The organism is Amycolatopsis vastitatis (assembly GCF_002234595.1).
Classification (GTDB): Bacteria; Actinomycetota; Actinomycetes; order Mycobacteriales; family Pseudonocardiaceae; genus Amycolatopsis; species Amycolatopsis vastitatis.
Map to the genome: position 1 here is coordinate 1 of NZ_NMUL01000022.1, position 168,912 is coordinate 168,912.

General features: G+C 71.8%; 130 protein-coding genes. 62 read left to right on the forward strand and 68 right to left on the reverse strand.

Annotation, left to right across the window (positions count from 1 at the left end):
• The 4 genes from CF165_RS22165 to CF165_RS22180 all read right to left on the reverse strand — a co-directional run.
• Window positions 1-1,724, reverse strand: a 1,724-nt coding sequence (locus tag CF165_RS22165) for a WXG100 family type VII secretion target (protein ID WP_143268631.1), incomplete at its 3' end; no start/stop codon positions are given.
• A complete protein-coding gene (locus CF165_RS22170) occupies window positions 1,724-2,041 on the reverse strand; it encodes a hypothetical protein (protein ID WP_093949464.1) in 318 nt (105 codons plus the stop codon). The genes CF165_RS22170 and CF165_RS22165, both read right to left, overlap by 1 nt.
• A gap of 1 nt (window position 2,042) precedes the next feature.
• Window positions 2,043-2,300 (reverse strand): acyl carrier protein, encoded by a 258-nt coding sequence (locus CF165_RS22175; protein ID WP_240521725.1) that lies wholly within the window; start codon window positions 2,298-2,300, stop codon window positions 2,043-2,045.
• Window positions 2,293-3,930 carry a fatty acyl-AMP ligase gene (locus CF165_RS22180; protein ID WP_093949466.1) on the reverse strand — a complete coding sequence of 546 codons (1,638 nt, stop codon included), beginning with the start codon at window positions 3,928-3,930 and terminating at the stop codon, window positions 2,293-2,295. The genes CF165_RS22175 and CF165_RS22180 overlap by 8 nt, the downstream gene beginning before the upstream one ends.
• 91 nt (window positions 3,931-4,021) lie before the next feature.
• Between CF165_RS22180 and CF165_RS22185 the strand changes: the two genes are divergently transcribed.
• Window positions 4,022-4,501 carry a DUF2087 domain-containing protein gene (locus CF165_RS22185; protein ID WP_205660937.1) on the forward strand — a complete coding sequence of 160 codons (480 nt, stop codon included), beginning with the start codon at window positions 4,022-4,024 and terminating at the stop codon, window positions 4,499-4,501.
• On the opposite strand, the gene CF165_RS22190 is transcribed toward CF165_RS22185, so the two are convergent.
• The gene (locus CF165_RS22190; protein ID WP_093949467.1) at window positions 4,465-5,433 is read right to left on the reverse strand and encodes a sigma-70 family RNA polymerase sigma factor; all 969 of its coding nucleotides are present in this window, start codon (window positions 5,431-5,433) and stop codon (window positions 4,465-4,467) included. The genes CF165_RS22185 and CF165_RS22190 overlap by 37 nt on opposite strands.
• A gap of 74 nt (window positions 5,434-5,507) precedes the next feature.
• Window positions 5,508-6,026 (reverse strand): bifunctional nuclease family protein, encoded by a 519-nt coding sequence (locus CF165_RS22195; protein ID WP_093949468.1) that lies wholly within the window; start codon window positions 6,024-6,026, stop codon window positions 5,508-5,510.
• Between the two features lie 146 nt (window positions 6,027-6,172).
• On the opposite strand from CF165_RS22195, the gene CF165_RS22200 reads away from it, so the two are divergent.
• The gene (locus tag CF165_RS22200; RefSeq protein ID WP_093949469.1) at window positions 6,173-6,697 is read left to right on the forward strand and encodes an SRPBCC family protein; all 525 of its coding nucleotides are present in this window, start codon (window positions 6,173-6,175) and stop codon (window positions 6,695-6,697) included.
• Here the strand turns inward: CF165_RS22200 and pdxR are convergent.
• A complete protein-coding gene (pdxR, locus tag CF165_RS22205) occupies window positions 6,625-8,040 on the reverse strand; it encodes a MocR-like pyridoxine biosynthesis transcription factor PdxR (protein WP_093949470.1) in 1,416 nt (471 codons plus the stop codon). The two genes, CF165_RS22200 and pdxR, sit on opposite strands and share 73 nt — an antisense overlap.
• Before the next feature lie 81 nt (window positions 8,041-8,121).
• Here pdxR and CF165_RS22210 point away from each other — a divergent pair, with 81 nt between their 5' ends.
• Window positions 8,122-9,330 (forward strand): MFS transporter, encoded by a 1,209-nt coding sequence (locus CF165_RS22210; protein ID WP_093949471.1) that lies wholly within the window; start codon window positions 8,122-8,124, stop codon window positions 9,328-9,330.
• Window positions 9,331-9,557: 227 nt separating this feature from the next.
• Here the strand turns inward: CF165_RS22210 and CF165_RS22215 are convergent, their stop codons facing one another.
• Both CF165_RS22215 and CF165_RS22220 read right to left on the reverse strand, forming a co-directional pair.
• Complete coding sequence (locus CF165_RS22215; protein WP_240521726.1) at window positions 9,558-10,352, reverse strand: hypothetical protein; 795 nt, start codon at window positions 10,350-10,352, stop codon at window positions 9,558-9,560.
• Between the two features lie 87 nt (window positions 10,353-10,439).
• A complete protein-coding gene (locus tag CF165_RS22220) occupies window positions 10,440-11,945 on the reverse strand; it encodes a CehA/McbA family metallohydrolase (RefSeq protein WP_093949472.1) in 1,506 nt (501 codons plus the stop codon).
• A gap of 262 nt (window positions 11,946-12,207) precedes the next feature.
• Here CF165_RS22220 and CF165_RS22225 point away from each other — a divergent pair, with 262 nt between their 5' ends.
• The 4 genes from CF165_RS22225 to CF165_RS22240 all read left to right on the forward strand — a co-directional run bounded on the left by CF165_RS22225 (window position 12,208) and on the right by CF165_RS22240 (window position 22,009).
• Window positions 12,208-14,430 (forward strand): right-handed parallel beta-helix repeat-containing protein, encoded by a 2,223-nt coding sequence (locus tag CF165_RS22225; RefSeq protein WP_158226815.1) that lies wholly within the window; start codon window positions 12,208-12,210, stop codon window positions 14,428-14,430.
• A gap of 97 nt (window positions 14,431-14,527) precedes the next feature.
• Entirely contained in the window at window positions 14,528-14,767 is a 240-nt protein-coding gene (locus CF165_RS22230) for a hypothetical protein (RefSeq protein ID WP_093949474.1), read from the forward strand.
• Window positions 14,768-15,023: 256 nt separating this feature from the next.
• Entirely contained in the window at window positions 15,024-20,492 is a 5,469-nt protein-coding gene (locus tag CF165_RS22235) for an ATP-binding protein (RefSeq protein ID WP_093949475.1), read from the forward strand.
• A 197-nt stretch (window positions 20,493-20,689) separates the two neighbouring features.
• The gene (locus CF165_RS22240; RefSeq protein ID WP_093949476.1) at window positions 20,690-22,009 is read left to right on the forward strand and encodes a M14 family zinc carboxypeptidase; all 1,320 of its coding nucleotides are present in this window, start codon (window positions 20,690-20,692) and stop codon (window positions 22,007-22,009) included.
• A gap of 1 nt (window position 22,010) precedes the next feature.
• Here the strand turns inward: CF165_RS22240 and CF165_RS22245 are convergent, their stop codons facing one another.
• On the reverse strand, window positions 22,011-23,042 hold the full coding sequence (locus tag CF165_RS22245) for a class I SAM-dependent methyltransferase (RefSeq protein WP_093949477.1): 1,032 nt from the start codon (window positions 23,040-23,042) through the stop codon (window positions 22,011-22,013).
• A gap of 68 nt (window positions 23,043-23,110) precedes the next feature.
• Window positions 23,111-23,920, reverse strand: a complete 810-nt coding sequence (locus tag CF165_RS22250) for a PadR family transcriptional regulator (protein WP_093949478.1) — start codon at window positions 23,918-23,920, stop codon at window positions 23,111-23,113.
• Window positions 23,921-24,079: 159 nt separating this feature from the next.
• Here CF165_RS22250 and CF165_RS22255 point away from each other — a divergent pair, with 159 nt between their 5' ends.
• Window positions 24,080-26,905, forward strand: coding sequence for a PQQ-dependent sugar dehydrogenase (locus CF165_RS22255; RefSeq protein WP_093949479.1), 2,826 nt, complete (start codon window positions 24,080-24,082; stop codon window positions 26,903-26,905).
• Window positions 26,906-26,951: 46 nt separating this feature from the next.
• Here the strand turns inward: CF165_RS22255 and CF165_RS22260 are convergent, their stop codons facing one another.
• Complete coding sequence (locus CF165_RS22260) at window positions 26,952-27,854, reverse strand: LysR family transcriptional regulator (protein ID WP_093949480.1); 903 nt, start codon at window positions 27,852-27,854, stop codon at window positions 26,952-26,954.
• A gap of 70 nt (window positions 27,855-27,924) precedes the next feature.
• Here CF165_RS22260 and CF165_RS22265 point away from each other — a divergent pair, with 70 nt between their 5' ends.
• The 4 genes from CF165_RS22265 (at window position 27,925) to CF165_RS22280 (ending at window position 33,269) form a co-directional block, all read left to right on the forward strand.
• A complete protein-coding gene (locus tag CF165_RS22265) occupies window positions 27,925-28,935 on the forward strand; it encodes a YeiH family protein (RefSeq protein WP_093949481.1) in 1,011 nt (336 codons plus the stop codon).
• Window positions 28,936-29,047: 112 nt separating this feature from the next.
• Window positions 29,048-30,553, forward strand: a complete 1,506-nt coding sequence (locus CF165_RS22270) for a sialidase family protein (RefSeq protein ID WP_093949482.1) — start codon at window positions 29,048-29,050, stop codon at window positions 30,551-30,553.
• A 109-nt stretch (window positions 30,554-30,662) separates the two neighbouring features.
• Window positions 30,663-31,604, forward strand: a complete 942-nt coding sequence (locus tag CF165_RS22275; protein WP_093949483.1) for a hypothetical protein — start codon at window positions 30,663-30,665, stop codon at window positions 31,602-31,604.
• A 3-nt stretch (window positions 31,605-31,607) separates the two neighbouring features.
• Window positions 31,608-33,269, forward strand: coding sequence for a M16 family metallopeptidase (locus CF165_RS22280; RefSeq protein ID WP_093949484.1), 1,662 nt, complete (start codon window positions 31,608-31,610; stop codon window positions 33,267-33,269).
• A gap of 5 nt (window positions 33,270-33,274) precedes the next feature.
• Here the strand turns inward: CF165_RS22280 and CF165_RS22285 are convergent, their stop codons facing one another.
• From CF165_RS22285 to CF165_RS22320, 8 genes are all read right to left on the reverse strand, one after another.
• Entirely contained in the window at window positions 33,275-33,727 is a 453-nt protein-coding gene (locus CF165_RS22285) for a hypothetical protein (protein ID WP_093949485.1), read from the reverse strand.
• A 306-nt stretch (window positions 33,728-34,033) separates the two neighbouring features.
• Window positions 34,034-34,543, reverse strand: coding sequence for a DUF4265 domain-containing protein (locus tag CF165_RS22290; protein WP_276209737.1), 510 nt, complete (start codon window positions 34,541-34,543; stop codon window positions 34,034-34,036).
• A gap of 52 nt (window positions 34,544-34,595) precedes the next feature.
• Window positions 34,596-35,117: a hypothetical protein gene (locus tag CF165_RS22295; RefSeq protein WP_158226816.1), complete on the reverse strand. Its 522-nt coding sequence runs from the start codon at window positions 35,115-35,117 to the stop codon at window positions 34,596-34,598.
• A gap of 55 nt (window positions 35,118-35,172) precedes the next feature.
• Window positions 35,173-45,918 carry a LamG-like jellyroll fold domain-containing protein gene (locus CF165_RS22300; RefSeq protein ID WP_093949488.1) on the reverse strand — a complete coding sequence of 3,582 codons (10,746 nt, stop codon included), beginning with the start codon at window positions 45,916-45,918 and terminating at the stop codon, window positions 35,173-35,175.
• A 208-nt stretch (window positions 45,919-46,126) separates the two neighbouring features.
• On the reverse strand, window positions 46,127-46,633 hold the full coding sequence (locus tag CF165_RS22305; RefSeq protein WP_143268634.1) for a type 1 periplasmic-binding domain-containing protein: 507 nt from the start codon (window positions 46,631-46,633) through the stop codon (window positions 46,127-46,129).
• Between the two features lie 82 nt (window positions 46,634-46,715).
• On the reverse strand, window positions 46,716-48,011 hold the full coding sequence (locus tag CF165_RS22310) for an MFS transporter (protein ID WP_093949490.1): 1,296 nt from the start codon (window positions 48,009-48,011) through the stop codon (window positions 46,716-46,718).
• A 78-nt stretch (window positions 48,012-48,089) separates the two neighbouring features.
• Window positions 48,090-48,596, reverse strand: coding sequence for a flavodoxin domain-containing protein (locus tag CF165_RS22315; protein ID WP_093949491.1), 507 nt, complete (start codon window positions 48,594-48,596; stop codon window positions 48,090-48,092).
• A gap of 101 nt (window positions 48,597-48,697) precedes the next feature.
• Window positions 48,698-49,843: a nitric oxide synthase oxygenase gene (locus tag CF165_RS22320; protein WP_240521735.1), complete on the reverse strand. Its 1,146-nt coding sequence runs from the start codon at window positions 49,841-49,843 to the stop codon at window positions 48,698-48,700.
• Between the two features lie 403 nt (window positions 49,844-50,246).
• On the opposite strand from CF165_RS22320, the gene CF165_RS22325 reads away from it, so the two are divergent.
• Both CF165_RS22325 and CF165_RS22330 read left to right on the forward strand, forming a co-directional pair.
• On the forward strand, window positions 50,247-51,260 hold the full coding sequence (locus tag CF165_RS22325) for a CobW family GTP-binding protein (RefSeq protein ID WP_093949492.1): 1,014 nt from the start codon (window positions 50,247-50,249) through the stop codon (window positions 51,258-51,260).
• Between the two features lie 69 nt (window positions 51,261-51,329).
• On the forward strand, window positions 51,330-51,584 hold the full coding sequence (locus CF165_RS22330; protein ID WP_093949493.1) for a hypothetical protein: 255 nt from the start codon (window positions 51,330-51,332) through the stop codon (window positions 51,582-51,584).
• Here the strand turns inward: CF165_RS22330 and CF165_RS22335 are convergent.
• Window positions 51,581-52,150, reverse strand: coding sequence for a TetR/AcrR family transcriptional regulator (locus CF165_RS22335; protein ID WP_093949494.1), 570 nt, complete (start codon window positions 52,148-52,150; stop codon window positions 51,581-51,583). The genes CF165_RS22330 and CF165_RS22335 overlap by 4 nt on opposite strands.
• A 90-nt stretch (window positions 52,151-52,240) precedes the next feature.
• Between CF165_RS22335 and CF165_RS22340 the strand changes: the two genes are divergently transcribed.
• The gene (locus CF165_RS22340) at window positions 52,241-53,389 is read left to right on the forward strand and encodes an MFS transporter (RefSeq protein WP_093949495.1); all 1,149 of its coding nucleotides are present in this window, start codon (window positions 52,241-52,243) and stop codon (window positions 53,387-53,389) included.
• 5 nt (window positions 53,390-53,394) lie between these two features.
• Here the strand turns inward: CF165_RS22340 and ligD are convergent, their stop codons facing one another.
• A complete protein-coding gene (gene ligD / locus CF165_RS22345) occupies window positions 53,395-54,399 on the reverse strand; it encodes a non-homologous end-joining DNA ligase (protein ID WP_093949496.1) in 1,005 nt (334 codons plus the stop codon).
• Window positions 54,396-55,475, reverse strand: a complete 1,080-nt coding sequence (locus CF165_RS22350; protein WP_205660938.1) for an ATP-dependent DNA ligase — start codon at window positions 55,473-55,475, stop codon at window positions 54,396-54,398. Before CF165_RS22350 ends, ligD begins: the two co-directional genes overlap by 4 nt.
• Before the next feature lie 54 nt (window positions 55,476-55,529).
• On the opposite strand from CF165_RS22350, the gene CF165_RS22355 reads away from it, so the two are divergent.
• Together CF165_RS22355 and CF165_RS22360 are read left to right on the forward strand one after the other, a co-directional pair.
• Complete coding sequence (locus CF165_RS22355) at window positions 55,530-56,036, forward strand: DinB family protein (protein WP_093949497.1); 507 nt, start codon at window positions 55,530-55,532, stop codon at window positions 56,034-56,036.
• Window positions 56,036-56,959 (forward strand): prenyltransferase/squalene oxidase repeat-containing protein, encoded by a 924-nt coding sequence (locus CF165_RS22360; protein WP_093949498.1) that lies wholly within the window; start codon window positions 56,036-56,038, stop codon window positions 56,957-56,959. Before CF165_RS22355 ends, CF165_RS22360 begins: the two co-directional genes overlap by 1 nt.
• Here CF165_RS22360 and CF165_RS22365 read toward each other — a convergent pair.
• Entirely contained in the window at window positions 56,956-58,116 is a 1,161-nt protein-coding gene (locus tag CF165_RS22365) for a DUF1015 family protein (RefSeq protein WP_093949582.1), read from the reverse strand. The genes CF165_RS22360 and CF165_RS22365 overlap by 4 nt on opposite strands.
• A gap of 112 nt (window positions 58,117-58,228) precedes the next feature.
• Here CF165_RS22365 and CF165_RS22370 point away from each other — a divergent pair, with 112 nt between their 5' ends.
• On the forward strand, window positions 58,229-59,740 hold the full coding sequence (locus CF165_RS22370; RefSeq protein WP_093949583.1) for an MDR family MFS transporter: 1,512 nt from the start codon (window positions 58,229-58,231) through the stop codon (window positions 59,738-59,740).
• On the opposite strand, the gene CF165_RS22375 is transcribed toward CF165_RS22370, so the two are convergent.
• Both CF165_RS22375 and CF165_RS22380 read right to left on the reverse strand, forming a co-directional pair.
• Window positions 59,737-60,618, reverse strand: coding sequence for a TIGR03854 family LLM class F420-dependent oxidoreductase (locus CF165_RS22375; RefSeq protein WP_093949499.1), 882 nt, complete (start codon window positions 60,616-60,618; stop codon window positions 59,737-59,739). The two genes, CF165_RS22370 and CF165_RS22375, sit on opposite strands and share 4 nt — an antisense overlap.
• Before the next feature lie 53 nt (window positions 60,619-60,671).
• A complete protein-coding gene (locus CF165_RS22380; RefSeq protein ID WP_093949500.1) occupies window positions 60,672-61,109 on the reverse strand; it encodes a MarR family winged helix-turn-helix transcriptional regulator in 438 nt (145 codons plus the stop codon).
• A gap of 86 nt (window positions 61,110-61,195) precedes the next feature.
• On the opposite strand from CF165_RS22380, the gene CF165_RS22385 reads away from it, so the two are divergent.
• The 3 genes from CF165_RS22385 to CF165_RS22395 all read left to right on the forward strand — a co-directional run bounded on the left by CF165_RS22385 (window position 61,196) and on the right by CF165_RS22395 (window position 63,120).
• The gene (locus CF165_RS22385) at window positions 61,196-61,573 is read left to right on the forward strand and encodes a DUF5313 domain-containing protein (protein ID WP_093949501.1); all 378 of its coding nucleotides are present in this window, start codon (window positions 61,196-61,198) and stop codon (window positions 61,571-61,573) included.
• 16 nt (window positions 61,574-61,589) lie between these two features.
• The gene (locus tag CF165_RS22390; RefSeq protein ID WP_093949502.1) at window positions 61,590-62,528 is read left to right on the forward strand and encodes an RluA family pseudouridine synthase; all 939 of its coding nucleotides are present in this window, start codon (window positions 61,590-61,592) and stop codon (window positions 62,526-62,528) included.
• 70 nt (window positions 62,529-62,598) lie between these two features.
• A complete protein-coding gene (locus CF165_RS22395; protein WP_338023427.1) occupies window positions 62,599-63,120 on the forward strand; it encodes a DinB family protein in 522 nt (173 codons plus the stop codon).
• A 15-nt stretch (window positions 63,121-63,135) separates the two neighbouring features.
• Here CF165_RS22395 and CF165_RS22400 read toward each other — a convergent pair whose 3' ends face one another.
• Window positions 63,136-63,603, reverse strand: coding sequence for an ArsI/CadI family heavy metal resistance metalloenzyme (locus CF165_RS22400; RefSeq protein WP_093949503.1), 468 nt, complete (start codon window positions 63,601-63,603; stop codon window positions 63,136-63,138).
• A gap of 82 nt (window positions 63,604-63,685) precedes the next feature.
• Here CF165_RS22400 and CF165_RS22405 point away from each other — a divergent pair, with 82 nt between their 5' ends.
• Genes CF165_RS22405 through CF165_RS52750 form a run of 5 tightly spaced genes read left to right on the forward strand, consistent with a single transcriptional unit; the run spans window position 63,686 to window position 67,127 of the window.
• Complete coding sequence (locus CF165_RS22405; RefSeq protein WP_093949504.1) at window positions 63,686-64,048, forward strand: ArsR/SmtB family transcription factor; 363 nt, start codon at window positions 63,686-63,688, stop codon at window positions 64,046-64,048.
• Window positions 64,045-65,118 (forward strand): ACR3 family arsenite efflux transporter, encoded by a 1,074-nt coding sequence (arsB, locus tag CF165_RS22410; protein WP_093949505.1) that lies wholly within the window; start codon window positions 64,045-64,047, stop codon window positions 65,116-65,118. The genes CF165_RS22405 and arsB overlap by 4 nt, the downstream gene beginning before the upstream one ends.
• Window positions 65,115-65,522, forward strand: coding sequence for an arsenate reductase ArsC (locus CF165_RS22415; RefSeq protein WP_093949506.1), 408 nt, complete (start codon window positions 65,115-65,117; stop codon window positions 65,520-65,522). Before arsB ends, CF165_RS22415 begins: the two co-directional genes overlap by 4 nt.
• Before the next feature lie 49 nt (window positions 65,523-65,571).
• Window positions 65,572-65,904: an ArsR/SmtB family transcription factor gene (locus tag CF165_RS22420; protein ID WP_093949507.1), complete on the forward strand. Its 333-nt coding sequence runs from the start codon at window positions 65,572-65,574 to the stop codon at window positions 65,902-65,904.
• Window positions 65,901-67,127 (forward strand): GNAT family N-acetyltransferase, encoded by a 1,227-nt coding sequence (locus CF165_RS52750; protein WP_093949508.1) that lies wholly within the window; start codon window positions 65,901-65,903, stop codon window positions 67,125-67,127. Before CF165_RS22420 ends, CF165_RS52750 begins: the two co-directional genes overlap by 4 nt.
• A 21-nt stretch (window positions 67,128-67,148) precedes the next feature.
• Here the strand turns inward: CF165_RS52750 and CF165_RS22430 are convergent, their stop codons facing one another.
• The gene (locus CF165_RS22430; protein ID WP_167441543.1) at window positions 67,149-67,727 is read right to left on the reverse strand and encodes a polysaccharide lyase family 7 protein; all 579 of its coding nucleotides are present in this window, start codon (window positions 67,725-67,727) and stop codon (window positions 67,149-67,151) included.
• 241 nt (window positions 67,728-67,968) lie between these two features.
• On the opposite strand from CF165_RS22430, the gene CF165_RS22435 reads away from it, so the two are divergent.
• From CF165_RS22435 to CF165_RS22445, 3 genes are all read left to right on the forward strand, one after another.
• Entirely contained in the window at window positions 67,969-68,544 is a 576-nt protein-coding gene (locus CF165_RS22435; protein ID WP_093949510.1) for a dihydrofolate reductase family protein, read from the forward strand.
• 71 nt (window positions 68,545-68,615) lie between these two features.
• Window positions 68,616-69,242 carry an alpha-ketoglutarate-dependent dioxygenase AlkB gene (locus CF165_RS22440; RefSeq protein WP_093949511.1) on the forward strand — a complete coding sequence of 209 codons (627 nt, stop codon included), beginning with the start codon at window positions 68,616-68,618 and terminating at the stop codon, window positions 69,240-69,242.
• Between the two features lie 45 nt (window positions 69,243-69,287).
• Window positions 69,288-70,244, forward strand: coding sequence for a DUF1152 domain-containing protein (locus tag CF165_RS22445; RefSeq protein ID WP_167441540.1), 957 nt, complete (start codon window positions 69,288-69,290; stop codon window positions 70,242-70,244).
• Window positions 70,245-70,249: 5 nt separating this feature from the next.
• On the opposite strand, the gene CF165_RS22450 is transcribed toward CF165_RS22445, so the two are convergent.
• From CF165_RS22450 to CF165_RS22460, 3 genes are read right to left on the reverse strand one after another with little or no spacing between them, the layout of a single operon-like run.
• Window positions 70,250-71,527 (reverse strand): cytochrome P450, encoded by a 1,278-nt coding sequence (locus tag CF165_RS22450; protein WP_167441541.1) that lies wholly within the window; start codon window positions 71,525-71,527, stop codon window positions 70,250-70,252.
• A 53-nt stretch (window positions 71,528-71,580) separates the two neighbouring features.
• Complete coding sequence (locus CF165_RS22455; RefSeq protein ID WP_167441542.1) at window positions 71,581-72,228, reverse strand: class I SAM-dependent DNA methyltransferase; 648 nt, start codon at window positions 72,226-72,228, stop codon at window positions 71,581-71,583.
• Between the two features lie 10 nt (window positions 72,229-72,238).
• Window positions 72,239-73,900 (reverse strand): peptide-N4-asparagine amidase, encoded by a 1,662-nt coding sequence (locus tag CF165_RS22460; RefSeq protein ID WP_093949514.1) that lies wholly within the window; start codon window positions 73,898-73,900, stop codon window positions 72,239-72,241.
• A 142-nt stretch (window positions 73,901-74,042) separates the two neighbouring features.
• Between CF165_RS22460 and CF165_RS22465 the strand changes: the two genes are divergently transcribed.
• Window positions 74,043-75,038 (forward strand): LacI family DNA-binding transcriptional regulator, encoded by a 996-nt coding sequence (locus CF165_RS22465; RefSeq protein ID WP_093949515.1) that lies wholly within the window; start codon window positions 74,043-74,045, stop codon window positions 75,036-75,038.
• 76 nt (window positions 75,039-75,114) lie between these two features.
• Entirely contained in the window at window positions 75,115-76,323 is a 1,209-nt protein-coding gene (locus CF165_RS22470; protein ID WP_093949586.1) for an MFS transporter, read from the forward strand.
• 47 nt (window positions 76,324-76,370) lie between these two features.
• Here the strand turns inward: CF165_RS22470 and CF165_RS22475 are convergent, their stop codons facing one another.
• From CF165_RS22475 to CF165_RS22490, 4 genes are all read right to left on the reverse strand, one after another.
• Window positions 76,371-77,261 (reverse strand): ROK family protein, encoded by an 891-nt coding sequence (locus CF165_RS22475; RefSeq protein ID WP_093949516.1) that lies wholly within the window; start codon window positions 77,259-77,261, stop codon window positions 76,371-76,373.
• Window positions 77,258-80,089 (reverse strand): glycosyl hydrolase 2 galactose-binding domain-containing protein, encoded by a 2,832-nt coding sequence (locus tag CF165_RS22480; RefSeq protein ID WP_093949517.1) that lies wholly within the window; start codon window positions 80,087-80,089, stop codon window positions 77,258-77,260. The genes CF165_RS22475 and CF165_RS22480 overlap by 4 nt, the downstream gene beginning before the upstream one ends.
• Window positions 80,086-81,513 (reverse strand): APC family permease, encoded by a 1,428-nt coding sequence (locus CF165_RS22485; protein WP_093949518.1) that lies wholly within the window; start codon window positions 81,511-81,513, stop codon window positions 80,086-80,088. The genes CF165_RS22480 and CF165_RS22485 overlap by 4 nt, the downstream gene beginning before the upstream one ends.
• Window positions 81,514-81,890: 377 nt before the next feature.
• The gene (locus CF165_RS22490) at window positions 81,891-82,121 is read right to left on the reverse strand and encodes a hypothetical protein (protein WP_093949519.1); all 231 of its coding nucleotides are present in this window, start codon (window positions 82,119-82,121) and stop codon (window positions 81,891-81,893) included.
• 243 nt (window positions 82,122-82,364) lie between these two features.
• Between CF165_RS22490 and CF165_RS22495 the strand changes: the two genes are divergently transcribed.
• The 3 genes from CF165_RS22495 to CF165_RS22505 all read left to right on the forward strand — a co-directional run bounded on the left by CF165_RS22495 (window position 82,365) and on the right by CF165_RS22505 (window position 85,739).
• Window positions 82,365-82,916 (forward strand): snapalysin family zinc-dependent metalloprotease, encoded by a 552-nt coding sequence (locus tag CF165_RS22495; RefSeq protein ID WP_093949520.1) that lies wholly within the window; start codon window positions 82,365-82,367, stop codon window positions 82,914-82,916.
• A 113-nt stretch (window positions 82,917-83,029) separates the two neighbouring features.
• Window positions 83,030-84,142, forward strand: coding sequence for an alpha/beta hydrolase family protein (locus CF165_RS22500; protein ID WP_240521727.1), 1,113 nt, complete (start codon window positions 83,030-83,032; stop codon window positions 84,140-84,142).
• A 145-nt stretch (window positions 84,143-84,287) separates the two neighbouring features.
• Entirely contained in the window at window positions 84,288-85,739 is a 1,452-nt protein-coding gene (locus CF165_RS22505) for a family 43 glycosylhydrolase (protein ID WP_093949521.1), read from the forward strand.
• A gap of 53 nt (window positions 85,740-85,792) precedes the next feature.
• On the opposite strand, the gene CF165_RS22510 is transcribed toward CF165_RS22505, so the two are convergent.
• The 7 genes from CF165_RS22510 to CF165_RS22540 form a co-directional block, all read right to left on the reverse strand.
• Window positions 85,793-88,012, reverse strand: coding sequence for a beta-L-arabinofuranosidase domain-containing protein (locus CF165_RS22510; protein WP_240521728.1), 2,220 nt, complete (start codon window positions 88,010-88,012; stop codon window positions 85,793-85,795).
• Between the two features lie 85 nt (window positions 88,013-88,097).
• Window positions 88,098-90,779 (reverse strand): RICIN domain-containing protein, encoded by a 2,682-nt coding sequence (locus CF165_RS22515; RefSeq protein ID WP_240521729.1) that lies wholly within the window; start codon window positions 90,777-90,779, stop codon window positions 88,098-88,100.
• 31 nt (window positions 90,780-90,810) lie between these two features.
• Window positions 90,811-91,902 (reverse strand): RICIN domain-containing protein, encoded by a 1,092-nt coding sequence (locus CF165_RS22520; RefSeq protein WP_093949524.1) that lies wholly within the window; start codon window positions 91,900-91,902, stop codon window positions 90,811-90,813.
• A gap of 85 nt (window positions 91,903-91,987) precedes the next feature.
• Window positions 91,988-93,868, reverse strand: a complete 1,881-nt coding sequence (locus CF165_RS22525) for a glycoside hydrolase family 127 protein (protein ID WP_093949525.1) — start codon at window positions 93,866-93,868, stop codon at window positions 91,988-91,990.
• 13 nt (window positions 93,869-93,881) lie between these two features.
• Window positions 93,882-94,685: a carbohydrate ABC transporter permease gene (locus CF165_RS22530; RefSeq protein ID WP_093949526.1), complete on the reverse strand. Its 804-nt coding sequence runs from the start codon at window positions 94,683-94,685 to the stop codon at window positions 93,882-93,884.
• The gene (locus CF165_RS22535; RefSeq protein ID WP_240521730.1) at window positions 94,682-95,596 is read right to left on the reverse strand and encodes a carbohydrate ABC transporter permease; all 915 of its coding nucleotides are present in this window, start codon (window positions 95,594-95,596) and stop codon (window positions 94,682-94,684) included. Before CF165_RS22535 ends, CF165_RS22530 begins: the two co-directional genes overlap by 4 nt.
• A 14-nt stretch (window positions 95,597-95,610) precedes the next feature.
• Window positions 95,611-96,918, reverse strand: a complete 1,308-nt coding sequence (locus CF165_RS22540; RefSeq protein WP_093949528.1) for an ABC transporter substrate-binding protein — start codon at window positions 96,916-96,918, stop codon at window positions 95,611-95,613.
• A gap of 177 nt (window positions 96,919-97,095) precedes the next feature.
• Between CF165_RS22540 and CF165_RS22545 the strand changes: the two genes are divergently transcribed.
• Entirely contained in the window at window positions 97,096-98,127 is a 1,032-nt protein-coding gene (locus CF165_RS22545) for a LacI family DNA-binding transcriptional regulator (RefSeq protein WP_093949529.1), read from the forward strand.
• 1 nt (window position 98,128) lies between these two features.
• Here CF165_RS22545 and CF165_RS22550 read toward each other — a convergent pair whose 3' ends face one another.
• Window positions 98,129-100,036 (reverse strand): alpha-galactosidase, encoded by a 1,908-nt coding sequence (locus CF165_RS22550; RefSeq protein WP_093949530.1) that lies wholly within the window; start codon window positions 100,034-100,036, stop codon window positions 98,129-98,131.
• Window positions 100,037-100,179: 143 nt separating this feature from the next.
• On the opposite strand from CF165_RS22550, the gene CF165_RS22555 reads away from it, so the two are divergent.
• From CF165_RS22555 to CF165_RS22565, 3 genes are read left to right on the forward strand one after another with little or no spacing between them, the layout of a single operon-like run.
• Window positions 100,180-100,341, forward strand: coding sequence for a ribbon-helix-helix protein, CopG family (locus CF165_RS22555; RefSeq protein WP_093949531.1), 162 nt, complete (start codon window positions 100,180-100,182; stop codon window positions 100,339-100,341).
• A gap of 1 nt (window position 100,342) precedes the next feature.
• Window positions 100,343-100,687 (forward strand): VOC family protein, encoded by a 345-nt coding sequence (locus CF165_RS22560; RefSeq protein WP_093949532.1) that lies wholly within the window; start codon window positions 100,343-100,345, stop codon window positions 100,685-100,687.
• Window position 100,688: 1 nt separating this feature from the next.
• Window positions 100,689-101,564 (forward strand): class I SAM-dependent methyltransferase, encoded by an 876-nt coding sequence (locus CF165_RS22565; protein ID WP_093949533.1) that lies wholly within the window; start codon window positions 100,689-100,691, stop codon window positions 101,562-101,564.
• On the opposite strand, the gene CF165_RS22570 is transcribed toward CF165_RS22565, so the two are convergent.
• Window positions 101,518-102,126 carry a TetR/AcrR family transcriptional regulator gene (locus CF165_RS22570; RefSeq protein WP_093949534.1) on the reverse strand — a complete coding sequence of 203 codons (609 nt, stop codon included), beginning with the start codon at window positions 102,124-102,126 and terminating at the stop codon, window positions 101,518-101,520. The genes CF165_RS22565 and CF165_RS22570 overlap by 47 nt on opposite strands.
• A gap of 54 nt (window positions 102,127-102,180) precedes the next feature.
• Between CF165_RS22570 and CF165_RS22575 the strand changes: the two genes are divergently transcribed.
• Together CF165_RS22575 and CF165_RS22580 are read left to right on the forward strand one after the other, a co-directional pair.
• The gene (locus CF165_RS22575; protein WP_093949535.1) at window positions 102,181-102,843 is read left to right on the forward strand and encodes a class II aldolase/adducin family protein; all 663 of its coding nucleotides are present in this window, start codon (window positions 102,181-102,183) and stop codon (window positions 102,841-102,843) included.
• Window positions 102,840-103,781: a carbohydrate kinase family protein gene (locus CF165_RS22580; RefSeq protein ID WP_093949536.1), complete on the forward strand. Its 942-nt coding sequence runs from the start codon at window positions 102,840-102,842 to the stop codon at window positions 103,779-103,781. The genes CF165_RS22575 and CF165_RS22580 overlap by 4 nt, the downstream gene beginning before the upstream one ends.
• Before the next feature lie 83 nt (window positions 103,782-103,864).
• On the opposite strand, the gene CF165_RS22585 is transcribed toward CF165_RS22580, so the two are convergent.
• On the reverse strand, window positions 103,865-105,319 hold the full coding sequence (locus CF165_RS22585; RefSeq protein ID WP_093949537.1) for an FAD-dependent oxidoreductase: 1,455 nt from the start codon (window positions 105,317-105,319) through the stop codon (window positions 103,865-103,867).
• A 16-nt stretch (window positions 105,320-105,335) separates the two neighbouring features.
• Window positions 105,336-106,223: an AurF N-oxygenase family protein gene (locus tag CF165_RS22590; protein WP_093949538.1), complete on the reverse strand. Its 888-nt coding sequence runs from the start codon at window positions 106,221-106,223 to the stop codon at window positions 105,336-105,338.
• A gap of 106 nt (window positions 106,224-106,329) precedes the next feature.
• On the opposite strand from CF165_RS22590, the gene CF165_RS22595 reads away from it, so the two are divergent.
• Both CF165_RS22595 and CF165_RS22600 read left to right on the forward strand, forming a co-directional pair.
• Window positions 106,330-107,838, forward strand: coding sequence for an adenylate/guanylate cyclase domain-containing protein (locus tag CF165_RS22595; RefSeq protein ID WP_093949539.1), 1,509 nt, complete (start codon window positions 106,330-106,332; stop codon window positions 107,836-107,838).
• 111 nt (window positions 107,839-107,949) lie between these two features.
• The gene (locus CF165_RS22600) at window positions 107,950-108,870 is read left to right on the forward strand and encodes an alpha/beta fold hydrolase (protein ID WP_093949540.1); all 921 of its coding nucleotides are present in this window, start codon (window positions 107,950-107,952) and stop codon (window positions 108,868-108,870) included.
• Window positions 108,871-108,873: 3 nt separating this feature from the next.
• Here the strand turns inward: CF165_RS22600 and CF165_RS22605 are convergent, their stop codons facing one another.
• Window positions 108,874-109,893: a zinc-dependent alcohol dehydrogenase gene (locus CF165_RS22605; RefSeq protein ID WP_093949541.1), complete on the reverse strand. Its 1,020-nt coding sequence runs from the start codon at window positions 109,891-109,893 to the stop codon at window positions 108,874-108,876.
• A gap of 80 nt (window positions 109,894-109,973) precedes the next feature.
• Here CF165_RS22605 and CF165_RS22610 point away from each other — a divergent pair, with 80 nt between their 5' ends.
• The 3 genes from CF165_RS22610 to CF165_RS22620 are packed head-to-tail and all read left to right on the forward strand — an operon-like array spanning window position 109,974 to window position 112,699.
• The gene (locus CF165_RS22610; RefSeq protein WP_093949542.1) at window positions 109,974-110,588 is read left to right on the forward strand and encodes a TetR/AcrR family transcriptional regulator; all 615 of its coding nucleotides are present in this window, start codon (window positions 109,974-109,976) and stop codon (window positions 110,586-110,588) included.
• Window positions 110,585-112,210 carry a CocE/NonD family hydrolase gene (locus CF165_RS22615; RefSeq protein ID WP_093949543.1) on the forward strand — a complete coding sequence of 542 codons (1,626 nt, stop codon included), beginning with the start codon at window positions 110,585-110,587 and terminating at the stop codon, window positions 112,208-112,210. The genes CF165_RS22610 and CF165_RS22615 overlap by 4 nt, the downstream gene beginning before the upstream one ends.
• Before the next feature lie 57 nt (window positions 112,211-112,267).
• On the forward strand, window positions 112,268-112,699 hold the full coding sequence (locus tag CF165_RS22620) for a VOC family protein (protein ID WP_093949544.1): 432 nt from the start codon (window positions 112,268-112,270) through the stop codon (window positions 112,697-112,699).
• Window positions 112,700-112,714: 15 nt separating this feature from the next.
• Here the strand turns inward: CF165_RS22620 and CF165_RS22625 are convergent, their stop codons facing one another.
• Genes CF165_RS22625 through CF165_RS22645 form a run of 5 tightly spaced genes read right to left on the reverse strand, consistent with a single transcriptional unit; the run spans window position 112,715 to window position 118,158 of the window.
• A complete protein-coding gene (locus tag CF165_RS22625; protein ID WP_240521731.1) occupies window positions 112,715-113,737 on the reverse strand; it encodes an acyl-CoA dehydrogenase family protein in 1,023 nt (340 codons plus the stop codon).
• Entirely contained in the window at window positions 113,734-114,660 is a 927-nt protein-coding gene (locus CF165_RS22630; RefSeq protein WP_093949545.1) for an acyl-CoA dehydrogenase family protein, read from the reverse strand. Before CF165_RS22630 ends, CF165_RS22625 begins: the two co-directional genes overlap by 4 nt.
• Window positions 114,657-115,784, reverse strand: coding sequence for an acyl-CoA dehydrogenase family protein (locus CF165_RS22635; RefSeq protein WP_093949546.1), 1,128 nt, complete (start codon window positions 115,782-115,784; stop codon window positions 114,657-114,659). Before CF165_RS22635 ends, CF165_RS22630 begins: the two co-directional genes overlap by 4 nt.
• The gene (locus tag CF165_RS22640) at window positions 115,784-116,629 is read right to left on the reverse strand and encodes an enoyl-CoA hydratase (RefSeq protein WP_093949547.1); all 846 of its coding nucleotides are present in this window, start codon (window positions 116,627-116,629) and stop codon (window positions 115,784-115,786) included. Before CF165_RS22640 ends, CF165_RS22635 begins: the two co-directional genes overlap by 1 nt.
• Window positions 116,626-118,158: a FadD3 family acyl-CoA ligase gene (locus CF165_RS22645; protein ID WP_093949548.1), complete on the reverse strand. Its 1,533-nt coding sequence runs from the start codon at window positions 118,156-118,158 to the stop codon at window positions 116,626-116,628. Before CF165_RS22645 ends, CF165_RS22640 begins: the two co-directional genes overlap by 4 nt.
• Window positions 118,159-118,240: 82 nt before the next feature.
• Here CF165_RS22645 and CF165_RS22650 point away from each other — a divergent pair, with 82 nt between their 5' ends.
• The 3 genes from CF165_RS22650 to CF165_RS22660 are packed head-to-tail and all read left to right on the forward strand — an operon-like array spanning window position 118,241 to window position 121,313.
• Window positions 118,241-119,386, forward strand: coding sequence for an acyl-CoA dehydrogenase family protein (locus CF165_RS22650; protein ID WP_093949549.1), 1,146 nt, complete (start codon window positions 118,241-118,243; stop codon window positions 119,384-119,386).
• A complete protein-coding gene (locus tag CF165_RS22655; protein WP_093949550.1) occupies window positions 119,383-120,153 on the forward strand; it encodes an SDR family oxidoreductase in 771 nt (256 codons plus the stop codon). The genes CF165_RS22650 and CF165_RS22655 overlap by 4 nt, the downstream gene beginning before the upstream one ends.
• An 8-nt stretch (window positions 120,154-120,161) precedes the next feature.
• The gene (locus CF165_RS22660) at window positions 120,162-121,313 is read left to right on the forward strand and encodes an acetyl-CoA C-acetyltransferase (RefSeq protein ID WP_093949551.1); all 1,152 of its coding nucleotides are present in this window, start codon (window positions 120,162-120,164) and stop codon (window positions 121,311-121,313) included.
• Between the two features lie 17 nt (window positions 121,314-121,330).
• Here CF165_RS22660 and fgd read toward each other — a convergent pair whose 3' ends face one another.
• The 8 genes from fgd to CF165_RS22700 all read right to left on the reverse strand — a co-directional run bounded on the left by fgd (window position 121,331) and on the right by CF165_RS22700 (window position 128,637).
• On the reverse strand, window positions 121,331-122,335 hold the full coding sequence (fgd, locus tag CF165_RS22665) for a glucose-6-phosphate dehydrogenase (coenzyme-F420) (RefSeq protein WP_093949552.1): 1,005 nt from the start codon (window positions 122,333-122,335) through the stop codon (window positions 121,331-121,333).
• A gap of 4 nt (window positions 122,336-122,339) precedes the next feature.
• A complete protein-coding gene (locus tag CF165_RS22670; protein WP_093949553.1) occupies window positions 122,340-123,395 on the reverse strand; it encodes an NAD(P)H-dependent flavin oxidoreductase in 1,056 nt (351 codons plus the stop codon).
• A complete protein-coding gene (locus CF165_RS22675; protein WP_093949554.1) occupies window positions 123,392-124,123 on the reverse strand; it encodes a CoA-transferase subunit beta in 732 nt (243 codons plus the stop codon). The genes CF165_RS22670 and CF165_RS22675 overlap by 4 nt, the downstream gene beginning before the upstream one ends.
• The gene (locus CF165_RS22680; RefSeq protein ID WP_093949555.1) at window positions 124,120-124,983 is read right to left on the reverse strand and encodes a CoA transferase subunit A; all 864 of its coding nucleotides are present in this window, start codon (window positions 124,981-124,983) and stop codon (window positions 124,120-124,122) included. Before CF165_RS22680 ends, CF165_RS22675 begins: the two co-directional genes overlap by 4 nt.
• Window positions 124,973-125,713, reverse strand: a complete 741-nt coding sequence (locus CF165_RS22685) for an enoyl-CoA hydratase family protein (protein ID WP_093949556.1) — start codon at window positions 125,711-125,713, stop codon at window positions 124,973-124,975. The genes CF165_RS22680 and CF165_RS22685 overlap by 11 nt, the downstream gene beginning before the upstream one ends.
• Window positions 125,713-126,594 carry an SDR family oxidoreductase gene (locus CF165_RS22690; RefSeq protein WP_093949557.1) on the reverse strand — a complete coding sequence of 294 codons (882 nt, stop codon included), beginning with the start codon at window positions 126,592-126,594 and terminating at the stop codon, window positions 125,713-125,715. The genes CF165_RS22685 and CF165_RS22690 overlap by 1 nt, the downstream gene beginning before the upstream one ends.
• Complete coding sequence (locus CF165_RS22695; RefSeq protein WP_093949558.1) at window positions 126,591-127,358, reverse strand: SDR family oxidoreductase; 768 nt, start codon at window positions 127,356-127,358, stop codon at window positions 126,591-126,593. The genes CF165_RS22690 and CF165_RS22695 overlap by 4 nt, the downstream gene beginning before the upstream one ends.
• 70 nt (window positions 127,359-127,428) lie before the next feature.
• Entirely contained in the window at window positions 127,429-128,637 is a 1,209-nt protein-coding gene (locus tag CF165_RS22700; RefSeq protein ID WP_240521732.1) for a PucR family transcriptional regulator, read from the reverse strand.
• 79 nt (window positions 128,638-128,716) lie between these two features.
• On the opposite strand from CF165_RS22700, the gene CF165_RS22705 reads away from it, so the two are divergent.
• Together CF165_RS22705 and CF165_RS22710 are read left to right on the forward strand one after the other, a co-directional pair.
• Entirely contained in the window at window positions 128,717-129,394 is a 678-nt protein-coding gene (locus CF165_RS22705; RefSeq protein WP_093949560.1) for a TetR/AcrR family transcriptional regulator, read from the forward strand.
• A 171-nt stretch (window positions 129,395-129,565) separates the two neighbouring features.
• Window positions 129,566-130,225, forward strand: coding sequence for a cutinase family protein (locus CF165_RS22710; RefSeq protein ID WP_093949561.1), 660 nt, complete (start codon window positions 129,566-129,568; stop codon window positions 130,223-130,225).
• A 56-nt stretch (window positions 130,226-130,281) separates the two neighbouring features.
• Here the strand turns inward: CF165_RS22710 and CF165_RS22715 are convergent, their stop codons facing one another.
• From CF165_RS22715 to CF165_RS22745, 7 genes are all read right to left on the reverse strand, one after another.
• The gene (locus tag CF165_RS22715) at window positions 130,282-131,496 is read right to left on the reverse strand and encodes a lipase family protein (RefSeq protein WP_240521733.1); all 1,215 of its coding nucleotides are present in this window, start codon (window positions 131,494-131,496) and stop codon (window positions 130,282-130,284) included.
• 29 nt (window positions 131,497-131,525) lie between these two features.
• Complete coding sequence (locus CF165_RS22720) at window positions 131,526-132,482, reverse strand: alpha/beta hydrolase (RefSeq protein WP_439098516.1); 957 nt, start codon at window positions 132,480-132,482, stop codon at window positions 131,526-131,528.
• Between the two features lie 41 nt (window positions 132,483-132,523).
• On the reverse strand, window positions 132,524-134,101 hold the full coding sequence (locus CF165_RS22725; protein ID WP_093949562.1) for an acyl-CoA carboxylase subunit beta: 1,578 nt from the start codon (window positions 134,099-134,101) through the stop codon (window positions 132,524-132,526).
• A complete protein-coding gene (locus CF165_RS22730) occupies window positions 134,101-140,418 on the reverse strand; it encodes a type I polyketide synthase (protein ID WP_093949563.1) in 6,318 nt (2,105 codons plus the stop codon). Before CF165_RS22730 ends, CF165_RS22725 begins: the two co-directional genes overlap by 1 nt.
• A complete protein-coding gene (locus CF165_RS22735; RefSeq protein ID WP_093949564.1) occupies window positions 140,415-142,166 on the reverse strand; it encodes a fatty acyl-AMP ligase in 1,752 nt (583 codons plus the stop codon). The genes CF165_RS22730 and CF165_RS22735 overlap by 4 nt, the downstream gene beginning before the upstream one ends.
• A gap of 92 nt (window positions 142,167-142,258) precedes the next feature.
• Window positions 142,259-143,644: an MFS transporter gene (locus CF165_RS22740; RefSeq protein ID WP_093949565.1), complete on the reverse strand. Its 1,386-nt coding sequence runs from the start codon at window positions 143,642-143,644 to the stop codon at window positions 142,259-142,261.
• Window positions 143,641-145,647: an MMPL family transporter gene (locus CF165_RS22745; protein ID WP_093949566.1), complete on the reverse strand. Its 2,007-nt coding sequence runs from the start codon at window positions 145,645-145,647 to the stop codon at window positions 143,641-143,643. The genes CF165_RS22740 and CF165_RS22745 overlap by 4 nt, the downstream gene beginning before the upstream one ends.
• A gap of 281 nt (window positions 145,648-145,928) precedes the next feature.
• On the opposite strand from CF165_RS22745, the gene CF165_RS22750 reads away from it, so the two are divergent.
• The 11 genes from CF165_RS22750 (at window position 145,929) to CF165_RS22800 (ending at window position 165,554) form a co-directional block, all read left to right on the forward strand.
• Window positions 145,929-147,179: a PucR family transcriptional regulator gene (locus CF165_RS22750; RefSeq protein WP_093949591.1), complete on the forward strand. Its 1,251-nt coding sequence runs from the start codon at window positions 145,929-145,931 to the stop codon at window positions 147,177-147,179.
• 155 nt (window positions 147,180-147,334) lie between these two features.
• On the forward strand, window positions 147,335-148,435 hold the full coding sequence (locus tag CF165_RS22755; RefSeq protein WP_093949567.1) for an aldose epimerase family protein: 1,101 nt from the start codon (window positions 147,335-147,337) through the stop codon (window positions 148,433-148,435).
• 111 nt (window positions 148,436-148,546) lie between these two features.
• A complete protein-coding gene (locus CF165_RS22760; RefSeq protein ID WP_093949568.1) occupies window positions 148,547-149,275 on the forward strand; it encodes a transporter substrate-binding domain-containing protein in 729 nt (242 codons plus the stop codon).
• 159 nt (window positions 149,276-149,434) lie between these two features.
• A complete protein-coding gene (locus CF165_RS22765) occupies window positions 149,435-151,030 on the forward strand; it encodes an AMP-binding protein (protein WP_093949569.1) in 1,596 nt (531 codons plus the stop codon).
• 432 nt (window positions 151,031-151,462) lie between these two features.
• The gene (locus tag CF165_RS22770) at window positions 151,463-152,554 is read left to right on the forward strand and encodes a J domain-containing protein (protein WP_093949592.1); all 1,092 of its coding nucleotides are present in this window, start codon (window positions 151,463-151,465) and stop codon (window positions 152,552-152,554) included.
• Window positions 152,555-152,590: 36 nt separating this feature from the next.
• Window positions 152,591-153,253 (forward strand): HAD family hydrolase, encoded by a 663-nt coding sequence (locus CF165_RS22775; RefSeq protein ID WP_093949570.1) that lies wholly within the window; start codon window positions 152,591-152,593, stop codon window positions 153,251-153,253.
• 94 nt (window positions 153,254-153,347) lie between these two features.
• Window positions 153,348-155,150, forward strand: coding sequence for a glycosyltransferase (locus tag CF165_RS22780; protein WP_093949571.1), 1,803 nt, complete (start codon window positions 153,348-153,350; stop codon window positions 155,148-155,150).
• On the forward strand, window positions 155,143-158,040 hold the full coding sequence (locus CF165_RS22785; RefSeq protein ID WP_093949572.1) for an AMP-binding protein: 2,898 nt from the start codon (window positions 155,143-155,145) through the stop codon (window positions 158,038-158,040). Before CF165_RS22780 ends, CF165_RS22785 begins: the two co-directional genes overlap by 8 nt.
• Entirely contained in the window at window positions 158,037-163,274 is a 5,238-nt protein-coding gene (locus CF165_RS22790; protein ID WP_093949573.1) for a non-ribosomal peptide synthetase/MFS transporter, read from the forward strand. Before CF165_RS22785 ends, CF165_RS22790 begins: the two co-directional genes overlap by 4 nt.
• Window positions 163,271-164,857, forward strand: a complete 1,587-nt coding sequence (locus tag CF165_RS22795; protein WP_093949574.1) for a non-ribosomal peptide synthetase — start codon at window positions 163,271-163,273, stop codon at window positions 164,855-164,857. The genes CF165_RS22790 and CF165_RS22795 overlap by 4 nt, the downstream gene beginning before the upstream one ends.
• A 91-nt stretch (window positions 164,858-164,948) precedes the next feature.
• Window positions 164,949-165,554, forward strand: a complete 606-nt coding sequence (locus tag CF165_RS22800) for a LysE family transporter (RefSeq protein ID WP_093949575.1) — start codon at window positions 164,949-164,951, stop codon at window positions 165,552-165,554.
• A 47-nt stretch (window positions 165,555-165,601) separates the two neighbouring features.
• On the opposite strand, the gene CF165_RS22805 is transcribed toward CF165_RS22800, so the two are convergent.
• Window positions 165,602-168,070, reverse strand: coding sequence for a M14 family zinc carboxypeptidase (locus CF165_RS22805; RefSeq protein ID WP_205660941.1), 2,469 nt, complete (start codon window positions 168,068-168,070; stop codon window positions 165,602-165,604).
• Window positions 168,071-168,258: 188 nt separating this feature from the next.
• Here CF165_RS22805 and CF165_RS22810 point away from each other — a divergent pair.
• A partial coding sequence (locus CF165_RS22810; protein ID WP_093949577.1) for a DUF998 domain-containing protein occupies window positions 168,259-168,912 on the forward strand: 654 nt, incomplete at its 3' end.

The following is a 168,912-nucleotide window of genomic DNA, read 5'->3' on the forward strand; positions in this document are numbered from 1 at the left end:
TCGGCAGCCTTCTGCTTCGCCGCCTCCGCCGCCGCGTCCTGGTCGCCCGAACCGCCGGCTCCGCCCGAAGAACCGGCGCCGGAGGGCGTGTCCACGTCCGGGATCGGCGGTGGTGTGGCGCCGCTCCCGGACCCCGAGGAGCCGGACGAACCCGCGCCCGACTCGGTCTGGATCGGGGGACCGTCGAGCGACTTCAACGCGTCCGAGGCCTTCTGCTTCGCCGCTTCCGCCTCCGCTGCGGCCTTCTGCTTCTCGGCTTCCGCGTCCGCCGTGTCCTGACCACCCGGCGAGCCGCCCGGAGAACCCGAACCGCCCGCGGATCCCGTCCCGGATGGCGTGTCCACATCCGGGATCGGCGGCGGCGTGGCACCAGATCCCGAGCCACCACCGGAACCCGAACCGCCCGCACCCGAGCCGGTGCCCGAACCCGAGCCGCTACCGCTACCCGAGCCGCCGGAACCCGAGCCGCTGCCCGAGCCGCCAGTCCCGGAACCACCGCCCGAGCCGCCGCCGGTTCCACCACCGGTACCCGCGCCACCCGTCCCCGTGCCACCCGGCAGCGTCACGCCCTCGAACTCGTTGCGCACCGAGCCCATGACCTTGTCGAGCGCGTCGTACGCCTGGTCGACGAGGTCCTTTGTGTCCTTGCAGGTCTTCGCGAACCCCTGGTACAGCCGGTCCCACATGTCGGGGTTGAACTGGTTCTGCACCCACTGCTTGGCCAGGTCCTGGCCGTGCTTCTTGATCTCGTCGCCGTCGCAGCAGCCCTGGTCGTTGAGCGTCTTGATCAGGTTGGTGCCGAAGTTGAGGTCCATCCAGCCCGCGATCTGGGCCAGGTCGTCCTTGCTGCCGTGCTCGCCGTTGGCGACGGCGACGACCTTCTGCGCCATCGTGTAGTCGGCCTTGCCGACCAAGTCGGTGTACAGGGCGATGACCGCGTCGGCCTTGCCCTTGCACAGCTGGAACACCGTGGTCGCGGTGTGCAGCGTCGCTTCGCTCGCGCCGCCGAGCGTTTGCGACAGCTTCACCGCCTTCGGCTGGATCTTCTCGTCGTAGGTGTCGGACGCCGCGTCGGCGCCGGCGCCGGTCCAGGTCCGGAAGAGGGTGCCCAGCTGGGACCCGGTGTCCTGCGCCGTCCGGTCCACGGTCTCCGAACCGCGCTTGAAGTGCGCGGCGTCGTCGACGAAGTCCTTGAAGCTGATGCCCCGCTGCTCGTCGAACGGCTGGCGGATGTCCTTGTCGAGGTCCAGCGCGCGGGTGTTGCCGCGGCAGTCGGCCGGGATCTTCGCCAGCAGCGACCCGAACGTCTCGAACAGCTTCAACGCGGGCGCGGCGGCGTCGAAGATCTCGTCGGACGTCTTGGTCCCGGTGGTCCCCTCCGCCGACGGCGGCTGGGTGCTGTCGAGCTTGGTCTTGCCCTCGTCGACGGCCTTCTTTTCCTGGTCTTCGTTGTAGCTGTTCTGGTCGCCGCTCTTCTTGGCCTTGTCGTAGGCCTCGTCGACCGACTGGCCGGCGAACAGCGGGTTCGCGTTGAAGGCCCGCGCGTACTTGTCGGCTTCCTGCCGCTTCTGCTTGATGTCGTCCGGCTCGGAGTCGGCCAGGAACGGCGGCGGTGGCGGGTTCTCCCGCAGCCAGCTGCTGATCAGCGCGCTCTTCTGGCCGGGCGGCACGCTCGGGTCGTCCAAGATCGCCTTGACGTCGGACCACTTCTTCTTGTCCGCCATCAGAGCGAGCCCCCGGCGTTCGTGATCGCGCCGGCCTGGTCGCCCTCGTTGGCGCCGTAGCTCTTGCCGGCCGTGCCGATGTTCGTGCCGAACGAGCCCAGCGTGCTGCTGTACGCGGAGACCGCGGCCCACAGCGCTTTCGCGCCGGTGGCGTACTTTTCCCCGTGGGCGGTGTGCGCCCGGCCGAACTTCTCCGCCGTCACCTGCGAGTTCTGCAGGTCCGGGTTGTCGTCGAGCAGATGCTCCGCCAGATCGCCGATGGTCTTGGCCGCCGTCGACAACGCTTCCGTCGTCGCGGTGTACCCCCCGCTGCTCATCTCAGCGCCTCTCCTCGGATCCGCCAGTTCCCAGGGCTTCCGCGAGCACGTCGGCCACGGATCCCACGTCGGTGAACCGATCGAGCTGCTCCAGGTCGATCGTCACCCCGTAGTAGACCTCCAGTGCCGCCAGCAGGCGGATCCGGCCCTTCGAGTCGATGCCCAGCTCTTCCAGGGTGGCGTCGGGCTCGACGAGAGCCGGGTCGAGCCGGAAGGTGTCGCTGACGACCTTCGTGACCTCGGCGCGGTGATCACCCACGGGCGCCACCATAACGTGCCTTGGCGGCCGACCGGGCGACCTTGCCGCTCGATGTGCGCGGAAGTCCGCCGGAAGGGACCAGATGTACCGCACGCAGCGTGAGGTCGTGTTCCCGCGAAACCGCGCGCAGCACCGCCCGGGTGACCTCCTGGGAGTCCGCGTCGGCACCGCGCGCCCATTCCGCCACCACCACCGCGCCCTCGCCGCTTTCGTCGGCGACCCCGAACGCGGCCACGCGGTCGCGGCGGACCGCGGGGTGGGCCTCCCCGGCCGCGGCTTCGATGTCCTGCGGGTGGAAGTTGCGGCCGTCGATGACGATCAGGTCCTTGAGCCGTCCGGTGACGTAGAGGTCGCCGCGGTGCACGACACCCAGGTCGCCGGTGCGCAGCCAGCCGCCGAGGCCGTCGAGCTTGGCGCCGAACGTGGCGGTGTCGCCGCGGCCCCAGTAGCCGGTCGCGACGTTCGGGCCGTGCACCCAGATCTCGCCGGCCACGCCCTCGGGCTGTTCCCGCCCGTCGCGGACGATCCGCACGAGCTGCCCGACAGGACGGCCCACCGAAACGAGTTCCTGCCCGTCCGCCGCTTCCACCGCGCGGCCCTGCGCGAGGGCTTCGCGGTCGAACACCGCGCCGCGCGGGCCTTCCGGCCCCGCGCTCGCGACGTACACGGTGGCTTCGGCGAGCCCGTAGGACGGCCGGTGGGCTTCGCGCCGGAACCCGTGCGGGCCGAAGACCTCCTGGAAGCGCTCGACCGTCCGCGGCCGGACGGGCTCGCTGCCGTTGAGCGCGACCCGCACGTCCGAGAGGTCGAGGTCGTCGTCACCGTGACCCGCGTCGGCCGCCAGGTCGTAGGCGAAGTTCGGGGCGGCGGTGAACACCGCGGGGTGGTCCGCCAGCTGCCGCAGCCACCGCCGCGGCCGGTGCACGAACTCGGCCGGGGCCATGAACACCGACCGCGCGCCGGCGAAGACGGGCAGGCACAGCAGCTGGATCAGGCCCATGTCGTGGAAGAACGGGATCCAGCCCGCGCAGGTCGTGCCCTCGTCGACGGCGTAGGCCCGGCTCCCCTGCCAGCAGGCCGCGACGATCGCCCGGTGCGGGATCACCGCGCCGGCCGGTTCGCGCGTCGAGCCCGACGTGTATTGCAGGTACGCCGGGCTTTCCGGCATGGCCGGTACCGGATCAGTGCCCGGGCCGGTCAGCTCCTCGACCACCAGGGGGTCGCCGAACTCGCGGACCTTCGCCGCGGCGGCCGACGACGTCAGCCACACGCGCGCCCCGGAGTCGGCCAGGACGCCGGTGAGCCGCTCGGCCTGCGCGGCGTTCGCGGGTGCCATCAGCGGGACCGCGACGAGACCGGCGGCCAGCGCGCCGAAGAACGCCAGCGGATAAGCCAGTTCCTGGCCCGCGAGTATGGCGATCCGCTCCCCCGGCTCGGCGACCCGGCGAAGGCCGCCCGCGACGACCCGGACGCGGGCGGCGAACTCCGCCCACGTCAGCGTGTGCTCGACGCCGCGGCTGTGGTCCTGGTGGGTGAACAGCGGACGCACGTCGTCCTCGCGCGCGAACAGCCGGTCCACGATCGAGGCGCGCAGCACCTCCTCGGGCACGGTCACGGACGGACGAGGCACGGTGGCAACCTACCGGCCCGCCCGCGAACCGTCCGCCCGGTGCGCGAAACCGGGTTCACCCCGGGCAGGACCACCGGTACGGTCGGGCACCATGGCCGTACCGGAAGCGCTGGTGTCCGCCCTCGCGGACGCCGATCGCCTGCACCTGTTCGCCCGCATCTGCGCCGCGCCGGAAGGACTTCCCGTCGCCGGTGTCCCGGCCAAGCTCGCGAAGCGGCTGGTCGGCGCGGGGCTCGTCACCGAGGACGAAGACCACTACCGGGCCGTGCCCGAAGTGTTCCGCGACGCGCTCGGCAAGGCGCCGGCGGACCCGCTCGACAGTTTGTTCAGCCGCGGCCGGCTCGTCACGATCCCGCACTCGGGCAAGCGACGGCAGCTGCTGCTCGCCTACCTCGCCGAGCGGTTCGAGCCCGGGCGGCTCTACACCGAGCAGGAAGTGCGCGAGAAGCTGTCGATGGTCCACGACGACCACGCGACGCTGCGCCGCTACCTGGTCGACGAGGGCCTGCTGCAGCGCAGCAACGACGGCGGCGCCTACGGCCGTCCGTCGGAAGCCCGCGCCGCCGGCTGAGCCGCCGGGAGGTCGAACGCCGCCAGCACGGCCGGATCGGCGAACACGACGTTGTGCGCGACCCGCGACCCCGTCACGGTGAACACCTGGAGGGTGTGCAGCCGGTGCACGCCGGCGTCGTCGCGGCAGTACGCCGCCAGCGCGGGCTGGCCGTTGGCCGCCGTGCGCGTCATGCGCCAGCCCGGGCCGCGCAGGGCGAACAGGCGGTCCAGGAACCGGCCGTAGGCGTCCCGGCCGCGGAACCAGAGCGGCACGGGCGGCATCTCCATCACGACGTCGTCGGTCAGCAGCTCGACCAGGCCCGCGACGTCGGCCCGTTCGAACGCCCGCACGTACCGGTCCAGGACCGCTTCCACCGCCGTGTCGTCCGGTTCGGCCACTTCGTCCGCCGACAGGCCGCCGAGCCCGGCGCGGGCACGCTGCAAGGCGCTGTTCACGGCCGCGGGTGTCGTGTCCAGGAAACCGGCCACCTCCGCCGCGCTGAACTCCAGGACGTCCCGAAGGATCAGCACCGCGCGCTGCTTCGGCGGCAGCGTCTGCATCGCCGCCAGCAACGCCAGCCGCAGGGTGCCGCGGCGGGCCAGGCGCAGGCCGGGGTCGTCCAGCCGCGCGTCCGGGAACGGCTGCAGCCAGGGGACTTCGAACGACGGCGTCAACGGCGCGTGCGGGTCGCCCGCCGGGCCGCCGAGGCCGGACGGTAGCGGCCGCCGCGCCCGCCCTTCGAGCGCCGTCAGGCACGCGTTGGTCGCGATCCGGTACAGCCAGGTGCGCACCGAGGCGCGGGCCGGGTCGTAGCCCGCCCACGCCTTCCAGGCGCGCACCAGGGTCTCCTGCACCAGGTCCTCGGCCTCGTGCACCGAGCCGAGCATCCGGTAGCAGTGCGCCAGCAGCTCACGCCGGTGCGGCTCGGTGCGCGCGGCGAAGTCCTGCATCGTTCTCCCTCCGGCCGGCCTCGGTGGGTGTACCGGCACCGCGGCCGGGATTCATCGGCGGCGGGAGAACATTCTCACTCGGGGTCGCCGAAGTCCTCCGGCCGCAGGTCGTCGAGTTCGGCGCGGAACCGGGCGACTTCGGCGTCGGCGTCCAGCGCGTCGACGGCCGGGCCTTCGGTCTCCTGCTCGACTTCGAGCTGCACGGACGCGACGTCGAGCACCTCTTCGGCGACGCTGATCGGCGCGCCCTGGCGCAGGCCGAGCGCGACCGCGTCGCTCGGGCGGGCCGACACGCGGGTGCCGGAGGCGAGGACGAGGTCCGCGTAGAAGATCCCGTCCCGCACCTCGGTCAGCTCGACCGCGGCCAGGCCCTGGCCGAACGCCGCGAGCACGTCGCCGAGCAGCTCGATCGTGCCCGGGCGCGGCAGCGCGATCTGCTCCCGGGCCCGGACGAGGGCTTCGGCCTCGCCGTACCCGATCATGATCGCGAGCCAGCGGCGAGCGCCCTCCGGCTCGCGAAGGAGCATCAACGGTGCCTCACCCGGCACCGGAACGGCCATGCCCACGACCTCGATCGGGATCACGCTGACCACCGCACCCTCCGTGTCGAGACTCCTCCGCGCGCGTAGTACCCAGAACGGTCCGGTCGCAACCGCGGGTCCCCGGACCGGCTCTTCCCGGCTGCGGACAACGCCGGGATTCCTTGCCCCGGGCGGCGCGGCGCTGTCACCGTCGTGACGTGGAACCGACGATTTCCCGCAGCATCGACGTCCCGGCCACCCCCGCCGCGGTGTGGTCGTGGGTCACCGACCTGCCGCGGATGGGCGAGCTGAGCCCGGAGAACGTCGGCGGCCGGTGGCTGGACGGCACCGGCCCGGCGCTCGGGGCGCGGTTCCGCGGCCGCAACCGCAACGGCGAGCTGCGCTGGTGGACGCGGGTGCGGGTGGTCGCGTTCGAGCCGGACCGCCGGTTCGCCTTCGACGTGCGGACGCCGCTCGGCTCGCGGGTTTCGCGGTGGGAATACGTGCTGGCGCCGAGCGCGACCGGCTGCCTGGTCACCGAGAACTGGTACCGGATCGGCAGCTGGGTGGTGCGGAAGTTCATGGGCCCGCGCGTGACCGGCCGCGCCGACCGGCCCGGCTACAACGTCCGGTCGATCGAACACACCCTGGCGGCGCTCGAGGCCCGCGCTCAGCGGGGTGCCCAGGCGCGGTCGAGCGCCGCGAGGCCGTCGTCGATGCGGTCCAGGGGGATCGAGCCGTAGCCGAGGACCAGGCCCGGCCGCGGGAAGCCGCCGCAGAGATCGGACAGCGTCTGGACCGCCGCGCCGGCCGCCGCCGCGCGGGCGGCGACCGGCTCCAGGTCGGTGCCCTCCTCCGCGAAGGCACACAGGTGCAGGCCCGCGGCCGAAGGCACCAGCCGCAAGCGGCTCGCGAAGGCGCTTTCCAGCGTTGCCGTGATCCGCTCGTGGCGCTCGGCGTACACCTTCGTCGCGCGGCGGAGGTGGCGGGCGAACAGGCCTTCGTCGACGAACCGGGCCAACGCGGCCTGAGCGGGCAGATCGCCGTGCCAGTCCGACAGCTGCCGCGCGTGCCGCAGGGCGTCCCGCAGCGACGGCGGGGCGACCAGGAAACCCAGGCGCAGCATGGGAAGCAGCGTCTTGGAGAACGAACCGACGTAGGCCACCCGCCCCGCGCGGTCCAGGCTCTGCAACGGTTCCAGGGGACGGTCGGAGAACCGGAACTCGCTGTCGTAGTCGTCCTCGACGACGACCGCGCCGGCGCGTCCGGCCCACTCCAGCAGCGCCGTGCGCCGCGCGAGGGACATCGGCGTGCCGAGCGGGAACTGGTGCGACGGCGTGACGTACACCAGCTTCGTCCGCGGGGGCAGCGAGGCGACGTCGAGGCCTTCGCCGTCCACCGGAACTCCGACGACGTCGGCGCCGTGCGAAGCGAAGAGCAGTTTCGCCAGCCGGTACCCCGGCTCCTCGACGGCCACCCGGTCGCCGGGCTCCAGGAGCACGCGGCACAGCAGGTCCAGGGCCTGCTGTGCGCCCTGGGTGACGAGCACGTCGTCCGCGTCGGCACGCACCGAGCGGGAGACGCCGGCGTGCCGCGCGATCGCCGCACGCAGGCCCGGGTGCCCGCCCGGATCGGCGTAGCGGGCGAACCCGGCGGCGTCCCGCAGCTCCCGCGCGAGCAGCCGCCGCCAGGTTTCCAGCGGGAACAGCGCGGCGTCGGGGATGCCGACGCGGAAGTCGTACACCGGCGCCCGCGCCGCGGCGGCGGCCGGCGGCGGCAGCGACCGCCACACCGCCTTCGGCCGCGGCCCCGGCACCGAAGCGGCCTTGCGGGGCTTCGGCGCGGGAAGCTCGGCGCAGACGTACGTCCCGGCGCCGACGCGGCCGGTCAGGAAGCCGTCGGCGGTCAGGCGGTCGTAGGCGACCGCGACGGTGTTGCGCGAAACGGCCAGGCGCCGCGCCAGCTCCCGCGTCGGCGGCAGCCGCTCCCCCGCCCGCAGCCTGCCGTCCAGCACGGCGTCGCGCAGCTGCCGGTAGATCCGGACGCTGAGGTCGCCACGCCCGGCCAAGCTGACGTGGAAGTCCATCCCGCGACCTTACATTGGCCCACTGCAAGTGGTCGGAATTGGATCTGGGACAGGGCCAAGTTTCGCCCTAACGTGACCGGTATGACGGTGACTCTCGAACGCCCGGCGACCCGGCGCCCCGGCCGGCTGCTCGCCGCCGCCCAGCTGGCGGGCTCGCTCGGCGACGGCGCGTTCCTGACCTGCTCGGTGCTGTTCTTCACGCGGATCGCCGGGCTGACGCCGGCGCAGGTCGGGCTCGGGCTCACGCTCGGCTGGGCGGTCGGCTCGGTCGCCGGCGTGCCCCTCGGCCACCTCGCCGACCGCCACGGCGCCCGCGGCTCGGCGGTGCTGCTGGCCTTGGCGACGGGCACGTCGATCCTGGCCTTCCTCGTGGTCCGCTCGCCCCTGCCGTTCGTCATGGCCGCGTGCCTCTACGGCAGTTGCCAGACCGGGCTGGCGGCCGCCCGCCAGGCCCTGCTGGCCGCGCTCGCCGACCCGGAGCGGCGGACGCGCGTCCGGGCGCACCTGCAGTCCGCGGGCAACGCCGGTCTCGCCGTCGGCGCCGGCCTGGGCGGGCTGGCCCTGGCGGCCGACACGGCCTCGGCGTACCTGACGGTCTTCGTGCTCGACGCGGCGAGCTTCGTCGTGACCGCGGCGCTGCTGTACGCGCTGCCGGCGGTCCCGGCTTCCTCGGCCTCGCGCACCGGCGAACCGAAACTGGCCGTGCTGCGCGACCGGCCGTACGCGCTCGTGACGGTGCTCAACGCGATCCTGTTGCTGCGCATGCCCTTGCTGAGCGTGGCGATTCCCTTGTGGATCGTCGAGCGGACGGCCGCGCCGGGCTGGACGGTGTCCGCGCTGTTCGTGCTCAACACGGTCGTGGTGGTGCTGCTGCAGGTCCGCGTCGCGGGCCGGGTGGCGAGCATCGGCTCGGCGGCGCGGATGGTCCGCCGTTCGGGGGTGCTGCTGCTCGCCTCCTGCGTGGCCTTCGCGCTTTCGGCATCCGGCACCTCGCCGTGGACCGCTTTCGGGGTGCTGGCGGTGGGCGCGCTGGTACAGGTGCTGGGCGAAATGCTGCAGTCGGCGGGGTCCTGGGAGATCGGCTTCGCCCTTGCGCCCGCGGACAAGCAGGGTCAGTACCAGGGCTTCTTCGGCACGGGAACGTCGGTGGCGCGCGCGATCGGACCGGTACTGCTGAGCACGGTCGTCATCGGCTGGGGCCTGCCGGGCTGGCTGCTCATGGGCGCGGTCTTCGCGGTCGCCGGCTGGGCGATGGGGCCCGCGGTCCGCTGGGCCGCCGCCACCCGCTGACCCGGCCTGGTCCTCATGCGCCCCAAAGTGGCGTTCGGTGCGTCCAACGCACCCAATGTGGCGTTCGGTGCGTCCAACGCACCCAATGTGGCGTTCGGTGCATCCAACGCACCCAATGTGGCGTTCGGTGCATCCAACGCACCCAACGCCACATTGGGGCGCTTGGGGCCCGGCCGTCGGGAGACCTCGCCTGCCGTGGCCGGCAGCGGCGGGCGCAACCCCGGCCGCTACTCGCTGACCTGGGCGGCGGACGTCTGGTGCACCGAGAGGTCCGGGCCGGCCGCCGAGTCGGGCGCCCAGGCTCCGGACTCCGCCGTCCACGTCTGCCCGGCGAAGCTGACCTTGTCGACTCCCAGGGCCTCCGCCCGGCCCACCAGCCATGTCGCGTACGTCCAGCCCTGGCCGGCCGGGTGGGCTCCGCTCAGGCGAGCCGCGCCCAGTTCCCCCGTCGCCGCCGCGGCGAGGTCCGCGGGGGCGGCCAGGGTCAGGTTGCGGCAGGTCAGCGCGGCCGGGAACTGGCCGTTGAAGGCGGCGGCCATCGCGCGGGACTGCGGCTCCCACTGCGCGTAGGCCTCCGGGGCGCCGGAGCGCTGGACGGCCTGCGCCGCTTCGGTGATCGGCAGGGTCTCCCAGTTCGGAAGCTTCTCGAGCTTTTGGTAGAACTCCGTCGCCGCGTAGACCGGGTCGCGCAGCTGCGCGACCGTGCCCCAGCCCTGGCTCGGCCGCTGCTGGAACAGCCCGACCGAGTCGCGGTCACCGCCCTCGAGGTTGCGCAGCTTCGACTCCTGCAACGCCGTGGCCAGCGCGATCGTCGCCGCGTGCGGGGGCAGGCCCAGCTTGGCCCCGACGGCCGAGATCGTCGCGGCGTTGTTCATCTGCTCCGGGGTGAACGTGTACGCGGACGCGTTCTCACCGGGCAGCGCCACCGTGCACCCCGGCGTGCGGACGGAGCCGCGCGACAGCACCACCGCCACGACGATCCCCGCGGTCAGCACGACGACCGCCCCCAGAAAGATGGCCACCTTCAGGCCACAACCGCGCACCCTGCCTCCTGTCACCCGTTCGTCCCAGTCTGCCCAACCGGGGGGCGCGGTGCACGGGGCGGGGGTTCAGCGGCCGGTGCCGAGGAAAATCGGGTTCGTCATGGCCACCATCGCATGGGGCACTGTCGTGTTCGGACCGCCGGACGGGCGACGGACTTCGGCGCGCACCCACCGGCTGTAGCGGGCGTAGGTCGTCCACGTGACCGTGGCCGCCCCCGAGTCGCCGACGGTCTCGGTGTGCTCCGGGCCGAGCTGGTCCAGGAAGGTGACGGTGGTGCCCGGCACCCCGCCGACGACCGCCCGGACGGTCACCGGGGTCCCGGTGCCCACGGCCAGCCGTTCGCCGATGCCCGCGCCGGCGCCGCCACCGGAGACCGTGAAGTCCAGCTGCACCGCCGCGGACTCGGCCAGCCACGAGCGGCCCGCCTTCAGCCCGGCCAGCAGCTCGCGGCGGCGCAGCCGGTCGGCGAGGACGACGGTGTGCGGCAGCGCGACCCGCTGGTCGGGGTTGTGCGCGTCGGAGTCGCCGATCGCCGGGACGAACCGGCCGCCGCGCAGCAGCCCGTCCCAGTGGACGACGCTCGCCTCGTCGTCCTGGGTCCACGGGCCGTTCCACACCTCGACCAGGTCGGCGAGCTCGTAGGCGAATTCGTAGGTGCAGCCGAAGCAGTTGGCGAACGGGTGCGCCGCGGTGACCAGGCCGCCCGCGCGGTGCACCTGGTCGGTGAAGCGCCGGAAGTCCCGCGGGTCGCCCGCCCGGTAGCGCCAGTCGACCCACGTGCCGGCGGGCAGCCCGATGGCGGGCCAGTGCCCGGAGCGGGTCGTCACCTCTTCGCCGTTGAGGATCAACAGGTCGTCGGCGGCGTAGTCGCCCCAGACCAGCTGCGAGCTGGAGGTGTTGTGGTCGGTGGAGACGATGAAGTCGAGCCCGGCGGCACGGGCGTCGGCGACGAGCTGCTCGGGCGTGCGGCGGCCGTCGGAGTGGACGGTGTGCAGGTGGCTGTCGCCGCGGTACCAGGCACGCCCGCGTTCGCGGGCCGGCGCCGTCTCGGGCGCCGGGTTCGGCTTGAACGGCGGGCCGCCGGGCCCGAAGGTGAGCGTGATGTCGACCCGGTAGCGCAGGCCCTGGGGCGCGACGGTGTATGGGCCGAGGATGACGTGCCACCGGCCGGGCTCGATCGGCCCGGCGAGGTAGCCGGGCGTCGCTTCGGACGCGCTGATCGAGAACCGGTCGCGGAAGCCGCCGGACCAGCCGCGGAAGCCGCGGGCGGTGCCCAGCTCGTGGCCCTCGGGGCCGAACATGCCGATGTCGCAGGCGTTCCCCCGGGTGCCGGCGGGCACCGGGGGCTTGTCGTAGGAGTAGCCGACGTCGATCTGCCGCACTCCGCGCGGGACGCCGACGGGCAGGTAGTACCAGTCCGGCACGTCCGGTTCCAGCGTGCCGGTGACGGTCCGGGTCTGGCTGCCGGCGCCACCGGGCTGATCGGCGAACGCGACACCGGGCAGCATGCCCGCGGCCGCCATGCCGCCCGCGCGCAGCAGCGTCCGCCGGCTGAAGTCCCCAGAGCTCATGCGTACCTCCGCATCGGACGACGTCCCGACGCTAGGCCGCCGACGCGAACACCGGCAAGAACCGCCGGTGAACTTTCGACGGTTCCCGACCAGAACGGGGTACGCCTTCGCGAGGGCGGCTTCCGCCGCGGTGTCCCCTGTCGCCGCCGTCCCAGCCAGCGGCACATTCATCCGATGTCTAAGCCGCCTTTTCCCACGTAACCCCACTGACTACGACAGAAGGTGCGTTGACATCTGATGTATGAGGTGCCAGCGTCGGGTCATGGACTTCGGACGGCTGAGCACGGCTGTGGGTGCGGCACTGGGCGCGGTTCTGCTTACGGGTGTCACCCTGACGGCTCCGGCGGGCGCGGCGTCCGGCCGCACCCTGGTCGCGGCACCGGACGGCCACGGCGCGGCCTGCTCGGTTCCGCACCCGTGCTCGCTGGAAAGCGCTTCCCGGCGGCTCGCGGGGGAACACGGCGACGTCACGGTGCTCCTGCGCGGCGGAACCTACCGCCTGAACCGGACTCTCGAACTGCCGCGGACGGCCGCGAAGGTCGCGTTCCGGGCCGCCCCGGGCGAGACGCCGGTGCTCACCGGCGCCCGGCGGGTCACCGGCTTCACCCCCACCGACCCCGCTCGCGGCATCTACACGGCGAGCGTTCCCCGTGGCACCGACACGCGGCAGCTGTTCGTGGACGGCGTCCGCGCCGAACGCGCCCGCACCGCGCTCGACCCCGCGGCCTTCACCGTCACCGCGACCGGCTTCAGCACGCCGGACCCGTCCTTCGCCGCGCTGACGAACCAGAAGGACGTCGAGGTGGCGCAGGAGAACAAGTGGAAGCACATGCGCTGCCCGCTCGCTTCGATCACCCGTGAGGGCACCGGCTCGGCTTTGAACGTCCAGCCGGACTGCTGGCGCAACAACAGCACCGCCGTCATCAACCGGCAGTTCCCCTTCAACGGCAACGGACTCCCCAAGCTCGACGGCGTCAGCTGGGTCGAGAACGCCTACGAACTGCTCACCAAGCCCGGCCAGTGGTACCTCGACCGCGCGGCCGGGCGCCTGTCCTACATCCCGTTGCCGGGCCAGGACATGGCGAAGGCCGACGTCGAACTCCCGGTGCTGGAGACGCTCGTCTCGGCGGAAGGCACGCCGGGTCACCTGGCGCCGGCCGACGACGACACCGCGACCTACCGGGGCGCGTGGACGACGTCGGCGGACCGGGCGCTGGGCGACTTCCAGGACGGCGTGCACGTCACCACCACCCCGGGCGCTTCGGTGAGCTACACCTTCACCGGCACCGGACTCGACGTGCTGGCGGAGACGAACACCGACCAGGGCGCGTTCACCGCGGCCGTGGACGGCCGCCCCGATCCCCGAACGCACACCGAAGCCGGCGACGTCCGGCTCGCGCAGCAGGTCGTCTACGAGGTGAAGGACCTGCCGAAGGGCAGGCACACGGTGACGCTGACCAGCCGCACCGACCGGACCTTCCTCGTCGACGCCTTCGTCGTCACCCCGGATGTCGTGCGGCCGGCGCACGACCTCACCTTCAGCGGCCTCACCTTCACCGGGACGACGTGGACCCTGCCCTCCCGCGACGGCTACGTCGACAACCAGGCCGGTGTCCAGTGGGCCGCGGCCGCCCCGCACGCGCCGATCCGGCCGCCCGCCGCGCTCGAAATCCGCCGCGGCCGGGGCATCACGGTCGACGGCAGCACCTTCCGGCAGCTCGGCGGCGCCGGGATCGCCCTCGAAGACGGCACCCAGGACGCCCGCATCACGCACACCACGATCACCGACACCTCCGCGGGCGGTGTCGCGATCGGCGAGGTGGACGACTACTACCTCACCGACCCCGCCCGCATGACACTCGGCATCACGGTCGCGGACAGCACGATCACGCGCGTCGGGCAGGACTACCACGACGCCGTCGGCATCTGGACCGGGCACGGGCGCCGGCTCACCCTGGAGCACAACGAAATCGCCGAAACGCCGTATTCGGGCATCTCGCTCGGCTGGGGCTGGGGCTGGGCGTCACCGTGCGAGCTGCAGGCGAAGCAGGGCCTGAAGGCCTGCCGGCGCGGCACGATCTACTCCGGCGCCAACCGCATCCTCGGCAACGACATCCACGACGTGATGCGCACCCTGCTCGACGGCGGCCCGATCTACACCCTCGGCGGCCAGGACGCCGCGGCCGGATCGGTCACCGCGGGAAACTGGGTGCACACCGCGCCCCACAACAACAACATGCTCTACCACGACGAAGGCAGCTCCTGGTGGGACACCCACGACAACGTGGTGAGCAACGAGACCGGCCGCTGGGTGGGCATGTGGACGCCGACCATCCACGACATCACGATCCACCACAACTTCACCGACAACACCGTCGTGAAGAACCTCGGCACGAACGTCGTCATCAGCGACACGACCGTCGTGACCGGCGGAAACTGGCCCGACGCCGCGAAATCGGTGATGGCCGCGGCCGGGCCCCGGTGACCTTTCCGCCATGATCAGGTGTGAACCCGAGGTATCCGGGGCATTACCGGAGGACACCTGTGTTCCAGGGGAGTGAACGTTCCGAGGGGAGACCGTGATGACCTTCGACTTCGTCGGCCGCTGGCTGGGCAGGCACCGCGACCGCCCCGGGGTCACGGTGGACCTCTCGTGCGGCGGCCGCGTCACGCTGCGGGAAATCGACGGCAAGCCGGTCCTGGCGATCACGACCGCGCCCGGCCCCGACGGCCGTTGCAGCGTCGCCGCCGTCCCGTTGTCGGAGGCCGAACGTCGCGAGCTGGGCCAGGTGCTGGACTCGGACGTCCTGCTGGCTTCTTGAGTCGTGCCTCGTCGCCGGATGTTTCCCCGGCCGTAGGCTGCGCGACGTGCTTTGTGGCAGACCTCGCGTGAAACCCGGCCCCGGCAGTGTGGCGCGGGTCGCTTTTTGTGGGGTTCCCACAACTCAGCCGCCCCGGCATGCGCCATGGCGGACATTGGTCTCCCCCGGGGTAATCCAGCAGGGTGTAGACAGGTGCGGGCGACGTTCCAGGTAGGTACGTCGCCTTCTGCGCGTGCGTACTTGGGAGGCTCAGCCGGTGTTCAGTCGTGTCGCCATCGTCAACCGCGGAGAGGCCGCGATCCGGCTGATCCACGCCGTCCGGGACCTGTCGGCGGAAACCGGGACGCGGATCGAGACGGTCGCCCTCTACACCGACGCCGACCGCACCGCCACGTTCGTCCGTGAGGCCGACCTGGCCTACGACCTCGGCCCCGCCTCGGCGCGCCCCTACCTCGACCTCGCCAAGCTGGAGCGGGCCCTCGTCGAGACGAAGGCCGACGCCGCGTGGGTGGGCTGGGGATTCGTCGCCGAGGACCCGGCCTTCGCCGAGCTGTGCGAGAAGGTCGGCGTCACTTTCGTCGGGCCGAGCGCCGACGCGATGCGCAAGCTCGGCGACAAGATCGGCGCGAAGCTGATCGCCGAAGAGGTCGGCGTGCCGGTCGCGCCGTGGAGCCGCGGCGAGGTCGCCACCCTCGAAGACGCGCTGCGGGCCGGGGAGCAGATCGGCTACCCGCTGATGCTCAAGGCGACCGCGGGCGGCGGCGGGCGCGGCATCCGCATGGTCGCCTCCGGCGAGGACCTCGCCGACGCCTACGAGCGCACCAGCCAGGAAGCCCTGCGCGCGTTCGGCTCCGGCGTCGTGTTCCTGGAGCGGCTGGTCACCGGCGCCCGGCACGTCGAGGTCCAGGTGATCTCCGACGGCGCGACGGCGTGGGCGCTCGGCGTCCGCGACTGCTCGGTGCAGCGGCGCAACCAGAAGATCATCGAGGAGTCGGCGTCGCCGGTCCTCGCGCCGGCGCAGACCGCCGAGCTCAAGGCGTCGGCCGAACGGCTCGCCGTCGCCGTCGGCTACCGCGGCGCGTGCACCGTCGAGTTCCTGTACCACCCGGGCGAGAAGCTGTTCGCCTTCCTCGAGGTCAACACCCGCCTGCAGGTCGAGCACCCGATCACCGAGATCACCACCGGCACCGACCTGGTCAAGCTGCAGCTGCACGTCGCCGGCGGTGGGAAGCTCGCAGGCGACCAGCCCGCCGAGAGCGGTCACGCCATCGAGGCGCGTCTCAACGCCGAAGACCCCGACCGTGACTTCGCCCCCTCCCCCGGCCGCATCGCCCGGCTGGCGCTGCCCGCCGGCCCCGGCATCCGCGTCGACACCGGCGTCAGCGAAGGCGACACCATCCCGGCCGACTTCGACTCGATGATCGCCAAGATCATCGCCTACGGCCGCGACCGCGACGAGGCCCTCGGCCGGCTACGCCGCGCGATGGCCGAGACCATCGTGATCATTGAAGGCGGCGCGACCAACAAGAGTTTCGTGCTCGACCTGCTCGACCAGCCCGAGGTGATCGACGCGAGCGCCGACACCGGCTGGATCGACCGCGTCCGCGCCGAAGGCCGCCTGGTCACCCACCGGCACTCCGCGATCGCGCTCGCCGCGGCCGCCATCGAGGCCTACCAGGACGAGGAAGAGGTCTCCGTCCGGCGGCTGCTGTCCACCGCCCACGGCGGCCGCCCGCAGGTCCAGCACGAGACTGGCCGCCCGCTCGACCTCAAGCTCCGCGGCACCGGCTACCGCGTCAGCGTGGCCCGCGCCGGCCTGGCGCGGTTCCGCGTCGGCGTTTCGGCGGGCGGCTCGGACGTCCACCACGCCGACGTCCGCATCGACCGGTTCGACGCCCACAGCGGCCAGATCCTGGTCAACGGGGAGCGCTTCCGCCTGGTGTCGGCCACGCACGGCCCGATCCACCTCGTCGAGGTCGACGGCGTCACCCACCGCGTCAGCCGCGACGAAGGCGGCGTCGTCCGCTCCCCCGCGCCCGCGCTGGTCGTCGCGACCCCCCTGGCCGTCGGCGACGAGGTGGAGGCGAACGCGCCGATCCTCGTGCTGGAGAGCATGAAGATGGAGACGGTGCTGCGCGCGCCGTTCCGCGCCCGGGTCCGCGAATGCCCGGTGTCGGTCGGCAGCCAGGTCGAGACCGGTGCGCCGCTGATGCGCCTGGAGCCCCTGGCCGACGGCGCCGAAGAAGCGGCCGCCGAGGAGACCGAGACCGTCGAGATCGACCTGCCCGGTGTTCCGGACGGCGTGTCCGCGGCCGAGCGCGTCGAACGCGGCCTCCAGGACCTGCGCAGCCTGCTGCTCGGCTTCGACGTCGATCCCGCCGAGCGCAAGCGGCTCGTCGCGGCCTACCTCGAGGCGCGCGCCGAGCTGGGCAACCGGCCGGTCGAAGGCGAGCTGGAGCTGCTCACCGTCTTCGCCGACCTGTCCGAGCTGAGCCGCAACACCCCGGGCGGCGAGCTCTCCGAGCCGGGCAGCCCGGTGCACAGCCCGCGCGAGTTCTTCCACAGCTACCTGCAGAGCCTCGACGTCGAACGCGCCGGCGTCACCGAAGGCTTCCAGGCGAAGCTGAAGCGGGTCCTCGCGCACTACGGCGTCACCGACCTGGAGCGGACGCCCGAGCTGGAGGCCGCGGTCTTCCGGATCTTCCTGGCACAGCAGCGGATGGCGGCCGACGTCGCGGTCGTCTCGGAGCTGCTGCGGCAGTGGCTGGCCGGGGCGCCGCCGGCCGAGGCGCTCAGCGAACGCGCCGGGCTCACCCTGGAACACCTGGTCGAGGCCACGCAGGTGCGCTTCCCCGCGGTGTCCGACCTCGCCCGCGGCGTGGTCTTCCGCTGGTTCGCCCAGCCGCTGCTGCGCCGCAACCGCGCTCGCGTCTACGCCGCGGTCCGCACCGAGCTGCGGTACCTCGACCAGCACCCGGACGCGCCGGACCGCGCCGAGCGGATCCAGGCCATGATCACCGGCTCGCAGCCCCTGGTGCGGCTGGTGGGGCAGCGGATCGGGCGGCCGGGCCGCGACCACGCGCCGCTGCTGGAAGTGCTGACCCGCCGCTACTACGGCAACCGGCGGCTGTCCGGGGTCGCCGTGCGCGACGCCGGCGGCTCCCGGTGGCTGACCGCCGAGCTGAACACCGGCGACGGCGCGCTGCCGCTGGTCACCACCGCCGTCGACATCACGGCCCTGCCCGGCGCGCTGGGCGCGCTCGGCGAGGTGGCCACCGAGGGCGTCGTCGCCGACCTGTACCTGCGCTGGGAGGACCAGCCGGACGTCGACGCGACCGCGGAACGGCTCGGCGCGCTGCTCGCCGAGCACCCGGTGCCGCCGAGCGTGCGCCGCGTCGTGTTCACCGTGGCCGGCACCGGCGGCGCCGTGATGCACCACCACTTCACCTTCGAGCGCGACGGCGACGGCTTCACGGAAGACCGGCTGATCCGCGGCCTGCACCCGCAGATCGCGCAGCGGCTTCAGCTGCAGCGGCTGCGCGAGTTCGACCTCACCCGGCTGCCCTCGGCCGACGAGGAGATCTACCTGTTCAAGGCGGTCGCGAAGACCAATCCCGCCGACGAGCGGCTGATCGCGATGGGCCAGGTCCGCGACCTGACGCCGCTGCGCGAGGCCGACGGCAGGCTGGTCGCCCTGCCCGCCCTCGAGGACGCGGTCACCGCCTGCCTCGACGCGATCCGGAACATCCAGGCGCAGCGGCCGCAGAACAAGCGGTTCGACACCAACCGGATCATGATGTACGTCTGGCCGCCGACCGAGCTGACCACGGACGAGCTGAACGCGCTGGTCCAGCGCATCCTGCCGACCTCGGTGGGCGCCGGGCTGGAGGAGGTCCAGTTCCTGGCCCGCCGCCGCACCGACGCGGGGAAGCTGACCGAGCTCGCCGTCCGGATCGCCATCGACCCCGGGCACGGCGCGAAGCTGCACGTCGAGCCGCCGTCGACCGAGCCGGTCAAACCGCTGGACGAGTACCGCCTGAAAGTGCTGCGCGCGGCGCGGCGCGGCAACGTCTACCCGTACGAGCTGACCAGCCTGCTCGCCGGACCCGACGGCACGTTCGCCGAGCATGACCTGGACTCCTCGGGCACGTTGGTCCCGGTGGACCGGCCGAAGGGCAAGAACACCGCGGCGATCGTGGCGGGCGTCGTCACGACGCCGACCGAGCTGCACCCCGAAGGCGTCACCCGGGTCGTCCTGCTCGGCGACCCGACGAAGTCGCTGGGTGCGCTGTCGGAGCCGGAGTGCTCGCGGGTCATCGCGGCGCTCGACCTCGCCGAGCGGATGCGGGTGCCGCTGGAGTGGTTCGCGCTGTCGTCGGGGGCGCGGATCTCGATGTCCTCGGGCACCGAGAACATGGACTGGGTCGCCGCGGCGCTCAAGCGGATCGTCACGTTCACCCAGGACGGCGGCGAGATCAACATCGTCGTCAACGGGATCAATGTCGGTGCCCAGCCGTACTGGAACGCCGAAGCCACGATGCTCATGCACACCAAGGGCATCCTGGTGATGACGCCGGACTCGGCGATGGTGCTCACCGGCAAGCAGGCGCTGGACTTCTCGGGTGGCGTGTCGGCCGAGGACAACTACGGCATCGGCGGCTACGACCGCGTCATGGGGCCGAACGGCCAGGCGCAGTACTGGGCGCCGAACCTGCCGGCCGCGCGGGCGGTGCTGATGTCGTACTACGACCACACCTACGTCGTGCCGGGCGAGTCCGGGCCGCGCAAGGTGGGCACGAACGACCCGGCCGGCCGCGACGTCTCGCCGTACCCGCACGCGATCGTCGGCAGCGACTTCACGACCGTGGGCGAGATCTTCTCGGCCGAGCACAACCCGGACCGCAAGAAGCCGTTCGACATCCGCACGGTGATGCGCGCGCTGTCGGACCAGGACCACCCGGTGCTGGAGCGCTGGGCGGGCATGGCCGACGCGGACACGGCCGCGGTGCAGGACGTGCACATCGGCGGCCGCCCGGTCTGCCTGGTCGGCATCGAGTCGCGTTCGGTGCCCCGCCGCGGCTTCCCGCCCACCGACGGGCCGGACACCTACACCGCGGGCACGCTCTTCCCGCGGTCGTCGAAGAAGACGGCGCGGGCGATCAACGCGGCGTCGGGCAACCGGCCGCTGGTGGTGCTGGCGAACCTGTCCGGCTTCGACGGCTCGCCGGAGTCGCTGCGCAAGCTGCAGCTGGAGTACGGCGCGGAGATCGGCCGGGCGATCGTCAACTTCGAGGGCCCGATCGTGTTCTGCGTGATCTCGCGGTACCACGGCGGCGCGTTCGTGGTGTTCTCCAAGGCGCTCAACCCGAACATGACGGTGCTGGCCCTGGAGGGCTCGTTCGCTTCGGTGCTGGGCGGCGCCCCGGCGGCGGCGGTGGTGTTCTCCGGCGAGGTGAACAACCGCACGGCGAACGACCCCCGCGTGACGGAACTGCAGGCGCGGATCGCGGCGGCGGGCGGCGCGTCCCGCGCGACGCTGAACGCCCAGCTGGCGGAGGTCCAGTCGGCGGTCCGGGCGGAGAAGGTGAGCGAGGTGGCGGCGGAGTTCGACCGGGTGCACAGCATCCAGCGCGCGGTCGAGGTCGGTTCGGTCGACGCGATCATCAGCGCCGCCGAGCTGCGGCCGCGGATCATCGAAGCCATCGAGCACGGCCTGAAGCGCTGACGTTCCGCGGCCGCCGGTCGTGAGTGAGAAACAGTGTTAGAACACTGTTTCTCACTCACGACCCGCCCAGCGCTTCACGACTTTCGGGGGTATGGCGGGTTTGTGCCGGGCCGACACACTGTGCGTGCCGGTACGGTGACCGTGGGCTCGCGGTCCCCCTCCGGGCGTCCATCCGTGCGGCGTGAGGAGATCCCCCGATGGCGTCAAGGTCCTTGTCCCGGCTCGCCCTCGCGGCGACCGGTGTCCTGCTCACCACCCTGCTCGGCGGCACCGCCTCCGCGCAGCCGACGGACACGCCGGTGTTCTGGCGCGTCCCGGCCACCGCCGCCCAGGCGCAGGCGCTGACCGCGGCCGGCTTCGACGTCGAAGAGGGTGACGCCGGCACCGTCAACGTCGTCGGCGGGCAGGCCGTCGCCGCGAAGCTGCGGGCGCTGGGCTTCCGGCCGTCGTACTTCGACACCGTCTACAAAGAACTCCCCGCCCGCACGAACAGCCTGGCGGCCGACACCTTCTACGGCGGGTACCGGACCGTCACCGCGCACGAGAACCACCTCGCGCAGGTCGCCTCGGCGCACCCGGACCTGGCCACGAAGTACACGATCGGCCAGTCGTGGAAGAAGACGAAGGGCCAGGGCGGGCACGACATCCAGGCCATCTGCCTGACGAAGAAGCAGGCGGGCGACTGCACGCTGTCGACGACGTCGCCGAAGCCGAAGTTCTTCCTGATGGCCCAGATCCACGCGCGCGAGCTGTCGACCGGCGAGCTGGCCTGGCGGTGGATCGACTACCTCGCCGACGGTTACGCCACCGACACGACCGCCAAGTCCATTTTGGACACCACCGAGGTGTGGGTGGTGCCGATCGCCAACCCCGACGGCGTCGACATCGTCGCCTCCGGCGGGAACTCGCCGAAGCTGCAGCGCAAGAACGCGAACAACTCCCGCGGCGGCTGCACCGGCACGAACATCGGCGTCGACCTCAACCGCAACTCCACGTTCAAGTGGGGCGGCGACTCCAACGCCGCCTGCTCCGAGACCTACCAGGGCGTGAGCGCCGGCTCCGAGCCCGAGGTGCAGGCGCTGGAGAAGCTGGCCCGCGCGATCTTCCCGGACCAGCGCGGCACCGGGAACAACGACCCGGCGCCGTCGACCGCCAAGGGCACGATGATCACGCTGCACAGCTACGGCAACGACATCATCATCCCGTGGGGCTTCACGCAGGCGACCTCGCCGAACGACGCGCAGTACCGCAGGCTCGGCGCGAAGTACTCCGCGTCGAACGGCTACCTCGTCGGCACCAACGAGGAAACCGTCGGCTACGACACGAGCGGCACCACCGACGACTTCACCTACGGCGAACTCGGCGTCGCGAGCGTGACGTTCGAGGTCGGCGGCTCGAGCGGCACCTGCGGCGGCTTCCTGCCGCGCTACACCTGTGTGGACAGCACCTTCTGGCCGAAGAACAAGGGCGCGCTGGTCACCGCCGCGAAGGCCGCGGCGGCGCCGTACCAGCAGTGATTCACGGGCGGCAGGCGTAGATGCAGTTCTGCGGACGCGGGGACCCGAGCACGTCGACGTGCCGGAACCCCGCGTCCGCGAGCATTTCCAAGGCCTTTTCGGTGCCCCACACGGCGCCCAGTGCGGCGCCGCCCTCGGCCAGCGACGTCGTCGTGCAGTACATCAGGCTGATCGAGTAGGTGAGCGCGGACAGGGGGTTCCCGATGTTCTTCTCCAGGTGACTGGAGAAGTTGGTGTCGACCATGAAGAACAGGCCGTCGGGGGCCAGCGTGCCGTGGATCCGGCGCAGCACGACGTCCGGTCGGTCCTGGTCGTGGATGGCGTCGAACGCGGTGATGACGTCGTACGGCGGATCGGCGCTCAGCTCCGCGGCGTCGCCGACGGCGAATTCGGCGTTCGGCAGCCCGGCTTGGTTCGCTTGTTCGACCACAGCCGGGTTGATGTCGAGGCCGGTGAACCGGGACGCGGGAAACACGCGGGCGGCGACCGCGATCGCGTTCCCGGTGCCGCAGCCGAGGTCGAGCACCCGGGCCCCGGCCGTCAACCGCTCCTTCAGGCCGGGGACCGCGCCGAAGAAGCCGTCCACCAGGTGCTCACGGTAGACGTGCTTCCAGCTGTCGCCGGTCTTCGCACCGAGTTTCTCCAGGTAGGGCCCGTACGCCGACCTCGGGACGCCGCCGCCCTCGGCGAACGCGCGTTCCAGGTCGGGCAGGATGCCGGTGAACGCGGACAGCGTCAGCAGCGACGGCATCAGGTTCGACGCCGTCTCGCCGAGCAGGAACTTCGCGTGCCCGGGCGGGAAGGTGTACTCGCGGCCGTCGTAGGTGAAGATCCCGCCGGTGACCATGGCGCCGAGCCATTCGCGGACGTAACGCTCCTGGAGCCCGGCGCGCTCGGCGAGCCCGGCGCTGGTGGCGGGGCCCTCTGCGGCGGCCGCGAAGAGCCCGGTGCGGTGACCGACCCCGATCAGCATGGTGAGCGCGCTGCCGGTCATGGTCGCGGTCAGGTGCGCGGCGAAGTCCTTCTCCTCCATGCCGTCCGACCTTACCGGCCGGGGTGGGCGATCCGTCCGATGTGGACGGATCGCCCGCCCCGGGCCCGTCAGGCGTCCTCGTCCTCCAGGCCGGCGTCGGCCAGGACTGCGTAGACGCGGCGGCGCGCGTCGGCGAGGATCTTCTTCACCTCGGCCACCTGGGCCTCGGTGCCGGTGTAGCCGACCTGCGCGGCCGCGCCGGACAGCTCCCCGAGCGCGTGCCACAGCGCGGCGAACCGGTCGGCGCCCGGCTCCTCCTCGGGCTCCTCCCACAGCGCGGCGAACTCGGCCTCGCGCCCGGCGACGTGCTCCCGGCCGGCCTCGGTCAGCTCGGCGACCCGGCGGCCGGCCGCCTCGACCGTGTGGACTAGGCCCTCGTCCTCCAGCTGCTGCAGGATCGGGTAGACCGAGCCGGGGCTGGGCCGCCACCGGTCGTGGGTACGCCGCCGGATCTCCTGCATGAGCTGGTAGCCGTGCATCGGCTCCTCGGCCAGCAGCGCCAGCACGGCCGGGCGCACCGGCCGGGCCGGCGGGCGGCCACCGCCGCGGAACTCCCGCACCCGCTGCCACGGGCCGCCGCCACCCCAGCCGCCCGGGCCGCCGAACGAGCCCGGCCCGCCCGGGAACCCGGGGAAGCCCGGTGGCTGCGGTGGCTGGGGCGGATGTGGCGGGAAGCCGCCCGGCGGCCCCCCGCGCGCCAGTTCGGGGCCGCCGTCCCACTCGCCGTGGCCCGGGATCCCGTGCTCGTGGTGTCCGTGGCCACCCGGTCCGTGGGGGTCGCCGGGACCGTGGTCCGGGCGGCCGAAACCGCCGTGGCCGCCGAACAGGCCGCCTCCGAAACCGCCGAACGCCCGTCCCGCTCCGGCACTCGTCACCATGTTCCGCTCCTTCGTTCGTATCGCCGACATTCGCACGATATATCGCCGGTCGATCGGCTGCAAGGCACTCCGCCGGTCACGGAACGGACAATTTCCCCGATCGGGTGCAACTGACGCCCCCGTTCGGGCGACAGCTAACTCACCTGGAAGGGGACCGACATGGCCTTGGGAAAGGTTCGAACCCTCCGCCACGCCCTGGTGGCGGCCGTGCTGGCGGGGGCCCTGCTGCCCGTCGTGTCCACCGAGGCAGGCGCGGCCACGACGCTGCCGCCGGGGTTCGTGCTGCGGGAGACCGACACGGGTCTCGGCCAGTACCAGCTGACCGACTTCGCCACCTTGCCCGGCGGTTCCCTCCTCGCCACGGCCAAGGACGGCCGGGTCCGCTGGCTCACCGAGACCGGGACGGGCGGCAAGACGATCGCGACGCTGCCGACCCGCCCCGACGGCGACCTCGGCCTGGTCGGGATCGCCGTCGCCCCGGACTACGCGACGTCACACTCGATCTACCTGACGCGCTCGATCAACGTCACCGGCGGGTTCGTCATGCGGTTGTCGCGGTTCACCGTCACCGTGGACCCGGCGGGCACGCCGTCCGGCCTGACCGGCGAACAGTCGCTGTTCGAGGTGCCGGGCTTCTACGACGTCCACGGCATCGACACCGTCATCGCCGCCGCGGACGGGACGCTGTGGCTGTCGATCGGCGACAGCGCCGACTTCACCAAGGTGGACCCGGGTGCCCTGCGCGCCCAGGACGTCAACCAGCCGTACGGCAAGATCCTGCACCTCACGGCCGACGGCAAGGGCGTGCCGTCCAACCCGTACTACGACGCGGCCGCCCCGGCGTCGGCCGCGAGCAAGGTGTTCGCGCGCGGGTTCCGCAACCCGTTCCGGTTCAGCATCGACCCGAACCTCGGCCTGCCGGTCGCCGGTGACGTCGGCTGGACCGCCTGGGAAGAGGTCGACGTCGTCCAGCGGGGCAGCAACCAGGGCTGGCCGTGCTGGGAAGGCACCCACCCGATATCGGGTTACAGCGGGCTCGCCGGCTGCGCCGGGGTGGCGAACCAGCCGCCGATCTTCGAGTACCAGCACGGCAGCGGCACCCTGCAGGGCAACAGCGTCACCGGTGGCATCGTCTACAACGGATCCAGCTACCCGGCCGCCTACCGCGGGGTCTACTTCTTCGGCGACTACGTGGGACACAAGATTTGGACGATGAAATACGACGACCAGGGCAAGCTCACCCAGGCCCCGTCGGACCCGGCGCCTTTCACCGACATCGGCGGCCCGGTGAAGTTCGCGGCCGCGGCCAACGGCGACATCGTCTACGCGGACATCCTGTCCGGGAAGCTGCGCCGGCTGAGCTATTCGGCCGGCAACACGGTTCCGGTGGCGAACGCGTCGTCCACCACCGACCCGGTCACCCGGACCGTCTCCTTCGACGGCTCCGCGTCGGTCGACTACGACAACGACCCGCTCACCTACGACTGGAACTTCGGCGACGGCACCACCGCCACCGGCCCCCAGGTGAACCACGCCTACGCGGCGGGCACCGAGACGTTCACCGCGACGTTGACCGTCCGGGACCCGCTGGGTGCCACCGGCACGACCACCATCGCGGTCGCACCCGGCAACCACACCCCGCAGCTCACCCTGACCACCCCCGGCGACACCGCGACGTTCGCGGTGAACCAGCAGGTCACCCTGGGCGCGGCCGCGACTGACGCCGAGGACGGCACCCTGCCGGTGACGTGGACGTCCGCGGTCCGGCACTGCCCGAGCGAAGCGACGTGCCACGCCCACCCCGGCATCGGCGGCACCGGGACGAGCTTCTCGCTGCCGTTCACCGAGCACCCGGACTCCCGCATGGACTTCACCGCGACGGTGACCGACAGCGCGGGTGTCACCACGTCCAAGACGTACACGGCCAGGCCGCGCCAGCACCGGATCACCCTCCTCGGCACGCAGCCCGCGGCGCTGAGCATCCCGGTCGAGGGCGGCGTCAGCACGGCACTGGTCACCGAGGGCGCCAGCTTCGACGTCGACGCCGCGCCGCTGGGCACCGACGGCGTCTCGAAGTTCACCGGCTGGCAGGGCGGACCGGCGACGGCGACGTGGATCGTCACCGTCGGCACGAGCGACCTGACGCTGACGGCGAACTACGCGACCCCGATCGACCAGCGGTACGACGCCGACGCGGCGTTGCGGGCGAAGCTCGGAGCGCCGACGGCGGCCGAGGTCACCGACGGCACGGTCCGCTACCGCACCTACGCCAACGGACGGCTGTACTGGAGCGCCGTCGGCGGCACCAAGTACGTCACCGGTCCGGTGCTGACGAAGTACGTCGCCTTCGGCGGGCACGCCAAGCTCGGCCCGCCGACGACCGACACCGCGGCCACCCCGGACGGTGTGGCGCAGTACAACCACTTCGTCAACAACGGCAACGTCGGCTCGATCTACTACACGGCCGCGACGGGCGCCCACGCGATCTACGGCGAGATCCGCAAGAAGTGGGCCGCACTCGACTACGAACGCGGCCTCGGCTACCCGACCACCGACGAAGCAGGCACGCCCGACGGCATCGGCCGCTTCAACCACTTCGTCAAGGGCACCAACGTGGGTTCGATCTACTACACGGCCACGACCGGTGCACACGCGATCTACGGCGAGATCCGCAAGAAGTGGGCCGCACTCGACTACGAACGCGGCCTCGGCTACCCGACCACCGACGAAACGGGCACGCCCGACGGCGTCGGCCGCTACAACCACTTCAGCCTCGGCCACTCGATCTACTTCACGGCGGCCACGGGCGCGCACGCGGTGAAGGGCGAGATCCGCAAGCGGTGGGCGGCCCTCGGGTGGGAACGGTCCTACCTGCACTACCCGAGGACGGACGAGTACGTGACGAACGGGGTGTACCGCAGCGACTTCCAGGGCGGCTACATCACGTTCACCCTCGCGAGCGGAGCGGTCGACCGTCCCTGGTGAGCGGTGCGGCGGCCCGTCACCGGAGATCCGGTGGCGGGCCGGCGCGTCACCCCGGTCCGGACTTCACCGCCAAGGTCAGCAGCTCGGCCGCCGGGCCGGCGAGCCGCCGCCCGGCGGGCCACACCGCCCGCAGCACCCGTCCGAGGTCGACGCCGTCCACCGCCACCGGCACCAGGCGGCGGCCCGCCACCTCGCGCACCACGTCGAGGTCGCTGATCACCGCGGGCCCGGCACCGGCGATCACCGCGTTGCGCACCGCCGAGGCGGAACCCAGCTCCAGCAACGGTTTCACCGGCCCCGCCCCGGCCCGGCGCAGGGCCGCTTCGACCGTCTCGCGGGTCCCCGAGCCCGGCTCACGCACCACCAGCGGCGTCGCGGCCAGCTCCGCCGCGGTGAGGGGACGACGGCGCCGCGCCCAGGCGTGCCCGGCCGGGACCACGACGACGAGCCGGTCCACCGCGACGCGGCGGGTGGCCAGGCCCGGCCACGGCCCCGGCGACTCGACGAAACCGAGGTCGACGCGGCCGCCCGCGACCAGGGCGGCGACCTGCTCGGAGTTCCCCACTTCCAGGCCGACGTCGGTGTCCGGCTCGGTCCGCTTGACCTCGCCGATCCAGGCCGGCACGAAGTGCTCGGCGAGCGTCATGCTCGCCGCGACCCGCAGCCGCGCGCCGCGCTGGGTGCGCAGGGCCTCCGCGCCGGTGCGCAGTCCGTCCACTTCGGCCAGCACCCGGTGCGCCCAGCCGGCGATCACCCGGCCGTCCGGGGTCAGCGCCGAGCCGCGCCGGGTCCGGTCCACCAGGGACAGTCCGAGCTGCCGCTCCAAAGTGGACAGCCGCTTGCTCGCCGAGGGCTGGGCGATGCCGAGCGCGGCGGCGGCCTGGCCGATGCTGCCGAGGTCGTCGACGAGCACGAGCAGCCGCAGCGAGTCCAGATCGGGTCCGGTCATAGCCTCAGTCTATGACCTCCGTCGCGATCGGCGGCTACCGGAAGCACCCGCCTGCCGCGACGCTGGAGGCATGGCACTGACGACGGCGAAACCGCTCCTGCCCGGCCTCGCGATCACCGGGCTCGGCGTCGCCGCGGCGTACGGGCTGAGCTCGGCGTGGCCCGTGGTGGGCGCGCTCACCGTCGCGGTCGTGCTGGGCGTCGTCGCCGGCAGCACGCCGATGCTCGGCGACGAACACCGGCGAGCGGTCGCCCGCGTCACGAAACGCCTGCTGCGCGGGGGTGTCGTGCTGCTCGGGCTCCAGCTCGCGCTCCCGACGGTGCTCGCGCTGGGTCCCGGCACGCTCGCCGCCGTCGTGCTGACGGTCGCGGTCACCTTCCTCGGCACGCTCGGCCTCGCCCGGCTGGTCCGGGTGCCCCGCGGGCTCGCCCTGCTGGTCGCCACCGGGTTCTCGATCTGCGGCGCCTCGGCCATCGCCGCGGTGGAGGGCGTGATCGACCGCGACGACGAAGACGTCGCGGCCGCCGTCGCCCTCGTCACCCTCTACGGCAGCTTCGCACTGGCCGCCCTCCCCCTGCTCGCCCACGCCCTCGGCCTGGACGCCACCAGGACCGGCAGCTGGGCCGGGATTTCGGTGCACGAGGTCGCCCAGGTCGTCGCGGCGGCCGGACCGGCGGGCGCCGCCGCGGCCGGGATCGCGATCGTGGTGAAGCTGAGCCGAGTCGTCCTGCTCGCGCCGGTGGTCGCGCTGGTCGGCGCCGCCGAACGCACCCGCCGCGACCGCCGCGACTGCCGCGACTGCCGCGACTGCCGCAACGAACAGACGCCGCTGGTGCCGCTGTTCGTCCTCGGTTTCCTCGCGATGGTCGCCGTCCGCGCCACCGGGCTCGTCCCCGCGTTCGCACTCGACGTCGCGAAGACCGCGTCGACGCTCTTGCTCGCCGGCGCGCTGTTCGGCCTCGGCTGCGCGGTCCGGCTCGGCACACTGGTGCGCGGCGGTGGGCGCGCGTTGCTCCTGGGGTTCCTCTCCACGCTTCTGGTGCTGGCGACCGGGTACGGCACCCTGGCCGCGTTCACCTGAATTCTTCCTCCTGGCCATGTGTAGTTCGTTATACGCGAGGTTGTACGGGTCTTGTACGGGTTGTGTCGACGCTTCTGCCGAGACGTAGACGAATCCGTAGGGAGCTCGAACCGTGAAGATCACCCGACTCGCTCAAGGCCTGCTGGCCGGGCTGCTGGGGTGCGCCGCTGTCGCCGTCCCGGCGGTCGTCGGCGCCGCGGCGGCGCATGCCGACGTGGCCAGCACGCTGGTGTTCAACAAGAACACCGAAGGACATGACTGTTACCGCATTCCCACCGTCGTCAAGGCGAACAACGGCGATCTGCTCGCCTTCGCCGAAGGCCGCAACGGCGGCGCCAGCTTCTGCAACGACCTCGGCAAGATCGACCTGGTGATGAAGCGCTCCACCGACGGCGGCAAGTCGTGGGGTGCCCTCGACACCGTCATCGAGGCCTTCGGCGATGTGAAGGGCAACCCGGCGCCGATCGTCATCCCGGGCAGCAACCGGATCGTGCTGCTGTCCACCATGCAGTGCTTCACCAACCCGTCCTGCGGCCGGATCCCGCGGGTGTCCATCAGCGACGACAACGGGAAGACGTGGGCCGCGCCGAAGGTGCTGACCACGGAGCTCGGTTTCGCGAGCGCTCCGGGCTGGCTCGCGACCGGGCCGTCGCACGGCATCGTGCTGACCCGCGGCGCGCACGCCGGCCGGCTCGTCGCCGGGATGAGCTACACGATCAGCGGCAAGAACACCGGTGCGCTGATCTACAGCGACGACAAGGGCGCCACCTGGCACCGCGGGGCGACCGACACGTCCACGACGGACCTGATGAACCCGCAGGAGATCAGCGTCACCGAGCTGAAGGACGGCCGGGTCTACGCCGCCGCGCGCAACGACGCGAACGACGACAACAAGTGCCTGGCGGACGGCACCCACAACCGGGCCTTCGCGATCAGCTCCGACGGCGGCGCGACGTTCAGCTCGAAGTTCGCCTTCGCCACCGACCTCGTCACCCCCGTCGTCGAGGGATCGACGGCGCGGATGAGCGCCACCGACACCGGCGCGAAGTACAACCGGATCGTGTTCGCCGCCCCTTCGGTGTGCGACCGCCGCAAGGAGCTGCGGATCCACTCGTCGTTCGACGAGGGCGCCAACTGGACCGGCACCGCGGGCAGCCTGCTCGTGTGGGGCGAAGACGCGTCCTATTCGGACATGGTGCAGCTGTCCCCGTCGTCGGTCGGTGTGCTGTTCGAGGCGGGGCCGGAGTTCCACGCGAACGACACGATCCGGTTCGCGGCGGTCAGCGACACCCAGCTGGGCGCCCCGGCCTGCGGTAGCGGCTACAGCGTGATCGACTCGGCTCCGCTCGGCACGGGTGGCGCCGCGGGCACGGTGTACCTGTCGTACAACGCGTCGAACGGCCAGAACTGCGTCAGCACGATGAAGAACGCGTCGGCCGGGACGGCGACGGCGACGGCGGCCTACCTGGAGGTCAAGGGTTCGGCGCGGCAGACCGACTCGGGTTCGTTCTCCTACTTCGCCGGCCCGGTCAAGGCCGCGGCGGCGGACAAGTGCGTCAAGTGGGGCGGCGCCGCCGGCGGCGCCGCTTACGACAGCGAGTTCGAACACTGCAGCTGAGTTTCTCTTCCGCGGTGGCCGGGTCCTGGGGGTCCCGGCCACCGCGGACCTTGATCGACAGCGCGAAGTAGAGTCCGGGGTCTGTCTTCCCTCCGGACCAAGGAATTCCATGGCTTCCGCGCCTCCGGCGCCGGTTTTCGACCCGGCTGTCGTATTTCCCGAAGCCCGCGTGCTGCGTGACGCCACCCAAGCGGGCGACTGGCCGACCGTTTCGGCCTTTTTCGCCCGGTTCACCGCTGCGGACGAGCGCAGCTTCGGGGTGAAGATCACGATGGACGTGCCATCGGCCGAGCCGATGCTCCGGGACGCGATCCGGCGGGACCGCCGGTCGAGCCTGGCCCGGGTACTGCTCGCCGCCCACCTCGTCCAGCGGGCGTGGACGATCCGGTCGTCGTCGCGGGCGACCCACGTCAGCCGTGAACAGTTCGCCGGGATGCACGAACAGCTGCGGCACGCCGAGCAGCTCCTGATCGACATCACCGCACGCGAGCCCTCGAACGAGCTGGCTTGGTCGCTGCGAATCACCACTTCGCGGGGGCTGGAGCTCGGGCAGAGCGAGACCCGGCGCCGCTACGACCGGCTGGCCGTCCACCATCCCGGTTTCGTTTCCGCGCAGAGCAACCTGCTCCAGCAGCTGTGCCCGAAATGGGGCGGTTCCTGGGAAACGGCGGAAGCCTTCGTCCGCGAGTGCACGGCCGCGGCGCGGCCGGGTGACCCCCAGGGCGTCCTCGTGGCCGACCTGCACCTCGAGCGCTGGCTGGATCTGGGCACCCAAGAAGGTTTGAAGCACCTGCGGCAGCCGTCGGTCCACGAGGAACTCGCCGCCGCGGCGGCGTCTTCGGTGCTGCACCCGGGGTACCGGTCGCGCTTCGGCTGGGTCAGCGCGCACAGCGTGTTCGCCATGGCGTTCAGCCTGATCGGCGACGAGCCGCGCGCGGCCGCGCACTTCCGCGCGCTCGACGGACGTGCCAGCGAACTCCCATGGGCCTACCTGCCCCATCCGGTCGCCGAGCTCGAGCGGCGCCGAGCCCGTGCCCTCGCGAAAGGCTGAACCGTGCTGTCTGCTTTCGACATCGACGGAATCCCCGCGGTGGCGGCCAAGAGAGCGGGCCCGCTGACGGCGGGCATGGTCTTCCGGGTCGGCCGCGCGGACGAGACACTGGCCACCGCGGGCATCACGCACCTGGTCGAGCACCTGGCCCTGCACCGCTTCGGCCTCGGCGACTACCACTTCAACGGCGCGACGGCGCCCGACCACACGTACTTCGAGATGCAGGGCTCGGAGTCCGAAGTGGTCTCGTTCCTCGAGGGCGTGTGCGCGTCGCTCGGCAACCTGCCGATGGACCGCCTGGAGACCGAGAAGTCGATCCTGCGCACCGAGGAAGCCGGCCGCGGCGGGGGCGGCTCGCTGTTCCGCCACCGGTACGGCGCCCAGGGTTACGGCCTGGTCGACTACCTGGAGCTGGGGGTGCCGCGCCTGCGGCCGGCGGAGGTCGCGCACTGGGCGCGCACGTGGTTCACGCGCGAGAACGCCGCGCTGTGGGTGGCGGGTGAGAGCGTGCCGTCCGGCTTGCGGCTGTCCCTCCCGCCGGGCGTGCGCCGCCCGATCCCGGCCCGGCCGGCAGTACTTTCCCGGACCCCGGCGTATTTCGCGCAGGGCAGCGGCGAGGTCGCGTTCAGCGCGGTGGTGCGCCAAGGATCCGCCGCGCAGATCTTCGCGAAGGTGCTCGAACGGGAGCTGTTCCGGGCCCTGCGGCAAGAAGGCGGCTATTCCTACCAGGCCTCGACGTCGTACCAGCTCCGCGGTGACGGCTTCGCCGAGATCCTGGGCGTCGCCGACGCGCTGCCGGACAAGCAGGCCGCCGTGGTCGGCGGAATCATCGACGTCCTGGCCCAGGTCAAGGCGGGCCGGATCGACCCCCGCGACATCGAGACGGTGCGCGGCCAAGCGGAATCCGCGTTGTACGGCGTCGACGCGGACGTGGCCCGGCTCCCCCAGCACGCGGCCCGGCTGCTGTCCGGACGGCCCCTTCGCACGCCGGAGGAGCGGATCGCCGAGCTGCGGTCGGTCAGCGTCGCCGACGTCCACGCGGTCGCCGTCGAGGTGTGCGGTTCGGTGCTGCTGCGGGTGCCGTCCGGGCGTTCGGCGGACTGGGCGGGCTACGCGGAGGTGCCGCTGTGTTCGGCGGCCGCGGTCGAGGGAACCCGTTTTCCGGCTTACAACAAGGTGAACACCCACCTGATCGCCGGGCCTGAAGGCTGCAGCATCCAAACACCGGACGGCCCGTCGACGGTCCGCTTCGCCGACTGCGCGGCCATGCTGGCGTGGCCCGACGGCGGCCGCCGCCTGATCGGCACCGACGGCCGGACGGTCACCATCGAGCCGACGCTGTTCGCCGGCCTCGCCCCGGAGGCGGTGGCGGCGATCGACGTGGCCGTGGGTCCACATCGGACGTTGCCGCAGCCCGCCCGCCGCCCGGAGGAGGTCCCACGCCCGGCCGCCGCCGCGAGCACCCGGCCGCCGGCCCCTTCGAGTCCGAAGCGCGGATCGATCGCGTTCACTGTCACGGCGTCGATCGTCGGCGGGTTCGCCCTGCTGACCACGGCGGGCCTGGCGATGGACCCCGCCACCGACTCGGCGGGCTGGATCGGGGCGGGGGTCATCTGGCTGATCGCCGGGCTGTTCGCGTTCCTGGCGGTGCGCCGGCGACGCTGACCGCGTTACGCGGGCGCGAGGACGATCCGGGGCATGACCTGGGTGAAGGCGACGCCACGCTTGCGCAGGGCCGGCGGAAGCGGCGGGATCGTCAGAGCCAGTGCCTGGTCCCAGCCTTGGACGTGGAGCTGGAACTTCAGCAGGAACCCCGACTTCGGCTCGGTGATGGCCGCGTAGGCACGGGGGATGCTCACGATGTGCTTGCCCGGAGTGCCGGCGTGGGACCGGAAGAAGAGGATCTGCTGGTTAGTGAGGACGATGTAGGCCTCGGCCTGCGTGGAGATGGCCATCATGGTGCCACCGCTGAGCACCCCGACGGCCACGCCGTAGGCGAGGGATCTCCCGACGGATTTCTTGACCGACCCGATCTTCGCCATGGCGACGAGTTCGACGCGCTCGTCGTGCCGCATCAACGGGGCGGCGTTCTCGAGCAGGCGTCTTTCCTGGCGGGCACCCATGTTCGTCACTCCTCACAGCGCGGGGCGCGTGCGGGTGCACGCGAGTGCCTCAAAGTAGACGAGGCTCGCTGCGGTGTTCTCCTTGCCCTACCGCGATAATCCACCTGATCCGACACAATCCGGACAAGCTGCGGGACTGGTCGGCGGCAACAGTTGCCCAACCGAAACCGAGGCGCCGCCTCGCTGCTGGCGCCCCCGCCGACGGCCGAAGGTTTCATGAAGCAGAAGTGCCCGGCCGCAAGCCAGGAGCGCCGGCCACCGGACCTCGGCCGAAGCGAAGAACCGGCGACACTCGGGCCGCTTTCATCAGCTCGCCAACTGGCGCCGGTGAACCTGAGAAAGGGCACTCTCCTGAATCTCGACCGAGCCGGCATCGACCTTGCCGACAAGCCAGCTGCGCAACTCGCCGTAATCAACCGTCGGAGGAATGTCAACAGCCACCAGGCTGCCGAATTGACCCGCCGACTCCCAGCTGCAACCTGCCTCGCACAGCCTGGCTTCCACCGCGGGCCGCTCCGCGTCCCCGATGAACACGATCCTGATCGCGGAATGCCCTGACTCTGCGGTGAACTCCTCGAAAACAAGCTCCCTGCGTTCGTGGTCGGGGCGCACCCGAACGAGGTCCCCAAAAGCGATTCCCCGCGCGAAGAACGGCGTATTGACGAGCCGGATTTCCATTCTCACGTCGGTTTTCTCGCCCCACAACCTCTCTACTGATACGGGAGGCCATCCGGAACGCTCCGGTTCGAGATCAAAGGCAACTTTGAGCAACCCGGAGTCGTCCGCAGACCGAGGCGCGTCACTACTTTCGCTCACCTCTGCCCCTCACCACCCTCGGGCGCACCAATACCTACCCCGGCGGTCGACACTAAGGCCTCACGAAGGTTTCCACCTTTGTTCGAAACACGCCCCCCGACGACACTTCCGGCCGGACGAGGACAACGAAGTCCGGCAACGCAGACGGGAGCGGTCGACCGTCCGAGCCGACCGAATTCGGATCAGCCTTCCAATCCAGCAGGTTCACCACAACCGAGTACCGCCCTTCGGCCAGCGGGAACCGGTTTTCCGCGGCGCGGTCCACGTCACAGATGTCCTCGATCCCACCCACCGCAAAGGAACCCAATGAAGTGAACAGATAGGGTTCCGATTCGACAAGGCGATACCTACGCTCGGACTCAGTGAGGCCGAGTTCAGGTGAGCCGAATCTGATCGTCACCTGAAAGACTCCGTCACCACCGACATTGAGTGGCACGAAAATGCCCTGGCTGATCGACTTCTCTATTTCATGGTTTTCGGTCGCCCAGTCCTCCCAGAGTTCGAAATCGTCTTCCATGGACTTGAAGGCTTCCGGCTGCCACACCGCACACAAGCCCGCACTCGTGCGCACCACCCGGGAAACCTCTTGGGACGCACTCTCCACCTGACCGCCACCTCCGCTATGGCCGCTAACAGCGATCACGGATTATAACACTGCACACGGTATCTCCAAGTTTCAACCCCAGCTTCTTGATCTGACGGTCAATCTGCGGGCCAAGACTTCGGTTTACCGATAGATCCAGTGGACTCATATTCGAAATATCGTCTGGCCCGCCGAGCTGCAAGTCGACGACATGGTCGATGTCGGATCCTGCGGGAATCTCATTTCCCGCCGCTCTCCAAACGTCGGCGGCGCTGGTCGTACCCCGAGCTTCAGCCGCATTCGTGACCACCAGCCTGTCCGCAGCATTCAGTGCATCGACTTTTCGGTCAGCCGCCGCCCGCTGCTCCGCATTCCAGCTCGACTTGTACTTGAGCTCGATGACCGGACCACCACAGTTGTGGACCAGCACCGGTGTGTCGCCGGCGAACACATAGTACGTGTGGAGCCCGTCGATCGTCAGGTCGTAGGTGACCTCGGTCGAGTGATACGGCGTCACCGCCACCACGTCCGCTTCGCCACCGCCCGCCGTCTGCAGGTGATCACCTGCCTGCAGGTTCACCGCCTCGACGAACGCACCACGTGTCACGTCGTAGAACGGGTGGTGATATGTCGTCGTCAGGGTCACCGGCGCAGCCGAAGCCGTGGCCGCGCCGCCCATCACGACCGCCGAGGCAACAGCCAGCCCCGCCGCCACACGGCCCACCGCGCGCCGGACCCGGCTCGGCTTCACCTTCAGGTCCACGAAGTCGTGATCCGTCTGGGTCACGATGACCCGATCGACCGGATGCGCTTCCGCGGCGGCCTTGCCCGGCTGCGAGTTCGCGACCCGGTCGCCCACCTTCACCGAGGAAATCGGCTTCGACGTGCCATCCGCCAGCAGCACCTTCGTGCCTGCGAGGAAACTGTGTGCCACGGCAGTCTCACACTTCGAAGAAGGAGCTTCCTCCTCCGCCGAACTCCGGCCCCGGGCCCGAAGACCCCCCAGAGCCCCGAACGCCGCCCCGCCGACACCGCCGGCGATCGCGCCCGTCTGTGCCGCCGACAACGCGCCGCTCACCGAACAGCTCCGGCCGCAGTTCAGCCCGTACCCCGCCACCGCCGTCACGCCACCGCTGATCGCGCCCGAACCCGCACCCACCAAGCCCTGGGTCGCCACCTCCGGCAGCACGCCGCTCAAGGCGTCCGATACCAGCTTGCCGCCCAGCGGACCCGCCAAGGCACCGCCCACCGCGCCACCCAGCGCACCCAAACCGACCGCCTCGACCGCGCCGGCCGCCGAGCAGTTGTGCGCCTTCGAGCAGTCCATGCCGTACGACACCGCACTGCCGACCGCGCCACCCAGTGCGGCGCAACCGACCGCACCGATACCGAAGCTGCCGATCGTGCACGCACCGCCCACGATGATGCCCGCCGCGATGCCCGCGATCGTCGACGCGTGCTCCTTCGCGAACGTCGCCACATGAGACGCCGCCGACGCCGCCGCGTGACCGACCGCCACCGCCGCGGTCGCCACCGCGTGGCCCACTGTCTTCGCCGCGGACACCGCCGCGTGCGCCACGGTCGCCGCCGCGTGGGCCACCGCGTGCGCGGCCGTCTTCACCACCTTCGCCACCGCGTGATACGCGGTTTTCACCACGTGCACCGCCGCGTGGTAGACCTTCTTCGCGACCCGCACCACCGCGTGATAGGTGTTGCGGACCACCCGCACCGCCGCGTGATAGCCGTCCCGGACCACGTGGTACGTCGCCACCGCCGCGTGCACCAACGGCTGCACCACGTACGTGTTGACCACGCGCGCCGCGGGCTGGATCACCTGGTGGTAGACGAACGACGCCGCCGGCGCCACCACGTGACTGGTGAAGGCCGACCACGCGTCGCCGAACCAGCCATGACCCGACGGGTCCGTTCCCGTCATCGGGTTGTCGTCGACGTAGGCGAACTTGTTCGCCTCCATCGGGTTCGGCACCGGGCTGTTCGACACCGTGTCCCGGTTCATGAACTGCCCGACCGCCGGGTTGTACCAGCGCGCCGCCATGTTCACGTTGCCCGTCGACTGGTCCGTCCAGCCCGACTGGTAACCCAGCTGCCCCTTCCCGTTCGCCGACGCCAGCACGTTCCCGAACGGGTCGTAGCTCGTCGAACCCGCCAGCGCCGTCCCGGTCGCCGTGAACGTCCCCACCACGTCGGTGTGCTGGTCCACGAAGGCGAACGCGCCGGTGCCGCCGGACGCGATCCCGACCAGCCCGCCGCCCGGGTCACGGCTGTAGGTCGACGTGCCGTCCGACGCGATCGTGTTGCCCATCCCCGAGAACGAGAACGTCGTCGTCGCGCCCGACGCGATCGTCGTGTCGGTCAGGTTGCGGCCCAGGGCGTCGTAGCCGAAGTTCTGCGTGCCCTGGACGGCCATCTGGCCGAACGCGTCGGACGCCGACACCAGCGTGCCGGTCGACGACGCGCGCTGCCGCAACGTCCCCCGTGCGCTGTAGCTGTAGGTGTTCGACCCGTCCGACGTCAGTTCGTTGCGCTCGTCGTAGGTGTACGTCGACGAGCCCACCTGGGTCCGGTTGCCGGCCGCGTCGTAGCCGTAGGCCACCGTGCTCACGCCGTTGTTCCACGACGCCAGCCGGTCGGCCAGGTCGTAGGTGTAGGTGTTCGCCGCCGAACCCGCGAACCCGGCCGTCGTCTTCGACGTCAGGTTGCTGTTCGCGTCGTAGCCGTAGGTCACCGACGCGATCGCCGCTCCCCCGGCCGTCTTGAGCGCGTCGCCGGTCAGGCGGTGCAGGCCGTCGTAGGAGAACGTCCGCGCGTTGCCCGTGCCGTACTTCACCCCGCTGACCTGGTTGAGCGTGTTGTAGCTCAGGGTCTGCGTGCCGCCGGTGGCCGCGTCGGTGATGGTCGAGAGCCGGTCGGCGTTGTCGTAGCCGTACGACGTGGTGCCCGCCGCGTCGGTGCGCGAGGTCATCAGGCCTTCGGTGTTGTAGGCGAACGACGACGATCCCGCCGATCCGCTCGCCGTCAGCAGCCCGCCGCGGTCGTTGTAGGTGAACGTCTCGCTCGACGCCGCCTGGTGGTCCGAATGGCCGGTGACGCCGGCTTCCGCGGTGGCGGCCGAGGTCATCCGGCCGCCGGGGTCGTAGCCGAACGTCCGGGTCGCGGTCGCCGCGTCGGCGCCGCTGCCGGACTGGCTGACCAGGTTCCCGTCGTCGTCGTAGCCCGCCGACACGGTGACCCCGCCCGGCTGGGTCTGGGTGACCGGGCGCCCCGCCGCGTCGTAGACCGACGTGAACGTCCGGTCGGCGTCGGCGGTGTAGGCGGCCGTGGCCGGTTCGACCAGGGCCTCCGGCAGGTTCCAGGCGTTGAACCGGGTGATCGTCGGGTTGCCGCGGCCATCGGTGAACCGGGTCCGGTTGCCCGCCGCGTCGTAACCGAACGACGTCGTGATCGACGCCGTCGCCGAGACCGGCTGGATCTCGCTCGCGAGCCGGTTCCCCGCGTCGTAGGTGAACGTCCGCGCGGTGCCGCGTCCGTCCACACTGGACGTCAGCCGCCCGCCAGCGTCGTAGGCCGCGGACGTCTGCTGGAGCACCGCGCCGGTCGCGTCCTTGCGGGTCACCTGCACCGGACGGCTCGACTGGTCGTAGGCCGTCACCGCCGAGGTGCTGTCGGCGGCGGTGACCGACGTCCGCTCCCCGAGGTAGCTGTACCCGTACCGGGTGGTGTTGCCTGCGGGGTCCGTGACCGAGGTGGTCTCGCCGAGGGCGTTGTAGCCGTACGAAGTCACCGCGCCGGCCGGCGTTGTGGTCGACGCCAGGTGCGCGCCACCCGGGTTGCTCGCGGAGGCGGCGTAGGAGTTCGTCGTCGTCGCGGTCAGCGTCGAGGGATAGCGCTCGAACGCCGTCGACGTCAGCGGCCGGGACAGGAAGTCGTAGGTCGCCTCGGTCCGGGCGCCGTTCGCGTCGACGACCGAGAGCCGGTCGCCGTTGGTGTCGAACGTCGACACGGCCTTCGCGCCGGACGGCTTGGTCACCTGGGCCAGGTCGCCGAGCTGGTCGTAGGCCAGGGTCGTGACGTGGCCGAGCGGGTCCTTCTCGGCGACGACCTGCCCGAGCTTGTCGTACGTGCGCACGGTCGTCGCCGTGATCGGCGAGCCGCCGCCCGGCGGGGTGTAGTTCGGGTTGGTGACCGAAACGGCCTGCCCCTCCGCGTCGTAGACGGTCGTCAGCTGGTGGCCGTCCGGGTCGACGGCCTCGACCGGCTCGCCGAAGGTGTTGTATCCGGTGGTGGTGACCGGGTGCACCGCGGTGGCGGGCCCGCCGTTCGTCTCGGTGTTCACGGTCGGCGCGGTGGTCACCGCGGGCTTCCCGGCTTCGTCGTAGGCGTACGACGTCGTGTTGCCGTTCGCGTCGGTCATCGACGTCGGCAGCCCGCGCTGGTCGACGGTCCAGGTCGTCGTCTCCGCCGTCGACGAGGCGACGGTGCCGCCGTTGCGGCCTCCGTTGTAGACAGTCGCGACGTCGGCGGCCGTCAGCGCCCGCGAGTAGGCCTGCACGCTGCCGACCTGGCCGGTGGCGTAGTTGCCGTTGGCCCCGGAGGCCCAGCCGTGCCCGATCACCAGCGGGCCGCCCGACGCCATCGGCGTCGGGTCGGTCGCGCTCCCGGCGGCCGCGCCGTTGACGTAGAGCGTCATCGCGCCGGTGCCCGGGTCGTACACCCCGGCGAGGTGGGTCCACCCCGCTTGCGCGGTCGCCGAGGATTCCGCGCGGTAGACCGAGGCGTTCGACGCGTCGGTGCCGTGCCGCGAGAACGACCACTTGTGGGCGGTGCCGTCGTACTCGAGGTAGAGACCGCTCATCACGGTCCCCTTCTGGACGACGAAGGTCTGCCAGGCCGTGCCGAGCGTCGCCGGGTTGACCCAGGCCGACACCGTGTACGCGGCCGCGGTGTTGAGGACGGGGCCGTTGGTGGCGATCTGCGAGCTGGTGCCGTCGAGGGTCGCGGCACCGCCGGACCACGTGACGGCCGAAGCCGCGGCGGTGTTGCCGGTCCCCGAGGAGTCGGTGACCGTGGTGCCGGAGGTCTGGTTCAGCTTCCACCAGCCGACCGGGTGCCCGGTGCCGTCCGCGGCCACCGACCGGGAGGTGAGCACGCCCATCGGGTCGTAGGACGTGCTGACCGTGCGGCTGCGGCCGGACGGGTCGGTCTGCGTGCTCGTGGCGACCTTGTCGTCCGGGGTGTAGGACACCGACGTCGTGCGCGCCGCGCCGGCCGGGTCGTCGACGGCCTGGGACACCCGGCCCGCGGCGTCCACAGTGGACGTCGAGGTGTTCGAGCCGTTCCCGGTGACCTTGCCGACGAGGTCGCCGGCCGCGTCGTAGGTGTTGGACTCGGCGACGAACGACTGCGTGCCGGTCGGGTCCTTCTTGGTGACCGTCGCGGTCAACCCGTTGTCGGTGTAGGTGTAGGCGGTGACGTTGCCCATCGAGTCCGTTTCGGACGCCAGCCGCCCGGCCGGGTCGTAGGCGTTGGACTTCTGGGTCACGAACGTCGCGGGCTTCGGGTCGGCGGGGTTGCCGGTCGACCAGAAGCCCTGCGTGAGCAGCCGGCCTTCGCCGTCGTAGGTGAAGTCGGTTTCGGTGCCGTTGGCGTCGGTCTCGCTCTTCTTGTTGCCGTAGACGTCGTAGGTGTAAGTGGTGACGTTGCCGTTCGCGTCCGTGGTGGAGGCGACCTGGTCCTTGTCGTTGTAGGTCGAGCTCGTGGTCCGGGCGGCGTCGCCGCCGGTGCTGTCGGCGACGGTCTGGGAGGTGATGCTCCCGTCCGCGTTGTAGACGCTGGTGGCGACGGCGGTGTGCACCGCCCCGGTCACCCGGTCGGTCACCGCGGGGTCGGTCTGCGAGACGACCTGGTCGTTGCTGTCGTAGGTGTAGGACGTCACCAGGCCCGCCGGGAAGCTGTCCGAGACGGCCGTCTTCGTCAGCACCCGGCCGAGCGGGTCGTAGGTGAGGCGGGTGACCAGGCCGTCGGCGTTGGTCGTGTTCGCCACGTCACCGTTGTGCAGGTACGCGATCCGGTTGACCGCGCCGCCGGGCGAGGTCGTCTTCACCGGCAGCCCGGCGGGGACGTTCCCGGAGTCGGCCGCGGGGAACGCGGACGTGCCGTCGCTGTAGGTGATCGTCGTGGTGCGCCCGTTCGGGAAGCCCGGCACCGGCGGCGTGGTGACCGTGGTGCGGTTGCCCGCGGTGTCGTAGCCGAAGCTCGTCAGGTAGGCCGGGTCGGTCGCGCTCGACGACCGCGGATCCCGCGAGGTCAGCATCAGGTCGTTGCGCGCGTCGGCCGTCGTCAGCTGCGCGGTGGTGTCGTCCGGGAAGTACGTCGAATACGACGTCGAGCACTTCTCGGCGGCCTGGTCCTGGCAGGTCGTCTGCGAGACGACGTTGCCGCGGACGTCGTGGCCGACGGTGACCACGTTGCCGTTCGGGTCGGTCGTGGTGTGCAGGAAGCCCGAGGTGTCGTAGCCGTAGGTGGTGCGCTTCCCGTTGGTGTCCGTTTCGGCCACCTTGTGGTTGCCCGCACCCGGTTCGTACTGCTGCACCGACGTCTTGCCCGCCGGGTCGGTGATGGTCGACGTCGTGAGCGGCGCGAGGCCCTGGGAGTTGCCCGCGGCCAGGAAGTGCTGGGCGACCTGGGCGGCGGTCAGCGTCGACCGGTAGTAGGCCACCTCGCCGAGCGAGCCGTTGAAGTAGTTCCAGGTGTTCCCGGACGGCGCGGCCGGCCACCCGTTGCTGTTGTAGACACCGGCGCCGGCGAAGTTCAGCGGGTCGCTGTTGAAGATCTGCGCGGACAGCGTGCCGATCTGCAGGCCGTCGAGGTAGAGCACCTGGCTGGTGTTCGCGCCGCTGAGCACGACGTGGTGCCACTTGCCGTCGTTCACCTTGCCCGCCGAGGCCATGCCCGCGACGGAGTTGTCCCAGAAGTGCCCGTGCAGTTTGCCGTCCGTGCCGACGTACAGCACCGGCATCGCGCCGCCGGACGGGTTCGCGGCGCCCAGCGCCGAGTTCCCGGTCGAGAACAGCGTGCCCGCCGCGGTCGACGTCGTCGAGAACCACAGCTCGACCGACGCGGTCGTCGACGCGCTCACCAGGTGGTCGGGCAGCGTGACCCCGGCGACCGTGCCGGGGAACTTAGCCGCGGTCGAGTCGGTGAACGGGCCGGTCACGCCGAGCGTCGCGTTCGTGTAGGCCGACGGCCGGTAGTTGACCTCACCCGCGGGCGAGGCGGTGCCGGGCGCGTCGCCGAGGCGCTGGTAGAGCTCGGGTTGCGAGCCGAGGACGGCACCGCGGTAGACTTGGCTCGACCCGCTGACGCTGAGCGGCGCGTACTTCCACGTGCCGCCGTTCTCGTCGCCGATCTGCGTGACAGCCTGGGAAACCGGGTCGTACGACACGGTCGTGTGCACCGCGCCGGACGGGCGGGTGATCGAGGTCAGCAGGCTCGCCTGCTGCTTGCCGGCCTGGTACAGCGGCATCTCCTGGACGCCGGGCACGGACCGGTCCCAGATGCCGACGTCGGCGATCTGGCCGTTGAAGAACGTCGCGGTGCCGGGCTGGCCGCCGTGGGACTGGTCGGGCCAGGCGTTGCCGAGGAAACCCGCGCCGATGAAGCGGTTCTGCGGGCCCATCGGCACGATCGCGCCGATCGATTGCCCGACGAACTGGCCGTCCAGGTACATGCCCTGGCTGGTCGAGGAGTGCGTGAACACGACGTGGTGCCAGGCGTTGTCGTTGACCGGGTTGGCGGTGGTGATCGTCTTGTCCGTGCCGCCGGTCCAGTACTCGCCGACCAGCTTGCCGTCGTTGCCGACGTACAGCGCCGGCGTGTACTGCGACGCCGGGCTGGTCGCCTCCGTCAGCGGCATGGTGCTGTAGGAGAACAGCACGCCGTTGGTGGCCGCGGTCTTGAACCACATCGACACCGACATCGTGTTCGGCGCCGAAGCGTCCGCCCGCGGCAGCTGCAGGTACGACGACGTGCCGTTGAACCCGGCCGCGGTCGCCGCGGACCCGGCCAGCGGGCCGGCCTGGCCGAGCGTGACGTTGTGGTACGTGGCCGCGTCGGTGCCTTCGTTGGCGAGCACGGCGCTCGCCGCGGTGGTGCCGGTCGTCTCGGCCAGCGGCCAGAAGGAGTGCGGGCCGAGGTCGAGGATGCTGGTCCGGTACGGCGAGCCGGACGAGTAGCCGTACTTGGTGCAGGCGGTCGTCGTGCCCGGCGGGCAGACGGCGGTGAGCTGGTCCCCGGTGTAGCTGTAGGTCCAGGTCAGCGGCGCGCCGGCGGTGAGGTCGTCGGTCGAGACCGACGCGACGTGCGGGCTCGTGGCGCCCGCCGGCGTGGTCCAGGCCAGGTGCAGGGCGCGGCCGGACACCGCGGACGTCAGCGCGGCGGGGTGCCCGCCGGACACGGTCAGGTTCACCGCCCGGCCGCTGGCGTCCGCGATGGACGACAGCTGGTAGACGCCGGAGCCGAGTGCCTGGGTGAACGTGTAGACGGTGTCGTTCTTGTCGGTGAGGCTGTACCCGCCGGTGATCGCCTTGAAGGTGGCGAACCGCCCGGCCGGCGGGGAGAAGGTGCCGTCGGCGTTCTTGCCGTAGCCGACCTCGGACCCGTCCGGATAGGTCACCAGCACGCTCACGACCGTGCCGGAGCCGTCGAAGTCGTACTGCTCGGCCGCGCGCGCGTCGAACACGCTCGACCAGCCCGCGCCGAACGCGCCGGTGGACCGCGGGTCACGCGAGTTGTAGTTGCGCACCACCGAAAGCGCCGGGCCGACGGTGCGGACTTCGGCGTCGGTCGCCGACGTCGTGTAGTTGCCGATGCTCGGCTCGACGCCGTGCACGCCGGTGTTCTGGGACAGCGACGAAGTCACCAGCGGCTGGTCGACCGCGACGGTGAGCGGGTTCCACGGCGGATCGGCCGAATAGGACGCGCCGTCATAAGCCTGGACCGCCCAGTAGTAGGTCTGGTTGTACTTCAGCTTCCCGGCCGGCACCCGCCAGGTGCCCTCGTTGACCAGTCCCGAGTCGGCGATGGTCGTGCCCGCCGAGTCGGCGACCTGGTAGCGGTACTTCAGGGCACCCGGGCCGGCGTCGATGTCGTGGGCGGTCGCGAACAGGAACGGCACCAGGCTCGTCGTCGTCCCGCCGGCGCCGGGGAAGGCCGAGTCGACGACCGGCGGCACGTTCCCGCTCGTGGTCAGGGACAGCACCGGCTGGTAGCCGGCGTTCATCAGCCAGGAGTCGAACTGCTTCCAGTGCAGGGAATCGTTGGTCGCCGCGTACACGGCGAGGCCGTAGTCCGCGGCGGACCCGTTGGCCCAGTTGGTGAACGTCGCCGTCGACAGCGGGACGTTCACCCAGTCGCCCACCGTCCGGTCGGCCGCACGGTTGGCGCACGCGTTGGGCACCGACGGGGTGACGTTGCCGATGCTGGCGCCGAAGGACGGCCCCGGGTACGCGCTCACCCCGGACGGCGTCCACGCCTGCGTCACCGGGGCGACGTCGAGGCGGGCCGCGGTGCAGGTCGACGCCCAGGTGTCGAACAGCTTCAGCGTCGCGGAGCTGACCGTGACCTGGGAACCGTCGAGGTCCTTCGGGAACTGGAGGAACGTGTTCGCCGAGTCGGGGCCCGAGTTGAACGACCCGATCTTGACCGTCTTCTCCATCGAGTGGTCGCCCGGCGCGCCGATCTCCGCGTACGTCGAAGACGGCGTGTCGGTGAAGGTCGGGTCGACGATCACCGGGAACACCCGGGCCGGGTCGGCCAGCCACTTCGGGTCCAGCGTGATCTTCAGCGCCGGCTTGCCCGCCGCGGTGGTCAGCTCGTACCCGACCGCGTAGGTGGTGGCGGGGACGCCGGAGACCGGATCGACCTTCGCGTCGAAGGCGTAGCCGCGCGGGATCCGCTGCCGGATCGCGCCGGCCCCGTCGAGCAGGCTCACCGAGCCGTCGGTCTCGAGCCGCGGGGTGAGCCCGTCGAGCGCCAGCGGGAAGACCCACGAGTTCGCCGCGGCCGCCGAATGCAGGACGAGGGATTCCTTCAGCCCGGTGGTCGTGGGCTCGAGCGTGACGTCGGTGCCCGGGAGCGCGCCGGGGTAGGTCGCGGTGTGGCCGTCGACCCGGGGCTTGACGGCGTGGGCGTTCTGGAGCCCGTACGAGATCGTGTGGCCGTTGCCGACGGCCAGCTTGGCGAGGGCCGGATCGGCCGCGTCGGCCGCGAAGTCCACGCTCAGGGAGTTGGCCGTCTCGTGCCAACGGCCGTCCTGGCCGCCGCGCACAGACGTGTCGATCGGCCGCCAGCCCCACGGCCCGTCGGCGAAGTTGACCGGGCCGCGCGTGTAGTCGCGGGTGACCGAGCCGTCGGCGTTGGCGAAGTAGTTCATCGTCGCGGTCGACTTCGCCGCGTCGCGACGGCTCGTCGCGGGATCGAAGCCCCGGGACGCCACGCCGCTCGGGCCCGGGTTCACCTTCTTGCGGTGGCCGTTGTCGGCGGGCAGCTCACCGCGTCCGGTGCCGGGCGTCTTCCCCGCGCCGCCGGTGGCCCGGGTCGACGCGGTGGTCGCGTCGTGCCCCTTGCCGTCGGCCGTGCCGGCCGTCTGCCGCGGCGTCGCGCCCCACTGCGGCGAACCGGAGAACAGCGAACCGAGCCACGAGCCCAGCTCCGCCAGCGGCAGGTGGCCGGGCGCCAGCTGAGCCGCGTCGGCCTGCCCGCTGCCCAGCGACAACCCCAGTCCTAAAAGGATGGAGGCAGCACAGATTCTCGCGGCGCGACGACGCACGGGTCCCCCTCGATGTCCATCCCCGACGAACGGCGGATGAGTTCACCACACGGGCGGCAGTCCGGAAAAGACTGCGAACCAGGGAATTCTGGGACGCGCGACACAACGCATATCTGTCGAAAGGTCACCAAAAAGGACGAACGAGGACCAAATTTCAGTGCCCGGAGGCGTGCGCGGCTTCCCGGACCGCTCTGGCGACGTCCTCGCGGACGTGCCCGCTCACCCCCACGGGGGAGACGTTGGCCGCCGGGTTGCCCGAGCCGCCGACGGCCACGAAACGGATTCCGGGGTGCGCGGCCGCCTGCTCGAGCGCCACGGCGGTGCCCGGCTGCCCGACCGTCACGATCACGTCACAGCGGCGCTGCACCAAGGAGTTCAGGTACGGGAGGTAGTTCGCGTCGGTCGCCGGACCCGCCGCGGCGAGGTAGGAGACCTTCGTCGCGGTGTCGGCGGACGCGTCCTGCAGCCCAGCCCACACCGGTGCGGCGCCGGGGCTCGCCAGGCCCTGTTCCCCGGTGAGCAGGCACGCCGAGAAATCGGCGTACACCCGCGCCCGCGCGGGCGGCAGTTCGTCGCCCGCGCCGGACGGCCACCACACCACCAGGGCCACCACGCCCACGACGACGGCACCGGCCGCCGCGACCACCCACCCACGCCGCACGAGACCCCTCGCTCCCGCGCCCGGCCCCGGGCGCACCCCGGTAGTGTGCCGGGCGACGGACGGCCGGGACCAGAGCGGGTGGCTACTTCGCGCTCGCCGGGGCGGTCGTCACCGCGGCCTCGCCGAACCGGATTCCCTTGGCTTCCTTGCCGATCGCCGTCAGCACCGCCACCGCGATCAGGCCCGGCACCACCGTCCACACGAGAGCGGCGGTGTACCCGTGCGACTGGGCGACCGCCTGCTGGATCGGCAGGTTCAGCGCCGCCAGCAGGTTCCCCAGCTGGTAGGTCACGCCCGGGTAGAACCCGCGGATCGCGTCCGGGGACATCTCGGTCAGGTGCGCCGGGATCACGCCCCACGCGCCCTGGACCATGATCTGCATCAGGAACGAGCCCAGCGCGAGCATCCCCGCGCCGTGGTCGACGGCGAAGATCGGGACCACCGGCAGGCCGAGCACCGCCGCCACCACGATCGTGCGGCGGCGGCCCAGCCGTTCGGACAGCGTGCCGAAGGTCAGCCCGCCGATGATGGCGCCGACGTTGTACAGCACCGCGATCCACGTGCTCGCCGACGCGCTGAGGCCGGCGCCGCCGTTCTCGTGGGCCTTGAGGAAGCTCGGGTAGACGTCCTGGGTGCCGTGGCTCATCCAGTTGAACGCCGTCATCAGCAGGATCAGGTAGCCGAAGCGGCGGATCACCTTCGGGTTCAGCAGGATGTCCTTGACCGACGTCCGGGTCACCCGCAGCTTCTCCCGCGCGGTCTCCCAGACCTCCGACTCGCGCACCCGCGCCCGGATCAGCAGGCTGATCAGCGCCGGGAAGATGCTCAGCACGAAGATCCAGCGCCACTCCAAGCCGAGTGCCGAGTGGAACAGCAGGTACGCGAGCGCGGCCAGCAGGTACCCGATCGAGTAGCCGACCTGCAGCAGGCCCGAGAAGAACCCGCGGCGCGCCACCGGGATCTTCTCCATCGCCAGCGCGGCACCGAGGCCCCACTCGCCGCCCATCCCGATGCCGTAGACGAACCGCAGCACTAGCAGCACCGTGAAGTTCGGGGCGAACGCGCACAGCAGACCGGCCACCGAGTACAGCAGGACGTCGGCCATCAGCGGGATCCGCCTGCCCACGCGGTCGGCCCACAGGCCGAACAGGAGCGCGCCGACCGGGCGCATCACCAGCGTCGCCGTCGTGATGAACGCCAGCTGCGTCGCCGTCGCCCCGAACGACTTGTCCTTGGCGATGTCCGCGAGGACGAAGACGACGAGGAAGTAGTCGAAGGCGTCCATGCTCCAGCCGAGCAGCGCCGCGAGGAAGGCGTTGCGCTGATCCGACGTAAGCGCTTTCTTCGCCGGTGCGGGTTCCGCCTGCCGATCCGTCACGTTCGCCCCGTCCGTCGGTTTCTCACCGGAAGACCTCAGGCACGGTCTAGCACCCACCACCCCGGGCGGGCAAGACCGTCAGAGCGTGACGCGGGTGCGCACCCGGCGCCCGACGTCCCGCGCCCAGGCCCGGATCCGGTCCCAGTCGCGGAAGTCGCCGGCGCGCTGCCCGGACGCCATCAGCCGCGGGATCAGGCCGCGCACGGTCGCCGGGTCCAGCCGGCCGCCGAACGTGGCGGTGCGCTCCGCGTCGATGCGCGCCGCCAGCAGCGCCACGTTCGCCGGCAGGCTGACCTGGTGGGTCGCCGCGGCCGGGCCGCACGGCCCGCTGTGGAACAGCCAGACCGGGCGCTCGGCGAGGGCCCGGGCGTTGCGCTCCAGCAGCCGGACGGCGTCCGGGCGCCACCGGTGGTAGTAGAGGGCACTGCCGACGACGACCGCGGCGTAGTGGTCGACCCCCGCCACGTCGGCGGCGTCGCGCACGTCCACGGTCAGGCCGGTTTCGCCGAGTTCGGCGGCGATGGCCTCGGCGATCTGCCGGGTTCCGCCGTGTCGCCCGGCGTAGGCGACGAGGACTGCGGTCATGGGTCCATTGTCGGCCCTTCCGCGCCGGACTGCGCCATGGGGCGGCCACGATCCGCCGAACGGGCGCTTTCACGTTGCTCTTCGGCCACGGCCCGGGGTGCTCACTCCGGCGGCAGGAACGCGGGCCGCTGAGCGGGGTCGGGCTCGTCGTAGTAGCGGTGGAACACCGCGGTCTGGCCGCCGGACAGCGGCGGCACGATCCAGCTCCAGTCGGCCGGGCACCGGCGCCCGGCCCGCTCCTCGCGCTCCACGTGGGACAGGAACCGGTGCGACTCGGTGTGGTGGTCGGCGAGGGCGACCCCGGCCGCGTCGAACGAGTGCTGGACCGCCAGTGTCAGCTCGACGAGCGCCCGGTCGCGCCACAGCGTGCGGTCGGACGCGGTGTCCAGGCCCATCAGCTCGGCGACGACCGGCAGCAGGTCGTAGCGCTGCTCGTCGGCGAGGTTGCGGGCCCCGATCTCGGTGCCGAGGTACCAGCCGTTGAACGGCGCCGCGGGGTAGGTGACGCCGCCGATCTCCAGTGGCATGTTGCTGATCGCCGGCACCGCGTGCCAGCGCAGGCCCAGCCCGGCGAACCAGCGGTGGTCGGGGTGGGTCAGCGGGACCTCCAGGACGGCGTCCGGAGGCAGCGTGAACAGCCGCGGCTCCCCGGCGGCCGTCTCGACCAGGAGCGGGAGGACGTCGAACGACCCTCTTCGCTCGGGCGGCCGCCAGCCGAGTCTTCGCACCCGCTCGGTGAACTCGGCGTACCGCGGGTCGCCCAGGACCGAACCGTCGTCGAGCCGGTACCCGGCGTAGCGGATGAGCTGCTCGTTGTGGATGCGCGGCCCCGGCGCGTCCGGGGTGCCGGGGGCGAAGGCGGTGACGGTCGGGCGGATCCGCCCGCCGCGGGTCGCCTGGCGGAGGTGGGCGACGCACTCGCCGGCGATCGCGGCGGGGTCGGTGACCCGGCGCCGGTCCCGGATCCGGAGGCTGCGCCAGTACAGCCTGCCGATGCAGCGCGCGGAGTTGCGCCACGCGACGCGCGCGCCGTAGGCCAGCTCGGCCGCGGTGTGCCGGTAGGTGCCCGTTTCCGCGATTTCCGCGCGGACTTCCGCGAGCCGGGTTTCGAACCGGTCGCCTTCCGGGGCGGCGCCTTCGGCGAACATCCGGTCCAGGAATTCCTCCGCCTCCGCGGAATTGACGCTCTGCTCCCCCGAGACGCGCCGAGGGTAAAGCGGGATCGACCCCGTCACCCGCTCGGGCATAACCGTCATCGCGTTACCCCACTCTCCGAAATCGCGATCTGCATCCCGACGAAAAGGTTCACCGTTCCTCCGATGGTCGCCCACGACACCGTGCCCGGAAGTTCCCACTGCCCTGGGACTTCCGGTCAGGCGGGCGAGGATACCTCACGTCCCGCAATTCCCCGTCATCCCTGCCGAGTCCGAAACAATGACCACTACCAAGTGTCATTCGGACATGGCGCACCGCATTTTCCGTCAATCGATCACTGGGGACGGTTAAATCCGCGTGATCCTTTTCCCGCGGTGATACCTGCGTCTTTTCGTGGGCATTCGCCGAACGGCCTTCTCCGGTGGCAGTCACCCGTGTATGGGCACGGCAGGCGCCGGCGTTAGAGTCGGGTGATCGGCACAGGAAGGACGGTTCGTGAGCGCCAGGCGCATCCCCGTGGTCCTCGTCGCCGGGTTCCTCGGCGCGGGCAAGACGACTCTGCTCAACCACCTGCTCGCCAACCGCGAGGGCGCCCGGGTCGGCGTCGTGGTGAACGACTTCGGCCAGGTCAACGTCGACGCGCTCGCCGTCGCCGGCCAGGTCGACACGATGGTCTCGCTCGGCAATGGATGCCTTTGCTGTGCCGTGGACGCCAGCGGACTGGACGCGATGCTCGGACGGCTGTCGAGCGCCGAGGCGGGCATCGACGTCATCGTCGTCGAGGCCAGCGGCATCGCCGAGCCCCGCGACCTGATCCGGCTGATGATCGCGAGCGAAAACCCGGACATCCGCTACGGCGGGCTGGCCGAGGTCGTGGACGCGGCCGAGTTCGAGGTCTCCCGCGAGCGCCACCCCGAACTGGCCGGCCACCTCCGGCTGGCCGACCTCGTGGTGCTGAACAAGGCCGACCGGGTACCGGCCGAGGCGCTGGCCAAGCTGACCGCGACCGTCGAAGAGCTGGCCCTGGGCTGCCCGCTGCTGGTCACCTCGCACGGGCGCGTCGATCCCCGGCTGTTCTTCGACCCCGAACCCCGCGGCGAGCGGGCCGGTCAGCTGTCCTTCGACGACCTGCGCGAGGACGACGACCACTCGGACCACCTGCACGCGGAGTACCAGACGGTCACCTTCACCGCCGATACCCCGCTCGCCCCGCGCGCCTTCGTCGAGTTCCTCGAGCGCCGGCCGCCCGGGCTCTACCGCATGAAGGGCCAGGCCGACTTCGGCGCCGGATCGCGCTTCCACCTGCACACCGTCGGCGGGTTCGTGCAGCTCGAACGGTCGGCTTGGCCGTCGCGGGCGCCCCGGCGGACGGAACTGGTCCTGATCGGCACCGGGATCGACACCGGCGCCGTCCTCACCGAGCTGGAAGGGTGCGTCGCGCCCGACCCGTCGGTGGTCGACGAGCGCGGCCTGCTGCACATCCTCCGCTACCTGCCCGACGAGGCCTGAGGCGCGCCGCCACGCCGAAGATCGGCAAATGCTCCCGGGTTCCGTCGGCCGCGACGGACACTGACCGCCATGACGACCACCGCGGTGAGCGCACCACGCTGGTACCTGGTCGGCGTGCTGCCCGAAGACGTCCCGCTGGCCCACCTGATGACCCGCTCCGGCGACCTCCGCTACCGGCGTTCGGCGTGTGGCGCACGGGAGTCCCGCAGCTGGAAGCCTCTCGATTTGGCGACATCCGAGGTGACGCCGTGCCCGGCGTGCGTCGCGACGCTGTCCGGCGTCGGCGAGGACCGCGGCCAGCTCGCCCTCGATCTGCCGGTCTAGCCGGTCCAGCCGGTCAAGGTCGCCGCGAGCCGCTTCGCGGTGACGAACGGCCTTGTGCTCCGGTCGACCACCGACCTGACCGCGGCCCCCTCGAGCAGCAGCATCAGCTCGTCCGCCAGTGCGTCGGCGCGGCCGGGCATCACGCGTTCGAGCTGCGCCTGCAGGTAGCCGCGCAGCGCGGTCTTGTGGTGGCGGACGACCTCGCGGACCGGATCGGCGGGGTCGGGGAACTCCGACGTCGCGTTCAGGAACGCGCAGCCGCGGTAGCCGTCGCGGGACAGCCAGGTTTCATACGCGTCGAACACCGCCAGCACCCGTTCCCGCGGTTCGGTGTGCGCGGCGGTGATCCGGTCGATCTCCGCCTGCCACCGCCGGTCCCGCTCCCGCAGGTACGCGACGACCAGGCCGCTCTTGGAGCCGAAGTTGCCGTAGAGGGCGGCTTTGGTGACGCCCGCTTCGGCCGCCACCGTGTCGACGCCGACGGCGTGGATGCCGTCGCGGTAGAACAGCGTCGACGCGGCCTTCAGCACCTTCGCTCCGGCATCACCGGGACGCGTGCGGCCCACGGGCCCTCCAGACAAGTCGGTATCAGCGTTCACCTGCGATGACTCTATCATCGCTTGACACCATACAGACCTGTCTGTTCAGTGGATGGCATGGTGAGCGGAACGGAGGAGAAGACGACGGGGTGGTGGTCCGTCGCCGCGGCGGGCGCGGGCGTGATCGCCCTTTGCTACGGCTTCGCGCGCTACGCGTACGGGCTGTTCGTGCCCCGGTTCAGCGAGACGTTCGGGCTCACGACCACCGGCGTCGGCGTCCTCGGCGGCCTGTCCACGGCGGGCTACGGCCTCGGGTTGCTGGTGTCCCCGGCCACGTCCCGCCGGTCCGCCCGCCGCACGGTCATCCTGGCCGGAGCGTCGGCCACGCTCGGGCTCGCGCTCATGGCGGCGGCCGCGGGCGTCGTGGTGTTCGGGGCCGGGATCGTCCTCGCGGGCACCGGCGCGGGCCTCGTCTCGCCCGGGGTCGCCCAGCTGATCGGCGAGACGGTCGGCCCGCGCGCCCGGGCCGGGGCGCAGACCTGGGCCAACACCGGCACCGGGCTCGGGCTGGCCGCGTCGGCGTTCACTCCCCTGCTGGCGTTCGGCTGGCCCGCGATCTGGTGGACGTTCGCCGTCCTCGGCGTCGGGGTGACTCTGCTCGCCTGGCGGACGCTGCCCCGGCCACCCGCTTCCGCCGAGGTCCCGGCGGCTTCCGGTCGCGGCCACACGCCGGTTCCGCTCGTGGTCAACTCCGTCCTCATCGGAGTGACGAGCGCGCCGTACTGGACGTTTTCCAGCTCGCGGCTCGCCGAAGCCGGTCTCGGCCCGGTGGCCGCGACCTGGTGCTGGGCCACGATCGGCGTGGCCGGCCTGTTCGGCGGCCTGGCCGGGCGCGCGGCCGGGCGGGCGGGGCTGCGGACGGTCAACCTCGCCACCTGGACGCTGGCCGCGGCCGGTATCGCGCTGCTGGCCCTGCCCTGCCCGGGGGTGGCCGGGGCCTTGCTCTCCAGCGCGCTGTTCGGCAGCACCTACATGGCGTTGACCGGGCTCTGCATCCTCTGGGCCGCCCGGGTGTTCCCGGACCGGCCCGCGCGGGGCGTCACCTGGTCGTTCGCCGGGCTCGGCGCCGGCCAGACCGTGGCCTCACCGCTGGCCGGCGCGGCGGCCGCGGGGATCGGGTCCGCGGCGGTGTTCGGGCTGGCCGCGCTGGTGGCACTCACGGCGTGGAGCCAGCTCCACCACCGCTTCGGGCCGCCGTCGGAGTGATCCCGTCACTCCTTCTTCGCGCGGCTCGGCGCGACGCGCGGCGGCTCGTTCGGCATCTTCGGGTAGACCGGTGGCCACGGCGCGTCCATGAGCCCGTTCGCCATGTCCGCTTCGGACATCTCGAGCAGCGGCTCGATCGACTGCGGCCGCTCCCCCGCCCCGGCCCACGGATCGCCCCGCTCGGCGACCCGGGCGGGCACCGTGCTCAGCGTGAGCGTGTCGGGCTCGACGGCGTCCAGCTCGTCCCAGCCGATCGGCGTGGAGACCTGGCCGCCGACGCGCGGGCGCACGCACCAGGTGCCGAACACGGTCTTGTGCGGCGCGTTCTGGTTGAAGTCGACGAACACGCGCGAGCCGCGTTCCTCCTTCCACCACTGCGCGGTGATCTTCTCCGGATGCCGGCGTTCCAGCGCGCGGGCCAGCGCGACCGCGGCGGCGCGCACCTGGAAGCTGTCCCAGCGCGGCTCGAGCATCACGTACAGGTGCAGCCCCCGCGAACCCGACGTCTTCAGGTGGCCCTCGATGCCGTGCTCGGCCAGGAACTCCCGGGTCAGCAGCGCGGCCTCGCGCAGCTCGTCGAAGCCGATCCCGGGCGACGGGTCGAGGTCGACGCGCAGCTCGTCGGCGACCTCGGGCGTGTCGGCGAGGTAGGGCCAGACGTGGAAGCCGAGGCAGCCCAGGTTGACCGCCCAGAGGATGTGGGCCAGGTCCTTCGCGACCAGCGCGTCGCTCGTCGTGCCGTTCGGGGTCGTGACGACGGTGGTGGTCAGCCACGGCGGCGTGCCCTTCGGGACGCGTTTCTGGAACCAGTTCTTGCCACCGGCGCCGTCCGGGTAGCGCTCCAGCAGCAGCGGGCGCCCGCCGAGCCGCGCCAGCAGCGGCCCGCTGATCGCCCGGTAGTACTCGACGAGGTCGAGCTTCGTCTCGCCGCGTTCCGGGAAGTAGACCTTGTCCGGGCTGCTGATCTTGACCTCGACGCCGTCGACGTCGAGCAGCACCGCCCCGCTCATCGCGCCTCCCCGAACAGCTTCGCGAGCTCGGCGGGCGGCGCCTCGTCGAGCTGGGCGTACGTGCAGGACTCCGGCGTGCGGTCGGGCCGGAACCGGACCAGCCGCCCGCCGTGGCGGAACCGGCCGCCCTGCAGGTGCTCGTAGCGGACCTCGGCCACCCACTCCGGGCGCAGCGGCTCCCACGACAGGTCCTTCTGCGGCGCCCACCGGCTCATCGCCCCGGGTTTGCGGCCCGGGTCCGGTTCGTACTCGGCCCACGTCCGCCAGGGATGGCCGTCCAGCGCGTTTTCCCGCAGCGGCGCCAGTTCTTCGACCAGCTCGCCGCGCCGCGCCTTCGTGAAGCTGCTCGCGACACCGACGTGGTGGAGCACGCCTTCGTCGTCGAACAGGCCCAGCAGCAGCGAACCGACGCCCACGCCGTCCTTGTGCCACCGGAAGCCGGCGACGACGCAGTCCGCGGTGCGCTCGTGCTTGACCTTCCACATCACGCGTTTGTCCTGCTCGTACGGCTCGTCGGCGGGCTTGGCCATGACGCCGTCGAAGCCCGCGCCCTCGAACCGGGTGAACCAGTCCTCGGCCTGCGCGGGGTCGTCGCTCAGCGGGGTCAGGTGGACGCGCTGCAGCCCTTCGGCCGCGGTGCTCAGGATGCTTTCGAGCTGCTTGCGCCGCTCGCGGAAGGGCACCTCGGTGAGGTCGGTGTCGCCGAGGGCGAGCAGGTCGAAGGCGATGAAGCTGGCCGGGGTCTCCTCGGCCAGCTTGCGCACGCGCGACGCCGCCGGGTGCAGCCGCAGCTGCAACGTCTCGAAGTCGAGCCCGGCCGGCGTGACCAGCACGATCTCGCCGTCCACGACGCACCGCGGCGGCAGCGCGGCGGCCAGCAGCTCCACCAGCTCCGGGAAGTAGCGGGTCAGCGGGCGGTCGTTGCGGGAGCCGAGCTCGATCTCGTCGCCGTCGCGGAACACGACGCAGCGGAAGCCGTCCCACTTCGGCTCGTACAGCAGCCCGGGCGCACGCGGCACGGCGTGCACGGCTTTCGCGAGCATCGGCCGCACCGGCGGCATCACAGGCAGGTCCACCGCGCGAGCTTAAAACACAGGTACGACATTTCTGGACGTGATACACACTCCCTTGTGACCACCGAACGCCCCGCACCGCCGCTGACCGGCGGCGAGCGCGAAATGCTGCGTACCTTCCTCGACTTCCACCGCGCCACCCTCGCGATGAAGTGCGACGGACTGTCCGACGAGGACCTCCGCCGTGCGGCCAGCCCGCCGTCCACGCTTTCGCTGCTCGGCCTGGTCCGGCACATGGCCGAGGTCGAGCGCACCTGGTTCCGGCGGGTGATCGGCGCCGAAGACGTCCCGCTCGTGTGGTCGGACGAGGGCGACTACCAGGCCGCCTACGACGCGAGCGCGTCGACGCGTTCGGAAGCCTTCGCGGCGTGGCAGGCCGAGGTCGAGCAGTCCCGCAAGATCGAAGAAGCGGCCGAGTCCCTCGACGTCACCGGGTACCAGCCGCGCTGGGGCGAGGACGTCTCGCTGCGGCTGGTGATGCTGCACATGATCCACGAATACGCCCGCCACAACGGCCACGCCGACTTCCTGCGGGAGGCCATCGACGGCGTCACGGGGGCCTGATGGACCCGCTCGCCTGGTTGCGCGACTCCGACCCGGCCCTGCGCTGGCAGGTGGAGCGCGACCTGGCGGGCGAACCGCCGGAGGTCTGGCGAGCGACGCGAGCGCGGATCGCGACCGAGGGGTTCGGCGCGCGGCTGCTGGCACGGCAGGACCCCGACGGCCGGTGGGCGGGCGGCGCGTTCTTCCCGGCGGGCTTCCACGGCGACGAGCCCCAGCCCTGGACGGCGACCACGTGGTCCCTGAACGCCCTGCGCGAATGGGGTCTCGACGCCTCCGTGCTGCGCGGCACCGCCGAACTGCTCGCCCGCAACTGCCGCTGGGAGTACGACGACCTGCCCTACTGGGACGGCGAGGTCGACTGCTGCATCAACGCCTGGACCCTGGCCAACGGGGTGTGGCTCGGCACGGACGTCACGGGCATCGCCGAGTGGTTCGCCGCGCACCAGCTGCCCGACGGCGGCTGGAACTGCGAGTGGGTCGAGGGCGCCACGCGCTCGTCGGTCCACTCGACGCTCAACTCGCTCAAGGGCCTGCTCGCGTACGAGCAGGCGACGGGCGGGACTCCGGCTTCACGTGCGGCTCGCCGAGCAGGCGAGGAGTACCTGCTGGAGCGCCGGCTGTTCCGCCGCCTTTCCACCGGCGAGCCGATCGCGCCGTGGGTGCGCGAGTTCGGCTACCCGTTCCGCTGGCGCTACGACGTGCTCAACGCGGCTTCGTACTTCCGCGACGCCGGCCGTCCGGACGAGCGGATGGCCGAGGCGATCGCCCTGATCCGCGAAGCACGGCAGCCGGACGGGACGTGGCTGCAGCAGCGGACGGACTCCGGCCGGGTGTGGTTCGAAGTGGACGTCCCGGCCGGGCAGCCGTCGAAGTGGCTGACGCTGTTCGCCACCCGGGTCCTGACCTGGTGGGACGCCCGCTAAAGTTCGGCCAGCAGGAGGCCGCTGCGCGGCTTCGGCGTGAAGTAGGTGGCCTTCCGCGGCATCCGGCGCCCCGCCGCGTGCACCGCGAGGACGTCGGAATACCGCACCGGCGCCAGCATCACCACGGCGTCCGCGTCCGGCGGCAGCGGCCGCCCCGCCGGGAGCGGCTGGACGCAGGGCCCGTCGGGGTCGACGCCGAGCGCGTCGGCGAACAGGACCCGTTCGACGACCTCGTGGTCGATCACCGGCCACGGCCGGTCCTGCTCCGGCAGCGGCACCCGCAGCACGGCCGGGCCTGCTCGCACGACGACCTCGCCGGTGACCGGCACGGCCTGCTCGTCGTACCGGACGTCCAGCCCGGCCGCGCACCACCGCGAGACCAGGTCTTCCGGACCGAGGCCGGTGCCGGTGAGGACCCGGTGGATGGCGCCGATCCGCAGCCGCGGCCCCGCGGTGACCAGGGCCAGCAGCGCGCCGTGCCCGGCCGCCGCGGCCGCGGCCACCCGGTGGTTGCCATCGGCGACCAGCAGGTCCGCGCCGGCGACCGCGGCCAGCAGCCGGCTCTGCAGCGGCCCGGCGGGCACCACCCACAGGTCGTGACGGCGGCCCGCCGCGTCCGAAGTGGACAGATCGGGCAGGCCGAGGGCGGCGCAGGCCTGCTCCACCTGCTCGGTCAGCGGCTCGCCGCCGGACGCCGGGACCAGCATCGCCGCGCTGGTCGCGCAGCCGAGCCCGGCGAGCACCGCGGCCCGTTCGGCCACGACGTCGGGGTACACGTCCTCGGTGTGGCGGACCCGCGCGGCGCCGTCGTCGGTCACCGCCGCCGGGTCGACCAGGCAGAGCAGGCCCAGCGCCACGCCGTCCGGCCCTTCGATCCGGTAGGGCGCGACGACTTCGCGCACCGGCCGGTAGAACCGCTTGCGGAGCCGTTCGAGCACGGCGCGGGCGACCGGGACGGCGGCGGTCAGGTCGAGCCCGCGGGCCAGGGCCGCGGGTGTGCGGGCGGGGTGCTGCACCGCCAGGAGGCTGTCCGCGGCACCGGGCGCGGCCAGCGCGGCGATCACCCGGTCGGGCTCGGCGAACTCGTCGACGTCGGGGCCTGGGACCGCTTCGCGGACCACCCAGCCCCGCCCGATCGGCCGGATCCAGTCGTTCATCCTGACCATCTTGCGCGATGGCGACCGGGACGGGAATTCGCCGGGACCCGGAATGCTTAGGGCGGCAAAGCAGTTGACTCCGGTCATGACCGTCCCGAGCAGCACGCCACCGATGCCGGCCCCCACCGCGACCAGGGGAGTCGGTTTCCGGTCCGACCGCGGCCCGGTCCTGATCGCGGTCATGCTCAGCACCGGGCTGGTGGCGCTGGACAGCACGATCATCGCGACCGCCGTCCCGTCGGTGGTGCGCGACCTCGGGGGGTTCTCGCAGTTCCCGTGGCTGTTCTCGATCTACCTGCTCACCCAGGCGGTCACCGTGCCGCTCTACGGCAAGTTCGCCGACGTGCTGGGCCGCCGCCCGGTGATGTTCTTCGGGATCGCGGCGTTCCTGGTCGGCTCGGTGCTGTGCGGCGCCGCGTGGAGCATGCCGGTGCTGATCGCCGCCCGCGCGGTCCAGGGCATCGGGGCGGGGGCGATCCAGCCGATGGCGATGACGGTGATCGGCGACCTGTACACGGTGGAGGAACGGGCCAGGGTGCAGGGTTACGTGGCCGGCGTCTGGGCCGCGGCCTCCGTGGTCGGCCCGACGCTCGGCGGGCTGTTCGCGGAGTACCTGGACTGGCGGTGGATCTTCTTCATCAACCTGCCGCTCGGCGCGATCGCCGCGCTGATGCTGTACCGCAACTTCGCCGAGCGGGTGGAACGCAAGCCGCACAAGGTCGACTACCTGGGCGCGGCGCTGCTCACCCTCGGCTGCTCGCTGGTGATCCTGGGCCTGCTCGAAGGTGGCGTCGCGTGGGGCTGGGGTTCGCTGCCGAGCGTGGCGATCTTCGTCGCGGGCGCGGCCCTGCTGGTGACGTTCGTACTGGTGGAGAAGCGCGCGGCCGAGCCGGTGCTGCCGCTGTGGGTGTTCACCCGCCGGGTGCTGGTGGGCGGCAACCTGGTGGCGGTGGTGGTCGGCGCGATCCTGATGGGCCTGACTTCGTACCTGCCGACGTACGCCCAGGGCGTGCTGGGCGCGGGCGCGCTGGTGGCCGGGTTCGCGGTGGCGGCGCTGACGGTCGGCTGGCCGGTCTCGGCCTCTCTGGCGGGGAAGATCTACCTGCGCATCGGCTTCCGCGACACGGCACTGATCGGCAGCGTGTTCATCATCGCGGGCGGCGTCCTCGTGGCGCTGCTCGGCCCCGGATCGTCGATCTGGTCGGCGGCGCTCGCGGCGTTCGTCCTCGGGCTGGGCCTCGGCCTGGCGGCGAGCCCGACCCTGGTGGCGATCCAGTCGGTGGTGGGCTGGGACCGCCGCGGCGTGGTGACGGCGACGAACCTCTTCAGCCGCTCCCTGGGAAGCGCGGTCGGCGCGGCGGTGTTCGGCGCGATCGCCAACGCGACGCTGGCGTCGCGGTTCGCTTCGCCGCCGGCGGAGGTGGCGGGCCACCTGCCGCCGTCGGTGGACGCGACGAGCCTGGTGCTGGGCGGCCACGCGGACGACTCGCCGGTCACGACGTTCGTCCGGGGAGCCCTGGCGGACGCGACGCACTACGTCTTCGTGGGGCTGCTGGCGGTGGCGGTGCTGTCGGTGGGGGCGCTGCTGCTGATGCCGAGGAAGACCGCGCAGCTGGAGTTCTAGTTCTGCAGCGGCAGCAGCTCTGCCTGGAAGTTCTCCAGGAAACCCTCGAAATCCCCGTGCCCCGGCCGGATCACGAACTTCGACAGCCCGGCTTCGATGTGCTGCTCCACCAGCCGCCGCGCCTCCGGCCAGCTCGTCGCCACGAGGTCTTCGACCGGCACTCCGGGCCGTCGGCGAGCAGCCACGGCGGCCAGTTCGTCCGGGATCCCCTTGTCCGCCACCGCCAGGCTGAGCCCGAAGTGGTCCTCCTCGATCTCACGGCCCGCCTCCGCCGCGGCTTCCTGGATGGCGACGCGGGCGGCACGCGCTTCGGACGGCGTGTGGAAGCTGCCCAGCCAGCCGTCCGCCAGGCGGCCCGCGCGGCGCAGGGCCGCCGGGGCCGTTCCGCCCAGCCAGACGTCGAGGCGCTTCGCGGGACGCGGTCCCAGCGAAACTCCGGAAACCTGGAAGAACTCGCCGTCGAAGGACACCTCATCCTCCTCCAGCAGCCGTCGCAGCAGGGTCAGGGATTCGTCGAAGACCGCCGCGCGGCGGCCCGGCGGTACCGGGAACAGGTCGTTTTCCGCCGGGCGGGCCGGGCGGAGGCCGAACACCGGCAGTACCCGCTTCGGCGCGAGGCCGGCCAGCGTGCGCAGCTGCTTGGCCACCAGCACCGGGTGCCGTCCGGGGAGGATCGCGACGCCGGTGCCGACCTTCAGCCGCGACGTCCGCGCCAGCGCGTGCGCCATGCCGATCATCGGGTCGACTTCGGGTGAGTAGACCAGCTCGGACAACCACAGCGAGTCGACGCCCGCCTGCTCCAGCCGCTCCGCTAGCCCGGCGAACCCGGCCGGCCCGGTCCCCGGCGCCGGTGCGACGCCCAGCCTGATCTTCAGCACGGTTCCTCCCGGGACGCTCTTCGAAGGGAACGCGCCGGGCGGCCAGGAATTCCTCACGCTGTCGCGTCGATGACCCGGGTCAGCACGGCGTGGAGCGCTTCCAGCTCGGCGACCTCCATGCCGAGTGCCTCGACCACCTTGTACGGGATCTTCTCCGCCTCCGCCCGCAGCGCCCGGCCGGCTCCGGTCAGCTCGACCGTCAGCTGCCGTTCGTCCGACCGGCTCCGGGCTCGGGTGACGTACCCGAGCGCTTCCAGCCGCTTCAGCAGCGGTGACAGCGTTGCGGGCTCGTGGCGCAGCGTGACACCGAGATCCTTCACCGACCGCGGCGAACGCTCCCACAGCGCGAGCATCACCAGGTACTGCGGATGCGTCAGCCCGTACGGCTCGAGCAGCGGCCGGTAGATCGCGATCACGCTGCGCGAAGCCACCGACAGGGCGAAACACACCTGCCGGTCCAGCTTCAGGGGGTCTTCACCCAGGTCGATCATGCCGCCAATCCTACTGTGTCGTCGATCGCGCTAATGCTTAGTGCACTAAGCATTAGGGTACTCTCGAAGTCATGGAACGACCTGGAGTGCTCCGCTGGATCGGCTACGCCGTGGGTGTGCGGCTTCCCGAGCGCTACAACGACTGGGTCCGGCACGACGCGACGTCGAAGCACTGGCGCGCCCGGTACGTGCTCCAGCGGTCGGTCGGCATCGTGCCGCTGTGCGCGGTCTGGCTGCTCCTGCCCGGCTCGATCTGGCTGCGGCTCTCGCTGGTCCTCATGGCCGCCCTCGTCGCGTACTTCTACTCCTGCGCGTACATGGAGGAGAGCGTGGAGCACCGGCTCGGCCGGCAGGGCTTCCCGCACAACACCGGACGCCGTCTGCGCGCCGAGGCCGCCGAAGTCAAGAACGCCGAGGCGACCGCGCGCTACGTCGCGCGCTACCGGACGCCGTCGGAGGGTTAGCTAGAGTCGGGCCACGATGAGACGCAAGCTCCGGCCGCCGATCCCACCCCGCCACGGGCTGGAGCCCGCCCGCCTCAAGCTGCCCGCCGAGGGCGAGTGGCCGACTCTGCTCGCACACCTCGTCGACCGGCTGCCCCGGGTGGCGCCGGACCGCATCGAACAGATGCTGCGCGAGGAGCGCATCCACGGCGTCGACGGCCCGCTCGGCGTCGACACGCCGTATGCGCCCGGCTCGTTCATCTGGTTCCACCGCGACCTGCCGGACGAGGTGCCGGTGCCGTTCGGCATCGACGTCGTGCACCGCGACGAGCACCTGCTGGTCGCCGACAAGCCGCACTTCCTGGCCACCATCCCGCGCGGGCAGCACATCCTCGAGACGGCGCTCGTGCGGCTGCGGCGCGACCTCGGCCTGCCGCACCTGTCTCCCGCGCACCGGCTCGACCGCGTCACCGCGGGACTGGTGATGTTCGTGATCACGCCCGAGCTGCGCGGGAAGTACCAGACGCTGTTCCGCGACCGCAAGGTGCACAAGGAGTACGAGGCGATCGCCCCGTACGACCCGGCGCTCGCGCTCCCGCGGACCGTCCGGAGCCGGATCGTCAAGGACCGCGGGGTGCTGGCCGCGCAGGAGGTGCCGGGCGAGCCGAACGCCGAGACCTACGTCGACCTGCTGGAGCACCGCGACGGGCTGGGGCGTTACCGGCTGGTGCCGTCGACCGGCCGGACGCACCAGCTGCGGGTGCACCTGAGCCGCCTCGGCATCCCGATCCTCGGCGACGACTTCTACCCGGTGCTGCGCGAGAAGCCCCTCGGCGACTTCACGAAACCGTTGCAGCTGCTGGCGAAGGTCCTCGATTTCGACGACCCGCTGACCGGGGCGCACCGCCGGTTCGCGAGCGGGCTGAAGCTGTCCGCCTGGGACGATCCGGAAGCCTGGGCGGCGCCCCCGGGGTGAACCGGGGACACCGCCGCGTCCGGCAGGACCCGCCCTGCTGGCCTTCTCAGCAGGAGGGGCGGACACTGCGATGGTGGACAAAGCGGCGGTTCACGACGAGATGGAACAGGCGCGCCAGAGCTTCCACGAGCTGCTCGGCGGGGCCAGCGGAAGCGACCTGCGGCGGCCGACCGCGGGCACGCGGTGGAACAACCGCCAGCTGCTGTTCCACATGCTTCTCGGCTACCTGATCATCCGCGCGTTGTCCTGGCTGGTGCGGATGTTCGACCGCTTGCCCGACGGGGTGAGCCGCGGGTACGCACGGTTGCTGAACGCGGGAACGGCGCCGTTCGACGCGGTCAACTTCGCCGGCTCCTGGCTCGGCGGCACGCTGCTGCCGAGGCGCTGGATGGCGGCGTTGTTCGACCGGACGATCGCGGCCCTGCACCGTCGCCTGGACCGGGAGACCGACGGCGAACTCGCCCGCGGCATGCACTACCCGACCCGGTGGGACCCGTTCTTCCGCGACTACATGACCCTGGCCGACGTGTACCGGTTCCCGACCCGGCACTTCGCCTTCCACCGCGACCAGCTGACCCTGCCCCGAGGCTGAACGCGGGACCGCGGGTCAGGAACAACAACCTTCGGGCTGGGTGGCTTTGTCGACCTCGCCGGTTTCGGCGTCCGGCGTGCAGCAGGCGGCTGGAGTGGCACTGCCGCCGAACGTCCCGGAGTCCGCCTTGACGGTGTAGACCTCCCAGGGCTCCTGGCCGGGGCCGTGCACCCATACCTTGTCCTGCACGGCGTAGCAGCAGGTCGTGTCGTCCTCGGTCGCTGTCTCCAGCCCCGCGCCCGCGAGGCGCTTGCCTGCTTCGCCGACCTGGTCGGTGGACTCGACCTCGACGCCGAGATGGTCCATGACCGTCGCCTGCCCCGGCTCGCCCTCGAGCAGCACGAGCTTGAGCGCGGGGTCGGCGATGGCGAAGTTGGCGTAGCCGGGCCGGAGCTTGGCCGGCTCCGCGCCGAACAGCTTCGAATAGAAGTCGATCGAGCCTTCGAGGTCCCCGACCCGCAAGGCGAGCTGTACGCGTGACATGCCGTCCTCCTTGAATAGACGTTTGTCGAAACAGTGACCGGCTTAGATTGCCCTCTACTTAGAAGTCTGTCAAGATAGACGCATGCCGAAACAGCTGCCGATCGTCGCGATGGACGCCTGCTGCTCCCCGCTCGCCCGTGAACCGTTGCGCGAGGACCAGGCCGCCGAACTGGCCAAGCTGTTCAAGGCGATGGCCGACCCGGTACGCCTGCGGCTGCTGTCGCTGATCGCCTCGCACGCCGGCGGCGAGGCGTGCGTCTGCGACCTCACCGACGCGTTCGACCTGACCGGCCCGACCATCTCCCACCACCTGAAGGTCCTGCGCGAGTCCGGGCTGATCACCGGCGAGCGGCGCGGCACCTGGGTGTACTACCGCGTCCACCCCGAGGTGCTGGCCCGGCTGTCGGCTGTTCTCGTCCCCGGCGGCACCCCGGTTCCGGCGTGACCGGCAGGCGCGCCGGGGTGGTCGGCAAGCTGTCCACCCTGGATCGGTTCCTGCCCGCGTGGATCGCGGCCGCGATGGTCGCCGGCCTGCTCGCCGGCCGGTGGGTCCCCGGCCTGAACACCGCGTTGTCCGCGGTGCGGGCCGGCGGGATCTCGCTGCCGATCGCACTCGGGCTGCTGGTCATGATGTACCCGGTCCTGGCGAAGGTCCGCTACGACCGGCTCGGCGGCGTCACCTCCGATCGGCGGCTGCTGTGGCCGTCGCTGGTGCTGAACTGGCTGGCCGGCCCGGCGCTGATGTTCGGCCTGGCCTGGCTGCTGCTGCCCGACCTGCCGGAGTACCGGACCGGGCTGATCATCGTCGGGCTGGCCCGCTGCATCGCGATGGTGATCATCTGGAACGACCTCGCCTGCGGCGACCGGGAAGCCGCCGCCGTGCTGGTGGCGCTGAACTCGGTGTTCCAGGTGCTCGCGTTCGGCCTGCTGGGCTGGTTCTACTTGTCGGTCCTGCCCGGGTGGCTCGGCCTCCCGCAAGCCGGCCTCACGGTGTCCGGCTGGCGGATCGCCGGGAACGTGCTGATCTTCCTCGGCATCCCGCTGATCGCCGGCTACCTGACCCGCCGGCTCGGCGAACGCGCCAAGGGCCGCGCCTGGTACGAGTCGGAGTTCCTGCCGAAGATCGGCCCGGCCGCGCTGTACGGGCTGCTGTTCACCATCGTGGTGCTCTTCGCCCTGCAGGGCGATCGGATCACCGCCCGGCCGCTGGACGTGCTCCGGATCGCGGTGCCGCTGCTGGTCTACTTCGGACTGATGTGGGCCGGGTCGTTCGCCTTCGGCAAAGCGGTCGGCCTGTCGTACGAGCGCACCACGACACTGGCGTTCACCGCGGCGGGCAACAACTTCGAGCTCGCCATCGCCGTGGCCGTCGCCACGTTCGGCGCGACCAGCGGGCAGGCGCTGGCCGGGGTCGTCGGGCCGTTGATCGAAGTCCCCGTGCTCGTCGCGCTCGTGTACGTATCGCTGGCGCTGCGCCGCCGTTTCACCCCGGCTCCCGTGGAGGTCACCCCGTGAACACCCCCGAAGTCCTGTTCGTCTGTGTCCACAACGCCGGACGGTCCCAGATGGCCGCGGCGCTGCTGGACCACCACGCCGCCGGCCGCGTCACCGTCCGCTCCGCCGGCTCCGCCCCGGCGAGCGAGGTCAACCCGGCCGTCGTCGCGGTGATGGCCGAGCTCGGGATCGACGTCTCCCGGAACTTCCCCCGGCGCCTGACCACCGACGCGGTCGAAGCCGCCGACGTCGTGATCACCATGGGCTGCGGCGACGCCTGCCCGGTCTTCCCCGGCAAGCGCTACCTCGACTGGCAGCTCGACGACCCCGCCGGCCGCCCCGTCGAGCTGGTCCGCCCGATCCGCGACGAGATCGACCGCCGCGTCCGCGACCTGCTCGCCGACCTGGCCCCCGTCACCTCTTGAGGCTTCCCTCTTCATCGTTTATCGTCGATGGACGATGAAGGGAGCCGTAGTGCTCGATCGCCACACTGCCGAAACCTACGCGGGCTGGTTCCGCGCGCTGGCCGACCCCACGCGGGTCCAGATCCTCAACCTGCTGGCCTCCACCGGAGCCCCGATGACGGTCGGCCAGATCGTCGAACGGGTCGACGTCGGGCAGTCCACCGTGTCCGCCCACCTGAAGATCCTCACCGAAGCGCGGTTCGTGCTCGCCGAGCCACGCGGCACGTCCCGCCTCTACCAGGTCAACCAGCGCTGCGTGTCCTGCTTCCCGACCGCCGCCGACGTCGTCATGGGCCGCGGAGTCCTGCCCTTCGCCGCCGTCACCTGCGAGACCGCCCGATGAACGCCGACCGCGACGCCGTCCGGGACCGCTACGCCACCGCCGCCCGCCGGGCTCTCGCCGGCGAGGGAACCGGCCTGCTCACCGGAGCCGGGGACGCCGAGCGCCTCGGGGCCGTCCACTACGCCGGTGAAGAGGTCCCTGCCGAGGTGACCGCGACCAGCCTCGGGTGCGGCAACCCGCTTGCCGTCGCGGAGCTGCGCCCCGGCGAGACCGTGCTGGACCTCGGCTCCGGCGGCGGGCTCGACGTCCTGCTCTCGGCCCGCCGGGTCGGGCCCCGAGGCCGCGCCATCGGCCTGGACATGACCGACGACATGCTCAGCCTCGCCCGCCGCCACGCCGAGCAGGCCGGCATCACGAACGCCGAGTTCGTCCACGGCACCATCGAACGGATTCCGCTGCCGGACGCCTCGGTCGACGTCGTCATCTCCAACTGCGTCATCGCGATGTCCCCGGACAAACCGGCCGTGTTCGCCGAGATCGCCCGCGTCCTGCGCCCCGGCGGCCGCCTGGGCATCACCGACATCCTGGCCGGCGACACGCTCACCGACGCCGAACGCGCGGCTCGCACCGTCGAATGCCTCAGCGGTGCGCTCACCGCCGAGGTTTACCGGACGCTGCTGCGCGAGGCCGGGTTCGCCGCCGTCGACGTGAGGCTGACCCACGAGGTCGGCGACAAGCTGCACTCGGCGATCATCCGGGCCACCAGACCGCCCGGCGTCGTCCCGATGACGGCCGCGCACGCCGGGCAGGTCCTGGCCGTCTACCAAGCCGGGCTCGACACCGGGCAGGCCAGTTTCGAAACCACCGCTCCCGACTGGGCCACCTGGGACGCTGCCCACCTGCCGGAACACCGGCTCGTGGCCGTCGGCGCCGCCGGAGACGTGCTCGGCTGGACCGCAGTCACCGCCGTGTCCTCGCGCTGCGTCTACGCCGGAGTCGTCGAGCACAGCGTGTACGTCCATCCCGACGCCCGCGGCCAGGGTGTCGGTAACGCCCTGCTGTCCGGGCTCGTCACCTCGACCGAACACGCGGGCATCTGGACGATCCAGAGCGGCATCTTCCCCGAAAACACCGCGAGCAGAGCACTCCACCGCCGGGCCGGCTTCCGCGAGGTCGGCATCCGTGAGCGGGTCGGACGGCATCACGGCCGGTGGCGTGACGTGGTCATGATCGAACGCCGCAGCTCGGTCGTCGGCGCCGACCCAGCGGCGCCCCCGGCGTGACCCGGGGACGCCGCCGCGGCGTCACTTGTGCCAGAACTTGACCCCGCTCCACTCCACCGTGATCGGCCCCTTGCCGCTCGCGGTGCGGTAGCTGCCGAACTTGTCGTAGTAGCTGCCGCCCGGACTGGACACCGAGTCCTTCTGCGAACCGTTGATGTACACCTTGTGCGTGCTGCCCACCTGGTTGATCGTGTTGACCCGGACGCTCGTGCCCACGGTCGCGCCGGTGGCGATCGTCTCCCCGCCGTGGACGGCGTAGAGGCGGCCGCCCTTCTCCACCGCCAGCAGGAAGAACGGCCCGGCGCTCGAGCCGTCCCGGAACGTCTGCTTCAGGCTGATCCGGGAGCCGCCCATGCTGGTGATCTTGAAGGAGCCTTCGAACTGGTGGGTGCCACCGCTGTAGGTGGTGTAGCGGCGTTCCGCGCGCTGGTCACCACTGCCGGTGGAGCAGGTGAGCTGGAAGGTCAGCCCGGAGATGTGACCACATCCCCGCTGCTGCTCCGAGTAGCCCGGCGAGTCCGAGATCCACGGACCGGTCCCGACCTGGGCGTCCGCTGTCGGGGTGAAGACCGCCAGCCCCGTCACGACCGCCGCGAGCACGCCCGCACCGCGAAGTCTGCGCACCGTCAACCTCCTGTGTCACTCGAGGCGGCGGTAGCGGGACAAGAGGTCCAGACCTTTGTCCGACGTGAGAGTGACTGTACGAGCCCGGACGGCCACGGACAAGACCCACTTTCCGCACGCGCAGTGCGTCGGAAGTTTTCCGCGGGAGGGTGTCGAATCCGGCGACGCCCGTTCGACAGACTCTCGAAGGCAGATCACGATCACCGAGGAGCACCGCATGCGCACCCTGATCTCCACCTCGTTCGTCTCGCTCGACGGCGTCGTCGAAGCCCCCGGCGGCGAGCCGGGCTACCGCAACGCGGGCTGGACCTTCCAGGACATCGAGTTCGACCCGGCCGCCTACGAGATCAAGGGCACCGAGCAGGAGGAAGCCACGGCGCTGATGCTGGGCCGCGTCAGCTACGAGGCGTTCGCGCCGGTCTGGCCGGGCATGACCGTGGAGTTCGCCGGCTACAACGCGATGCCGAAGTACGTCGTGTCGAGGACCCTCGAAGAGAAGGACCTGGTGGACAACTGGGGCGAGACCACCATCCTCCGCTCCCTGGACGACGTCGCCGCGCTCAAGGAGACCGAGGGCGGGCCGATCATCGTCAACGGCAGCGCCACCCTGAACCGCGCCCTGGCCGACGCGGGCCTGATCGACCGCTACCACCTGCTGGTCTTCCCCGTCCTGCTCGGCGCCGGCAAGCGGCTGTTCAGCGACACCGACAAGGACAAGCAGAGCCTGAAGCTCATCGAGAGCGCCTCCTACGGCAACGGGATCCAGAAGCTCATCTACGACGTCGTGCGCTGACCGGCGCCGGTCCGGCCGTTCGCCATGTTTCACGTAGAACATCTGTTCGAACATCGTGTACGGTCGGACCCATGACGACCCCGGCACTGCAGGCATCGCTGTTCGGCGAGTCCGGCCCCGTCACGCTGCACGCGCTGAGGCCGCGCCGGACCGAGCTCGGCTCCGGCGCGTGGATCGACGTGCAGCCCGGCTGGCTCGACGGCGCCGACGAGGTGTTCACCGACCTCGTCACCGGCGTCCCGTGGCAGGCGGAGCGGCGCCGGATGTACGACCGGCTGGTCGACGTCCCCCGGCTGCTGTGCTTCTACCGCGAGGCGGAACCGCTTCCCCACCCCGTGCTGGCCGAGGCGCGCGCCGCACTGAGCGCGCACTACGCCGAGGAGCTCGGTGAGCCGTTCCGCACCGCGGGCCTCTGCTACTACCGCGACGGCCGCGACAGCGTCGCCTGGCACGGCGACACGATCGGCCGCGGCAGCACCGAGGACACGATGGTCGCGATCGTCTCGGTCGGCGCCGCCCGCCAGCTCGCCCTGCGTCCCCGTGGTGGCGGCGAGGCGCACCGCTACGCGCTCGGCCACGGCGACCTCATCGTGATGGGCGGCTCGTGCCAGCGCACGTGGGAACACGCCGTCCCCAAGACGAACCGGGCGGCGGGCCCGCGGATCAGCATCCAGTTCCGGCCCCGCGGCGTCCGCTGAGCACTGTCCACAGTGGAGTATCGAAGATCCCCGTACGATGACCGGGTGCACACTCTCGCCGAACCGCCGTTGTTCACCCGCCTGCGGCCCGCGCGCCGCGTGCTCGTCGCCGGCGCGGGCGGCGGGTTCGACGTCTACGCCGGGATCCCGCTGGCGGCGGCCCTGCGCGCGCAGGGCAAGGAAGTGCACCTGGCGAACCTGGCGTTCAGCGACCTGAACCGGCTCGACCTCGACGACTGGGCCGCCCCGGGCGTCGCCCGGGTGCGGCCCGGCAGCGCGGGCGACGACGCGTACTTCCCGGAGCGCACCCTCGCGCGGTGGCTGGAAAGCCGGGGGTGGCCGCCTGCCGTGCACGCCTTCCCCCGCACCGGCGTGCGGCCGCTGCGCGAAGCGTACGAGAACCTCGTCGCGGACCTGGCCGTCGACACCGTCGTGCTCGTCGACGGCGGCACGGACATCCTGCTGCGCGGGGACGAGTCCGGGCTCGGCACCCCCGAAGAGGACATGGCGAGCCTCGCCGCGGTGGCCGCGCTCGAGGGGGTGGACCGCCTGGTCGTCAGCCTCGGCTTCGGCATCGACGCCTTCCACGGCGTCTGCCACGCCCACGTGCTGGAGAACCTGGCCGCCCTCGACCGGGCGGGCGGGTACCTGGGCGCGCTGTCGATCCCGTCGGCCTCACCGGAGGCGGCGGCCTATCTCGACGCCGTCGCGGACGCGCAGCGGGCGACCCCGGACCGCCCGAGCATCGTCCAGGGGCAGATCGCCGCCGCGCTGCGGGGCGAGTTCGGGGACGTGCACGGCACCACGCGCACCGCGGGCAGCGAACTGTTCGTGAACCCGCTGATGGGCGTCTACTTCGCCGCCGACCTGGCGATCCTCGCCGCCGGAGTCGGCTACCTCGGCGAGCTCGCCGGGACGAGCACCGCGATGGACGTCGCCCTGGTCATCGAAGCGCACCGGGACCGCGTCGAGCGGCGGCCGTGGCGGCACATCCCGCACTGATCTCCTCAGTCGACCAGGACCGGCAGCGCGTCGAGGCCGTACACGATGGACACCTTGCGGAACGAGAGGTCCTCTTCCGGTACCGCGAGCCGCAGGTTCGGGAAGCGGCGGACGAGCGCCGGGTACGCCGTGCGCAGCTCCATCCGGGCCAGCTCGGCGCCGATGCAGCGGTGGATGCCGTAGCTGAACGCCAGGTGCGACGTCGGCTCGCGGGCGGCGTCGAACTTCTCCATGTCCGGGCCCAGTTTCGGGTCGCGGTCGGCGGCCGACAGGGAAACCAGCACGATGTCGCCCTCGGCGATGTGCACCCCGCCGATCTCCATGTCCTGCTTGGCGAACCGCGGGAACGCCATCTGCACGACGGTCAGGTAGCGCAGCAGCTCCTCGACGAAGCGGTGCACGGACTCGTCGTCGCCGCGGACGGCTTCGACCGCCTTCTCGTCGCGCAGCAGCACCAGCGCACCGAGCGCGAGCATGCTCGCCGTGGTCTCCAGGCCGCCGGTGAGCACGCCGTCGGCCAGGCCGGCCAGCTCGCGGTCGTCGATCTCGTCGCCGTGTTCCTTGATCAGCATGCCGAGCAGGCCGTCGCCGGGGGCTTCGCGCTGCTTCTTGACGATGTCGAGCAGGTAGGTCAGCGACTCCGACATCGCGCCCAGCGAGGCGCCGGCGCCGCCGAAGAGGTCGAAGCGCGCGGTGCTGAGGCGCTGGAAGTCCTCGCGGTCCTCATAGGACACGCCGAGCAGCTCGCAGATGGTCAGCGACGGGATCGGCAGCGCGAACGCCTGCCAGAGGTCGACCGGGCCGTCGGCCGCGGCCATCGCGTCGAGCTGCGCCGCCACGATCTCGTCGATGCGCGGCGCCAGCCGGTTGAGCCGGCGCATGGTGAACTCCGGGGTGAGCAGCTTCCGCAACCGCGTGTGCACCGGCGGGTCCGCGAAGCCGAGGCCGCCGGGGTTCTGGTCGGCGGTCACGCCGGCGTTGCCCACGAGGTTGGTGAAGTCGCTCGAGAACTCCGTCACCTTGCCGAGCACGGCCTTCGCCTCGTCGTACCCGGTGACCAGCCAGGCGTTCATCCCGAACGGCAGGTCGAGCTTGCCGATCGGGGCGGTGGCCCGGCGCTCGCCGATCTCCGCGACCGGGTCGAGGCCGTCCCGCTTCAGCGGCAGCAGCGCCGAATCGGGCAGGAAGGACGACATCTTTTCGAGGTCGAAGCCCTGTTTCGTCTGCCGGGCGAGGTATCGTCGGCCGACCCAGCCCAGGACCCGTGAGCGGAGACTCCCCATGGATCCGACAGTACCGCACTAGCCCGATCGGGTGATGGGCGGCGAGACCGGGTTCACGCCGGCTTGCGGGCCAGCAGATAGGCCTGCGGCGTCTTCTCCGACAGTGACGGCATGGGTTCGCGGACCAACCGGGCTTCGATCACCAGGCCGGCGGCGACGCACAGCTCGGCGACGAAGTCCGGCTGCAGCCGGTAAGCGTCGAAGGCGACGTCGTGGCCGTAGCCGTTGGTGACGCGGCGGCGCTCGTCGCCGACCTGGAACGCCGTCAGCAGCCGCCCGCCCGGCGCCAGCACCCGCGCCAGTTCCGCCACCACCGGCGCCAGCCGCTCCGGCGGCGTGTGGATCAGCGAGTACCAGGCCAGCGCACCCGCCAGGCTGCCGTCTTCGAGATCGAGGGCGGCCAGCGAACCGACCTCGAACCGCAGACCCGGATGGGCCCGCCGGGCGACGTCGACCATGCCGGGCGAAAGGTCGACACCGAAGACGTCCAGCCCGAGCGAGGCCAGGTGCCCGGTCAGCCGTCCCGGACCGCAGCCGAGATCACCGACCGGGCCGCTCCCGCCGACCAGCTCGGCGAAGGTGCCCAGCACCGCCCGGTCCCACGGGATGGCGTCCAGCACATCCTGATGCTGCTCGGCGTAGGCGTCGGCGACGGTGTCGTAGGCGGTCCGGGTCTCGGTCACGAAGGCGGGTTCGGTCACGAGCCGGACCTTATCCGCGACCACCGACAATGTGGTTCTCGGTGATCAGCCCGTGCTCGCTGGCGACGTAGTGGAAGTAGGGCCGGCCGAGGTCGTCCGGGCCGGTGTACAGCGTCTTCGACCGGCCGTCGGCTTCGGTGTTGACGCCGTTGGTGCGGGCCAGGACACCGGAGGAGCTCAGCCACTCCCGCGACGCGCGCGCCGGCCGCCAGTTCCGGCCGTCGCCGGTGAAGTCGCCGAGGCTCTTGGTCATCTCGGCCGAGCCGGAGATCCGCAGGTTCTGGTCGTCGGTGATGTTCGCGGTGGCGTCGGTGGTCAGCGGGTAGGACCAGGTGTGCCGGGCCGCCGACCGCACGTGGCCATCCACAGTGGACACCGACGTCTGCTGCCCGGCGTCCCCCTGCACGACGTGCTGGGTGAAGCCGCCGCCGGTGACGTCGTCGCTGTTGCGGTAGTCGCGGGTGCGCTCGACACGCGTGAAGACGCGGCCGGCGGAGGTGTCGACGTAGCCCGCGGTGACGTCGCGGCGTTTCGCGGTGACCGTCACGTTCACGCCGCCGTCGATGTCCTTCGTGGCCGTCCGGCGCTCGGGCGCGGCGGCGACGTCGTCCTGGGTCAGCGCACCGGACGTCCGCGCGGCGTTTTTGTCGGTGTAGAGCAGTAGGGTCGGGACGACGGTGAATTCGCCGCCGATGTCCGGGAAGGAGAAGGAAATGTCGTGAGTCCCGCCGTCGACGAGACGGCCCGCGAACGGCGTGACGTCGTAGGTTTCGGCGTGCAGGCTGAAGGTGTCGATCGCCACGATCGGCCGCCACAGCTGCGGCACGATCCCGCCGGAGTAGATGTGCGGGAAGGTGAACGCGCTGCCGGCCGGAGCCCCGTCGATCGCGAAGTTCGCCTCGCGGTAGGGCCCCTTCCCGCAGAGCCCGGCGGCCGGGTACTTCGCGGCCACTTCGTCGGGGACGTCGTCGAACCACTGTTCGTCGCAGGCGTGCCCTTCGAGCGTGACCTCGAGGTAGGCGCGGGTGATGTTGCGCGGCAGGTCCTTCGCGGTGAAGTGCACGGTGGGCGCCGCGGGGGTGGCGTCGGCGTGCCCGAACCCGGCGACGTGGTCCGGGCTGACGGCCGCCGGGTGCTTCCGGTCGGCCTGGTAGTAGGTGAGCGTCACGGTCTGGGCGTACACGCCGGTGTAGACGGCGGAGTTGTAGTTCTCGATGCCGCCGTGGAAGGGCTGCGGCGCGCGCAGCAGCGCGGCGTACGGCGTGAGGTCCTTGTCGAAGTGGTAGGTGATCGGGCGCCGGCCCTCGCCGCTGGGCTCCTCGGTGGTGCCCCACCACACTTCGGTGCCGCCGATCCGCAGGTCGCCGATCCGGTCGTACTGGCGCCCGCTGACGGTCACGGTCTGGTCCATGACGACCTTCGCCCACGGGCCGGGGCAGGCCTTCGGCGGCGTGAGCGTGCCCTCGTAGAACCGCGGGCTGCCGTCGGCGGCGTTGGAGCGGAAGGCGTCGGCGAGCGTGACGGTGCAGTGCGGGGTGTCCGGCCGCGTCACCGCCGGCGCGGCGGTCACGGGATCGTCGGTGTCCCCTTCGACGACCGGCGAAGCCGACGCGACCGCCCCGGAGAGCACCCACGTCAGCACCAGCGACAGGACGATCGTGAAGATCCGCACCCGGACTCCTCCCAGTGGCAGGCACACCCGCTCGGAGCCTAGCGGCGTGATCGTCCGACCAACGTCGGTAATCCGTGTCCCGTCGCGTCTGAAACGTTTCAGATCGTGATAAGCTCGCGCCTTCTCAGGTAGAGGGGTTGCATTGGTCGGCATCAAGGACGTCGCGAAGCGGGCCGGCGTCTCGATCGGCACGGTGTCCAATGTGGTCAACCGGCCGCACGTGGTCGCGGCGGCCACCCGCACCCGGGTGCTGTCGGTGATCGAGGAGCTGGGCTACGTCCGCGACGAGTCGGCCCGGCAGCTGCGCGCGGGCCGCAGCCGTGTCCTGGGGCTGCTGGTGCTCGACCTCGGCAACCCGTTCTTCGTCGACGTCGCCCGCGGAGTCGAGCAGGCCGCGCACGCCGAGGGGCTCAACGTCATCACCGGCAACAGCGGCCAGCGGTCCGACCTGGAGGCGTCGTACCTGGCCATGTTCGCCGAGCAGCGGGTCCGCGGGGTGCTGCTGAGCCCCGTCGCGACGTCCGGTGAGGCCCTGCGCGCGTTCCGGCGCAGCGGCACGCCGTACGTCTTCGTCGACCGCAAGGCACCGGCGTCGGAGGCGAGCTCGGTGGCGGTGGACGACGTCGCGGGCGGCGCCCTCGCGGCCCGGCACCTGCGGGAAACCGGCCACGGCCGGATCGCGTTCGTCAACGGCCCCACCGTCCTCGCGCAGTGCCGCGACCGCGAGCAGGGCGTCCGCACCGCGCTCGCGGGCTCGGCGGTGGAGCTGGCGGTCCTGGAGGCGACGAACCTGGACGTCGCGTCCGGCCGCGACGCGGGCGCCCGCCTGCTGGGCACGAGCCCCCGCCCGACGGCGGTGTTCTGCGCGAACGACCTGCTGGCACTGGGCGTGCTGCAGGCGATGGTCGGCGCTGGCGTCCGGGTGCCGGAGGAGATGGCGATCGTCGGCTACGACGACATCGAGTTCGCGGCCGCCGCGGCGGTCCCGCTGACGTCGGTCCGCCAGCCGGCCCGCCGCCTCGGCCGCACGGCCGCGGAACTCCTCCTGGCGGAGACGGCCGACACGACGGTGGAGCACCAGGCCGTGGTGTTCACGCCGGAACTCGTCGTCCGCGAATCGACCCGGCTGCGCCGCTGAACCACCGCCGGCGAGACCCGGCCGAGCCACGCTAAACCGTTTGGGGTTCACCGGTTTCCCCGGCATGCTGGCGATCATGACCAGCAGATGGGTGCGGCTGCAGGCCGTGGCGGTGTCCGGTTCGTCCGCCGAAGGCCTGATGCTCGCGGCCCTCCCGCTGCTCGCGGTGTCCGTCACCACCGATCCGCGCGAGATCTCGCTGCTCAACATCGCCGGGCAGGCGCCTTGGCTGCTGCTGTCCCTGTTCGCCGGTGTGCTCATCGACCGCGTGCGGCGGACCGCCGTGCTGGCCTGGGCCTATGCCGTGCAGATCGGGGCGGCCGTGGTGCTCGCCGCCGCCGCGTCCGCTCACGTGCTCAGCCTGCCCGTGCTGGTCGTCGTCGCCTTCGTCGTCACCTCGGCGCAGGTGCTCGGGGACGGCGCCAGCGGCGCGCTCGTGCCTGAGCTGGTCGAACCGGAGCGCCTGGCGCACGCCAACGCGCGGCTCACCGTGATCGACCGGGGCGTCGTCCAGTTCGTCGTGCCGCCGCTGACCGGGTTCCTCCTCGCCGTCGGGGCCGGGGTGCCCGCCTGGCTGGCCGCCGCGTGCGCGCTGGCCGCGCTGCTCCTCGCGCGGCGCATCCCGTCCGAGTCGAGGACCGTCGCCACGACGACCCATCCGCTGCGCGACCTCTCCGCCGGGCTGCGGCACCTCGTGAAGACGCCGCTGCTGCGGTCCATCACGATCAACGTCGCCCTCGGCTCGTTCGCCGCGAGTGCCGGCAACTCGATGTTCGTGCTCTACGCGACGCAGGTCCTGCACGTCGGCCCGGTCGGGTACGGCCTGCTGCTCGCCTGCCTCGCGATCGGGTGGGTCGCGTCGTCGTTCGTGGTGCAGAAGGTGGTGGACCGGCTCGGCTATTCGTGGTCGATGCGGTTCGCGCAGAGCTTCGGAGTGGTGGCGCAGCTGCTGATCGCCGTCGTCCCGCCGTGGCCGCCGCTGGTCGCCGTCGTGCTGATGTCCTTGACGGCGACGGTGCTGATCTGGAACGTCTGCTCGCAGTCCAGCCGCCAGCGCTTCACCCCGGCACCGCTGCTGGGCCGGGTGCTCACCGGCCACCGGGCGCTGGCCTGGGGACTGACCCCGCTGGGCGCGCTGACCGGCGGCCTGGTCGCGGCGCACTGGAGCCTGCGCGGCGTCTGGGTGGTCGCCGCGGCGATCCAGGCGGTGAGCGCCGTGCTCGTCTGGTTCACCCTCTCCCCCGCCGCCTTCCGCCGCACCGAGCTGGCGGCGGCGCAAGCCTGAAGCCGGGCGGTGTGCCGGGTCGGGGCACCGGCACACCACCCGGACGTCTAACCGCCCAAGGCCAGGGCCACCGCACCCAGCAGGGCCGCGTCCTGGTCGAAGCGGGCGGGCACCAGCTCCGGCGGGAACGGCACCGCGTGCGCGAGCCGGTCCGCCAGCGCCGGCAGCAGCACGTCCGCCGAGCGGACGAGCCCGCCGCCGACCGCGATGCGCTGCGGGTCCAGCGCGATCGCCAGGTTGGCCACGTGCATGGACAGCTCGTCGAGCGCCGCCGTCACCAGTTCCTTCGCCTCGACGTTCTCCTTGGCCAGCGCGAACAGTTCGGCGGCGGTGACCGGGCGGCCGAGCAGTTCGCTCGCCCGGCCGCCCAGCCCACGCCCACCGACGGCTTCTTCCAGCGGCGCCGCTCCGCTTGAGAAACCCTCGGTGTCCTGCGGCGAGAGCAGGTTGTACCCGATCTCGCCCGCAGCTCCGTTGGCGCCGGTCAGCACCCGGCCGCCGATCAGCACCGCCGCCGCGATGCCGGTGCCCAGCGACAGGAACACCGCCGGGTCGGCCCCGGCCAGTGCTCCCCACCGCCATTCCGCCAGCGCCGCGGCCTTCGCGTCCGTGCCCACCGTGATCGGCACGGCCGGGAACTCCGCAGCCACCAGCTCCGCCAGCCGCAGCTGCTCCCAGCCCGGCACGTTCGGGGCGAGCAGGATCTTGTCCGGCAGCACGATTCCCGGGCTGACGACGCCGATGCAGGCCGGCACCGCGCCCGCGTCGGCCAGGAGGCTTCTGGCCCCGGCGAGCGCCCGCACCACCACCTGGTCGGCTCCCGCCTGCGCGTCGGTGTCCAGCCGGCGCGTGGCCAGCAGGGTGCCGTCGCGGTCGGCGAGCCCCAGCGCCACCTTCGTGCCGCCGAAGTCGATCCCGAGAATCCGTTCCCCTGTCACTCCGAGAACCCTCCAGTCCCCTCGTTCCCCGGCACCACGAGCCGGCCCGTGTTGAACCCGTCGACGCTGATCACCGGCACCGCGCCGCACAGGTCGGCGGCTTGGTAGGTGACCGTCAGCGTCTGCGACTGGCCCGGCCACAGCGTGATGTCGTTGTCGTCCCAGGTCGCGTTCGCGAGCTGGTTGTCGCCCGGCGCCTCACGCCCGTCCGGCGTCCCGCGGCGCACGTCGGCCCGCAGGAAGAACGCCGCGCCCGGGTTCTTCGCCGTGTTGGTGACCGTCACCGTGGTGACGAGGTCGCCGCCGCGGCCCGGCTTCGTCGAGGCGACCGCGCTGACCTGCGACTTCGGCAGGTTCCGCAGGGCCTGCAGGTTGCTGTACTGCGAGAGCGTCGCCTGCGGGTTGCCCAGCGTCTTCGCCCAGTCGACGACGTCCTTCTGCGTGGACAGCCAGTAGACGTTGCGGTCGACGACCTTTCCGCCCTGCTTCAGCTGCAGCTCGACGAAGTAGACCTGCGCCGGCGCGGGCGCCTTCGTCTCGGCGGGCACCTTGGGCTTGAGGACGCCGGTCTTGACGCCCTGGCTGCCGAGGGAGATACCGCCGGCCGTCTGGTCGTCCAGGACCTTGCCCGCGGTGTCGAGCACGCGGGCCTGCACCGAAAGCCCGGACTGGGTCGTCGCGCCGAGGTTGTCGAGCGTCACCTTCCCGTCGTCGTAGCCGTAGAGCGCGTGCAGCGGCTTGTTCGCCTTCTTGGCACCGAAGTACGCGCCCGGCTGGTCGCCGTCGTCGTTGTAGAGCGACCACAGCAGCGTCGGCCAGCCCTTGTTGAGCTGCCAGTAGACGACGCCGGTCGACGGGTTGTCCTTGTCCGTCGAGTGGTGCAGGAAGGCTTCGAACTGCGAGCGGGTGTTCTCGTAGTTGGCGATCTGCGCGAGGTCCACATAGGACTCCAGCGAGGTCCACTGCCCGTACCGCTGCAGGATCGACTGGTCCAGCGTGTAGAGCGTGCCGAACGCGTAACCGCCGTGGTCCGGCTCGAAGTTCGCGTGGTACTGGTTGTACGCCGGGTCCTGCCACAGCTTCGCCTGCTCGGCGGGCGAGAGGAACCGCTTGATCGAGTCGAGCGTCGGCACGGTGTGCCCGGCGCTCTGCTCGCTCGCGAAGCCCCAGGCGCCGCCCGCGTTCGTGCGGCTGTCGTCGGTGGCGTCGAAGTGCGAGCTGTCGTACCAGTACGACGGCGGGACCCAGTCGTACGGGCCCTCCTTCTCCCCCGAGTTGCCCAGGGTCGGCGTGCTCTTGTACTCCGCCGACGCGATGACCGGGACCTGGAAGTCCTCCTGCTTGAACGCGGTGAGGACGGCCTTCTCCTGGTTGGGGAACGGCTCGTTGTCGCTCCAGCCGTAGTTGAACACGCTGGGGTGGTTGCGTTCGCGCTGTGCGATGCTGACCGACGAGTCGTGGATGATCCGCAGGTCCCGCGCTCCGAGCTGCTCGGCGGTGTCGGGCTGCCAGGCGTCACAGCACAGGAACCCGCCGATCACCAGCAGGCCGGCGCGGTCGGCCTGGTCGTAGAAGTCCTGCGGCATGTCGTGGCCTTCGAGCCGGACGCCGGACAGGCCCAGGTTCTTGATCAGTGCGATCTGGTGGGCGGTGTCGGCCCGGTCGTAGCGCAGGAACAGGTCCGGCGCGAAGCCGCCACCGCGGAACACGAAGTCCCGGCCGTTGATCGTGAACTGCCGGGCGCCCTCCGGCAGCGGCGCGGACTTCCCGACCAGGCGCGAGGTGACCGTGCGGATGCCGAAGGTGCTCTTCGACGACGTCGACAGCACGCCGTTCTGCGACACCGCGGTGGTCAGGGTGTAGAGCGGCTGGCCGCCCATCGAGTACGGCCACCAGACCTGCGGTTTCGCGATCTTCACCGGCGCGAACGTCACGGTCTGCCGGGTGTTCGCCGGGATCGTCACGCGCCGGGTGACGACGATCGGCGCCCCCGAAGGCGGCGTGACCGTCGCGGCGACGTCGCCGGTCTGCGCGGTGGCCGCGTCGTTGGCGACGTCCACCTTGACCGTCAGCTTCGAGCTGGACAGGTCGGGGGCGTTGTCCTGCACGACGTGCGCGTTGTCGCCGGTGAGCGCGTCGGACACCTGCAGGGTCGGCGGGAACTGGATGCCGGTGTCGTTGTCCGGCGGGATCTGGCTCCAGTCGACCTGGTCGAGCGTGTACATCTTCAGCGGGTTGTTCGGGTAGACCTTGATCGCCAGGGTGTTCTTGCCCGGCTTCACCAGCTTCGAGACGTCGAAGGTGTGCCCGGCGAAGGCGCCGCTCACGATGTCCTTCGTCGCGACGAGCGTGCCGTTCACCCAGACGTCGCCCTCCCCGACGATGCCCGGGATGGTCAGCTTCGCGTGCTGCCCCAGCCGGATGTCCGGGGTGAAGTCGGTGCGGTACCACCACGGGTCGGAGAACGGCTTCGTGACGACCGGGCCGACCTTGTCGACGTACCCGAAGCACTTGCGCATGTTGTCCGAGTAGAAGACGTTCGGGCACTTGCCGTTCTGCACCAGGGCGTTGATCTCGGTGCCCGGCGCACCCGCGTCGTCCGGCTTGACCGGCAGCCAGCCCTGGGTCGCGTAGCCGGGAGTGGAGACCTTTTCGCCGCCGTCCTTGACGCTCGCCGTGGTCAGGACCTGCCAGCCGGGCAGGCCGATCGTGCTGAACCCGTGCGGCCGGGCGGCCGCCTGCGCGTCCTGTGCGGCGGCGGGTCCGGCCACACTGAGCACGCCGGGCACGAGGAGCAGCGCGGCGAGGACCGCGAGCTTCTTGGTCATGCCTGAACCCCTTCGGTTTCGGTGGAGGCGAAGGCCTCCTTGATCTCCTTGGGCCCGAACGGCCAGGTGCGCTCGGCCTTGGCGTAGACCAGGTACGCGATCGCGCCGACGGCGATCCAGCCGAGCGACAGCCCGGTGGAGAGCCAGTCGGCCTCGAGGTAGATGTAGACCCAGCCGACGAGCGCGACCAGCGTCGGCACCGGGTAGAGCCACTGCCGGTACGGCCGCCGCAAGTTCGGCTGACGGCGACGCAGCACGACGATGGCGGCGACCTGGGCCAGCGACTGGACGATGACCAGCGTCGCGACCGCCGCGTTGATCACCGTGGTCAAGGTGAACAGCGAGCCGAGGATCGTGATGGCGCCCATCGTGAGCACGCCCGCGGTCGGCAGGTGCAGCTTCGGGTGCAGCTTGCCGAACATCGGCAGGAACACCTTGTCGCGCGCGGCTTCGAACGGCACGCGCGAGCCGCCGAGGAGACCGGCGAACACCGACCCGATGGCGGCGATCACGATCAGCACGGTGATCGCCTTGGCGGCGCCGGTGCCCCAGACCTGCTCCAGCACCGACGAAGCGACCGACTTCGCGTCCTTCAGCTGCTCCAGCGGGATCGAGCCGAGGACGCCGACCTGCAGCAGGAAGTACAGGCCCATGATGCCGAGGATCGAGAAGACGATCGACCGCGGCAGCGTCCGGCCCGGCTCCCGCACCTCGCCGCCGAGGTAGGCGGTGGTGTTGTAGCCGAGGTAGTCGTAGATGGCGATGATCAGGCCGGCGCCGAGGCCGCCCCAGAACGTGCCCTCGCCGGCCGAGCTGAACGCGCCGGGCGTGAAGTCGAACGCCTGCGCGGCGCTGAAGTGCGAGAACGCGGCGACGATCGTCGCGAGCACCGCGGCCAGCATGATCACGAACAGCACCGTGGTGAGCTTGGAGATCTGCCCGATCCTGCGGAACAGCGCCAGGATGATCACGAGCGTGATGCCGACGCCGATGATCTTGCCCAGCGGCGTCGTGCCCGCGTCGTTGGTCACGCCGGGGATCAGGTAGCCGAGGTACTGGACGAGGCCGATGATGCCGGTCGACATGATCAGCGGGATGAACAGCACCGCGCTCCACACGAACAGGAACGGCATCAGCCGCCCGGTCCGGTACTGGAACGCTTCGCGCAGGTAGAGGTAGGTGCCGCCGGCACCCGGCATGGCGGCGCCGAGCTCGGCCCAGATGAGCCCGTCGGCCAGCGCGATGATCGCCCCGATGATCCAGCCGAACATCGCCTGCGGGCCGCCCATGGTGGCGACCATGGCGGGGATCGTGACGAACGGGCCGATGCCGCACATCTGGGTCATGTTGATCGCGGTGGCCTGCAGCGGGCCGATCTTGCGCTCCAGTGCGGGCGGTTCCCCGGAACGAGTGGGTGAACTCACGGCGTGCCTCCGACTAGTAGTTAGTAAAGTTTCTTAACATAGAACGGCCGAGGTCGAAAGGGTTCCGTGGGTAAAGTTGCGGCAACGCAGGAGGACTCGGCGGGACCAAACGGGCCGCGGGTCGAAACTCCGGCGAGCGTGCGGGCACCGGACCGGCGCCGCTGGGCGAGCGACGTGGTGCACACGGTGAGCGAATCCGTCGAACGCACGGGGCTGCGCCCGCATGACGCCGAGCAGCGATTCCGAAGATCGCGACAGACGACTCGCGACCCGGCCGCCACGCGGCAGGCGAAGCCCGACGGTCAGCGGCGCGCGCACCGACGATTGCGGGCCCAGCCCGCTGCCTACCGCCGCTCAGGCGGGATGTCCACTTCGGACTAGTCGGAGGGCCCGCGCAGGGTCAGGACCACCCGCAGCACGTACTCGACCGCGGCCGGGAAGGAGGCGCTGCGCAGCTCTCCACGGTCGGCGAGGTTGCGGGAGGCGAACTCCAGCTCCCGCTCCGGCCCGCCCCGCCGAACCAGGAGTGCGGCGATCTCCTCGAAGTCGAGGTCCGGGTGGTCCAGCCGGGTCAGGGCGAACTCGACGATCAGCTCTTCGGCCGTCATGCCCGCTCCTCCCGACCCCTCCAGCCTACCGGCGGCCAGTGCCGCCCGGCCCTGTCTCGCCCGGCACAACCACCGCTTCGCCACCAGCATTCCCCCCTTGCCGTTGTCAACCCGTCGATGGTGTTGGTAAATCACCACTTTCCGGCCCCTACGTTAGTCGGCTCCGGCAAACGAGTCGTCCAGGTAAATTCTCGACAGCGCGCGCAATTCCGGCAAATCCCCGTCCCCACGAGGAGTCTCCCGATGTCGAGGAAGTTCGCCCTGGCCGGCGCCGTCGCGCTCGCCCTGACCATGACCCCGCTCGCCGCGGGGACCGCGTCGGCCGCCACCGAGCAGGAAGCCGCCGTCACCACGGTCTACTACAGCACCGCCGGCGCGCCGACGTTCCGCTCGGTCATCAACGCCGGTGCCGCCAACTGGAACCGCAGCGTGACCAACGTCAAGCTCGTCGAGCGCAGCTCCGGTGCGAGCCTGCGCTACACCGAGGGCAACGACCCCCGCGGTTCCTACGCCTCGACCAACGGCCACGGCAGCGGCACCATCTTCATCGACTACACCCAGGCCCGCCAGTACAACCCGACCCGCATCGCGGCGCACGAGACCGGGCACGCCCTCGGCCTGCCCGACCACTACTCGGGCCCGTGCTCGGAACTGATGTCGGGCGGCGGCCCCGGCCCGTCCTGCACCAACGCGGTCCCCAACGCGACCGAGCGCTCCCGGGTCAACCAGCTGTGGGCCAACGGGCTCGTGGCGACCAACGAGCAGCGGGTCTACGAAACCGTTTACGGCTTCTGAGCCTGCCGAGCGTGGCCCGGGCCCGGCGCCCGGGCCACGCTCGCGTCCCTGACGGGGTCGATCTCCGTGATCATCCCGATGACGCCGGACCCGGCCGTCAATACGGTCAAACCATGCGAAAAGCTCTGACCGCCGGTCTCACCGGCGTCCTCCTGACCGCCTCCGCCGCGGTCGCCGCGGCCGCTCCCGTCCGGCTCGCGCTTCCCGCGCCCACCGGGCCCTACGCCGTGGGCAGCACCGAACTGCACCTCGTCGACTCCGGTCGCGCCGACCCGTGGGTGGCCGGCACGACCCGGGAGCTGATGGTGACCGTCCGGTACCCCGCACGGCCGGGCGGTGGCCCGAAGGCGCCTTACCTCACGCCGGGGGCCGCCGGACCCGTCGCCGGACAGGACGCGAACCTGCTGGGCATCCCCGCCGACCGGCTCGACTACACCTTTCCCACGCACGCCCGCACCGGGGCGCCCGCCGTCGGCGGCCCGCGGCCCGTCGTGCTCTACTCCCCCAGCGCCCAATTTCCCCGGTCGGTCGGCACCGCGCAGCTGGAGCAGCTCGCGAGCGAAGGCTATGTGACCGTGGCCGTCGACCACACACACGAACCGGCGGCGGTCGAGTTTCCCGGCGGCCGCGTCGAACCGCAGGTCCGGCCGCCCGCCGGCGCCGGCAAGCAGCTGATCGCCACGCGGGTGGCGGACATCCGGTTCGTCCTCGGCGAGCTGGAAGTCCTGGCCAGGGGCGGGAACCCGGACGCCGAACGCCGCGAGCTGCCCGCCGGGCTGTCCCTGGACCTCACCCGGGTCGGCATGTTCGGCCACTCCGCCGGCGGGTTCACCACCGGCGAGACGATGGTCGCCGACCGCCGCATCGACGCCGGTGCCGACCTCGACGGCAGCATGGCGTACTCCCAGCGGGACCGCGACTTCGGCCGGGTCGTCACCGAAGGGCTCGACCGGCCCTTCCTGCTGATGAGCGCGGGCAACCACAGCGCCGCCTCCGACGCCTCGTGGCAGGAGTTCCTCCGCAACCAGCGCGGCTGGATCCGCGAACTGCGCGTCCCGGACGGCGAGCACTTCAGCTACACCGACTACCAGGTGCTCCTTCCCCAGCTCGGCCTGGACCCCGCGGCGGTCGCGCCGTACATCGGAACCGTCGACGCGGAGCGGAGCTTCGCCACCCAGAGAACGGCCCTCGGCGCATTCTTCTGCCGATACCTCGCGCGCGGATAATCCATTCACGGCAACACCGGATAGCCGATTCCCGGAAAGGGGAATCGGCTGTTCTTTTCGCTTTGTCCCTGTCCGTCACGCCGTATCCGGAGTACCGTCGCAAGCTCCGGGTCTCTCTCCTTCTCGTCGATGATGTGAGGGCACAATGCGGCGATCACCCTGGCTAGCGGCGGCAATTCTGCTGACCGGTCTCTTCGTGGCGGCTCCCGCGCGAGCGGCGACCACGTTCAGCAGCACGATGGTGAACCAGGGCAGCGGAAACTGCGCCGAGGTGCCCGACGGTTCGAGCGCGGTGCAGCTCATTCAGCGCGGGTGCTCTTCGGCGCCGAACCAGAGTTTCACCTTCACCCCGTACCAGAACAGCGCCGACGTCTACACCATCGCGACGATGACCGCGGGCAGCTGCGTCGACGTTTACGGCGCGTCCACCGCCGACAACGCCGCCGTCATCCAATACGCCTGCCATTCCGGCACGAACCAGCAATTCCGGCTGCAGCCGGCAGGCACGAACACGTTCACGGTCGTCTCGGTCGGTTCCGGGAAGTGCGTCGCCCCGGCGGCGAGCGGGACCGGGCTCGTCCAGCAGCCGTGCACGACGGCGGCGAGCGGCGTCTGGCGGATCACCGCCGGGACGGCCGCGGCCACGTTCACCAACCCGCTGAGCCAGCACGGCCCGGACCCGTGGCTGCAGTACTACAACGGCTACTACTACCTCGCCACCACGACGTGGAACTCGACGATCACCATGCGCAAGTCCCGCACGCTCGGCGGGCTGGCTTCCGCGCCGGACACCGTCATCTTCACCCTCAGCCGGCCCAACGGCGCCGGGACGATGTGGGCGCCCGAGTTCCACCTGCTCACCGGGCCGAACGGGCCGCGCTGGTACCTGTACTACGTCGCCGGCCGGGAACCCTACGACCTCGGCACGCAACGCATCCACGTGCTCGAAAGCGCCGGCACCGACCCGATGGGGCCCTACGGCTTCAAGGCCGACCTGCTCGACCCCACCCAGGACAACACCTGGGAGCTGGACCCGAGCATCCTGCAGCTGAACGGCCAGTTGTACCTGCTGGGCACGTTCTACAACGGCTCGCAACCGAACTTCATCCGCCCGCTGTCCAACCCGTGGACGGCCGGCGGGACGAGGCACATCCTGTCGTCTCCGACGTACAGCTGGGAGACCGTCGGCGGCGCGGTCAACGAAGGCGCCGAAGTGCTGCAACACAACGGGAAGACGTTCATCGTGTTCTCCGCCAGCCACTGCTCCACTCCCGACTACAAGCTCGGCATCCTGACCTACAACGGCGGTGACCCGCTGCAGCAGTCGTCGTGGGTCAAGTCCGCCCAGCCGGTCTTCCAGCGCAGCACCGCGAACTCGGTGTTCGGGCCGGGCCACAACGGGTTCTTCAAGTCGCCCGACGGCACCGAGGACTGGATCGTCTACCACGCCAACAACTCCGTGAACGGCGGCTGCGACATGAACCGCACCACCCGCGCTCAGAAGTTCACCTGGAACGCGGACGGGACACCGAACTTCGGCACCCCGGTCGCCCTGGGCACCCGGCTCCCGGTCCCGTCGGGCGAACCCGCGCAGTAAAGCGGTCGTGAGTGAGAAACAGGGTTAGAACACTGTTTCTCACTCACGACAACTCAACCCACTACTATCCGGTCGACATCGGGTGCCCAGCCGGACGGGTTGCCGATCCGGATCGTGTTGGCGCCCGCGGCCAGGTTCAACGTCACCTGCACCGACCCGACGGTGTCCCAGCCACCAGTGCCGGGCGTGGCGACCGAGACCGCGGCACCGCCGTTGACGCTCACCGTCAGCGAACGAGCCTCACCCGAGGCGTAGAAGAGCGTCACCGGATGCGCGCCCGCGGTGGCGTTGACGCCATTGAACTGCAGGTAGTTCGCCGAACCACCGCCGACATAGCCGACCAGGGCGCCACCCGAGGCACCTGACGAACTCCGCACGGCGGCCTGGCCGCCCAGCGTGCCCGCCTCGGCTTCGTACGACGTCCCGGCGGGTGGCGTGCTCCCCATCCGCCAGTACACGGTGTACCGCTGGTGGTGCGTGGCGTAGAACGGCAGCAGGGTGACCGCGCCCGTGCTCGCCGTCCCGGTGAAGCGCAACGGGTTCGCGGGATCCTGCGCCAAGGTCCCCGGCTGCAACGTCGGCAGCGCGCTCAGGTTGGTCGAGCCGTACTGGCCCGCCAGCACGATCGCGCCGTACTTCACCGCGCCGACGCCCGCGTCGTCGTTCGCCCGCGGGAAGGTCAGCGACGCCGGGAGCGACACGTCGACGACGTCGCCGGAGGCCCACGTCCGGTCGATCGTGAAGTAGGTCCCGGGCGTGGCCGTGCCCTGGGCGGCGCCGTTGACCTTCACCACCGCGCCCGACGTCCACTTCGGAATACGGATCTTCAGCGCGATGTGCCCCGAGCCGCTGATCGTCAGCTTCGTGCTCGACGACGTGGGGAACGTCGTGTCCTGCCGGACCGTGATCCCCCGGCCCGGCCACGTCAGCACCGACGCGATGAACAGGTTCACGTACAGCGTCTCGCCGTTGGAGAAGTAGACGCTGTCGGCGAACTTCGTCTGCGACTCCATGCCGGTGCCGTGGTCGCAGGTGAAGTCGTCGTAGTCGTTGGCATACGTCTTGATCCCGCCGGCGCGCAAGGGCGTGTAGTACGTGACGAAACCGTGGCTCGAGTTGGGGTCCTGCTCGCCGAGGATCTGGTTGAACAGCGCCCGCTCGTAGTAGTCCATGTACTCGGCCACCGGATTGGTGAAGAACAGCTGCCGGGTCAGCTTCAGCATGTTGTAGGTGTTGCAGACTTCGCACGTGTTGTCCGACAGTTGGCTCGCGATCGCGTCGGGCGTCTGGAAGTACTCGCCGTTGGAGTTGCCGCCGATCACGTACGAGTGGTGGTCGAGCACGATCCGCCAGAAGTTCACGGCGATGTCGCGGTAGCGGGTCGTCCCGGTGGCGTGGTACTCGCGGATCGCGCCGAGGATCTTCGGGATCTGCGTGTTGGCGTGGAACCCCGACAGCCGGTCCTGGTTCGCCGCCAGGGGGTCGAGGATCTGGGCGTGGTCGAACCGCTGGGCCGTCGTGAGGTGGTTCGCGTCGCCCGTCACCTGGTACAGGTTGGTCAGCACCTCGGGCATGCCGCCGAACTCGGTCCGCAGCGCCTGCTGCATCTGGGAAACCGACAGCGGATCGGTGCGGGCCTTCGTCCACGCCGCTTTGCGCAGCAGCACGTCGAGGGCCTGCTGGTTGCCCGCGAGGAGGTACTGGTCGAGCAGCCCGGCCATGATCTTGTGCAGAGTGTAATAGGGCGCCCACACCGACTGGCCGCTCTCGAGCCGGTCGAAGAAGTTCTCGGGGAACGCCGAGAGGTAACCGGTGTGGAAGCCGCGTCCGGGCGAAGCCGCCTGGCACGCGGCGAGGGCGTTGACCAGGTAGTCGCCCTTGGTCTTGTACGCGGTGTCGCCAGTATTGGCGTACGCCTGCGCCAGCCCGGACAGCAGGTGCCCGGTCGAGTGGCCGCGCAGTTCCGTCGTGGGGCTTTCCCAGCCGCCGCACGGCTGGGCCGAGCTGGCCAGCCCGGCGTTGAGCCGGAACGTGTGCAACAGGCGGTCGGCGTCGACGAACCGGAAGTAGGCCAGCTGCCGGTTCATGTTGTCGAGGAACGGCCCGGCCTGCAGCCGCACCGCGCTCAGCGGGAACGGGAAGACCGAGACGCCGATATCGGGCCGGGTCGCCGCGGCGGCGGGGCCGGCCAGAGCCGGGGCCAGTGCCGCGCTCGCGGAGAGCGCGCCGACGGCTTTGAAGAGCAGACGGCGATCGAAGGTGGGTTCACGCATCATCGAGCCTTTCTGGGGGGAGAGCCGTCGTGAGTGAGAAACAGGGTTAGAACGCTGTTTCTCACTCACGACAGCCACGGGAGACTCAGCTCGCGAGGGTGATGGTCACCGTGTTCGCGCTCGCGGTGACCGTGTGCGTGGCGGCGTCGTAGCTGCCGCCGCTGACCGAGTTCACGCCGGTGGAGAGGAACACCGGCAACTGGATGGCGACCGTGCCACCCGGCAGGCTGCCCGACGTCGTCACCGTGACGACGCGCGCGCCGCTCGAGCCGCTCACCGCGAGGGAGACCCCGTAGGTGGACCGGCTGCCCGAGGCCACGTCGTAGGTGTTGGTCAGGTTGCCGACCGAGATCGTCTGGCCGGGCGTGAGCCAGGCGTTCGGCACGCCGCGTCCGATGTAGAGCGGCCGGCTGAACGTGTACGGCCCCGAGCCGCTCGACGCCAGGCCCTCGGCCACCAGCGACTCCAGCAGGCCCTGCTGCTGCCCGGCGATCGGCCACGCGTACGGGCACGCGCCGAACTGCGGGCCGGCGTGGCTGCCGATCCACGGGTTGGCCGAGCTCGGCCCGCTGCCGTTGGCCTCCCACCAGGCGTTCGGGCCGCCGGTGGTGGTCTTGAGCTGCCAGGCGTAGCTGGTGATCGGCAGGTCACGGTAGTTGTTGGAGTACAGCCCGTCGGAGGAGTACGACGTGTTGTACGCCGTCGAATACCCGTTGAACGCCCCGAACGTCGGGAAGGGGTAGCCGTTGGCGGACAACCGGTTGAAGCCCCACTGGTACATCCGGTCGACCTGGCCGGGGTCGCCCATGATGCCGGTCAGCGCGCCGCCGGACAGCATCGTCGACCACTGGTTCTGCCCGACCCACCCGGGCGAGGCCCAGTTGGCGTCGTTGAAGGTGTTGCAGCGGTTGGCGCTGTTCGGCTTGTCCACTTCGCACGGCAGGTAGTTGAAGCCGTTGGCGGACTGGTTGCGGCCCACGACCGTGTTCAACGCGGTGAGCAGCGAGTTGTAGGCGGTGTTCGCCCACGTCGCTTCGGCGGTCTGGCCGATCTTCGTCGCGATGTACTTGTACGACGCCAGCATCTGCAACGCCGAGAAGTTGCTGAACAGCCAGCGCCCGGTGGAGTCGTTGTCGAAGTTGGTCTGCAGTGTCCCGTCCGACGCGAGCTGGGCGGGGTACTTGACCCGGGCGATGGTGCGGAGGCTGGGCCCCCACGAGCCGGTGTCGTTGAAGTACTGGCTGACGAACGCGGTGTCGTTCGTCTTCGCCAGGTACGTCGCCCAGGCGCCCATCGTCTTCCAGACGCCGTCCCAGTACCAGTTGGCGCCGACCTCGTCCCAGTTGTCCTGCTGGGAGATGCGCGCGGTGAGCAGCAGGTTGCGCGCGTCGTGGAAGTCGCCGGTCTCGAACTTGGCGGTCAGCTCGCCGGGCACGTCGTGGTTGAGGATCCAGTTGTAGTTGTTGGCGCCGGAGAACTGCGCCTTGCCCACCTGCATGATCAGGTTGTAGATCGTGCCGGCCTTGTAGGCGTTCGCCATCGCGGTACCCGGGTTGGCGAGGTTGCCGGTGTTGGGCAGAGTGGTGTTCGGCAGGCTGAAGGTGTTCGTCTCGGCCAGCCGCGAGTTCCAGTACGCCGTCATCTGGCTGTAGGCGGTGTCGTAGTTCGGCGCGTTCGAGGACAGCGTCGAGCCGGTCGGCAGCGCGACACCGCTGCCGAAGTTGTCCACGGCCACCACGAAGTCGTGGTTGCTGGTCTGCCCGGCCGCAACTGTGTCCAATGTGGACGAGGTCAGCCGGACGAGGCCCGGACCGGAACCGCCCGGCGGCACCGTGACCGAGGACGAGCCGTTGTTCTTGATCGACACCCGCGTGTAGACGAGCATGACCGGGGAGCCGTTGATCGTCACCTTGTCGGCGAAGTTCTTGATGGTGACCCCGACGGTCCCGGAGGTGCGGGACGTCGTCATCGCCGGAAGGTAGCCGTTGTCCTCGGTCCACTGCACCGACTGCGCGCCCGGGTTCCCGCCGTAGGTGTAGGCGCTGAACGAGTACATCCCGCCGCACAGGCCGTTGTACGTCTTGTTCACGCCGCGGGCGAAGAACGAGCCGGACAGGTAGCTGAAGACCGGCCAGTAGTTGCCGTCCCAGCCGATCGCGGTGGTGTTCTGGAACCCCTGGCCGTAGGGGTCGTTCGGCGTCTGGAAGTTCGTGCCGTACGACCGTGGCAGCCCGGAGTTCTTGCACGCGTTCGGCGCCAGGTTCGGGATGCCCTGGTACGTGTCGGACGTGCCGGGGGTGTAGCCGGGCACGCGCCAGGCGCTCGCGCTCGAACACGGCAGCTGGACGAGCGCGTTGTTCGCCGGGGTGATGCACTTGCCCGAGCTGACGGCCACGACGTTGAACGTGTTCGTCCCGACGGACTGCAGCCGGAACTGCTGGTTGGTCTCCCCGTGGCAGGCGTACTGGATCACCGCGGCATTGTCCGAAGTGGACGCGCCGTAGATGTCCACACAGCTGCCCGAGGTGAAGGTGCCGAGGGTGTAGGCGTCCCCGGACACCGGGGTGAACGTGTACGACTGGCCGGCACCGGAGGTGCAGGCCGTCTGGGTGAGCTGGACGGCGCTGTCGCCGTTGGGGACGGTGGCGCACTGGCCGCTCGAAGAGCTGACCATCGTGCTGGTGAACGTGGCCGCGGCGTTCGCCGGAGCCACCACTGCGAAGCCGGCCGTCAAGAGGGCGACGGCGAGCAAGGCCGGACGTCTCATCGGGTTCTCCGATTCGGAAGGTTCAGAGGGTTCAGAAGAGGAAGGAGCCGTACGGGCCGTTGAAGATCGCGGTCTTCTGGCTCTGGCTGAAGTGCGTGTTCGGGTAGTCGTAGAACGACGCCGACATCGGCGTCCCGTCGGTCGAGGTCGAGTCCGGCAGGCCGAACGCGTGGCCCAGCTCGTGCACCATGCCGCCGTACCAGCGGTTCATCGGGCCGTTGATCCCGGCCGCGCCGTCGGCGTCGTGCTGGCAGAGGATCACCCAGCCGTTGCCTCCGCCGCCGCCCGCGCCCTGGCCCTCGGCGATGACCTCGCCGACGTTGATCCACCGGCTGTCCCCGTCCCGGACGTCGAACCGGCGCACCAGCTCCTGCTGCATGTTGAACACGGCCCACCAGTAGCGGTCGCCGCCGTTGGGCGTGTTCTCGTACCAGCTCTTCACGTGGTCGCCGGTGACGACCTGGACGATCGCGTCGTTGAGCCGGAACGTCTTGCCCAGCTCCTGCCCGTAGTACCGCTGCGCTTCCCGCATCACGTTCGCGATGCCGTCCGGGTAGCGCTGGTCGTAGGGCACGTCGGACGGCCGCAGCAGCCACACCCGCACGGTCTTCTCCGGCGGGGTCTGCGGATCGCCGCCGGACTGGTAGCCAGGCAGCCGCCAGGCGCTCGCCGTGCCGCAGGCCAGCTGGACGAGCACGGCGTTCACCGCCGTGACGCACTTGCCCGAGCCGACCGCGACCAGATTGAAAGCGCTTCCACTGACCTGCAGCCGGAACTGCTGGTTCGTCCCGGAGTGGCAGGCGTACTGGATCACCGCGGCGTTGTCCGCAGTGGACGCACCGTAGATGTCCACACAGCTGCCGGACGTGAACGTGCCGACGATGTAGATGTCACCGGACACCGGGGTGAACCGGAACGACTGCCCGGCGCCGGAAGTGCAGCCCGTCTGGGTCAGTTGCACCGCGCTGTTGCCGTTGGGGACGGTGGCGCACTGGCCGCTCGAGGAGTTGACCACCGTGCTGGTGAAGGCCGTCGCCGCTTGCGCGGTGGCCACCGAGAGCAGACCGGCCACCAGGCACAGCACCACGGCAGCCGCCAGCCGGAATACCAAAGGACGCGTCATCGGGTCCTCGCAATCTTCGGTTTTGTTAGCGTTAACAGGTGGCGGCTGGGTGCGCTCCCGAGTGCCGACCAGGGGTGAGCAGGGACTATTCGACGACCACCGGGATCCAGACCCGCATCGGGCCGGGTTCCCGGTTGCCCCACAGGAAGTACGGGACTGCGGTCAGCTCGACCGGCTCGCCGGGCACCCCGGCCCCGGCGCCGTACAGCTCGTCCGACGCGGGGACCTCGACCCGGCCACGCGCGGTCAGGGCCACCGGCACGTCCGGCACCGGGCCGTCGGAGAACGGCGCCGCCGGATCGATCCGCACGTCTTCGAGGGTGACGCCGTCAGGCAGGTCCGCCTGCTCGAGGCAGTAGACGAGCGGCCCGCGCGTCACCGCGACGCAGCCGCGCACGGCGTCGATCCGCGGGTGCGGGCGGACGACCCGGGCGGGCATCGGCAGTTCGAGCGTCACCGTGGCCCCGCCCGTCCAGTCCCGGCGCACCTCGGCGTAGCCGTCGCGGGCTTCGGCGGGGGCGCCGTCGATCAGGGCGCCCTCGGCCCAGCCGGGGACGCGCAGGGAAAGCATCAGCGGCGCCGAAGCCGTCACGGTCAGCTCGACGCGGCCGTCCCACGGGTATCCGGTGCGCGTCTCGACCCGGACGTCCGCACCGTCCACAGTGGTCTGGATCGACCCGGCGGTGTACAGGTGCACCTGGAGCCCGCCGGGGTCGGCGGTCGCCACGTACCCGGACAGCGAGGCGACGAGCCGGGCGAGGTTGGGCGGGCAGCACGCGCACGAGTACCACGGCAGGCGCTGCGACGGCGCGTCCTCGTGCGAGCCGTCGTGGCCGGTCCGCAGGTGCAGCGGGTTGGCGTAGAAGAAGTGCGTGCCGTCCAGCGCGGTCGAGCCGGCGATCGCGTTGTACAGCGCGCGTTCCATCTCGTCGGCGTACCGGCCCTCGCCGGTCGCCAGCAGCAGCCGCCAGTTCCACTGGAAGCTCGCGATCGCGGCGCAGGTCTCGCCGTACGCGCGATCGGGCGGCAGCTCGTACGGGTCGCCGAAGGCTTCGTCGCGGTGGCGCGAGCCCTGGGCACCGGTCAGGTACGTCTTCGCGCCGAACGCGTCGGCCCAGAGCCGGCGGGCGGAATCGAGGAGTGCGTCGTCGCGGGTCTCGACGGCGACGTCCACGACGCCGGCCAGCAGGTAGAGCTGCCGCACGACGTGCCCGGCGACCTCGCCGGCCTCCCGCACCGGCACGTGGTCCTGCAGGTACCGCGAGCCGAACCGCTCGCCGTTGAGCAGGCCGCGGCCCCGCAGGTCGAGGAAGCGCAGCGCCAGGTCGAGGTACGGCCGGTGCCCGGTCACCCGGTACAGCTCCACGAGTGCCGTCTCGATCTCCGGGTGCCCGTCGACGTCGTCCACGCTGCTGAAGCGCTCCACGATGAGGTCCGCGAAACGGCGGGCGACCGTGACGAGCTGGGCCCCCACGCCCGCCCGCGCGGCGGCGACGGCGGCCTGGATCAGGTGGCCCGCGCAGTACAGCTCGTGGCTCCAGTGCAGCTCCCGCCACTTCAGCTCGGGCTTGTCGACGGTGAAGTACGAGTTCAGGTAGCCGTCGTCCTCCTGGGCCTTGGCCACCAGCGCGGCGGTGGTGTCGAGGAACGCGCGCAGCTCGGCGTCGCCGGGGTTCCGGCCGAGCTGCCAGGCGGCGGCTTCCAGGGTCTTGTAGACGTCGGAGTCGGCGAACCACATGTTGCGGTGGTCGCCGTCGACCTCGCCGGTGACGCGGCGGAGGTTGTCGAGCGCACCCGCCGCGTCGAGCTGCTCGACGCAGTGCGGCAGGGTCCGGCTCGCGTTGCGCTCCTGCCAGCCGCCCAGGAGACTGTCCGGCGCGAAGGCGACCGCGCCGAGGAAGAGCGGACGCAGCGCCGACGTCGCGGCGGAGGTGGGGTGGACGGGCCCGAGGATGCGTTCGGTCATCGAGTGCTCCTTCTCAGCCCTTGAGGGCTCCCGAGGTGAAGCCGCGGACGTAGTACCGCTGCAGGACGAGGAAGACCGCCACGCACGGCAGGGCGGAGACCACCACTCCCGCTTGCAGGGCGCCGAAGTCGACCGAGCCGAGGCTGCCCGACTGGAGGTTGAACAGCGCGACCGGCAGCGTGAACTTCTCCCCGTCGGTGAGGAAGATCAGCGGCGCGACGAACTCGTTCCAGGCCGCGAGGAACGAGAACAGCGCGATGGTCACGACGCCGGGGAGCACGCCGCGCAGCAGCACCCGGCGCAGCGCGCCGCCGACCGAGCACCCGTCGATCAGCGCGGCCTCCTCGAGTTCCACCGGCAGCGCTTCGAAGGAGTTGCGCATCATGAACAGCCCGAACGGCAGCTGGAGCACGGCCATCACCAGGCCCAGGCCGATCAGGGAGTTTTGCAGGCCCAGCCAGCCGAGCAGGATGTACAGCGGCACCAGGATCGTCGTGTACGGCACCATCAGGATGGCCAGGGTGACCAGGAACAGCAGGTTGCGGCCGGGGAAGGCGAGCCGGGCCATCGCGTAGCCGCCGAGCGTGGTCGTCACGACGGTGACGCTCACCGCGACCAGCGCGACCACGGTCGTGTTGAACAGGTAGGTGCCGAGGCCGCTGCCGTAGTCGGCGAGCCGCCGGTAGTTGTCCGTCCCGGAGTCCCCGGCCTCCCGCCCGGTCAGCGAGGAATACAGCGTCCACAGCAACGGAAGCAGGAACAACACGGCCAGCGCGGCGCTCGTCACGTGCAGGCCCGCGACCCGGAGCCGGTTCACTTCCCCTCCCGGCGGATCAGCCGCAGCTGGGCGACGTTCAGGACGATCAGCACGGCGAGGGTGGCCACCGAGACCGCGGCCGCGCGCCCGAGGTCCTGCGAGAGGAACGCCTCGCGGTAGATGTCGATGACGACCGTGGCGGTGTCGTGCCGTCCGCCGGTCAGGATGAAGAACTGGTCGAACGCCAGCAGCGAGCCGGTGAGCGAAAGCACCATCGCGAGCGCGAGCGTGGGCCGCAGCAGCGGCAGCGTGACCCGCCAGAGGATCTGCCACCGGCCCGCGCCGTCGATCCGCGCGGCCTCGTACAGCGCGGGGTCGATGCCCTGCAGGCCGGTCATCAGGATGAGCATGTAGAACCCGGCGAACCGCCAGGTGATCATCCCGACGGTCGAGCCGAGCGCGTTGCCGCCCGAACCGAGCCAGTCCACCCGGCCCAGCCCGAGGAAGTCCACGAGGTGGTTCAGCGCCGAGGAGTCGGTGTTGAACAGGCCGTAGAAGAGCAGGCTGGTCGACGCGAGCCCGACCGCGCTGGGCAGGAAGAAGACCGTGCGGGCGATGCCCGTACCGGGCCGGTCGTGCTGGACCAGCAACGCCAGCCCGAAGGCGACCAGGCTGAGCACGACGGTCGTGACCAGCGTGTACTTGACCGTGAACCACACCGCGCGCAGGAACAGCGGGTCGCTCAGCGCGTCGTAGTTCTTCACGCCGTTGGGGTAGGACGCGCCGACCAGCGGCCAGTGGCTGACCGACATCCACAGCATCAGCCCCAGCGGGATGACGAAGAAGACGGCGACCAGCACGGCCATCGGCGTGGCGTAGGCGATTCCGAGCCGCCGCCGGCCCCGGGCGATCGAGCCGCGGCGGCGGGGTGCCGGCGCCGGGGTCTCCGGCGCCGACACCCGCGGGGACACCAGCGACACCATGATCAGCTGCCGCCGGCGAGGGACTCGGTGACCGCCGCGTTGTGCTGCTTCAGGATCGAACCGACGTCACCGCCGCCGAACACCGCGTCGATCACCGTCGCCGTCCAGGGACCGTTGGCGTCGTTGAACGTCTTGCCGAAGTTGACCGAGATCGGCGTCCGGCCCTCGCTCGCGAGCCGGTTGAACACGCCGAGCCGCGGATCCTGCTTGGCGTAGGCGTTGTCGGCCAGGTCGGACCGGACGGTGATGTTCTTGCTCTTCGCCACGACCTCGACCTGGGCCTGGTCGGACAGCGTCCAGGAGATGAAGTCCCACGCGGCCGCGGCGTGCGTGCTGTTGCTGCCGATGCCGAGGACGTCCCCGCCGACGAAGGACGAGCTGCCGCCGGTCAGCCCCGGGATCGGGGCGACGCCGACCTGCAGGTCCGGACCTTCCTTAATGCCCTGCAACGCGGTCGCGCCCATCGGCTGGATGCCGATCTTGCCGTCGAGGAACGACTGCGTCCACGTGGGCCCGGACTCGTTCTTCGCCGACGCCGGCACGGCGCCGTCGGCGTACAGCTGCCGGAGCAGCGAATAGACCTGGGCGGCCTGGGGATCGTCGAGCGTGGCGGCGGTGCCCTGCTCGTTCAACACCGTGCCACCGGAGGCCCAGATCATCGGCCAGCTGGTGAACAGCTGGCAGCCCGGGCAGGCGCCGCCGAAGAAGTAGCCCTTGACGTCGCCGCCGAGCGCGGCGATCTTGCGGGCGGCGTCGGCCATCTCGGCCAGGGTCGCCGGTGGCTTGGCCGGGTCGAGGCCGGCGCGGGTGAACAGGACCTTGTTGTAGAACATCGCCGACAGGTCGATGTCGTGCGGGACCGCGTAGTGCTTGCCGTCGTGGACGGCGGCCTTCATGTGCGCCGGGGCGAGGGCGCCGTTGAACGGCAGCTTCGTCACGCGCGCGGTCAAGTCGAGGAACAGGCCCTTGGCCGCGTAGTTGGGCGCGTAGACGACGTCGGCCGCCAGGAGGTCCGGCAGCTGCTTCGCGCCCGCGGCGGTGCCGACCTTCTGCTGGTAGGAGTCGGCCGGGAAGACCGTCAGCTTCACCTTGTTCTTGTGGCTCGCGTTGTAGGCGTCGATCAGCGTCTGGCTGAAGGTGGCCGTCGGCGAGCGGGTCCACATGGTGATCGTGGTGCCGTCGTCCACGCTCGCGGTGTCCCCCGCCGCCGACGTGGCCGGGCCGCTCTGGCAGGCCGCGAGGAGCAGCGCCCCGGCGACGGCGGCCGCGGCACGCCCCCGCCGTGCCGTGGATCGGATGTGCGAAGTCATCGACTGTCCTCTCGGGAGGCCGCCGCCTGCGGGGTGTCGAGGAAGCAACCGAGGAAATTAGGAAACCGGTTGCCGACTCAAGCTAGGCGTTCGCTCACCAGCGAGTCAAGAGCTGTTTGCCGTAGTCTTGGCGGGTTACGGTGGGTCGCCGACGACCACGGAGGTACTGTGCCAACCATGCCCCCGCGGAAACTTTCGGAAACTCCCGGAAACCTCGCCAAGCCGGCCACGATCAGCGAGGTCGCGCTGCTGGCCGGCGTCTCGGTCGGCACCGCGTCGAAGGCGCTCAACGGCCGCGGATCGCTCCGCGCCCAGACGCGGCAGCGGGTGCTGTCCGCGGCCGAGCAGCTGGGCTTCCAGCCCAACCGCGCCGCCGTGACGCTGAACTCGGGCCGCACCTACACCGTCGGCATGATCACCACCGACACGATCGGCCGGTTCAGCATCCCGCTCATGATGGGCGCGGAGGACGCGCTGGGCGCCGGCGAGATGTCGGTCTTCCTCTGCGACGCCCGCGACGACCCGATCCGCGAGCAGTACTACCTGCGCACGCTGCTGTCCCGCCGGGTCGACGGGATCATCGTGACCGGCCGCCGGACCCAGGCGCGGCCGCCGATCGGCACGGCGCTGCCGATCCCGGTGGTGTACGCGTTCATCAGCTCCGCCGATCCGCAGGACTGTTCCGTCGTGCCGGACGAGGCGGGCGGCGCCCGCAAGGCGGTCGAGCACCTCCTCGCGACCGGCCGCCGCCGCGTCGCCCACATCACCGGCCCCGAGCACCACCACTCGGCGACGGTGCGCGCGTCCGCGGCCACCGAACGGCTCGCCGAAGAGGGGCTCGGCCTGGCCGGCGCGCCGATGTTCGGCGAGTGGAGCGAAGCGTGGGGCCGGCAGGCGGTACGGATCCTGCTGGGCGCCGGCGACCCCTTCGACGCGGTGTTCTGCGGCAGCGACCAGATCGCCCGCGGCGCGGCCGACGCGCTGCAGGCGGCCGGCCGCCGCGTCCCCGGCGACGTCGCCCTGGTGGGTTTCGACAACTGGGACGTGATGGCCTCGGCCTGTCAGCCGCCGCTGACGAGCGTCGACATGGAGCTCGAGGCGCTCGGGCGGACGGCCGCCGACCTGCTGCTCGCCGCGATCAACGGCGAGCCGTCCCCCGGCAGGCACACCCGGCCGTGCCGGCTGGTGATCCGGGACTCGACCGCCTGAGTCAGCGGCGGGTCCACTGCTGGTTGGCGCCGCCGCCGCAGGCCCAGAGGATGATCTTCGTGCCGTTCGCGGTGGCCGCGCCGCTCGCGTCCAGGCACAGCCCGGACACCGCGTTCGTGATGGTCCCGTTCGCGTTGAGCGTCCACTGCTGGTTGCGCTGGCCGTTGCAGTCCCAGACGACCACGGACGTGCCGTTCGTGGTCCCGCTGTCGTAGGCGTCGAGGCACTTGGTGCCGTTGACGACGAGCTGGCCGCGCACCGGCGCCCACGTCTGGTTCGGGCCCGCCGCGCAGTCCCACAGCTGCGCCTGGATCCCGTTGGTGATGCCGTTGTCGTTCACGTCGACGCACCGTCCGGATTGGACACCGGCGAGCTGCACGCCGTTGCCGCCGGGCAGCGGCAGGATGGTGACGTCGGTCAGCTGCGGCGGGGTACCGGAGAAGGTCAGGGCGTTGGTGTTCCCCTTGCCCAGCGAGACGACGGCGGAGACGGTTTTCGGCGTCCCGCCGGTCGCCGGGAAGGTGAGGACGGTCGGCTGCTGGCCGTTGACGGCGAGGGTGGCCGTCTGCGCGGCGGTGGCGGCGTAGGAGAAGGTCGCGACCGCCGGACCCGTTGCGGCGGCGGTGACCCCGGTGAACCGGGAGCCGTTGGCCGGGTAGCTCGCCGACGCCGTGTCGGTGCCCTGGACGGTCAGCAGCACCGAGTCGCCGGCCGGGACGTTCACGGTGTAGCCGCCTGCGAAGTCACCGGCGTCGGCGGCGCCCCAGACGTTCCGGACGTGCGCGGTGGCCGTGGTCAGGCCGAGGTCGGCCCACCGGACGCTCATGGCCGCCGCCGACGACGTCCGGTTGAGCAACACCACCGCCCGCTTCCCGGTCCCGCTGAGGACCTTCGAGTAGACCTGCAGCCCGGCGGCGTCCTCGGCGACCTTGACGCCCTGCAGACCGCGCGGGTCCCGGTCGACGGCGATGACTTCCCGGTTCGCCAGGATCGCCTTCGTGGCCGCGCTCATCGTCGCGAGGTTGTTGCCCGCCAGCAGCGGCGCGCCCGAGACCGACCACAGGCTCATCTCCGTCCTGGCCTGCGCGTCGGTGAGACCCGGCATGCCGACGGTGAGCATGTCCGGGTCGTTGACGTAGCCGGTGTGCTGCGACACCGGGTGCTGCGCCTGGTCGAAGTTGGTCAGTACCTGGCTTAGGTTCGCCGTCTGGCCGTAGAAGATGATGTCGTTGCTGGTCCGCCACATCGAACCGGTGCCGGCGCCCCAGTTCCACGGGTTCTTCCTGCCCCAGTCGCAAATGGACAGGGTGAGCGTGCGTCCGGTCTGCGCGGTCGCGGCCTTGTCGGCGTCGCTGATGGCCCGGTAGGTGCTCTGCGGATCGAGGCCCTCGGCGTCGCCGCCGCACCAGTCGACCTTGACGAAGTCGAAGCCCCAGCGCTGGAACTGCAGCATGTCCTGCAGGTAGTGGCCTTCGCTGCCGCTCCCGGGGGCCGCGGGCCGCCCGGTCGGGAAGTAGTACCCGCAGCCGTCGCGCCCGGCGTCGGTGTAGATGCCGGCCTTCAGGCCCTTGCTGTGCAGGTAGTCCGCGATCGCCGCCATGCCGCCGGGCCATTCGGCGGTGTCGACGGTGATGTTGCCGGAGCCGTCCCGGGTGCCCTGCCACCAGCCTTCGTCGATGTTGACGTAGCTGTACCCAGCGTCCTTCAGCCCGGATGACACGAGCGCGTCGGCTTGCGCCTTGATCGTGGGGTAGTCGATCTTGGCGGCGAACGTGTTCCACGACGCCCAGCCCATCGCCGGCGCCGGAACCGCCACCTCCGCCGCGGCCGTGCTCGCCGCGGCGACACCCGTCCCCGGAACGATTCCGGCCAGCAACAGGAGCGCGGACAACCCGTGGCGCAGCTTCATGGCATCGCTCCGACTTCGTCGTCGAATAATGTTAGCGCTAACATTCAGTGGTGCGCCTGAATTGTTGACTCGTCCGCGGCTGCCGTCAAGAGGCAAACGACGGGACTTGTGCATCTAGCTTGCTAGCATGCTAGCGTGCAGACGTGGGCGATGAAGACGTCAAGCAGTTCAACGTGTACCTGCCGATCGGGCTGATCCGGCAGGTCAAGCACCGAGCCATCGAGACGGAGCAGTCGCTCTCGGCGCTCGTCGCCGAAGCACTGCGCGCCTACCTCGCCGAACCCACCGCCGAAGAGGAGCACTGACATGACGACCGAGGGCATCGAAGCGCTGTACCTGGAGACCCACAACTGGGGCAAGGCGGCCAAGTTCTTCCAGGCGCTGGGCTACGAACTGGAGTTCGCGACCGACCACAACTCCGGGCAGCTGCGCAACGGCGACGGCCCCTGGCTGTTCGTCGCCGAGGTCCCGGAAACTCAGGAGCCCCGCACGCAGATCGTGTTCAAGGTCCCCGACGCGGGGGCATTCCGGGCCGACGACATCGTCGAGGTCGTCACTCCGTTCGAAGAAACCCATTACGGGACCAGGGAAATGACCGTCCGCGACCCCGACGGCCGGACGTGGACGCTGTCGGCGCCGGGGAAGGCCTGACGTGGCGGCGCCGGACAGCACGGCGGCGCGGACCGCCTTGTGGCGGGCCCTGCACGTCGAGGTCGACGCGCCGCCGCACGTGTTCGCCGACGAGTTCGGCCTGCGGCTGGCCGATCCGGGGGACGGCTGGCGGGACCGCGACGACATGGACCCGGCCACCGCCGGCCGCTACCGGGCCGGCATGGTGGCCCGGGCCCGGTTCGTCGAGGACCTCGTCACCGAACAGGCCGGCCGCGGCGTGGGCCAGTACGTGATCCTCGGGGCCGGACTGGACACCTTCGCCCAGCGCCGCCCGGAAATCGCCGCCCGCTTGCGGGTGTTCGAAGTGGACCAGCCGGGTCCGCAGGCCTGGAAACGCGCCCGCCTGGACGAACTCGGCCTCGGGGTGCCGGACTGGCTGCACCTGGTCCCGGTCGACTTCGAGACGACGTCGTGGTGGGACCGGCTCACGGAAGCGGGTTTCGCGCCGGACGAGCCGGCGGTCGTCGCGTCCACCGGCGTCAGCATGTACCTCACGAAGGAAGCGAACCTCGCCACGCTGCGCCGGATCGCCGGGTTCGCCCCGGGCTCCACGCTGGCGATGACGTTCATGCTGCCGCCCGAACTCCTCGACGAAGGCGAACGCACGCGGCACCGCGCCACCGCAAGCAGGGCGAAGGCGGCCGGGACGCCGTTCGTCAGCTCCTTCTCTCCCGGGGAAATGCTGGAGATGGCTCACGAAGCCGGGTTCCGGGACGCCACGCACGTTTCCGGCGCGGAGCTGAATGAACGTTACTTCGCAGGACGGGCCGACGGGCTCCGCGTCATCCCGGGTGAGGAGTTCCTCGTCGCTACGGCCGGGGCAGCTGCCCGAGATAGGCCCGCAGCATCGTCTTGACCGGCTCCAGCAGTTCGGGTGCGCCGTCGCCGCGGAACACCTCCTGGATCACCGCGTCCGCGGCGAGGAACGCCGTGCGGCACGCCACCGCGGCCGCGTAGTCGTCGCGCAGGAGGTGCTGCGCGACGAGCACGCGATGCACCCCGGTGGCCATCACGCGCTTGTGCGCGCGGTCGGCTTCCCGGGTTCCGTCGGAGAGCCCGCGGCCGAACCACAGCGCGCGGAACCCGGGTTCCGCGCGGTAGAGCCCGGCGAAGGCGTCGACCAGCAGGCCGACGGGATCCGCCCACGCCTCCCCCGCCGCCTGTTCGGCGAACGTGTCCATGAGGTCCTCCAGGCGGGCCAGGTAGACCTCGCCGAGCGCCTCGGTGATGGCGTCGCGGTCCGGCAGGTACTGGTACAGCGCGCCCACCGAGACGCCGGCCTCGGCGGCGACCCGGGTCGTCGTCAGCGCTTCGACGCCTTCCTCGGCGAGCAGCCGGTCGGCGGCCGCGAGCACCTTGGCCAGCTTTTCCCGCGAACGCGCCTGGCGTGGCACCCGGCGCAGCCGGCTCTCGGTCATCCGCTCCCCAAACCTGAACGTGACTTTGATTCGTGTTTATTCTACCCTCGGCGCATGACAACGGCGAGTTCAGCGGCGAGTTCGGAGCTCGAAGAGGCGCGTCGGTCGGTGGCGAGAGCCTGCCACGGGCTCGCGGGCGAAGGCCTGCTCATCGGCAGCGCGGGCAACGTGAGCGTCCGGGTGGGCGAGCACGTGGCGGTGACCGCGACCGGCGTCGTGCTGGGCCGCGCCACGGCCGACGACGTCACCGTCGTCGACCTGGACGGAGCCGTGGTCGCCGGCGAGCGGGCCCCGACCTCGGAACTGGAGCTGCACCTGGGGATCTACCGGCGCCACGACGCGGGCGCGGTGGTGCACACCCATGCACCGAACGCGACCGCGGTGTCCCTGGTCCTCGACGAGCTGCCGTGCGTGCACTACCAGCAGCTGGCCCTCGGTGGCGCGATCCGGGTGGCGCCGTTCGCCGTCTTCGGGTCCGCGGAACTGGCCGCGGAAACCCTCAAGGCGCTCGAAGGCAAGGCCGCCGCACTGCTGGCCAACCACGGCGCGGTTACCTACGGCCCGACGCTCGAAGCCGCGGTCGACAACGCGCTCCTGCTGGAGTGGGCGTGCGGCCTGTACGTGCGGGCCGCGACCCTCGGTGCACCGCGGGTCCTGGACCACGAGCAGCAGGACGCCGTCGTCGCGGCGGCTGTGAGCCGGGGGTACGGCCGATGACGCAGACGGTCGTCACGCTGGGGGCGCACGTGTTCGACGTGCAGGTCCGGCCGGTCGAAGCCATCCCGGAGGGCCAGGGCGCGGCGCTGGTCGAGCAGATCCGGTTCGGGCCGGCGGGCACGGCCGCGGGCACCGCGGTCACGCTGGCCAAGCTGGGTGCGGCGGTCCGCACGGCGGGCGCGATCGGCGCCGACCCGATCGGCGACCTGCTGCTGGCGATGCTCGCCCGCCACGGCGTCGACACGTCCCTGGTGCTGCGCCGCGAGGGCGTGCAGACGTCGGCTTCGGTGCTGCCGATCCGCCCCGACGGCAGCCGGCCCGCGTTCCACGTGCCGGGCGCGAACCTGACGTACGAGCCTTCGGACGCGCCGCTCGGGGAGATCGCCCGCGCGACCCACCTGCACCTGGGCGGCCCCGAGCTGATGGGCGGCGAGAAGGCGGCGAAGATCCTCGCCCCGGCGCGCGCGGCCGGCGTGGTGACGTCGGCGGACCTCCTCGCCCCCGGCGACCCCGGGGTGCTCGCCTGGCTCGCCCCCGCACTGTCCTTTCTGGACTACCTGCTGCCCAACGAAGACCAGGTGCTCGGCCTGACCGGCGCCACCACGCTCGAAGACGGCGCCCGCGCGCTGATCGAGCGGGGCGTCGGCTGCGTCGCGGTCACACGGGAAGCGCGCGGCGCTTTGGTGGTGACAGCGGACGAGACGACCGCGGTGCCGGCGTTCGCGGTCCCGGTGGTGGACACCACCGGCTGCGGCGACGCGTTCTCGGCCGGTTTCCTCCGCGGCCTCGGCCTCGGCCGGTCACCGCGAGAAGCCGCCGTGCTGGGCTGCGCGGCCGCCGCCCTGGTGGCCCAGGGCCTCGGCAGCGACCACGGCGAGTTCGACCTCGCCGCGGCGGACGCCTTCGCCGCCGCCACGCCGGTCCTCGAAATGGCCTGAGCCCGCCCGCGGTGTCATGAACGACTCTTTCCTGTCGACTGGGGGTAGGAAAGAGTCGTTCACGACACTGGCGGACGGGCCGGTCAAGCGCGACCGAGCAATCTCTTTCCCTTGCGCCGCAAGGGCAACCGCCCGGCGACCGCGTCTTCCAGCAACGTCCCCACCGTCTCCCGCGCGCAGGTCTTGTTCGCCCCGATGCCACCCGCCGGGCCGCGCTTGATCCAGCCCGCCACGTACGTGCCCGGGGCGACCCGGCCGGCCACGTTCGGGACCGTTCCCGTGTCCTCGTCGAACGGGAGGCCCGGCACCGGCGCACCCCGGAAACCCGCCGCCCGGACCACCCGGCCCGCCGCGATCTCGACGTCACCCACCGGGCCGGAAACGACCACGCCGCGGACCTCGGTGTCGCCGCGGAAGGCGATCGGTGCCGAGTGGAAGCGCAGGACCACCCGGCGGGTGCCGTCCGGGGGCGGTGCGGACCAGTCGATCGCCTCGCGCGGCACTCCCCGCAGCAGCGCCGCCTTCTCCCCCGCCGTCGCGGCGTCAACGGCCGCGGCGATCCGCGAGTCGTGTGCGTCCACCACGAGGCCGCCGCGGGCGGCCAGCGCCAGCAGCTCCGGGCGCGTGTAGGCCGCCGTCTCCGGGCCGTGCCGGGCCAGCACGACCACCTCGCGCACCTTGCACGACCGCAGCCGCTCCAGTACCGCCGGCGCGATCGACGTCCCCGCCAGGGAATCCGGGTCGGCGGTGAGGATGCGGGCGATGTCGAGCGCGACGTTGCCGGCACCCACGACGACCACCCGCTCCGCCGAGAGGTCGACGGCGGCGACGTCCGGGTGGCCGTTGTACCAGCCGACGACGGTGGCGGCCGGCAGGCTGCCGGGCAGGTCCTCCCCCGGCACCCCGAGCCGCCGGGCCTCCGTCGCCCCCACCGCGTAGATCACCGCGTCGTGCCGGCCGGCCAGTTCCGGACCGGCGTGGACGCCGAGCCGCAGCCGCAGCCGCGGGTGGTCGCGGAACCGGGCGAACGTCTCGCCGATCTTCTTCGTCGACGGATGGTCGGGCGCGACGCCGTAGCGGATCAGGCCGCCGGGCACCGGCAGGCGGTCGATCAGCGTGACGCGCGAGTTGGTGTGCAGCAACAGGTCTTCGACCGCGTACATGCCCGCCGGCCCGCTGCCGACCACGGCGACGTCCAGCGGCGTGAAGTCGCTCGGGAGGATCCGGGTGAACGACGGCGGCGCCCACTGGTGGAAGTTCGGCGCGACGGAAGCCAGCACGTCCCGGCCCGCGTAGTACTCCGCGTTGATGTCCTCGTAGGCCCGCAGCGGCCCGGTAAGCGCACCGGCCGGGAAGATCGCGTCGACCGGGCAGGCGTCGGCGCAGGCACCGCAGTCGATGCACGTCTCCGGGTCGACGTAGAGCATGTCGGTGTGCCCGAAGTCCGGCTCGTCCGGCGTCGGGTGGATGCAGTTGACCGGGCAGACCGACACGCACGACGCGTCGGCGCAGCAGGTCTGGGTGATCGCGAAAGCCATCGTCGGGATCCTTCAGTCAGATCAGGCTCGCGCGCTTGTAGAACCACAGCGACGGCTTGGTGAGCAGTCCCGCGGAGTGCAGGAACTCCATCAACCCGGAACAGCTCGAGCGCAGCATCGACTTGTGGTGCTCGTTGGCCTTCGCCTCGCGCCGCGCGCGTTCTCCGTCGAGCCCGGCGTTCTCGTACACCTTGGCGTTCACCATGCTCGTGACGATGAAGTACGACGCGATCGCGACGACCAGCGCGTTGATCTGCCGCCGCAGCCGGCCGGCGCCGCGCAGCCGCTCGCGGGTCTCTTCGCGGGCGAACTTCATGTGCCGCGACTCCTCGACGACGTGGATGTTGTTGATGGTGCGCACGAACGGCACCACGCGCTCGTCGCGCATCCAGTCGCGCTGCATCACGTCGAGGACCTCTTCGGCGACGAGGATCGCCGCGTAGGCCGCCTCGCCGGTCGCGGTCGCCTTGAAGACCCGGCCCAGCTCGACCACGAACCGGCGCGGCCGGTACGCGGGCGCGCGCAGTTTCGCCGCGCCGCGGGCGAACATGATCGAGTGCCGGCATTCGTCGGCGATCTCGGTCAGCGCCCACTGGAACGCCGGGTCGGTGGGGTCCTTGGCGTAGAAGTCGCGCAGCACCATCTGCTGCAGGATCATCTCGAACCAGATCCCGGTGCTGGCCACCGACGCCGCCTCCTGGCGGGTCAGCTCGCGCTGCTGCTCCGGCGTCATGTCCGCCCAGTAGGAGGTGCCGTAGAGCGTGCTCCACTCCGGGCTCGCGCCGTGGTAGCCGGTGTCGAGCGGCGTCTCCCAGTCGACCTCCTTCACCGGGTCGTAGGACAGCTGCTCCGAAGAGTCGAGCAGGCGCCGCGCCACCGTCTCCCGTTCGCTGGTGCTCGTCATGACCGACCTCCGCGTCAGGTGTTACCGCAGTTCACTGTTACCAACCGTAACATATACTTGGAGACCCGTCGTGAGTCAACTCAGTGAACACCCGTACACTCAGCGCGTGAACTCGGTGACCGGGCCGGAGCAGGACACGGCCGCGCTGCGCCGGCGCGTCCAGGGCAGGCTCACCGCCTCGCTGATCGCCACCCACGTGCTCGGCGCGCTGGTCGTAGTCGGGCTCGCGGCCCTGCTCATGCCGTCGCCGGGCATGTCCGCCGACCTCGTGCGGGTCACCGCGGTCGCCGTGCCGGTGTACGTCGTTTCGGCGGTCGTCGCCGGCACGCTTTGGGGCACCCGTGGGGCGCTGCGGACGCTGCGCTGGGCGGCCGAGGGACGCCGGCCCACCGACGCCGAGCGCGCCGCGAGCCTGCGCGTCCCCCTGCGGCTGACGTGCGTCCAAGCCGTGCTGTGGGGCATCGCGACGCTGCTCTTCGGCGGTCTCGCGGCCCTCTTCCAGCCGGAGGTCATGCTCACCGAACTCCTCGTCGTCGCCTTCGCCGCCGTCGTCGTCTGCGCGATCGCCTACCTGTTCGGGGAGTTCACCCTGCGGCCGTACGCGGCGCTGGCCCTGGCCGGCACCACGCCGCCGCGCCCGCTCCACGGCGGCGTCAACCTGCGGATGCTGCTCTTCTGGTGTCTCGGCACCGGGGTGCCGGTGGCCGGGCTGGTGGTCACGGCGGTGCTGGCCTGGGTGCGCGGCGACGTCTCGACCACGAAGCTCGCCGTGTCGGTCATCGTGCTCGGGCTGGTCGTGCTGTGCTTCGGCCTGCTGGTCACTGTGTTCACCGCCCGGTCGGTGGTCAACCCGATCACGTCGGTCCAGGACGCGCTGAACCGCGTCCGGGCCGGCGACTTCACCGTCGAAATCCCGGTCTACGACGGAACCGAACTCGGCCTCCTGCAAGCCGGCTTCAACGGGATGGCGGCGGGGCTCGCCGAACGGGAACGGCTGCGCGACCTGTTCGGCAGGCACGTCGGCCACGAGGTCGCCCTCGAGGCCATGCGCACTTCCAGCGAGCTCGGCGGCACGGTCCGCACGGTTTCGGTGCTGTTCGTCGACCTGACCGGGTCGACGGCGCTGGCCGCGAGCCGGCCGCCCGAGGAGGTCGTCGAGCTGCTCAACCGGTTCTTCGCGGTGGTCGTCGACGAGGTCGGGCGGCACCACGGGCTGGTCAACAAGTTCGTCGGTGACGCCGCGCTGGCGGTCTTCGGCGCGCCGGCGCCGCTGCGCGACCACGCCACCTGCGCACTCGCCGCGGGCCGCGCGATCGCGCGGCGGCTGGCCGCCGAAGTACCGGACGGGCCCGCCGGAATCGGCGTCGCGACCGGGGACGCGGTCGCGGGCAACGTCGGCGACCCGCGCCGCTTCGAGTACACGGTGATCGGCGACCCGGTCAACGAAGCCGCCCGCCTCACCGAGCTGGCGAAGACCGCGCCCGGCCGCCTGCTCGCTTCGTGGACGGCCGTCGAAGCTTCCGCCGCGGCGGAAGCCGCCCGGTGGACGGCGACCGATGACGTCACGCTGCGCGGGCGCACCCGGCCGACGACGCTCGCGACGCCCCGGGGCTGAGAATCCGGTCACAGCCACGGTTGCGCGTTCTGCGGAAACAGCTTCCGCGACGGTCCGCCCGCCGCGTCCTGTCGTACGGTCCGGAGTGGACACTGCGAACAGGAGAAAAGAATGCTCACGCACCGGACCGTCGACGTCGGCGGAATCCGCATGCACCTCGCCGAGCAGGGCACCGGCCCGCTGGTGCTGCTGCTGCACGGCTGGCCGGAGACCTCGCACTCGTGGCGGCACCAGATGGGCCCGCTGGCCGAGGCCGGCTACCACGTCGTGGCGCCGGACCAGCGTGGCTACGGCCGCACCGGCTGCCCCGCCGAAGCGAGCCAGTACACGATGCTGCACCTCGTCGGCGACGTCGTCGGGCTGATCCACGCCCTCGGTGAACGGGAAGCGATCGTGGTCGGCCACGACTGGGGTGCCCCGGTCGCGTGGCACACCGCGCTGCTGCGGCCGGACGTGGTGCGCGGCGTCGCCGGCATCAGCGTGCCGCCGTCCGTCCGCGCGCCCGCACCGCCGCTGAGCCTCCTGCGCCGTCAGCTCGGCGACGGCTTCTACCAGATCTACTTCCAGCAGCCCGGCGTCGCCGAGGCGGAGTTCGGCGCCGACCTGCGCACGACGTTCCGCAAGCTGCTCGGCGGCACCGGCGACGCTCCGGTCGTCCGGGACGGCGAAGGGTTCCTCGACCGGTTCACCGCCCCGGACCCGCTGCCGTCGTGGCTGAGCGACGAGGACATCGACGTCGCCGTGGAGTCGTTCGGCCGCTCCGGGTTCACCGGCGGGCTGAACTGGTACCGCAACATCGACCGCAACTGGGAGCTGCTGGCGGCGTGGCAGGGCAAGCCGATCACCCCGCCCGCCTTCTACCTGTGCGGCGACGGCGACATCACCCGCGCGTTCACCGACCCCAGCCACATCCCCGAAGCCGCGGCCGACCTGCGCGGCGTCGTCGACGTCCCGGGCGCGGGCCACTGGGTCCAGATGGAACGGCCCGGCGAGGTGAACACCGCGCTGCTGGAGTTCTTCGAGCAGCTCTGAGGGTCAGCGGCTCGGGTCGATGTGGATCTTCGGTCCCGGGCCGCCGTGCCGCTCCCCGGCGAGCACGGCCCCGACCTGGTCGAGGCCGACGGTCGCGGCGACGAGCGGGCGCGGGTCGACGGCTCCGCTGCCGTAGGCGGCGATGGTGTCGGCCAGCCCCGGCGACGCCGAGAGGACACCGACCGCCGTGACGTCCTTCAGCACCAGCTCGCGGCTGTCGAGGAGGCTGGGCCGGCCGGACAGTCCGATGTAGACGACCCGGCCGGCCGGTTCCACCAGGTCCACGGCGAGCGCGGGCAGGTCCGCCGCCCCGCCGGCGTCGACGACCGCGTCGAAGGGCAGGTCCGGGAGGGTCTCCCGGGTCCAGGCGCCGGCGAATCCGAGGCCGCGGGCGAAGGCGAGAGAACCGTCGTCGAGGCCCATCAGGTGCACCTCGGCACCCGCCGCACGCAGGAAGAGGGCCGTCAGCAGCCCGATCGTCCCCGGCCCGAGGACGAGGGCGCGGTCTCCGGTGCCGACGCCGGCCGCGCGCGCCGCGCGCAACGCGTTGCCGCCCGGTTCGACCAGGGCGCCGAGCACCGGGTCGACCGCGTCGGGCAGCGCGTGCAGTGACCACGCGGGCACGGCGAGCCGTTCGGCCAGCGCGCCGTGGCGGCCGCCGCGGATCCCGACCTCCTGGCGCTGTTCGCAGGTGTGCTGGTGCCCCTTCCGGCACCGGCGGCAGGTCCGGTCGCCGAGCATGGTGTCGCCCATGACCCGGCGGCCGAGCCACGCCGGGTCCACGCCGTCGCCGACGGCCGAGACGGTGCCCGCCCATTCGTGGCCGAGCCGCATCGGGTACGCGGCGTGCCCCTGGTGCAGGTAGGTCATTTCGCCGGTGAAGAACTCCACGTCGGTGCCGCACACGCCGGCCCGCTCGACGTCGACGACGACCTCGCCCGGGGTGGCCTCCGGCACGGGCACCTCCCGCACCGAACCTTCCCGCGGCCCGGTGAGGACGAAGGCCCGCATGGTCGAAGACATGGCCGCATCCTCGCATCCCCGCGGCGCGACAGGTTAGCGAACACTTGCTATTTTCTTGACACCTGTTCATTATCGTGGGCATGCAGGCCGACTGGACGACCGAGGCCCCCGCCAAAGACCGGCGGGTGCGCCGGTCGCGGGCCGCGCTGATGCGGGCCGCTGTGGACCTCGTCGGCGACCGGGGCACGGCTGCCGTCCCCGTCTCGGACATCGCCGAGACGGCCGACGTCAGCCGGCAGGTGCTCTACCAGCAGTTCGGCGACCGCGACGCCCTGCTTCTGGAGGCCGCGCTGGACCTGGTGCGGCGAGAGCTGCTCGACGGGTCGCTCGACGTGCTGTCCGGTGCCCCCGGCGAAGAACGGGCCGCGATGCTGGCATTGGCCCGGCACTTCGCCGCGCACCGGCGGTTCTACCGGGCCCTGCTCACCAGTTCGTCCGCGTTCGCGCTCAACCAGGCCCTGACCGGGGTGTTCCTGCCGCTCAACCGGGAGGGCATCGTCCGGGGGCTCGGCGACCGGCTCGGGCGGCAGGGCGTCGACGACCTCGCCGCCTTCCTGACCGGCGGGGCCGGCGCGCTCGTCAACGCCTGGGTGATCGAGGGGCCCGAGCCCCTGGACCCGGAGGAGTTCACCGATCGGCTGGTGCGGATCCGGTCGGTCGTCACAGACATGATCACGAAGGAGCCCCGCCGGTGAACCCGATCAGTCATCTCCTCGAGCGCCTGCTGAAGCTGCCCGCGCCGGGCACCCGGGACGTTGTCGTCCAGAAGGACCTGCGCGTCCCGATGCCCGACGGCGCCGAACTGCTCGCCGACCGGTGGGTGCCGCGCGCGGGCGGGGACGGGCTGCCGACCGCGCTGGTGCGCAGTCCCTACGGCCGGCGGATGCCGTTCGGCACGCTCCTGGGCCGGCCCCTGGCGGAACGCGGCTTCCAGGTGCTCGTGCAGAGCACCCGCGGCGGCTTCGGCTCCGGTGGCGACTTCGACCCGCTGCGGCAGGAGCGCGAGGACGGCCTCGCGACGCTGGACTGGGTCGTGGGGCAGCCGTGGTTCGGCGACGCGATGGTGCTCGTCGGCGCCAGCTACCTCGGTTACGTGCAGTGGGCGGTCGCCGATCGCCTGCCGCCGCAGGTCAAGGCGATCATCCCGCAGGTCACGGAGTCCGGGCTGACGCTGGAGTTCCTGCGGGAGGACGGTCTTTCGCTGGAGACGCCGTTCGGCTGGGGTGTCCAGGTCGCGGTCCAGGAGCGGCGCTTCGCGCTGTTGCGGCAGCGCGGCCAGGCGAAGAAGCTGGCCCAGGCACTGAACACGCTGCCGCTCGCGCAAGCCGACGTCGTCGCCATCGGCCACCGCTCGGACTACATCCAGGACATCCTCGCCCACCCGGAGCACCACCCGCGCTGGGCCGAAGTCGACCACCGCAAGCGCGTCGCCGACGTCACCGTCCCGGTCAGCTCGATCGCCGGCTGGTACGACATCTTCCTGCCCGGTCAGCTGCGCGACTTCCGGACGCTGCAGGACGCGGGACGGCGGCCGCGGCTCTCGGTCGGGCCGTGGACCCACGCCGGCCGCTCCGACCTGCTCGAGAGCACGGGCACGACGCTCCGGGAAACCTTCGAGTTCGGACTGGCGCACGCCCGCGGCGAGGAACCGCCGGAGCGCGCGCCGGTCCGGCTGTTCGTCATGGGCGAGGAAGCCTGGCGCGACTTCGCTTCGTGGCCGCCGGAAGGCTATGCGCCGCAACGGTTCCACCTGCATTCCGGCGGCACGCTCTCCACTGACGCGCCCGGCGAGTCCGAGCCCGACCGGTACCGCTACGACCCGGCGGACCCGACCCCGGCGGCCGGCGGCGTGCGCATGGCCCCCGACGCGGGCCGGGTGGACAACGCGGCGCTGGAAGCCCGCGCCGACGTCCTCACCTACACCACGCCCGTGCTCGGCGAAGACGTGGAAGTCATCGGCGAAGTGAGCGCGGAGATCTTCTTCCGCTCGAGCCTGCGGTTCGCCGACGTCTTCGTCCGGCTGTGCGACGTCGACCCGGACGGCCGTTCGGTCAACGTCTGCGACGGCCTCACCAGCCTGCGGAACGCGGACGAGCCGGCCGCCGTCGCCGTGCGGCTTTGGCCGACGGCGCACCGGTTCCGGCGCGGGCACCGGATCCGGGTCCAGGTCTCCAGCGGCGCATTCCCGCGGTACGCCCGCAACCCCGGCACCGGCGAGCCCCACGCCACCGCGGTCACGCTGCGCGCCGCGGAGCAGGAGGTGCACCACGACCCCAACCGGCCGTCGGCGATCGTGCTCCCGGTGCGCCGGGGATGACTGAACGGCGCATGTCGTAGTGTCGGGCCGCAGGCAAGTGTCGCCGAAAGGAGCCCGATGACCGTCCCCGACCCGCCCCTCCCCCGCTTCCACCTGGCGATGCCGGTGGACGACCTGGCCGCCGCCCGCCGCTTCTACGGCGAGGTCCTCGGCCTCGAGCAGGGCCGCAGCGCCGAGACGTGGATCGACTGGAACCTGCACGGCCACCAGTTCGTGACGCACCTGGCGCCGGGCGGGCCGCGGCGGATCCACAACCCGGTCGACGGCCACGACGTCCCGGTGCCGCACTTCGGCCTGATCCTCACCGTCCCGGGGTTCCGGGCCCTCGCCGACCGGCTGCGTGCCGCGGGGACGGAGTTCGTGATCGAGCCCTACGTCCGGTTCGAGGGCCAGGCCGGTGAGCAGTGGACCATGTTCCTGCTCGACCCCGCGGGGAACGCCCTGGAGTTCAAGGCCTTCGCCGACGACTCCCAGGTCTTCGCGGTCTGAGACGCCGGCCGGGGCTCACCCGGCGAAGAGCAGGGCCGTTCCGTGGGCGCGCTTGAAGTAGAGGTGCGCGTCGTGCTCCCAGGTGATCGCGATGCCGCCGTGGAGCTGGATCATCTCCGCCGCCGCGTGGGCGAACGCCTCGCCGCACACCACCTTCGCCGCCGAGACGGCCTCCGGGTCGCCGTCCACCAAAGCCGCGTACAGGGCCGAACGCGCCGCTTCGACGTGGACGTGCACGTCGGCCATCCGGTGCTTCAGCGCCTGGAACGACCCGATCGGGCGACCGAACTGACGGCGTTGCTTCGTGTACTCCACCGTCAGTTCCAGCGCGCGGGCCGCCGCGCCGACCTGTTCGGCGGCGACGGCGGTCACCGCCGTGGCACGCAGCTGCCGCAGCTGCTCGGTAAACCCGCCGAGGTCGAGCCGCCGCGCCGGCGTCGACGCGAACTCCACGACGGCGAGCCGCCGCGTCGGGTCGAGGCCGGTGACGCGCTCCCGGCGGACGCCTTCGACGGGCACTTCGTACAGGCCAGTCCCATCCGGGGTGCAGGCCACGGCCAGGACGACGTCCGCGATGTCGCCGTCGAGGACGTAGCAGGCGCGGCCGTCGAGGCCCGCCGCCGACGCCGTCAAGGTCGCCTGACCGTCCACATCGGACCAGGCCAGCGCGGCCAGCGTCGTTCCCGCGGCGATGCCCGGCAGCAGCCGCTCGCAGGCTTCGTCGTTACCGGTGCGGAGCAAGGCTTCTCCACAGAGGACCGCCGAACCCAGCATCGGCGCGGGGGTGAGCGTCCGGCCGAGCTCCGCGAGCACGACGCACACCTCGGCCAGACCGGCGCCCGCGCCGCCGTAGCGGTCCGGGATCGCCAGGGCGGCGACGCCGATCTGTTCGCACAGCGTCGACCACAGCTTGTCGTCGTACCCCAGGGGCGACTCCATCGCCGCCCGCACCGCCTCCGGCCCGGACCGGCGCGTCAGCAGGGCCCGGACGGCGTCCCGCAGCGCCCGGCTTTCCTCGGTGTCCATCGGGTCCGTCATCGCAGGACCCGCGCCCGGTGGAACGAACCGGTCCCCCAGGCCCCGGCCAGGGCCCGCACCTTCGTCAGCCGCAGCCCGAGGTCGTGCTCGGCGGTGTAGCCGATGGCGCCGTGCACCTGCAGGGCGGTCCGCGCGGCGAGGTGAGCGGCGCCGGAGGCCATGACCTTCGCCGCCGAAACGTCGCGGGCGAAGGTCTTCTCCCCGGCCAGCGCCGCGCCGTAGAGGAGCGGGCGGGCGAGTTCGAGCTGGGTGACGACGTCGGCGAGGAGGTGCTTGACCGCCTGGTACTCACCGATGGCCCGGCCGTACTGGTGACGCTGTTTCGCGTACGCCACCGAGGTGTCGAGGAGCCACTGCCCCGCCCCCAGGAGCTGGGCGGCCACGGCGAGGACGCCACGGTCGAACGCCGCCGGGGTGGCGGTCCCCTGGGTGGTCCCGGTGACCCGGAACAGCCGCCGCGCCGGGTCGATCGAGCGGACGGGCTCGATCTCGGGGCCGGTGATCTCCCCGGCGGTCAGGTCGAAGACCACGCCGGCGACGTCGGCGTCCAGCGCGAGGGGGACTTCGGGTGGCGCGACGGCCGTGGCGAGGAGGTCGCCCTCGGCGAGCGCGGTGAGCCGGTCGCCGGTGAGCACCGAGGGCGCGACGACGGCGGTCTCGACGAGCGGTCCGGGCACGGCGTGGTAGCCGAGGGCTTCGAAGGCGACCACGGCGTCGACCGGCGTCCCGCCGAGCCCGCCGTGCTCCTCGTCGACCAGCAGGGCCGGGACCCCGAGCTCGGCGAGCCCGCGCCAGAGCTTGAGCCCGCGGTCGTGGTCCCCGGCCGCCCAGGACCTGGCGACCGCCGCGGTGTCCGCGCCGGCGAGGAAGTCGTGCAGGGACGCGGAGAACTGGCGCTGTTCCGGGGACAGCTGGAACTTCATCGGCGCTCCCTCGGGAGTTTCAGCAGCCGTTCGGCGATGGTGTTGCGCTGGATCTGGTCGGTACCGCCGTAGATCGGCCCGGCCAGGGAGAACAGGTAGCCGTCCACCCAGCCGCGGTCGGTCTCCCCGGCCGGGCCGAGCACGTCCAGCGCGGTCTCGTGGAGCTCGACGTCCAGATGCGACCAGAACAGCTTGTTGACGCTCGACTCCGGGCCCAGCTCACCGCCGTCCGCCAGCCTGCTGACCGTGCCGAACGTGTAGAGCTGATACGCCCGCGCTCCGATCCACGCGTCCGCCACTCTGTCCCGTGTGGACGGTGGCTCGCCGTTGTCACGCCACAGGTCCACCAGGCGATCCGCGGCGGCGAGGAACCGGCCCGGGCTGCGCAGCGAGAGTCCGCGCTCGTTGTTCGCGGTCGTCATCGCCACCCGCCAGCCTTGGCCGACCTCGCCGATCACGTCCTCGTCGGGCACGAAAACCTCGTCGAAGAAGATCTCCGCGAAGCCGGGTTCGCCGTCCAGCTGCGGGATCGGGCGGACGGTGACGCCCTCGGCTCGCAGATCGGCCATGAAGTAGGTCAGCCCGTGGTGACGCTGGGCCTCGGGATCGGTCCGGAAGAGGCCGAACGCCCGATCCGCGAAAGTGGCCCGCGAACTCCACGTCTTCTGCCCCGACAGCAACCAGCCACCGTCGGTGCGGACCGCCGTGCTCCGCAGCGCCGCGATGTCGCTGCCCGCCTCCGGCTCCGACCACGCCTGCGCCCACACCTGCTCACCGGTCGCCATCGGCGGGAGGATCCGGTCGCGCTGCTCCTGGGTGCCGTGCGCGAACAACGTCGGGCCGAGCATGAAGATGCCGTTCTGGCTCACCCGGCCCGGCGCTCCGGCCGCGTAGTACTCCTCCTCGAACAGCAGCCACTGCAGCATCGAGGCGTCCCGGCCGTGGTACTCACGCGGCCACGACACGACCGACCAGCGTGCCTCGGCGAGTTCGGCTTCCCACTCGCGGTGCGCGGCGAACCCCTCGGCGGTGTCCATCGACGGCAACGACCGAACGTGCGAAGCCAGCCATTCCCGGGCCTCGTCACGGAACGCGGCGGACGCCTCATCGATGTCGAGGTCCATCAGGCCCCCTTGTTCGCGTCACGCATCGACCGCGCCGACTGCCCGCCGAGAGAGTCTTCCGACGTTTCCGCGTTGTGGGCGTGCGCCAGGTGGTGCAGCCCGAACACCGAGTCCATCCCGGACCGCATGCCCATCAGGTCTTCGGCCTGGTTGACGGCTTTCTTGGCCAGCGCCAGCCCGAACTGCGGCATCGCGGCGATCTTCTCCGCCAGCTCCAGGGTGTGCTGCTCCAGCTCGGGGCGGGGCACGATCCGGTTGATCATGCCCCATTCCTTGGCCTGCTGAACGGTGAAGCGTTCGCCGGTGAACAGGACCTCTTTCGCCGCGCGCGGCCCGAGCACCCACGGGTGCGCGAAGTACTCCACTCCGGGAATCCCCATCCGCACCACCGGATCCGCGAAGAACGCGTCATCCGAGGCGACAATCAGATCGCACACCCACGCGAGCATCAACCCGCCCGCGATGCAGGCGCCCTGCACACTCGCGATCATCGGCTTCGGGATCTCCCGCCACCGGCGGCACATCCCCAGGTACACCTCGGACTCGCGGGCGAACCGCTGGTCACCCCCGGCCCGGTCGGTGTGGTCCCACCACATCACCGCACGCCGGTCGAAACTGACGTCGACGTCCCGGCCCGGCGTGCCGATGTCGTGCCCGGCCGAAAAGTGCTTGCCCGCCCCGGCCAGCACGATGACCTTGACCTCGGGATCGTTCACCGCCTCCGTGAAGGCGTCGTCCAGGGCATAAGTCATCGCCGAGTTCTGGGCGTTGCGGTAGTCCGGCCGGTTCATCGTCACCACCGCGACCGGCCCGCGCCGCTCCGACCGGACCACCGGGTCACTCATGCCTTCTCCTCACTGAGCACGCGCTTCAGCACCTTGCCGGAAGCGTTGCGGGGCAGTTCGTCCAGGAATTCGACGAACTTCGGGGTCTTGTAGTTGGCGAGCCGCTCGCGGCAGAACGCGACAACCGTCTCTTCGGTCAGCCCGGCGCCGACGACGAACGCCTTGCCGACCTCGCCGAGCCGTTCGTCCGGGACGCCGATGACGGCGACGTCGCGGACGCCGTCCAGCTCGGTCAGGGCGTGTTCCACCTCGGCCGGGTAGACGTTGAAGCCACCGCAGATGTACATGTCCTTGAGCCGGTCGGTGATCGTCAGGTTTCCTCCGGCGTCGAGCTCGCCGACGTCGCCGGTGTGCAGCCAGCCGTCCTCGTCGACAGTGCGGGCCGTGGCTTCGGGGTCGTCGAGGTAGCCGAGCATCACGTTCGGCCCGCGGACCACGATCTCCCCCGGCGAACCCTGGATCGCCACTTCGAAGCCCGCGGTCGCCCGGCCGGACGTCCGGGCCACCAGTTCGGCGTCGTCGCCCGGGCGGCACATCGTCACGACCACCGCTTCGGTGAGGCCGTAGCCGGTCAGGACGGTTTCGAAGCCCAGCTCGGACCGCATTCGGCGCACCAGCGAGGCGGGCACCGTTGCCGCTCCCGTGACGGCGAGGCGCAACGACGAGAGGTCGCCCTTGCGCGGCTCGTGCAGCAGGGACTGGAAGACGGCAGGCGCGCCCGGCAGCACGGAGATCCGCTCCCGTTCGATCGTCTTCAGCGCCGCGCGGACGTCGAACACGGCCTGCGGGACGAGGGTCGCGCCGGTCAGCAGGCTCACCACGATGCCGGCCTTGTAGCCGAAGCTGTGGAAGAACGGGTTGATCACCAGGTACCGGTCGTCGGCGGTGACCTGCCCGCAGTCCGCCCACGCCGTGGCGACGTCGACCACCTGGCGGTGGGCCGACAGCACGCCCTTGGAGCGGCCCGACGTCCCCGAGGTGAACAGGATGTCGCTCACGTCGTCGGGGCCGACGGCGTCCGCGCGCGCTTCGGCCTCCGCCTCCGGGACGCGGGCGGCCAGGGCGAGGAACTCGTCCCAGCCGAGGGTGCCCTCGACCGGCCGGTGGGGCTGTTCGAGGGGCACCCGGACGACGGTGCCGAGGTCCGGCAGCTCCACCCCGGTCTCCCGGATCGCGGCGTGGCGGTCCACGCCGAGGAAGTCCGCGGCGACGACGAGGGCCTTGACCCGGGCGCGGACGAGCAGGTCCACGGTCTCGGTGGCGGTGAACCGCGTGTTGACCGGGATCAGCGTCGCGCCCGCGTACAGCGCGCCGAGCGCGGAGAGGACCCAGTGGTGGGTGTTGGGGAGGTTGATCGCGACCCGGTCCCCCGGGTGGACGCCGCCCGCGGCGAACGCGCGGGCGACCGTTCGAACACGTTCCAGAAGCTGGTCGTACCCGAGTCGCACGGGGCCGTCGACCAGGGCTTCCGCGGAGCCGAACTTCGCGGCGGCATCCCGGACGACGGCCGGGATCGTGGTCTGTCCCACCACACCCTCCTCTGGACCGGCAAACTAGAACGTGTTCTCATTACCCTAGGTGCCGGACCGGCCCGGCAGCAAGGAGGCGTGCGTGGAACCGACGGGATTCCGCCGCGAAGTCGCGGACTGGCTCGCCGCCAACCTGACCGGCGAGTTCGCCCGCCTGCGCGGCCTGGGCGGCCCGGGACGGGAACACGAGGAGTTCGACCTGCGCCTGGCCTGGGAACGCCACCTCGCCGCGGCGGGCTGGACGGGCGTCGGCTGGCCCGTCGAACACGGCGGCCGGGGACTGTCGCTGGACGACCAAGTCGCGTTCCACGAGGAGTACGCCGCCGCTGGGGCCCCCGCGCGGGTCAACCACATCGGCGAACAGCTGCTCGGCCCCACCCTGATCGCGTTCGGTACCCCTGAACAGCGGAAACGGTTCCTGCCCAAGATCCTCGCGGTCGAGGAACTCTGGTGCCAGGGGTACTCCGAGCCCGGCGCGGGGTCCGACCTCGCGGCCGTCTCGACCTCGGCGGTCCCGCGCGACGGCGAGTGGGTCGTCAACGGCCAGAAGATCTGGACCTCGCTCGCCCACGTGGCCGACTGGTGCTTCGTGGTGGCCCGCACCGAACCGGGCTCGCAACGTCACCACGGCCTGTCCTACCTCCTGGTGCCGCTGCGGCAGGACGGCGTCACCATCCGGCCCATCCAGCAGCTCACCGGCACGTCGGAGTTCAACGAAGTCTTCTTCGACGACGCCCGCACGTCCGCCGAACTGGTCGTCGGGGCACCGGGCGAGGGCTGGAAGATCGCCATGGCCACCCTCGGGTTCGAACGCGGCGTCTCCACCCTCGGCCAGCAGATCGGGTTCCGCCGCGAACTCGACGCCATCACCGCCGAAGCGAAACGGCTCGGCACCCACGACGATCCGCTGCTGCGCGCGGACCTGACTCGCGCCCGCATCGGCCTGCGCGTCCTGCGCGCGCACGCCCTCCGGACGCTCGGGCAGGCCGCCGGGCCGGAAGTCGCGGTGGGGAAGCTGCTGTGGGCGCAATGGCACCGCGGGCTCGGCGAACTGGCCATGCGCGCCCGCGGTGTCCGGTCGATGGTCGCCGACGGCCCGGAACTCGACGAGTGGCAGCGGCTGTTCCTGTTCACCCGCGCCGACACCATCTACGGCGGGTCGGACGAAATCGAACGCAACATCATCGCCGAGCGCGTCCTCGGCCTGCCCAGGGAGGCCCGCCCGTGATCCCCCACTACCCGCCCGGCCACGACCTGCTGTCCGGCAAAGTGGTCGTGGTGACCGCGGCGGCCGGCACCGGCATCGGCTCGGCCGTCGCGAAACGCTGCCTCGAAGAAGGCGCGAACGTGGTGATCAGCGACTGGCACGAACGGCGGCTCGGCGAGAAGGCGGCCGAGCTGTCCGAACTGGGCAAAGTCCACGCCCTGCCCTGCGACGTCACCAAGGAGGACCACGTCCGAGCCCTCGTCGACGGCACGGTCGAGCACTTCGGACGACTCGACGTGATGATCAACAACGCCGGGCTCGGCGGCACCCGATCGGTCCTGGAGATGACCGACGAGGAGTGGTCACGCGTTCTGGACATCACCCTCACCGGCACCTTCCGCTGCACCCGGGCGGCACTCAAGCAGTTCGTCGCCCAGGGCGGCGGCGGGGCGATCGTCAACAACGCGTCGGTGATCGGCTGGCGCGCCCAAGCCGGGCAGGCGCACTACGCCGCCGCGAAGGCAGGCGTGATGGCGCTGACCCGGTGTTCGGCGCTGGATGCCGCCGAGCACGGCGTCCGGATCAACGCCGTCGCCCCCAGCCTCGCCATGCACCCCTTCCTCGCGAAGGTGACCAGCGACGAACTCCTCGAAGACCTCACGAAACGCGAAGCCTTCGGCCGCGCCGCCGAACCGTGGGAGGTCGCCAACGTCATGGTCTTCCTCGCCAGCGACTACGCGAGCTACCTCACCGGCGAAGTCGTCTCCGTCAGCAGCCAGCACCCCTAGGAGTCCCCGTGCCCGAAGCCTTCCTCCTCGACGCCGTCCGCACACCCGTGGGACGGCGTGGCGGCGCGCTGTCCGGGTGGCATTCCGCCGACCTCGGGGCGCACGTCATCAAGGCGGTCGTCGAGCGCGCCGGCGTCGACCCCGACCTCGTCGACGACGTCATCCTCGGCTGCACCGACACCCTGGGCCCGCAGTCGGGCAACATCGCGCGCACCGCGTGGCTCGCCGCGGGGTTCCCCGACCACGTGCCGGGCGTGACCGTCGACCGGCAGTGCGGGTCCAGCCAGCAAGCCGTGCACTTCGCCGCCCAGGCCGTCATGTCGGGCACCCAGGACCTGGTGCTGGCCGGGGGTGTGCAGAACATGAGCCGCATCCCGATCAGCGCGGCGATGCTGGCCGGGCGCGAATACGGCTTCGACGACCCGTTCTCCGGCTCGAAGGGCTGGCAGGAGCGCTACGGCAGCGTCGAGGTCTCGCAGTTCCGCAGTGCGGACATGATCGCCGAGCACTGGGACATCAGCCGCGAAGCCATGGAGGAGTACGCGCTGCGCAGCCACCAGCGGGCCCTGTCCGCGATCGACGAAGGCCGGTTCGACGCGGAAACCGTGGCGGTCGAACAGTTCCGGCACGACGAGGGGCCGCGCCGGGACACCAGCCTGGAGCGGATGCGGGGGCTCAAGCCGTTGAGCGAGGGCTCACGCCTGACGGCGGCGGTGGCCAGCCAGATCTCCGACGGCGCGAGCGCGGCTTTGCTGGCGTCGGAGGCTTTCGTGCACGAGCACGGCCTCACTCCCCGGGCCCGCGTCCACCACCTGTCGGTACGGGCCGCGGACCCGGTGTGGATGCTGACCGGCCCGATCCCGGCGACCGCGCACGCGCTGCGGAACGCCGGGCTCACCATCGGGGACATCGACCTCTTCGAGGTCAACGAGGCGTTCGCCAGCGTGGTCCTGGCCTGGCTGGACGAAACCGGCGCGGACCCCGGCCGGGTCAACGTGAACGGGGGCGGGATCGCCCTCGGCCACCCGATCGGGGCCACCGGCACCAAGCTGCTGGCGACGCTCCTGCACGAGCTGGAGCGCCGCGGCGGGCGTTACGGCCTGCAGACGATGTGCGAAGGCGGCGGCACCGCCAACGTCACCATCATCGAACGGCTCTGATCAGCCCAGGGCACTGATCAGCCCAGGGCACGCAGCTTCGGCAGGACGTCCTCGGAGAACTGGGCCAGGAAGCGTTCCTGGTCGTGGCCGGGGCCGTGGAAGACGAGGTGGTTGAGGCCCGCGTCCAGGTACGGCTTGATCTGGGCCACGGCCTCGTCCGGGTCGGAGGCGACGATCCAGCGCTTGGCGACCTGCTCGATCGGCAGCTCGTCGGCCAGCCGTTCCATCTCCTCCGCCGAGGAGACGGTGTGCTTCTGCTCCGCCGTCAGCGACAGCGGCGCCCAGAACCTCGTGTTCTCCAGCGCCTTCTCGTGGTCGCGGTCGTAGGACATCTTGATCTCGATCGTCCGGTCGACGTCCTCGGCGTCGCGCTCGGCCGCCTGCGCGCCCTCCTTGACCGCGGGCATCAGCTTCTCGGTGTAGAGGTCCATGCCCTTACCCGACGTGCAGATGAACCCTTCACCCGAGCGTCCCGCGTACTTGGCGACCACCGGGCCGCCCGCCGCGACGTACACCGGCACCGGCTGCTCCGGCCGGTCGTAGATGCTGGCGTTGACCAGCTTGTAGTAGTCGCCCTCGAAGTCGACCTTGTCCTTGGTCCACAGCTCGCGCATCAGCTTGATCGACTCGCGCAGGCGCGCGAACCGCTCCTTGAACTCCGGCCATTCGCGCCCCGAGACGGCGATCTCGTTCAGCGCCTCTCCGGTCCCCACGCCGAGGATCACGCGGCCGTTCGACAGCAGCGACATCGTCGCGAACGCCTGCGCGATCACCGCCGGGTTGTACCGGAACGTCGGGGTCAGCACGCTCGTCCCGATCTGCACCCGGCTGGTCCGCTCGGCCACCGCCGGCATCCACGCCAGCGCCCACGGGGCGTGCCCGCCCTCGTGCCGCCACGGCAGGAAGTGGTCCGACACCCACACCGAGTCGAGGCCGGCCTCTTCCGCACGCACGGCGTACTCGACCAGGTCCCGCGGCCCGAACTGCTCCGCCGACGCCTTGTAACCGACCTTCAGCCGCACCCGCTCAACCTCCCGTTTCCCGGCCGAGGCGGCGAAGGATCTCACCTGCCCCGGCCACTGTGCCCTCGACGATTTCCGCCACCGTGGGCAGGTCGTGGATCATGCCCACCACCTGTCCCGACGCTAGCACTCCCGCGTCGGTGCGGCCTTCGACGAGCCCGGCGCGCAACAGCATGGGAGTGTTGGCCGCCATGACCAGCTGACTCCACGTCAGGTCCTGGCCGTGTTTCATCGCGAGGCCTTCCCTGACCATCGCAACCGGGGACAGTCCGGTGATATTCCGGAACCGGAGCGCGTTGCGCGCGGCCTGCGCCAGCCCGCGGAGACGGCCGGTGCGTTCGAGCTTCTCGACCAGGTCGGTGCGCAGGACGCGGTGCGGCAGGCCGTCGACGCGCCGGGTGACGACCGTCCCGGTGAGACCCTGCTCGAGGTAGAGGCGCTTGACGTCGTCCGGGACCGTGCTCTCCTTGCTGAGCAGGAACCGCGTGCCCATCGCCACGCCCGCCGCACCGTAGGCGAGGGCGGCGGCGAGCCCGCGTCCGTCGAAGAACCCGCCGGCGGCGACGACCGGGATGTCGACGGCGTCCAGCACCGAGGGCAGCAGCAAGGTCGTGGCCACGCCGCCGGTGTGCCCGCCGCCTTCGCCGCCTTGGACGATGACGGCGTCCGCACCCCAGCCGGCGACCTTCTCCGCGTGCCGCGCGGCACCGACCGACGGGATCACGACGATGCCGTGGTCACGCAGCTTCGCGATCATCTCCTTGCGCGGCGCGAGCGCGAAGGACGCGACCTTGACGCCCTCGCGGATCAGCAGGTCCACCCGGTCGCCGGCGTCGGCCGCGTCGGCGCGCAGGTTGACACCGAACGGCTTCCCGGTGCGCTTCTTGACCTCGGCGATCGCCGCTTCCAGCTCGCCGAACGTCATCGTGGCCGACGCGAGGATGCCGAGCGCCCCGGCTTCGGCCGTCGCCGAGACCAGGCGCGGGCCGGCGACCCAGCCCATCCCGGTCTGCACGACCGGGTGCTCGACGCCGGCGAGCCGGGTCAGCGCGGTCTTCACGCCGGGACTTCCCGGTCGCGCAGGCTCTTCGGATCAAGGACTTCGCGGAGCAGCCTCAGCTCCTCGCCGGTGGGCTCCCGGGTCGTCTCCGCGGCCGACATGTCGACATCGAAGGTGGTCGCGGCCGTGACGTCGTCGCGGGTGACACCGGGATGCAGCGACACGGCCCGCATCGCGTGGTCGTCGCCGGTGAAGTCGAACACGCCGAGATTGCTGACCACGCGGTGGACGTCGTGGTACTTCTGCGCCGACGGCCCGGCCTTGGCGGCGTTGTCGTAGCCGACACCGGAAATGACGTCGACGGTGTCGACGAAGACGCGCGTGCTGTGCCGGGGTACCCAGTAGCTGGTGCGGTGGTTGATCGTGTTGCCCGGCGCGCCGCGCACCCCGAGCAGCTGCTTCTTGGGGCGGGCGTGGTCGCCGATGGCGGAGATGTTCTGGTTGCCGTAGCGGTCGATCTGGTTGGCGCCCATGACGATGTGCCGCCGTCCGTGCGGGACGATCGTGTCCAGCATCTTAAGGAACGGCTGCCAGCCCTCGACCACCCCGTCGGTCGTCACGAGATACGCCTCGCCGTCGGACAGCAGCAGGTCCGGCTCGAACGTCAGCCGCGCCAGCTTCGCGCCCAGCTGCGGGACGAGGCCCATCGGGCTGGCCAGGATCTCGCCGTCGCCGCGGAACAGCTCGGCCACCGCCACCACGACGATCTCGGCCCGGGTCGCGCTCATGCCGCCTCCGCCTCGAACTTGTCCACTTCGGACAGATACTGTCGTTCGTCCCCGGACAGGAACCGGTCCACGAACCCCGGCCACGCCTCGAGGTCCTTCGCACAGGTCGCGTAGTGCCGCTGGAAGCGCTCGTCCCGCCCGTAGTCGGGCACCGCCGTCGTGAAGTGCGCGCCCCGGGGCGTCTCGGCCACGCCGTCCACGCTGCCGCGGTTGAGCAGCAGCGACTGCACCGGCCCGCCCGCCAGCAGCTCGGCGGTGTCGACGACTTTTTCCACCGACACGAAGCACCTGTCCGCCGCCAGGCCGAACAGCTCGTCGAAGTACGGGTCCGGGCCGAGGTACTGGGCGTTGCCGCGGGCGTCGGCGCGGTTGAGGTGCACCAGCGCGACGTCGAGGTGCTGCGCCGGAACGGCGACGAGCTCCTCGCCGTCGTCGTACGGCGAACGCACTGTCCGGAGATCCCGGTTGGCGCGCATGACTTCCGAGCCGAGTCCGGCCCGGGTCGGCAGGAACGGCAGCCGCTGCATCGCCGCCGACAGGGCCGTGCCGAACATGCCCTCGTCGTACTCGGTCACCTCGATCGCCCCGGTCTCCCGGGCGCGGCCGAACCACGGGTCGTACGGAATCGAATCCAAGGTGACGAACCCGAACACCACCCGCTTCACCTTGCCCGCCGCGCACAGCAAGCCCACGTCCGGGCCGCCGTAGGACACGACCGTGAGATCCTTCACCGGCGTGCGGAGAATCGCCCGGACCAGCGCCATCGGCTTGCGCCGCGATCCCCAGCCACCGATCCCGACGGTCATCCCGTCCTTCAGCTCGGCCGCCACCTCGGCGGCGGTCGTGCGCTTATCGGCCATTCAAGAACTCCTCACGAGCCTCGTCGGACGCGCCGAGCAGGTTCAGCTCGAAGGTGAAGCCCTGCTCGAACCGGTAGCTGCGGTGCACCTGCTGGGTGTCGATCCCGTTCAACGCCTCTTTCGCCGCCCGGATCACCCGCGGGTCCTTGCCCGCGATGTCCCGCGCGACGGCCAGCGCCGCCTCGTCGAGTTCCGCCCGGGGCACGACCTGGTAGACGGAACCGTGCGCGTGCAGCTCGGCCGCCGTGATCTTGCGGGCGGTGAAGTACAGGGTGCGCATCAGGTGCTGCGGCACCAGCCGCGCCAGGTGCGTCGCCGCACCGAGTGCCCCGCGCTCCACCTCGGGGACGCCGAAGGTGGCGTCGTCGGAAGCGATGATCACGTCGGCGTTGCCGACCAGGCCGATGCCACCACCGAGACAGAACCCGTGCACCGCGGCCACGACCGGTACTTCGCAGTCGTACACCGCGCCGAAAGCGGCATAACAGCCCCGGTTCGCGCCGACCAGGGCGTCGTACCCGGCGCTGCGCTGGATCTCCTTGATGTCCACACCCGCGTTGAAGCCCCGGCCCTCCGCCCGCAGCACGACGACGTGGACCTCGGGGTTCTTGCCTGCCTGGAGGATCGCCTCGGCCAGGTCGAACCAGCCCTGCACCGGCAACGCGTTCACCGGGGGGAAGTCGACCGTGACGACCTCGACGTGACCGTCGCGTTTGGTGAGAACGCCCATCAGCTCGCTCCGTAGACGGGTTCGGGCTCGGGCGCGCGCTCGAGCAGATCGGCGACCACCGGCCCCAGTTCCGCCGGATCCCAGCGGGCGCCCTTGTCCACCTCCGGGCCGTGCCGCCAGCCCTGCGCCAAGGCGACCTTCCCCCCTTCGACCTCGAACACCCGGCCGGTCACGTGCGCGGACTCCGCACTGCCCAGCCACACGACCAGCGGCGAGACGTTCTCCGGCGCCATCGCGTCGAAGCCGCTGTCCGGACGCGCCATCGTCGATGCGAACACCGCCTCGGTCATCCGCGTCCGGGCCGCCGGGGCGATCGCGTTCACGGTCACCCCGTAACGCGCCAGTTCGGCCGCCGCCACCACGGTCAGACCGGCGATCCCCGCCTTCGCGGCCGAATAGTTGCCCTGCCCCACGCTGCCCAGCAACCCGGCGCCCGAACTGGTGTTGATCACCCGGGCCTGCGGAAGGCGTCCGGCCTTGGCTTCCGCGCGCCAGTGTTCCGCCGCGTGCCGCAGGGGCGCGAAGTGGCCCTTCAGGTGGACGCGGACCACCGCGTCCCACTCGTCCTCACCCAGGTTGACCAGCATCCGGTCCCGGAGGAACCCCGCGTTGTTGACCAGCACGTCCAGCCGGCCGAAGTGCTCCAGCGCCGTCCCGATCAGCTCCTTCGCCCCGGCCCAGTCGGCGATGTCGGAGGTGTTCGCCACCGCCTTCCCGCCCAGCTCCTCGATCTCCGCCACGACTTCGGCGGTCGCGTCCCCGTCCACGTCGTTCACCACCACCGGTGCGCCTTCCGCGGCGAAGGCCAGCGCGTGCGCTCGCCCGATCCCCCGGCCGGCCCCGGTCACCACGACCACCCGGCCCTGGCACAACCCGCTCACGAACCCTCCCGATGATTGACATCCGCCGCGGCGAGGAACGCCGGGACCTCACCCCCGCCATGCACGCGCAACGTCGCGCCCGAGACGTAGGAAGCCAAACCGGACGCGAGAAACGCGGCGCACGCGCCGACCTCTTCCGGCTCGGCCAGCCGCCCGAGCGGCACGGTCTTCCCGACCGCCTCGACCGCGGCTTCACTGCCGTAGTGCAGCTGCGACTGCTCGGTCCGCACCATCCCGACGTCGAGAGCGTTGACCCGGACCTTGGGCGCCCACTCGACCGCGAGACTCGCGGTGAGGTTGTCGAGCCCGGCCTTCGCGGCGCCGTAGGCCGCCGTGCCGGGCGACGGACGTGTCCCGCTCACGCTCGAGATCATCACGATCGAGCCGCCGGAGTCCTGCCGCTGCATGACCGCGTTCGCGTGCTGGGCCACGAGCAACGGCGCCAGCAGATTCAGCTGCACGACCTTCTCGTGCAACCGCGGCGACGCCTCGGCCGCCGGCACGTACGGCGCGCCACCGGCGTTGTTGACCACCACGTCGAGCCGCCCGTGCCGCTCGACGATTCCCTCGACCAGAGCCGCGACCTGCGTCTCGTCACGAACGTCGCACGAGACGAACTCCGCCTCGGTGGGCGCCGCCCGCCGCGCGCAGACCACGACGTGGGCACCGTGGGCGAGGAACACGCCGCTGATCCCCCGGCCCACCCCGCGGACACCGCCGGTGACCAGCACCACGGCCCCGGCCAGGCCCAGATCCGTCTTCACCCGCGCACCACCTTCCACGCCCAAAACTAGAACATGTTCTCGCTTTGGACAAGGCGTGCCGGGAAAGCGGCTACGGCTCGGTGGAGGGGAACTCGTTCCGGGTGACGCGCAGGCCCGACGCGCGCAGCGCGGCCTGCATGGCGAACCGCGCGTCCGGGTCGTCGAGGCGGTCGCCGAAGGCCTGCTTCAGCTGGCGCACGCGGTAGCGGACCGTCTGCGGGTGCACCGAAAGGTCCACCGCGATCTTCTCGGAGTTGCCGCCGTTCTGCAGCCAGGACAGCAGGGTTTCGCCCAGCCGGCCGCGCGTCCGGTCCGGGAACTGCGCGAGCGGCGCCAGCTCTTGGCGGGCGACCTGCTCGGCCAGCGGGGAGTCGGACAGCAGCCACAGCTCGGTCAGGTGGTCCGTGCACCACGTGACGGGAGCGTCGGGGAGCGCGCCGTCCGCCACCAGCCGCAGGGCGGTTCTCGCCCAGCGCAACGAGTGCGCCGCGGCCCCGAGGTCCGTCGGCGGCCCGACCGCGACGCGCGTGCCGAGCCGGGTGAGGCTCCGCGCGTCCGCCGGAGCGGGCAGCAGCAGGTGCGGCTGCGGCGGTTCGAGGTCGGCCAGTACTTCGGGGCCCCAGGACGTGCTCACCGTCGCTTCGGCGGCGACCGCCACCACTTCGCCCGGCACGGGCCAGCCGGCCGCCGCCGCGAGCTCGGCGAGGACGGCTTCCGGCACCGTGCCCGGGCCGGTGAGCAGGCGCAACAGCCGCCGCCGCAGTCCCGCCCGGGTGCCGTCGATCTCCGCGCGCGCTTCCCGGTAGCCCCGGCTCGACATCCGGGCCAGCTCGTCGGCGAAGCCGAACAGCATCTCGGCCAGTTGCGCCATGACCGCGGACGCCAGCCGGTGCCGACGGCCCAGCCGCATGATCCAGCGCCAGCCGACGCGGGTGCCGATGCGGTAGGCCGACTGGAGGTCGTCGAGGGTCCGGCCCTCCCGCGCCTCGCCGGCCCCGAGCCGGCGGCACGTCTCGTACAGCTGGTCGCGCGAGGCGAGCGGATCCTCCACGAGGTCCACGAAAAGCGCGACGGCGCACTCGACGCCGTGCCGGGTCACGCGGCCGTACTCTCCCGGCCGGGCGTAGACCGGGACCGCCCGCCACACCTCCCGGACGATCGAGTCCACCAGCGCCGGCAGGGCCGGGCGCATGAGCGCGGCCAGTTCTCCTCTCCGGAGTACTTCTTCTCCGGACTCCCGCGGGGCAGGGAGGCGTTGCTGGGCACTGTCGCGAGGCACCAAGGTTCCTCCACCGGTCGTGACCAGGAAAGCTTGCTTTACCGGACAGTAAAGCAGGGGATCCGTAGAGTACACCTCCATGAGCCGGCAGAGTTCCCCTGATCGATCCAGCGCTCGCCGTGGCCCGGCCGCCCGGCCCACCGACGACGAGCTGCTCGACGCCGCCCGCGCCGTGTTCGCCGAGCGCGGGTTCGACAAGGCCACGATGGATCTGATCGCCGCTCGCGCCGGTTCCACCAAGCCGACCCTTTACGCGCACTTCGGCGACAAAGCGGCCCTCTTCCGCGCGACCGTCACCCGGGAGGTCGCCGCCCTGCGCAACTGGGTGATCGCCGCCTACGAGACGACGGCTCCGCGCCCGATCGAAGAACAGGTCCGGCTCTCCGTGATGGCCATGTTCAGCTACGCCGGCGCCCACCCGGACAGCTTCCGGATGCTGTTCGACTCGGCGGTCGACGAAATGTCGAACGAGCGCCGCGCGCTGGCCGACACCGTCACCACGTACGTCGTGACGCAGATCCGGGAGCACCTGCTCGCCCGCGGCCGGATCCCCGGCCCCAGCACGGACCTGCTCGCCGCGATGATGGTGGGCCTCGTCGGGCGGGCCGCGATGCACGTTTCCCACTCGCCCGGGATCGACCCGATCGCGGCGGGCGACCTGGCGACGGGGTTCGTCATGGCCGCGCTGCGCGGCCTCGATCCGGCGCTCCTCGACCACGTCGACGACGCGCGCCGGGCCCGGCAGTGCGCCAACTGAGCATCCACATAGGACTGTTTGTCACCGGCTGAACAATTCCGGAAACACCTCTTGCCTTCGGCCCGCGACCACTGCGACCCTGCCATCACCCGCAGGTAAGCGCTCGCTTTCCCGCTTCCAGGAAAGCGCTTGCGGAATCCGATTACCCGGCACAAAGGTGTGTGATCAGCGATGAATCGCGTCCCCAGGAATCGTTTTCTTTCCGCTGCCGCCGCGGTCGGTTTCGCCGCCGCCGGTCTCACCGTGGCCGCCGCGCCGGCCGCTTCGGCCGCGCCGTGCACCGACATCGACGTATCCGTGGCCCGCGGCACCGGCGAGCCCGGCTCACTGGGCATCATCGTCGGCCAGCCCGTCTACGACGCGGTGCAGAACCGGCTGCGGCCGCGGTCGGTGAGCAGCTACGGCGTGAACTACCCGGCCGACCTGATCGAACCCGCCTCGGTGCAACGGGGCAACACCGACCTGGTCAACCACGTGCGGTCGCAGGCCGCGGCCTGCCCGCAGCAGCGGTTCGTCCTCGTCGGCTACTCCCAAGGCGCCAACGTCGTGGACAACTCGATCGGCATCAGCAGCGACGGCGCCCTCGTCGGCGGCCCGATCGCCGCGACCATCCCGGGCGACCTGGCCCCGCGGATCGCGGCCATCGTGCTCTTCGGCAACCCGATCCGCGCGATCGGCCGTCAGGTCACCGGCACCTACCAGGGCCGCACCAAGGACTACTGCGCCTTGGGCGACCCGATCTGCCAGTTCGGCGGCACCGACATCCTGGCGCACCTGAGCTATGGCGGCCAAGCGGGCGACGCGGCCAACTTCGTCGCGGGCAAGGTCTGATCCCCGTTCCGTGAATGGCATGTCGGGTCGCCCGACATGCCATTCACGGACTTTCCTCAGCAGTTCGAAGGTGCCGTTTCGCCGTTGAACCGTTTCACGATCCATTGATGGGCGTCCGCGTTCCCGGCGAGGATCCCGGTGGCGTGGTCGGCGAGGTAGGTGGCCCACTGCTCACGGACCCCGGCCGCGCAGTACGCCCGGTGCAGCGTCTCCGCCTGCGGGGTGTTGACGATCTCGTCGGTGCTCGCGTGGTACTGGAACACCGGCACCCGCGGCGGGTGCGAGCCCAGCTTGTTCTGCGCCAGCCGCGCCTGCCACTGCGGCGTGCCCAGCGGGTCGGACGTCGTGAAGTCACTGATCTTCTTGAACGAGTAGTTGAGCAGCAGTTCCGCGGTGCACGCGTTCTTCTTCGCGTCGCCCAGCTGCTGCCGCCCGGTGTCGTTGAGGAAGGAGTCCAGCTTCAGGTCCGGGTACGCGGCGTCGAGCCCGACCGCGGCGAAGGCCAGGAACCCGAAGCCGATGTAGCCGTCGAGGCCCTTGGCGACCTCGGTCAGGTCGGCGGGCACCCCGCCCGCGACGACGCCGACGACGTTCAGTTCAGGCGCGTACGCGGGCTGCTTCTCCCCGGCCCACATCGATCCGCCGCCGCCTTGGGAGTAGCCCTGGAAGATCACCTTGGCGCTCTTGGCCAGCTTGGCCGACGGCAGGTTCTGCGCCGCGCGCACCGAGTCGATCACGGCCGGTCCCATGGACTGCCCGGTGATGTAGGTGGGCACGGTCGTCGGCGAGTAGCCCTCGTAGTCGGTCACGGCGACGGCGTAGCCGCTGGACAGCGAGTCGTTGATGGCGGGCTGGTCGTACAGCGTGCCGCGCTCCATCGCCTTGGACGCGGTGCACTTGAACGCCGGGCCCTGCGTGCCCACGGCGTAGCCGACGATCGGCGCCTTGGCCGGGTCGACGCCCTTCGGCACGAGGATGGTCCCGGTCACCGCGTCCGGACGGCCCTGGGCGTTGGTCGAGAGGTACATGACCTGCCAGGCGTCGGCGTTCAGCGCGTTCAGCAACGGGACCGAGGGCCGCCAGCGGAGGACGTCACCGGGTTTCCCGGCGGGCAGCGGCGACGGCGGGGTGTAGAAGGAGTCGTCGAACGGGCCGGGCAGGATCGGTGCCGCCGCCGCGCCGGCGGGCGGGCTCGCGGCCACTGCCCCGAGCGCCACCAGGCAGCAGGCCAGGAGCGCCGACAGCAGGGGCCGGACATGGACGTGCTTCATCGCAACCTCCATCGGGGAAAGGAATCCGCTCAGGCCGGGAGGCCGAGCGCGCCGGCCAGGACCGGCCACGAGTTGTGCAGGGCGCGCTGCCAGTACGGCCAGCTGTGGGTGCCCGGCCCGTAGTAGTCGACGGTCGCCGGGATACCGGCCAGCCGCAGCTTGTCCGTGAAGCTCTGCGACGACAGCAGGGCCGACGTTTCCAGGACGTCGCCCTGCGCACCGGCCGGGTCGAGCGGCCCGGCCTGCCCGTTGCCGCAGGAGACGTAGAGCGCCGTGCCGCGCAGGTCCCCGAGGTGGTCGGCCGGGTTGTGCGCGGACCACAGCGGCTTCATGGACCAGACGTCGCCCCAGAGGCTCACGATGTTGTAGAACCCGGTGCGGATCAAGATGCCGGCGATCCAGGCCGGGATGCCCGGGTAGAGCGTGTCCGGCACGCCGCTGTAGGAGGCCGCCGCGCCGAACATCCCCTGGTGCTGGAACGCGTACGCGAGCGCGCCGTAACCCCCGATCGACAGCCCGGCGACCGCCCGGCGCGTGCCGCCGCGGTACCCGCGTTCGACGATCTGGCGGACTTCGGCGGTGTGGAACGTGTCCCAGTCCGGGGTGCTGCTCAGGCCGAAGTTCCACCACTTCGTGTACATCCCGGCCGGGCCGTCGGTCGGCATGACGACGAGGGCGTCCTTGTTCGCGGTGAACGCCTTCACGTCGGTGAACTGGTCCCACGAACGGTAGTCGACCGGCTCGCAGCAGCCGTGCAGCAGGAACAGCACCGGCCACGTCCGCGTGGGCTGCGAAGCCCACCCGGACGGCACGATCAGCCGGACCATCCCGGTCGTGCCCAGCGCCGGCGAGTCGATCTTCAGGTCGACGGTCCGGGCGTCCAGCCACGTCTCCTGGACGACTTTCGCGCCGTCGTCGGCTGTCGTGCCCAAGCTCGCCTCGGCGGCGGTCACCCCGCCGGCGAGCAGGACCGCGACCATCGGCATCAGCAAGGCGATCCGCAACCGGGTCATCGCCACACCTCGTTTCACAGGGGGATGTTTCCGTGTTTCCTGGCCGGCAGGGTCTGCCGTTTGGTGCGCAGCGTCCGCAGGGCCCGCGCGACCTGCAGGCGGGTCTGCGACGGCGTGACGACCTGGTCGACGTAGCCGCGTTCGGCGGCCAGGTACGGGCCGGCGTGGCGCTTGCGGTACTCCTCGGTGAGCCGGCGGCGGGCGGCCTCCCGTTCCTCGGGCGGCAGGGCGGCCAGCTCGCGCCGGTACAGCACCTGCACCGCGCCTTCGGCGCCCATCACCGCGATTTCGGCGGTGGGCCAGGCCATCGAGACGTCGGCGCCGAGGTGCTTGGAGCCCATGACCGCGTAGCCGCCGCCGTAGGCCTTGCGGACGACCACGGTCACCTTCGGCACGGTCGCCTCGGAATAGGCGTAGATCAGCTTGGCGCCGCGGCGGATGATCCCGCCGCGTTCCTGGTCCGTGCCCGGCAGGTAGCCGGGGACGTCGGCCAGGGTGAGCAGCGGGATGTTGAAGGCGTCGCAGAAGCGCACGAACCGGGCGGCCTTTTCGGACGCGTCGATGTCGAGCACACCGGCCTGGTGCCGCGGCTGGTTCGCGACGACGCCGACCGTCCGGCCCTGGACCCGGCCGAAGGCGCAGATCATGTTGGCCGCGAAGGCGCTGTGCACCTCGGTGAACTCGCCGTCGTCGACGAGCCGGGCGATCAGCTCGGCCATGTCGTAGGTCCGGGTCGGCGAGTCGGGCACCAGCCGGTCGAGCTCGAGGTCGGCGGCCGTGACGGCGGGATCGGTGTCGTCGGCGTACTCGGGCGCGGGGTCGAGGTTGTTCGAGGGCAGGTACGCGAGCAGGGTCTGCACCCAGTCGATCGCGTCCTCCTCGCCGGCGGCCCGGTGGTGGGCGTTGCCCGCCACCTCGCTCTGCACGGCCGCGCCGCCGAGCTCCTGGGCGGTGACGCGCTCGCCGGTGACGGCGTGCACGACGTCCGGGCCGGTGACGAACATGTGCGAGGTTTCGTCGACCATCACGGTGAAGTCGGTCATCGCCGGGGCGTAGACCGCGCCGCCGGCACACGGGCCCATGATCATCGAGATCTGCGGGATGACGCCGGACGCGTGGGCGGTGCGGCGGCCCAGCTCGGCGTAGTACGCCAGCGAGACGACGCCTTCCTGGATGCGGGCGCCCCCGGAGTCGTTGATCCCGACGACCGGGCAGCCGATGCTCATGGCCAGGTCCATCACCTTGAGGACCTTTTCGCCGGAGACCTCCCCCATGCTGCCGCCGAAGACGCTGAAGTCCTGGGAGAACACGCAGATCTGGCGGCCGTCCACGGTGCCGTGCCCGGTCACCACGCCGTCGCCCCACGGGCGCTGGGCGTCCATCCCGAACTCCGCGCAGCGGTGCCGCGCGAACTGGTCGAGCTCCACGAAGGACCCCGGGTCCAGCAGCAGCCCGATGCGCTCGCGCGCGGTCAGTTTTCCCTTGGCGTGCTGCCGGTCGACGGCCCGCTTTTCGGCGATCCGGACGACTTCGTCCTGCCGGTCGGCGAGGTCGGCGATCCGGAACGCCGTGGTCGGGGCGAGCTCGTCCATCAGCGGACCCCCGCCCCGAGCCGCCCGGCCAGTGCCGCCGCGAGCGCCGTCACGTGGGGCGGGTCGATCATCGAGACGTGGTCGCCGGGGACCCGCACCACTTCGAGCGCGCCGCAGAACTCGTCCCAGCCGAGGGTGTCGTCGGTGCGCAGGTACCGCGGGTCGAGCGTCGTGGTCAGCGGGTGCGGCTCCCGGGCCCGCAGCAGCAGGACGCGGCCGTCGTGACGGCCCGGGGTGTACCGCTCGGCGACCCGGGCGTCCACATAGGACTCGTACTGGTGGCGCAGGACGCCGGCGCCCATGTTCGGCACGTACTCGGTCAGCTTCTCCATGACCCACCGGATCTGGGCGTCCTCGTCCAGCCTGGCCAGCTCCTCGCGCGGCACGGCGAACGGCACCCCGTACGTCCGCGACACGTGGTCGGCGAACCGGTCGAAGCGCTCCAGCAGCAGCTCTCCCGCCGGGGTTTCGGTGTCCGGCAGCGGCAGGATCGTGTCGATCAGGACGACCAGCTCGACCCGCTCCCCCGCCGCGGTCAGCCGCCGCGCGGTCTCGTGGGCCAGGCAGCCGCCGAACGACCAGCCGCCCAGCCGGTACGGGCCGTGGGGCTGGATCTCGCGGATCAGCTCGAGGTAGCGAGCCGCCTTGCTCTCGACGGTGTCCTCCTCGATCCGCTCGAACCCGTACACCGGCTGGCCTTCGGGCAGCAGCCGCACGAGTTCGCGATACACACTCGTCGGCCCGCCGGCCGGGTGGAAGAGGAACACCGGCTCGGCGGCGACGCCGTCGCGCAGCAGCCGCACCGGGCCGCCGCCGTGACCTTCGAGCTCCGCGCGCAGCAGGTCGGCCATCGCGGCGACCGTCGGCGTCGCGAACAGCCGAGGAAGAGCGGGCACCGCCTCGAGCTCCTCGGCGAAGACCGACCACAGCCGCCGCGCCCGCTCCGGATCGCCGCCCGCGGCGAAGAAGTCGTCGTGCACGCCCGGCTCCGGGCCGCCCAGTTCGGCCTGCCAGTGCCGGGCCACCCAGCGCTCGGCCGGGTCACGCGGCCCGGCGGCGACGGGCTCGCGCGGCGAAGCGATCCCGAAGCCGGCCTGCTCGGCGAGGTGCCCGGCGAGCTCGTCCAGGCTGGCTCCGCGCAACAGCAGCGGGATCGGCAGCGGCAGGCCGAAGTCGCGTTCCACCGCGCCCCGGGCCCGCATCGCCGACAGCGAGTCCAGGCCGAGCTGGGTGAGCGGCACGGTCCGGTCGACCCCGGCCAGGCCGAGCAGGTCCGCGACGAGCCCGGCCAGGTGGTCGGCGATCGCGGCCAGCGCGGCGTCCGGCGGGACGGCGCGCAGGACGTCCAGACCGTCCCAAGTGGACGCTTCGGTCCGCGGCGCGAAGAGCGTGAAGAACGGCCGGCCGGCCAGCCTCGGGAACAGCTCCAGCACGGCCCCGGAGTTCACCCTGGCCACGCCGGTCGAGGCGCGGTCGCGCGCCAGGACGTCGTCCAGGGCGGCCAGTGCCTCCTCGGTGCCGAGCGGGTCGAGCACCGGGTTGGCCGAGCCGGCCGCGGCGCCGACCTCGCCCCACGCACCCCAGCCGATCGTCGCCGCCGGGAGGCCCTGGGCGCGGCGCCACGCGACCAGGGCGTCGGCCCACGCGTTCGCGGTGGCGTAGGCGGTCTGGCCGGGCGACCCGAACAGCGCCGCCGCCGACGAGTACACCAGCCACCAGTCGGGTTCGTGCCCGGCGGTCGCCTCGTGCAGCCGCCAGGCGCCCAGCGCCTTCGGCCGCCAGACGGCGTCGAGCGCGTCGCCGTCGAGGGTGATCGCGGCGCCGTCGGCCAGGACCCCGGCAGCGTGCAGCACCCCGCGAAGCGGCACACCTCCTTCGACGGCCGCCGCGATCAGCTTCTCCGCCGTGCCCGGCTCGGCGATGTCGCCGGCCACCACGCGGACGTCCGCGCCCAGGTCGCCGAGGCCGGAGCCGTCGGCGTGCCTGCCGTTCAGCACCAGCCGCGTCGCACCCCGGCCGGCCAGCCACTTCGCCGCGGTGAGGCCCAGGCCGCCGAGCCCGCCGGTGATGACGTACGCGCCTTCGCGGACCGGGTCGCGGACCGGGTCGCCGAGGCCCGGGCGGACCAGCTGCCGGGTGTACCGGACGCCCTCGCGCCAGGCGACTTCGTCGTCCGGCCCGTCGGCGCGGACTTCGTCCCACAGCCGGTCCGCGTCGCCGTCGAAGTCGGCCTGGCTCACCCGGAGTTCGGGGTGTTCGAAGGCGAGCACCCGCACGAGCCCGCGCAGCGCCGCCGGGCCCGGGTCGCCCCGCTCGCCGGGCAGGACGCTCTGCGCCCCGGTGCTGACCAGCCACAACCGGGGCGGCACGGGCAGCTCGGCCAGTTCGGCGACGACGCCGGTCAGCGTCTCGACCAGCCGCGCGGCGCCCATCGGGTCCGGTCCGGCTTCCCGGGCCAGCATGGCGAGCACCGCGGTCACTTCACCGTCTCGCAGCAGTTTCGCCAGCTGCCGCCGGTCGCCGAGGCGGGCCGTCCGCACGTCGTCCCCGGCGAATTCGCCGTCGGTCAGCACGATCCAGCGGTGCGCCCGCGCCGGCGCGGCGGGCAGTTCGGCCGGCCGCCAAGCCGCCTCGAAGAGCAGCCTCGCCGACGCCGTGTCGCGGAGCCGGCGGCAGTAGACGTCGCGGAACTCCACGAGGACGACGTCGTCGGCGTCGACCAGCTGGACGCTGCCGAGCACGCCGTCGCCGGACTCCCCCAGCATTGCGTCCACCCGCACGCCGCGGCGCGGGTCCCCGGCGACGATCACCTCGGCCACCGCGAGCGGCACGTAAAGGGCGTCCGCCTCGCCGACGGCCGCGGCCAGCGCGTGCAGGCAGGCGTCGGCGAGCGCGGGGTGCAGCACGTAGGCGGGGTGGTCGGCCTCGGGCAGCGTGATCGACGCCGACGCACGGCCGGGCGCGGCGGTCACCCGGCGCAGGCCGCGGAAGGCCGGGCCGTAGGACTGGCCCAGCTCGGCCAGCGCCCGGTAGAGGTCGACCGGGTCGCCGGTGACTTCCCCGAACGGCGGAGACGGCGTCCCGCCGGTGCCGATCCGCGCGGTGGCGTGCCGGACCCAGCCTTGCGAGGACTTGGCGTGCACGCCGAACGCGGTGCCGGTGAGGCTGGTCGTCACCTCGGTGTGCTCGGCCAGCGGGAGCAGCTCGCACAGCTCGAGGTCGAGGACGCGCCCGCGGGGGCCGGCCGCGGCGAGGGCCAGTTCGAGGAAGCCGGTCGCCGGGAACACGGGTTCGTCGCGCACGGTGTGGTCGGCCAGCCACGGCAGTGCCGCGGTGCCGACGTCCCCGCGCCACAGGTGACCGCCGGCCGGGTTTTCGACGTGCACGCCCAGCAGCGGATGAGCGCCACCGGAGCGGACCGTGCGCCGCGGCCAGAACCGCCGGTGCCGCCAGACCGGGCCGGGCAGCTCGACCGGCGGCGTCTCGGGGCGGGCGGCCAGCACCCCGGCGTGACCGCCGACGTGCAGCCGGGCGAGGCTGGTCAAGAACGCCGTCCGCTCGTCGACCCGGCGGCTCGCCGAGGCCAAACCGGTCTCGCCGGTGGTCTGCTCGATCGCGGCCAACGCGACCGGGTGGGGCGAGATCTCGGCGAAGACGGTGTGTCCGTCGGCGGCCGCCGCCTGGAGGGCCTGGCTGAACCGCACCGGGCGGCGCAGGTTCGCCGCCCAGTATTCGACGTCGAACGCGGGTGTCTCCCGCGGATCGTCGAGAACGCTGCTGTAGCAAGGGATTCCGGGCTGTCCGGGCACCAGCCCGGCCAGCGCGGCGCGGAACCGGCCGAGCACCGGCTCGACGGCGGCGGAGTGCCCGGCCCCGCCGACCGGCAGCCGCCGGGCCAGCCTGCCGAGGCTTTCGGCGTGCGCGACCACGGCTTCGACGGCGTCCGCGGGGCCGCTGATGGTGCACTGGGCGGGCGACGCGTACACCGCGACGGTGACTTCGGGGAACTCCGCCACTTCGGCCGGGGAAAGCTCGACGACGGCCATGGCGCCGCCGCCGCTTCGGTCGAGTTCGGCCAGCAACCGCGCCCGCGCGGCCATGATTTTCAGGCCACCGGCGACATCGAGCGCCCCGGCGACGACCGCGGCGGCGACCTCGCCCATCGAATGCCCGAGCACCGCGGCCGGAGTGACGCCGTGCGCCCGCCACAGCGCGGCGAGGGCCAGCTGCATCCCGAACAGGGCGAGCTGGGTCGCGGCCAGGTCCGGGAGTTCGCCCTCCAGGGCCTCCCGCAGCGAAAACCCGGCCCCGGCACGGAAGGCGGGGTCGAGCGCGTCGATCTCGGCGCGGAAGGCGGGTTCGGAGCGCATCAGCAGCCGCCCCATCCCCGCCCACTGCGACCCGTAACCGGAGAAGACGAAGACAACCCCAGAACACCCCAATGTGGCGTTGGTTGCGTCCAACGCACCCAACGTGGCGTTCGGTGCGTCCAACGCACCGAACGCCACATTGGGGCGCTTGGCACCACGCGCCGAGCCGCTCGTGATGCCGCGGCCGGCGGCCAGTTCGCGCAGCGCCTCGGCCACTTCGCCGCGGCTCTCGCCGACCACCGCGCCGCGGACCGGGAGGTGCTCGCGCCGGTGGGCGAGGGTCGCCGCGACCGCGTCGAGCGGGACCTCGCCGTTCTCGAGCCAGTCCGCCAGCTCCGCGGCCCGAGCCCGCAGTCCCTCGGCCGAGCGGGCCGAGAGCGCGAACACCTGCGGGCCGTCCGCCGCACCCCCGCGGGGCGGGAACGCCGCCGCGGGCCACTCCTCCAGCACGACGTGCGCGTTGGTGCCGCCGAACCCGAACGCCGACACCCCGGCCCGGGCGGTGCCGGAGTAACGCGGCCAGTCCGTGCCTTCCGCGACCACCTTCAACCCGGTGAAGTCGACGTGCGGGTTCGGGGTGCGGAAGTGCAGGCTCGGCGGCACCCGCCGGTGCGTCATCGCCAGCACCACCTTGAGCAGCCCGGTGATCCCGGCCGCGCCTTCGAGGTGGCCCAGGTTGCTCTTCACCGAGCCGAGCAGCAACGGGCGGCCCGGTTCGCGCCCGGCCCCGAGCACCTCGGTCAGCGCTCCCGCCTCCAGTGGATCGCCCAGCGGTGTCCCGGTTCCGTGTGCCTCGACGTAGTCCACAGAGGACGGATCGACCCCCGCCACCGCGTACGCGTCGCGCAGCAGGGCCGCCTGGGCCTCCGGGTTGGGTGCCGTCAGGCCGTTGGAACGGCCGTCGGAGTTCACCGCGCTGCCGCGGATCACCGCCAGCACCCGGTCCCCGGCCCGCCGCGCCGCGCGCAGCGGCTTGAGCACGACCACCCCGCAGCCCTCGCCGCGGGCGATGCCGTCGGCGCCGGCGTCGAACGGCTTGCAGCGGCCGTCGGCGGCCAGCACCCCGGCACGGTGGAACCCGGCGGTGATCCCGGGCGACAGCAGTACGTTCACCCCGGCCACGAGCGCGGTCTCGCTCTCGCCGCGGCGCAGGCTCTGCACCGCCTGGTGGACCGCGACCAGCGACGACGAACACGCCGTGTCGAGCGTGAGGCTGGGGCCGCGCAGGTCGAGCAGGTACGAGAGCCGGTTCGCGGCGATGCTCGCCGCGGCCCCGGTGCCGGACCAGACGTCGACACCCGCGACGTCGGTCATCGTCAAGGAGCCGTACTCGGTGGCCGACAGCCCGACGAACACGCCGGTCCGGCTGCCGCGCAGGCGGCTCGGCGGGATGCCGGCGTGCTCCAGCGCCGCCCAGACGACCTCCAGGAGGAGACGTTGCTGCGGGTCCATCGCCTCGGCCTCGCGCGGGGTGATGCCGAAGAACTCCGCGTCGAACCCGGCGACGTCGGAGAGGAACCCGCCGCGCGCGGGCACGCCGGCGAGGTCTTCGGCCGGAGCGAACGTCTCCCACCGGCCTTCGGGGACCTCGCCGATGCCGTCGCCGCCGGCGTCGAGGAACCGCCAGAACGCCTCCGGGGACTCGATCCCGCCCGGCAGGCGGCAGCCGAGGCCGACGACCGCGATCGGTTCCCCGTCCTCCGGCAGGGGCACGTAGGCCGACTTGGACTCCACAGTGGACAGATGATCGGCGATCGCGGTGATCGTCGGGTACTGCCAGACCAGCGTGGCCGCGAGCGGGCGGCCGACGAACCGGCCGAGGTCGGCGGCGAGGACCGTCGCGTCCCGTGAGGACAGTCCGGTTTCGTGCAGGGGCCGGTCGGGGTCGGTCTCGCCGATCCGCGCGGTGAGCCAGGCGCGGATCGCGGCGGCGTCCGGCGCGCTCATCCGAGCCGCCGGGCGGTGAGCGAGCCGTCCAGATAGGACTCCCGGCACCGGGCGCGGCTGATCTTGCCGCTCGAGGTGCGCGGCACCTCGCCGGGCGGCAGGAAGACGACGTCGTGCAGGCGCAGGCCGTGCCCGGCCGACACCGCGGCCCGCAGTGCTGCCGTCGCCGCGACGACGTCGGCTTCGGTGTTCTTGGCGCGTTCCAGGACGACGACCGCGGCTTCCCCGTCGCCGCCGTCGATCGCGAAGGCCGCGGCCGAATGCGGCCGGACCGCCGGGTGCTCCTCCACCGTCTGCTCGATGTCCTGCGGGTAGTGGTTGCGGCCGTCGACGACCACCAGGTCCTTCAGGCGGCCGGTCACGAACAGCTCACCGTCGAAGACCACGCCGAGGTCGCCGGTCGCCAGCCAGCCCTCGCCGGTGCCCGGATCGCTGGGCGGCAGGCCGAAAGTGGCCGCCGACGCTTCGGCCCGGCCCCAGTAGCCCTGGCCGACGTTCGGGCCGCTGACCCGGATTTCGCCCACCACCCCGGGTTCGGCGGGGTGCCCGGTCACGGGGTCGGCGATCCGCACGAGCTGGCCGACCGGGCGCCCGCACGAGACGAGCGTCGTCGTGGAAGTGCCGGGTGGGGCCGGCTCGGCGTGGCCGGCGGCGAGCCGGGCCCGGTCGAACGTGACCTGCCGGGGTGCCTTCCCGGCGTCGGTGACGGAAACCAGGACGGTGGCTTCGGCCAGGCCGTAGGAGGAGCGGTGGACCTCCGGCCGCAGCCCGCACTCGGCGAAGGCGTCGTGGAACTTCGCGATCGTGGCCGGCAGCACCGGTTCGCTGCCGTTGATCAGCGAGACGACCCGGCTCAGCTCCAGGTAGTTCTTCTCGGCTTCGGTCACCCGCGACGCGCAGTAGGCGTAGGCGAAGTTGGGCGCCGCGCTGATCCCGCCCGGACTGGCCGACAGGGCCCGCAGCCACCGCGCGGGGCGTTCGAGGAACGCCAGCGGGTCCATCAGCACCGAAGCCAGCCCGCCGGCCATCGGCGCGCCGATGCCGAGGATGAGCCCCATGTCGTGGAACAGCGGCAGCCAGCTGACCGCCGACGTCGTCCCGCTCTCGGCGCCGTAGGCGGCACACGCCTGGCGGGCGTTGGCGAGCACGTTGCGGTGCGTCAGCACGACCCCGGCCGGCGAGCGCGTGGAACCCGAGGTGTACTGCAGGTACGCCGGTTCACCGGGATCCGGCGCCGGCCAGTCGTGCGTCCCGGGAGCGACCGGGGCCACGGTGTCGACGGCGACCACGGCCGGTGCCACGCCGGAACCGGCGAGGAACCCGGTGACCGCGCCGGTTTCCGCGGCCGTCGTCAGCACGACCCGCGGGCCGCAGTCGGCGAGGGCCGCGGCCAGGCGGCCCTCGTGCCCGGGCAGGCCCGGAGCGAACAGCGGCACGGCGACCAATCCGGCCCGGAGTGCGCCGAGGAACGCGACGACGTAGTCGGCGGACTGCCCGGCCAGCACCGCCGCCCGGTCACCGGGACCGGCCAGTTCGGACAGTCGCGCGGCGACCGCGTCGACCCGCTCATCGAGCTCGCGCCAGGTGAGTGTCACCGCCCGGCCGTCCCCGCCGTCCCGGTGGTCCAGATAGGTCACGGCCACCCGGTCGCCGAGGCGGCGCGCCCACTGGCTCAGCAGGGTCGCGAACGACTCGCCGTCGGCAGCTGCTTCGCCGGTGTGGGGAACCGGCTGGGAAATAGTTTCCATGGCTCCTCGCAGAGAGCGGTTACCGGCGCAGCGTGAAGAGCGCCGGTGCGGTTGTCAACGGGGGCGAACTCGAATACTCATTCGGAAACGGATCAGGGGACCGCGCGTTTGTCATGTGGCGACGAGGTTTCACGGTGCCGCAATACGCGGACGGCCAGCAGCGCGCCGGCGAGCGTCAGCCCGGCCGCGGTGAGCAGACCGGCGGTGTACCCGGCCGCCAGTGCCGCACGAGGAGGTGCGCCCGCGTCGAGCCGCACCCCGCGCACCGCGGTCAGCACGGCACCGATCGCCGCCACACCCAGCGCGCTCGACAGCTCCCGGGACGCGGTGAGCAGCCCGGACGCCGTGCCGGAATGGTGCTCCGCCACGACATCCAGGGCGTGCGAGGTCATCGGGACGGTGAACGCCGAGCCTGCCCCGATCAGCACCATGCCCGGGACGCGGGGCAGCAGCGCCGGGACGTGGTTCACCGCGGCGAGGGCCAGCAACCCGGTCCCGACCACGGCCAGCCCGGCCGCAACTGTCCGATGTGGACCGAAACGGGCCACGGCGGCGGGGACGAACGGCGTCGCGGCCACGACCGCCACCGCGACCAGCGCGAGCGGCAGCCCGGCGCGGAACGGGCCGAGACCGAGGAACTCCTGGTGCAGCAACGGCGTGAAGAAGAAGACGCCCGAAATCCCCAGTCCCCACAGCAGCTGCAGGACGAGCGAACCGGTGAACACCCGGTTGCCGGTCAGGGCCGCCGGGACCAGCCGTTCCCGCGCCCGCTGTTCCCGGACGAGGAACGCCACGCCGGGCACGGCCGCCGCCGCGAGCAGCGGCAGCGCGAACCGGGGTTCGGCCAGCGCGGTGGTGAGCAGCACCAGGCTCGCCGTCACCAGGATCATCGCCGTCACCGGCGGCGCGCGGGTCCCGCCGGTCCGGCCGGGTGACGCGGCTCCCGGGAGCAGGGCGAGCATCGCCGCCACGAAGGGGAGGTTGACGAAGAAGATCCAGGCCCAGCCGAGGTATTCGCTCAGGACACCGCCGAGCGCGGGGCCGAGCGCCAGCGCGGCCGCGAGGCACGCCGTCCACACCGCGGCGCCGAGCGTCCGGCCGCGCGCGTCGAGGTTCGTCCGCAGCAGGCTCAGCAGGCCGGGCACGAGGAAGGCGGCCGCCACGCCCTGGAGCACGCGGGCGGCGACCAGCAGCCACACCGAACCCGCCAGCCCGCCCGCCGCCGCACCGAAACCGAACAGGAGGAGAGCGGCCGCCAGGGCCGGGCGCCGTCCCCAGCGGTCGATCAGCGTGCCCGCCGCCGGCAGGAGCCCGGCGAACGGGAGCATGTAGCCGAGTGCGACCCACTGCAGCGCCCCGAGGTCCAGGCCGAGGTCGCGGGCGATGGACGGCGCCCCCGCGGCGACGATCGTGTTGTCCAGCGTCGTGACGAACGCCCCGAGCGCGATCAGCACCAGCGTCGCGGCCCGGGCGTTCACCGCAGGCTCCCCAGCAGTTCGCGGCGGGCGTGCTTGCCCCGGGGCCGGGTGCCGGGGAACCACCAGTTCGCCGCGCCGAAGCGGGCCATCACCGCGGGGACGAGCACGCACCGGACGACGACCGCGTCCAGGAGCACGGCGACGGTCAGCCCGACGCCCGCCTCCCGCACGACGCGGGCGTCGACGAAGGCGAACGACACGAACACCAGCGCCATGATCAGCGCGGCGGCGGTGATGGTGCGGCCGGTCGCCGCGACGCCGTCGACGACCGCCGCCCGCGTGTCATTGTTGCGGCGCCACGCCTCCTGGATGCGGGCGATGAGGAAGACCTCGTAGTCCATCGACAGCCCGAACAACCCGGCGAACAGGAACACCGGCAGGTACGGCTCGATCGGGCCGCCGAAGGCGAACACGACCGCGCCGGTCGTCGCGGCCGCGGTCAGCAGGTTCATCACCGCCGCGGTCAGCGGGATCAGCACGCTGCGGAACACCCAGGCCAGCAGCAGCACCGAAATGCCGACCACACTGGCGAAGAACAGCGGCAGCCGCGCGGTGATCGCCGCCGAGAAGTCGGCGCGGGCCGCGACGGCCCCGCCGACGTGCGCGTCCGGGCTGCCGACGACGGTGGCCATCACCCGCGTCGAGGCCAGCAGCTCGCCGGTGGCCGGATCGTCGGGCGCGGTCCGCGGGATCACCGTGAGCAGCCAGCGGTCCCCGGGCAGCGTGGCTGGCGGGCCGACGTCGGCGCTCGCGAGCAGCGCCTCCCGCAGCATGCCCGGCGCACCGCCGGTCCCGACCACCAGCAGCGGGGCGTCCGCGCCCGGCCCGAAGCCCGCCTCCAGCAGTTCGGCGGCGGTCCGCGTGACGCTGCCGGGCGGGTCGGACGCGGCGTCCGGCACGCCGAGCCGCAGCCCGGCCGTCGGCAGCGCGAGCACGGCCACGACCAGCAGCGCGGCCACGGTGTACGGCCCTGGCCGGGCGGTCACCGACCGCGCGAGCCGGGCCCAGCGGCCGCCGCCGCCGTCCGGCCGGACGCGCATCCGCCGGGCGACCGGCCGCAGCAGCGCCGGCAGCAGGGTCAGCGCGGCGAACCCGGTCAGCAGGACCGAAACGGCAGCGGCGACCGCGATCCCGTCGAGGAACGGCAGGCCGACGGTCAGCATGCCGGCCAGCGACACGCACACGGTGAGCCCGGCGAAGACCACGCTGCGGCCGGAGGTCGCGGCCGCCACGGCCAGCGCCACCGCCGGTTCGGCGCCGTCCCGGCGGCCCTGCCGGTAGCGGGTGAGCACGAACAGGGCGTAGTCGACGCCGACGCCGAGCCCCAGCAGCGCGGCGATCTCGGTGCTGATCTTCGGGACGGTCATGACGTGCGACACCAGCGTCACGGCGGCCAGCGCGCAGCCGACCGACACCGCGGCGGTGACGACCGGGAGCAGCACGCAGGTCAGCGAGCCGAAGGTCACCAGCAGCACCAGGGCCGCGGCGAGCAGGCCGATCCCGGCGTTGCCCAGGTCCGGCGCGGCCGCCGTCATCGCGGCGAGCTCACCGGACGCCCCGGCGGTGAGGCCGGCGGCGCCGCGGACGACGGCGGCCAGCGCGTCGGCCGTGCCCTGCCCGAGGTCCGCGGCCGGCGCGTCGAACCGCACGGTGAGCACCGCGGTGGTCCGGTCGGCGGAAACCCGGCCGGGTGCCGGGGTGACCGCGGCGACGTGCGGAATCGTCGTCAGCCGGGCGGCGAGCGCGTCGAGCCGGGCGCGGCCTTCACCGCTGTCGACCGGCCCGTCCGGTGCGCGAACGACAACGCGTTCCTCGGCGCCGGCCACGCCGCTGCCGCGCAGCAGGTTCGCCGCCGCCGTGCTGTCCGCGGCGGGCAGCTCCACCGTGTCGCGGAAGGCCGCGCCGGTGTGCAGCGCCGCGAACCCGAGCCCGCCCAGCGCCACCAGCCACAGCACGACGACCACGCCGGCGCGGCGGAAGCACCACGAAACGAGCGTCGTCATCCGTCTCCTCCCGCGTGCCGGGGTTGATCACGCTAACAACGGGACGGCGCGCGAAGATACCGTCCCGGTTCACAAATCGGAGTGCGGAAACCCGTGCCGCGGTGAGCGTTCCGGGGTTTGTCGGGCGGGTGACAAACTGCGGTGCGGCCGTTGCCCCCGGGGTGACAGAACCCGATCTCCGCGCAGGGGTGGCGGTTGCCAAGTCCGATCCTGTGTGAGTACATGACCTCCGCGCCGACGAAGGCGCGATCTTTCCACGACGTGCGGTGAGGGGTGTGACCATGACCCGGACGATCACGCAGGCGGCGACGGTTCCGCACCCGAGAGGCACTCTCCCCGCGCGGCAGCTGTGGTGCTCGCTGCCGACGGAGCTCGCGCGGCGGTTCCGCCCGCACGCCGACCCGCTCGCCCGGCGGATCCTCGAGGAGGTCCAGCGGGCCGTTCCGGAGTACGCCAAGCCCCTCGAAGGCGAGTTCGGCAAGATGATCGTGCTGGCCATCGAGCAGGCGGTGCTGAGCTGCATCGACAGCATCGAGAATCTGGCGTCCACTCAGGACAACTGGGCGAAACTGTTCGTGGAGGTCGGAAAGCGCGTTCACCACGACGGCGGGAGCCTCAATTCGCTGCAGGCCGCCTACCGCGCGGGTGGCCGGGCAGCGTGGCGTTACATCGCCGAGCTGGGCCAGGCACACCGCTTCCCGGCGGCGGTGCTCTGCGTGGGCGCGGAAGCGATTTTCGCGTACGTGGAAGAGATTTCGTCGTACTCCGTCGAGGGATACACGCTGGCGCAGGCGATGGCGACGGGCACGCTCGACCGGCGGCGCCGCCGGCTGTTCGAACTGCTGCTCGCCAGCCCGCCGTCGTCCCCCGCGACACTCACGACGATGGCCAGGGCGGCGCAGTGGACCATGCCGGAGTGGGTCACCGTCATCGCGCTCGACCCGCGGACCGAACAGCACCCGCCGCCGTCGCCGCAGGTCGCCGACGACGTGCTGGTCGACCTCGACGGTCCCGAACCCTGCCTGCTGACCCCGAACCCCGACCGCGACCTGCGCGGCCTCGAAGGCCGCCTGCCGGGCTGGCGGGCGGCGGTCGGCCCCCGCGTCCACCCGGCCGACGCGGCGACGTCGCTCCTTTGGGCCCGCCGCACGCTGGACCTGGTCCGCCGCGGCCTGGCCGGCGACCAGCCGGTGACACACACGGCCGACCACCTGGCGACGCACTGGCTGCTGGTCGACCGGTTCCTGCTGGACGAGCTGTCGGCGAAGGTACTCGCTCCCTTCGGCACTTTGACGGTGAAGCAGCAGACCCGGCTGTCGGAGACACTGCTGAGCTGGCTGGAGCACAACGGGAGCACCCCGGAGATCGCGCAGGCACTGGGCATCCACCCCCAGACGGTCCGCTACCGGGTGAGCCAGCTGACCGATCTCTTCGGCGACCGGCTGGCGGACCCGGCGAAGCGGCTGGAGATGCAGATGGCGCTGAGTGCCCACCGGCTGCTGGGCACCCGCCCGCCGTCCGGCGAACGCTGACAGCCCGGCTGGATGGCATGAACGACTCTTTCCTGTCATCGGGCGACAGGGAAAGAGTCGTTCATGACACCGCCCGGCGTCCCTTGACCGTGTGTGCCCGCGAACCTAAAGTCTTCACGGACTGTTAGCGCTAACAGCCGCTGGAGGACCGTCGGATGACCCAAGCACCCCTGCCCGAACCCACCCGGGAGTTCTTCGGCCGCGCCGGTGACGCGGACGTCCACCGGTACACGCTGGGCCGGCCCGGCGGGCTGACCGTCCGCGTCCTCGACTACGGCGGCGTGATCCAGTCACTGGAAGCGCCGGACCGCGACGGGCGGCCGGGCAACGTCGTCCTCGGTTTCCCCACCCTCGACGGGTACGTCGCCAACAACCGGCCCGACGCGGCGCGGGTCTTCCTCGGCGCGGTGATCGGCCGGTTCGCCAACCGGATCGGCGGCGGCACGTTCACCCTCGACGGCGTCCTGCACCGGGTGCCGGTGAACAACGGCAAGAACAGCCTGCACGGCGGCCCCGAAGGGTTCGACACGCGCGTGTGGTCGGCGGCCGGGTTCGCCGACGCCGACGGCGCCGGGCTGCGGCTCACCCTGGTCAGCCCGGACGGCGACCAGGGCTACCCCGGCCGGCTCACCACCGAGGTGACCTACCGCGTCGACCCGCGCGACCGGCTGCGCATCACCTACCGCGCGGCCACCGACGCGCCGACGGTCGTCAACCTGACCAACCACACGTACTGGAACCTGGCCGGCGAAGGCTCCGGGGACGTCCACGAGCACTGGCTGGCGATCAACGCGAGCCGGTTCTGCCCGGCCGACGAAGGCCTGCTGCCCGCCGGCGACCCGGTGCCGGTCGAGGGCACGCCGTTCGACTTTCGCGCCGCGACGCCGATCGGCGCCCGCCTCGGCGAGCCCGACCCCCAGCTGGTGATCGGGCAGGGCTACGACCACAACTGGGTGCTCGACGACGGCTCGCCGTTCGCCGCCCGGGCGTGGGACCCGGCGTCCGGCCGCCTGCTCACGATGTGGACGACCGAGCCGGGCCTGCAGTTCTATTCCGGCAACTTCCTGACCGCGGACCTGGCCGGCACCGGTGGCCGGCCGTACCACCGCGGCGCGGGGTTCGCGCTGGAGGCCCAGCACTTCCCGGACTCCCCGAACCGCCCGGACTTCCCCAGCACCGTGCTGCGGCCGGGCGAGGTCTACCGGCAGGAGACGGTCTACGAGCTGGCCACGGCGGACGGCCCACCGGTGGCGTGAGCGACAACCGCGGCGCCGTCACCGGCGACATGAACGACCACCGCCGTCGGCCGGTGGCGTGAGCGACAACCGCGGGGCGGCCGCCGGGCCGCACCGCTACCGTCGCCGACCATGGGAGAGCTTTCCGCCGTCGCCACCGACCTCGCACCCACCGGCACGCTGCGCGCCGCCATCAACCTCGGCAACCCGGTGCTCGCGCACGGCACGCCGGCGGAGCCGGGCGGGGTCACGGTCGACCTCGCCCGCGAGGTGGCCGCCCGGCTGGACGTCCCGGTGGAGTTCGTCTGCTTCGACGCGGCCCGCAAGTCGTTCGAAGCACTGACCTCGGGCGCCGCCGACCTCGCGTTCCTGGCGATCGAACCGGCCCGCGCGGCCGAGGTGGCCTTCACGGCGCCGTACGTCGTGATCGAAGGCGTGTACGTCGTGCCGCGGGACTCGCCCTTCGCGTCGCCGGCGGAGGTGGACCGTCCGGGCGTCCGGATCGGGGTGAAGGAGGGGTCGGCCTACGACCTGTACCTCACCAGGACCCTCCGGCACGCGACGATCGTCCGCGGCGAGGACGGCGTCACGGCGTTCGAGGCCCACGGCCTGGAGGTGGCCGCCGGGATCCGCCGCCCGATGACCGGCTACGCCGCCGCGCACCCGGGAACACGGGTGCTCCCCGAACGGTTCATGGAGATCCGGCAGGCCGTCGCCACGACCCCGGACCGTCGCCCGGCGACGATCGCGTTCCTGCGCGAACTGGTCGAGGAACTGAAGGCGGCCGGGTTCGTCGCCGAGGCGCTGCGCCGCGCGGACCAGCCGGACGCTGTCGTCGCCCCGCCCGCCGTGGACGGCTGACACCCCCATCCGGACGGCTTTCCCGGCCTCGGTCACGACCGTCTCGCACCCTGATCGCCATCGTCATCGATGCGACATTGCGCCTTCTCGACGGTCGCAACCGGTGTTACATTCCTCGAGGTACAGGGCGATCCTGCGGTCGAGACCCGAGGGGCTGCGATGAGGCTTACTCCCAGCGCTCACACCGACTCGTTCTGCCGCGACCGGCTGCCGCCCGGTGACCAGTGGCCGCGGCTGGTGTTCGACCTGCCGGAACTGCGTTACCCCGACCGGCTCAACGCCGCCACGGCGCTGCTCGACGACACCGTCGCCCGCCTGGGCCCGGACCGGCCCTGCCTGCGCTCGCCCCATGAGACGTGGACCTACGGCGAGGTCCTGGCCCGCGCCAACCGCATCGCGCACGTCCTCACCGCCGAACTCGGGGTCGTGCCCGGGAACCGCGTGCTCCTGCGCGGCACCAACACGCCGTGGCTCGCGGCGTGCTGGCTAGGCGTCCTCAAGGCCGGCGCGGTCGCCGTGACGACCATGCCGATGCTGCGCCGCCACGAGCTCGACAAGATCGTCGACAAGGCGCGGCCGAGTGTCGCCCTGTGCGACGAGCACCTGCTCGACGAGCTACCACCCAGCCTGCCCGTGGTGTCCTACGGCGCCGAACTGGCCGAACGCTGCGAACGCCACCCGGCGGCCTTCACCGACGTCCCGACGGCCGCCGACGACGTCGCGCTGCTCGCCTTCACCTCCGGCACGACCGGGACCCCGAAGGCGACCATGCACTTCCACCGCGACCTGCTCGCCATCGCCGACACGTTCTCCCGGCACGTCCTGCGGCCGGCCTCCGGCGACCTGTTCTGCGGCACCCCGCCGCTGGCGTTCACCTTCGGGCTGGGCGGCCTGCTGGTGTTCCCGCTGCGCGCCGGCGCCTCCGTGCTCCTGCTAGAGCGCGCGACGCCGAAGGAACTGGCGTCGATCGTCGCCGAGCGGTCGGTGACCGTGCTGTTCACCGCGCCGACCGCCTACCGCGCGATCCTCGGCGCCGGCGAGGGGCCGCTGCTGGCCGGGGTGCGCCGCGCGGTCTCCGCCGGGGAAGCACTCCCCGCCACGGTGGCCGAGCAGTACCGCGAGGTCACCGGACGGCCGCTGATCGACGGGATCGGCAGCACGGAGATGCTGCACGTGTTCATCTCCGCGGCCGACGAGGCGGCTGACAGGGCGGCCCGCCCCGGCCGGACCGGCAAGGCCGTCCCCGGCTTCCGCGCCGCCGTCCTGGACGCCGACGGCCGTCCGGTGCCGGACGGCACGCCCGGGCTGCTCGCGGTCCAGGGCCCCACCGGCTGCCGCTACCTCGAGGACCCGAGGCAAACCGACTACGTCCGCGACGGCTGGAACTTCACCGGCGACACCTACGTCCGCGAGCCGGACGGCTACTTCCGGTTCGTCGCGCGCAGCGACGACATGATCGTCTCCTCCGGTTACAACATCGCCGCCCCCGAGGTCGAAGAGGTGCTGCTGACCCACCCGGACGTCGAGGAGTGCGCGGTGGTCGGCACGCCCGACCCGGACCGGGGCGCGGTCGTCACCGCGTTCGTCGTGCTGCGGCCCGGCGTCACCCCGGGCCCGGACGTCGTGCACGCCCTGCAGGAACACGCCAAAGCCGTGGCGGCGCCGTACAAGTACCCGCGCCGGGTGCGGTTCATCGACGAGCTGCCGCGCAACGCGAGCGGGAAGCTCCAGCGGTTCCTGCTGCGCGAGCGGTGAGAAGGGTGACGGGCCCGCTGCCGAGGTGGGGTGGCGGTGGGCCCGTCACGTCTGGGGGTGCCGGGGACATGCCTCCATCCTAGCCGGAGATTCGAACAGGTGTTCGCGTCTGTTCAGGTGAATTCCGGCTACGAAAAGTCACCATCCACCCCGGCTTTCCGGCGGCCGCAACACTTCCGGGCGACAAACAGTCCTCAGTGGACGGTTGCCGAGCACCACAAACGTGACACCGGCGCCGCGAGACACCTCGTCACGCACCCGCCGACACCGCCGCACCGGGCGACGCACGCGGGCCGCCGACGGCGGTAGAACGTCGGGCAGCGCCGTGACCTGGCGTGCGGGCATCACCCTGGCGTGCCGCGGAGGCGGTGGCCGGCGCCGGAACCCGACCCCATAAAGTCTTCGCGCAGCCATCCGGAGGTGAACGCCCGCGTGCCCGAGGTCGACTACTACGAGGTGCTCGGCGTCCGCCGGGACGCCACGGCGGCCGACGTCAAGACGGCCTACCGCCGGCTGGCCAAGACCATGCACCCCGACGGCGGTGGCACGGTCGGCACGTTCCGGCTGCTTCGCGAGGCCTACGACGTCCTGAGCGACCCCGTCGCCCGTGCCCGCTACGACTCCGGCGGCGCCACGGTGGTGCCCGTGCCGGTCCGGCCGCGGCCGCGGCGCCGTTTCGGGGACGAGCCGGGGTTCGTCCCCGGCCTGCCCGAACTCGACGCCGACGACCTGAGCTGGTGGCACTTCGCGGGCGAGGACACCCGGATGCGGCACGGCAGGCGGCGCGGGCCCGGGCACGCGCCGGCGGTCGCCGCGGTGGGCGGGATGGTGCTCGTCCTGCTGCCGCTGGTGACCGGGGCCGGGTTCTCCCCGCCGATGCTCGTCGTCTGGCTGCTGCTGACCGCCGGGACCGCGCTGCTGGTCCAGCGCCTGGCCCGCGGCTACCTGCTGGCGAAAAAGGCCCGGGAAGCGTACGCCGAGGAGTTCGGCGGCCGGACCGTCTTCGGCGCGCCCGGCACCGAGCGCGACGAGCTGGCCGAGCGGCTCACCGCCGACCTGCTGGAGGGCTACCTGACCCGGCTGCCCGGCGCGCGCATCTTCCACGGGCTCGCCTGGCCCGGCTCGGTGTTCGCCGACGTCGACCACGCCGTGCTGTGCGGGAAGCGCCTGGTGCTGATCGAGTCGAAGCTGTGGCTGCCCGGGCACTACGAGACCGCCGGGGACGGCAGGCTGCTGCGCAACGGAAGGCCGTTCCGCGGCGGCGGCAGCCGGCTCGCCGAGAGCCTCGCCGCCTACCGCGACCTCCTGCCGGGCGTGACCCTGCGCGGCGCGATGGTCGTGTACCCGAGCCGCAGCGGCGACCTGACCACGGCGGACCCCGGCGACCTGCCCGTCGCGCCGATGACGCCGGAGGAGTTCCTGCACGAGATCGGCGCGTGGCTCGCCGCCGATCCGTCCACAGTGGACCACGAGGCGCTGCGCACGCTGCGCGACCAGGTGGTCGGCGGCGGCCGGGCGGCCTGAGCCCCGGATCCGGGCGTGCTGCCACACTCACGAGTCATGCGCGCGCTGATCTTCGACTTCGACGGGCTGCTGGTGGACACCGAAGCCTCGGCCTTCCGCGCCTGGCGGCAGGTGCTGGCCGAGTACGGCGCCGACCTGCCGCTGCCGGCGTGGCAGGCGGTGATCGGCGGGCAGTCGAGCGTCGCCGCCGTGCTGTCCCACCTGGAACACGCGATCGGGACGGTCGATCGCGAGGCCGTCGTCGCGCGGTGGCGGGACACGAACCGGGCCTTCGCCGCCCGGATGCCCCTCCGGGACGGCGTCGGCGAGTTCCTCTCGGCCGCGCGAGCCGGCGGGCTGCGGCTCGCCGTCGCGTCGGGCGCGACGCGCGACTGGGTGAGCGAGCACCTGGAGCGGGTCGGGGTGAGCGGCCACTTCGCGGTCGTGTCCGCCTTGGACGAGCACCGGCCCAAGCCCGCGCCGGATGTCTACCTGGCGGCGCTCGACGCACTCGGGGTGCCCGCCTGCGACACCGTGGCGTTCGAGGACAGCCCGGCCGGCGTCGCCGCCGCGGTCGCGGCCGGGCTGCGCTGCTTCGCCGTGCCGAACGAGGTGACGTCCGGGCTGGCTTTCCCCGGCGCGGAGCGGGTGCTGACGTCGTTCGTCGCGCTCACGCCGGGCGATATCGCCCATGATCGATCAAAATGCCACAGACATTGACAGTCCGATGGCCATGATGTGAAGCTCATCAACCAGGATCGAACAAGCTGCGACACTGGGGGCCAGATGTCGGTGATGCTGGGGCTACGGGCCCATGCGGATCGCGCTTTCCTGTCGTGACCTCGCCGCCGACCGGTTGCTCGGCGACGGCGCACGGGTCTTCGCGCGAGCCCGCGAAGCGGCCGAGGCCGGTCATCGGGTCTTCCTGATCGCCGAGGAGCTGCCACCGTCGAGGCACGACGATCGCGTCGAGTGGGTGCCGACCGCGCCCGCGCGGCCGGACCACCGCTACTTCACCGAGGCGCACCGCTATGCCGACCGCGTCCTCGACACCCTCCGCACGCTTGGGGACCTGGACGTCGCCGAGTTCCTGGACGCCGGGGCCGAGGGCCTGACCACGATCCGGGCGAAACGCCTGCTCGGCGAGTTCCCGGGAACCACACTGAGCGTCGTCCGCTGCCCGTGGTCGACCGCCGCCGACGGACCCGCCGCGTACCGGCCGCTCACCGCGGACCACCAGTTCACCGTGTTCGCCGAGCGCTACTGCGCCGAGCACGCCGACGTCACGACCACGGTCACGACATCGGTGACGCCCGTCGCGCGCCGGACCGGACCCGGGGTGTGGCGGCTCGGCGCGTACCGGCCGGACGCCGGGATCGAGACGTTCCTCGAAGCGGCCGCGCTCGTGCTCGACGTCCACCCGGGAACCCGGTTCGAGCTGCGCGGCGAGGACACCCCGACCGATCCGCTCGGCCGGTCCTATCGCGACCACCTGCGCCGCGGCCTGCCGGAACGTCTCCGCCGCGCGGTCACCTTCGGCGGTCCGCTCCAGGACGAGCCGCTGGGTGCCCGCTGTGTCCTGCCTGCCGGCGACGCCGAATGCCCCAGCACCGCCGCGTTCGCCCTGTCGCGCGGGTGCACCGTCGTGGCGCCGAAAGGCAGTACCGCGGCCGACGTCGTCGAGCAGCACGGCGGCGGCATCGTCGTCTCCCCGGACGACCCGGCCGCACTCGCCGAAGCTCTCTCCGCCGAAGCACACCGCGCTGACGCACCGGCGTGCACCGAGAGCCGGTCGGTGCTCTCCTTCCCGCAGGTCGAGGCCGTCACCACGCCGGTCGCACCCGGGCTGGTGAGCGTCGTGATCCCGCTGTTCGACCAGGGCCGGTTCCTCTCCGGCGCCCTCGCCTCCGTGCGCGCCGCCGGGTACGACGACATCGAGATCGTGGTGGTCGACGACGGGTCCACCGATCCCGCGACCGTCGCCGCGTTCGACGCGCTGTCCGATGTGGTCAAGGTGCGCCAGCCCAACGCCGGGCTGTCCGCCGCCCGCAACGCCGGGATCGCCGCGAGCCACGGCTCCTGCGTCGTGCCGCTCGACGCCGACGACGAGCTGCCGCCGGGCTTCCTCGGCCCCGCCGTCACCGCGCTCGCACGGCATCCGGAACTGTCCTACGTGGTCGGTAATCTGCGCTACACGGGCCTGCTGGACCACGTCCAGGCCCCGCTCGGGCACGTCGGCGACGTCAGCGTGGTGGTCAACACGCACGGCCGCGCGACCGGCGTGTTCCGCAAGGAGGCCCTGCACGCCATCGGTGGTTACGACGAGAGCCTGCCCGCGTACGAGGACTGGGACCTGTACCTGCGGCTGGCACGGGCGGGCTTCGAAGGCGATGTCGCACCGGTCGAGGGCCAGCGGTACCGGCGGCACGCCGGCTCGATGACGTTCGGCCACACCAGCGACGACCGGCGCGAGCTGACCCAGCTGCTGCTGCGCAGGCACGCGGCGGACCTGCCGCCGGAACGGTCGCTGCCGCTGCTGCTGACGCTGGCCGAGCTGTGGAAATCCGGGTACGAGCCGAGCGCGTCGGCCCGGCTGCTGGAGGCGCGCGATGGCTGAAACCTTCCCCGGGCTGCTGCGTGACCGCGCGGCCCGCGAACCCGATCGCGTCGCGATGCGCGTCGGCGGCGAAGCGCTGACCTTCGGCGCCTGGCACGACCGGGCGGCGCGGATCGCGGCCGGGCTCGACGTCCGGCGCGGCGAACGGGTCGGGCTGCTCTTCGATGAGCACGACTGGCTCGACTTCGCGACCGCCTACGTCGGGGTGCAGGCGGCCGGAGCCGTCGCGATGCCGATCTCGGCACGCACGCCCAACCCCGAAATCACCAGGCTGCTCGCCGACTTCGGCGCGGCGGACCTGATCCACGGCACCGGTCTCGCACCCGAGAAAGGGCGGCCGCTCCCGGACGTCGTCGCGGATCGGCCGGGCGGGGTCGACGTCCGGCCCGGTGACCTGGCCCAGATCCTGTTCACCTCGGGAACGACGGGCAGGCCGAAAGGTGTCAGCGCCACCCACGCCAACCTGACCTACGGCTACCACCCCCGGATGCGGCGGCGGCCGCTCGCCCACTCGAAGCTGTTCCTGCACGCCTTCCCGCTCGGCACCAACGCGGCGCAGACGATGCTGTTCAACGCCCTCACCGCCGAGCCCGCCGCCCTGGTCCTCCCCCGGTTCGACGCCGAGGAGTTCTGCAAGCTCGTCGAAACCGAACGGGCCGGGACCGCGTTCCTGGTCCCCGCCATGGCGATCGACCTCGTCGCGAGCGGCGCGCCGGACCGGTACGACCTGTCGTCGGTGCTGCTGCTCGGCTCGACCGCCGCCGCACTGCCGCCGGAGATCGCCAAGACCCTGGCGGGAATGTTCCCCAACGCGGACATCGTCAACTACTACAGCTCGACCGAGGCCGCGCCTGCCCAGACGGTGATGATCTTCGACCCGGACCGGCCGGCGGCGGTCGGGCAGCCCGCGGACGGCGATCTGCGGATCACCGACGCCGCCGGCCACCCGCTGCCGACCGGCGAAACCGGCGAGGTCTGGCTGCGCTCCCCGACCACCGCGCGGACCTACTTCGGCGACGCGAACGCGGCTTCGGCGGTGTTCCGCGACGGCTGGGTCCGCATGGGCGACCTCGGCCGGCTCGACGACGAGGGCTACCTCTACCTCGTCGACCGCGAGAGCGACGTGATCAAGTCCGGCGCGTTCAAGATCTCGACCCTGCGGATCGAGGCGGAGCTGTACGCGCACCCGGACGTCCGCGCGGCCGCCGTTCTCGGACTGCCGCATCCCGTGCTCGGCTCGGTGCCCGCCGCGGCCGTCGTCCTGCGCCGCCCGCTGCCGGTCGAGGACCTGCGGGCGTTCGCGGCGGCGCGGCTGGCGCGGCACGAGATCCCGGCGCGCTGGCTGATCGTCGGCGCGCTGCCCCGCAACGACGCCGGGAAGGTGCTCAAGCGGTCACTCCGGAGCCTCTTCGACGCCCCCGCCGAGCCCGCCGCCCCGGCCTCCGGCACCGAGGCGCGGCTCGCCCGGCTCTGGGCGCGGGCGCTCGGCCGGGACGTCCCGGCGGGCGCGGACTTCTTCGCCGCGGGCGGCGATTCGTTCGCCGCCGCCCGGTTCGCCGCGCTCGCGGCCGAGGAGTTCGGCGTCGAAGTACCCGTGTCCTTCGTGTTCGACTTCCCCGATCTCGCCGCCCAGGCCGCCCGCCTGGCCGACCAGCGCCCCGCTGCCGGAGTACAGGTCGACGTGCCGGACGGGGTCCCGCTCAGCTCCCTCCAGGAGTACTTCCTGCGGTGGCTCGGCGAGACGGCCGAGCCGCGGGCCGTGTCGGCGGTCGCGGTGGCCATCCGGATCACCGACCTGCTCGACGTCCCGGCGCTGCGCCGCGCGCTGGACGACGTCGCCGCCCGGCACGACGCGTTGCGCACGGTGTTCCCCGGCAAGAAGGCCGTGGTGCTGGACCGCTGCGAGCCGGACTTCGACGTGATCCTCGCGGACGATCCGGTGCGGCAGGCGTGTGCCGAGCTGGAGCGGCCGTTCGATCTCGCACACGGCCCGCTCGTCCGTGCGCTGGTGATCGAGGAAGGCCCGGAGGAGTTCGTGCTGGTGCTCGGCGTGCACCACCTCGTCTTCGACGGCCACTCGATGGGCGTGCTGCTGCGCGAACTCGGCGAATGCTACGCGGGCCAGGGCCACCGGCTGCCCCCGGCGGCCCGCGCGGCCGACGTCTCGGCTTGGGCGCGGACCCGCTGGCCGGAGGCACGCGAATTCTGGCGGCGCACTCTCGACGGCGCCCCGCCCACCCTCCCCGGCGCACCGCGCTCGGCCGAAGTTCCGGCGTTCGAAGGACATTCCGTCGCGTTCGAGATCCCCGTGGAAGCGGCCGAGCGGCTGCGCGCGGCAGTCGCCGAGCGGCGCGCGACCGTCTACATGGGCCTGCTTGCGGTGTGGGCCAAGGCGATGGCGGAGTGGGCGGGCAGCGACGAGGTCGTCGTGATGTCCCCGCTGCCCGGGCGCACCAAGCCGGAGTTCGACACCGTGGTCGGCTGCCTGGTCCAGTCGCTGCTGCTGCGTATCGACGTCGCCGACGATCCGCCGTTCGAGGAGCTGCTCCCCCGCGTCCGGCAGGTCGTGCTCGACGCGACCGAGCACCAGTACTACCCGTACGAGGAGTTCAGCCGCCGGATCCCGCAGCCGGCCTGGCTGCGCTTCGAACGCTGGGGCGGGCCGGTGCACTTCCCCGGCCTCGAATCCGGACCGGTCGGGCTGCCGCGCGAGCTGATGTTCTCGTGGCCCATGCCGGGCCCCGACCTGAGCGTGCCGGAACTGGCGCTCACCGAGCACCCGGACGGCCGGATCACCGGCTGGCTCGTGCACAACCGGCTCACCTACGAGCCGTCGGCGATCGACCGGCTGGCCGAGCTTCTCCTGGCCCGGCTGAAGGAGGTGCGATGAGGCAGACATCGTTGGCCCAGAACGGGATCTGGTTCACCGAGCGCGCGGTCGACGCGGGGTCGGCGTACCACATCCCGCTGTCCGTCGTCCTGCGCGGCGACCTCGACACGGACGCGCTGGCCGCGGCGTGCGGCGACGTCGTCACGCGGCATCCGCTGCTCGCGTGCGGACTGTCCGAAAGCGACGGTGTGCTCACCCTCGTCGCCACGGATCCGCCGGTCCTGGAACGCGCGGCAGGCACCCGGCGTGAGCTGATCACGCGGCCGTTCGGTGACGGACCCCTCGCGAGGTTCATCCTGCTCGAGGGGCACGAGCTGCTGATCGTGGTGCACCACCTGGTGTTCGACGGCGCGTCGAAGGATATCCTCCTGCGCGATCTGGCCGCCTGCTACAACGCCCGCGTCGCCGGGACCGAGCCGGAACTCCCGGCCGCTCCCCCGGACTACCAGGAGCACGTCGAGGGCGAGACCGAACGGGTCGCGGCGGCACTCGAGGGGGCCAAGGCGTTCTGGGCGACGCGGCCGCTCCCGGCGGACGTCGTGCTGCCCGGGCTCGACGGGCCGCCGGACGCGCACGACGGCGAGTTCGTCAAGCTGACGCTGCCCGCCGGGCTGCGGGAGTCGGCGCGAGAACTCGGGCTGTCGCAGTTCGAGCTGCTGCTCGCCGCGATCCAGGCACTGCTCTTCCGGTACGGCAACGCGCGGCCGTCGGTGGCGATCGACCTGTCCACGCGCACCCCGCGCCACCGGCACGCGGTCGGCGTGTTCGTCAACGAGCTGCCGATCGCGCTCGACGCCGAGGCGGCGACACCGTTCCGGACCTTCGGCGAAGCGGTGCGGGCCGAGCTGCGCGAGCTGTACCGGCACTGGGAAGTGCCACTCGCGCGGGCGGTACCGGGCATCCGGCCCGCGACCGCGCTCGCGCCGGTGTCGCTGAGCTACCGGGACCGGGCCACCACGCCGGAGTTCACCGGCCTGGAATCCACTGTGGACTGGACGGAGTTCGCGTTCGCCGCGCGCAACGCGCTGCACTTCCAGGTCGTCGCCGGGGACGGCGAGCCCGCCCTGATCCTGCAGTACAGCAGCCGCCGGATCGGCCACGCCGACGTCAGCCGGATCGGCGAGCACCTCCGGACACTGCTCGACGCCGTGGTCGCGGCGCCGGACACGCCGCTCGGCGAGCTGGCGATGCTCGGCGAGACCGAGCTGGCGAACGTCCTGTCCGCGTGGAACGACACCGCGGCCGACTTCCCCGAGACCACGCTGACCGCGATGATCGAAGCGCAGGCGGCGCGGACGCCGGACGCCGTGGCTGTCACTTTCGAAGGCGTCGAACTGTCCTATGCGGACCTCGACGCTCGCGCCAACGGCATCGCCCGCCTGCTGCGGGAGCAGGGCGTGGGCACCGACGACGTCGTCGCGATCTGCGCCGAGCGCTCACCCGAGCTGGTCGTCGGGCTGCTTTCCGTTCTCAAGGCCGGGGCGGCCTACCTCCCGCTGGATCCCGAGTACCCGGCGGAGCGGCTCGCGTTCATGCTCTCCGACGCCAAGCCCGCCGCGATCCTCACCCAGCGCCGCCTGCTCGACGAGCTGCCGCCGCTGGAGCGCAAGCCGATCCAGCTCGACGACGTCGTCCGCGGCGAGCGGCCGGATCCCGTCGCGGGCCCGGACAACGCGGCCTACGTCATCTACACCTCGGGCTCGACCGGCCGCCCGAAGGGCGTGGTCACCGGCCACCGCGCGATCGTCAACCGGCTGCACTGGATGCAGAAGACCTACGGGCTCGGTGCCGACGACGTGGTGCTGCAGAAGACCCCGGTGAGCTTCGACGTCTCGGTGTGGGAGCTGTTCTGGCCGCTGACCACCGGCGCCCGGCTGACGCTCGCCAAGCCGGGCGGCCACAAGGACGCCGCCTATCTCCAAAGCCTGATCGCCGCGGGCGTCACGACCGTCCACTTCGTCCCTTCGATGCTGGAGGTGTTCCTCGCTGAGGAGGACGCCGGCGCACCGGCTCTGCGCCGGGTGATCTGCAGCGGCGAAGAACTGCCCGCCGACCTCGCGCGCCGGTTCACCGGCCGCTTCCCCGGCGTCGAGCTGCACAACCTGTACGGCCCGACCGAAGCGGCGATCGACGTCAGCCACTGGCACTGCCGGCCGGACCTCCTGGACGGGCTGACGCGGGTGCCGATCGGGCGGCCCATCGACAACATCCGGCTGTACGTCCTCGACGCGGACCGGCGGCTCGTTCCGCCGGGCACGCCCGGTGAGCTGCACATCGGCGGCGTCGGCGTCGCGCGTGGCTACCTGAACCGGCCCGAGCTGACCGCCGAGCGGTTCGTGCCGGACCCCTTCGAGCCCGGCGCGCGGCTGTACCGGACCGGCGACCTGGCGCGCCACCGGCCCGACGGCACCCTCGAGTTCCTCGGCCGGATCGACACCCAGGTCAAGATCCGCGGCCAGCGGGTCGAACTGGGCGAGATCGAAGCCGCCCTGCGCGGCAGTGATGTGCGCGGCGACGTGCGCGACGCCGTCGTGGCCCTGCGCGAGGACCGGCCTGGCGACCAGCGCCTGGTCGCCTACCTCGTGGGCGCGACACCGCGGCCCGAGGAGCTGAAGGACCGGCTCAAGCGCATCCTGCCCGACTACATGGTGCCCAGCGCCTACGTCACGCTCGACGCGTTTCCCCTCACCCCGAACGGAAAACTCGACCGGAAGGCGCTTCCCGCCCCGTCACCGTCCACTGCGGACGCGGGCGGCACCGAGCCGCGCACGGACGTCGAGAAGCTGATGGCGCAGCTGTGGCAGGAGGTGCTCGGCCTGGACCGGGTCGGCATCGACGACGACTTCTTCGACCTCGGCGGCCATTCCCTGCTGGCCACCAAGGTGGTCTCGCGGCTGCGGCGCCGGCTGCCCGAAGGCTCGCCCGGGATCACGGTGATGGACGTCTTCGCGGAGCCGACGATCCGCGAGCTGGCCGCGATGATCGAGACGCCGGACGCGGAAAGCCGCGCGGGCAAACGGCTTTACGAGCTGACCCGGCCGATCCCCGATCACGAACGAGTGGTCACGTACATCGGCGTGCCGTACGCGGGCACCAGCGCGGTCGTCTTCCAGCCCCTGGCCGACGCGCTGCCGCACGGGTGCACTCTGTTCGCCGTGGCGTTGCCGGGCCACGACCCCGGCGTCGTCGAGGAATCGCTGCCGCTGGAGGAAATCGCGCAGGAGTGCGTCGGCGAGATCCTCGAGCGGGTCACCGGTCCCCTGGTCCTCTACAGCCACTGCCTGGGCAGCGCGCTGACCACCGAGATCGCGCGCCGGCTGGAGGCGGCCGGGCGGGAGATCGACGCGGTCTACGTCGCCGCGAACTTCCCGTTCGCGCTGCCGGTGCGGGGCGCGCTCGGCAAGCTGGGGCAGCTGACCAAGCTGAAGCGGCTGCGCAGCGACCGGTCGTGGGCGAACTGGCTGCGCGGCATGGGCGCCGACCTCGAAGGCCTGCCGCCCGAAGAGATCCAGCTGATCGTCAAGCTGATGCGCGAGGACGGCGCGAACGCGGAGGACTACTTCTCCGCGCTGCTCGACACCGGCGCCGCGAAGCTGCGCGCGCCGATCATCTCGGTGGTCGGCGAGCGCGACCCGATCACCGAGTACTACCAGGAGCGGTACCGGGAATGGCAGATCGTCACCCGGAAGACGGCGCTGGTCGTGCTCGACGAGGCCGGGCACTACTTCCTGCGGTTCCGCCCCGAAGAGCTCGCCGAGATCATCACCAGCACGCACCCCGCCCTCGCCGCCGGGACCACGGACAAGCTGACGCACGAGGCCCGCGGCGAGGACGCCAGCTGGTGGTTCGTCGAAGTCTCCGAAGCACCCGACGACGTGCCACCGCCACGAACGCCCCAGCCCAGCCTGGGCCGGTTCCTGACGGTCGCGGCGGGTCAGCTCGTGTCGATCACCGGCTCGCAGCTGACCGAATACGCGATTCCCCTGTGGATCTACCTCACCACAGGATCGCTGACGTCATACGCGACGTCGTGGATCTTCGGCATGCTCGGGCTCTTCCTGGCGCCGGTCGCCGGGGCGATCGTGGACCGGTGCGACCGGCGGAAGGTGATGCTCGCCGCCGACTGCGCGTCCGGCGTCATCCAGGGCGTGTTCGCGCTGATCTACTTCACCGGGGACCTGAAGATCTGGCAGATCTGGATCGGGCTCGGGCTGCTCTCGGTGGCGCTGGTCTTCCAGCGGCTCGCCTACCAGTCCGCGGTGCCGCAGCTGGTGCCGAAGCACTTCCTCGGCCACGCCAACGGCGTCGTGCAGCTCTCGACCGGCATCGGCCAGTTCATCGCGCCGCTGCTCGCCGCCGCCGCGATCTCGCTGTTCAGCCTCGGCGGGATCCTGGTGTTCGACCTGGTCAGCTTCGCGGTCGCAGTCGCCGTCGTCGCCGCGGTCCGGTTCCCGCGGTCGATGCCGCACCGGCATCGCGAATCGCTCGGGCGCGAGATCGTCAACGGCTGGCGCTATTCGGTCGGCAACCGCTACATCCGCGGCATGGTCGCCTACATGGGGCTGCTCAACATCTTCCTGTCCGCGGTGATCCTGCTGATCTTCCCGCTGGTGCTGTCCTTCGGATCGCTGTCCACGGTGGCCACGGTGTCGTTCCTCGGCGGGATCGGTGCCGCGCTCGGCGGGCTGGCGATGTCGATGTGGGGCGGGCCGGGGCGGCGGCGGATGCGCGGGATGCTGACCGCCGGCGTCGCGATGGGCCTCTGCGGCGCGTTCGCCGGGCTGCACGCGGGCGTCGCCGTCGTCGCGACCGGGCTGGCCGGGATGTTCTTCTGCGTGGCGCTGGTCAACGGCATCCACGCGACGATCGTGCAGGTCAAGGTGCCGCAGCGGTACCACGGCCGGGTGTTCGCGCTGGACCAGATGATCGCGTGGTCGACCATCCCGCTCGGGCTGATCGTGGTGGCACCGCTGGTGATCGGGTTGTTCGAGCCGCTGCTCATGCCCGGCGGTGGGCTCGCCGCGAGCGTCGGCGCGGTGCTCGGGACCGGCCCGGGCCGGGGCATCGGGTTCAGCTACGTCGTGCTCGGGCTGCTGATCGTCGCGCTCGGCCTGGCGGCGCTGCGCACCCGCGTGCTCTCGCGCTTCGACGAAGACATGCCGGACGCGTTGCCCGACGACGTCGTGGGCATCCAGGCACTGCGGGAGCGGCGGGGAGAAGGAGCGCGTCGATGATCGAGCGGGCCTTGGCCACCCACGGCGACCTGCCGGCATTGCTCGCGGAGGACGGCACGGTCACCACCTACCGTGAGCTCGCCGCGCAGGTCGACGCGCTGTCCGCCTGGCTGCGTGGTGTCGTGGCACCGGACCAGGTCGTCGCGGTGGCCGAGGGCAACTCGCCGTCCGCGGTCGCCACGCTGCTCGCGACGGCTTCGGTCGCGGTCTGCGCGCCGCTGCCTCCCGCGCCGTCGGCGGCGGAACTGCGCGCGCTCGGCGCGTCCGTGGTCATCGCCGGCTCGGCCGAGGCCGACGTTCCGGTGATCCGGCCCTTCGCCGACGTCGGCCGGGTGTCCGGGCCGCGGTGTTCGGTGCCGGGAACCGCTCTGCTCGTGCGGACCTCCGGCAGCACCGGCGCGGCGAAGCTCGTGCCGCTGCCCGCCGAGGCGGTGCGGCACGCGGCGTCGCTCGTCGCCGGGACGCTCGGGCTCACCGCCGCCGATCGCGCGCTGAACGTGCTGCCGCTGCACCACACGCACGGTCTCGTCGGCGTGGTGCTGTCGACCCTGACCGCCGGGGCGAGCGTCGTCTGCCTGCCGGGCTACCGCGACGAGGGGATGCTCGCCGCGTTCCGCGCGTTCACGCCGACCTGGTACAGCGCCGTTCCGGCGATCCACGCGCGAGTGGCCGCGTTCGCCGCCGGCGGGCAGCTCGACGGGCACCGGCTGCGGTTCGCGCGGTCCGCGTCCGCCCCGCTGCCCGAACCGCTGCGGGTGCGGCTCGGAGAGGCGCTGGGAGTCCCGGTGCTGCAGGCCTACGCGCTGACCGAGGCGCCGGGCGAGATCTGCGCGCACAGCCCGTCCGTGCCGGTGACGCCGGGCACGGTCGGGCCGCCGGCCGGCTGCGAGGTCTCCGTGCACGCGTCGGGCGAGATCATGGTGCGCGGGCCGCACGTCTGCCCCGGCTATCTGTCCACGGTGGACGGTCCGCTGATCGGGCACCCCGGCGGCCTGCTGGCCACCGGCGACCTCGGCCGGCTCACCGGCGACGGCGAGCTGGTGCTGTCCGGACGCCGCGACGACGTGATCAACCGCGCCGGTGAGAAGGTCTTCCCGGAGGAGCTGGAGAACGTCCTGGCCGGGCATCCGGGCGTGACCGACGTGGTGGTCGGCGGCGCGGCGGACCCGGTGCTCGGCGAAGCCGTGGTCGCCGTCGTCGCCGGCGACGCGACCGACGACGACCTCCGCCGCCACTGCTCGCGGACGCCCGGCCGCGGCCCGGACCGGTTCGCGCGGGTCACGGAGATCCCGCGCTCGGCCACGGGCAAGGTGAACCGCCGCGCGCTGGTCGCCTCGCTCGGCCCGGCGGCCGCCGGGAGCGGCGACGTGCTCGGCGCCGTCGCCGCCATCTGGGCCGAAGTGCTGTTCCTGCGGTCACCCGACCCGGACACCGGCCTGGACGAGCTGGGCGGCGAGTCGCTGCACGGCGCCCGCATCGAGGCGCTGGTCGCCGACCGCCTCGACGTCCGGCTGCCACCGTCGGCCGTCCTGGACCGGGGGATCACGATCCGCAAGATGGCGGCCCTGGTCCAGGATTCATGAGCCGTCCGGGCGGTTCTCGGCCACGCCCGGCCGCGGCAGACCCCTCGACCGCCACCGGCGTCCTGGGCACCGCGGAAGGCGGGCGAGGGGCATGAGCCCCGCCGCCACCCTCGGCACGGTGCTGCTGGCCTACCTCCCGGCCGCGGTCTCGCCCGGCCCCAACTTCGTCCTCATCGCGCACACCGCCGCGGCCGGAACCCGCCGGGCCGCGGTCGCCGTGGCGCTCGGCGTCGTCGCCGCGGGCGGGCTGCTGGCCGCGGTCGCCGTCTTCGGGCTGGGCACCCTCCTGGCACGCGAACCGTGGCTGGCCACCACCCTCCGCATCGTCTGCGGCGCCTACCTGGCCTGGCTCGGCATCCGCCTGTGGTGGACCGCCCGAGCCGCGGAAACCGCTCCACCCGACACTCACGGCAACGCATTCCGCCGCGGCGTCCTCAGCAACCTGACCAACCCCAAAGCCGCGGCCTTCTTCGGCAGCGTCCTCACCGCGGCGCTGCCGCCCACCGAACCCACGGCCGTCAAGGCCGCCGCGGTCGGCCTGATCGTCGCCGCCTCGGCCGCCTGGCACCTGAGCGTCGCCCTCCTGTTCTCCTCCCCCGCCACCCAACGCTGGTACGCCCGCGCGAAACCGGCGCTCAACCGGGTAGTGGGCACGATTCTCGTGGTCCTCGGTGTCGTCTTGGCCATAACGCCGTGAAGGCCTCCCCGCGCGAGCGAGGAGGCCTTCACCGACGAACCGCGGTACTACCGGACCCCGCCCGAAGCACGCTGCTTCTGGGCGTGCGCGGACCGGGTGCAGACCTCGCCGACGTCGACCGTCTGGGCGCGGTCGACGAAGACGTCCGCCACGCCGACGAGCTTGCCGTTCGGCGACGAGCAGGTCAGCTGGTAGGCCTCCTTCGTCCCGTAGGTCGGCGGGATCGGCGACGCGAACGACACGTCACCGATCCAGTCGTCGGGGACGTTCGGGTCGGTCTGGTCGTAGTTGACCACCACGGCCTTGTAGTCGCCGGCCGGCGGGTCGAACAGCACGGCGTGCTCGGACGTCGTGCCGCCGTTCGCCGACGAGGTGACCAGGTTGCCCGCCGAGTCGTAGACGTACAGGTCCCAGTCGGTCGTGGTGTTCTTCCAGTTGATGTTCACGCTGAACTTCCCGTTGTCGACCTTCGGCAGGCCGTCGACGTGGAAGGTGAACGACTCCGCCGTCGCGTCCGTCGGGTAGTTCTGGTTGATCGGCGGCACGCCCGCGGGGTTGGTGACCGCGACGCCCTGCTGGGCCGGGCCCTGCGGGGTGCGCCCGTACCGGCCGGCCACGTACGGCCGCGTCGACGGGTTGACCGACCAGGCGAACCGGCCGCCGGTGGCGGTGAACTTCGAGTTCAGGTCGTCGGTGTAGTAGATCGGCGGCTTGGTCGAGCCGTCCGGCTGCAGCACCGGCGACGTCGGCGTCTGGAACGTCTTGTGCAGCTTGAGCTGGTAGCCCTTGGGCGCCGAGCCGATCAGCGTGGAGTGCTGCTGCGGGTCGGCGGCGTTGCCCAGCATGTCCAGGAACGCCTGGCGGTTGCCGCCCTTGCCGGCCCCGGTCGCGGGGGCCAGGCCCTCGTACTCGGCCACGACGCTGTCGGCGTAGGGCCCGTGGAAGCCGTTGCCGCCGACCTCGATCGTGAAGCCCCAGCCGCCGGTGGCCCAGTACGACCAGTCCTCGGTGGTGCCGGTCGTGTCGTAGAGCGCCCAGCTCGGCTCGCTGGTGTAGCCGTTGCGCGAGGCCAGCTTGTCGCCGAGGGCCTTGTACTGCGGCTCCTCCAGCGGCGGGCGGACGTCCGCCACGCCCGGCGGGCGCAGCACCAGCGCCGCGACGGTGTGCATCGTCAGCAGGTTGGTCACCTGGCGCGAGGCCACGACCGAGCGCACGTTCCGGACCTCGGGCTCGCTGAACGGCGCGGACCCGCGGAAGGTGTCGCCGCTCCAGGCCAGCTCGGCGCCGTTGCCGCCCCAGAAGCCCGCGTAGTTGCGGTTCGGGTCGGTGCCGCGCAGGCGGCCGCCCGGGTTCGCCTTGCACACGCCGGTCGCGTACTGCGGCGGCGAGTCGTTGACGTTGCAGTTCTTGCGCTTCATCTCGTAGTCGAACCGGGTGAAGTCGCCCTTGGGCTCGGCCTCGCGGGAGATCTCGAACCCGTCCGGGTTGATGATCGGCACGACGATGTTGCGCGTCTTGCTCACCAGCGACCGGATGGCGGCGTCGCGCGAGTAGCCGTTGACCAGCTCGTACGCCCACTCCATGACGTGCTCGCCGGCCGGCCACTCCCGGGCGTGGTGCACGCCCATGGTGAAGTTCACCGGCTTGCCGTCGGTCAGGTTCTTGACATCGGTGGCGATCTCGACGCCGACGACGTCACGGCCCTCCCACGTCGATTCCGGCATGGTGAACGCCGAAACCAGGCTCGGGTTCTTCCGGGCCAGCTCCTTCATCTCGTAGTTGTACTCGTAGAGGTGCCGGTAGCTGGTCCGCCCGGACGGCAGCGCCGACGCGGCGGTCTTCGCGGCGTACTGGCGGTCGGTCTTCGCGTCCTGGACGGACTTGGCCGAGAGGTCGGCCTCGATCACCTTCGACTTGAAGCCGCTGTTCTTGAGCGTCTGGCGGTCGGCGTCCCCGGCGAGGACGACCTCGACCCCGGTCGCGTCGCCCTTCTCCGTGACGTCGAGGCCGAGGGCGGTCAGCTTGTTCTTGTCGGCGCGCGTGGGCGTCTCGACGCGGACGAGCTCCGCGCGCTGCGCCGCCGCGGCAGCGCCGGTCGGCGTGCCCTGCGGAGTCAGCGCCAGGAAGTCGACACCGAGCTGGACCTGGCCCGCCGAGCCGCCGTACCGGCAGCCCTGGACGACGAGCTCTTGTCCCTTCTTGACGAAGCTCTCGGCGAGTTCGTGGGAACGCAACGCCGTCGAGGCGGCGACCACGGCGCCCGTGGCCTTGTCGAACACGGCGACGTCCCAGTCGCCCTCAGCACCCTGGACCGCCTTGAGCCGGGCCTGGACGAGACCGTCCACCGTGGACGTCAGCTCGCGGCGGTCGGCGCCCGACGTCCCCTTGGGCAGCACTTTCGCGAAGCACGAGCGCGCTACCGACTTGTCGGCACGCAGGATGTTCTGCGCCGCGCCCGCGGTACCGGACGGCAACACGACGAACGTTCCGGCCAGCGCGACGGCCGAAGCCAGCATCACTAGCCGTCTTGGTGAATTCCCCACAGGAAAAGACCTCCTTGACCGTGGCCGGCAGGACGGACCTACCGGTAGCGAGGGACCATAATGGAGGAAATCCGGCCAGGGTAACCGCCGTAAGTTGTACAGGTGGACCACGACGAAGCCTTTCACCGGGAGTTCAACCACCGGTCGGCTACTGTCGGTCCATGGTCACGGTCTCTGCGCGACGGGTTTCGGCCGCGGTGTCGCTGACGGGTGTCGCCGCACTGGTGGCCGGTGCCGCGCTGGTGCTGCTGCTGCAGGTCATCCCGCCGACCGACGAAATCAGCGTCACCCGCCGCACGATCAGCGAGTACGGCCTCTCCGACCACAAGTGGGTCTTCGACCTCGCCGTGGTCCTGGTCGCGCTCGGGTCGGCCGCGGGGCTGGCCGTCCTGGGCCGTCAGCGGCGGCTCCCGGTGCCCGCGGCCATCCTGGGTACACTGTGGACGGTCGGGCTGCTGGTCATCGTCGCCTTCCCGAAGCCGGACTGGGCGACGGTCTCGCGTGCGGACTTCGGCGGCACGCTGCACCGGATCGCCAGCGTCGTGGCGTTCGTCGCGCTGCCGCTGGCCGTGCTGGTGGCGGCGCGGACGGCGTTCCCCGCCTCGCCCGGCCGCCGCCGGCTGGCGCGGGTGCTCGCGATCGCGTCCCTGGGCTGGTTCGCGGTCATCCTGGGCGCGGTCGTGGTGGCCGCGGTGGACGGCGGCCGCTGGTGGACGCTCATCCCGCTCGGCCTGGTGGAACGCGGGATGGCGCTCACCGAGCTGGTCGCGCTGGGCGTCCTGCTGGCGCCGATCGGCGAACGATCAAGGCGGGAG

Coding starts and splice junctions, on each gene's coding strand:
- CF165_RS22800 (WP_093949575.1), top strand. CDS start 164,949: ATGAGCCCCGCCGCCACCCTCGGCACGGTGCTGCTGGCCTACCTCCCG.
- CF165_RS22755 (WP_093949567.1), top strand. CDS start 147,335: ATGACCCAAGCACCCCTGCCCGAACCCACCCGGGAGTTCTTCGGCCGC.
- CF165_RS22320 (WP_240521735.1), bottom strand. CDS start 49,843: ATGCCCGAGCGGGTGACGGGGTCGATCCCGCTTTACCCTCGGCGCGTC.
- pdxR (WP_093949470.1), bottom strand. CDS start 8,040: ATGGACTTCCACGTCAGCTTGGCCGGGCGTGGCGACCTCAGCGTCCGG.
- CF165_RS22185 (WP_205660937.1), top strand. CDS start 4,022: ATGGCCGTACCGGAAGCGCTGGTGTCCGCCCTCGCGGACGCCGATCGC.
- CF165_RS22750 (WP_093949591.1), top strand. CDS start 145,929: ATGACCCGGACGATCACGCAGGCGGCGACGGTTCCGCACCCGAGAGGC.
- CF165_RS22605 (WP_093949541.1), bottom strand. CDS start 109,893: ATGTCTTCGACCATGCGGGCCTTCGTCCTCACCGGGCCGCGGGAAGGT.
- CF165_RS22515 (WP_240521729.1), bottom strand. CDS start 90,779: ATGAGACGTCCGGCCTTGCTCGCCGTCGCCCTCTTGACGGCCGGCTTC.
- CF165_RS22480 (WP_093949517.1), bottom strand. CDS start 80,089: ATGACCAAGAAGCTCGCGGTCCTCGCCGCGCTGCTCCTCGTGCCCGGC.
- CF165_RS22545 (WP_093949529.1), top strand. CDS start 97,096: ATGCCCCCGCGGAAACTTTCGGAAACTCCCGGAAACCTCGCCAAGCCG.
- CF165_RS22285 (WP_093949485.1), bottom strand. CDS start 33,727: ATGGGTGCCCGCCAGGAAAGACGCCTGCTCGAGAACGCCGCCCCGTTG.
- CF165_RS22625 (WP_240521731.1), bottom strand. CDS start 113,737: ATGACGGACCCGATGGACACCGAGGAAAGCCGGGCGCTGCGGGACGCC.
- CF165_RS22560 (WP_093949532.1), top strand. CDS start 100,343: ATGACGACCGAGGGCATCGAAGCGCTGTACCTGGAGACCCACAACTGG.
- CF165_RS22510 (WP_240521728.1), bottom strand. CDS start 88,012: ATGCGTGAACCCACCTTCGATCGCCGTCTGCTCTTCAAAGCCGTCGGC.
- CF165_RS22780 (WP_093949571.1), top strand. CDS start 153,348: ATGCGGATCGCGCTTTCCTGTCGTGACCTCGCCGCCGACCGGTTGCTC.
- CF165_RS22240 (WP_093949476.1), top strand. CDS start 20,690: ATGGCGTCAAGGTCCTTGTCCCGGCTCGCCCTCGCGGCGACCGGTGTC.
- CF165_RS22450 (WP_167441541.1), bottom strand. CDS start 71,527: ATGGGGAGTCTCCGCTCACGGGTCCTGGGCTGGGTCGGCCGACGATAC.
- CF165_RS22520 (WP_093949524.1), bottom strand. CDS start 91,902: ATGACGCGTCCTTTGGTATTCCGGCTGGCGGCTGCCGTGGTGCTGTGC.
- CF165_RS22680 (WP_093949555.1), bottom strand. CDS start 124,983: ATGGCCGATAAGCGCACGACCGCCGCCGAGGTGGCGGCCGAGCTGAAG.
- CF165_RS22600 (WP_093949540.1), top strand. CDS start 107,950: ATGCTCACGCACCGGACCGTCGACGTCGGCGGAATCCGCATGCACCTC.
- CF165_RS22170 (WP_093949464.1), bottom strand. CDS start 2,041: ATGAGCAGCGGGGGGTACACCGCGACGACGGAAGCGTTGTCGACGGCG.
- CF165_RS22735 (WP_093949564.1), bottom strand. CDS start 142,166: ATGGAAACTATTTCCCAGCCGGTTCCCCACACCGGCGAAGCAGCTGCC.
- CF165_RS22585 (WP_093949537.1), bottom strand. CDS start 105,319: ATGGCTTTCGCGATCACCCAGACCTGCTGCGCCGACGCGTCGTGCGTG.
- CF165_RS22210 (WP_093949471.1), top strand. CDS start 8,122: ATGACGGTGACTCTCGAACGCCCGGCGACCCGGCGCCCCGGCCGGCTG.
- CF165_RS22805 (WP_205660941.1), bottom strand. CDS start 168,070: ATGCTGGCTTCGGCCGTCGCGCTGGCCGGAACGTTCGTCGTGTTGCCG.
- CF165_RS22640 (WP_093949547.1), bottom strand. CDS start 116,629: ATGAGTGACCCGGTGGTCCGGTCGGAGCGGCGCGGGCCGGTCGCGGTG.
- CF165_RS22255 (WP_093949479.1), top strand. CDS start 24,080: ATGGCCTTGGGAAAGGTTCGAACCCTCCGCCACGCCCTGGTGGCGGCC.
- CF165_RS22500 (WP_240521727.1), top strand. CDS start 83,030: ATGCGAAAAGCTCTGACCGCCGGTCTCACCGGCGTCCTCCTGACCGCC.
- CF165_RS22525 (WP_093949525.1), bottom strand. CDS start 93,868: ATGACCGAACGCATCCTCGGGCCCGTCCACCCCACCTCCGCCGCGACG.
- CF165_RS22380 (WP_093949500.1), bottom strand. CDS start 61,109: ATGATCGACCTGGGTGAAGACCCCCTGAAGCTGGACCGGCAGGTGTGT.
- CF165_RS22715 (WP_240521733.1), bottom strand. CDS start 131,496: ATGAAGCACGTCCATGTCCGGCCCCTGCTGTCGGCGCTCCTGGCCTGC.
- CF165_RS22245 (WP_093949477.1), bottom strand. CDS start 23,042: ATGGAGGAGAAGGACTTCGCCGCGCACCTGACCGCGACCATGACCGGC.
- CF165_RS22790 (WP_093949573.1), top strand. CDS start 158,037: ATGAGGCAGACATCGTTGGCCCAGAACGGGATCTGGTTCACCGAGCGC.
- ligD (WP_093949496.1), bottom strand. CDS start 54,399: ATGAGCGGGGCGGTGCTGCTCGACGTCGACGGCGTCGAGGTCAAGATC.
- CF165_RS22490 (WP_093949519.1), bottom strand. CDS start 82,121: ATGACGGCCGAAGAGCTGATCGTCGAGTTCGCCCTGACCCGGCTGGAC.
- CF165_RS22540 (WP_093949528.1), bottom strand. CDS start 96,918: ATGACTTCGCACATCCGATCCACGGCACGGCGGGGGCGTGCCGCGGCC.
- CF165_RS22630 (WP_093949545.1), bottom strand. CDS start 114,660: ATGAAGTTCCAGCTGTCCCCGGAACAGCGCCAGTTCTCCGCGTCCCTG.
- CF165_RS22675 (WP_093949554.1), bottom strand. CDS start 124,123: ATGAGCGCGACCCGGGCCGAGATCGTCGTGGTGGCGGTGGCCGAGCTG.
- CF165_RS22620 (WP_093949544.1), top strand. CDS start 112,268: ATGACCGTCCCCGACCCGCCCCTCCCCCGCTTCCACCTGGCGATGCCG.
- CF165_RS22470 (WP_093949586.1), top strand. CDS start 75,115: ATGACCAGCAGATGGGTGCGGCTGCAGGCCGTGGCGGTGTCCGGTTCG.
- CF165_RS22590 (WP_093949538.1), bottom strand. CDS start 106,223: ATGACGAGCACCAGCGAACGGGAGACGGTGGCGCGGCGCCTGCTCGAC.
- CF165_RS22365 (WP_093949582.1), bottom strand. CDS start 58,116: ATGAACGACTGGATCCGGCCGATCGGGCGGGGCTGGGTGGTCCGCGAA.
- CF165_RS22395 (WP_338023427.1), top strand. CDS start 62,599: ATGGTGGACAAAGCGGCGGTTCACGACGAGATGGAACAGGCGCGCCAG.
- CF165_RS22720 (WP_439098516.1), bottom strand. CDS start 132,482: ATGCCGATGGTCGCGGTCCTGCTCGCCGGCGGGGTGACCGCCGCCGAG.
- CF165_RS22785 (WP_093949572.1), top strand. CDS start 155,143: ATGGCTGAAACCTTCCCCGGGCTGCTGCGTGACCGCGCGGCCCGCGAA.
- CF165_RS22575 (WP_093949535.1), top strand. CDS start 102,181: ATGACAACGGCGAGTTCAGCGGCGAGTTCGGAGCTCGAAGAGGCGCGT.
- CF165_RS22705 (WP_093949560.1), top strand. CDS start 128,717: ATGAGCCGGCAGAGTTCCCCTGATCGATCCAGCGCTCGCCGTGGCCCG.
- CF165_RS22710 (WP_093949561.1), top strand. CDS start 129,566: ATGAATCGCGTCCCCAGGAATCGTTTTCTTTCCGCTGCCGCCGCGGTC.
- CF165_RS22230 (WP_093949474.1), top strand. CDS start 14,528: ATGACCTTCGACTTCGTCGGCCGCTGGCTGGGCAGGCACCGCGACCGC.
- CF165_RS22635 (WP_093949546.1), bottom strand. CDS start 115,784: ATGGACCTCGACATCGATGAGGCGTCCGCCGCGTTCCGTGACGAGGCC.
- CF165_RS22370 (WP_093949583.1), top strand. CDS start 58,229: ATGCCGGCCCCCACCGCGACCAGGGGAGTCGGTTTCCGGTCCGACCGC.
- CF165_RS22730 (WP_093949563.1), bottom strand. CDS start 140,418: ATGAGCGCGCCGGACGCCGCCGCGATCCGCGCCTGGCTCACCGCGCGG.
- CF165_RS22225 (WP_158226815.1), top strand. CDS start 12,208: ATGGACTTCGGACGGCTGAGCACGGCTGTGGGTGCGGCACTGGGCGCG.
- CF165_RS22275 (WP_093949483.1), top strand. CDS start 30,663: ATGGCTTCCGCGCCTCCGGCGCCGGTTTTCGACCCGGCTGTCGTATTT.
- CF165_RS22250 (WP_093949478.1), bottom strand. CDS start 23,920: ATGGTGACGAGTGCCGGAGCGGGACGGGCGTTCGGCGGTTTCGGAGGC.
- CF165_RS22330 (WP_093949493.1), top strand. CDS start 51,330: ATGACGACCACCGCGGTGAGCGCACCACGCTGGTACCTGGTCGGCGTG.
- CF165_RS22570 (WP_093949534.1), bottom strand. CDS start 102,126: ATGACCGAGAGCCGGCTGCGCCGGGTGCCACGCCAGGCGCGTTCGCGG.
- CF165_RS22745 (WP_093949566.1), bottom strand. CDS start 145,647: ATGACGACGCTCGTTTCGTGGTGCTTCCGCCGCGCCGGCGTGGTCGTC.
- CF165_RS22360 (WP_093949498.1), top strand. CDS start 56,036: ATGGACCCGCTCGCCTGGTTGCGCGACTCCGACCCGGCCCTGCGCTGG.
- CF165_RS22315 (WP_093949491.1), bottom strand. CDS start 48,596: ATGACCGCAGTCCTCGTCGCCTACGCCGGGCGACACGGCGGAACCCGG.
- CF165_RS22505 (WP_093949521.1), top strand. CDS start 84,288: ATGCGGCGATCACCCTGGCTAGCGGCGGCAATTCTGCTGACCGGTCTC.
- CF165_RS22765 (WP_093949569.1), top strand. CDS start 149,435: ATGAGGCTTACTCCCAGCGCTCACACCGACTCGTTCTGCCGCGACCGG.
- CF165_RS22190 (WP_093949467.1), bottom strand. CDS start 5,433: ATGCAGGACTTCGCCGCGCGCACCGAGCCGCACCGGCGTGAGCTGCTG.
- CF165_RS22760 (WP_093949568.1), top strand. CDS start 148,547: ATGGGAGAGCTTTCCGCCGTCGCCACCGACCTCGCACCCACCGGCACG.
- CF165_RS22775 (WP_093949570.1), top strand. CDS start 152,591: ATGCGCGCGCTGATCTTCGACTTCGACGGGCTGCTGGTGGACACCGAA.
- CF165_RS22795 (WP_093949574.1), top strand. CDS start 163,271: ATGATCGAGCGGGCCTTGGCCACCCACGGCGACCTGCCGGCATTGCTC.
- CF165_RS22220 (WP_093949472.1), bottom strand. CDS start 11,945: ATGAGCTCTGGGGACTTCAGCCGGCGGACGCTGCTGCGCGCGGGCGGC.
- CF165_RS22260 (WP_093949480.1), bottom strand. CDS start 27,854: ATGACCGGACCCGATCTGGACTCGCTGCGGCTGCTCGTGCTCGTCGAC.
- CF165_RS22550 (WP_093949530.1), bottom strand. CDS start 100,036: ATGAAGCTGCGCCACGGGTTGTCCGCGCTCCTGTTGCTGGCCGGAATC.
- CF165_RS22725 (WP_093949562.1), bottom strand. CDS start 134,101: ATGGACGAGCTCGCCCCGACCACGGCGTTCCGGATCGCCGACCTCGCC.
- CF165_RS22340 (WP_093949495.1), top strand. CDS start 52,241: ATGGTGAGCGGAACGGAGGAGAAGACGACGGGGTGGTGGTCCGTCGCC.
- CF165_RS22580 (WP_093949536.1), top strand. CDS start 102,840: ATGACGCAGACGGTCGTCACGCTGGGGGCGCACGTGTTCGACGTGCAG.
- CF165_RS22495 (WP_093949520.1), top strand. CDS start 82,365: ATGTCGAGGAAGTTCGCCCTGGCCGGCGCCGTCGCGCTCGCCCTGACC.
- CF165_RS22400 (WP_093949503.1), bottom strand. CDS start 63,603: ATGTCACGCGTACAGCTCGCCTTGCGGGTCGGGGACCTCGAAGGCTCG.
- CF165_RS52750 (WP_093949508.1), top strand. CDS start 65,901: ATGAACGCCGACCGCGACGCCGTCCGGGACCGCTACGCCACCGCCGCC.
- CF165_RS22435 (WP_093949510.1), top strand. CDS start 67,969: ATGCGCACCCTGATCTCCACCTCGTTCGTCTCGCTCGACGGCGTCGTC.
- CF165_RS22265 (WP_093949481.1), top strand. CDS start 27,925: ATGGCACTGACGACGGCGAAACCGCTCCTGCCCGGCCTCGCGATCACC.
- CF165_RS22405 (WP_093949504.1), top strand. CDS start 63,686: ATGCCGAAACAGCTGCCGATCGTCGCGATGGACGCCTGCTGCTCCCCG.
- CF165_RS22390 (WP_093949502.1), top strand. CDS start 61,590: ATGAGACGCAAGCTCCGGCCGCCGATCCCACCCCGCCACGGGCTGGAG.
- CF165_RS22610 (WP_093949542.1), top strand. CDS start 109,974: ATGCAGGCCGACTGGACGACCGAGGCCCCCGCCAAAGACCGGCGGGTG.
- CF165_RS22440 (WP_093949511.1), top strand. CDS start 68,616: ATGACGACCCCGGCACTGCAGGCATCGCTGTTCGGCGAGTCCGGCCCC.
- CF165_RS22685 (WP_093949556.1), bottom strand. CDS start 125,713: ATGGGCGTTCTCACCAAACGCGACGGTCACGTCGAGGTCGTCACGGTC.